The 230,686-nt window shown below is 38.8% G+C and carries 212 protein-coding genes, 1 tRNA gene, 1 other RNA gene, 3 pseudogenes and 1 riboswitch (1 of these 218 running past the window's edge); of the genes and pseudogenes, 44 read left to right on the top strand and 173 right to left on the bottom strand.

Going from position 1 to position 230,686, the window contains the following annotated elements:
• Nucleotides 1-172 precede the first annotated feature (172 nt).
• Nucleotides 173-1,873 (top strand): fibronectin-binding protein EfbA, encoded by a 1,701-nt coding sequence (gene efbA / locus CYK55_RS06670; protein WP_034688227.1) that lies wholly within the window; start codon nucleotides 173-175, stop codon nucleotides 1,871-1,873.
• 187 nt (nucleotides 1,874-2,060) lie between these two features.
• On the opposite strand, the gene CYK55_RS06665 is transcribed toward efbA, so the two are convergent.
• The 14 genes from CYK55_RS06665 to pyrR form a co-directional block, all read right to left on the bottom strand.
• On the bottom strand, nucleotides 2,061-2,771 hold the full coding sequence (locus CYK55_RS06665) for an ETX/MTX2 family pore-forming toxin (RefSeq protein ID WP_034688224.1): 711 nt from the start codon (nucleotides 2,769-2,771) through the stop codon (nucleotides 2,061-2,063).
• Between the two features lie 340 nt (nucleotides 2,772-3,111).
• Nucleotides 3,112-4,014, bottom strand: coding sequence for a LysR family transcriptional regulator (locus CYK55_RS06660; protein ID WP_034688222.1), 903 nt, complete (start codon nucleotides 4,012-4,014; stop codon nucleotides 3,112-3,114).
• Entirely contained in the window at nucleotides 4,011-4,712 is a 702-nt protein-coding gene (locus CYK55_RS06655) for a carbonic anhydrase family protein (protein WP_034688219.1), read from the bottom strand. The genes CYK55_RS06660 and CYK55_RS06655 overlap by 4 nt, the downstream gene beginning before the upstream one ends.
• Before the next feature lie 41 nt (nucleotides 4,713-4,753).
• Nucleotides 4,754-5,395 (bottom strand): YfbR-like 5'-deoxynucleotidase, encoded by a 642-nt coding sequence (locus CYK55_RS06650; protein WP_126134076.1) that lies wholly within the window; start codon nucleotides 5,393-5,395, stop codon nucleotides 4,754-4,756.
• Nucleotides 5,396-5,598: 203 nt separating this feature from the next.
• Nucleotides 5,599-6,231: an orotate phosphoribosyltransferase gene (pyrE, locus tag CYK55_RS06645; protein ID WP_034688213.1), complete on the bottom strand. Its 633-nt coding sequence runs from the start codon at nucleotides 6,229-6,231 to the stop codon at nucleotides 5,599-5,601.
• A 3-nt stretch (nucleotides 6,232-6,234) separates the two neighbouring features.
• Complete coding sequence (gene pyrF, locus CYK55_RS06640) at nucleotides 6,235-6,945, bottom strand: orotidine-5'-phosphate decarboxylase (RefSeq protein WP_034688211.1); 711 nt, start codon at nucleotides 6,943-6,945, stop codon at nucleotides 6,235-6,237.
• Nucleotides 6,942-7,871, bottom strand: coding sequence for a dihydroorotate dehydrogenase (locus tag CYK55_RS06635; RefSeq protein ID WP_034688209.1), 930 nt, complete (start codon nucleotides 7,869-7,871; stop codon nucleotides 6,942-6,944). Before CYK55_RS06635 ends, pyrF begins: the two co-directional genes overlap by 4 nt.
• Nucleotides 7,868-8,644 (bottom strand): dihydroorotate dehydrogenase electron transfer subunit, encoded by a 777-nt coding sequence (locus CYK55_RS06630; protein ID WP_034688208.1) that lies wholly within the window; start codon nucleotides 8,642-8,644, stop codon nucleotides 7,868-7,870. Before CYK55_RS06630 ends, CYK55_RS06635 begins: the two co-directional genes overlap by 4 nt.
• A gap of 85 nt (nucleotides 8,645-8,729) precedes the next feature.
• Nucleotides 8,730-11,915: a carbamoyl-phosphate synthase large subunit gene (gene carB / locus CYK55_RS06625; protein WP_126134075.1), complete on the bottom strand. Its 3,186-nt coding sequence runs from the start codon at nucleotides 11,913-11,915 to the stop codon at nucleotides 8,730-8,732.
• Complete coding sequence (locus CYK55_RS06620; RefSeq protein WP_066025534.1) at nucleotides 11,915-12,994, bottom strand: carbamoyl phosphate synthase small subunit; 1,080 nt, start codon at nucleotides 12,992-12,994, stop codon at nucleotides 11,915-11,917. The genes carB and CYK55_RS06620 overlap by 1 nt, the downstream gene beginning before the upstream one ends.
• A 4-nt stretch (nucleotides 12,995-12,998) precedes the next feature.
• Nucleotides 12,999-14,279: a dihydroorotase gene (locus CYK55_RS06615; protein ID WP_034688203.1), complete on the bottom strand. Its 1,281-nt coding sequence runs from the start codon at nucleotides 14,277-14,279 to the stop codon at nucleotides 12,999-13,001.
• Between the two features lie 20 nt (nucleotides 14,280-14,299).
• Nucleotides 14,300-15,226, bottom strand: coding sequence for an aspartate carbamoyltransferase catalytic subunit (locus tag CYK55_RS06610; protein WP_034688201.1), 927 nt, complete (start codon nucleotides 15,224-15,226; stop codon nucleotides 14,300-14,302).
• A gap of 12 nt (nucleotides 15,227-15,238) precedes the next feature.
• Nucleotides 15,239-16,522, bottom strand: coding sequence for a solute carrier family 23 protein (locus tag CYK55_RS06605; protein WP_010735517.1), 1,284 nt, complete (start codon nucleotides 16,520-16,522; stop codon nucleotides 15,239-15,241).
• Nucleotides 16,523-16,536: 14 nt separating this feature from the next.
• Nucleotides 16,537-17,076: a bifunctional pyr operon transcriptional regulator/uracil phosphoribosyltransferase PyrR gene (gene pyrR / locus CYK55_RS06600; protein ID WP_029594119.1), complete on the bottom strand. Its 540-nt coding sequence runs from the start codon at nucleotides 17,074-17,076 to the stop codon at nucleotides 16,537-16,539.
• 58 nt (nucleotides 17,077-17,134) lie between these two features.
• Here pyrR and CYK55_RS13945 point away from each other — a divergent pair, with 58 nt between their 5' ends.
• Nucleotides 17,135-17,257, top strand: coding sequence for a hypothetical protein (locus CYK55_RS13945; RefSeq protein WP_256209227.1), 123 nt, complete (start codon nucleotides 17,135-17,137; stop codon nucleotides 17,255-17,257).
• 59 nt (nucleotides 17,258-17,316) lie between these two features.
• On the opposite strand, the gene CYK55_RS06595 is transcribed toward CYK55_RS13945, so the two are convergent.
• The 7 genes from CYK55_RS06595 to CYK55_RS06565 form a co-directional block, all read right to left on the bottom strand.
• The gene (locus tag CYK55_RS06595; protein WP_065095773.1) at nucleotides 17,317-18,228 is read right to left on the bottom strand and encodes an RluA family pseudouridine synthase; all 912 of its coding nucleotides are present in this window, start codon (nucleotides 18,226-18,228) and stop codon (nucleotides 17,317-17,319) included.
• Nucleotides 18,225-18,689, bottom strand: coding sequence for a signal peptidase II (gene lspA, locus CYK55_RS06590; protein ID WP_126134074.1), 465 nt, complete (start codon nucleotides 18,687-18,689; stop codon nucleotides 18,225-18,227). The genes CYK55_RS06595 and lspA overlap by 4 nt, the downstream gene beginning before the upstream one ends.
• A gap of 4 nt (nucleotides 18,690-18,693) precedes the next feature.
• The gene (locus tag CYK55_RS06585) at nucleotides 18,694-19,392 is read right to left on the bottom strand and encodes a CBS domain-containing protein (protein ID WP_126134073.1); all 699 of its coding nucleotides are present in this window, start codon (nucleotides 19,390-19,392) and stop codon (nucleotides 18,694-18,696) included.
• A complete protein-coding gene (locus CYK55_RS06580) occupies nucleotides 19,379-19,762 on the bottom strand; it encodes a hypothetical protein (RefSeq protein ID WP_126134072.1) in 384 nt (127 codons plus the stop codon). The genes CYK55_RS06585 and CYK55_RS06580 overlap by 14 nt, the downstream gene beginning before the upstream one ends.
• 96 nt (nucleotides 19,763-19,858) lie before the next feature.
• Entirely contained in the window at nucleotides 19,859-20,350 is a 492-nt protein-coding gene (locus CYK55_RS06575; protein WP_126134071.1) for a DUF6773 family protein, read from the bottom strand.
• The gene (locus CYK55_RS06570) at nucleotides 20,337-20,531 is read right to left on the bottom strand and encodes a helix-turn-helix transcriptional regulator (protein WP_200868958.1); all 195 of its coding nucleotides are present in this window, start codon (nucleotides 20,529-20,531) and stop codon (nucleotides 20,337-20,339) included. Before CYK55_RS06570 ends, CYK55_RS06575 begins: the two co-directional genes overlap by 14 nt.
• A gap of 935 nt (nucleotides 20,532-21,466) precedes the next feature.
• On the bottom strand, nucleotides 21,467-23,137 hold the full coding sequence (locus CYK55_RS06565) for a formate--tetrahydrofolate ligase (RefSeq protein WP_034688188.1): 1,671 nt from the start codon (nucleotides 23,135-23,137) through the stop codon (nucleotides 21,467-21,469).
• Nucleotides 23,138-23,317: 180 nt separating this feature from the next.
• Here CYK55_RS06565 and CYK55_RS06560 point away from each other — a divergent pair, with 180 nt between their 5' ends.
• On the top strand, nucleotides 23,318-23,530 hold the full coding sequence (locus tag CYK55_RS06560) for a cold-shock protein (RefSeq protein WP_029594249.1): 213 nt from the start codon (nucleotides 23,318-23,320) through the stop codon (nucleotides 23,528-23,530).
• Between the two features lie 109 nt (nucleotides 23,531-23,639).
• On the opposite strand, the gene CYK55_RS06555 is transcribed toward CYK55_RS06560, so the two are convergent.
• Nucleotides 23,640-24,077 carry an EbsA family protein gene (locus tag CYK55_RS06555; RefSeq protein WP_034688185.1) on the bottom strand — a complete coding sequence of 146 codons (438 nt, stop codon included), beginning with the start codon at nucleotides 24,075-24,077 and terminating at the stop codon, nucleotides 23,640-23,642.
• Nucleotides 24,078-24,152: 75 nt separating this feature from the next.
• Between CYK55_RS06555 and CYK55_RS06550 the strand changes: the two genes are divergently transcribed.
• Nucleotides 24,153-24,548, top strand: a complete 396-nt coding sequence (locus CYK55_RS06550; RefSeq protein ID WP_034688182.1) for a ribonuclease HI family protein — start codon at nucleotides 24,153-24,155, stop codon at nucleotides 24,546-24,548.
• Between the two features lie 931 nt (nucleotides 24,549-25,479).
• Here CYK55_RS06550 and CYK55_RS06545 read toward each other — a convergent pair.
• The 3 genes from CYK55_RS06545 to alaS all read right to left on the bottom strand — a co-directional run bounded on the left by CYK55_RS06545 (nucleotide 25,480) and on the right by alaS (nucleotide 30,064).
• Nucleotides 25,480-26,565, bottom strand: coding sequence for a cation diffusion facilitator family transporter (locus CYK55_RS06545; RefSeq protein WP_241234804.1), 1,086 nt, complete (start codon nucleotides 26,563-26,565; stop codon nucleotides 25,480-25,482).
• Nucleotides 26,566-26,657: 92 nt separating this feature from the next.
• A complete protein-coding gene (locus tag CYK55_RS06540; protein ID WP_126134069.1) occupies nucleotides 26,658-27,254 on the bottom strand; it encodes an ECF transporter S component in 597 nt (198 codons plus the stop codon).
• A gap of 167 nt (nucleotides 27,255-27,421) precedes the next feature.
• On the bottom strand, nucleotides 27,422-30,064 hold the full coding sequence (gene alaS, locus CYK55_RS06535; RefSeq protein WP_034688175.1) for an alanine--tRNA ligase: 2,643 nt from the start codon (nucleotides 30,062-30,064) through the stop codon (nucleotides 27,422-27,424).
• A gap of 362 nt (nucleotides 30,065-30,426) precedes the next feature.
• On the opposite strand from alaS, the gene CYK55_RS06525 reads away from it, so the two are divergent.
• Nucleotides 30,427-30,855, top strand: coding sequence for a GNAT family N-acetyltransferase (locus CYK55_RS06525; RefSeq protein WP_034688174.1), 429 nt, complete (start codon nucleotides 30,427-30,429; stop codon nucleotides 30,853-30,855).
• Nucleotides 30,856-30,963: 108 nt separating this feature from the next.
• Here the strand turns inward: CYK55_RS06525 and CYK55_RS06520 are convergent, their stop codons facing one another.
• Together CYK55_RS06520 and CYK55_RS06515 are read right to left on the bottom strand one after the other, a co-directional pair.
• Complete coding sequence (locus tag CYK55_RS06520) at nucleotides 30,964-32,313, bottom strand: DEAD/DEAH box helicase (protein ID WP_126134068.1); 1,350 nt, start codon at nucleotides 32,311-32,313, stop codon at nucleotides 30,964-30,966.
• A gap of 75 nt (nucleotides 32,314-32,388) precedes the next feature.
• Nucleotides 32,389-33,534, bottom strand: a complete 1,146-nt coding sequence (locus CYK55_RS06515) for a VanZ family protein (RefSeq protein WP_034688168.1) — start codon at nucleotides 33,532-33,534, stop codon at nucleotides 32,389-32,391.
• A gap of 127 nt (nucleotides 33,535-33,661) precedes the next feature.
• On the opposite strand from CYK55_RS06515, the gene CYK55_RS06510 reads away from it, so the two are divergent.
• Nucleotides 33,662-33,985, top strand: a complete 324-nt coding sequence (locus tag CYK55_RS06510; RefSeq protein ID WP_034688165.1) for a hypothetical protein — start codon at nucleotides 33,662-33,664, stop codon at nucleotides 33,983-33,985.
• Nucleotides 33,986-34,161: 176 nt separating this feature from the next.
• Here the strand turns inward: CYK55_RS06510 and CYK55_RS06505 are convergent, their stop codons facing one another.
• The 7 genes from CYK55_RS06505 to CYK55_RS06475 form a co-directional block, all read right to left on the bottom strand.
• A complete protein-coding gene (locus CYK55_RS06505) occupies nucleotides 34,162-34,836 on the bottom strand; it encodes an HD domain-containing protein (protein WP_034688163.1) in 675 nt (224 codons plus the stop codon).
• Nucleotides 34,837-34,866: 30 nt separating this feature from the next.
• A complete protein-coding gene (locus CYK55_RS06500; RefSeq protein ID WP_034688161.1) occupies nucleotides 34,867-36,369 on the bottom strand; it encodes a carboxypeptidase M32 in 1,503 nt (500 codons plus the stop codon).
• Between the two features lie 60 nt (nucleotides 36,370-36,429).
• Nucleotides 36,430-36,897 carry an ASCH domain-containing protein gene (locus tag CYK55_RS06495; RefSeq protein WP_034688159.1) on the bottom strand — a complete coding sequence of 156 codons (468 nt, stop codon included), beginning with the start codon at nucleotides 36,895-36,897 and terminating at the stop codon, nucleotides 36,430-36,432.
• An 81-nt stretch (nucleotides 36,898-36,978) separates the two neighbouring features.
• Nucleotides 36,979-38,148 (bottom strand): THUMP domain-containing class I SAM-dependent RNA methyltransferase, encoded by a 1,170-nt coding sequence (locus CYK55_RS06490; RefSeq protein WP_010735544.1) that lies wholly within the window; start codon nucleotides 38,146-38,148, stop codon nucleotides 36,979-36,981.
• Nucleotides 38,149-38,444: 296 nt separating this feature from the next.
• Nucleotides 38,445-38,815: RNase P RNA component class B (gene rnpB, locus CYK55_RS06485), an RNA gene on the bottom strand.
• A gap of 18 nt (nucleotides 38,816-38,833) precedes the next feature.
• On the bottom strand, nucleotides 38,834-39,247 hold the full coding sequence (gpsB, locus tag CYK55_RS06480) for a cell division regulator GpsB (protein WP_010735545.1): 414 nt from the start codon (nucleotides 39,245-39,247) through the stop codon (nucleotides 38,834-38,836).
• Between the two features lie 89 nt (nucleotides 39,248-39,336).
• Nucleotides 39,337-39,876, bottom strand: coding sequence for a DUF1273 domain-containing protein (locus tag CYK55_RS06475; protein ID WP_034688158.1), 540 nt, complete (start codon nucleotides 39,874-39,876; stop codon nucleotides 39,337-39,339).
• Nucleotides 39,877-39,940: 64 nt separating this feature from the next.
• Between CYK55_RS06475 and recU the strand changes: the two genes are divergently transcribed.
• Both recU and CYK55_RS06465 read left to right on the top strand, forming a co-directional pair.
• Complete coding sequence (recU, locus tag CYK55_RS06470; protein WP_034688157.1) at nucleotides 39,941-40,582, top strand: Holliday junction resolvase RecU; 642 nt, start codon at nucleotides 39,941-39,943, stop codon at nucleotides 40,580-40,582.
• The gene (locus CYK55_RS06465; protein ID WP_034688155.1) at nucleotides 40,572-42,962 is read left to right on the top strand and encodes a PBP1A family penicillin-binding protein; all 2,391 of its coding nucleotides are present in this window, start codon (nucleotides 40,572-40,574) and stop codon (nucleotides 42,960-42,962) included. The genes recU and CYK55_RS06465 overlap by 11 nt, the downstream gene beginning before the upstream one ends.
• 54 nt (nucleotides 42,963-43,016) lie before the next feature.
• Here CYK55_RS06465 and CYK55_RS06460 read toward each other — a convergent pair whose 3' ends face one another.
• The 32 genes from CYK55_RS06460 to CYK55_RS06305 form a co-directional block, all read right to left on the bottom strand.
• Nucleotides 43,017-43,421, bottom strand: coding sequence for a hypothetical protein (locus CYK55_RS06460; protein WP_126134067.1), 405 nt, complete (start codon nucleotides 43,419-43,421; stop codon nucleotides 43,017-43,019).
• A gap of 5 nt (nucleotides 43,422-43,426) precedes the next feature.
• Nucleotides 43,427-43,990, bottom strand: a complete 564-nt coding sequence (locus CYK55_RS06455; protein ID WP_034688153.1) for a hypothetical protein — start codon at nucleotides 43,988-43,990, stop codon at nucleotides 43,427-43,429.
• 24 nt (nucleotides 43,991-44,014) lie between these two features.
• A complete protein-coding gene (locus CYK55_RS06450) occupies nucleotides 44,015-44,539 on the bottom strand; it encodes a hypothetical protein (protein WP_034688151.1) in 525 nt (174 codons plus the stop codon).
• 54 nt (nucleotides 44,540-44,593) lie between these two features.
• Nucleotides 44,594-47,554 (bottom strand): BspA family leucine-rich repeat surface protein, encoded by a 2,961-nt coding sequence (locus CYK55_RS06445; RefSeq protein ID WP_051536160.1) that lies wholly within the window; start codon nucleotides 47,552-47,554, stop codon nucleotides 44,594-44,596.
• A gap of 147 nt (nucleotides 47,555-47,701) precedes the next feature.
• Nucleotides 47,702-48,892, bottom strand: a complete 1,191-nt coding sequence (locus CYK55_RS06440) for a hypothetical protein (RefSeq protein WP_034688149.1) — start codon at nucleotides 48,890-48,892, stop codon at nucleotides 47,702-47,704.
• A 75-nt stretch (nucleotides 48,893-48,967) separates the two neighbouring features.
• Nucleotides 48,968-49,138 carry a hypothetical protein gene (locus CYK55_RS13450; protein ID WP_161633738.1) on the bottom strand — a complete coding sequence of 57 codons (171 nt, stop codon included), beginning with the start codon at nucleotides 49,136-49,138 and terminating at the stop codon, nucleotides 48,968-48,970.
• A gap of 46 nt (nucleotides 49,139-49,184) precedes the next feature.
• Nucleotides 49,185-49,745: a hypothetical protein gene (locus CYK55_RS06435; protein ID WP_034688147.1), complete on the bottom strand. Its 561-nt coding sequence runs from the start codon at nucleotides 49,743-49,745 to the stop codon at nucleotides 49,185-49,187.
• A 30-nt stretch (nucleotides 49,746-49,775) separates the two neighbouring features.
• Nucleotides 49,776-51,821 carry a MucBP domain-containing protein gene (locus CYK55_RS06430; protein WP_126134066.1) on the bottom strand — a complete coding sequence of 682 codons (2,046 nt, stop codon included), beginning with the start codon at nucleotides 51,819-51,821 and terminating at the stop codon, nucleotides 49,776-49,778.
• 50 nt (nucleotides 51,822-51,871) lie between these two features.
• Entirely contained in the window at nucleotides 51,872-52,573 is a 702-nt protein-coding gene (locus tag CYK55_RS06425) for a hypothetical protein (RefSeq protein ID WP_126134065.1), read from the bottom strand.
• Nucleotides 52,570-57,006: a hypothetical protein gene (locus CYK55_RS06420; protein ID WP_126134064.1), complete on the bottom strand. Its 4,437-nt coding sequence runs from the start codon at nucleotides 57,004-57,006 to the stop codon at nucleotides 52,570-52,572. Before CYK55_RS06420 ends, CYK55_RS06425 begins: the two co-directional genes overlap by 4 nt.
• A 39-nt stretch (nucleotides 57,007-57,045) precedes the next feature.
• The gene (locus tag CYK55_RS06415; protein WP_034690561.1) at nucleotides 57,046-57,975 is read right to left on the bottom strand and encodes a hypothetical protein; all 930 of its coding nucleotides are present in this window, start codon (nucleotides 57,973-57,975) and stop codon (nucleotides 57,046-57,048) included.
• Nucleotides 57,976-57,994: 19 nt separating this feature from the next.
• A complete protein-coding gene (locus CYK55_RS06410; protein ID WP_126134063.1) occupies nucleotides 57,995-61,333 on the bottom strand; it encodes a lysozyme family protein in 3,339 nt (1,112 codons plus the stop codon).
• Nucleotides 61,326-63,635: a VirB4-like conjugal transfer ATPase, CD1110 family gene (locus tag CYK55_RS06405; protein WP_034690557.1), complete on the bottom strand. Its 2,310-nt coding sequence runs from the start codon at nucleotides 63,633-63,635 to the stop codon at nucleotides 61,326-61,328. The genes CYK55_RS06410 and CYK55_RS06405 overlap by 8 nt, the downstream gene beginning before the upstream one ends.
• Nucleotides 63,577-63,927 carry a PrgI family protein gene (locus tag CYK55_RS06400; RefSeq protein WP_034690555.1) on the bottom strand — a complete coding sequence of 117 codons (351 nt, stop codon included), beginning with the start codon at nucleotides 63,925-63,927 and terminating at the stop codon, nucleotides 63,577-63,579. Before CYK55_RS06400 ends, CYK55_RS06405 begins: the two co-directional genes overlap by 59 nt.
• Nucleotides 63,928-63,942: 15 nt before the next feature.
• On the bottom strand, nucleotides 63,943-64,767 hold the full coding sequence (locus tag CYK55_RS06395; protein ID WP_034690553.1) for a hypothetical protein: 825 nt from the start codon (nucleotides 64,765-64,767) through the stop codon (nucleotides 63,943-63,945).
• Nucleotides 64,768-64,795: 28 nt separating this feature from the next.
• Entirely contained in the window at nucleotides 64,796-65,032 is a 237-nt protein-coding gene (locus tag CYK55_RS06390) for a hypothetical protein (RefSeq protein WP_010735554.1), read from the bottom strand.
• 2 nt (nucleotides 65,033-65,034) lie between these two features.
• Nucleotides 65,035-66,441: a VirD4-like conjugal transfer protein, CD1115 family gene (locus CYK55_RS06385; RefSeq protein ID WP_126134062.1), complete on the bottom strand. Its 1,407-nt coding sequence runs from the start codon at nucleotides 66,439-66,441 to the stop codon at nucleotides 65,035-65,037.
• A gap of 5 nt (nucleotides 66,442-66,446) precedes the next feature.
• Nucleotides 66,447-66,773 carry a hypothetical protein gene (locus CYK55_RS06380; RefSeq protein ID WP_126134061.1) on the bottom strand — a complete coding sequence of 109 codons (327 nt, stop codon included), beginning with the start codon at nucleotides 66,771-66,773 and terminating at the stop codon, nucleotides 66,447-66,449.
• Nucleotides 66,774-66,808: 35 nt separating this feature from the next.
• On the bottom strand, nucleotides 66,809-68,269 hold the full coding sequence (locus CYK55_RS06375) for an HTH domain-containing protein (protein ID WP_080693192.1): 1,461 nt from the start codon (nucleotides 68,267-68,269) through the stop codon (nucleotides 66,809-66,811).
• Between the two features lie 324 nt (nucleotides 68,270-68,593).
• A complete protein-coding gene (locus CYK55_RS06370; protein WP_126134060.1) occupies nucleotides 68,594-69,946 on the bottom strand; it encodes a lytic polysaccharide monooxygenase in 1,353 nt (450 codons plus the stop codon).
• A gap of 930 nt (nucleotides 69,947-70,876) precedes the next feature.
• The gene (locus CYK55_RS06360; RefSeq protein WP_002288571.1) at nucleotides 70,877-72,322 is read right to left on the bottom strand and encodes an IS1182-like element ISEfa7 family transposase; all 1,446 of its coding nucleotides are present in this window, start codon (nucleotides 72,320-72,322) and stop codon (nucleotides 70,877-70,879) included.
• An 81-nt stretch (nucleotides 72,323-72,403) separates the two neighbouring features.
• Nucleotides 72,404-73,261 carry a helix-turn-helix domain-containing protein gene (locus CYK55_RS06355; protein WP_241234802.1) on the bottom strand — a complete coding sequence of 286 codons (858 nt, stop codon included), beginning with the start codon at nucleotides 73,259-73,261 and terminating at the stop codon, nucleotides 72,404-72,406.
• Between the two features lie 540 nt (nucleotides 73,262-73,801).
• Entirely contained in the window at nucleotides 73,802-74,377 is a 576-nt protein-coding gene (locus CYK55_RS06350; RefSeq protein ID WP_034690543.1) for a lipoprotein, read from the bottom strand.
• Nucleotides 74,378-74,834: 457 nt separating this feature from the next.
• On the bottom strand, nucleotides 74,835-75,500 hold the full coding sequence (nth, locus tag CYK55_RS06345) for an endonuclease III (RefSeq protein WP_034690540.1): 666 nt from the start codon (nucleotides 75,498-75,500) through the stop codon (nucleotides 74,835-74,837).
• Between the two features lies 1 nt (nucleotide 75,501).
• Nucleotides 75,502-76,206 carry a DnaD domain-containing protein gene (locus tag CYK55_RS06340; protein ID WP_034690537.1) on the bottom strand — a complete coding sequence of 235 codons (705 nt, stop codon included), beginning with the start codon at nucleotides 76,204-76,206 and terminating at the stop codon, nucleotides 75,502-75,504.
• Between the two features lie 235 nt (nucleotides 76,207-76,441).
• Nucleotides 76,442-76,732 carry a DUF5960 family protein gene (locus tag CYK55_RS06335; protein ID WP_034690533.1) on the bottom strand — a complete coding sequence of 97 codons (291 nt, stop codon included), beginning with the start codon at nucleotides 76,730-76,732 and terminating at the stop codon, nucleotides 76,442-76,444.
• 261 nt (nucleotides 76,733-76,993) lie between these two features.
• A complete protein-coding gene (locus tag CYK55_RS06330; protein ID WP_010735565.1) occupies nucleotides 76,994-78,346 on the bottom strand; it encodes an NADH oxidase in 1,353 nt (450 codons plus the stop codon).
• 386 nt (nucleotides 78,347-78,732) lie between these two features.
• Nucleotides 78,733-79,158 (bottom strand): Fur family transcriptional regulator, encoded by a 426-nt coding sequence (locus tag CYK55_RS06325; protein ID WP_034690531.1) that lies wholly within the window; start codon nucleotides 79,156-79,158, stop codon nucleotides 78,733-78,735.
• A 182-nt stretch (nucleotides 79,159-79,340) separates the two neighbouring features.
• Complete coding sequence (gene cysK / locus CYK55_RS06320) at nucleotides 79,341-80,270, bottom strand: cysteine synthase A (protein ID WP_034690529.1); 930 nt, start codon at nucleotides 80,268-80,270, stop codon at nucleotides 79,341-79,343.
• A 133-nt stretch (nucleotides 80,271-80,403) separates the two neighbouring features.
• A complete protein-coding gene (locus tag CYK55_RS06315) occupies nucleotides 80,404-81,273 on the bottom strand; it encodes a glucosaminidase domain-containing protein (protein ID WP_019724201.1) in 870 nt (289 codons plus the stop codon).
• A 257-nt stretch (nucleotides 81,274-81,530) separates the two neighbouring features.
• Nucleotides 81,531-83,525, bottom strand: coding sequence for a transketolase (gene tkt / locus CYK55_RS06310; protein ID WP_126134059.1), 1,995 nt, complete (start codon nucleotides 83,523-83,525; stop codon nucleotides 81,531-81,533).
• A gap of 98 nt (nucleotides 83,526-83,623) precedes the next feature.
• Nucleotides 83,624-83,875, bottom strand: coding sequence for a DUF896 family protein (locus CYK55_RS06305; protein WP_010735570.1), 252 nt, complete (start codon nucleotides 83,873-83,875; stop codon nucleotides 83,624-83,626).
• A 151-nt stretch (nucleotides 83,876-84,026) separates the two neighbouring features.
• On the opposite strand from CYK55_RS06305, the gene lexA reads away from it, so the two are divergent.
• Nucleotides 84,027-84,650, top strand: coding sequence for a transcriptional repressor LexA (gene lexA, locus CYK55_RS06300; protein ID WP_010735571.1), 624 nt, complete (start codon nucleotides 84,027-84,029; stop codon nucleotides 84,648-84,650).
• A gap of 178 nt (nucleotides 84,651-84,828) precedes the next feature.
• Nucleotides 84,829-85,047, top strand: a complete 219-nt coding sequence (locus CYK55_RS06295; RefSeq protein ID WP_023519576.1) for a hypothetical protein — start codon at nucleotides 84,829-84,831, stop codon at nucleotides 85,045-85,047.
• A gap of 204 nt (nucleotides 85,048-85,251) precedes the next feature.
• On the opposite strand, the gene CYK55_RS06290 is transcribed toward CYK55_RS06295, so the two are convergent.
• The 9 genes from CYK55_RS06290 to CYK55_RS06250 form a co-directional block, all read right to left on the bottom strand.
• Nucleotides 85,252-85,764 (bottom strand): adenine phosphoribosyltransferase, encoded by a 513-nt coding sequence (locus CYK55_RS06290; RefSeq protein WP_010735573.1) that lies wholly within the window; start codon nucleotides 85,762-85,764, stop codon nucleotides 85,252-85,254.
• 13 nt (nucleotides 85,765-85,777) lie between these two features.
• Nucleotides 85,778-88,075 carry a single-stranded-DNA-specific exonuclease RecJ gene (gene recJ, locus CYK55_RS06285; RefSeq protein ID WP_126134058.1) on the bottom strand — a complete coding sequence of 766 codons (2,298 nt, stop codon included), beginning with the start codon at nucleotides 88,073-88,075 and terminating at the stop codon, nucleotides 85,778-85,780.
• A 234-nt stretch (nucleotides 88,076-88,309) separates the two neighbouring features.
• Nucleotides 88,310-88,744: a LapA family protein gene (locus CYK55_RS06280; protein WP_023519574.1), complete on the bottom strand. Its 435-nt coding sequence runs from the start codon at nucleotides 88,742-88,744 to the stop codon at nucleotides 88,310-88,312.
• 9 nt (nucleotides 88,745-88,753) lie between these two features.
• Nucleotides 88,754-89,542 (bottom strand): SDR family NAD(P)-dependent oxidoreductase, encoded by a 789-nt coding sequence (locus tag CYK55_RS06275; protein WP_029594283.1) that lies wholly within the window; start codon nucleotides 89,540-89,542, stop codon nucleotides 88,754-88,756.
• On the bottom strand, nucleotides 89,539-90,480 hold the full coding sequence (gene rnz, locus CYK55_RS06270; RefSeq protein ID WP_034689253.1) for a ribonuclease Z: 942 nt from the start codon (nucleotides 90,478-90,480) through the stop codon (nucleotides 89,539-89,541). The genes CYK55_RS06275 and rnz overlap by 4 nt, the downstream gene beginning before the upstream one ends.
• A gap of 151 nt (nucleotides 90,481-90,631) precedes the next feature.
• Nucleotides 90,632-91,219, bottom strand: coding sequence for a hypothetical protein (locus CYK55_RS06265; RefSeq protein WP_023519572.1), 588 nt, complete (start codon nucleotides 91,217-91,219; stop codon nucleotides 90,632-90,634).
• A 264-nt stretch (nucleotides 91,220-91,483) separates the two neighbouring features.
• Nucleotides 91,484-92,797, bottom strand: a complete 1,314-nt coding sequence (gene obgE, locus CYK55_RS06260; protein ID WP_034689254.1) for a GTPase ObgE — start codon at nucleotides 92,795-92,797, stop codon at nucleotides 91,484-91,486.
• A gap of 251 nt (nucleotides 92,798-93,048) precedes the next feature.
• Nucleotides 93,049-93,981: an alpha/beta hydrolase gene (locus CYK55_RS06255; protein WP_034689256.1), complete on the bottom strand. Its 933-nt coding sequence runs from the start codon at nucleotides 93,979-93,981 to the stop codon at nucleotides 93,049-93,051.
• A gap of 155 nt (nucleotides 93,982-94,136) precedes the next feature.
• The gene (locus tag CYK55_RS06250; protein ID WP_126134057.1) at nucleotides 94,137-95,228 is read right to left on the bottom strand and encodes a DUF871 domain-containing protein; all 1,092 of its coding nucleotides are present in this window, start codon (nucleotides 95,226-95,228) and stop codon (nucleotides 94,137-94,139) included.
• 186 nt (nucleotides 95,229-95,414) lie between these two features.
• On the opposite strand from CYK55_RS06250, the gene CYK55_RS06245 reads away from it, so the two are divergent.
• A complete protein-coding gene (locus CYK55_RS06245) occupies nucleotides 95,415-96,167 on the top strand; it encodes a peptidylprolyl isomerase (RefSeq protein ID WP_126134056.1) in 753 nt (250 codons plus the stop codon).
• A gap of 461 nt (nucleotides 96,168-96,628) precedes the next feature.
• Here CYK55_RS06245 and fabZ read toward each other — a convergent pair whose 3' ends face one another.
• Nucleotides 96,629-97,069 (bottom strand): 3-hydroxyacyl-ACP dehydratase FabZ, encoded by a 441-nt coding sequence (gene fabZ, locus CYK55_RS06240; RefSeq protein ID WP_010735583.1) that lies wholly within the window; start codon nucleotides 97,067-97,069, stop codon nucleotides 96,629-96,631.
• Nucleotides 97,070-97,280: 211 nt separating this feature from the next.
• On the opposite strand from fabZ, the gene fabI reads away from it, so the two are divergent.
• A complete protein-coding gene (gene fabI, locus CYK55_RS06235) occupies nucleotides 97,281-98,036 on the top strand; it encodes an enoyl-ACP reductase FabI (protein ID WP_023519569.1) in 756 nt (251 codons plus the stop codon).
• A 66-nt stretch (nucleotides 98,037-98,102) separates the two neighbouring features.
• Here the strand turns inward: fabI and CYK55_RS06230 are convergent, their stop codons facing one another.
• Nucleotides 98,103-99,116 (bottom strand): branched-chain amino acid aminotransferase, encoded by a 1,014-nt coding sequence (locus tag CYK55_RS06230; RefSeq protein ID WP_034689259.1) that lies wholly within the window; start codon nucleotides 99,114-99,116, stop codon nucleotides 98,103-98,105.
• A 176-nt stretch (nucleotides 99,117-99,292) separates the two neighbouring features.
• On the opposite strand from CYK55_RS06230, the gene CYK55_RS06225 reads away from it, so the two are divergent.
• The gene (locus CYK55_RS06225; protein WP_010735586.1) at nucleotides 99,293-100,210 is read left to right on the top strand and encodes a mechanosensitive ion channel family protein; all 918 of its coding nucleotides are present in this window, start codon (nucleotides 99,293-99,295) and stop codon (nucleotides 100,208-100,210) included.
• A 279-nt stretch (nucleotides 100,211-100,489) separates the two neighbouring features.
• Here the strand turns inward: CYK55_RS06225 and cbpB are convergent, their stop codons facing one another.
• The 8 genes and pseudogenes from cbpB to CYK55_RS06185 form a co-directional block, all read right to left on the bottom strand.
• Nucleotides 100,490-100,996 (bottom strand): cyclic-di-AMP-binding protein CbpB, encoded by a 507-nt coding sequence (gene cbpB / locus CYK55_RS06220; RefSeq protein ID WP_010735587.1) that lies wholly within the window; start codon nucleotides 100,994-100,996, stop codon nucleotides 100,490-100,492.
• 106 nt (nucleotides 100,997-101,102) lie between these two features.
• The gene (locus CYK55_RS06215; RefSeq protein ID WP_034689261.1) at nucleotides 101,103-101,615 is read right to left on the bottom strand and encodes a metallophosphoesterase; all 513 of its coding nucleotides are present in this window, start codon (nucleotides 101,613-101,615) and stop codon (nucleotides 101,103-101,105) included.
• Nucleotides 101,616-102,968 carry a ribonuclease PH gene (gene rph / locus CYK55_RS06210; RefSeq protein ID WP_034689339.1) on the bottom strand — a complete coding sequence of 451 codons (1,353 nt, stop codon included), beginning with the start codon at nucleotides 102,966-102,968 and terminating at the stop codon, nucleotides 101,616-101,618.
• Nucleotides 102,968-103,794, bottom strand: a pseudogene (racE, locus tag CYK55_RS06205) (glutamate racemase). The gene rph and the pseudogene racE overlap by 1 nt, the downstream one beginning before the upstream one ends.
• 211 nt (nucleotides 103,795-104,005) lie before the next feature.
• Nucleotides 104,006-104,662 carry an amino acid ABC transporter permease gene (locus tag CYK55_RS06200; protein WP_010735591.1) on the bottom strand — a complete coding sequence of 219 codons (657 nt, stop codon included), beginning with the start codon at nucleotides 104,660-104,662 and terminating at the stop codon, nucleotides 104,006-104,008.
• 14 nt (nucleotides 104,663-104,676) lie between these two features.
• Nucleotides 104,677-105,324 carry an amino acid ABC transporter permease gene (locus CYK55_RS06195; RefSeq protein WP_034689265.1) on the bottom strand — a complete coding sequence of 216 codons (648 nt, stop codon included), beginning with the start codon at nucleotides 105,322-105,324 and terminating at the stop codon, nucleotides 104,677-104,679.
• 12 nt (nucleotides 105,325-105,336) lie between these two features.
• Nucleotides 105,337-106,152 carry a transporter substrate-binding domain-containing protein gene (locus CYK55_RS06190; protein WP_034689267.1) on the bottom strand — a complete coding sequence of 272 codons (816 nt, stop codon included), beginning with the start codon at nucleotides 106,150-106,152 and terminating at the stop codon, nucleotides 105,337-105,339.
• 13 nt (nucleotides 106,153-106,165) lie between these two features.
• Nucleotides 106,166-106,903 (bottom strand): amino acid ABC transporter ATP-binding protein, encoded by a 738-nt coding sequence (locus tag CYK55_RS06185; protein WP_010735594.1) that lies wholly within the window; start codon nucleotides 106,901-106,903, stop codon nucleotides 106,166-106,168.
• A gap of 253 nt (nucleotides 106,904-107,156) precedes the next feature.
• On the opposite strand from CYK55_RS06185, the gene trpS reads away from it, so the two are divergent.
• On the top strand, nucleotides 107,157-108,170 hold the full coding sequence (gene trpS / locus CYK55_RS06180; RefSeq protein ID WP_034689269.1) for a tryptophan--tRNA ligase: 1,014 nt from the start codon (nucleotides 107,157-107,159) through the stop codon (nucleotides 108,168-108,170).
• A 70-nt stretch (nucleotides 108,171-108,240) separates the two neighbouring features.
• Here the strand turns inward: trpS and pheT are convergent, their stop codons facing one another.
• The 6 genes from pheT to CYK55_RS06150 form a co-directional block, all read right to left on the bottom strand.
• Nucleotides 108,241-110,661 carry a phenylalanine--tRNA ligase subunit beta gene (gene pheT / locus CYK55_RS06175; RefSeq protein WP_126134055.1) on the bottom strand — a complete coding sequence of 807 codons (2,421 nt, stop codon included), beginning with the start codon at nucleotides 110,659-110,661 and terminating at the stop codon, nucleotides 108,241-108,243.
• 4 nt (nucleotides 110,662-110,665) lie between these two features.
• Complete coding sequence (pheS, locus tag CYK55_RS06170) at nucleotides 110,666-111,709, bottom strand: phenylalanine--tRNA ligase subunit alpha (protein ID WP_019724055.1); 1,044 nt, start codon at nucleotides 111,707-111,709, stop codon at nucleotides 110,666-110,668.
• Between the two features lie 308 nt (nucleotides 111,710-112,017).
• A complete protein-coding gene (locus CYK55_RS06165) occupies nucleotides 112,018-112,359 on the bottom strand; it encodes a winged helix-turn-helix transcriptional regulator (RefSeq protein WP_019724054.1) in 342 nt (113 codons plus the stop codon).
• Between the two features lie 66 nt (nucleotides 112,360-112,425).
• Nucleotides 112,426-116,145 carry a helicase-exonuclease AddAB subunit AddA gene (gene addA, locus CYK55_RS06160; RefSeq protein WP_126134054.1) on the bottom strand — a complete coding sequence of 1,240 codons (3,720 nt, stop codon included), beginning with the start codon at nucleotides 116,143-116,145 and terminating at the stop codon, nucleotides 112,426-112,428.
• Nucleotides 116,142-119,672 (bottom strand): PD-(D/E)XK nuclease family protein, encoded by a 3,531-nt coding sequence (locus tag CYK55_RS06155; protein WP_126134053.1) that lies wholly within the window; start codon nucleotides 119,670-119,672, stop codon nucleotides 116,142-116,144. Before CYK55_RS06155 ends, addA begins: the two co-directional genes overlap by 4 nt.
• Nucleotides 119,673-119,815: 143 nt before the next feature.
• Entirely contained in the window at nucleotides 119,816-121,279 is a 1,464-nt protein-coding gene (locus CYK55_RS06150) for a peptide MFS transporter (protein ID WP_010735601.1), read from the bottom strand.
• 372 nt (nucleotides 121,280-121,651) lie between these two features.
• Here CYK55_RS06150 and CYK55_RS06145 point away from each other — a divergent pair, with 372 nt between their 5' ends.
• Nucleotides 121,652-122,248 carry a nitroreductase family protein gene (locus CYK55_RS06145; RefSeq protein ID WP_010735602.1) on the top strand — a complete coding sequence of 199 codons (597 nt, stop codon included), beginning with the start codon at nucleotides 121,652-121,654 and terminating at the stop codon, nucleotides 122,246-122,248.
• 68 nt (nucleotides 122,249-122,316) lie between these two features.
• Here the strand turns inward: CYK55_RS06145 and CYK55_RS06140 are convergent, their stop codons facing one another.
• Entirely contained in the window at nucleotides 122,317-122,805 is a 489-nt protein-coding gene (locus CYK55_RS06140) for a hypothetical protein (RefSeq protein ID WP_034689276.1), read from the bottom strand.
• 240 nt (nucleotides 122,806-123,045) lie between these two features.
• Nucleotides 123,046-123,243, bottom strand: coding sequence for a hypothetical protein (locus CYK55_RS06135; RefSeq protein WP_010735604.1), 198 nt, complete (start codon nucleotides 123,241-123,243; stop codon nucleotides 123,046-123,048).
• 271 nt (nucleotides 123,244-123,514) lie between these two features.
• Here CYK55_RS06135 and CYK55_RS06130 point away from each other — a divergent pair, with 271 nt between their 5' ends.
• Together CYK55_RS06130 and CYK55_RS06125 are read left to right on the top strand one after the other, a co-directional pair.
• Nucleotides 123,515-124,264 carry a C39 family peptidase gene (locus CYK55_RS06130; RefSeq protein WP_034689278.1) on the top strand — a complete coding sequence of 250 codons (750 nt, stop codon included), beginning with the start codon at nucleotides 123,515-123,517 and terminating at the stop codon, nucleotides 124,262-124,264.
• A 59-nt stretch (nucleotides 124,265-124,323) separates the two neighbouring features.
• Nucleotides 124,324-124,746 carry a hypothetical protein gene (locus CYK55_RS06125; RefSeq protein WP_034689279.1) on the top strand — a complete coding sequence of 141 codons (423 nt, stop codon included), beginning with the start codon at nucleotides 124,324-124,326 and terminating at the stop codon, nucleotides 124,744-124,746.
• Between the two features lie 92 nt (nucleotides 124,747-124,838).
• On the opposite strand, the gene CYK55_RS06120 is transcribed toward CYK55_RS06125, so the two are convergent.
• Nucleotides 124,839-125,210: a YxeA family protein gene (locus tag CYK55_RS06120; protein WP_034689281.1), complete on the bottom strand. Its 372-nt coding sequence runs from the start codon at nucleotides 125,208-125,210 to the stop codon at nucleotides 124,839-124,841.
• Between the two features lie 159 nt (nucleotides 125,211-125,369).
• Here CYK55_RS06120 and CYK55_RS06115 point away from each other — a divergent pair, with 159 nt between their 5' ends.
• A complete protein-coding gene (locus tag CYK55_RS06115) occupies nucleotides 125,370-125,555 on the top strand; it encodes a hypothetical protein (protein ID WP_034689341.1) in 186 nt (61 codons plus the stop codon).
• Nucleotides 125,556-125,717: 162 nt separating this feature from the next.
• Here CYK55_RS06115 and CYK55_RS06110 read toward each other — a convergent pair whose 3' ends face one another.
• A complete protein-coding gene (locus tag CYK55_RS06110) occupies nucleotides 125,718-125,906 on the bottom strand; it encodes a hypothetical protein (protein WP_034689283.1) in 189 nt (62 codons plus the stop codon).
• Nucleotides 125,907-125,928: 22 nt separating this feature from the next.
• Nucleotides 125,929-126,192, bottom strand: a complete 264-nt coding sequence (locus CYK55_RS06105; protein WP_034689285.1) for a hypothetical protein — start codon at nucleotides 126,190-126,192, stop codon at nucleotides 125,929-125,931.
• 170 nt (nucleotides 126,193-126,362) lie between these two features.
• Between CYK55_RS06105 and CYK55_RS14015 the strand changes: the two genes are divergently transcribed.
• Nucleotides 126,363-126,617: a hypothetical protein gene (locus CYK55_RS14015; RefSeq protein ID WP_034689287.1), complete on the top strand. Its 255-nt coding sequence runs from the start codon at nucleotides 126,363-126,365 to the stop codon at nucleotides 126,615-126,617.
• 73 nt (nucleotides 126,618-126,690) lie between these two features.
• Here CYK55_RS14015 and CYK55_RS06095 read toward each other — a convergent pair whose 3' ends face one another.
• On the bottom strand, nucleotides 126,691-127,125 hold the full coding sequence (locus tag CYK55_RS06095) for a universal stress protein (RefSeq protein WP_034689288.1): 435 nt from the start codon (nucleotides 127,123-127,125) through the stop codon (nucleotides 126,691-126,693).
• Between the two features lie 340 nt (nucleotides 127,126-127,465).
• On the opposite strand from CYK55_RS06095, the gene CYK55_RS06090 reads away from it, so the two are divergent.
• Nucleotides 127,466-128,095, top strand: a complete 630-nt coding sequence (locus CYK55_RS06090) for a LysM peptidoglycan-binding domain-containing protein (protein WP_126134052.1) — start codon at nucleotides 127,466-127,468, stop codon at nucleotides 128,093-128,095.
• A gap of 62 nt (nucleotides 128,096-128,157) precedes the next feature.
• Here the strand turns inward: CYK55_RS06090 and CYK55_RS06085 are convergent, their stop codons facing one another.
• On the bottom strand, nucleotides 128,158-128,712 hold the full coding sequence (locus tag CYK55_RS06085) for a ClbS/DfsB family four-helix bundle protein (RefSeq protein ID WP_034689292.1): 555 nt from the start codon (nucleotides 128,710-128,712) through the stop codon (nucleotides 128,158-128,160).
• Nucleotides 128,713-129,052: 340 nt separating this feature from the next.
• Nucleotides 129,053-129,487, bottom strand: a complete 435-nt coding sequence (gene arsC / locus CYK55_RS06080) for an arsenate reductase (thioredoxin) (protein WP_034689294.1) — start codon at nucleotides 129,485-129,487, stop codon at nucleotides 129,053-129,055.
• Between the two features lie 334 nt (nucleotides 129,488-129,821).
• Here arsC and CYK55_RS14075 point away from each other — a divergent pair.
• Nucleotides 129,822-130,031: pseudogene (locus CYK55_RS14075) on the top strand (helix-turn-helix domain-containing protein); the annotation flags it as partial.
• 54 nt (nucleotides 130,032-130,085) lie between these two features.
• Nucleotides 130,086-130,310 (top strand): hypothetical protein, encoded by a 225-nt coding sequence (locus CYK55_RS14070; protein WP_404830962.1) that lies wholly within the window; start codon nucleotides 130,086-130,088, stop codon nucleotides 130,308-130,310.
• Between the two features lie 90 nt (nucleotides 130,311-130,400).
• On the opposite strand, the gene CYK55_RS06070 is transcribed toward CYK55_RS14070, so the two are convergent.
• The 3 genes from CYK55_RS06070 to CYK55_RS06060 form a co-directional block, all read right to left on the bottom strand.
• Complete coding sequence (locus CYK55_RS06070) at nucleotides 130,401-130,847, bottom strand: GNAT family N-acetyltransferase (protein ID WP_034689295.1); 447 nt, start codon at nucleotides 130,845-130,847, stop codon at nucleotides 130,401-130,403.
• Nucleotides 130,848-131,078: 231 nt separating this feature from the next.
• On the bottom strand, nucleotides 131,079-131,537 hold the full coding sequence (locus CYK55_RS06065) for a GNAT family N-acetyltransferase (protein WP_034689297.1): 459 nt from the start codon (nucleotides 131,535-131,537) through the stop codon (nucleotides 131,079-131,081).
• Nucleotides 131,527-132,015 carry an ASCH domain-containing protein gene (locus CYK55_RS06060; RefSeq protein ID WP_034689298.1) on the bottom strand — a complete coding sequence of 163 codons (489 nt, stop codon included), beginning with the start codon at nucleotides 132,013-132,015 and terminating at the stop codon, nucleotides 131,527-131,529. The genes CYK55_RS06065 and CYK55_RS06060 overlap by 11 nt, the downstream gene beginning before the upstream one ends.
• Before the next feature lie 306 nt (nucleotides 132,016-132,321).
• On the opposite strand from CYK55_RS06060, the gene CYK55_RS06055 reads away from it, so the two are divergent.
• Entirely contained in the window at nucleotides 132,322-132,768 is a 447-nt protein-coding gene (locus tag CYK55_RS06055) for a phosphoribosylanthranilate isomerase (RefSeq protein WP_235186347.1), read from the top strand.
• Between the two features lie 279 nt (nucleotides 132,769-133,047).
• On the opposite strand, the gene CYK55_RS06050 is transcribed toward CYK55_RS06055, so the two are convergent.
• Both CYK55_RS06050 and CYK55_RS06045 read right to left on the bottom strand, forming a co-directional pair.
• Nucleotides 133,048-133,386: a metal-sulfur cluster assembly factor gene (locus tag CYK55_RS06050; RefSeq protein ID WP_019723739.1), complete on the bottom strand. Its 339-nt coding sequence runs from the start codon at nucleotides 133,384-133,386 to the stop codon at nucleotides 133,048-133,050.
• A 248-nt stretch (nucleotides 133,387-133,634) separates the two neighbouring features.
• A complete protein-coding gene (locus CYK55_RS06045; RefSeq protein ID WP_080693166.1) occupies nucleotides 133,635-134,564 on the bottom strand; it encodes a YitT family protein in 930 nt (309 codons plus the stop codon).
• Between the two features lie 173 nt (nucleotides 134,565-134,737).
• On the opposite strand from CYK55_RS06045, the gene CYK55_RS06040 reads away from it, so the two are divergent.
• Complete coding sequence (locus tag CYK55_RS06040; protein ID WP_034689308.1) at nucleotides 134,738-135,232, top strand: YajQ family cyclic di-GMP-binding protein; 495 nt, start codon at nucleotides 134,738-134,740, stop codon at nucleotides 135,230-135,232.
• A 58-nt stretch (nucleotides 135,233-135,290) separates the two neighbouring features.
• Here CYK55_RS06040 and CYK55_RS06035 read toward each other — a convergent pair whose 3' ends face one another.
• A complete protein-coding gene (locus CYK55_RS06035) occupies nucleotides 135,291-137,639 on the bottom strand; it encodes an ATP-dependent DNA helicase (protein ID WP_126134051.1) in 2,349 nt (782 codons plus the stop codon).
• A 315-nt stretch (nucleotides 137,640-137,954) separates the two neighbouring features.
• Here CYK55_RS06035 and CYK55_RS06030 point away from each other — a divergent pair, with 315 nt between their 5' ends.
• The 3 genes from CYK55_RS06030 (at nucleotide 137,955) to CYK55_RS06020 (ending at nucleotide 140,296) form a co-directional block, all read left to right on the top strand.
• Nucleotides 137,955-138,581: an MBL fold metallo-hydrolase gene (locus CYK55_RS06030; protein ID WP_034689310.1), complete on the top strand. Its 627-nt coding sequence runs from the start codon at nucleotides 137,955-137,957 to the stop codon at nucleotides 138,579-138,581.
• A 23-nt stretch (nucleotides 138,582-138,604) separates the two neighbouring features.
• Complete coding sequence (locus tag CYK55_RS06025; RefSeq protein WP_010735634.1) at nucleotides 138,605-139,309, top strand: histidine phosphatase family protein; 705 nt, start codon at nucleotides 138,605-138,607, stop codon at nucleotides 139,307-139,309.
• Between the two features lie 153 nt (nucleotides 139,310-139,462).
• On the top strand, nucleotides 139,463-140,296 hold the full coding sequence (locus CYK55_RS06020) for an undecaprenyl-diphosphate phosphatase (protein WP_034689311.1): 834 nt from the start codon (nucleotides 139,463-139,465) through the stop codon (nucleotides 140,294-140,296).
• A gap of 115 nt (nucleotides 140,297-140,411) precedes the next feature.
• On the opposite strand, the gene abc-f is transcribed toward CYK55_RS06020, so the two are convergent.
• Nucleotides 140,412-141,995: a ribosomal protection-like ABC-F family protein gene (gene abc-f / locus CYK55_RS06015; RefSeq protein ID WP_034689312.1), complete on the bottom strand. Its 1,584-nt coding sequence runs from the start codon at nucleotides 141,993-141,995 to the stop codon at nucleotides 140,412-140,414.
• Between the two features lie 507 nt (nucleotides 141,996-142,502).
• Here abc-f and CYK55_RS06010 point away from each other — a divergent pair.
• Nucleotides 142,503-142,835 carry a PadR family transcriptional regulator gene (locus tag CYK55_RS06010; RefSeq protein WP_019723123.1) on the top strand — a complete coding sequence of 111 codons (333 nt, stop codon included), beginning with the start codon at nucleotides 142,503-142,505 and terminating at the stop codon, nucleotides 142,833-142,835.
• Nucleotides 142,832-143,788, top strand: a complete 957-nt coding sequence (locus CYK55_RS06005; RefSeq protein ID WP_034689313.1) for a permease prefix domain 1-containing protein — start codon at nucleotides 142,832-142,834, stop codon at nucleotides 143,786-143,788. The genes CYK55_RS06010 and CYK55_RS06005 overlap by 4 nt, the downstream gene beginning before the upstream one ends.
• A gap of 183 nt (nucleotides 143,789-143,971) precedes the next feature.
• Here the strand turns inward: CYK55_RS06005 and CYK55_RS06000 are convergent, their stop codons facing one another.
• From CYK55_RS06000 to CYK55_RS05980, 5 genes are read right to left on the bottom strand one after another with little or no spacing between them, the layout of a single operon-like run.
• Nucleotides 143,972-144,211, bottom strand: a complete 240-nt coding sequence (locus tag CYK55_RS06000) for a hypothetical protein (protein ID WP_034689314.1) — start codon at nucleotides 144,209-144,211, stop codon at nucleotides 143,972-143,974.
• Between the two features lie 19 nt (nucleotides 144,212-144,230).
• Complete coding sequence (locus CYK55_RS05995) at nucleotides 144,231-144,560, bottom strand: hypothetical protein (RefSeq protein ID WP_034689315.1); 330 nt, start codon at nucleotides 144,558-144,560, stop codon at nucleotides 144,231-144,233.
• Between the two features lie 2 nt (nucleotides 144,561-144,562).
• Nucleotides 144,563-144,901, bottom strand: a complete 339-nt coding sequence (locus tag CYK55_RS05990; protein WP_126134050.1) for a hypothetical protein — start codon at nucleotides 144,899-144,901, stop codon at nucleotides 144,563-144,565.
• Nucleotides 144,898-145,806 (bottom strand): hypothetical protein, encoded by a 909-nt coding sequence (locus tag CYK55_RS05985; RefSeq protein ID WP_126134049.1) that lies wholly within the window; start codon nucleotides 145,804-145,806, stop codon nucleotides 144,898-144,900. The genes CYK55_RS05990 and CYK55_RS05985 overlap by 4 nt, the downstream gene beginning before the upstream one ends.
• Nucleotides 145,787-146,215 (bottom strand): DUF1310 family protein, encoded by a 429-nt coding sequence (locus CYK55_RS05980; protein WP_200868969.1) that lies wholly within the window; start codon nucleotides 146,213-146,215, stop codon nucleotides 145,787-145,789. The genes CYK55_RS05985 and CYK55_RS05980 overlap by 20 nt, the downstream gene beginning before the upstream one ends.
• A gap of 434 nt (nucleotides 146,216-146,649) precedes the next feature.
• On the opposite strand from CYK55_RS05980, the gene CYK55_RS05975 reads away from it, so the two are divergent.
• The 4 genes from CYK55_RS05975 (at nucleotide 146,650) to rpsT (ending at nucleotide 148,421) form a co-directional block, all read left to right on the top strand.
• Entirely contained in the window at nucleotides 146,650-147,105 is a 456-nt protein-coding gene (locus tag CYK55_RS05975) for a DUF441 domain-containing protein (protein ID WP_010735644.1), read from the top strand.
• A 70-nt stretch (nucleotides 147,106-147,175) separates the two neighbouring features.
• Nucleotides 147,176-147,301 (top strand): hypothetical protein, encoded by a 126-nt coding sequence (locus tag CYK55_RS13940; RefSeq protein WP_010735645.1) that lies wholly within the window; start codon nucleotides 147,176-147,178, stop codon nucleotides 147,299-147,301.
• A gap of 194 nt (nucleotides 147,302-147,495) precedes the next feature.
• On the top strand, nucleotides 147,496-147,765 hold the full coding sequence (locus CYK55_RS05970; protein ID WP_010735646.1) for a hypothetical protein: 270 nt from the start codon (nucleotides 147,496-147,498) through the stop codon (nucleotides 147,763-147,765).
• 401 nt (nucleotides 147,766-148,166) lie between these two features.
• Nucleotides 148,167-148,421 (top strand): 30S ribosomal protein S20, encoded by a 255-nt coding sequence (gene rpsT / locus CYK55_RS05965; protein WP_010735647.1) that lies wholly within the window; start codon nucleotides 148,167-148,169, stop codon nucleotides 148,419-148,421.
• A gap of 113 nt (nucleotides 148,422-148,534) precedes the next feature.
• Here the strand turns inward: rpsT and holA are convergent, their stop codons facing one another.
• From holA to purC, 37 genes and pseudogenes are all read right to left on the bottom strand, one after another.
• On the bottom strand, nucleotides 148,535-149,581 hold the full coding sequence (gene holA / locus CYK55_RS05960) for a DNA polymerase III subunit delta (RefSeq protein ID WP_034689317.1): 1,047 nt from the start codon (nucleotides 149,579-149,581) through the stop codon (nucleotides 148,535-148,537).
• A gap of 36 nt (nucleotides 149,582-149,617) precedes the next feature.
• On the bottom strand, nucleotides 149,618-151,894 hold the full coding sequence (locus CYK55_RS05955) for a DNA internalization-related competence protein ComEC/Rec2 (RefSeq protein WP_034689318.1): 2,277 nt from the start codon (nucleotides 151,892-151,894) through the stop codon (nucleotides 149,618-149,620).
• Nucleotides 151,887-152,368, bottom strand: a pseudogene (locus tag CYK55_RS05950) (ComE operon protein 2). The gene CYK55_RS05955 and the pseudogene CYK55_RS05950 overlap by 8 nt, the downstream one beginning before the upstream one ends.
• Before the next feature lie 19 nt (nucleotides 152,369-152,387).
• Nucleotides 152,388-153,041 (bottom strand): helix-hairpin-helix domain-containing protein, encoded by a 654-nt coding sequence (locus CYK55_RS05945; RefSeq protein WP_126134048.1) that lies wholly within the window; start codon nucleotides 153,039-153,041, stop codon nucleotides 152,388-152,390.
• A 123-nt stretch (nucleotides 153,042-153,164) separates the two neighbouring features.
• The gene (locus CYK55_RS05940; protein WP_241234801.1) at nucleotides 153,165-154,307 is read right to left on the bottom strand and encodes a hypothetical protein; all 1,143 of its coding nucleotides are present in this window, start codon (nucleotides 154,305-154,307) and stop codon (nucleotides 153,165-153,167) included.
• A 304-nt stretch (nucleotides 154,308-154,611) separates the two neighbouring features.
• Nucleotides 154,612-155,655 (bottom strand): SepM family pheromone-processing serine protease, encoded by a 1,044-nt coding sequence (locus tag CYK55_RS05935; protein ID WP_034689321.1) that lies wholly within the window; start codon nucleotides 155,653-155,655, stop codon nucleotides 154,612-154,614.
• Nucleotides 155,645-156,136: a pantetheine-phosphate adenylyltransferase gene (coaD, locus tag CYK55_RS05930; protein ID WP_071867116.1), complete on the bottom strand. Its 492-nt coding sequence runs from the start codon at nucleotides 156,134-156,136 to the stop codon at nucleotides 155,645-155,647. The genes CYK55_RS05935 and coaD overlap by 11 nt, the downstream gene beginning before the upstream one ends.
• Complete coding sequence (gene rsmD, locus CYK55_RS05925; RefSeq protein WP_034689323.1) at nucleotides 156,137-156,694, bottom strand: 16S rRNA (guanine(966)-N(2))-methyltransferase RsmD; 558 nt, start codon at nucleotides 156,692-156,694, stop codon at nucleotides 156,137-156,139.
• Nucleotides 156,695-156,877: 183 nt separating this feature from the next.
• Nucleotides 156,878-157,219, bottom strand: coding sequence for a YlbG family protein (locus CYK55_RS05920; protein ID WP_034689324.1), 342 nt, complete (start codon nucleotides 157,217-157,219; stop codon nucleotides 156,878-156,880).
• Entirely contained in the window at nucleotides 157,203-157,634 is a 432-nt protein-coding gene (locus CYK55_RS05915; protein ID WP_126134426.1) for a YlbF family regulator, read from the bottom strand. Before CYK55_RS05915 ends, CYK55_RS05920 begins: the two co-directional genes overlap by 17 nt.
• Complete coding sequence (locus tag CYK55_RS05910; RefSeq protein WP_126134047.1) at nucleotides 157,621-158,751, bottom strand: CAP-associated domain-containing protein; 1,131 nt, start codon at nucleotides 158,749-158,751, stop codon at nucleotides 157,621-157,623. Before CYK55_RS05910 ends, CYK55_RS05915 begins: the two co-directional genes overlap by 14 nt.
• A 17-nt stretch (nucleotides 158,752-158,768) precedes the next feature.
• Nucleotides 158,769-162,197 carry a pyruvate carboxylase gene (locus CYK55_RS05905; protein WP_034689326.1) on the bottom strand — a complete coding sequence of 1,143 codons (3,429 nt, stop codon included), beginning with the start codon at nucleotides 162,195-162,197 and terminating at the stop codon, nucleotides 158,769-158,771.
• Between the two features lie 21 nt (nucleotides 162,198-162,218).
• Nucleotides 162,219-163,385 carry an FtsW/RodA/SpoVE family cell cycle protein gene (locus CYK55_RS05900; RefSeq protein WP_034689327.1) on the bottom strand — a complete coding sequence of 389 codons (1,167 nt, stop codon included), beginning with the start codon at nucleotides 163,383-163,385 and terminating at the stop codon, nucleotides 162,219-162,221.
• A 2-nt stretch (nucleotides 163,386-163,387) separates the two neighbouring features.
• Complete coding sequence (locus CYK55_RS05895) at nucleotides 163,388-163,690, bottom strand: YlaN family protein (protein ID WP_010735661.1); 303 nt, start codon at nucleotides 163,688-163,690, stop codon at nucleotides 163,388-163,390.
• Nucleotides 163,691-163,787: 97 nt separating this feature from the next.
• Entirely contained in the window at nucleotides 163,788-165,566 is a 1,779-nt protein-coding gene (recQ, locus tag CYK55_RS05890) for a DNA helicase RecQ (protein ID WP_034689328.1), read from the bottom strand.
• 434 nt (nucleotides 165,567-166,000) lie between these two features.
• Complete coding sequence (locus CYK55_RS05885; RefSeq protein ID WP_126134046.1) at nucleotides 166,001-167,965, bottom strand: LPXTG cell wall anchor domain-containing protein; 1,965 nt, start codon at nucleotides 167,963-167,965, stop codon at nucleotides 166,001-166,003.
• Nucleotides 167,965-171,126 carry a wall-associated protein gene (locus CYK55_RS05880; RefSeq protein WP_164546238.1) on the bottom strand — a complete coding sequence of 1,054 codons (3,162 nt, stop codon included), beginning with the start codon at nucleotides 171,124-171,126 and terminating at the stop codon, nucleotides 167,965-167,967. Before CYK55_RS05880 ends, CYK55_RS05885 begins: the two co-directional genes overlap by 1 nt.
• 504 nt (nucleotides 171,127-171,630) lie before the next feature.
• Nucleotides 171,631-173,460 carry a translational GTPase TypA gene (gene typA, locus CYK55_RS05875; RefSeq protein ID WP_010735665.1) on the bottom strand — a complete coding sequence of 610 codons (1,830 nt, stop codon included), beginning with the start codon at nucleotides 173,458-173,460 and terminating at the stop codon, nucleotides 171,631-171,633.
• A 348-nt stretch (nucleotides 173,461-173,808) separates the two neighbouring features.
• Nucleotides 173,809-174,576: an inositol monophosphatase family protein gene (locus CYK55_RS05870; protein WP_034689346.1), complete on the bottom strand. Its 768-nt coding sequence runs from the start codon at nucleotides 174,574-174,576 to the stop codon at nucleotides 173,809-173,811.
• Nucleotides 174,577-174,580: 4 nt separating this feature from the next.
• A complete protein-coding gene (locus CYK55_RS05865) occupies nucleotides 174,581-174,856 on the bottom strand; it encodes a UPF0223 family protein (protein WP_034689331.1) in 276 nt (91 codons plus the stop codon).
• Nucleotides 174,857-175,024: 168 nt separating this feature from the next.
• Complete coding sequence (gene lpdA / locus CYK55_RS05860) at nucleotides 175,025-176,431, bottom strand: dihydrolipoyl dehydrogenase (RefSeq protein WP_034689332.1); 1,407 nt, start codon at nucleotides 176,429-176,431, stop codon at nucleotides 175,025-175,027.
• A gap of 7 nt (nucleotides 176,432-176,438) precedes the next feature.
• Nucleotides 176,439-178,091 (bottom strand): dihydrolipoyllysine-residue acetyltransferase, encoded by a 1,653-nt coding sequence (locus tag CYK55_RS05855; RefSeq protein ID WP_034689334.1) that lies wholly within the window; start codon nucleotides 178,089-178,091, stop codon nucleotides 176,439-176,441.
• Between the two features lie 24 nt (nucleotides 178,092-178,115).
• Nucleotides 178,116-179,093, bottom strand: coding sequence for an alpha-ketoacid dehydrogenase subunit beta (locus CYK55_RS05850; protein ID WP_010735670.1), 978 nt, complete (start codon nucleotides 179,091-179,093; stop codon nucleotides 178,116-178,118).
• A 2-nt stretch (nucleotides 179,094-179,095) separates the two neighbouring features.
• The gene (gene pdhA, locus CYK55_RS05845) at nucleotides 179,096-180,205 is read right to left on the bottom strand and encodes a pyruvate dehydrogenase (acetyl-transferring) E1 component subunit alpha (RefSeq protein WP_034689336.1); all 1,110 of its coding nucleotides are present in this window, start codon (nucleotides 180,203-180,205) and stop codon (nucleotides 179,096-179,098) included.
• A 518-nt stretch (nucleotides 180,206-180,723) separates the two neighbouring features.
• Complete coding sequence (locus CYK55_RS05840) at nucleotides 180,724-182,154, bottom strand: PLP-dependent aminotransferase family protein (RefSeq protein ID WP_126134044.1); 1,431 nt, start codon at nucleotides 182,152-182,154, stop codon at nucleotides 180,724-180,726.
• A 108-nt stretch (nucleotides 182,155-182,262) separates the two neighbouring features.
• Nucleotides 182,263-183,240, bottom strand: a complete 978-nt coding sequence (gene guaC / locus CYK55_RS05835; RefSeq protein ID WP_034689338.1) for a GMP reductase — start codon at nucleotides 183,238-183,240, stop codon at nucleotides 182,263-182,265.
• A 237-nt stretch (nucleotides 183,241-183,477) separates the two neighbouring features.
• The gene (locus CYK55_RS05830) at nucleotides 183,478-184,599 is read right to left on the bottom strand and encodes a hypothetical protein (protein ID WP_034690164.1); all 1,122 of its coding nucleotides are present in this window, start codon (nucleotides 184,597-184,599) and stop codon (nucleotides 183,478-183,480) included.
• Between the two features lie 105 nt (nucleotides 184,600-184,704).
• A complete protein-coding gene (locus CYK55_RS05825; RefSeq protein WP_034690166.1) occupies nucleotides 184,705-185,619 on the bottom strand; it encodes an aldo/keto reductase in 915 nt (304 codons plus the stop codon).
• 118 nt (nucleotides 185,620-185,737) lie between these two features.
• The gene (purD, locus tag CYK55_RS05820) at nucleotides 185,738-187,003 is read right to left on the bottom strand and encodes a phosphoribosylamine--glycine ligase (protein ID WP_126134043.1); all 1,266 of its coding nucleotides are present in this window, start codon (nucleotides 187,001-187,003) and stop codon (nucleotides 185,738-185,740) included.
• A gap of 15 nt (nucleotides 187,004-187,018) precedes the next feature.
• Complete coding sequence (purH, locus tag CYK55_RS05815) at nucleotides 187,019-188,551, bottom strand: bifunctional phosphoribosylaminoimidazolecarboxamide formyltransferase/IMP cyclohydrolase (RefSeq protein ID WP_034690169.1); 1,533 nt, start codon at nucleotides 188,549-188,551, stop codon at nucleotides 187,019-187,021.
• Entirely contained in the window at nucleotides 188,548-189,126 is a 579-nt protein-coding gene (purN, locus tag CYK55_RS05810; protein ID WP_034690170.1) for a phosphoribosylglycinamide formyltransferase, read from the bottom strand. The genes purH and purN overlap by 4 nt, the downstream gene beginning before the upstream one ends.
• Entirely contained in the window at nucleotides 189,123-190,166 is a 1,044-nt protein-coding gene (gene purM / locus CYK55_RS05805; protein ID WP_034690171.1) for a phosphoribosylformylglycinamidine cyclo-ligase, read from the bottom strand. The genes purN and purM overlap by 4 nt, the downstream gene beginning before the upstream one ends.
• Before the next feature lie 30 nt (nucleotides 190,167-190,196).
• Entirely contained in the window at nucleotides 190,197-191,636 is a 1,440-nt protein-coding gene (purF, locus tag CYK55_RS05800) for an amidophosphoribosyltransferase (protein ID WP_034690173.1), read from the bottom strand.
• Nucleotides 191,621-193,843 carry a phosphoribosylformylglycinamidine synthase subunit PurL gene (purL, locus tag CYK55_RS05795; protein ID WP_034690174.1) on the bottom strand — a complete coding sequence of 741 codons (2,223 nt, stop codon included), beginning with the start codon at nucleotides 193,841-193,843 and terminating at the stop codon, nucleotides 191,621-191,623. Before purL ends, purF begins: the two co-directional genes overlap by 16 nt.
• The gene (gene purQ / locus CYK55_RS05790; RefSeq protein WP_126134042.1) at nucleotides 193,844-194,518 is read right to left on the bottom strand and encodes a phosphoribosylformylglycinamidine synthase subunit PurQ; all 675 of its coding nucleotides are present in this window, start codon (nucleotides 194,516-194,518) and stop codon (nucleotides 193,844-193,846) included.
• 1 nt (nucleotide 194,519) lies between these two features.
• On the bottom strand, nucleotides 194,520-194,774 hold the full coding sequence (gene purS / locus CYK55_RS05785) for a phosphoribosylformylglycinamidine synthase subunit PurS (RefSeq protein ID WP_034690178.1): 255 nt from the start codon (nucleotides 194,772-194,774) through the stop codon (nucleotides 194,520-194,522).
• 3 nt (nucleotides 194,775-194,777) lie between these two features.
• Nucleotides 194,778-195,509: a phosphoribosylaminoimidazolesuccinocarboxamide synthase gene (gene purC / locus CYK55_RS05780; RefSeq protein ID WP_034690179.1), complete on the bottom strand. Its 732-nt coding sequence runs from the start codon at nucleotides 195,507-195,509 to the stop codon at nucleotides 194,778-194,780.
• A 255-nt stretch (nucleotides 195,510-195,764) separates the two neighbouring features.
• On the opposite strand from purC, the gene CYK55_RS05775 reads away from it, so the two are divergent.
• A complete protein-coding gene (locus CYK55_RS05775) occupies nucleotides 195,765-196,142 on the top strand; it encodes a hypothetical protein (protein WP_126134041.1) in 378 nt (125 codons plus the stop codon).
• Between the two features lie 142 nt (nucleotides 196,143-196,284).
• Here CYK55_RS05775 and purB read toward each other — a convergent pair whose 3' ends face one another.
• The 9 genes from purB to CYK55_RS05730 all read right to left on the bottom strand — a co-directional run bounded on the left by purB (nucleotide 196,285) and on the right by CYK55_RS05730 (nucleotide 204,667).
• Nucleotides 196,285-197,580: an adenylosuccinate lyase gene (purB, locus tag CYK55_RS05770; RefSeq protein WP_034690182.1), complete on the bottom strand. Its 1,296-nt coding sequence runs from the start codon at nucleotides 197,578-197,580 to the stop codon at nucleotides 196,285-196,287.
• A gap of 13 nt (nucleotides 197,581-197,593) precedes the next feature.
• Nucleotides 197,594-198,718, bottom strand: coding sequence for a 5-(carboxyamino)imidazole ribonucleotide synthase (gene purK, locus CYK55_RS05765; RefSeq protein WP_200868976.1), 1,125 nt, complete (start codon nucleotides 198,716-198,718; stop codon nucleotides 197,594-197,596).
• Nucleotides 198,711-199,199, bottom strand: coding sequence for a 5-(carboxyamino)imidazole ribonucleotide mutase (gene purE / locus CYK55_RS05760; protein ID WP_034690184.1), 489 nt, complete (start codon nucleotides 199,197-199,199; stop codon nucleotides 198,711-198,713). The genes purK and purE overlap by 8 nt, the downstream gene beginning before the upstream one ends.
• Nucleotides 199,200-199,642: 443 nt before the next feature.
• On the bottom strand, nucleotides 199,643-200,947 hold the full coding sequence (locus tag CYK55_RS05755; RefSeq protein ID WP_019723457.1) for a nucleobase:cation symporter-2 family protein: 1,305 nt from the start codon (nucleotides 200,945-200,947) through the stop codon (nucleotides 199,643-199,645).
• A gap of 2 nt (nucleotides 200,948-200,949) precedes the next feature.
• Nucleotides 200,950-201,531 (bottom strand): xanthine phosphoribosyltransferase, encoded by a 582-nt coding sequence (locus CYK55_RS05750; protein ID WP_034690212.1) that lies wholly within the window; start codon nucleotides 201,529-201,531, stop codon nucleotides 200,950-200,952.
• An 85-nt stretch (nucleotides 201,532-201,616) separates the two neighbouring features.
• Nucleotides 201,617-201,714: riboswitch (purine riboswitch) on the bottom strand.
• 276 nt (nucleotides 201,715-201,990) lie between these two features.
• Nucleotides 201,991-202,668: a hydrolase gene (locus CYK55_RS05745; RefSeq protein ID WP_034690185.1), complete on the bottom strand. Its 678-nt coding sequence runs from the start codon at nucleotides 202,666-202,668 to the stop codon at nucleotides 201,991-201,993.
• 24 nt (nucleotides 202,669-202,692) lie between these two features.
• Complete coding sequence (locus CYK55_RS05740; RefSeq protein ID WP_126134040.1) at nucleotides 202,693-203,307, bottom strand: glycoside hydrolase family 73 protein; 615 nt, start codon at nucleotides 203,305-203,307, stop codon at nucleotides 202,693-202,695.
• Between the two features lie 9 nt (nucleotides 203,308-203,316).
• On the bottom strand, nucleotides 203,317-204,117 hold the full coding sequence (locus CYK55_RS05735; RefSeq protein ID WP_126134039.1) for a M15 family metallopeptidase: 801 nt from the start codon (nucleotides 204,115-204,117) through the stop codon (nucleotides 203,317-203,319).
• 13 nt (nucleotides 204,118-204,130) lie between these two features.
• Entirely contained in the window at nucleotides 204,131-204,667 is a 537-nt protein-coding gene (locus tag CYK55_RS05730) for a hypothetical protein (protein ID WP_034690189.1), read from the bottom strand.
• Nucleotides 204,668-204,863: 196 nt separating this feature from the next.
• Here CYK55_RS05730 and CYK55_RS05725 point away from each other — a divergent pair, with 196 nt between their 5' ends.
• Complete coding sequence (locus tag CYK55_RS05725; RefSeq protein ID WP_034690191.1) at nucleotides 204,864-205,823, top strand: Gfo/Idh/MocA family protein; 960 nt, start codon at nucleotides 204,864-204,866, stop codon at nucleotides 205,821-205,823.
• Between the two features lie 57 nt (nucleotides 205,824-205,880).
• Here the strand turns inward: CYK55_RS05725 and CYK55_RS05720 are convergent, their stop codons facing one another.
• Nucleotides 205,881-206,846, bottom strand: coding sequence for an aromatic acid exporter family protein (locus CYK55_RS05720; RefSeq protein ID WP_034690193.1), 966 nt, complete (start codon nucleotides 206,844-206,846; stop codon nucleotides 205,881-205,883).
• Nucleotides 206,847-206,955: 109 nt separating this feature from the next.
• Between CYK55_RS05720 and CYK55_RS05715 the strand changes: the two genes are divergently transcribed.
• On the top strand, nucleotides 206,956-207,552 hold the full coding sequence (locus CYK55_RS05715; protein WP_034690195.1) for an FUSC family protein: 597 nt from the start codon (nucleotides 206,956-206,958) through the stop codon (nucleotides 207,550-207,552).
• A 48-nt stretch (nucleotides 207,553-207,600) separates the two neighbouring features.
• On the opposite strand, the gene CYK55_RS05710 is transcribed toward CYK55_RS05715, so the two are convergent.
• Both CYK55_RS05710 and CYK55_RS05705 read right to left on the bottom strand, forming a co-directional pair.
• The gene (locus CYK55_RS05710; protein WP_034690198.1) at nucleotides 207,601-209,082 is read right to left on the bottom strand and encodes a flotillin family protein; all 1,482 of its coding nucleotides are present in this window, start codon (nucleotides 209,080-209,082) and stop codon (nucleotides 207,601-207,603) included.
• A gap of 13 nt (nucleotides 209,083-209,095) precedes the next feature.
• Entirely contained in the window at nucleotides 209,096-209,620 is a 525-nt protein-coding gene (locus CYK55_RS05705; protein WP_034690200.1) for an NfeD family protein, read from the bottom strand.
• Nucleotides 209,621-209,746: 126 nt separating this feature from the next.
• On the opposite strand from CYK55_RS05705, the gene CYK55_RS05700 reads away from it, so the two are divergent.
• Both CYK55_RS05700 and CYK55_RS05695 read left to right on the top strand, forming a co-directional pair.
• A complete protein-coding gene (locus tag CYK55_RS05700; protein ID WP_034690202.1) occupies nucleotides 209,747-210,559 on the top strand; it encodes a DNA/RNA non-specific endonuclease in 813 nt (270 codons plus the stop codon).
• A gap of 9 nt (nucleotides 210,560-210,568) precedes the next feature.
• On the top strand, nucleotides 210,569-210,943 hold the full coding sequence (locus CYK55_RS05695; protein ID WP_034690204.1) for a hypothetical protein: 375 nt from the start codon (nucleotides 210,569-210,571) through the stop codon (nucleotides 210,941-210,943).
• Between the two features lie 255 nt (nucleotides 210,944-211,198).
• On the opposite strand, the gene CYK55_RS05690 is transcribed toward CYK55_RS05695, so the two are convergent.
• A complete protein-coding gene (locus CYK55_RS05690; RefSeq protein ID WP_126134038.1) occupies nucleotides 211,199-213,790 on the bottom strand; it encodes an HAD-IC family P-type ATPase in 2,592 nt (863 codons plus the stop codon).
• A 162-nt stretch (nucleotides 213,791-213,952) separates the two neighbouring features.
• Between CYK55_RS05690 and CYK55_RS05685 the strand changes: the two genes are divergently transcribed.
• Nucleotides 213,953-214,738 carry a MerR family transcriptional regulator gene (locus CYK55_RS05685; RefSeq protein ID WP_241234800.1) on the top strand — a complete coding sequence of 262 codons (786 nt, stop codon included), beginning with the start codon at nucleotides 213,953-213,955 and terminating at the stop codon, nucleotides 214,736-214,738.
• Between the two features lie 97 nt (nucleotides 214,739-214,835).
• On the opposite strand, the gene nagA is transcribed toward CYK55_RS05685, so the two are convergent.
• The 4 genes from nagA to CYK55_RS13445 form a co-directional block, all read right to left on the bottom strand.
• Nucleotides 214,836-215,984 (bottom strand): N-acetylglucosamine-6-phosphate deacetylase, encoded by a 1,149-nt coding sequence (nagA, locus tag CYK55_RS05680; protein ID WP_034690210.1) that lies wholly within the window; start codon nucleotides 215,982-215,984, stop codon nucleotides 214,836-214,838.
• A 74-nt stretch (nucleotides 215,985-216,058) separates the two neighbouring features.
• Complete coding sequence (locus tag CYK55_RS05675) at nucleotides 216,059-216,895, bottom strand: helix-turn-helix domain-containing protein (protein ID WP_010735706.1); 837 nt, start codon at nucleotides 216,893-216,895, stop codon at nucleotides 216,059-216,061.
• A gap of 432 nt (nucleotides 216,896-217,327) precedes the next feature.
• Complete coding sequence (locus CYK55_RS05670) at nucleotides 217,328-218,545, bottom strand: pyridoxal phosphate-dependent aminotransferase (RefSeq protein WP_126134036.1); 1,218 nt, start codon at nucleotides 218,543-218,545, stop codon at nucleotides 217,328-217,330.
• A gap of 133 nt (nucleotides 218,546-218,678) precedes the next feature.
• A complete protein-coding gene (locus CYK55_RS13445; protein WP_164546237.1) occupies nucleotides 218,679-218,840 on the bottom strand; it encodes a hypothetical protein in 162 nt (53 codons plus the stop codon).
• Between the two features lie 64 nt (nucleotides 218,841-218,904).
• Here CYK55_RS13445 and CYK55_RS13440 point away from each other — a divergent pair.
• From CYK55_RS13440 to CYK55_RS05660, 3 genes are all read left to right on the top strand, one after another.
• A tRNA-Leu gene (locus CYK55_RS13440) sits at nucleotides 218,905-218,987 on the top strand.
• An 858-nt stretch (nucleotides 218,988-219,845) separates the two neighbouring features.
• Nucleotides 219,846-220,220 (top strand): hypothetical protein, encoded by a 375-nt coding sequence (locus tag CYK55_RS05665; RefSeq protein ID WP_126134035.1) that lies wholly within the window; start codon nucleotides 219,846-219,848, stop codon nucleotides 220,218-220,220.
• Between the two features lie 47 nt (nucleotides 220,221-220,267).
• A complete protein-coding gene (locus CYK55_RS05660; protein WP_126134034.1) occupies nucleotides 220,268-221,557 on the top strand; it encodes a D-serine ammonia-lyase in 1,290 nt (429 codons plus the stop codon).
• A 148-nt stretch (nucleotides 221,558-221,705) separates the two neighbouring features.
• Here CYK55_RS05660 and CYK55_RS05655 read toward each other — a convergent pair whose 3' ends face one another.
• The 3 genes from CYK55_RS05655 to CYK55_RS05645 form a co-directional block, all read right to left on the bottom strand.
• Nucleotides 221,706-222,011 carry a hypothetical protein gene (locus CYK55_RS05655; protein ID WP_034690942.1) on the bottom strand — a complete coding sequence of 102 codons (306 nt, stop codon included), beginning with the start codon at nucleotides 222,009-222,011 and terminating at the stop codon, nucleotides 221,706-221,708.
• A 1,155-nt stretch (nucleotides 222,012-223,166) separates the two neighbouring features.
• The gene (locus tag CYK55_RS05650) at nucleotides 223,167-223,442 is read right to left on the bottom strand and encodes a hypothetical protein (protein ID WP_034690918.1); all 276 of its coding nucleotides are present in this window, start codon (nucleotides 223,440-223,442) and stop codon (nucleotides 223,167-223,169) included.
• An 83-nt stretch (nucleotides 223,443-223,525) separates the two neighbouring features.
• Complete coding sequence (locus tag CYK55_RS05645) at nucleotides 223,526-224,218, bottom strand: DNA-directed RNA polymerase subunit omega (protein ID WP_126134033.1); 693 nt, start codon at nucleotides 224,216-224,218, stop codon at nucleotides 223,526-223,528.
• Nucleotides 224,219-224,428: 210 nt separating this feature from the next.
• Here CYK55_RS05645 and CYK55_RS05640 point away from each other — a divergent pair, with 210 nt between their 5' ends.
• Nucleotides 224,429-224,641, top strand: coding sequence for a DUF378 domain-containing protein (locus CYK55_RS05640; RefSeq protein ID WP_010735711.1), 213 nt, complete (start codon nucleotides 224,429-224,431; stop codon nucleotides 224,639-224,641).
• Between the two features lie 402 nt (nucleotides 224,642-225,043).
• Nucleotides 225,044-225,658, top strand: coding sequence for a LysM peptidoglycan-binding domain-containing protein (locus tag CYK55_RS05635; RefSeq protein ID WP_126134032.1), 615 nt, complete (start codon nucleotides 225,044-225,046; stop codon nucleotides 225,656-225,658).
• Between the two features lie 113 nt (nucleotides 225,659-225,771).
• On the opposite strand, the gene CYK55_RS05630 is transcribed toward CYK55_RS05635, so the two are convergent.
• From CYK55_RS05630 to CYK55_RS05610, 5 genes are all read right to left on the bottom strand, one after another.
• Nucleotides 225,772-226,296: a hypothetical protein gene (locus CYK55_RS05630; protein ID WP_034687842.1), complete on the bottom strand. Its 525-nt coding sequence runs from the start codon at nucleotides 226,294-226,296 to the stop codon at nucleotides 225,772-225,774.
• A 98-nt stretch (nucleotides 226,297-226,394) separates the two neighbouring features.
• Nucleotides 226,395-226,997: a hypothetical protein gene (locus tag CYK55_RS05625; protein ID WP_034687844.1), complete on the bottom strand. Its 603-nt coding sequence runs from the start codon at nucleotides 226,995-226,997 to the stop codon at nucleotides 226,395-226,397.
• Between the two features lie 41 nt (nucleotides 226,998-227,038).
• Nucleotides 227,039-227,377 carry an LPXTG cell wall anchor domain-containing protein gene (locus CYK55_RS05620; RefSeq protein ID WP_034687846.1) on the bottom strand — a complete coding sequence of 113 codons (339 nt, stop codon included), beginning with the start codon at nucleotides 227,375-227,377 and terminating at the stop codon, nucleotides 227,039-227,041.
• Nucleotides 227,378-227,746: 369 nt separating this feature from the next.
• The gene (locus CYK55_RS05615) at nucleotides 227,747-229,219 is read right to left on the bottom strand and encodes a helix-turn-helix domain-containing protein (protein ID WP_034687847.1); all 1,473 of its coding nucleotides are present in this window, start codon (nucleotides 229,217-229,219) and stop codon (nucleotides 227,747-227,749) included.
• 331 nt (nucleotides 229,220-229,550) lie between these two features.
• Nucleotides 229,551-230,686, bottom strand: partial view of a helix-turn-helix domain-containing protein gene (locus CYK55_RS05610; protein ID WP_034687849.1) — the 3' portion only. The gene runs 349 nt beyond the window's last position; 1,136 of the gene's 1,485 nt are visible here — the last part of the coding sequence; its start codon lies beyond the right edge, outside the window — the gene reads right to left on this strand; it ends in the stop codon at nucleotides 229,551-229,553.

Below are 230,686 nucleotides of genomic sequence, written 5' to 3'. Positions count from 1 at the left end.
CTTTCTCTAATTATACCTAAAATCAAGCGAAAGAACGAAATAAAACACTAGTTTTTCATGTAAATTCTTTTTTTATTCTCTCTTTTACAGAAGAAATCATCCGGTCCATTGGTCTTTCCTTTCTTTTTTCGTTATAATAAGTGTACTTATGAATAGAAATGAGGAATGAATCATGTCCTTTGATGGTGTATTTACCCATGCAATGATCCATGAATTGCGCGAAACACTATTATCTGGTCGGATCTCAAAGATCCACCAACCGTATGAAAATGAAATCATTTTGGTGATTCGTTCTCGTGGAAAGAACCACCGATTGTTGTTATCTGCTCATCCAAGCTATGCCCGTGTCCAGATCACAGAGATCGATTATCAAAATCCAGAAAATCCGCCGAACTTCGTGATGATGTTGCGTAAACATTTAGATGGTGCGATTTTAGATAATATCAAGCAAATCAAAAATGATCGAGTCATCCACTTCCATTTTTCAAAACGGGATGAACTAGGCGACTTACAAAATATTGTTTTGATCGTAGAATTGATGGGACGACACAGTACCATCGTTTTAGTGAACCAGCAAACACGAAAGATCCTAGACGCCATCAAACATATCGGCAGCTCACAAAACACGTATCGTTCGTTACTCCCTGGTGTCGAATATGTCGCACCACCTGAACAAGCAGTACTTGATCCTTTTAAAGCAACAAAAGAACAAGTATTTGAACGCCTATCAAAAATCGAGCCAAATACAAAAGCACTACAACAAGCATTTCAAGGATTAGGCCACGACACTGCATTAGAATTAGTCGAACGGATCAATCAGCGACCGAATGAAAAAATGGCTGTCTGGGAAGAATTCTTTACTGGGATCGAGCAACCTACACCCACACACTATGAAGTGGGCACAAAAGAATACTTTACACCGATTGCTTATCACGAATTGGCGAAACAAGCCGATTCAACACAAGAATACGCCACATTAAGCGCTTTGTTAGATGCGTTTTACCAAGAAAAAGCGGAGAAAGATCGAGCAAAACAACAAGGCGGCGAACTGATCCGTAAAATCGAAAATGAACTAAAACGTAATCGCAACAAATTGAAAAAGCGCGAGCAGACCTTGCTTGATTCAAAAAATGCGGAAGAGTTTCGTCGTGACGGCGAACTATTGACGACTTTTATGAATCAAGTTCCTCGTGGCGCGACTGAAGTGACCTTAGCGAATTATTATGAAGAGAATCAACCCATCCGGATTACTCTTGATCCCGCCTTAACACCTAATCAGAATGCGCAAAAATACTTTCATCGCTACCAAAAACTTAAAAATGCGGTCAAATTGATTGGAAAACAAATCGAAGAAGCGAAAAGCGAGATCCAGTACCTTGAATCTGTCCTTTCGCAATTAGAGATTGCTGGACCGATGGATATTGAAGTGATCAAAGAAGAGCTATTAGCAGAGGGCTACTTGAAAAAGAAAACGAACAAAAAACAAAAGAAAGCAAAACCTTCTCAACCTGATCGCTACTTCTCTTCTGACGGTACTGAGATTTTAGTTGGTAAAAATAATCTGCAAAATGATCAATTAACCATGAAAACTGCAAGAAAAACGGATCACTGGTTGCACGCGCAAAATATTCCTGGTTCTCATGTGATCATCAAAAGTGATCAGCCTTCTGATGAAACCATTACGGAAGCTGCTGAACTAGCTGCGTATTACTCCAAATATCGCCACTCTGCACAAGTGCCTGTGGATCTAGTGCAAGTCAAATATATTCGCAAACCGAATGGCGCTAAACCAGGATATGTGATTTACGAAAACCAAAAAACGATCATTGTGACACCAGAAGAAGAAAAAATCCAAGCAATGACAAAAGATTGATTTTACTGAAAAAAACCGACGTCAAGAAGTCATGACTTCTGACGATCGGTTTTTTTGTAGTTCAAATACCAATGACAAATTAAATTCGATAGCCTGCCGCAATGATTTCTTTTGTACCAGTCGTTCGATCGAAGGCTTCTAAGATAAGTCCTGAACCATAATTGACACGATAGGTACCAGCACCAATTTAATGTCCTGCCACATTTGCATCGAGTTTCTTCCAGTTATTACGAGTTTCTGTGATATGGCGATCCCAATAACTGTCTGACAGCACTTGGCGGTCGCCAACTACCGTTCCAAGTCCGTATGTATGGATACGTCCAGCAGAATCTTTTTTATACGGGATATCTGCTCGGATGCGTTCTTGTAAATCAACCGATCCTGTTGCTTCACCTGTATAAAATACCCAGTTGACTTCGACTGTATGTCTCGGTCGAACATTGATGGCTTGACCAGGAACAGTCCAACCTTTTTGTGTCTCCCGAGTATGTGAAGTGGTTGTACTAAAATTGTAACTTAATTCAAGACTCATACTTGCCGAACCAAACATTGATACGCTGATATCAGCACTCACTGATGTAGAAACACCTGCAGAATGTGTGGTTGATGTCGTAATCGAATCTATGTAAGTTTCAGTATAAGAAGGTGTGGTAAGCGTTTGATCTTGATTAGTTTGATTATGAAAAGCACTTGTATTCACATTTTTTGACGTTTGTTTCGTTCCCATATCACTATTGACTCCTACTGAATAGGATTGACTGGACACATTTTTGGGATTGTATCCATTGTCAGTGAGTCTTTCATTCAAACCAATATCTCCCCATTGATACATTTGGTAGGATAATACATAGGCCATCGTACTCATGCGATCGATCGTGCTTTGATTGACTGATTTCAAATACCCTTCTCCGATTTGTGGAAGCGAATCAGCAGCACAAGCAACAGCCCCCCTTATTAAATAGTCCTACACTCGTCGCGCCAACTCCCCCTAACATTATTTTTATTCCTTTTTTCATTTTGCTGAACCCCTTTATCATTATTGATAAATCAACGGTGAAATCACTCCCGGTTGATTTATTGATGACAGTATGAATCATTTTTTAACTATGTAACATTATGTGCTTTACTGCAACAATACAGTTAGAATTGAAAGAACAAAAAATAAGCCTGAAATCAGCATTCACTGATTTCACGGCTTATCTTTTGCTTCATCTTCTTTTTCAATTGATCCTAAACATTCACTTCATTTGTTTCATCACCTGTTGGATACTTGTGATAAACTTCTTGGCGATATCACTTAATGGCTGCTTTCCAGAATAAATGACATATAACTCATTCATTGGACTATCAGCTAATGGAATCAATCGTAAATATTCTTTGATCTCCCCAATCACGATGCCAGAGCCTGAAGCATAGGCATCTGTTTCTAACACAATGTTCATCAATGTGCCACGATCACTCGTATAGATCACCGATTCTTGTTCAGGAATCTCAATTAGATCTTCATAAAAATAAGGGAAATTATTGCCATCTTGTGTAAACCGAACTTGTGGAAATGCTGTTAGCTCTTCCACCTTTATTTCTTCTTGTTGGGCAAGTGGATGGCGTTGTCTCAGAAAGATATGTGTCTTGAATCTTCCTAAAGACTGAGCGACTAATTCCCCTTGTTCTAAGTAACGCTTGATCCCTGTGCGATTATGGTCATTCATATAAAGGATACCTAACTCGCTTTGTTGCTGTTGGACCTCTTCGATCACGTTCGCTGTGGTCGTTTCCATGATCCGAAACTGTTTCACTTCTGCTTTGAATGTCTCAATCAGCTGCGCAGTCAATGGACCTAAAAAATCATAGTGTTGTGAAGCAATCGAAAAGCTTTCACGTTTTTCACTCTTCTGGTAATAGTTTTCCAAAGAATCTAATTGTACTAAAATTCGTTCCGCCCGTTTTAAAAAGTCTTGTCCTTCTTCTGTTAGATAAGCCCCTCGATTCGTGCGGGTAAATAAATGGATACTCAACTCATTCTCCAATTCTTTGATTGCTGCAGAAAGGCTCGGCTGAGAAACAAATAACTTTTTCGCCGCTTCTCGAAAACTTCCGTTATTTGCTACTGCAGTAACGTATTTCAATTGTTGGATGTTCATTTTGTCCCCTTATAATAATAGATTTTTCGATTCTTCACTGGTTGTAGCGGACGATTGTTAGGTTGTGCGTATTGCCCCTTGAATGGGATCAAAAAATCACGATTCAATCGACCAATTTGATCCATGACGAACCATTGGATCGGCCCACTCGTTGGGGGAGTAGTCAATGAACCAACGTAATGATAATGACTTTTCTGCTCAGGAAAAAAGACAGAGGCATCGGTCCAATGCTCATGTGCATCGAGATCCCATTTGTCGCCATTTTGACGATCGTACAACCAACCCTCATCATTTGATAGACGGTACATCGCACCAATGACTAAGTTTTCTTGTCGGTCATTGGTGTGTACAAAATGAAATTCAATATCTTCTTGTTTACCATTAATGATATGTTCTGATGGCATATGAAAATGGATGTCGGTCAAATAGTATGTTTCTTCATTGAAAAGAACATAACTGATTTGATCATATGGTACAAGATGGATCGTATTCTTGAACTCCTTATCCGTGAATCGTTGTTTCTGATAGTGAAAAGAGAGTGTTTCTTTCGTGTTACTGCTCGCTTCACACGTTGTCAAAGGAATGGGCGATTGTAATTCAAACTCGGCTCCTTTTGCAAACCAATCACATAATTCTGCCCAATGTTCCGGTCCTCTTTCACCAAAATAATTCCATTCAACATCCATATTCTTCTTCAACTAAAATTCCTCCTGAACCAGTTACCTACACGGTACTTTGACTATTCTTTTTCTTTTTTGACAATGCTTGAAACAGCTGCTAAGAAATCTTCTTTTCCATAGAATTCTTGATTAAGTAATTCTGGAAAAATCTCTTTGAAAAAATATTGGACGGATGGTAGATGATCAAAGCCTTTGATTGTTGTGACCGCCTCAATAAACATCTCTTTATAGACTTTCTCCGGATTATTTTTACTGATCTCATCAAACGATTCATACAAAAGATCAATTTTATCTGAAACAGCAAGTAATTCACCTTCGACCGTATCGTCTTTGCCTTCGAATAATCGCCGGCGATAAATGTCTTGTAAAGCTTCAGGGATTTCTTGATTGATGAACTCATCCGTCATCTTTTCTTCGACGGTCTGTAGCATCCCTCTCAACTCTTTACTCGCATATTTCACCGGGGTTTTGATATCACCGATAAAACGTTCGGTATAATCATGGTTCAAGGCTTTTTCATATAAGAGCTTCCAGTCAATCGATTGTCCATGGAGTTCTTCAATGTCACCTAACACTTGCGCGATCGAAGCCACACGATAAGAGTGGGCTGCGACGGTGTGTTCCGTGTGTTTGAAAAATCCCGGAGCTCTGGTGATTCTTTCCAAGTTATTTAAACCCAAAATAAATTCATTCAATCCCATAAAGAACCCTCCTCGTTGAGATGACTTTTCCGATAATCTTATCATTAAATAACTGGAATTCGCAAATTTTCAGCTTATTATCTTAACACTTTTTCATGTATAAAAGAATAATTCTCGCTATGTATCATCAGGACTTTACTATATCTCAAACAGAAAAAGGGCTGAAACAACATCCGTTTTTCCGCCCTTTTTTCATCTGATTACTAAGCTGTTGCCCAGTTTTCAGGATCTTTTTTCCATTCTTTCAATAAAGCAAGCTCTTCTTCGTTAATCGTTTTATTTTCTAATGCAAATTCGATCAATACAGAATAATTCGTCAAGGTGATCAATGGTAGAGCAGCCTGTTCAAAGTTCGCTTTTCCTTTTGGCAACTCATACGTAAAGATTGCCGCAACACCTAAAACATCTGCACCTTCTCTTTTAGCTGCTTCAGCCGCTTCTAACACACTTCCGCCTGTGGAGATCAAATCTTCGATGACAACCATTTTTTGACCTTCAAAGATACGACCTTCGATTTGATTACCTTTACCGTGTGCTTTCGCTTTACTACGAATATACACCATAGGTAAGTCTAGGATTTCTGCCACCCAAGCTGCGTGAGGGATACCGGCAGTTGCTGTACCAGCGATCACTTCAACTTCTGGAAATTCTTGTTTGATTTTTTCTGCTAATCCTTGGGCGATTTCTTTTCTGACTTTAGGATAGCTCATCGTGATACGATTATCGCAATAGATTGGGCTTTTGATTCCACTTGCCCATGTGAAAGGTTGGCTTGGACTTAAGAAAACAGCTTCGATTTCTAAAAGGTCTTTGGCAATAGATTGTTCAATGTTCATAGATTAACGACTCCATTCTGCTTTGATTGTTTTGTACGCTTGGTAAGGATCTTCTGCTTGTGTGATTGGTCGCCCGACAACAATGAAGGTTGAACCGATTTCTTTTGCTTGTGTCGGTGTTACGATCCTTGTTTGGTCGCCTGCGACTGTTCCTTCTGGACGAATACCAGGGGTTAAACAAACAAATTGCTCACCCGCTTTTTCTTTGATCGATGAGACTTCTAATGCTGAAGAAACGACCCCATCTAATCCTGCTGCTTTGGCACAAGCGGCATAGTGGATCACACTTTGCTCCAATGGTACTTCGATCAGTTGGTCATGGTGCATTTCTTCTTCACTAGTAGAAGTTAGCTGCGTAATTGCTAAAAGTAATGGGCGTTTCTTTCCTTCTGATGTGCCATCGGTCAATCCACGCATGGCTGCTTCCATCATACGGATTCCGCCTGCAGCATGCACACAGGTGATATCTACACCTAATTTTGCCAAACCGCGCATCGCTTTTTCGACAGTATTCGGAATATCATGCAATTTCAAATCTAAGAAAACCTCATGACCTGCATCTTTTAACCAGCGGACAATGATTGGTCCTTCTTGATAAAAGAGTTCCATGCCAATCTTAACAAATAACTTTTCGTCTTCTGGGAAACGTTGCATAAATGTTTCCACTTCTTCCCATGATGAAAAATCTAAAGCAATAATTGGTCGTTGATTCATTGATTTCTACCTTCTCTCACTTCTTTGATCAGTTGCTCTAAAGACTGGATACCTAATTCATTCATTCGTCCTGGCAAATCTGCAATCAATTTTGGACAAATATATGGATCAGTAAAGTTCGCCGTTCCGACAGCGACTGCACTAGCGCCTGCCATATACATTTCTAGTACATCGTCCACGGTTTGCACTCCGCCCATCCCGATAATCGGTAGCTTGGAGACACACGCTACTTGGTGGATTAAGCGGATCGCTACAGGTTTGATCGCCGGTCCGGACAGCCCTCCTGTTTGATTGGCAAGGATCGGTTTTCTTGTTTTCAGATCAATACGCATTCCTAATAAAGTATTGATCATCGTAAAACCATCGGCGCCGCCAGCTTCAATAGCCTGTGCCACTGGAACGATATCCGTAACATTAGGAGATAATTTGACATAGACAGGGACATTCGCCACTTTTTTCACCGCTTGTGTCAGTTGGAATGCCACCTCTGGATCGGTTCCAAAAGCAATTCCGCCATGTTTGACATTTGGACACGAGATATTAAGTTCGATGGCATGGACATTCGGTGCATCGCCGATCTTGCCACAGACTTCAACATAGTCTTCTTCACATGCGCCAGCGACATTCGCTATGATCGGCAAATCTTTATAGGTGGCTAATTCAGGTAGCGATTTTTCCATGACCACTTCCATTCCAGGATTTTGCAACCCGATCGCATTGAGCATACCAGAAGGTGTTTCAGCTACTCGCGGCGTGGGATTACCAAAGCGCGCTTTAGGTGTCGTCGCCTTGACCATAATCGCACCAAGTTGGTTCAAATCGTAGTATTTGCCATATTCTTTGCCAAACCCAAAGCAACCACTTGCTGGCATGATCGGATTCTTCAAATTTAGTCCTGGAAGTTTAACTGCTAAAGGGTTACTCATAAAATCACCTCTCCTGCTTGGAAAATCGGTCCTTCATCACAGACTTTCAAGCTTTTCGTTCCTGTTTCATCGCCTGGAACATGACAGACACATGCGTAACAGGAACCGACACCACAGGCCATGCGAGACTCTAATGACAGTTGGACGTTAGGATGACCGGCAAAGAGCTGTTCCACTGTCTTTAGTAATCCATTTGAACCGCATGCAAAAACAGCAGCAGGCTTATCTTTTGCCGCAAGTAATAGATTACCGACATTCCCATGCAGTCCATAGGTGCCGTCATCCGTTGCGATCCTTGTATCACCTAGCTTTAGAAATTCTTCTTCATAATACATTACTTCTTGTGAAGCAAAGCCTAGAAAGTGAATCGCTTTGACACCTCGTTCCTTCAGCTGTTTCGATAGTTCGTATAAAGGAGGAACTCCGATTCCTCCACCGACAATGAAGACCTCATCTTCTTTCGTTAATCCCGAAAGATCGAAGCCATTTCCTAAAGGTCCTAAGACGTCTAAAGAATCACCAGCAGTCAATTCTGCGAAATGCTTTGTTCCGTCTCCTTCTACACGGTAGATGATACGACAAGTTTTTTGTGATTGATCGATCTGGTTGATACTGATTGGTCGGCGCAACAACAAATCTGCTCGTGGTACGCGAATATGAAGGAATTGTCCAGGGCGTGTCATTTCTTGGACTAATTCCCCGGTCAGTGTCATTTCATAGATTCGTGGTGCTAGTTGCCGTTGGTGAACGATTTTCATTACTTCTTGTTTCATCTTAACACTCCTATGTTTTGGGACTTTTTCGCAGACTGCTTTGCTTTTTTCATTTTTTAAATAGGAGGGCAATTGCCCTCCACGATTAGATTGCTTGTGTTGAAAATGCTCGGGATTCCATCACGCGGACGATTGCATCCGCAGTATCAAGGGAAGTAAACAATGGCGTGCCATGTTCTACTGCTTCACGTCGAATGATAAAACCATCTTTTGAAGCATTCCCACGATCTTTATCAATGGTATTGACGACCACTTGTGCTTTGCCAGCACGTATCAGATCAACGACATTTTTCTCTTTTGTTTCCTCAGAGATTTTAGCTACTGGGGTCACCACAAGTCCGTGTTGTTCAAAGAACGCTGCGGTGTTTTTCGTTGCCAATAAGCTATAGCCGATTTCTGCAAAGCGTTTTGCTAGACCTAAGGCTTCTTCTTTCGTTTCATCGGCGATCGTAAACAAGACAGCACCATAATCAGGCAAGCGTAAACCTGAAGCTTCAAACGCTTTATACAGCGCTTTGTCTAAGTTTTGATCTGAACCCATGACTTCACCTGTCGATTTCATCTCTGGTCCTAAATAAGTGTCCACTTTATGCAACTTCGTAAATGAGAAAACTGGCGCTTTGACATGGACGTTTGCAGTTTCAGGGTACAAACCATCTTCATAGCCTAAGTCTTTCAATTTTTCTCCTAAGATGGCTTTTGTCGCGATCTGTGCCATCGGGATATTCGTCACTTTGCTCAAGAAAGGAACTGTTCGACTCGCACGTGGATTCACCTCGATGACATATACTTGGTTATCGTGGATAACGAATTGGATGTTCATCATCCCGATACAATTCAACCCTCGTGCTAAACGGATCGTGTAATCTTCGATTGTTTGTTTGATTTCCTCTGACAACGCTTGTGGTGGATAAACCGCCATCGAATCGCCTGAATGGACACCTGCACGTTCAATGTGTTCCATGATTCCTGGGATCAAGACGGTTTCACCATCACAGATCGCATCGACTTCGCACTCACTACCGATCAAGTAACGGTCGACTAAGACTGGATGTTCTGGTGAAGCTTTCACCGCATGTTCCATATAATCTTCTAAGTCACGTTGATTCTCGACGATCTCCATTGCCCGACCTCCCAAGACATAGCTTGGACGAACAAGTACTGGATAACCAATTTTGTTTGCGACTGCCACAGCTTCTTCTTTACTTGTCGCAGTATCTCCTAGTGGCTGAGGTACCCCTAATTCTTGTAACGCTTGTTCGAATAGATTACGGTTCTCCGCACGATCAAGGTCTTCGATCGTTGTTCCTAGGATTTTTACACCTGCTTTTGCTAATGGTTCAGCTAGATTGATCGCTGTTTGTCCTCCAAATTGGACGATGACACCGATTGGTTGTTCTAACTCGATGACATTCATCACATCTTCAAAAGTCAAAGGCTCAAAGTAAAGTTTATCAGAAATCGAGAAATCAGTCGAAACGGTTTCAGGATTACTATTCATGATGATTGCTTCATAGCCTGCTTGTTGAATGGCTTTGACTGAATGAACTGTCGCATAATCAAATTCTACCCCTTGTCCGATACGGATCGGTCCAGAACCGAGTACTAGAACAGACGGTTTTTTTGAACGATGGCTTTCATTTTCGATTTCATACGTACTATAGAAGTAAGGTGTGTGGGATTCAAATTCGGCAGCACACGTATCGACCATTTTGTAAACAGGCTGAATGTTCTTTTCTGTACGTAATTGGCGAATCGTTTCCGTCGTCGTTTTCCACAATTCTGCAATTTTTCGATCTGTGAAGCCATTTTGTTTCACAGTAAGAAGTAGATCCAACTGATTCGGTTGTTCCGAAAGCTCCTCTTCTAATTCAACGATGTGCAACAATTTATCCAAGAAGAATAAATCGATTTTCGTCAAGTCTGCCAACTCTTGGATTGGATAGCCACGTCGGATCGCTTCGGCTAAGTAGAATAAACGATCATCTTGTGCACGGACGATTTTCTCCATCAAACGTTCTTCACTGACTGTCTTCAATTCAGGCAATTCAAGGTGGTGTGCCCCGATTTCTAATGAACGAACGGCTTTTAATAAAGATTCTTCGATGTTACGACCAATCGCCATCACTTCGCCGGTTGCTTTCATTTGCGTGCCTAAGACACGTTCACCGGTTTCGAATTTGTCGAAAGGCCAACGTGGAATCTTGGCTACTACATAGTCCAATGCGGGTTCAAACTCAGCGTAAGTCGTTCCTGTTACTGGATTTTTCATTTCATCCAAGGTCAAACCTAACGCGATTTTAGCTGCTAATTTCGCAATCGGATAGCCGGTCGCTTTACTTGCTAAAGCAGAGGAGCGTGAAACACGAGGATTCACTTCGATGACATAGTACTTGAAACTATGAGGGTCTAATGCTAACTGAACGTTACAGCCACCTTCGATTTTCAATGCACGGATGATCGATAGTGATGCATCTCTTAACATTTGATATTCATGATCTGCTAATGTTTGGCTTGGAGCAAAGACGATCGAATCCCCTGTATGGATACCAACTGGATCGAAATTTTCCATGTTGCAGACAACGATGGCATTATCGGCAGAGTCGCGCATCACTTCATATTCGATTTCCTTGAAGCCTGCAATACTACGTTCAATCAAACATTGGGTGACAGGCGACAAACTCAAGCCATTTTCCGCGATTTGGCGTAGTTCGGCTTCATTCTCACACATACCGCCACCAGTTCCCCCTAATGTGAAGGCTGGTCGAACGATGATCGGATAACCGATTTTATTGGCAAAGGCGACTGCTTCTTCTACCGTTGTCACGATTTCTGATTCTGGGATCGGTTGATTTAATTCTTCCATCAACTTTTTGAACAAGTCACGATCTTCTGCTTGGTCGATCGCACTTAATTTCGTCCCTAATAATTCGATACCTAATTCGTCCAAGATTCCTGATTCAGCTAATTCCATCGCCATATTCAAACCTGTTTGCCCACCTAATGTCGGTAAAATCGCATCAGGACGTTCTTTTCGTAAAATTCGTGAGACAAATTCTAATGTGATTGGTTCTAGGTAGACTTGATCGGCAATTTCTTTATCGGTCATGATCGTTGCTGGATTGGAGTTGACTAAGACGACTTCGTAGCCTTCTTCTTTTAAAGCTAGACAAGCCTGTGTGCCTGCATAGTCAAACTCAGCTGCTTGACCAATGATGATCGGACCAGAACCGATCACCATGATTTTATTGATATCTGTCCGTTTTGGCATTAGAATTGCTCCTTTCCAGCGTCCATCATTTCCATAAATTCATCAAATAAATGTAGTGCATCATGTGGCCCAGGTGCTGCATCCGGATGGAATTGCACACTGAAGGCAGGATAGCGACGGTGACGGACACCTTCGACTGTGCCATCATTGACTTCCACATGAGTGACAAGTAATTTTTCCGGGTCGATCGTTTGTTCATCTACCGCATAGCCATGGTTTTGTGACGTAAAATCGATTCTTCCTGTTGCAACTTCACGAACAGGATGATTGAGTCCACGGTGACCAAATTTCATCTTGTAAGTATCTGCACCATTTGCTAGAGCAAAGAGTTGATGCCCCAAGCAGATACCAAAAATCGGGATCTTGCCTTGGATTTGTTTGATCATCTCGATCGCTTCTGGTACATCTTTCGGATCTCCTGGTCCATTCGTCAACATCACGCCGTCTGGCGATAATGAAAGGATCGTTTCCGCATCCGTATTGTACGGTAAGACTGTTAAATTACAGTCACGCTTACTCAATTCACGTAAGATGCTATGTTTCAATCCAAAATCAATGACTGCCACATTTCTTCCTGTTCCTGGGCTAGGATAAGGTTTATTGGTTGAAACTTGTTGGACTTGGTTCGTTGCCAAGACGGTTGCTTTTAGTTGGTCAAACGCATGTTCAAATGTGTCGCCTGCATCCACGATACTGGCTTTCATCGTCCCAACTTCACGGATTTTTCGTGTCAACGCCCGTGTATCGATGCCAGAGATACCAGGGATTCCCTTTTGTTTCAAGAACTCGTCTAATGTCATTTGGTTACGCCAATTTGACGCAACACGTGCATGCTCTTTGACCACTACACCTTTACACGTTGGTGCAATCGATTCATAATCATCACGGTTCACGCCATAATTCCCTACCATTGGGTACGTAAATGTAATGATCTGTCCATTAAAACTTTGGTCTGTGATCGTTTCTTGATATCCTGTCATACTTGTCGTAAAGACGATTTCTCCAAACACATTGGCTGTCGCGCCAAATGATTTCCCTTTAAATACTGTGCCATCTTCTAAAATTAGCAACCGTTCCATCCAATTATTCCCCCTTATGCCAAACAAGTTTTCCGTTGACAAATGTCATCAATGTTTCCCCTTTGATTTCCCAACCGACAAAAGGTGTGTTCTCGCCTTTTGATAAGAAATCTTTTTTATCGATTACTGTAGCATGCGCAATATCGTAAACTGCCAAGTCTGCTGGTGCGCCGATCATCAATGTGCCAGCTTTCAAGCCAAAAATGGCTGCTGGTTTCACTGCCATCCAGTCAATCACTTGCTCTAGTGTGAATTTTCCTGTTTCAACAAAATGTGTATACACGAGTTGGAAGGCTGTTTCACTTCCAACGATCCCGAAAGGTGATTGCAAGAAACTTTGACTTTTTTCTTCTAATCCGTGAGGGGCATGGTCGGTGGCAATACAATCGATCGTGCCATCAAGCAAGCCTTCGATCAATGCCTCGCGATCTGCTATACCTCTCAACGGCGGATTCATTTTCCAAAAACCAAAATCTTCTGGGATATCTTCATCGATCAAGATCAGATGGTGTGGTGAAACCTCTGCGGTCACGTGAATCCCGGCTTTTTTCGCATCGCGGATCACTCGCACGCTTTCTTTTGTTGAAACATGGCAGACATGATAGTGAACGCCTGTTGCTTCCGCTAATAGGAGATCACGAGCAATTTGAGAAGACTCAGTCACACTCAAAATACCTGGCAACCCTAGCTCTTCTGCTTTTTCTCCTGCGTGCATCACACCGCCAAATAATAATGATTCATCTTCTGTGTGAGCAACGAGTGCTTTATTGTTTTTTGCGGCTTCTTTCATCGCTAAGTACATCGTACCTGCTGTTTGCACGCCGACACCATCATTGGTAAAAGCAAATGCGCCTTCATTGATCAATGCTTTTTGATCGACTAGTTCTTCACTTCGAAGATTCTCAGTGATCGGTGCATACTGTAATACTTTGACGACAGCATCACGTTTAATGATGTCATAGACTTGTTTTAATTTTTCTGCTGTATCAGGTACTGGGTCAAGATTTGGCATCGCACAAACAGTGGTGAACCCGCCTCGAGCAGCTGCTTTCGTGCCAGCTTCGATCGTTTCCTTGTAAGTAAATCCTGGCTCTCTCAAATGGACATGGACATCCACTAATCCAGGTGTGATCAACTGTCCTTGTGCATCAAACACTTCATCAAATTCAGCCTCAGGAAAGCCTGTACCGATTGCTTTGATCTTTCCTTCTTCGATCCAAATTTCTGCTGGTGTTGTTTCATTTCTTTTTGTATTGATTTGACCGTTTTTAATGAGTGTTTTCATGTTCCTTCCTCCTCTTATGTTTATGCTTTTCCACTTAATACAGCTTCTAAGATCGCCATTCTGACAAATACACCATTGCTCATTTGTTGAATGATCCGTGACTGGAGCCCTTCAACCAGTGAATCCGCCAATTCGACATCTCGATTGACTGGTGCCGGGTGCATGATGATTGCGTGTTTTTGCATTTTTTTAGCGCGTTCGACTGTCAAGCCGTACTCTTGATGATAGCCTTCTTTTGAAAAACTTTCTTTTCCATCGTGGCGTTCATGTTGCACCCGTAACATCATCATGACATCGACTTGATCTAGCAAGTCATCTAGTGGTAAGTAATGACCGTAAACTTCAAATTCATCGTCATACCATTCTCTTGGACCTGAGAAGTAAACCTGCGCGCCAAGACGTTTCAACATCTGCATATTCGATTTTGCGACACGAGAATGTGTGATATCTCCGACGATCGCCACTTTCAAGCCTTCGAAATAGCCAAATTCTTCATAGATCGTCATCAAATCAAGTAAACACTGCGTTGGATGTTGCCCACTACCGTCACCACCATTGATGATCGAGCATTGGATCGTTTTACTTTGGATCAATTCGTCATAGTAGTTTTCATCTCCATGACGGATAACAGCTACATCCACCCCAAGTGCAGACATCGTTAGAACGGTATCGTATAATGTTTCACCTTTTGTAACTGAACTTGTACTTGCTTCGAATTCGATCACTTCAAGACCAAGTTTCTTTTCTGCTACATCAAAACTTTTATGGGTTCGTGTACTGTTTTCAAAGAACAAGTTCGTTGCAAAATATTGGGATTTTTGTGGTGACCAAGTTGCGCCCTGTTTGAACTCTTGTCCTCGTCGGATCAATCCCATTACTTCTTGGTCTGTTAATGCTTCTACCGTTAATAAGTGTTTTAAACTGATGCGTTCTGATTTGATGATCATGCGATGTCCTCCTTAATTTTCTTCGCTGCGTGAAGTTTCTGGTAAGATAAGATTCAAAATGATTCCTAAAACTGTTGCTAGTGCCATGGCAGATAAAGTGAATGTCCCTACTTCTAGGACTAATCCCCCGATACCTACGACTAAGATGACTGAAGCAATCAATAGATTTTTCTTTTTATCAAAATCGATTTTGTTTTCGACTAAGATTTTCATCCCACTTGCCGCAATCACTCCGAATAGGATGAAACTGATACCTGAAATAACTGGGCCAGGAATACTTAATATCAAAGCACTTAGTTTGCCAATGAAGCCAAGGATCACTGCGAAGACTGCTGCGCCTCCGATCACGAATACGCTGTGTACACGAGTGATTGCCAAGACTCCGATATTTTCACCATAACTTGTCACTGGAGGCCCACCAACAAAAGCTGCCACTAATTGAGCCAATCCATCTCCTGTCAATGTACGGTGTAGGCCTGGATCTTCAAAGAAATTTCGTTTGGTCAATTTGTTCAAGACCATCAAATGGCCGATGTGTTCGGTCATTGTGACAAAGGCGATCGGTGCCATCGTAGTGATTGCCCCTATATATAACTTCGGTTGATATTGCACAAATGGAATCTCAAAGTTAGGCAGCGCGAACCACGGTGCGTCGATGATTGGTTGGGTGTCAACGATCCCGAAAAGTAAAGCCACGATGTAACCCGAGATGATGCCAAGCAAGATCGGTAATAATCCTAGAAACCCGCGTAAGAACATATTGAAGAAAATCGTCAATCCTAAAGTGATCAATGCAACTGATAGATATTTGAAATCGTAATGGTCTTGATTGAACATCGCATTATTTGCTGCGTTGGCAGCTAAACCTAAACCGATGACCATGATGACTGGGCCAACCACGATCGGTGGCAAGATTTTGTCTAACCAAGCGGAACCGATTTTCTTGATGATCAACGCAACGATCAGATAAACAAGTGCCGTTGTCATCGCGCCTTGTGCGATCGCCGGGAAGCCGTCGGTTTTCATCAACATCTGCATAGCGGCGATAAACGCAAAGCTACTGCCTAGATATGCTGGGATCTTCCCTTTTGTTGTAATCAAGTAAACGATCGTTCCTAATCCTGAACTGACCAAGGCAATCCCAGGATCGATTCCGACTAAGATCGGTACTAAGACAGTTGCACCGAACATCGTGAATAAATGCTGTAAACTTAAACCCACCCAGTGTCCAATGGTTGGTCGATCATGGATGTCTAATACCACACTATCGTTGTGGAACTTTTTTTCTTCTGCCATCTTGCCTTACTCCTCTACTTTTCCTCGTTTAAGATCATGATGCGATCTTGTCCATCTAATTCTTGCATCTCTACTAAGATTTCTTCTTTTTTTGCTGTAGGGATATTTTTTCCTACGTAATCTGCGCGGATCGGTAATTCTCGGTGTCCCCGATCAACTAGAACCGCTAGTGAGATTTTTCTAGGACGACCAAAGTCCATGACTGCATCCATTGCAGCGCGGATCGTCCGTCCTGTGTATAACACATCATCGATCAGGATAACTTCTTTTCCTTCTAAACTGACTGGAATATCTGAAGAATGCAATTCTGGTTCTTGAGCGATCTCTTTTTTATCGTCACGGTACAATGTGATATCAAGTTCTCCTACAGGTACTTCTATATTTTCGAGTTGTTTTAGACGTTCGGCAATTCGAGCAGCGATATAGATCCCTCTCGTTTTGATTCCGACTAAGACGATCTCTTCGATACTTTGATTTCTTTCGATGATTTCGTAAGTGATACGTGTTAGCGCTCGTTTCATCGTTACTTGGTCCACTACTTCTTTTGCTTGCATCATTTTTCCCCCTCCATTTTTTACACAAAAAAACTCCTGCCCTAAGAGGACAGGAGGAATGTTTAGACTGAGTGTATACTACTACACTGGTCGCTTTGTGTATGCGACGTCATTGAGCAAGTCTCGCTATGGCGCACCACAGGAATTCTTACTCACACCCTTCTTAGCCTCACGGGACTAAACTTAAAGGATTTCTATTAAGTTTTTCTTTTATTGTTTATTACTATACCGTTAAGTACTTTAAAAAGCAATATCTTTTCTCAACTTCTCTAAAGTTTTTTCAAAAACTTCTGGCAATGGTGCCTCAAAGGTCATTCGTTCATTCGTTTGAGGATGAGTGAAACCTAATAATTTTGCATGTAAAAATTGGCCATTACCTTTGAGAGTTTTCTTTGGTCCATATACGGGATCACCTGCTAAAGGATAACCGATATACTTCATATGCACACGGATTTGATGCGTACGCCCTGTTTCTAATTGTAACTCTACTAAAGTAAAATTCTCAAAACGTTCTAGTACAGTAAAATGCGTCACAGCTGGTTTTCCATCTTCACGGATCGCTTGCATTTTTCGATCGACTTTTGAGCGCCCGATAGGTGCATTGATCGTCCCTTTTTCATGAGGAATAACGCCATGGACTAAAGCAATATATTTTCTTAGGGAAGTTTTATCTTTCAATTGCTGTGCCAAAGCTTCATGGGCTTGATCATTTTTTGCGATCATCAATAATCCAGAAGTGTCTTTATCGATTCGATGAACGATCCCAGGACGGATCACGCCATTGATCGATGACAGATTTTTCATATGGTACATCAACGCATTGACTAGTGTTCCTTGGGCATGGCCAGCAGAAGGATGAACGACCATGCCTTGTGGTTTATTGACCACCGCTACGTCGTCATCTTCATAGACGATTTCTATTGGTAAGTCTTCTGCTACGATTTCAAGTTCTTCAGGCTCTGGTACTTCCACGATGATCGCATCAGCAGATTTTACTTTGTAATTCGCTTTTACTGGTTCACCATTTACGGAAACGGCACCATCTTTCAACCATTGTTGAACTTGTGAACGACTATGATCCGCAAATAATGCTGTCAAAACTTTATCGATTCGTCCTTTTTCTTCTTTGATAGTTGCTTTTAATTGTGTCATTTTTTTCGTTGTTCCTTTTCATCTAAAATAATATAAATCAATACGCAGATCACACCGATCACTAAAGAAATGTCTGCCACATTAAAAATCGGGAAATTCATAAAATCAGTTTGGAACATATCGATCACATAACCTAAACGGACACGATCGATAAAGTTACCGAGTGCTCCAGCTAGAATCAATGTCAGACCGATCATGAACCAACGATTTCCGTTGCTACGATTTTTGATCATCAACGTCAAGATCACTACAACTGCGATGATCGTCACGACAGTAAAAAACCACATTTTTCCTTCTAGTAAACTCCAAGCTGCTCCAAAATTACGGATATGATTCAAGGACAAGATCCCTGGAATCACTGATTTCGTTTCTCCTAAAGCAAAGTTATTGACGATCAACCATTTTACCCATTGATCTAACCCGATGATCAACGCACTTATAATCCAATATATCGCTAACAAACAATCATTCCTTTTCTACTTCATGATAAATATCTCTTGGTCGGATGATCCCTAATAAATTTCCGTTAGGGTCACCATTTTTGGTGATCAACACAGCTTCAAGCGTACCCTGCTCACCAAACATTTTTTCTACTTCAGCAATCGTTGTCTGAGCTGATACAAAATGATAATTGGTATACTTACCATCTTGAGTGATCAGATCGGCAGCTATTTTTCCTTGAAGATCGATCACACCATGATGACTTTCTTTAGCCAACCAAAAACCTAACATCCGCAACGTCACTAATCCTTTAAATGTCCCTTTGTGATATAGCGGGAACTGAGAATAACGCTTTTGAGCAACAGTCTCTAACAAACTAGGTAGTGGGATGTCCCATTCAAACCCAGTTACATGCTTTGCGAAACGCGGTAACACTGTTTCTGGACGAATCAGTTCTTGCTCGATTCTTTGGATACGCTTCGTCGCCCATTCATTAGGTTCAGCGATAATAAAATCGACGGCGATCCGATCATGCACGATCGCATTACGTAATTGAGCCAACTGTAGTAAGTCATCCTCATATTTTTTGATACTTTGGTGTTGTTTTTGCGCTAAACGACGAACGAGTTCAGTAAACCCCATATTTCGTGGGTTCCCCATCTCTTCTTGCAGCCATTTTTCGATCCGATTAAAGCTACTCAAAAAAAGATCAGAATTCTTCATCACTAGCCTCCTTGATGACATATGCTTTATTTTTTATAAATAGAAAGAAACCAATCATTACGACGACGATCAGTAAACTATAAAGGATACTTTGAATAGCAATAGCACTGATCCCTGTAAACAAGAAAAGCACGGGATATAACTGCAATAGCAATAAATTTATCGTGATCCGATAGTTTTTAGTTGGTTCTGCTATCGTATATACTGGACTTTTTAGCCAAAAAAAGGTAACTTGCATCTGAAACGGGGCGTCTACATCTAGAGTAACAGATTGGTTTTGCCCCAAACTGATTTTCCAATCATCCACCCGTAATGTGATTGGACTACCCATTCCGTAAAATCCGGTATCTCTAGTAACATTCACTTCCATTTTCGCTCCTCCTATTATGCGTTAGTCTCTATCAAAACACAAGCGGAATCTCTATTATCCCTAATGGATCGATCCTTGTACCATCTTTTTCAGCAGTCATTTTCCCTCATTTTCATCCTCTAATTTACTTTCCAGTCTTTTCTGTCCAAATCGATTGACAGAAGAAACCAAGAACACTAAGGCTGACATAAATAAAGCCGAAGATATAAACGTAATCCCTAAAATCGCTAAAAAATGAGGATCGAAATAACCAGTGTATAAATCATGATATAAGGTATAATTTCTCACCCCAGTAACTGCAGAAACGAATACACTTCCAATAATGACTGCTAGCACTCGCAATTTCTTTGCATGTTTGGATTGATCGATAAGCTCGTGACCAATCAGTGAGCCACGGATCAATAAATAGATAAATGCTACCCCTAGCAACAATAACTCAGTAAACACTTCAGAAGCTGGTTGCTCCAACAAATAACTTTTTACAAAGATCGAAGTCCCTAATAATACCAATAATAACAAAAAGGCTTCACTTTGTATTTGATTATTGACCTGTACGATACGTTCATCTTTAAGTTTATTCTTTTTCATCTTTATCCTCCCAAAATAGATCATCTAATGTTTGATTTAATTCATGGCAGATGGCCTGACACAACTTGAGTGTGGGATTATACTTTCCTGCTTCAATCAATCCTATCGTTTGCCTTGTCACGCCTACACGTTGAGCCAATTCTTCTTGGCTTAAATCATTTTCTAAACGCGCGAGTTTCATTCGGATATTTTTCAACTTGGTGGCTAACCTCCATTCTATACTGTCACTTGTATTGTAAACTATATATTGCTAAATGTAAAATATATATTGCTTCAAAAGAAAGAAAATGAAGAATAGTAATAATAAAAAAACAGGAAAAGCATTATTTCTTTTAAAATTTTTGAACTGAATAAGTAGAATTAATTCTTCAGTCCCATTTTCATTTTAGAGATAAAAAAACATAACAAGCTCTAATAGAAGGAAATCATTACAAAATATACTGAGATTATCGAAAGAAATATCCTTCTTAGTCGCCGACATTCACCCCGACTACTTACAGCCCGCAAAATGTGTTCTGCCAAATACAAGTGAAGTGATTGATTGATGTCATATTGTCAAATATAGATTCAAGCTTTCAGTGAGTTGCCTATACGTGCTATGCAGAAAAACTGAACAAGAACTGGCGCTTTCTACTAAAAAAACGTGCAATCATTTCCGCGTGAATATGAAACATACAACAGTTTCCGAGCATCTAAATAAATACCCATTTCTTACTGAAGTAATGATGCTTGATTGATTGGGGTTTCAACATTCCAAAAAAGAGGTGTGCTCTTTTTTATGAATCAGTAGAAGGCATCACCAATGAGATGATCTATCCTTACTCTAATTAAAATATAGAAGCGAAGAATGCCCACGTAAAGACAATAAAGCGATTATCTTAAGGATTTAAACTGTTTGTCCATATGAAAAAATAGAATCTATTAAATCAATTAATTAAAGTGAGATAACAAAAAATCTGAACCAGAATGAGGTTCATTCTGATCCAGATTTGATTTTTTTCAACGCATTAATCCTGATTGTCAAAGAGCAAGAAAATAGTTGCTCTATTTTTTAGATTATGCACTTTCATATTGAAAAGGTCAAGTTAAGACTACTTCAAATTTTTTATTTTACGATTAGAATAAACCAATTACTTCTCCTTGATTCGTCACATTCATATTCAAGGCGGCTGGTTTTTTTGGTAATCCAGGCATCGTCATCACTTCGCCTGTCAAAGCGACTAAAAATCCGGCACCTAACTTAGGCACAAATTCACGGATCGTGATTGTGAAATCCTCTGGTGCACCTAGTAATGTTGGATCATCAGAAAAAGAGTACTGGGTTTTCGCCATACAAACCGGTAAGTCAGACCAACCATTTTTCTCAAACTCAATGATTTGATTTTCTGCTTTTTTACTAAAAGAGACTTCTTTACCACCATAGATTTTTTGAACGACTGCCTTGACTTTTGTTTTGATTGGATCACTGGATCGATACAATGGAACGTAATCCGCTCGCTCTGTATCGATCAATTCTACGACTGCCTTTGCTAAGTCCACGCCACCTTCCGCACCATTTTCCCAAACACTTGCGCGTTTTGCTACGACTCCTTCTTTTTCACACAATTCTTTCAGTAATTCTAATTCAGCGTCTGTATCAGTCACAAACTCATTGATTGCGACGATCACTGGAATCTGATAACTTTTCATATTACGAATATGCCGTTTTAAGTTCGTATACCCAGCCTGCAACGCCTCAAGGTTTTCGTTTTGTAATTCTGCCTTATCCAATCCCCCATGCATTTTTAACGCACGTACAGTTGCTACGATCACAATCGCATCTGGCGCTTTCTGCAAATTAGGAACTTTGATATCTAGGAATTTTTCTCCTCCTAAATCAGCACCAAAACCAGCTTCAGTCACTACATAATCCGCAATTTTCAAAGCAGTTTTAGTTGCTAATACACTATTACAGCCATGGGCAATATTGGCAAATGGTCCACCATGGATAAATGCTGGTGTACCATAGATCGTTTGTACGAGGTTCGGTTTAATCGCATCTTTTAATAACAAAGCAAGAGAACCCTCTGCTTTTAAATCCCCCGCTGTTACAGGACGGCGATCGTAGGTGTAGCCAATCACAATTCGTGCTAATCGAGCTTTTAAATCATCTAAATCGGCAGCTAAACACAAAATTGCCATGATTTCACTAGCCACAGTAATGTCGAATCCATCTTCTCTTGGTACTCCTTGCATCGGTCCGCCCAGCCCAACGATCACATTTCGCAATGCTCGGTCGTTTAAATCCACCACACGTTTCCAAATGACACGTCGAGGATCGATCCCCAGCTCATTTCCTTGATGGATATGATTATCTAATAGAGCTGACAATGCATTGTTTGCAGAAGTGATCGCATGCATGTCGCCAGTAAAATGCAAATTGATATCTTCCATTGGTAATACTTGCGCATAGCCACCTCCTGTGGCTCCGCCTTTGATTCCCATAACCGGACCTAATGAGGGCTCACGCAATGCAATCACTGCTTTTTTGTCTATTTGGTTCAAAGCGTCACCTAATCCGACTGTAACTGTTGATTTTCCTTCACCCGCTGGTGTTGGATTGATAGAAGTTACCAATATGAGGCGACCATCCTCTTTTTCCGAAAAATCATTTATTCCGGTAAAGTTTATCTTTGCTTTGTATTTTCCATATAATTCCAAATCATCCTCATTGATCCCAATGCTATCCGCAACTCTAACTATCGGTTTTAGCTGTGTTTCTTGTGAAATTTCTAAATCATTCTTCATCAAAACACCTCTTTTCACGAACTATATATATAAATAATTATATTTTGTTAAGTTAAATCCATTATACCTGTTTTCCTTAAAAAAAAAAACAAAAAAAACTGACTTTTAATTTATTTGACGTACCTATTAATTCTCTTTATAATATAGGCTATGATCAGACATAGAAAGGTCGTGAGTGTTTTGACCACAGGAATGGTGAAATGGTTCGATAACAAAAAAGGATATGGCTTTATTAGTTATGATGAAACAGAAGAGATCTTCGTACATTTTACTGCGATCGAAGAAGAAGGATTCAAAACACTTGAAGAAAACCAAGTGGTAGAATTTACCGTCATTGAAGGTAATCGAGGCGTTCAGGCGGCCCATGTCAAAAAGATCAATGATCAAGCTTAGTCCAATCAAACAAAACAAGCTATTCCGATATTTTTCGGAATAGCTTGTTTATTATTATAGAGGACTCTCTGTGCAGTTAAAAAATTACCAATGTCTCTATCGTTATTTTTTACTCAACTAAATCGTTCGTATTCTCTATTAGCGAAGAAGTGATGATCGTTTTTTTATATGGATGTTTCAAGTGATCAAGCAATTTTCCTTGTGCCTTCTGATTGACGAAAATCACGAATGGCTCTTTGCCTTTTACAAAAGATAAAGATACTTTACGTTTTTGTACGTGAACTTCCTTGATTTCATTGATAGGTATGTCGCGATCTCTCCAAAAAGCAGCATATTTTATTTTTATTGCCTCTTTCTTTAAAACAAGGGAGCGTCGAAATCCTAGCAAAAGAAAAATAAAGAATATCCCCATTAAGATATTACTTTTCCAATAAGGCCTTGTATTTTCTAACGATAAAACCAAACTCAAAAATAATAAAATAAATGTTGATGACCAATAAATGATCGACTGTGCCGTTTCGGGCTGCCAGCGAATATTTTTTTTCATTCTTCAACCTCGTGTCTTTATCTGTAGTGGTATAATAAGTCAAACCGACAATTTTTGAAGGGCGTGTTTTTCCTTATGTTAAAAGTATACATTGACGCATCAACAAAAGGCAACCCTGGACCTAGTGGTGGAGGAATATTAATAGTCGCTGATCAACAACAAGAACAGTTGTCTATCCCGTTGTCCTTTGGTTCAAACCATCAAGCCGAGTTTGAAGTCTTTTTAAAAACTTTAGAAATTCTAAAGAATAGACAGAAGGCAGAAGAAATCATTCTCTGCTATTCCGATAGTAAAGTACTTGTATCAACCATCGATAAAAATCATACGAGCAACAAAGATTTTTTACCCTATTTAGAAAAAATACAAAGTCTATTAAAAGATTTTTCAATGTTGATCCTTCAGTGGGTACCTGAAAGTAAAAATAAAGGCGCTGATAATCTAGCTAGACAAGCTTTACAAAAATTTTTATAAAATATTGGAACAAAGCAATTAGCAATCGTATCTTGATTTGCAAGCACTTTATACGGTCAACTTCACCTTTTGTCTCGGTCTATAAAAGAACATAATCATAATAATAGATCAACAAATGTTGAGACACGATTCTTTCAAACATCTGCTAAATATTCAGAATTTTATGTCGCTGTTATTTGGACTAACTCAAAGATTGTAAGGGCAAAATAAATGTTTATTGTTTCCAGTTATCGATTAGAATAAATAAGTCCTGATAGCTAGATTCCGACAAAATTTTTGACTGCTTTATTTTGGTCAACTATTAACATACGCCGAATTCAGCTAACATGACCTCATAATCTCCAAGGTATTTTCTGAAAAAGTCTGACTATCCACATATGTATCGATCATTCTGTTTATTTTATCAACGCTGTCTTTATGGGTCATGATAAGATATAAAAGCTATCATTGAAGTCTGTTCCAAAAGAGGATTCGTTTTTAGTTTTCTGCCAAATTTTTCACTTCCTTTTATTATCCCTCGGATGTACTATTTGTCCGTGTCTAAATCCGACGAGAAGTTGCCTCTTCTGATTCTTTCACCATCAAAATTCGATTTAGCGTGACGAACAAATCCGCGAAAACTTTCATCTAGGTTCAGTCAAACATTTGTAGGTACAACGAAGAAGCAGCCATTGTCTGTTTTAGTTATCCTATTTTGTCCTAGAAAACACATACGTCTTTCAGAACAATATAACGTAAAAGTCTACTGTCATCCATTATAGTATTTCTAATAACCAAAATGAAAGGCTAAAAGATTTGTTTTAAAATAAGCAAAAAACCCGATTATCTAAGATTTCAGGTTTTTTGCTTATTTTAAGTTTAGTCAAAATCTCATCGCGACAGATAGGTCGTATAGATATTTAAACATCGCGTATTATTTTTTGTCAACAATTTAGAAAAGTAAATAATTATGATCAAAGGTGATATCTAATTGATACTGCCCGACTCTCTTTTCTATTTGGATACGCATCATTCGTTCTAACTCCTCGTCAGACAAACGCGTACCTTCAGGGACAACGACATCAAATTGTAGGATCTGTCCTTTATGGATCATGCGGAAATCATGGATTTTCAAGCCTTCTGCTGTCTCATTGATGATTTTTTTCAACTCATTGAGAATTACTTGATAATTCTCATTATTGACTGGTACAGGATCTAGATGACAGACTAATTCTACACCTAATGATCGTTTAAAATCCTTTTCGATAATGTCCATGATTTTGTGCGCTTCATTCAAATCTAGCCGATCATCGACTTCCACGTGAACTGAAGCAAATCGTTGATTTGGTCCGTAATTATGCACTAATAAGTCATGATAGCCGAGGATTTTTGTATAGCCATTTAGCTGCTCCTCCATCGCCTGGATCTGTTCGACAGTGGGACGGCTTCCTAATAATTCGTATACGAATTCTCTTAACATCATTACACCGCTGTACAAGATATAAAGTGCTAATAAAAAGCCAATATAGCCATCTACGCGCCAGCCTGTCAGCCACTCGACAGAAGCTGAGAGTAAAACAGCAAAGGTCGTATATACATCATTATAACTGTCTTTGGCAGTGGCATGTAAGGTTTCCGAATCGATCATTTTTGCAGTTCTCTTGTACATACGCCCCTGAATAATTTTTAAGGCAATCGAAAAGACTAAAACTAAAAAGATAATCGGTGATAGAGCGATATTTTTCGGATCGATGATTTTTTCAATTGAGGAATGTAAGAACTGGAATCCGACATATGTGATGATGAGAGATACGAATAGTCCACTGATATATTCAAAACGTTCGTGTCCATATGGATGCTCCGGATCTGCTGGTTTTGCTGCGATTTTAAAGCCAATCAAAGTCAAAACAGAAGAAGCGGTATCCGACAAACTGTTGATGGCATCCGCCATGATCGACACACTTCCAGAGAGTAGTCCGATCATTAATTTCGCAACGAATAGGATCACATTAGTTAACATTCCCCATACTCCTGCCATCAATGCTTTTTTTGTTCGTTCTTTTGCTGTTAGTATTTCTTGTTTCTTTGTCAAATTTGTGACTCCTTTTATCTATGATTGCTAGTCTTATATCATTCAGGTTTTAAAGGTGTTGCTGCAAATAATGCTTTGGCGAGTAACGGTGTGATGATCCCAGCGCCGATAGCTTCTGGAATCCCATTAATTGCTGCAATTCCAGCAAGTGTCTTGAACAAGACCGAAGCATCGACACCATAAGCTTGAGCTGTGGCATTTGTATAAAATAAGCCCATAAATCCTAATACAAGGATCGTATTGACTAAAGAGCCTAGAATTCCAGCTACAACAGTCGGTACGACGATCGTAGTAGAACGCTTATACAACCAGTGAAATACTAGGCCAGCTACTAGTCCCACTAAAACTCTGGGTACAACTGAGATGATTGGATTGGTGAAAACCAATGTATCAAAAGGTGTAGTTGGCATCGCGTAGGCTCGGATGATCGTCGCAATTCCCCAGAACAGGCCGATCAACATGCCATCTTTCGGTCCTAATACCACGGCCGCTACGATCACTGTGATATGGATGATCGTCAAGCTAATAAAACCTAATGGGATAAAGCCTAACCACGGAATCATTGATTGAACGATAATGATGGCTAACAAAATGGCACGAAGTACTAACCGAAATGTTTTATTTTTGCTATTCATTGAATCTCCCCCTGTTTACTTTACTCTAATCCTATAGCGTTTTGATGATTTGTCAATAAATGTGTATATAGCAACAACCGTTGAGTCAATGAAAATAAAGCAACGAGCTTGGGAAATCATCCCAAACTCGCTTGCCATTTCTTTGTAGTAAAAACTTACATTTGCTTTTATTTATTTTCTAACCATGTTTTTGCTTCTGTCAATGCGTCTGAGATACCAGCTGGGTTTTTTCCACCTGCTTGCGCCATATCTGGACGACCACCGCCACCGCCGCCGACTTTAGGTGCGATTACTTTGATCAACTCGCCGGCTTTCAAGCCTGCTTCATTTGCTTCAGGCGTCATTGCTGCTAACAAGCTGACTTTACCTTCTTGTTCGTTTGCCAAGACAAGAATATCTGAAACTGCTTTTTGTTTCCATTGATCGGCTAATTGACGTAATTGATTCATGTCTTTTACTTTAACTTGTGCAGTGATGATCGTTTTACCATTGATCGTCTCTGGATTTTTGAAAATATCCCCTGCTTGTTGATTGGCTAACTTACTTGCCAATTGTTCATTTTCTTTTTGTAATTCTCTTAATTGTTGTTGCAACAGTTCTGCTTTAGCTACGACTTCTTTCAATTGTGGTGATTTCACGATTGCCGCAACTTCTTTTAGTTGTTGTTCTTCGCTTTCCAACAATTCATAAGCTTCTTTACTTGTCACTGCTTCGATCCGACGAACCCCTGCACCAATCCCTGATTCAGAAACAATTTTAAAGATTCCGATGTTTTCGGTATTACCAACATGCGTACCACCACATAATTCGATCGACCAACCGCCGATATTGACCACGCGGACTTCGTTGCCATATTTTTCACCAAACAATGCCATTGCGCCCATATTTTTCGCTGTATCGATGTCTGTTTCGATCGTTTCAACAGGAATGGCTTCCCAGATTTTTTCGTTTACGATTTGTTCCATTTTCGCCAATTCTTCACTTGTGATTTGACCGAAATGTGTAAAATCAAAACGCAAATGACCTGGTGCAACCAATGAACCTGCTTGGTTGGCATGATCACCTAATACTTCTTTTAATGCTTTGTGCAATAAGTGAGTAGCCGTATGGTTTTTGATGATTCGGTTACGTCTTGGTTCATCAATCAATAAATGGTAAGTGTTTCCTTCTTTGATCTCAGAAAGGACTTCTACTTTATGCAAGAATTGTCCATTTGGTGCTTTACGAACATCAGCCACATTTGCTACTGTTTCACCAGAGGCATCAATGATCCAACCTTGGTCGGCTACTTGTCCACCCATTTCAGCATAAAATGGTGTTTGATCAAAGATCAATTGAGCTTCCCCATCCGATAGTTCACTGACGATTGTTTCGTCTTGGACGATCACCAGTAATTCACTATCAGATTCCATATGGTCATAACCGATGAATGTGCTATTTACTTTGATGTCTGTCAACAAAGCAGATTGAACACCCATAGATGTTTCAGTATTACGAGCCGCACGCGCGCGATCCCGTTGCGCCTGCATTTCTGTTTCAAAACCTGCGTGATCGACATTCAATCCTTCATCTTCCGCCACTTCTTCTGTCAATTCGACTGGGAATCCATACGTATCGTAAAGTTTAAAGATATCTTTCCCGGCAAGCGTTGTTCCGTTTGCTTGTTTTACCTCTTTGATTACTTGGTTCAAGATCTCAAGACCTTCGTTGATCGTTTCATTGAAACGTTCTTCTTCCGTACGAACGACTTTTTCAATGAATTCTTTTTGATCCAACACTTCAGGATAATAGCTCTCCATGATTTCACCAACAACAGGTACTAAACGATATAAGAAAGCTTGCTCGATCCCTAGTTTTTTCCCATGCATGACTGCTCGACGCAACAAACGACGTAACACATAGCCACGTCCTTCATTTGAAGGCAAAGCCCCGTCACCGATCGCAAAAGATAATGCACGGATATGGTCAGCGATTACTTTATATGAAATATCTGTCAAGGCGTTCTCGCCGTATTTCACTTGGTTACTTAATTTCTCAACCGCATGGATAATTGGTAAAAACAAATCTGTTTCAAAGTTAGTTGGTGCGTCTTGAACGATGGAGACCATTCGTTCTAAACCCATGCCCGTATCAATGTTTTTATGTGGAAGAGGTTCAAATGTATTATCTGGTTTGTGGTTGAACTCTGAGAATACTAAGTTCCAGATTTCAAGATAACGTTCATTTTCGCCACCAGGATAGTTTTCAGGATCATCTTCTTCCAAGTCATTATAGGCTTCGCCACGATCATAAAAAATCTCTGTATCTGGCCCACATGGTCCAGCACCGATATCCCAAAAGTTATCTTCTACATCCACGATATGATCAAGAGATAAGCCAACTTCTTCGTGCCAGATACGTTTTGCTTCTGTATCTTTTGGATAAACAGTAACATATAATTTTTCAGGATCAAACGCCATCCATTTTGGACTTGTTAAAAATTCCCATGCCCAGTGGATTGCCTCTTCTTTGAAATAATCGCCGATCGAGAAGTTCCCTAACATTTCAAACATCGTATGATGACGAGCTGTTTTCCCAACATTTTCGATGTCATTCGTCCGAATGGATTTTTGCGCATTCGTGATTCTTGGATTATCTGGTACAACAGATCCATCAAAATATTTTTTTAGTGTCGCCACTCCTGAGTTGATCCATAATAAGGTTGGATCATTGACAGGTACTAGTGAAGCACTCGGTTCGATCGTATGTCCTTTTTCTTGGAAAAAGTCTAAAAACATTTGACGTACTTCTGCACTGCTTAATTTTTTCATTTATTTTACCTTCTTTCTAAATAATAAACGACAAAAAACACCATTACAGCCAAGGACGAAAACTCGCGGTACCACCTTGATTGCAATGATGTTTACTCATTACCTCTTAAACTCGTTAACGCTGAGTCGCGTTGATATTTCTATCAAATTGAAAAAAGGGAGCAGGTTGAACAGTGACTATTCTTTTTTCAGCCGAGAAAGAATTTTCTGTGAGTCAGTCTAAAACAAACTATGTCCTTTTTGTACTTTATCAGTATACGTATTCTTAGCGAGGCTGTCAATCCTACTTTTTGATTTTTTATTGTTTGCGGTCTACGTTTTCCTTGCTATAATCAGGAAAGAACTCAATAGGAGGCAAAACAATGGAAACGTATTTTGGAACCGAAGAATGGATAAAAGCCAGCAGTTACGTTTTACGTTATGACGTATTCGTGTTAGAGCAAGAAATACCTGCTCATTTAGAATTCGACGGTAAAGATGCCTATTACCCGAACTTTGTCATGATCCATGACGAACAGCCAATTGCTACCTTGCGTTATCAAAAACAAAGCGAAGAACAAATCCAATTTGATCGTTTTTGTGTCGCAAATAATTGGCGCAACCGTGGGATTGGCAGAGAAATGCTTCAATTAGCAGAAAAGCGAGCAATAAATGAGGCATTCAAAGAAATCTATTTGATTGCAGAAATTCCCGCCGTTCCTTTCTACGAAAAGCAGGGCTATCAGAGTTTTTCAGACCCACTAATCGAAGACGGCATTCTTTGTCAACAAATGCGAAAAAAGCTCTCCTAATATCAAATGTGTAATCAAAAAAAATCAGCCCCAAAACCAAAAATAGATTTACTATTTAGGTTTTTGGGGCTGAAAGTCAAGTGCAGCGTGATTCGCTCATGACTGCTCTTATTGGTTGGAATTCTTTTTATTTTTTCTGGCTGTACGCGTTTGTTGACGTCTTTCGATCTTGCGGTCTTTTTTATTTTTCTCCGCAATTGCCCAGTCGATTTTTTTCTTGTAACCAGGTTTGATTTTTTTCTTTTTCTTTTTGACTAAACCAATCAGTGTTGGGTCAAGGCTGTCTTTTGATTTTTCACGTTTTGTCCGACGGTTACGATCATAGGTTTTAACGATTTCACCATTTTTGATTTCCATTGGCTCAAAGACAACACCGATTTTTTCGATGCCTTCGATCAATGGCTCATCACTTGGTGCATATAAAGTGATCGCGGTTCCTTTTAAGCCGTTTCTACCAGTACGACCGACACGGTGGATAAAGAAATCTAGATCTTCTGGAACCTCCGCATTGATGACATGAGAAACGCCTTCGATATCGATACCACGAGCAGCTAAGTCTGTCGCAACTACATATTGATACTCTAAGTTTTGCACTTGACGCATCACACGCTTACGTTCACGAGGAGTGATATCTCCATGGATCTTCGCTACTTTCAAGCCTTGGTTTTTCAAGTAATCAGCGATTTCGTCTACATGTTGTTTCGTATTTGCAAAGACGATTGCTAAATAAGGATGCCCGATCGTCAATAACTGATAGATCGTTTGATTCTTATCCTTTCCTTTTGTTGAAACTAACCAATTCTCGATATCTTCTGAGATCACTGCTTTTGGTTTGATTTCTTCGATGATTGGATTTTCCATATATTTACGCAAGAATGGGCGTAGTTTTTCTGGAATCGTTGCTGAGAAAACTAAAAATTGTAATTTTTCTGGCAAGCGGCTAGCGATTTGATCAACTTCATTCAAGAATCCCATATCTAAGGTCATATCTGCTTCATCCACGATGAAAGCAAAGGCTGTATGGATCTTTAAAGCTTGCTCATTCATCATGTCAAGGATACGTCCTGGTGTACCGACAACGATCTGTGGTTGTTGGTGATTCAAGCGATTTAATTGACGTTGTTTGTCTGTTCCGCCGACAAAATTCGATACGCGAATCTCCGGATCGGAAAACTTAGCAATTTGAACAGCCGCATCATAGATCTGTGTCGCCAGTTCACGACTTGGTGCTGTAATCACCACTTGGACTTCTTCTTTACTGGCATTGATTTTTTGAAATAGAGGCAAAAGAAACGTATGCGTTTTTCCTGAACCAGTTTGTGATTGTCCGATGATATTTTTCCCTTTTAAAATCAAAGGAATCAATCGTTCTTGCACTTCTGTTGGTTGTTGGAACCCTTTTTCTGCTAACGCTTCGTTGATAAACGGATGAAAATTGAATTGTTTAAAATGACTCATTTCGACACCTCTTCTCTTTGTATTTTTCACGACTTTGGAATTATACCATAAATTTGCTTACTTTGCTTGAAAAGGTCAGGCTTTTCTATCTTTGATCGTACTGATCGTGTAAGTATGACTCGCTTTTTCATAGAATAAAACTCTCTTTTTGCGGATAAAAGATAAGAATAGATTCAGACCGAAGATGAACTGTGCAACCAAGGTACATAAGAAAATGAATACTGCACTCATCTGTGTGACACCTGTCGCTTGATTGATGACTGGACCAACTAATTGGCTCAACCAGCCTAGCCCATAAAATAAGAAATAGAAATACGCATATCGAATGAACAATGCACGAAATCTGATTCGTTCTCTCCCATCTTCCACAAGCCTGATACGGACAATTTTTTTTCCAAGTGTTCTACCATTTGTGAAGAAAGGAAGAAGCATGAAATATAGAAAGACTTGCACGAACAACCACCAACTATAGGAGGTGAACTCGTTACTTCCAATCGACAATCCGGCAACCACTCCGATGATCGACGTACAAATAGATAAGAAAAACCAATCGATCAAATAGGCAACCAGACGGCGTGTCAAAGAGACCGTCTTGCCTTTTTCATAAGATACTTCATCCATTCTCGCTCTTGTTGGCAACATAAACGTAAAGATTGGCGTCACAAGATAGCCAAGCATTCCGCCAAATGTATTGGTCAGTAAATCATTGACATCGAATAATCGATACGGACGTGGATAGATAAAGTAAAGACCGGTTAATTGTGTCAACTCAAAAAATAGGGAGAGACAGAAACTTGCAATGACCGTTTTGACGAAGGATAGTCGGAAATAATACCTTAAATAGATGCCAAAAGGTAAGAGTAAAAAGAGATTGAATAATGGCTCTAAAAAAACACTTTGTCGCATCGCAGATAAATAGGTACTCGGATCGGACAACACGAGGACTGTATTCGCTCTGAAGTTCTCCCAAGACGCAAATAAGTGTAATTCCATTTTTGGACCTGTCATTTGCGCGACAGCTTCCTTAGTAGGTAAAGGTAAAATCACTAAAAAGTAAGCACATAATAGATAAAAGACAAATGAATATAAAATGACCGCTCTAGTTAGGAGAAACGTTCCATACTTTCGGTATTCATAAATAAAAAAGATAGCAGAAATCGCCAATGCGAGAAAAGGAAAGACAATCAACGCAAAACGAATCGGCTCGATATAACTTGCCATAAAACAAACAGACCTCCTTTGAATACAGTTATCTTAGCAATATTGGTGAAGAGAATGCAAGTAATGACTAAATTATTTTTAAATTCCTATCAATTGAAGTATGATTATTATGAGGAGGCGATTCATTTTGCTTAATATTTATTTTGTATTTGGTGTTCCAGCATTTTTACTTATTCTCTATTTAGTCTTTGCATTGATTCGCAAACGGACATCGATCCATTACTTAGGATTTATTCTATTGATCATCGCAGGCTTTATGCTTGTTTTCAACTTACAGACATGGCAACAAGCAGTCTCTGAGCTTTCACATACTTCAAGTGCAGAACTTTCTGCAGAACTTGGCTATTCTGTCTATTTGATCTGGGTACCGATTGGAATTGCTACTTTATTATTTTTGCTGAATATCTTCCGAGCATTGTTAAGGATCAAGCAAATTCGAAAAAACAAATAGAAAGACGAGATTGAGACAGAAGTGTTTAACCTCAAAAAAAAGGCGTCATCCACGAAAATTGTTTTTCAACTTTTTGTGGATGACGCTTTTTTTTACGAAGAACTTCCTTATGTTCTCGCCGTTTATTTGGTTTTAGATGACGCGAGAGGACGAATGGCTCAGACGTATCTATTTAATTATCGGTTACGCCAGATTTGTGAATCAAGTGAATCATCGCCGACAAACCATTCTTTGTAGAACTCCTCTAGAAATTCACGCATGAACGCTTCACGTCGTTTTGCTTCTTGTTTCGCATAACCCGTATTCATTTGATCTGGCAATAACAACAATTTTTCATAAAAATGATTGATGACTGTCGAGCCTTTACGATAATCTTGTTTGTTCGTATAATTGATTGGTTGGATGGCTGGGTCAAAAATCGGATGCCCCTTATGTCCTCCATAATATGCCGTACGTAAGATACCCATCGCACCTAACGCCTCTAAGCGATCTGCATCCTGTACGATCTTGCCTTCTAAGGACAATTCGACGTTATCAGACCAACTTTTTGAAAAAGACATATTTTCGATGATATGAAAGATTTGATGAATCTCTGATTCTGCAACTCCGATGTTTGCCAAAAAGACTCTGAGTCTTTCTTTCGCTTGCTCTTCATCTTCGACCACTTTATCATCGATCGTATCGTGTAGATATGCCGCTGCCAGCGTGATAAAAGGATTGGCTTGCGGTAGTGTCTCAAGGACTTGTCGGGAAAGTTCGACTACTCGATTCGTATGGTCCACACCATGTCCTGAACGATCCAAAGCCAATTGTGCCATGCTGTAGTTAGCAATTTCATTTAATTTATACACTGCCGCTTTCACCTTCTATTTGAGAATTTTTTAGACTTCTTCAACACCATAAACGCTAAAGTAAAGTTTTCGCATAAAATCGATCAAGTACTGCGGATTCAATGCTTCTCCTGTCGCCTCTTGAATCAATTGATTTGGTTTTCTTGATGCGCCGTACTGATGGATTTTTTCTGTCATCCACTCTTTGATCGGTGAGTAATCATCAGAAGCCAAAATCTCATCAACAGCGATATCTTTTTTCATTGCATGTAATAATTGTGCAGCATACATGAATCCTAACGCATAAGATGGGAAGTAACCAAAACTTGCACCTGACCAATGGACATCTTGCAAGATCCCTTCTAAATCGTTTGTTGGACGGATACCTAAGTACTCTTCATATTTTTGGTTCCATACTTCTGGTAATTTCTCAACTTCTAACCCTTCATTGAAAATCATTTTTTCGATCTCATAACGTATAATGATGTGTAATGGATACGTCAAACTGTCTGCTTCGATCCGAATCAAGCTTGCTTTTGTATACTGTAACGAACGATAGAAATCATCAAAAGAAATATCATCAAAGGTTCCTTCAGCACACTCTTGGAAGAATGGGTACTGCTTTTCCCAGAAACTGCGGTTGCTGCCGACAATGATTTCATTGAAAAGTGATTGCGACTCATGAATACCCATTGATGTGCCTTCGCCTACTGGTGTATACGTATATTTTTCATCAATATTTTGTTCATACATTCCGTGTCCGGCTTCATGGATCACTCCAAACGTTGCCATTTTGAAGTCCTCTTCATTCCAACGTGTCGTGATGCGGACATCATTACGATTGATCCCGATCATAAATGGATGGATCGTGTCATCTAAGCGCCCTCTAGAAAAATCATACCCTAACTGTTTGATCACACCGACTACAAAACGTTTTTGTTGTTCCTTCGTCATTTTACGTGAAAGAAAATCCGTCTCAGGTGCTGTTCCTTTTTCGACTAAGTCTTGACGGATGGACATAATCCCTTCTTTGACTTGGTCAAATACTTGGTCTAAGATCTCTACGGTCATTCCTGGTTCGTATTGGTTCAACAGCACATCATAGTCTGTTTTCTCCTCTTTACGCCAATATGGAATCAACTGTTTTGTGATCTTGATGTTTTCAGATAACGCGGATTCAAAATCAGCAAATTGTTTTGATTCACGCGATTCTTGCCATTTCGTGTGGGCTTTAGAAGTCGCAGAAGTTAAAGCAATCATCAATTCTTCCGGTACTTTATGCTCTAATTCATAGTCTTCTTTGACTTTCTCAAAAACGGTTTTTCCAAGATCAGACAACTCGTCAGGGTGCGCAGAGAAGTATTCGATTGCTTCTGCGATTTTCGATCCGACTTTTTTTGAGAAATATAGCCCATATAAATAACTGTTGACTTCACTGCGTTCTTCACTTGATTTTTCTGGCATGCCTGTTTGGATATCCCAGTCCAATACTGTTAACGCTTGACCCATTAAATCGATTTCTTTGACTTCTTTCAAAAATTCCTTTTCATTCATCCAAAAATCCTCCAACTTATCCTAGTTATCATTTATCCAATAGTTATAGCTCACTTACTTTTACGACATTTCCTTTGCGTTGATTAATTCAAACCGTTCAACAGCAAGGGGGATCTCTTCATAAAATTCTTTTCCAATTTGGGGCAGTAACTCCCTAAAAAATTTTTTATGAACTTTATACCAGTAATCATGGCTCAAATCACCCTCACCCTCAGCACAGGCAATTTCTTCTGTTACTTCATTCATTGGCATTATCGTCATATCTGTATATTTTATGATGCCTACAGGTTCGTCTTTACTATTTAAAACAATGGTATAACTTCCGATTTTAGATAAAGGGTCTGCATCGTAATACAGGCATTCATCGTATGATGAACATGACGCCGTTTTGATCCCCTTTAAAATCAAATCCGCCAATTCATCTGCCATCGGTGTCCCTTCCCACCCCCACTGCTCTGCAGTAACATTTGTTGGAGGGACTTCGCCTTGCCAAAATTCTTTCCAATATTTTTTTGCTTGTTCATTCATTTTCAATTCCTCCAAAAATCATAGGGCCAAAGGTCTTAAAGTCCCAACCATGGTTTTTAGGTGTCTATACTTATATCCTAGTTATTCATTTTCAGTCCGTTCTTTTCTTGGTGGCCGAGTTCCCCAATATTGGAACAGATCTGTGCGCAATGCACCATTGTATAATTTACGTTTTTTTGTTGCTTTTTGTCCGTAAAATTCTTCAAATGCCAAATCACTTGTCAAGATGTACTTACTCCACGTTTTCAATGGTCGGAAGACCTCACCCATTTCTTTGTAGAGACGACGAACAGACTCTTCTTCACCTAAGCGTTCACCGTAAGGGGGATTAGCAACGATGACGCCGTATTCTTTTTCCGTTTTGAAGTCCTTCACTGCCCGTTGTTGGAAAGTGATGGAATCTCCTAAACCGATCTCTTCCGCATTAGCTCTGGCGATACCGATCAATTGACCATTGATATCAGACCCAGTGATATCTAATTCGATATCATAATCTGCCTGTTCTTCCGCCGCTGCACGAACTTTTTCCATGATTGCCGGATCGAACCAGTCCCACGTCTCACACACAAATTCACGATTGAAACCAGGGGCGATATTATGACCGATCAATGCAGCTTCGATACAGAGTGTTCCTGAACCACAAACCGGATCATAAAACGGACGATCTTTTCGCCAGTTCGTCAACATCACTAAAGCTGCTGCCATATTTTCTTTTAATGGGGCACCACCTTTTTCCAAACGATAACCGCGTTTGAACAGACTTGGACCAGTCGTATCAAGGGTCACTAACACATGATCTTTCAATAAAGCAACTTCTAGTTGGAAATGTGCACCGGTTTCTGTCAACGGCACAGTAGACGGACGATGGTAGTACGTACGTAGTCTTTCAACAATTGCTTTCTTAGTGATGGCTTGACAGTCTGGTGTACTATAAAGCGTCGATTTGATCGATTTTCCAGCTACAGGGAATGACGCATCTAAAGGAAGATAATCTTCCCATGGCAACGCTTTGACTTGCTCGAATAATTCATCAAACGTACGAGCATCAAATTCACCCACGACGATCTTGATACGATCTGCTGTACGCAACCATAGATTGGTTGTAGCAATCGTTTCCATCGTTCCTTTGAAACGCGCACGACCATTTTCGACTTGACACTCGATGCCAAGATCTCTCAGTTCTTTTCCTACTAATGCTTCTAGCCCGCTGGCCGCTGTGGCTATTAAATTGAATTCTCTATTTTTATCCATTGTATTCTCCTTATCAATCAAAAAGAGGTATGATGACCTTCGTCCTCTATAATCAAACAAATGGTGTGGCAGAAGCAGCCCTTAGAAAATAAGCAACAACACCCAAAAATACGACAAGCTATTTTCGTATGTTGCTGCTTCATTCTTGGAGCTGTGCGCTTCCGTCACACCCTCTTCTAAATCTCCTACATCCGATCTTTTCTATGTGAAAAGATCGGATGTAGGAAAAAGCTATTGTTAGTACTGATTTTGTAGGCTGTTATTCGCCTATCGATTTATTCCCTGAAGATGTGGTTTTCTATAAGCCATGTTCTGTACTTTGTTTTTCCAGGGAGAAAAAACAAAGCGGTAACCATCTATCTGCAGATCAACTGCCCTTTTGTCTCGTTCTGATTCCCCGACAAAAAGCGCCCCTACCGTTGTTTGGGTTGCTCGCTCGAGGGGTTTACCGCGTTCCACCGAACAAGTTTCCTCGTTCGCTTCGTCACTGTGGCACTTTCAAGGATACTGAAGCATAGCCGAAACCTTAGCTTGTTTTCCTGCCGTTACTCTAAAAGAGTACCTTAGCTTATTTTTTCGCTAAGCACGAACACTACAGGCATCACAGCCTGTGCGAGCATGGACTTTCCTCAGTCTGGTCAAAGCCAGACCGCGATTACCCGAAAACCACAAATCGATTCATTGCTTAAAACTGACGTGTTGCTTCGTTGTCATGTTCATTTGTTGTTGTATAGTTGTTTGGATTAGGCGTTACTGGTGGTACATTTCCTGCTTGTGCATCTAATTTTTTACCAAATACTTCACGTTCAAGATTTGATAGACGTTTTAAAATATCAAAATTCGTTACTGCCGCACTTTTCGGAGTTTCTGTTTGTTGTGCACGACTTGGAGCTGCTCCTTGGTTTTTCGATAATTGAGCGACTTTTGCACTTAATTTATCGTTTTCTTCTTGTAAAGCAAGGAGTTGTTTGCTGTAATTCTCATAATCTTTGATAATATTGTCTAAGAATTCGTCAACTTCGATCGGATCATATCCGCGCATTTTTGTTTTGAATTCTTGTTGTAAAATGTCTTTAGGACTATAAATCAAATTCGCCATATTTACACCTCTAGTTCTCATTTACGTATTAACGTTTCTACTTTTTTATTGTATCGGAAAAGACTTGATAAATCAAACACTATATTATTTTATTCACTAAAATTTTGCAAATCATCCATGCTGACGGTTCGAATCTCATAAGGATGACTCCCTTGGTATTTTTGTGCATCCTTAAAAAAATAGTCTATTTTTGCAGGATATTCTGGATCATAAATCAATAGTGTCCCGTCTGTATGTTGTAGAATAAATTGGGTATGATTCCTTAGTTGACTTGGTGATTGATAGGGTTGGTGACTCACCGACTCACGATAGTCAGAAAGCTGTTCTACCAGCCTTTTCTTTTCCTGATTGTTCTCATTCCAACCATTGCCAAACTCTGCAAACGGATAAATGATCCCAAGCTTCAATTCTGGATAATCCGCCTTCATTTCAGCGACGACTCCACCTGCCCATAATTCGACGCCTAAGTTACCGCTGATGATCACCCATTCCAATCCTTCTTCCACCAATTGGGTCAATTCATTTTTTAAAACTTTTTTAATAACTGTCATTTTAGGGTCATTATCTTTGAATATGCCTAATTCAAAACTGCGATAACCAGAGATATACATTACTTTTATTGTATCCATTCCAGTTTCCTTTTCTTTCTCTGTGCTTTTTTGCTATAATGTGGCCTAGGAGAGTGATTCGATCATGGTTTTACGCTATCCAAATGGCCGTCCTTATATCAAGGATGCCTCGTCCAAAGAAAAAAAACAAGTAAAAAGGAACCCAAATACGGAGTTTGGCAATCGCGGGATGCGATTTGAAGAAGCCATCAATGAAAGCAACGAGTATTATCTGGCCCATCAAATGGCTGTTATCCATAAAAAGCCAACACCGGTTCAAATCGTAAAAGTTGACTACCCTCGACGTAGTGCCGCTGTCATTAAAGAAGCTTATTTTACACAAGCTTCTACAACTGATTATAACGGTGTCTATCGAGGTTTCTATTTGGATTTTGAAGCAAAAGAGACAAAAAACAAAACTTCATTTCCATTTAAAAATTTTCATCCCCATCAAATCTCACATATGGAAGCTTGTCAAAAACAAGGAGGAATCTGTTTTGTACTTTTATGGTTTTCTGCCTTACAGCGTTGTTTTTATTTAGATAGTACACATTTAATCCACTATTGGAACGAACAACAGACACAAGGAAGAAAATCCTTGCCGCTTTCATTGATCGAAGAATTAGGAATCGAGATTCCAAGTGGTTTTGCCCCTCGTGTTCCATACTTGCAAGCAATCGACCAGTACTTAGAATCTAATGAAGGAGAACCAAAGAATGCCAACTAACCAAACAAGATCTTCTAAAAGAAGCACCTCCTCTTCTTCTCCAAAGAAAAGAGGAAAACAATCAACGAAAAAAGGCACTGGAAAAGATCGAAAAGGATTGATCACACGTATTCTTTTAATTGGTCTTTCCTTGATCTGTATCGCTTTTCTCGCAGGGGTCGGACTTTTTTGGTTTTATGCCAAAGATGCTCCTGCTTTGACAGACGAAAAACTGGATGCAACAGTTTCGTCAAAACTTTATACGAAAGATGGCGAGTTATTTGAGGATCTAGGAGCAGAAAAAAGAGAAAAAATTTCTGCCAACGAACTGCCAAAGACACTTGAAGATGCCATCGTGTCAGTCGAAGACCGAAGATTTTACAAACATATCGGTGTCGACCCTGTTCGGATCATCGGTGCCGCATTATCCAACTTCACATCTGGCGGCTTACAAGGTGGTAGTACGTTGACTCAGCAGCTGATCAAGCTCTCTTTCTTCTCCACTAGTACCGAAGACCAAACAATCAGACGTAAGGCCCAAGAAGCCTGGATGGCTGTCAGACTGGAACAAACGAAATCAAAACAAGAGATATTGACCTACTATGTCAACAAAGTCTATATGTCTAACGGTCTTTATGGCATGGAAACAGCGGCTCAATCTTACTTTGGAAAAACATTAAGCGAATTGAATTTACCGCAAACCGCGCTTTTAGCAGGAATGCCTCAAGCACCGTCAGCTTATGATCCTTACCAGTTTCCAGAGCAAGCAAAAAAACGTCGTGACACTGTCTTGTACACGATGCTCCAAAATGAAAAAATTTCTCAAACAGAGTACGATACAGCGATCAATACACCGATCACGGATGGCTTGCAAGAATTAACTCAAGAAGACACTAATACACGGATCGTCGACAATTATGTCAAAGAGGTCATCAATGAAGTCCATGCTAAAACAGACAAGAATGTCTATACCGATGGCTTAGATATTTATACGAACTTAGATTTGAATGCCCAAAAACACTTATATGATGTAGTGAATACAGATCAATACGTTGCATATCCAGATGATCAAATGCAAGTAGCCACTACATTGATCGATGTCAATACTGGACAAGTCACAGCGCAGATTGGTGGAAGAAACATTCCGGATGATGTCGCTTTAGGTAATAACTTAGCTGTTAATACCTCTCGTGACTTTGGTTCAACTATGAAACCGATCACTGACTACGCGCCAGCATTTGAAGAATTGAACTATTCTACTGGCAAATTGATCGCCGATGCACCCTACAATTATGAAGGAACTTCTATTCCTGTTACGAACTGGGACAACCGTTACATGGGAATGATCACCTTGCGCCAAGCGTTATACCTTTCAAGAAACGTCCCGGCAGTCAAGCTATTCAATGAAGTTGGCGCAGATAAAGTTGCTGAATTCTTGAGTAGCTTAGGAATCGAATATAGCACGATCCATCAGTCAAATGCGATTTCAAGTAATACTGAACAACAAGATGGTACAAAATACGGTGCTTCTTCTGAAAAAATGGCCGCAGCATACGCTGCCTTAGCAAACGGTGGCACTTACTATAAACCACAATACGTTAATCGGATCGTTTTCCAAGATGGCACTGAAGAAACGTTTGAACCAGAAGGAACAAGAGCGATGTCTGAAGAAACAGCGTATATGGTTACTGACATCTTGAAAGATACGATTACTCGCGGAACTGGTACGAATGCCGCAATCCCAGGGTTGATTCAAGCAGGTAAAACAGGAACATCTAATTATACGGACGAGGAATATGCTAAGTTAGGTACCTCAACGGGCGTTTATCCAGATATTTTATTTGCTGGTTACACACCGAATTATGCAATTTCTGTGTGGACGGGATACAATGATAAAATGACTCCGATCACTTCCACTGGAACAGACGTAGCTTCAGATGTTTATCGCGAATTGATGAAATTTGTCTCCGCAAATGTGACAAATACGGATTGGACGATGCCTAGCGGGCTGTACCGTTCTGGTGGTGAATTATTCTTTAGAAATGCATCATCATCTGGCAATTCAAACGCTACGGTGCCGTCAACGACGATTCCTTCTTCATCTGCGGTCGTTCCTGTAACTCCTGTTCCAGACTCTTCAACTAGCGAAACTGTTCCTGAGACTTCTACAAGCTCAACGACTGAACCTAGTAGCTCTGAACAGTCGATACCACCAAGTAGTGAACCAACTGAACCAAGTAGCGTGCCTTCTACAGAACCACCAGCCTCTTCTAGCGAGGAAGCACCACCTGAATCCTCTGCTACGCCACCAAGTTCTGAAGATACAAATGCTGCTGGCGGTGACAGTGGAACACGAACTGCACCTTCTACTCGAGCTTCGTCAAGAAACAGTAGTGACTGACCAATAGAAAAAAGCCATCCTCTGCGGATGGCTTTTTTGTTTACTCGTTTTCTGTTATTTTTCAATGATCATTGCTCTACTAGATCGATCATTTAAAGTATTCAATAGGATATTTTTTTTCCTACAAAACAAAACTACTCCCCCAGAAATACCAATCAACAAATAGCCTAAGAAAACGATTCGTTGATTTACTACTGTTCCAGTTTCCTGTAGATTTTTTTGAGTGATTGCAGAAAGATCAGCGACTAGTGTCTGATGCTTATTTGTTTCTTTTGTTTCTTCAACAGTCGATCCAATCGTACCAGATACTCTGATATTGTGAGTGGATTGCACCTCTTCTGCCTTAACTAAGGTTGAAAAGGATAAGCTGATAATAAGAAGTATGTGTAGTACCGATAAAACTTGCCATTTTTTACTTCTAGACTTTCTCATCTTACTATCTGATAGTAGATTTTCCATTTGCTTTATTCCTCTACTGCAAAATTTAATACTAGTTTAAAACTCGGATTACTTTCTACGGAAGCATTTCTCGGTGTCGCATCCCCACTAAATCGGAAGTTACCAACTGTATGATTCCCCTCATTACCAGATAAGGTGAATAAAGGCGTAGTTGCAACTGTCGAAACTCCGTCTTTAAATAATTCGATCGTATTGATCATTAGTCGATCCACTTCGCTCATTTCTTTGACTTCTATCACATTTGAGACGGAAGCTCGCACACTTAGCGCAGAATGGTTCGTCACATGATAAGCCGGAGAAGTAATCTTTTTATGCTCAGATTCTTCTGTTGTCCGGAAAATAGCTGTCGTCGGTAGGGTCACATTGATCCATTGATCGAGATTTTCTGGATTTGGACCAGGCTTTGTATTATCAAATTCACCGATGATCCCCTTTATAGTGATATCTCCAGAAGTTGCGCCTTCTCGCCCATCGATGGTTTGGACTGGACTAGCAAAAGCGGTAATTCCACTAATACATACTCCTGTAATTGTTAGAATACTTAATACTAATTTTGTTGCTTTTTTCATTTAGGTAGCCTCACTTAAATTGGATTAATCTTTTATCAATATGCTAATTTCTGCTTCGGTTACGCCTTGTTTTTCTTTGGTTTCTGGATCATAGATATTGACTGTCGCTGTTGCAGGATATTCTCCTTTTTCTAAAGGTCGCTTCAAATACACCGCTTCAATCAATTGATTGGGATAAATCGCGCCAGAAGAATAAATCACTTCTTTCGTATCATTGATCGTGATATCGACCGCAATCGGATAAATATTCGTGCCAGGATTGACGATTTCGATCGATCCACGACTTCTGCCATTTTCGAAAACTGCTTCTGGGTTGATCTGCAAGGTGAAATAATTTGCATCTGCTAGTTCTTGCGCACGCTCAGAAAACCGTTGATCACTTGCATCACTGATTTCAGGTAACAAATCCGCGCTGATAACTGGAGTGGGTTCTTTTTGACTAAACCAATACCAACTAGCAACAGTCATCACCATTAAAAAAACAAACAATAATAAGACGCCGTTCTTCCGTCGTTTCTTTTGTTGATTCCTTCGTTTTGTTTCACTCATTGGTTGAACGTCTCCTAGTCATTATCATTCTTTTATCTCGTACATCTATGCCCGCTATCTGGGAACAAATCGTAAAATCATACGATAGGTAGGAACGAATGAATCTTGATAATAGCCCCCTTGTTCATTGTCACTTTCCGCGATCCACTTAGGATAGGGCCCATAAAATCGACCGGTCAAATGGAAAGGGACACTTGAGTATGGTGCAACTTGTGCCAAGCGTTGTTCACTTCTTCGTCCATATAAAGAAATTTTGGTTTCATTAGACATCAACTGTAATTCCAATAGTGGTTGTTTGATATCAGAGAAGTTTTTCGGTTGTCCTTCTTGCAATGGCGCGTGATCTAAAGGATTCTCATCCTCTCTTAACAAGATGACCCCTGCATCATCTTCAATAATGAACTGATTTACATACGTATCAACAGAAAGATCTGAATGATTACGGATCTCGTAATCTGGACTAACAAATTCACGATTAGTTTCCTCGCCTTGGTAGAGGGATTCGAACACCATTTTCGTCGGTATGGAAACTTTTAGATGATGGATCTTCGAATTAACATCAATGCCTATTGTAAATTGATAGGCTTTGTTCCCTACTTGAAATGTGGCGAAATACGTGCCATCGTCCACATCATCCTTAGTTAAATCTGTAGCCACGATTTTAATTTCCTGACTGCGGTCGTCCTGTGTCAAAACATCGTGTGCTGTTGCCTGACTTTCCTTCAGAATCAATTCATGGAGTTCTGCTTCACTGGTTAATGCCTCTAACTTCTTACGCTCTAATGTGAAGTGATTTGCAGTGTAGTCGAGACCTTTGATTACCTTTTTTTCAATCGTCAAATCACCAGTTGTTTCGACGGATGGTTTAGCAACAGTGAGCGTTACCTCTGTATCTGTTGCTAAACGCTCATTTTCTGTTAAGGGTATCTCAAACTGTCGAATCCGTTGATCTGCATCTTGGTAATCTCCCCACTTGATCCTCGGTGATTCTTTGGTTACAGTGACTGTTTGTCCCGCTGTATTTTGGTAAGTGATCGTTCGATTATCCGTTACTTCTGTCATCCAGCCAGTGATTGCTATCGATTGGTCACTTAATGGCTCTAATGCAGCCACTAATTCTTCCGGACGAGAACGCTCCCATACATAAGTTCCTGGATGACTTCCGTCATAATTTGCCATAAATTCGTTTGAATTCTCAAACGCGATGGTTCGAACTGAACTATCCAAACTTTCTTCAAGCACCCATCGTCCTGTATACTCCGCTGTAGGTACGATAGTTCGTAAGCTGGTATTTCCGATAACTGATTCTTCTCCTAATTTAAGGGATGAAAGTCTTGATGCAAGATGGAACATGCCCCTAATATCTTTATCTCTTGTGTCCCAATTGCTCAAATCTAATTCAGCTAGCGAAGAGGAAGACATAAATAAATTCCCCATATCGATCACTTTCCCAACATTCCATTGACTAACATCTATATCAATAAGATTGGATGTCCACGCAAATGCATGGCTCAACGTTGTCACATTGGAGACATCCCATTGACTGACATCTAACTTTCTTAAATTGCTCATCCAAGCAAATGTGTGACTCATGCTAGTTACATTAGACACATCCCATTGACTAATATCTAGCTCTTTTAGCGCCGAAGTACGTGCAAACATCTCATCCATATTCGTTACCTTAGATGTATTAAAATTCCCTACACCTTCAATACTTTCTAACTGTCTTGCCCCGTTAAAAAGAGAGGCGCTATTTTCCGGTAAAAATACCTCGTTGGTGACAATGATCGTTTCAACTTCGAAAGTGCTTTTCCATGGCGCTTCTGGGACCGATCCAGCGATTCCACCATACAAATGGATCGTTTTCGTTGCCTCGTCGTATTCCCAAGGGACAGTTCCCCATAACTGCTGGTTCTTCCGATAAGTATAGGTGACTATTTGCTCAACATTCGTGAAAAAACCTGTTGCATTTACTGGGATTGCAAGCAATTCCCAGCCTTCAATTGCTTTTGCTTCTGTGCGATAGGATTCTCCGCTAAAGCCCGTTAAAATATCACTTTGAGCCAACTCGTTTCCCACTTCATCCACATATCGTACGATGACACTGCCTTGTTGCAAGCGTTCAAAATTGGCTTGAACAATCACAGATCCCGTTCCCATTCGCAAATTAGTATTCGCAAGATTACTGTTTGTAATCGTCGCTCCGTTTTGGGTTAGAAACTGCCAATTGACAAACCGATATCCGACAGCTGGATTCGCATTCAAATTGATGGTTGCTCCTTGGGCGGCGGATGAAGCTGAAGCCGTAGGATTGCCACCAATCGTTGGATTGGCCTGAACACTCACACTATGAGTGATTTGTTCATAGACTGCTCGAATTGACGAATCTCCTGCCCCCATCGTAATGGATGTACTTTGACTCGTTCGGTTTGCGATAGTCGTGTTTCCAGAAACAAGTTCCCATTGAACAAAGCGATATCCATTCGAAACGTTGGCATGGATCGTGGTCGTTTCACCTTGTGCCAGTATTGTTTGATCCGCTCTTGGATTTCCTCCAGCAATTGGAGAAGATTGGAAAGTTAAATTATAAACCCTCTCATAGATTGCTCGTATCGTTATCGTCTCATGCACTGGTGGTCCTATAGGGCCACCAGTAGAGATACTAAGAATTGTTGTTTCTTCATTTAGATTGCTTATCGAAGCATTCAATCCGTTGATTAGCTCCCATCGAACAAAACGAAACCCTTGGTTCGGATTTGCACTGATAGTGTATAATAAACTTCCCCATGGCGGATTTATATGAGGGGCAAAACTAGGTCTACCACCTTCTGAAGGACTTGTTTCAAATGTGATTGTTGCATTTCTCTCTAGTCCTAAACTTGGATCATTTTGGCTTTCGGGTGCAGATTCACTAGTTTCTGATCCATAGGCAAAATGAAAAGGTAGATGGGTCAAAAGAATCACTAATACGGTCATTAAGATGATTATTTTTTTACTATTTTTTTTGCTTTTCATTGGTACTCCTTAACTTTTAGCTGTTTCAACAAGCGAATATTCTTTCTTTGTTAGAGTTCTTATAAATTAACAACGTGACTATTCATCAGACAATTAATCATTGATATCTCTAATCGATAAAAATTTTATCGATTAGAGGTACTTTTTTTATGCGCGTTGCTCTTTAGGGGAAGAACTACGCAATTTCTCTGAACTCTTGCGTTGCATGATTTCTGCTGATTTGCTTACGCTTGCTTCCATTTTGTCGTGTAGCTTACTGGGACCGGCAATATTTGTCGCTAAGGAAGGTGTTAATGTTTTTTGTGTCAGTCTTCGTTGCTTCACTTCATGAGAAGTTCCCGTACGCTCACTCACATTGAATAAAGTCTCTGCTTTTGAATAATCGCCTTTCATAGCTAGTAATCGAGCTTTTTGTACGATGTCTAAATCATTTTTCAATTCATTAATTTGACTTTTTAACTGACGATATTTTTGTCGGTTAAAAATATACTTACTAAAAAAATTGATTCGTTGTTTTTTACTTTGTAATTCGGCTAATTCATTTTGTTTCGTGTTGACTTTCATATTGTATTTTTCTAAGTTATGATTTTTTAGGATTGTTTCTTTTAATTCATGGATTTTTTCAAAAACGGAATGAGTATCTCGGTAGTAACCTTGATCTTCTTTCCAGTTTTCAATGAAATTACCAAGTGCTAATTCACTTTGTGTTTGATGTTGTTTAAACCTGCCATAGAAACCCGCATCCTTGAAACTAGCATCCATCTTCAAGTCATATCTTTTTTTATGCATTATGATTTTATCACCTAATTCATTAATATTTTTCTCATCATTTGATGAATCATACTGAAATTTATATTGATCAAAAAAAACGGATAATTTTTCAAAATGATCATCAAGTTCATGATGAATCATTTTTTTGGCTTGTTTTAAATCTGCTTGAACAATTGGTGCCGACCCTTTCATTTGGCTTGATATGTCTATTCTTTTTGTCGATTTACTACCCTGACCTGATTTAAGTCTTTCTGATTCTCTTTCTTGAATCAACTGTGCTTTCTCCGCTTTATATTGTTCATAGCGAGGATCACTCATATCTTTGATGCGGTCTATTTTCACTTGTATTGTTGAGATTTTTTCCGTTAACTGCTGAATTTTTTCAGGATCTGATTTTACTTCAATAGCTCTCGAGTTACTAGATTGAACGGTGGACTTCTTTTCATTCCGTGCAGCAATTTGTTGTCGCAACTTATTTCTCTCTGCTACTAAGTGATCATATTCAGGATCATTGATATCTTTTATACGTTCAATTCTTTGATTTAATTTTACGAGTTGTTCATCCATTTATCATTCCCACTTTCTTAAAGAAATCCTTGATCTGTCTTCACGCTATTATCCATGAACCAAATGACTTATTTGTTATTTTTTATTTTTTTGTAACGCACGTTTGAATGCTTCTGACGATCGAACATTCTCTAAATAAACGCGTTCTTGCTCTCTCTTGTTTTCTTCTATCCTTTTCATTGCTTGGATTCGCTTAGTTTCACGGCCTATTCTTCGTTGCTCATTACTCATACGCTCATGTTCCATTGTTTCTCCTCCAATCAGGATGGCTCAAATTGATCATGAAAATTCCTTATGATCTTTGCAATGATGGTCTTCTTGTTAACTGATTATTTTTTGATAATTGATTGATTTTATTACTTTTACTGATCGCCTCTTTTTTTACTGTAGCAAAACTTAATTTTTTGACTTTAGCAACGGATTGTTGTTTTACCACTTTTTCTGACTTGACTTCGGCTGATTTAATCCTTCGTTGTGAAGATGTCGCTCCGATTCCGAGTGTTTTTATACTCTTTAATAGATCAAACTTCATGAAGTTCGCTCCTAATTTATATAAAAACTGAAAAAGATTCCGATTGGTTTTTGTTGCGATATTTTTTACAACAGGCGCTTTTTCTTTCGCAGCTTCCGCTTTGACAGGTTGTTTTTTAGCTGCCTTCGTCGTATTAGCAGATGCTTCTAAAGGTGATTGTTCTTTTTCTTTCTTTTTTGTGATTCTATTTTTGATCATCTTCGTCACCTTGACGACAAATCTTCCTAAATATTTTAGTCCCATAAAACCATATTTAGGTGTTCTCAACGATGTTTTTTGCAACGTTTTTACCTCTGGATCAGGCTGTTCATTGGTGATCATTAAACTCCTCCTTTAAGTCAATGATTGGTATCATTTGTTTTTACATTTAGTTCGCTTTTTTAGTTGTTTCCAAAAGACAAATGCAACGATTGACGTCCCTCCTACAGTTAAGGAAATTCCTGCTTGACTATTCAATTTTGGTAGCGAACGCTTCTCTTCTTTTCTTCTGATTGTAACTCCATTATTCTTTTTAGTTGGTGGTGTTTTATTCGATCCTTGGTCTACCGGTTTTGTTTCAGGGTGCTTATCCTTATTATCATTAGGTTTGTCTTCCTCTGGTATCGGCTGCTCCTCACTTCTAACATAGATGAAATTTATCTCTTGCTCCTCGTCTGTAAATACACCTGTAGGTTGACCGATGGTTTCTTTCACTTCCCAACCAGCTATTTGCATTGGCTCTGCCTTAAAAGCTTCTCCCCAACGTCCAAGTAGAATGTCCATTCGATTTTTTTCAGACGTTTCCTCAAAAATGTGGTTAACGACTACTTGACCGCCAATTTTACGCTCGTATTGGATCGTGACCGTTTGTGCTTGTTCCGTTACTGTCACTTGTGGCAATTCACCTTTTATTTGCCAGCCTGCAAGTAGTTTTGGTATTAACTCGAATTGCTCGCCCACATTTCCTACATCTGTAAAAATTTCACTCATATTCAATGACGGCTCATCAATATATTCGTGATTCACGGTGATCGCTCCGCTAGTTTGTCGTTCATATTGGATCGTGACCGTTTGGGCTTGTTCTGTCACGGTCACTTGTGGCAATTCACCTTTTACTTGCCAGCCGTCCTCTGTTCTAGGGGTCAATTCAAAGCGATCGCCCACATTTCCTACGTTTGTGAATCGCTCACTGCTGTTCATGGTCGGAGCACCGATAAATTCATGGTTCACGGTGATCGCTCCGCTAGTTTGTCGTTCATATTGGATCGTGACTGTTTGTTCTTGTTCTGTCACGGTCACTTGCGGCAATTCACCTTTTATTTGCCAGCCAGCCTCTGTTCTAGGGGTCAACTCAAAGCGATCGCCCACATTTCCTACGTTTGTGAATCGCTCACTACTATTCATAGTCGAAGCACCGATAAATTCATGGTTCACGGTGATTGCTCCGCCAGTTTGTCGTTCATATTGGATCGTGACCGTTTGTGCTTCTTCCGTCACGGTCACTTGTGGCAATTCACCTTTTACTTGCCAGCCGTCCTCTGTTCTAGGGGTCAACTCAAAGCGATCGCCCACATTTCCTACGTTTGTGAATCGCTCACTGCTGTTCATGGTCGGAGCACCGATAAATTCGTGGTTCACTGTGATCGCTCCGCCAGTTTGTCGCTCATATTGGATCGTGACCGTTTGGGCTTGTTCTGTCACGGTCACTTGTGGCAATTCACCTTTTACTTGCCAGCCGTCCTCTGTTCTAGGGGTCAATTCAAAGCGATCGCCCACATTTCCTACGTTTGTGAATCGCTCACTGCTGTTCATGGTCGGAGCACCGATAAATTCGTGGTTCACTGTGATCGCTCCGCCAGTTTGTCGCTCATATTGGATCGTGACCGTTTGGGCTTGTTCTGTCACGGTCACTTGTGGCAATTCACCTTTTACTTGCCAGCCGTCCTCTGTTCTAGGGGTCAACTCAAAGCGATCGCCCACATTTCCTACGTTTGTGAATCGCTCACTGCTGTTCATGGTCGGAGCACCGATAAATTCATGGTTCACTGTGATTGCTCCGCCAGTTTGTCGCTCATATTGGATCGTGACCGTTTGGGCTTGTTCTGTCACGGTCACTTGTGGCAATTCACCTTTTACTCGCCAGCCGTCCTCTGTTCTAGGGGTCAACTCAAAGCGATCACCCACATTTCCTACGTTTGTGAATCGCTCACTGCTGTTCATGGTCGGAGCACCGATAAATTCATGGTTCACTGTGATTGCTCCGCCTATTGTAGGATTCTTTGTATAGACAAATTCAATAAGTCTTTCCGGACCAGCTGCCATCTGACCGGAAGCACTTGCGCTTCCAGATGATAATCTGCTGAAGGTATATCCCGGAATGACTGGAGGTGTATACGCATAGTTTTGACCAACTTCCATTTGTTCTACCAGTGAATCTCGGAGTTCATTCCCTGCCTCATCGATATATCTCACTCTGATTGAATTTTTTGTTCGCAGCGACAATGTTCCAAGATTAAGATTAGTAAGCGTAATCCCCCTGCATTGATTGGCTCATGACCAAAAAGAGCAGCAGTTGTTGGGTCAATCGCCCATGTATCTAAATAAAGCGTACTCAAGTTAAGATTGATCGAGCTATCATGACCATTTATAGTACTCACCTGATTCCTTGTGATTGTCACATCAACTCTTGTAAAATTTCCCGTAGTTGGGCCAACTACCCTGCTAATACTCATTCCAGAAGGAAGATTTGCGGCAGTTACATCACCTATTCTGTAACTACCGGACAGATTAGGTGCATTTCCATAATGCATTTGAGTATAAAAGATATTGGGCACAGGAGTATTCCCGTGCTTGCCTCCTGTAATAGCTGGAATCCAGCCATTATGGTCTGTCACCATGGCATAGGTTGGGATATTAACTGAAAAAGTGACGCTCTCTCCTGGCTCCACACCTAAAGAATTATTTGCTTGTGGAGTAGTAGTGATTTGTTGAGAAATTGCTTTTTCTCCTTCGTCATGCAACCACTCACGTAAGCTCTTTCCTTCATGGATCTCATCGAGACTAATATTAAGTGCATAAACATTAACTGGAAAATGCAGGAGCAACATGATGACACTAAATATGCTCATTAATTTGATTTTATTCATTGAATCTCTCTCCGTATTCTTCATTTTTCAAAAGATATCTGACCTTTCAGCAGGGGTTTGCCACTGACATTATTACTCTTCGAAATTGCTTTTTGTTTGATTGAATCAAATGCCTCTTTGACGGCTGGCTGACGATTGTTTCCTTTATTCTGTTCAGCAATCTGTGGATTACTTTCAGATTTCATATTATCCACTCGATGTCTTGTAGCTTCACTTAATTGATTGGTCGCGCGGTTTTCACGAGCTGACTGTGATGGTGGCTCATGAATATCCGCTTTCACATGAACTGTTTCATGGGTATTGAAAGAATTCGACCGACTTGAACGATTCGATTCATTTTGGGTTTTATTTTCTGTCTCTTGACCATAGACCCATGCATACGGACTTTTATCCGTTGACTTCATTTCGGCGTTAGCCACTTTCATTCCATCTTCTTTTGATCCAGCATTTTTTATTGAAGAACTATCATGAGCAGATATCCGATCATCCTTATCCACTTTTTCATTAGATTTATCAAAATTCCTGTCTACTTCTAAAGAGTTTTTTTCGATTGTCTCTTTTTGCGTCGGCGTTTCTAATGTTGGGTCTTCTTTTTTATAATACTTTCTTTGTAGCGCATGAAGTCCTTTACTCAAAGCAGTTACACCAAAGGAGACAGCAAGTCCCATTGCAATAACTGAAGTTACTTTAAATAAAGCAGGAGCTGTGGCTGCTGTGAAAATGAATGGCGCAACAACTGGTGTCAGTGCGATACCAATTCCTGCTATAGCTATACCCACACCAATGATGATCGCAAAAGATTTCCAATTTCTTTTAAAATAGCCCTTTACAGATTTATCTTTTTCCGGATCTTCAGGACTGAATTTTTCTGATGAATGATTTTGTTGTTTTGTTTTTGTTGTATCTTTCTCATGAACGGTAGTTTCCCTTTGAATCGATTTTTCTTTTGGATCAATTACTCGATCTTCTAAGTTTCTCTGTCGATTTCGTTCTGTCTGACGATAGGTTTGTATTCTAGAACGAAGTTTTCGTATATAATTGATCAATTTTGGTCCATAAGCAGCAGCCAAAATCGTACCGTAAACCAACAGAGTTAGTGGAAGTCCATACATCGCAAGGTAAGCTGGGACGATACCTAAAATGGCAGTCACCCACATACTGATCAATGGCCAAGATGCTAGTGGTAGTAAGTTCAAGAAAAACCTTCCGATTTGGATAGCTCGGCTTTTTTTTGTGTGGATTTTCTTTTTTTGTGTATGCGGTCCTGACTCTGGCAATTCTATATCGTCATCCATAAAATCAGTTTCTGTAGCTTTATCCGTTTTCTCTGAAGCATTCTCATTTAAACCAAAAGTACTACTACTAGCGTCTATTCCAAGTTTATCTAAAGGATCAGTTGTGTTTTCCGACTGTTTTTTATCCATTCCTCGAGTGGCTATACTCGCTTCATCCAGTTTCGTTGATTTCGGTTCCCCACCTTCACTCATCTGATTTCTCATTTGGCTATTTTGAGTGTCTGAGGAAGATTCCTCTACTGGTGCGTGGGAACTATCTGTTTGAGTATTTGTTTCAGGTGGTTCTTTCTCTATTGGATTAAATTTGAGTTTATCAGCTAACAATTCACGGATTTTTTTCGTGTTACCAGCAACAATACCTGTTTGATCAGCAGAGAGAGCAGTAGATTGGTTGCTTGGTTCTTTTCTAAGATCTAGTTGATCGGATGTAACACTTTCTTCTGATTTTTGTCCATCACTACTTTTTACAGCAGGATTTTCAAATTGGCCCCGGCGTTGGCGAAATGTCTCGTTAGCCAAGCCGGTTTGTTGCTGTAATGTTTCATTAGAGACACTATCTTCAGTTTCTCTCCCAGTTCTGGACTCGTACTGTCTTCGCATCGCTTCAACTCGACCCGTTGATTCTGGAACTGGGCGGGCGTTAGAAAACTCATTCGCTTTTTCAAACTGATCTCTCATTGCTTTCACTCGACCCGTGGATTCTGGAGCTGGGCGGTCGTTAGAAAACTCATTCGCTTTTTCAAACTGATCTCTCACTGCTTTCACTCGACCCGTGGGTTCTGGAACTGGGCGCTCATTAGGATGATCATTCGGATTTTCAAACTGATCTCTCGCTGCTCTCACTTGTCCCGTGGATTCTGGAGCTGGGCGGGCGTTAGAAAACTCATTCGCTTTTTCAAACTGATCTCTCACTGCTTTCACTCGACCCGTGGGTTCTGGAATTGATCGTTCATTGCTAAAGGCGTTCGGATTTTCAAACTGATCTCTCACTGCTCTCACTCGACCCGTGGATTCTGGAGCTGGGCGGGCGTTAGAAAACTCATTCGCTTTTTCAAACTGATCTCTCACTGCTCTCACTTGTCCCGTGGGTTCTGGAACTGGGCGCTCATTGCTAAAGGCGTTCGGATTTTCAAACTGATCTCTCGCTGCTCTCACTTGTCCCGTGGATTCTGGAGCTGGGCGGGCGTTAGAAAACTCATTCGCTTTTTCAAACTGATCTCTCACTGCTTTCACTCGACCCGTGGGTTCTGGAATTGATCGTTCATTGCTAAAGGCGTTCGGATTTTCAAACTGATCTCTCACTGCTCTCACTCGACCCGTGGATTCTGGAGCTGGGCGGGCGTTAGAAAGCTCATTCGCTTTTTCGAACCGCTCTGTCGCTGCTCTCACTCGACCCGTGGATTCTGGAGCAAGGCGGTTATCACTTTTGACACTAGGATTTTCAAATTGAGCGCGACGATTTTGGAATTCTTCGTTCGTTAAGCCGGTTTGATTCGATTTTGTTTTATTTGCAGATGATGATTCATTCGTATAAACTGCGCGTTCGTTTCCTTTACGTACGATTTCACTACTGCCATGCATGGGGGTAGCTCTTTGATAAGAAGTTCCTTGATGTTCACTCTCTCCATGACTTTTTTTCTTGGAAAACGATGGTTCATTACTTGTACTAGTAAGGTTGTCGAATCGAGCAATAAGGTTTTGAGATTCTTCGTCTCCCCTACCAGTTTGATTCAGTTCTGCATTGTTTGTCCTTAATGAGTCATTGTTATCTATCCTACTAGTTTGACCTTCATGTACTAGCTCACTACTTCGTTGCTTCCTAGGTGGATTTTGATAAGTAGCTGTCTGATAATTATCTGTTCCTCTTTGGTTCGTTCTCTCGATAACTGGTTGTTGGTTACTGGGTCCAGCCACATTGCCAAACTGGTCTCGATATCTTTGAATTTCTTCGTTCGCCTTACTTGTTTGACTCAGTTCTGCATTGTTTGTCCTTAATGAGTCATTGTTATCTATCCTACTAGTTTGACCTTCATGTACTAGCTCACTACTTCGTTGCTGCCTAAGTGGATTTTGATAAGTAGCTGTCTGATAATTATCTGTTTCTCTTTGGTTCGTTCTCTCGATAACTGGTTGTTGGTTACTGGGTCCAGCCATATTGCCAAACCGGCCTCGTCGTCTTTGAAATTCTTCGTTTGTCATGCCGGTTTGATCCGGCTCTGCTTTGTTTGTGGGTGATGATTCATTCGTATAGACTGTGCGTTCGTTTCCTCTACGCACCAATTCGCTAGTACCTTTTAATGGAGGAGCTTTTTGATAGGATGATGTTCCTTCATTTCTTTGGTTCTGTCGATCTGTCGGTTGATTTTGCCTATTTTGAACATTCGGTGAATCATTCGTTTGCGAGGTTCTCCATCTAGACGACTCTCGACTTTCTAATGATGAATGATCATTTATTGAATGATTCAGACCTTCATAGTATTGGCGCAATCGGTTGACTGTCCCTGATGGTACTTCAGCTGAATGGGGTTCTATATTATAAGAAGTTTCTTTTTCAAACCGTTGTTTTAAATCACTCACTTTAGGTCTTTGATGGTGTTCTTTTTTTGTATATTGATTCGTCGTGTGAACAGAATTTACGTACGTCGCGACATTCTCTTTTATCTGCTCATTGGATAAAGCTTCTTGCTTTCCGTTGCCTCTCTTATTGAGTGTTGCTTGTTCTGCAAATCTTTTTTCCTGTTCCGCCACTAATTTAGGACTTACTAATTCATCAGATGCTTGTAATGATGTGTTCGACGTAAAAGTAGGTGGCACTTCTTTTGAACTTGTTTCTCGCTCACGTATATTTTCTTTTAAGACCATCATCCGCGATTTATATATGGAGAATCTCAGCGCATTATAGTCTGATGGATCAATGCCTCGGATCATTCTGTCAAATGATTGTTTTAAATCATTTGTCTTTTCTTCATTCACTTCTTTTCGTGAAGAAATCAAATCTAAAACGAAGTGGAATTCTTCTCTCAAAGTTTCAGGATTGCTATCCAATATTGCTTTTGCTTGAAACTCATTGAATACTTTTTCTTCATAAGGTTTTACTGATTTTATTGAAATATCTTTGTTTAGATATTCTTTAAGGTAGTCTTCAAATTTTTTATAAAACATCGGTCTCCTCCATTCAATGAAGAATTTTTTCAGAGTCGATTAACCATTCAAGCGATGTTCAAGCAACTGTTCTAAAGATGTATTTTCTTCTCTAAATACACCTGTTTGAGTTAATCTCACAGCTTGATGTGGTTTTTCGTAATCATTTACCCATAAAAACATTCCTGGGAGAGAATTCATGCGATAACCAAATTGTGTTTCTTCTAATGTGATCTCGAATTTTTTAACTGCTGAATTTTCATCGGTGACTGACAGTTCTAACACGCATAATGTCTCAGAAACATCTTCAGAAATAATGCGATAGTGAAAAGTTCGACTTGTTTCTTTTCCATCCTCCACTTTTCGTTGGACAAATGTATTTTCTGTAAAATCAATCAATACATGACTATTCATCGTCGTATTCGTCCAACTACCTTGAAGTAAAACGTCATTCCATTTTTGATTGATCCTCTCATTCGCTTCATCTTCGCCAGAATCAATCATTTCTTTCGCCTTCTCCAACAATTCAACACTTGGATAAAAATAGGTAGTGTCACCTTCATTGTCTTCGTAAAAGAAGATCGTTTCTCCTAACCTAGTCATCAGCTCAAAAGAAACTTCCTCTTTCTCTTTGTCCGTTAGAACAAGTTTTGTATCTACTAAGCGATACTGCCCCGTTGTGAGCCAACTGGTACTTTGATAAGTTCCGTCATTTTTTAATTCCAGAACCATGCCATCTGCTCGATCAGAATACCAAATTCCTCGATAAACTAAAGCCTCGTTTCTTTCTACTAGATTTAGTTCTTCGTCTCTTTGTTCACTAAAAGATAAACGCTCACTACTCGCTGTAGTTTTTGAATTTCCATTTGTTCCATGGTGAAAAAAGATCGAGTAGAAAATAAAACTGAACATTGTGATGAAAATGACACTAGCTATTATCACGATTCTTTTTCCTTCTTTTGACTCAACTATATTTTTTAATCGTTTCATTGTTCGCCCTTTTCTTTTTTTATTGAAGAATACCGTACCCCGAAATGCTCGGATCATTGAGGAAATAGGTTCTTCTGGCTACTTTATTGGAAGTATTGCCCTCGACGGTTTGGATGATATTTCCATCTGTAAATTCCACGATTCCCACATGATCTTTCCCTGTACCACCTCCATTCCAGTCAAAGAAAATCAAATCACCTGGTTGTGGGTGGTAACTCTCTGAAGTTTTCCTATAGTTTCCTTTTTCCGTTAACCAGTTGATCATCTCTAAACAATTTGCTGATTTTATTATTTTTTCTTGATTAAGGTACCCGACTTGATCTGCTACCCAACTTACGAAGATCGCACACCATTCAACTCTCCCTTCAAAACCATACCATCTCCAATACTTATCACCATGAAAAGTACCAATCTCATTGATCGCAGTCTCAAGAAATCTTGAGTTTTCGAGCCAGAGATAATTGGTAACAATAGGTACATAGAACATATTTCCGTAAGCATATCGCCAAGAAAATCCATGGGCTACAGCTACGGGATGAGTATAACGAACGATCTGTCTGTTGCTTTTTTTTCTTGCATATAGCTCTGCATGTAGAAAGCTATATTGTTTATTGGTAGTTGCTAACCAATTTAAAAAGTCTTCTCCGTAGTTATAGGCTTGAAGAGCCGCACGATCATCAAGATGTAAGGTTTTCGCTTTACCTAATAATTGGGAAAAATAGTGCGTTCCTCGATCAATTGATAGTTCTGGATCCTCAATTGTATTAGGAGCTAAACCTTGTGATTCACTAGCTTGCATAATATCAGGAAATCTTTCTGCATCCCCACCAGACTCTACTTGAATGATTGCTAAGATCATATTGACATATTCTGGAATCCCATACTTTTCACAGGCTTCTCGGACAAGATGTTCCCATTGTAAAATCATTTGTCCGGGATTTTTTAGACTTCCCGAGATCGATCTTGAAGAATCATGTATAAATCCTTCTATCTCAGAGGGATATTGATATATCAAATCAAAAATATAAGCAGACGGGTAAATGTGTCTATTTGGCCTGAGTGTTCGCCGTTCAATGACTTCAACTTTCAAATTCCCCGTTGTTTCTCCTATCAGTGTCTCAGCATTGACCCAATCTCTGTTTCTCACTTTGATATTTTTTAACGGAGATAAAACAACTCTTTTATTTAAAGAAGTATTAATAGTGACAGAACTATTCCCAACGGCATGAACTCTTCCTGAACCAGAATTGTCGATGCCGTAAACAGGTTTACCAGCTTCAGCTAGTAATTCAATGTAATTCTGTTTATTTCTGTCATTTAATCCACGATAGCCATATTTTTCAACAACGATGGCCTCTTGATTCATACCAAAAGGACTTTGTAAAAATACTTTATTTTCAAACCGATCTAATTCCTGGATCGGACCAAACTTATCTTTTTCTTCTTCTGAAAGCGTATCTGAATTTTCATCAATAAATTGGCTGATTGTTTTGATCTCAATATTGATCAATGCCACTTTGATCGTTCGATGAGTTGGCCGATCTTCTTCGATAGGTGGATCTGGTTGTTCGTCACTTGGGTTTCTATTTGTTTGCGCCTCATGTGATGAGCTTTCCTCTTCATTCTCTGATTCTTCAATCTCTTCTTCTAAATCGTTTGTTTCTTGCGAGGTATCATCGTCTTCTTCTAATGTTTCCTCGGTCCCACTATCTTCTAATTCTTCTGGTGCTTCATCAGTTCCATCATCTTCTTCTGACTCTTCTGGCGCTTCCTCAGTTCCACTATCTTCTTCTGATTCTTCTGGTGCTTCATCAGTTCCACTATCTTCTTCTGATTCTTCTGGTGCTTCATCAGTTCCACTATCTTCTTCTGATCCTTCTGGTGCTTCATCAGTTCCACTATCTTCTTCTGATTCTTCTGGTGCTTCATCAGTTCCACTATCTTCTTCTGATTCTTCTGGCGCTTCCTCAGTTCCATCATCTTCTTCTGATTCTTCTGGTGCTTCCTCAGTTCCATCATCTTCTTCTGGATAAATGATCGGAACTTCTCTTGTTTCGATTTCTGTCGTGTAACTAAAGGTATATCTATGGATTCCTTCTACTTCTCCACGGACTCTCGTTGCACCAAAAAGATTACTGTCTGCTGAAATTCGTTGTTGGATATCATAGTTTTCGTATTTTGCATTTAAATAATAAAGATAAGTATCTGCATCAGAACTATACAAAAAATTATTATCTGGTCGTGCCACACCATTTACAACGAAATAAACTTCTTCAATTTCAGAATTTTCTGAAAAATCTTCAAAAACCTTTTGTACTTCTTTATTCATCTTGGCATCCAAAAATGTGACATGTTCATATGCCTCTGCTAATGCCATATCTTCTGTTTTTATCGTAAATATACTAGCGATAAAATTAAAGATAGCGATAATTACGACGATTACGACGATCACGACCGCCAAAATCATCATCACTTTGACGGACAATAACATAAGGATCAGTTTGAGAATAATCAATAAGACTAAAAGAACCCCAAGAATATTTAATTCGCCTTCTTTGTTCCTGCCCACTGTATCTATTGCTGCTTGTGCCAGATTTTTTTTCAGTTTGGGTTTGAATTTCTTTTTCGATGGAATTTTGGTTTGCTTTTTTAATCGTTTGATTTTATTGGAGTTACTCAACACTTGATGTTTACGTTCAAGTTTGTCTTTGATACCGAATAGTTTATCTTCAAGCTTCTTTGCGCTAGACTGCTTATTTGCAGTAAGTGTGTTCTTGATTCCAGCTAGATCGAGAGCATTTTTATCTAGACTTTCTGATTTCTTATGGTAGAACTTTTTTGAGCCTAGCTTTTGCTTGTTGATTTTTTCAGAGGAGAGCTGAATTCGCTGATTCGTCCTACTATTATGAGTTGAACTTTTTCTTTTTTTTATTCCTAAAAGCGCATGATCGATTTCTTTAGGTGAGCGATGTTTATTCTTTATGAAATAGGCCTTTTCTCTAGTGGTACTATGTTTTTTATTTCTATTTATTTTGTTTAACTTTTTTTTATTTGTCATAAGATGGCGCTTTTTAAAACCACTGTCGTTCGTTTTTTTGCTTGTTACGCCTTTACTTAATGGATCTTTTCTTGACTGGCTATTCACCATATGTTGTTTGAAATCAACGATATTTCTGTTTTTCAGCTGTAAGTTGTCTCTTTTTTTTCTTGCTAATTGTTGTTGACGTTTTTTTAATCGGAGTCGCTTCTTCAATGCTTTCTTTTTTTGCTCTTTCGTACTGACACGGTTCAATTTGATCGATAACAAATCTTGCTGCTTGTTGTTTTCTTGTTTATTCCCCTCGTATGTTTCATTCATAATCTTGCTTTGTCTTTACCTCTTCACCAGGTTTAGTTGTCATAATTTGATAGAGATTTGTTTCTTTAGGAAGTCGGTCTTCAAATGGGATGATCGTGTCCCCAAACACCATCAATCCAGTACCTTCACTTCCATTCAACACATACTTTTCCTGCTCTTCCGATATATCGAATAAACGAGTCAACTCTGAGCGGTCAGATTTTGCTTGATTGAACATGACAACGAAATCACTATTTGAAAGCATTCTTCTAGCTAGATCCGAAAGCAATAACGTCTCTACATTTTGGGTGATCCCCGTCGGTATAGCGCCCCACTTTCTTGCCCTACTCCACAATTCAAAGAAATAATTTTCTGAGTATTCATTTGTAAAGAGTAACTGTAATTCATCAATATATAACCATGTACGAATTCCTGATTCTCGATTCAACGTGATTCGGTTCCAAATTTGATCTAACACAACTAACATTCCAAACGGCTTGAGTTGTTTTCCTAAATCTTTGATGTCAAAAATAATCAAACGTTTATTCAGATCCACATTTGTTTTTTTAGAAAATAGTGCTAAACTACCTTCTGTGTAAAGTTCTAATTCAATCGCCAATTGCTTTGCTTCTTCTTCTGGCTGTGCATTTAGCGCCATATAAAACTCTTTTAATGTCGGTAACTGCGTCTGTTCTTGGTAAATTTTTCGGCATACTCGGTCGATGATTGTTTTTTGTTGGGAAGATAATCCTAAAATACCTCCAGTGATCAGCTCACAAAGTGAAATCAAAAATTGGGTTTTTAAAGCGATTGGGTCTGCATCATCGCCATAGTTACTATTAATATCCATTGGATTGATGCAGGTGTTTGAATTACCAGCCAATCGAACCATTTGGCCATCAAATTCTGAACAAATATGCTGATATTCCGATTCAGGATCAATGACGATCACTTCGTCTTTGTCGTTCCTAAGTAAAACATTAACGATTTCTCGTTTGACAGAGAAACTCTTACCTGATCCTGGTGTCCCCAAGACAAATCCATTCGGTGCCATTAGTTTCTTTCGATCAAGAATCGTTAGATTTTTTGTCACTGAATTGATTCCATAATAATTTCCGTTCTCATGGAGCATTTCAGAAATTGAGAATGGCATCAATGCAGCAACCGCCGATGTGGCTAATAATCGATTCAATGGAACATGATTTTTTCCAATTGGTAAACTCGTATTTAAAGCAAGCTTCTGTAAATAAGCAAGTTCAATGATCGTGCAGCCAAATCTTCGTCCTACCGATTTGATTTTACTGGCGATTTTATTTAATTTATCCTGATTCTCTGCGTAGAAATTGATCAACACAGTTACTTCAAATAGTTTCTGGCTTTTACTTTGTAATGAATCTAAAAGCTCTTTTGCTTCATCCAGAGAATAAGTTAGATCATATGGTAGCATGTCATAATCGTACCCACTGTTTAAGGCTTTACGCTGCTCATCCACTTTCTGCTGATCCATATAAGCCATTTTAGTCTTTACTAAATCGAAACTACTTGCCATCGGTATCGGTTTACAACTCACTGTAAGAGTGATTTCCTCATCGATCTCCATAAGTCCTGTCAAGCATTCATCTGATAGTTCGGCAGGATAACCATTCAGATAGAGGGTCTGATTTAGTTTGTTATCGATTCTGATCAGGTGTTTATCTAATTTGAGATCGACTTGTTTCGGTAGTAATGTATGATTCTCATTATTTAGGATTTGACCGATCAATTCTTTGCGTTCTTCCCCTTTTAAAATATGGATGCTAGAACCAATTTTTCGAGCGAATAAATCCATTTGATCGGCAATTAAGAGCAACTCTCTTTCAGCAAATTCCTGATTCTCATGTTTTTGAGTAAAGGTAATAAAAATTTTCTTTTCAAACGCATTCTTCTTTTCGTTGATTTTCGCTTTTAGATAGTCATTCATTTCTTGACGGTATCTATCATCATATTGTTCATTTTTTTCTTTAAAAAGCACATGATTCAATTCTTCGACTGTTTTTTTCTTTTTTACCAGTGTGACTTTGTAATCGATAGAAGCTTCTAAAGAATTTAAAAACTCACAATATTTAATGAAATTCTGCATACGTTGTTCCTCGGAACAAAGCTGATAACTTATATCGTCAATATTAATCGTTATTGAGTATTCATTCTCAGAAATTAGACAAATGCCGTTATCATAGATTTCTTCAAAAAGTAAAAAAGATTTTTTTTCTTCTTGCATATTTTTCTTATTCTTGTTTTGTCTGAAGTTCACTTTCATGAAATTGGGACGTATCAGATTCTTCATAAACAACTACTCCTTGATCAAAATGGTAAATAAAAAAGTATTTCAAATAGCGTTCAAAAGGCAGTCCCTCTTTTTTTAGCCACCCAAAAGCGACGATTGGCATTGAAACGAGAATCATCAACCAACTGATTACGTCCATGGAATAGCCAAAAAAACGAACAAACACAAAACTGATCACGATATTAGTCAAACCTGCGACAGACAGAAAGCCTAATTGACGTACGCTCATGCCGGCTACGATCCGCTCTTTATATTCGCGTACATCTTTATGGACTTTTACTTCAATTGCCATCACTTTTACTCCTTTCTATGAGGCAGATACAATCATCTTCGCCCATCCTTTCGTTTTGTTGATTGCAAAAATCAAAGCAATCATGTAAATCGTCAAACCAAAAATCAACGACCACATACCTCTTCTATGACTATCCAAAAAATTCACGAAAATCAAAGGATAAATGGTCAACACTAATGCAATCATTACAGCATGCAGTGAGGAAGCGGCAAAATTCTTGAAAAATCCTTTTGCCATAGTTGAAAATTCTTGATTAGGTAATGCCGCCATTGAAATAGGAGCAATCGCACTAAAGATATATAACTCAAAAAACCTCAGGTATACGATAACATGGATAAAAACCCCTACAACTAAAGAAACAAGGAATAGAACCACAAAGATCATTAATACAACCATTACTTCCCACCACGAAAGGCTTTGTACGACTGAATCCACAACATTGTAATAAGAGTCTAAAAGATCGGTTCTATTGTATGCCAGTATTTGTCCAGCTAACATCGATCCTAATGCGACAATAGCATCAAGGATCACTTGAATTCTTAAGATGACAATATAGCAAATAATAAATTTCACAAAGGATTTCATGATCATTTCAAATCCCAAAGTAGGAGCACCACCAGCATTCTCCACTTTTAAAGAAATTTTTTGAAACTCAAATAAGATAAATACCGCTAGTATGGAAAAAGCTACTGGAGCTATTATCGTTTGTTGGATCTCTCCTGCTACTCTATAGGCAGAAGCCATATATTCTTGTAATCCCAAACTTAAGGTATTTGCAATATTTTCACCATTCAAGTACCCCATCATCTGGGTGAATAGCATCATTATCGCTGCGCGCACTGATTCACCTTCTTTCTATTAAAATTTTTTATCTACTTAAAAGTGAACCAACATCAAATGCAGTTACAAACCAAACTGCGGCTACTAAAATCAAGGCACCGCCGACCACTTGCCAAATCCCTTGTTGTAACTGTGGACCATTTTTATCTTTTAATGCACCAGCTAGGATGACAGTTCCCCAAATAATCCATAATCCTCCGCCAACCATCGTAAATCTTGAAATCAAGTTAAATACATCCTGTAATAATTGTTGGTTATTGTTCATTTCTATTTATTCTCCTCTTCATTTTTTGGTGATTGATTTCTTTCGTACCAATTCTCTGGAGTCACATCTCCGAGTTTTTTATAATTTTTATGTTTCGTAATATCATATTTTTCTGAGATAAACGGAACTATTCCACGGATCTTCAAAATCGCTTTTGTTCCACTAAGATTCGCCACTTCATCTACATCCAATAAATTCCGACCCATTTTTTGATAATTTTCACTGTAGTTCCCATTACTACCTTTGGTGATACTAATGTTCTTGTGCTGGATCGTTTTCTTTCCTAGTAATTTGGAGATATACTCATGCGTGCTTAACTCCATCCCACCTAAATAAAGAAAAACGTCACTGGTCCCGATGATTGTTTCCCAAGTATCTTTGTACAAATTTTTAAGCTGACTAATGTTTTGTAAGATCACATTGACCGATATCTCACGACTTCGAATCACTGAAATCACTTTTTCAAAGTCTGGAATCTGTCCTATATTGGCAAATTCATCTAAGACACATCGCACATGATGTGGTAGACGACCTTTGTAGACATTGTCTGCTTTGTAAACTAAGCTATCGAATAATTGTTGGTACAACATACTTGCTAAGAAATTGAAACTTGTATCTGTATCTGACAATAAAATATAGATAATGGTTTTCTTGTCCCCAACGGTGTCTAATGCTAAAGTATCTTTACTCACGATTTTTTTGATATTCGGAATATCAAAAGGTGATAATCGCACACCTAAGCTGACTAAAATACTTTTTGCGGTGCGATCCCCCGCTAATTTGAAAATTTTGTATTGCGCCACTGCAAAGTTGGCAGGATCTTTTTCTTCAAGTTCATTGAAAATCACATCTAGTGGGGAAACATAATCTGGCACATCCTCTGGACAGTTTGCTAAGCGGACCATTTCAACGACGTTCGTCAATGTTTGATCTTCTTCATCAACTTCTTGCAAAAGATAACTGAATGTAGCCATCAATAAGGCAGTTTCAGCTTTTTCCCAAAAATCATCGCCACCCTTTTTTTCAGGATCTGAAGTATTTTTGATCAAGTTGTTGACGACTTTTAAAATATCGTCTTCGGTACGGATGTAAGTAAAAGGATTATAGTAGTCTGTATTTTCCCGCGTGATCAAGTCAAAAACCTTGATTTCATAACCTGCTTCTTTAAACATTGTTGCTGTCTCGCTTAACAATAGTCCTTTAGAATCACTGACGACATAAGAGGAATGCAGTTGCATCAAATTTGGTTTCACATAAAATCTTGTTTTCCCTGATCCAGCTCCTCCTACTACGATGACATTCTTATTCCGATTAAAGTTATTAGATTTAGTGATCTTCATACGACCAGACATAGATAGCGATTCACTTTTTGTGAGAATGATATTGTTGTCTTTTTTTTTATCCATCATTGGCTTTATGTCTTTTTTGTTGCCCCATCTGGCACTTCCATATTCAAACTCGGTATGTTTCGGCATACCTGAATGATACAAGATACCAAGAGCAAGCCCCCCACGATTGTCAATGTACCAATGATACTTGCTATACTATAGCTAAAATCAAACTCAAAGCGACTAACTTCTAGTCCAAACTGGTCGATTGTGCGAACCAAGACTTGTGCGATATCTTCTGTCTGTTGTCGGAAATTCTCGTAAATTAGGATGGTCCGATTTGCCGTATACGCGAATACAAGAAATAAAAATAGTAAAAGTAATTTATAATACCAAGTCTTTGAGTTTTTCAACTTGTCCTCCTAAACGACATAAGTTATCTTTGTTATTATCTAAAATCCGTAACGAGCAAGTCTGAAACGATATCCATCGTTCGGTCAATATCTGCTTTTTCTGGTAGATAAAACATTTTGGTTTTATCACCAACTTGATACGGAAATGGTAGTATATTTGTCACTAATATATCTACATCAAGTGGATTTTCAATGGTTTCCAATTGTTCCTGGTACATGATGCTTGCTCTAGTGTGTAGATATCTTTCAATAATTTCATTTAAAGCAAAATCCGTTAAAAATCCTCGTTTCAATGCAACAACAACTGTACTTAAAACTTCACATGCCTTGTTCGTATATAAGAAAAGTAATAAGTCAGAAGTAAATGACGAAGCACATCTTTTTTGAAGGAAATTCTTTTGGATCGCTTTATTTTTTTTGATGACTGTATTCATTTCTTTATATAGTCGCCGGTTGATTGAATCAATCAACATCGCCGATTCTTCATCGTTATATGAAAAATCAATTTCAAGTTCCTGTTTGATTTTCTCTTGAAATAAAAAGCAATTGACAATTGAATACAGTTGCTCATTATCAACTTGGATCCGGTTCCCGAGAACACTCTTGAGATCTAAAACCAAATGTTTGACTGTCTCGGAAAAACCAAAGTATTCTGCAAATCCTTTATTGTGTTTTTCTATCTCTGTGTAATAACATTCATGTAAATGGATCATACAAGCTATAAAACAACACTCTTCAAAAATGACTTCTTTAGAGTAGGTCTTGAAACAATCTAATTGAATAAATTCAACGAATAATTGATTCGTTAAGGGATTGTTTCTAAACCAATCTAACAATCGCGACTGGATATATAATTTGTCTTTTCCAAACCGGATAAAAGTTAAAGCAAGTATTTTCTTTGTGATTGATTGGGAAACATCCGAACATAATGCCAAAACAATTTTGGTTATTTCTTCCATTTCATTTTTATAGGGGCAATAATCTTCGATCTCTAGATAAGCTGATTTAATGTAAAGATCAATAAACAGTTTTCTGATTCTGATCTCTTTCCCTATAAATTCAACCGGTGAAAGTTTTAAATTCAAACCATATTGATGGCAGATTTTCTTTAGCTTTCGCATTTTTTGGATCACTGTTTTCTCACAGTAGTGTAATTCCCAGCTCCAATCGATCACCTGCTTCAGTTCACCTGTAAGGATACTTGTTGTCACTTTTACTAAGTCTTCATTCATGTAATAAGATTTTTTTTTCTCGAATAATTTAAAATGGTTCAATACAAACATGCTGACCCCTTTATAGGAAGTCAATATTTCAATTGTGTCGGAAAATTCATCTTGAATCGTTTTTAAATCATTGGTAATCGTTCTTCTAGTTACTTTGAGACTTTTTGCAAGATATTGAACGGTCACATTTTTTCTTCTTTCTAAAGTATTCAAGATAAATACGACACGTTTTTTGTAATCATTCGATATTAATCGTTCAAGAATCTCTTCCACTTACCTTCCCCCTTTCACATAACAACTTCACTATAAACAATCTGTTTTTTTATTTCGAGGTATTGAATTTCCCGACTTAGAGAAAAAAATTTCTTTAGAAGACGAAGTTTTTTTAAAGTTTTTTTATAGGTTTTAGATTTGAGAGATAACAATAAAAAAGAGACTATACAAATTGTATAGCCTCTTTAAGGCGTCATTAATAACAATATCCCACTATTTTTATTTATTTACAATAAATGGCCCTCTGAGATTTTAAGCTTTCTATAAAAAAGTTATTCTATTGGAATCCTAAATTAATTCAAAAGACTAAAAGACTTTTAAAAGTTATTTAATTCTAAATAAACTAGCGGCACTATCTGGCGCCCAAGATGGGTCCCCATGATTATCATGAGTAACTAGTGTCGTATAAAGTTTTCCCTCATGAAAAATAATTTCATCCTTAGTATATCTCACAGGATTAAACAAACTTCCTAACTCAAATTGACGATGTTCATTTGGTGGTGCAATTTCATTTGTTTTTGTTGAAATCACTAAGCGATTGCTTGCCTCTGATCGAATAGAATCATTGCTCACTGCTTTGATCGTATACGTATACTGAGTCCCAGCATTCAACCCAGAATCTAAATAAGTTGTATTCCCAGTTTGACCAACTAATTGGCCATCTCTATAGATTTCATATGTTTTGATTCCTGCAGAGTGGCTCGAAGGATTCCACATCAATGAGATTGAGTTCACTGTTTCCCCCATTGAATGTAAGTTGCCTGGTCTTGTTGGCACTTCTACTTCGTTATCTGCTAACGTTGTTACCTGAAGCGCATCACTTTTTTCAGATACTTGTCCGGCAAACGATACTGCTTCGATTTCATACTTATACGTGGTATTCGCTGTTAATTGACTATCTTGATAGTTGTTCGCAGAAGTTGTAGTAATCAGTTGACCATCACGATACACATTGTATTTTTCAACAGTTGCTTGTGCATCCCAAGAAAGTGAGACTGACTGTTTTGTCGTATTCACTGCTCTAACATTCGTTGGTTTATTTGGTACGACTGGTATTGCACCACTACTCTTGATATTCGCATCAATCACATTGTAAAAAGCATTCGCAGTATCACTAATATCCCAAATTGCTAAAATAACGTGATACCCCATTCGGTCTTCTGGAATATTGACTGTGTGCGTTGCGCTAATATTCGCAGAAGATTGTCCGCCACCATCGATTTCCGATAATAACTCTAGATCTTCTCTCGCAAGTGGTTTGTTTTGATCCCAACCATTTTTCGTGATGTAGTAATGATATTTCGCGGTTCGGTGATTTGCCGTAAAATGCCAAGTGAAATTATTAGGACCAGTACTGATATCTTGCTTTGTCCATAAAGTTGCTGTTTGTTGATCTAACTGAAAACCTAATGCACCATTTGCAGAAGCAATTCGTCCATCCGCTGGCCCCGCTGCTGGGAAGCCTTTCAATGCTTCTAAAGATTGTGGCTCATTGATCACTGCCCCATATTTCTGAAATGCTGCAGTCCAGTTGGTGCGAGCATCTAATGACCCTTGGTATCCTCGACTAATTGGTTCCCTTACATACCCATGTGCAGAAACATCTTTTGTCGCACCAAAAATTATTCCTCCTAGACTTAAAACCAAAACAACACTACCCAATAATCTTTTTTTCATATCATACCTTCCTTCCAATATTTTTTGTTACATTATTTTTATAACATAATAACTTATTTAAAAACAGCATACTAACATTGATCAAACATTCACAAAAACACATATAAAAAAACGAAAATATTTATATATAAGTATTTATATATTGTGAAAAACATAACTATTATTCAGTTATTGTTCATTTAAACCAAGAGATGATAAACAGATTTGGCGAATAACTGCGATTTATCGTATCTGATTATGTTATTTAGTCAATCGGTATCAAAATTTGTACGTATTTACGATAATTTTATTAAAATACGATCCTAGCCTTGTCCATGAATCCTTATCTGAAATATGCTTAAAATAAAATAGATCTTTATCCTCGTATCCATGAGTGTCCGAAATAACGATATCAGCATGATCATACGATTCTACGATTTTTATTCGTTTATTATTGTAGTAATGAGTAATAACATTTTCGACTATATTTTTAGATTCTGGAAGGTTAAAAAATTCCACATAAACTTTATGTTCAGATTTAAGACTGTTGGAGGCTAAGCTTCCTAAAATGACTTGCACAAAACTATTTTTGATGTGATTGTAAGAAGGTTCATTTTGGTAAGATTTTAAGTTTTTATCAATGCAACGCTCTATATAGGAACCATAACGATTTGTTGGTAGTGCATCATGGTATATAGGCATAAATTTATATAATTCCAAATGGTGGATAGTGACTAATTTGTTTGTCAAATAATAGAGTAGTTGGTAAAAAATTGTTTCTGGTATATGAAAGTAATCAATCATGCACGTGAGTAATTTTTTACATTTGGTAACGATTGAATTCTTCTTTAGCCCCCCTAGCTTTCTTCCTAGTTCTTCTTTTTCTTCTTTCTTATTTAAATCTTGTGCAAAATAGTTGGATAAAAAGGCGAAATGAATACATTCATTTCGTCAGACTGTAGACAAAAGCTGTTCCAAACTCGTAACTCGAGCTTGGAACAGCTTTTTATCTACTTCGTTTCGAATTTTTGAACAAAAAAATAAAGGCTCCTTGCCTTTCCATAGCCAGGTGGCTAATTTCTTTAAATTCATTGCAGCAAACACTAGCATCGTATGCGTCGCGACTTTTTCCAAGCCTCGATACTTGGTCCAACGCATCCCATGCTTTTCTTTTGCATCCGCAAATATTCGTTCAATCGTTTGTTTCCGTTTTTTGTAAATTGATTTATTCAGATCTGTTAGGCGAAGATGTTCCACTTCATCCATCAGATCTCCCCAAACATGTCTCGTGATGACTCGTTGATGATTTTTACTTTTGGTACATTGGTTTAGCAGAGGACAGTTCACACATTCTTTTGGATTGGATTTGTATTCTCGGTACCCTTCTCGAGTAACCGTTGAAAAAGCGAGCATTTGATCTTGCGGACAAATATAACAATCAAAATACTCGTCATAGAGAAACTCATTTTTTGATAATAGCCCCTTTTTCCCTTTGGGCCTTGAATAAGGCAAACAAGGTCGAAGGTTTAAATGAGTCAAAAAGTGAACAAACTTAGGTGTCTTATACCCAGCATCAGCGACAACACAATTGATTTCAGGAAAAAGTCTCTTCGATTGTTTGACGAGCTGAAAGGCGACTTGACTGTCATGAATATTTCCAGGAGTGATGATTGTGCTAAGAATAAATCCATTGTCGTCGCATGAAGTATGGGCAGAATAAGCAAATTGTTTTTCTCGTTCGCCTTTGACGTAGTAGCCGCTTTCCGGATCAGCTTTACTTATTTTTCTTTCTTTCAGCTTCACTTCCTTTTCTAAGTCCAAAGTAAAAGGGCGTTTTCCAGCCTCTATTCGTTGACGATTGATCTCATCTTCTAATTCATCCTGATAGGCTTTCGCTTCATCATGGGTCATTTCTTTCGTAAACTTATGTTTATTGGCGTTAGCTTTGATGTGGGTAGAATCCAGATACAAATTATCCTCTGTTACAAAACCTGCTTTAACTGCTTGTTCTAAAATGTAGGCAAAAATATCCTCAAACACCGTCGTTTCTCTAAATCGGCGAACATAATTCTTTCCAAAAGTTGAGAAATGGGGGATTTTCTCCTCGAAGGAGTAGCCTAAAAACCAGCGGTAAGCGACATTGGTATCGACTTCCTTAATGGTTTGTCGCATGGAACGGATACCGAATAAATACTGAATAAACACCAATTTGATCAGAATCACTGGATCGATACTTGGGCGACCTAAATCGGAGTAAGTGGCTTCGACGATTGGATAAATAAATTCAAAATCAAGCGCGGCATCAATCTTTCGAACGAGATGATCTTGAGGAACTAGATCATCAATCGTAAGCATCGCAAATTGATTTCTACCATTCGTATTGTTTTTAGACATCATAGCTATCACTCCTTGCATTCGTTTTCATAAATCTATTATAAAAGAAAAGACTGTAGACATCATCCATAAAATGGACTTTGTCTACAGTCTGGCGAAATGAATACATTCATTTCGTGCATTTGTTCCATCTATCATCTTTTTGACAGTCAGCTTTTCTAAACACGCATCCATCTCCTCCTTATAGACTGTTTCTCCCAGCTCCACGAGTTCTGAGGATAGATCCTGGATTTGGTACCCGTTTTTCAATGATATCAAACTGACCGCTAATAAATAGTTGATACGCTTTTTCCCTAGCGGAGATAAATTTTGGTAATGATCAAAGTTGATGGATAAACGTAAGTTGATCACTTCTTCTTGCGTAATCGTTTTGAACAACCAATAGTTTCCTTTTGAAATGACAGCAATTCCCAGATAATGCAACATACGTATAGTAGATTCACTACCTGTTAACTCAATCAATGTTTCATTGATCTTCATCAAACGAAGATCAATTTTTAGTATTTGAAACAATTCTTTCAACTTTCCTAAAAGTTTGTATACATGTGACTCACTATAGATTAGATATTTTGCGATATCTGAAACACTGAATTTCCTTTTTTCCAACACATATAACAATGTCTGATACAAATTTGACTCTGCAAAATATCTTTCTTGAAAAATATTGATCAATTCGAGATATTCCGTATCGGTTAGTTGTGGCATACAGCGCAATTCATCTTTATCTAGAATCAAAGAGGTGTGTGTGTGTTTTGAGAATCCACTTTCATCATATTCTCTCATCAAATTTTGAAGTATCTTCCTTGCTTGTCTTTTTGTTAGATCCATTTCATCTTCCAGCTTTTTTATTGAGACTGCTCCATATTTCATTTCTTTTAATACCTTCATTTGTTGAAATTGTGTTTTTGTAATGAATAATAATATTAATTTATCTGGCAGCATATTTATTTTCTCCTCAATCTATAGTTGAAATGTAAAAATTCAAATAGTATAACATCACCTCAATCTTCCCCTGTCATTTTTAAATAGCAAAAATATTCTTACTATTCAGAAAACTAAAGATACTTGTTGATTTATAGTAATTATTTGACATGAGAACGGCGTAAACCTTCGTTCACTTTTAAGCGATAATCTAAAATAACTATTATAAAAAAACAAGTACAATTTAATATTAAAATATTTCTGCTTAAAATTCCAATAATTATAGTCTTGAATTTATTTTATTCCAATAAATTTAAGAGAAATTTATTGATTTATTTGCATGCGATACCTAGCAAAAAAACTGAAGAACCAACGAGTTGTCTCGTTTGATCCTCCAATTGCTTTACAAATATTGCTTAAAATCATTTCATTTAGTGCCTATAATTTATTTCGATGATTCGTTTGACTATCCTACATTATGTATCAATCTTACATGATGGAAGTTTTAAAAGATCAAGCAGGATAGTCAGTCATTTTGTTGATTTAGCCATACATCTTTTCTTATCCGAATGGCACACTTGAGTGATGTAACTGAATTTTTAAGTCGCCATCCTCATCTATAATATACCCAAAGGTGTATTCTACCTTGACTTCTTCGTTGGTTTCCCCAGAAGTAAAATAATATACACCTGAAGAAATCGCTGTATCACCGTTCAAGATTGTATCGTGATTATCAAAGCGGATATCTGTCCAAGGCTCTAAAGCAAATCCACTATCTTCTGCGATGTCCCCACCAACAAAATAAGATAGTGCTTCATCTTTTGTTCCACGAAATGGTACTTCCGCAGCTTTTGTTGGTTTGAAGAGCACTTGACCGTCATCGTAAGCATATAGATTTTCCAGTGTCTCAAGCGCTTTTTCTTCGGCTTTTTCGTCACTTTCCAAACTAGCTTCACCAATTGCAATTATATTCTCTGCCCATTTTTGTTGTGCTTCTTCTACATCCGAAAGGGTAATAACCGGCGTTTCCTTCTTTGTCTCATTTGTTGTACTAGTTGTATCTTCTCCTTGGGCAGATGTAGCGCATCCAGCCATTGTTAAAACTAAAGTTGATAAAAGTAATGTTTTTTTAATCATATAGTCCCTCCTCTATAATTAAATTTTAACAGAAAATTTTTTTAAAAATCAAAAATATAACATACTTTAAATAAAATAAATAAATTAAACATGTTATAATTTCTTGATTTTAATATGTATATCCCCAATAAAGATTATAATAAAATAACTAATTTGTTTAATTTTTATAATAATGTATCATTGTTTATTCTTGTTTGTATTATTTGGCAAATTTGCTTGTAATGTTATAAATAATTATTTATCCTCTTTCTTTCAAGTAACCTTTCTCCATCCCTTTTTCTTTAAAAAAAAGGAGCGAGATTTTCGTCCGCTGGCATATTCTAAAACCGAATGAATGGTAGGAATAAAAGTAACTACTTTAAAAATAAGGCACTTTCCACAAAAATTTGAAAAACAATTTTCGTGAAGAGTGCCTTATTAATCGATGCTAAACACTTCTGTTCTGATCTTTTCTTTCTTATTTTAAACGTTTGTTCGTAGGATTTTTCATGCGCATTTTTCCATCCTGGCACATATCCAGTAAAGGACATACCTCACAACGGGGACTTCTAGCAGTACAATGATACCGTCCAAAGAAAATCAATGTATGATGCGTTTTTACCCATAAACTTTCTGGCACCTTTTTCATCAATGTTTGTTCAACTTCTTGTACTGACGCATCCAATTTACAGATCCTTAGTCGTTTCGTCACACGTTCTACGTGAGTATCAACTGCTATGGCTGGCACCCCAAATGCATCCCCAAGCACCACATTTGCTGTTTTTCTACCCACACCAGGTAACGAGACCAACTCTTCTCTTGTCTGAGGGACCTGTCCTCCAAAATGATCAATCAGCTGTTGCGCGCATGCTTTAATGTTTTTCGCTTTATTCCGATACAATCCAATTGTTTTTATTTTAGGAATGATCTCTTCTAGTGGGGCTTTAGCTAACGCCTCAGGAGTTGGAAAAGCTTCAAATAGAGCAGGTGTTGCCTTATTGACCGAAACATCTGTCGCTTGTGCACTTAAAATGACTGCAATCAATAATTCATAAGGATTCTTATGTTGTAATTCTCCATGCGCTTCTGGAAACATCTCATACATTTTCTCAAAAGCTTCCATTGTACGTTGTTTACCTAACATATTACTCCCATTCTTCCAGCCAATTCTTTAATGATACTTTTGGCAACTCTTCTTGTTGGACTGGCTGGTCGATTTCTTTTTGAAGCAGTTGCTGCTTTCTGCGTTTTTGATCTTCTTCTACTTGCTGTTTGGTTTTTAAATTTTTCCGTTCCCAAGATAATAAGATACGGTCGATATAATTGAAACTATACGCTTGGTTCAATACAGCCTCCCGTAAAGCTAGTTTCAAAATCTCAGGATGATAATGGTCCTCTTCCAACCACTGTCCGATCCGTTGAAATTCAATAGAGGATAACGGACGTCCAAACTCTTGTTCAAATAATTGATAGACTGAACGTGTCGTTTTTTCTTGGACTTCTTCTTCTTGCTTTAGAGAGTCTTTTTCTAATAATCTTTCTAAATGCACATAAGTTGGTGTCAAATCATAGCGATCCGCTTTACGTCCATCAATAAGTGTAGTTTCGATTGCTATGAAATGACCACTGACCAATCGATTCAAAATTTGAAAAACTTTTTCTTGCTTGACACCCATATTCTGGGAAATATTCATCAGATCCGGGAATGAATCTCCTTCTGATTGTGCCATATGCAACTGTAATATAAATAAAAATTCATCTGCTTGTAGGCCGATACGATGATAATTTTTCAGCAAAAGATTGGAAACGATCGTTTGACCAGCTTTTAAATAGTTTTCTAAATTCAACATTATTATCCCTCTCTTTAAAATTAGTATACGTAAAAACAAGAATTGAAGCAAGAAAGGATTATTTGAATTTTTTTAAAATGTTTTAGTGGTTTTTATATTTATTTTTCACTTTTCGGAATATATGTATACTAAAAAAAGCCTGCTTGTATTAGCATATGCTCTCCTCTTTAAAAAGGTCTCATATCTAATCTACAAGCAGCTTAGAGAATGACGCTCACGCTCGATAGAACGTTTATTATTGTCCTTCGTCATCCGTTCGTAGCTCGTATGGTTGTCCTTCATACGTATACTCTGTATTCAATGTTCCATCATTTTCATCGGTATAGATCCGTCGACTAAACGGGAATTGATGGTCCTCACCATCTTTTGTCTCATCTCCAGATAAAACGAATTCTTCTGCTTGAGTTTCATTTAATTGATTGATCACTTCTTCTGCTAAAGAATCGATATCGATCGTTTCATTCCCTGTCACTTTTTTGTAATCTTCAATAAAATTATCCTGTTGTACAAAATATTCTTTTTCCATAATGATCCTCCTCTAGTCCAACTTACTACATCTGCTTTGTTGGAAATTAATTACATCTATTATTTTGACAAAAAAAACAAAGGAAAACAACTAATTGCAACTGGTGAAGTCTGCAACAAACCATTCCTGTCTCGTGAGAAATAAAACAAAAAGTGTCAATAAACAATTTTGACCTTTAAATAGCCAGTTGAGTTCCAAAAAAATAGAACCATCAGGAAACAATATTGCTTCCTGATGGTTCTTCTATGACGCTTTGACAAATTATTGAGCGGTCTCGATTTCTCCTAGAGCTGCTTGTGCAAGAAGATTCAAGTAGTTCCAAGGACGGTCAAAATGAGGTTGGAAGAAGAAGTCAGAAAGAGCTAAGTCTTCAACAGTCATTTTATTTTGAACCGCTAATGACATCGTATTAGCAGATTGAGTGATGTCGTATTTAGACATGAATTGTGCGCCTACGATACGATTTGTTCCTTTTTCATATACTAATTCCATCATGACTTTTTCAGTCGTTGGCATGAATTCTGGACGATAGTTATCTTCAAATAGTGTTGCTTGGACATCCAAGTTATTCATTGGGGCACTTTCTGTTGTTACACCTGTTGAACCGATCGTCCAACCGAATAAGTACAAACCAGAAGTTCCTTGTGTTCCACGATAAGCCATTTTTTGCTCTGTTAAATTGTTTCCTACTAACAATCCTTGACGGACTGCATTTGTTGCTAAAGGAATATAGTTTTGCGTACCACTTGGGTTATAATTGACAACTGCTGAATCGCCCGCTGCAAAAATATCTGGATTGCTTGTTTGCATGTACTCATTTACTTTGATTGCGCCGTTTGGCAATGTTTCCACTTTACCTTCCACTAATTTTGTATTTGGTCTGAAACCAACGCACAAAATAACCATATCCGCATCAAATGTTTGGCTAGCTGTAGTTACTTGTTTTACTTTACCATTCTCATCTGGAATGAACTCAGAAACGTTTTCACCTAAAGCTAAAGTAACTCCACGATCGACCAATTCTTTTTCTAATACATCCGTAAATGGTTTATCAAGATATTTATTCAAGATACGATCTAAACCATCGATCAATGTCACTTCTTTGCCAGATTCGACAAACGCTTCAACTAATTCGATCCCAATATAACCACCACCAACGATCACTACTTTCTTCGCCTCTTCTGCTTTAGCAATGATTTCGTTTGCTTGGTTATAGTTTTTACATAAAAGAATATTTTCAGATTCGATCCCTTTGATTGGCGGAATGATTGGCCATGAACCAGTAGTCATTACTAATTTGTCATAAGAAACTGTTTCAGTTTCTCCAGTTTTTAAATCTTTTGCTGTGACTTGTTTGTTTTCAGTGTCAACATCAGTGACATCATGTTCCATTTTCACTTTCGCACCTAACGAAGCTAACTCTTCAGGGTTTGAATAGAACAAGCCTGCTGGGTCTTTCACGACGCCTCCAACATACAATGCGATCCCACAAGATAAAAATGAAACATTGTCGTTACGTTCATAAACTGTAACATCTGCTTCTGGGTTGTTTTTTAAGATACTTTTTACTGCTGCTGTTCCTGCATGGGTACAGCCAATTACTACTACTTTCATGTGTGTCCCTCCGATAAACGATTTGTCCTTTGACAATTTTTACTATAGCAAAATTAAAACGTATCCAACAGTTTTATGCTTGTGAATTCACAAATGCTTACTTATCATATTTTGCGCATTTCCAATTTAAAACACTGATAAATAAACATTCTTTTTGTGAACTTTTAAACTAAAGCCTCTGCGCTTGTGAATGAATACGAAATCACATAAAAAATTGCATAAATATTTGCGCCTTTCTTAAAACTATCAGTGTACTCCCTTCTTAGTTTCACTGGGGTAGTTATGTTATGTTTTTCTAAACGACACAAATGAAACACAAAATGAAACACAAAAAAAACATCAGCAAAGTCATTTGACCTTATCGATGTTTCAGATGTTCGCACGATTTATTTTTTGCAATTCGGACATAGCCCATATAATTCTAAACGATGATCATGGATTTCAAAATCAGTTAAGCGCCCCGCCGCCATTTCAATATCTTCTAGCCCAGGATAATGAAAATCAACGATCGTCTCGCAATTTTGGCAAATCACATGATAATGTCTTTGTGAACTAAAATCAAATCGGCTTGATGCATCACCATATTTCATTTCTTGAACAAACCCGATCGATGTGAACAATCGTAAATTATTGTAAACTGTAGCAACACTCATATTAGGAAAGCGATGCTCAAGTGCCTTGTAGATTTCATCTGCAGTTGGATGCGAACGATGCTCGATCAGATACTCTAAAACTGCGTATCTTTGCGGCGTAATCCGAATATTTTCTTTTTTCAGTTGCTCGATCGCCGCTGCTACTTTTTTATTTTCCATATAAACAAAACCCCACCTTATTGTTCTTTAATTATCATACTATTTTTATTTTTTTAAATCTACATATTACGGAAAGAAAAAGAAAAGAATTTTATAATTTAGCCTATTTTATGCAAAAAAAGTGTAAAATAACAGATGTTTCACCATTATTTCACACTTTTTATTCAGAGTTTCACGTAGACTTACATATCCTGATACAAAGGAGTAGACAAATAACGTTCTCCATTATCAGGAATAATCGCAAGAACTTTTTTTCCAGCTCCTAGTTCTTTAGCTACATTAAGCGCAGCTTCAACTGCGGCTCCACCTGAAACACCCACTAAGATTCCTTCTTCTTGCCCCATACGGCGAGCTGTGATCATTGCTTGCTCACTAGATACTGATAAGACTTGATCATATACATTCGTATCTAACGTATCAGGGACAAACCCTGTCCCGATGCCTTGGATTTTGTGTGGACCAGGTTCTTTTCCTTCTAAAACGGCAGATTCGGCTGGTTCAACTCCAACGATCTTAAGTGTTGGATTGATCCGTTTTAATTCGTGTCCCGCACCGGTGATCGTTCCACCAGTACCGATTCCTGCGACAAACGCATCCAGCCCATTCACACCAAATGCCGCTTGGATTTCTGGACCAGTCGTTTTTTCATGAACTAATGGATTAGCTGGGTTTTCAAATTGCAGAGGCAAGAAATAACCATTTTCTTCAGCCAGCCGTTTTGCTTCTTTGATTGAACCACTGATACCTTCTGTTCCTGGAGTTAAAATTAGTTCTGCTCCGTAGCCCTTCATCAATAAGCGACGCTCGATACTCATCGTTTCAGGCATGACAAGTTTCACATGATATCCTCTTGCTACACCGACCATCGCTAAACCAATACCAGTGTTCCCTGAAGTTGGTTCAATGATCGTATCACCCGGTTTCAATATCCCATCATGCTCTGCTTTTTCAATCATATTCAAGGCAATACGGTCTTTCACGCTTCCACCTGGATTGAAGAATTCCAATTTAACAAAAACATCCGCAGCTCCTTCTGGAACTATCTTATTTAATCGAACGATAGGTGTTTTACCGATCAATTCTGTAATCGACTGATAAATCTTCTGTGTCATATTTTTTCCCCCTTCATTTGCTTCTCTATTAATCATAATACAAAAGAGGTACTTCTGCGAGTGATTCTTACTGGAGAAGCAAAAAATAGAGACACATCTTATGATATGCCTCTATTTTTAAGTTGATATAAAGTTAGACATTGATTTCTTGTCCAACCAATAATGAATAATTTGACATCGTCATGCCATTTTTTGCCATCAGATCATCAACGGACATACCGAATTTTTGAGCAATATCCCAAAGTGTATCTCCAGAGACGACAGTATAAGTTTGGTTACTACTTGTCGTAGTCGTTGTAGAGGTTGTCGTACTAGTCGTTGTGGTACTTGTCGTACTAGTTGTCGTTGAACCAGTTGATGGTGTATCAAAGCGAGTCAGATTATATGTGCTGATCAATTCATTTAATTTGTATGCGTAATTAGGATCTGTTGCATAACGTCCAGTTAAATAAGCTGTTGCATCATAATAGCTGGTTGTATTACTTTTCCATACACCTGAATAATGATAATCGCCTGTCGAAAAACTAGTAGAACGTAAAACATTCGCATGATCTTGGAATGACTCCCAATAAGATGAATAGCGACGGAAAGGTTCGTTCATCGTAACCCATTGACCATTCAAATATTCTTGCGTATTCATATATACCACAGATTGACCTGCGCTACCTTTGACTCCAAATAAGTTGTAATATGGTGCACTTGATAATCCAGATGTACCATACGCACTTTCAAGTAATGCTTGTGCAATCATGACAGATGCATATAAGTCATTGCTTGCTGCAACTTCAGAAGCAGCCCATCCGATTTGATTGATAAATGCTTGCGGATCGGCAGAAGATGCGACATCTAATTCATCCGCACGTACAGTTTGTGGTGTTGCTGTGACCAACATTGGCCCAACTAATAGGCTTGTCCCCACTAAAGGTGCAATGGCTTTTTTATTGATGGTCATTTTCCTTTTGGGCCTATGGTGTCGAGCGCTACGGGTTCTCAGCTCTTGCATTCAAATTCCTCCTCAAATGAAACAGTAAATAAAACTTCCTCTTAAACGAAACTTAATCATTTAAATTATACGTTTTATTTTATTGAAACTCAAACGAATCTTCAATTATTTACTTTTTGTAATCTCAACGTAATCAAAAAGTAACACAAAAGTAACGACAATTATCCCTTTTTACTAATTTATACCTAAAAAAATAGAAAATTGGAGGCTTGGAAAAAATCTCCAAGCACTCCAATCGAACTGCTTTCAGTATTTGTCTATAATTGATTGAAGACGTTGACTACATTATCTACTGTAAAACCAAATTCTTCAAGTATTTTGTTTCCAGGAGCAGAAGCACCAAAGTGATCGATCGTAATCGTTTGACCTTCGATTCCTACATAACGTTCCCATCCAAATGAAGCAGCTGCTTCAATCGCAACACGCTTCGTCACTGCTTTTGGCAAAACACTTTCTTGATATTCCGCGGATTGTTCTTCAAACAAATCAAAACTTGGCATAGAAACCACTGAAACATCTTTTCCTTGTTCCGCCAATACTTTTTGCGCTTTGACAGCTAGATCCACTTCTGAACCTGTCGCGATCAAGATTCCTTCTGGTTGTTCCCCTTTAGCTGGTGACAAGACATAGGCACCTTTTTTAACCATATCATCTGCCACTTCTTTCGTTGATGGAAGAACTGGTAGATTTTGACGACTCAAGACTAAGATCGTTGGTGTATCTGTGGATTCCATCGCAACTTTCCACGCTGCACGAGTTTCGTTCCCGTCCGCCGGACGTAAGACATGGACACCTGGCATACTTCTAACCGAAGCCAATTGTTCCACTGGCTCATGTGTCGGGCCATCTTCACCTACTGCCACAGAGTCATGGGTCAAGACATAAATGACTGGCGTGTTTTGGATCGCTGCTAAACGCACAGCTGGTCGCAAATAATCGACAAAGACAAAGAATGTTCCTCCATAGATCCGGGTACCGCCATGCAATTGGATCCCGTTCATCGCTGATGCCATCGCAAACTCACGAACACCAAACCAAATGTTGCGGCCTTCATAGTGTTCAGGCGTGAAGTCTTTGTCTGCTGTGACCATCGTATTGTTTGATCCAGATAGATCGGCAGAACCACCCCAGAAGCTTGGGATCGCTTTTGATAATTCTTGGATGACTTCTTTACTTGAGACACGACTTGCTTGACTTTCACCTTCGTCATACGTTGGAAGTTCTGCATCCCAATTCTCTGGTAATTTCCCAGCAAAGGCATCTTCAAATTGTTGGGCTAATTCTGGATACGCTGCTTTGTATGCTGCGAACAGCTCACGCCAAGCATTTTCAGCTTTTTCGCCTTCTTCAACCATCGTTTGACGGAAGCGTCCCGCCACTTCTTCTGGTACGGTAAAGTCAGGGTATTCCCAACCATAGATCTCTTTGGCTTTTTGAATGCCTTCTAAGCCAAGTGGTGCGCCATGGACTGCAGAAGTTCCTTGGTTTGGTGCACCAAATCCGATGACCGTTTTCACTTCGATCAATGTCGGTTTGTCTGTTTCGGCTTTCGCTTCTTCGATAGCTTTTGAGATGGCTTCTAAATCATTGCCGTCTTTGACCAAGATATGTTGCCAACCATAAGCTTCATAGCGTGCGCCAACATTTTCAGTGAAGGCTTTTGAGGTTGGTCCGTCTAAAGAAATATCGTTTGAATCGTATAAAACGATTAATTTCCCTAATTTCATATGACCAGCCATCGAACTTGCTTCTTGAGACACACCTTCCATCAGGTCGCCATCACCACATAACGCATACGTATAATGATCAACGACGTTGAACTGATCTTTGTTATAGGTCGCTGCTAGATGCGCTTCTGCCATCGCCATCCCCACAGCCATCGCGATCCCCTGACCTAAAGGACCAGTCGTTGCTTCGACGCCGTCCGTATGGTTGACCTCAGGGTGTCCTGGTGTTTTTGAATCCCATTGACGGAATTGTTTCAAGTCATCAATCGTTACTTGGTACCCTGCTAAGTGCAACAAGCTGTACAACATCGCTGAACCATGTCCTGCCGATAAGACAAAACGGTCACGGTCTGCCCAGTTTTTAGAAGTTTTCGGATTCACTTTCAAGTGTTTCGTCCAAAGGGCATAAGCCATTGGCGCGGCACCCATTGGTAACCCCGGATGTCCTGAATTTGCTTTTTGTACTGCATCGACACTCAATGTACGGATCGTATTCACACCAAGCTGATCAATTTTATCAAACAATGTAACCCCTCCTGTAATTTAGGTTTTTTTTACCTATATTTCTACTTCTAATTTTATAGTATCTCCTCTAAAAAAGCAACGACTTTTAGTTTTTTTTACTAAAACTTGCTATTTCGGTCGTGGAGGCCTTTTTTCTTCTGGATTTCTTTCAATTTATCTGGTGTGACATCATTTCCATCGGGATCAACCACTTTCATCCCTTCAATATGATGTCTCATGCCAGAACGAAAGGCTGTCAGATATGCTTCTCGTAATTCCTTTTGCTCTTTGACTTCAGCTGGTGTCAATCCTTCTGCTTTTTTCTTTTTAGCTAACTGATTGATACGTTCGATTTTTTCAGGCGATAACACAACTATTCCTCCTCGCTTTTGCTTCTCCTACATCTTATATAAAAAATGAAAAAAAAACAACTACATCAATAGTCTTTAATGCGAACATTTGTTTGAAATCAAGTGTTTTCTATGGTACTATTTAGTTATCAAGTGAAAGAAGGTGTACCTTGTGGCCCGACAAACTGAAACAAGACAAATCGAAGTCTTAAGATATATTCACGAACAAGTGACCCAAAAAGGCTATCCACCGACTGTCCGTGAGATCGGAGAAGCTGTTCAGCTTTCTTCAACATCGACAGTCCATGGTCATCTTGCCCGATTAGAGAAAAAAGGCTTTATTCAAAGAGACCCTACGAAACCACGTGCAATCGAATTGACGCAACAAGGATTATCAAAAATTGGGATTCGCCCAACGACGATCCCTGTTCTCGGCGTTGTTACTGCCGGAGAGCCGATACTAGCTGTCGAAGAAGCTTCTGACTTCTTTCCAGTCCCACCAAACCTTTCCTCAGAAGAAGGCAGTCTGTTCATGTTGACGATCCGAGGAGAAAGTATGATCAATGCTGGGATATTGGATGGCGATAATGTCATTGTCCGCAAACAAGAAACTGCACAAAATGGTGATATCGTGATTGCGATGACTGCAGAAGACGAAGCAACTTGCAAACGGTTCTATAAAGAAAGAGATCATTTCCGTTTGCAACCCGAGAATGATTTACTGGAACCGATCATTTTAGATGAGGTGTCGATCTTAGGTCGTGTCGTTGGTCTGTACCGTAGTCATATTTATTGATAAGAAAAGAAAATTCAGTTATTTATCTACGAGCTTGAGATCACGATCTCAAGCTCGTCTTTTCCTCTTTTTAGTAGATATCTTTGTTCTTTTTGAACTTCCCTCTTTACAAACCGAACAAAAGTTCGTATACTAACGGTACGAACTTTTGTTCGCATTCTATAAAGAGGTGAAAATCATGAAATCAATGAGACGTTTTGGTTTAGTATTGATCGTTTTGTTTTTAGGTATTATTATTGGTAATTTTGGTCTACGTACAGCATTGTTGGTTTTTGTTCCTTTGTTTACATTGTGGTTTATGTTGTGGGATGAAAAAAAATACCGTCAATCACAACGTCGTCAATCCCATGAAGACTCCTTCTATCACGAAACCTATTACAGCTCCAGGCACTCGTAAAAGTAAATAAGATCGCTTCTATGAAAATTCCGTCCAAGCAAACGATGATCGCTCGTTTGCTTTTTTTAACGACAAACTGACTACCTACTCCTTGCACTCAATTGTTCCATCAATAAATTGAGGCTACTCATCCAACGAAAATCCCCTTCCGCAAACGATTCATCCGTTTGTGGAAGGGGGGTTTCTGTTCAATATTTTATTTGATTAATACTCCATCAAGGTAATCATGTCGTAGCCTTCGATTTTGTCACGACCATGCAAGTCCATCAACTCGATCAAAAAGGCACAACCCACAACAACTCCGCCAAGTTCTTCGATCAATTCGATCGTTGCTTTGATTGTTCCACCTGTTGCTAATAAATCATCACAGATCAAGACTCTTTGTCCTGGTTGAATTGCATCTTTGTGCAGCGTCAAGGTATCTGTACCGTATTCAAGTCCGTAAGTGACTTCGATCGTTTCACGAGGTAATTTTCCTTTTTTACGAACAGGAGCAAAGCCCACGCCTAATTCGTAAGCCACTGGACAACCTACGATAAATCCACGTGCTTCTGGTCCAACGACCATATCGATACGTTTTTCTTTCGCATAATCAACGATTTGCTTCGTTGCTTCACGATAAGCGTCTCCATCAGCCATCAATGGCGAGATATCTCTAAATATAATTCCTTTTGACGGATAGTCAGGAATACTGGCAATATAATTTTTTAAATCCACTTATTGTTTCCTCCTAGGTTGTTAACCATTCTTTTATTGTGGGAATGTCACTTAATAGTAAGAATTCCTCTGACTTGATTTTTTTTAATCGCTCCTGATAGCGGTCACTTGCAGTCAATGGATGACTCGCCGGATCTGCGACTTTCTCCAAAACACCATTGTTTATTGTAACAAACTTCAACTCAAAAAACACCTGTATCATAAAAATTAATAATTTTTGTGGAATTTTTAAATAATTGGCCATTGCACCTAATTTATGTCGGATATCGATCCGTTCTTGCGCATGGATCAGTTTGAAGAGTCGAGCATATTGTTCTCTTGTTCCTACACCGTTCAAGTATGCTTCATCAACAGAAATACCTAAAAAGTAAACTCGGCTAAAGGAGCCAAATGATAAGATCTCTTTCAAGTCGGTCAAATCCGTTGGACAATCGATCACGACTAATGCGTTTGGTTCATTTTCCTGAATCCATGATTGAATCATTTCTTTATCTGTCCAACGAATGATGTGTTTTTGTATCGACTCATTTAGTTCTTTGATCGATGCTTCATCAAACGCTAAATAGAACGGACTTTCGATGTCATTTGCTAGTGTTCGGTAACGTTTCGCTCGCCAATCAAATACTTGCAATCCTTCTACTTCAAAGTCAGAAATCATCAGCTGCGGTTTTTTGCGCCCATTCCATTCATTGATCGATAATTGTCCTACAATATCAAGTGAATCGTCTACAAATTCGTTTTCTTGAGGGCCAAAACCAAACGCGACAGCATCTAATTGACTATCTTCATCTATTAAAGAGAGCTTCAAGTGCTGTTGGTTCGAGCCGATTCGTTTCACATTTTGGACAGCAACCTGTTTGAATAAAAAGTTAGGTACAGGATTATCTGTTCCGAATGGTGCCAGTAATTTCAATGTGGCGATTTGTTCGACCGTTACATCTTTTGGGGAGACGATTTCATCGATCGCCAACACAGGACCTTTGGACAAGTCGATTTGCTTTTCTTCTATATAAGCATTCATCCGGTCTTGTAACTGAGGGATATTTTCCGTTGGCATTGTTAATCCGACTGCTGCATGATGGCCGCCAAAAAATGTAAACAATTCACGCATCTCATTCAGCATATCGAAAAGATTCAACGCTTCGATACTTCGACCTGATCCTTTTGCAACAGACTGGTCTTTGATATCTAGAACGATTGTTGGTTTTCCTGTTTTGTTCATGATTTTTCCTGCGACGATCCCTAGTACACCTTCATGCCAACCAGGATGTGCTAATAAATGGATCTGGTTCTCTTCATTGATCATCGCCAATGCTTCTGAGGTGATTTGCTCAACGATCGCTTTACGTTCTTCATTGACCGTTTGTAGCTGCTCGGCTAACGTCTGAGCTTGACTTTCATCGAATGTGGCTAGTAATTCAACCGCTGGATTAGGGTCTCCCATCCGGCCGATGGCATTCAAGCGCGGCGCAATCGAAAAACCGATCATCGTTTCATCCGCTTCATTCGCACGTACACTACTTTTCGCAAACAGCGCCTGTAAGCCTACTCGCTCGGTATGACGAATTGCCTCTAAGCCTAACGCCACTAGCGTCCGATTCTCATCGGTCATAGAGACAAGGTCAGCGATTGTGCCAATTGCGACTAAATCTAAAAATTCTGCTGGTGGTTCTTCCAACAAAGCGGTCGCTACTTTAAATGCGACACCGACACCTGCTAATTCTCCAAAAGGATAATTGCCTCGTGGATGGCGGGGATGGATGATTGCATAAGCCGCCGGTAATTCACTAGGCAACTCATGATGATCTGTCACGATCACATCTACTCCCTGCTGTTGTGCATAAACAATTGCTTCATGCCCAGCTACACCATTATCGACAGTCACGATCAATTGGGTACCTGCGGCTATTTTTTCTTGATAAACGGTTAGATTAGGTCCATACCCATGTTCAAATCGATTAGGTAAAAAGACTTCCACTTGGGCACCTAGCAACTCTAACGTTTCTTTCATGACGGTCGCACTGGTGATACCATCTGCATCATAATCTCCATAAACTAAGATCTGCTCGCCGCTGATCACCGCTTCTTGGATTCGGCTGATTGCCTTGTCCATGTCAAACATCAAATAAGGATCATAGAGTTTTTGTTCTTTTGGATGTAAAAACTGATGGATACTTTCTTCCTCTCGGTATCCTCTTTGCCACAGTAATTGACCGATCAAAGGAGACAATTGCTGCTGTTTGATTATTTGGATAAAAGATTCAGAAGGTGTTGTTTCATTGACCTTCCAATCAAAATTCGCTCGTCTCACATGCTCACCCCTAACTTAGTCATTATAGCAAACGTCTTCTCTAAAAAAAAGAATTTCAGAAGAATAGATTTTGACATATCCAACTAAAAGAAACCAAAGTAGACATAACAGATTCGTTTGCCCACTTTGGTTGCCTGCTAGAAATTGGATAAAAAATCCTCTAATAATTCCTAAGATAGTGATTTCTATCACTTTCTTTTATTTGCTTTTTAGAAAATCAACAGTGATCTTTGATTAATCAAAGTAATTAACACTTTGCTTTGGTGTTTGAGAAGGTGATTCAGAAGGTGTTTGCATTTGTTCGATCTGTATTTGCTTTGCTTGTAATTCTGCTTGATAGGCCGCTTCAAGTTCCGCACGTTCATTTCGAAATTGTCTTTGTTGTTCTTCTGTCGCCTCTTCGATTTTCTTTTGGATATCTGCTTGGTTCTCTGCTAATTCTTTTGTTAATTGTTTTAATTGTTTTTTCTGTTGCCATAATGTTGTAAAGGCTGTTAAAAATACAATCAATGCACCAATCAATGCTGAACCAATGATCACTAGAATCAATGGCGCATTAAAAGAAGCAAATCCAAAGCTTACAGGAACATTTTGATTGTTCAATACAGCGAACACGACAATAACAAGTACAAGTAAAAAACCAACGATCACACTACCTTGCTTTTTCATTTACTTCACCTACTTTTTATTAAAAATTCCACCTGCAAAATAATCCCCAATGGTTGGGAAAAGTGCATAAAATTTAGACGCGATTTCTAACAACACCGGCTGATTGATCTCACGTTTAGGATGTTTCATCGCTCGCACGATCGTTTGTGCTAATTTAGTTGAATCCAAAACTAAGTGACCGACTTTTTCCAAATAACTACCACTTGGATCAGCCTTATCAAAAAATTCCGTTTCGATTGGTCCGGGATTTACCGTTGTGACCGCGACTCCTAGAGGCTTCAACTCTAAACGTAACGCATTTGAAAAGCCCAAAACAGCAAATTTAGTAGCGGAATAGATCGTAGATTTAGCTGTCGCCATTTTTCCTGCCATAGATGCCACATTGATGATATGTCCCTGACGTCTTTCTGCCATATCGATCGCAAATTTTTGTGTCAATACCATCATCCCTAAGACATTGACTTCGAACATATCGTAGGCTTTTCCTAAGTCAAAGGATAAGAAATCCTCAAAGATGCCAAATCCAGCATTATTGACTAAAATATCGACACGACCGACCTCAGTCATCACCTTGTCGTACAATTCATCTACGCTGTCAGGATTACTAACATCTAGTTGAAACGCGTATGCTGGTTTTCCACTTAATTCTTGACAAACCGCCTTCACTTCGCCGATTTGTTGGATTCTTCTAGCACACGTGACAACGATTGCCCCTTGTTTTGCTGCTTCATAACAGATTTGTGCACCTAAACCACCAGAGCCACCAGTGACTAAAACGACTTTATTTTCTAAATTCAACTTTTTTCCTCCTCTTGAAACGGAACATCCACAACCTCAAAATCTTTCATGACTTTTGTATTTGGAAAGATTTCTTGTGCTTCTTGCTCAAGTTCTTGTGTTGCTTTCCCTAGATATCTCGCACTGATATGGGTCAGTAATAATCTTTGGACATTTGCTTCTTTTGCCACTTCTGCGGCTTGATGAGTCGTCGAATGGAAATAATTATGGGCCATTCTTGCCTCGTTTTTATTAAAGGTACTTTCATGCACCAAAACATCTGCGTTTTTTGCTAATATAACAGAATTGGTTGTTTTTCGGGTATCCCCTAAAATGGTCACGATTCGACCTTTTTTATCTGGGCCGACAAAATCACGTCCATTGATGAGCTGGCCATTGTCTAATTGGACCGTCTCCCCTTTTTTTAGTTTTCCATAGATGGGACCAGCTGGAATATTCAGTTCTTTAAGCTTATCCACTTGTAATTCGCCTTTATGATCATGCTCAACGATCCGATATCCGTAGCTATCGATGCCATGGCTTAATTTTTTTGCATACACAGAAAAGTGTGCATCCTCAAAAATGGCTTGATCTTCTGATAAATCATTAAAAACAAGGGGATAACCTAGTTTTGTTTGAGAAATCGTTAGCGCATTGCGTACAAATGCTTCCGTTCCTTTAGGGCCATAGATTTCTAATGGTGTTTCGCCACCCTGAAAAGAGCGACTACTGATTAAACCTGGCAAGCCAAAAATATGATCCCCATGAAGATGAGTAATAAATATTTTTGCTATTTTTCTTGGACGGATATTTGTTCGTAGAATCTGCATTTGCGTGCCTTCCCCACAATCAAACAACCAAATCTCATTTCGCTCGTCCAAAAGTTTCAATGCGATACTTGAGACATTTCGATGTTTAGCAGGAACCCCTGCGCCTGTACCTAAAAATTCTAGTTCCATAATTTACCTAACTTTCTATTCATTCTTATTAATTCTAGGGTAAAATCAGCCGACAATCAACTGAAATTCGCAGGATAATTTTTAGAAGACTGTCCCTATAAATGAAAAGAGTGAATAAGTACCACTATTCTTACATCCATTCTTTTTATCGTTATTCAGAAGGCGTAGTATCCTCTGAGCTATCGGTTGGCTTTTTGTGCTTTTCATCCCAATTTTTCTGTGCTGTTTCTTTTGCATGTTTTTCTACCTCAGTTGCATCATGAACATCTTGTTCTACTTCTTCATAATCCAATCGAGTGATTTCTCCACCTAATTCCATCATCACAAGTTGGTTCAATGGTCGGTTGTCCTCTTCTTCTGCGATCAAGATCAGACCTGTTGCGCCTTCGCCGATCTTATTTCCGACAAAATCAAACACTGTCTGTGCATCTTTGATTTCCTTGGCATCTTGGCTCGCACCAATCATTCCGCCCGCAAACCATCCTAGCAAGATCCCTAATGGGCCACCTAAAACGCCAACTAGCATTCCGATCAGACCACCTTTAGAGGATTTATTGTTCCCGGTAAAATCTAAGAAGTCTTCGATTTTGAATTGATGGGCGCCATTAGACTGATGGCTGATGACCGCCATTTGTTCGCCTTTGATCGCTCTCGTCATGTGAAGCTTCTTGATTTCGGAAAATGCTTGGTAAGCTTGACTTTCTAACTCAAAATTCAATATGATCACTCGTTTGCTCATGGAGATCGCCTCTTTCTCATTTTCTTTTAGTGTACCTTGGAATAAACAAAAATAAAAGAGAAAACCTTTAAAAAATAACGCAGTGTACAAAAAAAGGAGTTTGACATTCGTCAACTCCTTAAATCCAATAAAGGTTCTACGAAAGCCAGCTCCTAAGAGAGTAAGTCAAACCCCAAAAAAATGAATGATTATTTTCTCAAATTTTGCCTTATTACTTGGAACTGAACGGCTATCTAGTCACTTAAATATGTGGTGTATCTAATATTATTCGACAAATTCAAACTCAAACTCACCAATACGCACCAAGTCACCATCTTTTGCACCTCTGGCACGCAAGGCTTCATCGACACCCATCCCACGTAATTGGCGAGCAAAACGCATCACCGTTTCATCGTGGTCAAAGTTAGTCATTTGGAACAACTTCTCGATTTTCTCACCTGACAATACCCATGTCGCATCTGGTTCACGATCGATCGTAAATTCAGGACCTTCTGGATTGAAGCCATAATGAACGGTTTCTTCTTCGATTTCTTCCTCGTATAATGGGAATTCTGGTGTTACTTCCAACAGATCGGCTGTCGCATTCAGTAAGGCATCCAGTCCTTTACGAGTCACGCCAGAAATCGGGAATACTGGGATGTCATCGGCAAATTCATCTTCTTTGTTTTTATTTAGTTGTTCTTTGAATTTCACTAGATTTTCTTCTGCATCCGGCATATCCATCTTATTTGCTACAATGATCTGTGGACGCTCTAACAAGCGCAAGTTATGAGAAGACAACTCATGGTTGATCGCCAAGTAATCTTCGTAAGGATCGCGCCCTTCCATTCCACTCATATCGATCACATGCAAAATGACACGAGTACGCTCGATATGACGTAAAAACTGTGTGCCTAATCCGACGCCTTGTGAAGCTCCTTCGATCAGTCCGGGAAGATCCGCCGCCGCAAAACTACGTCCGTCACTTGTAGTGACCATTCCTAGATTTGGCACAAGGGTAGTAAAGTGATACGCCCCGATTTTTGGTCTTGCCGAAGAGATCACAGAAAGCAAGGTCGATTTCCCAACAGAAGGAAAGCCTACGAGACCTACGTCTGCTAGTACTTTTAATTCTAATTCGATTTTACGTTCTTGCCCGGGTTCGCCGTTTTCAGCAATTTCCGGCGCAGGGTTTCTTGGAGAAGCAAAACGAATATTTCCGCGACCGCCGCGGCCACCTTTTGCTACTACTAAAGTCTGGCCATCTTCAATCAAATCTCCTAAGAGTGCCCCTGTTTCTGCATCACGTACAGTTGTTCCTTGAGGAACTTTGACATACGTATCATCAGAACCACGTCCATGCATTCCTTTACTCATGCCATTTTCACCGGGCTGAGCCTTAAAGTGCCGGTTGAAACGGAAGTCCATCAACGTGCGTAAGCCTTCATCAACGACTAAGATCACATCGCCTCCTTGACCGCCGTCACCACCAGCCGGTCCTCCATCAGGTACATATTTTTCTCTACGAAACGCAACCATCCCGTCTCCGCCTTTACCAGCCTTCACGTCGATTGTTACTTGATCTAAAAACATGGACATATTATCGTCCTCCTATTTCCTTTTATCTATTCTAACTATACTGACTACCTGAATTTCCACAATAAACACAAGTCCTGTCTATTTTATCGGTGAATGGCCCGTTTGTCCATCATTAAACTGAAAGTTTCACGGAAATTCCTGACTCTTTCTTTATTTTACTGCAAGAACGAATGGAGACAAAATAAAACGTTGTGACCAAAAGTTTCAAGAAAGTTCTTAAAGTTCTTTAAGAAACACTTTGGTCACAACAGTTATTTTACATATTTTTCTAGGAAACTACTTACAGTCTTTTGATAATTCTCAGGATCGATCGAATATGCTTTGGCATGCTCTGCTCCTGGGACGATATATTTTTCTTTTGGTCCGTTCGTCGCTTGGTAGACTTTGTCCAACATTTCGTAAGGAACAAATGTATCCGCATCCCCATGGATAAACAGCATAGGTAATTGGTTTTTTTCTAATTGTTTGATCGCATCAGCTTCCCCAAAGAAATAGCCGGCTCTGATTTTTGTCATCAAGCTGGTTACTTGGATCAGTGGAAACGGTGGTAAGCTAAATAATTCATTGAGCTGATAAGCCAATTCTTCGTTAACAGAGGAATAACCGCAATCTTCGATGATCGCTTTAACATTTGTAGGCAGTGATTCTCCGCTAGTCATCATCACAGTCGCTGCCCCCATACTAATACCGTATAGAACGATTTCTTCCGATTGACCGTTTGTTTCAAGCACTTGATCGATCCATTTCACATAATCTTTCCGTTCGTGCCAGCCAAAACCGATATAATCCCCTTCACTTTTTCCGTGTCCACGCGCATCAGGTACTAATACGTTATAGCCAAGATCATGGAACATCTTTGCGTAATTTGCCATCGTTTCTGCATTGCCCATATATCCATGAGCCACAATCGCCGTCTTATGACTGTCTGTTGCTGGTAGATAAATGGCTGATAGCTTCAACCCATCCGTAGATGTCTGTTGCCACTCTTTACGATTGTCAGGATTCGCAAACCAAGATTGTGCACTCGATTCTTCATTTGTTTTTGTTGTGCCAGGAGTATCGCCTTCTAAAAAGTCTTTTTCTGAAGGAACAACGGCATAGTTATAAAAATAATTGCCCGCAAAGACTAATACGACTGTCACGAGTAATGTCACACCGATTAAAATTTTGATCCAAAGTTTCATCTTATACCTTCCTTGCTTTTACATTGATGTACTGTCTAAAATCAGTATAAACAAAGAGGACGTGTGATGCAATCTAGAATAAATAATAATCGTCATTAAAAAGACCCGCAAAGCGATCAGAGCTTTACAGGTCTTTTCAATATTTAATTGTACAATTATTTACTTTCGATCAACTTGAAGTTTGACCATGGTTTCAAGAAATCAAGTAAGAATAACTCATCGTCTGAGATACGTCCGACGACATTCACTCGTCCATCATTTTTCATTTCTTTTAAAGCAATTTGTGTTTCGCCTTTATATTGACCATAACCAACGTTATCGATCAACACATCCCCACGGGTCATATCTTTCGTATTATGCGCTGGGAATGGTTTGTCTTTGTAATAGATGCGTGTCATCGTTGAACGCAAAATATACTCTGAGCGATCCCCACGATAACTATGAAGATTATCGAATAGACAAATACGTTCATCTTCTGTGATATCTTCTGCTACATCCACTTTTAATGTAGGATAACTTGCAAAGAAGGATTCAGACATTGCGCGCAATTCCTCTTCACTCGCATAAGCATTTCCTACTGAGATATCATCAATCAAACCTGTCAACATCAAGTGTTTGACTTGCGTCGCGATTTCAAGATCACGATGGTCTTCTAGTGAACAAAGTCCGTCTTGCGTCGGCCATGGGCCAAAGTCGGCTGTTTGTGAATTTACGAATGCCATCGTATTCAAATTATATTTGCGGAATTTCTCTGAACAAGCGACAAAGTGATCATATCCTAGACCAGAATAACGATGAGGGTAAAAGTTATGTGAACCTAGTAAGTTATCTGTGTTCGGCGAATAGCTCATGATATTGTCAACATAATTCGTGCCTGAACTCATATTGATCTCGATTTTGATATTGTATGGATTTCGAGTCATTTTTGCTTCTTCAGCTCCAGTAAATCCAATATCAAGACGAATGCCGTCAGCCCCCATCTCATCAAAGAACGATAGATCATCATAAGTGATCTCTAATTGTTCAAATAATGCTGGGTTGATATCCACCATGACTTCCATCTCTAATTGATTGGCATAATCGACTACCTTTTTAAAGTCTGCTAAGACTTTTTCTTTATCGTCTGCAATTTGTAATAAACTTGTGAATACACGTTTAAATCCGTATTTATGTGCTAAATCTAAATATTCTTTGTCCTTTTCAAACGTTGAACGTTCTGGATAAATTGAAATTCCTAATTTTCCCATGTGTTGATACCCTCCTGGATGTGCGTTTTTGTATCCACTTACATTATAACAAATCGCTTTCAAATGGTCTACACCTTTTGCTATTTATTAAATAATTTCGCTTATTGTTCGAAAAAGTGTAGGTATTTATCTGATAATTTGCTATCATTAAAGATAACAACGAACAAAAAAAGAAAGGAATTACTTATGAAACACAAAAAATTATTTTTAACTATGAGTATGACTGCAACGCTATTATTTGCAGCTGGTTGTACGTCGAACGGTTCAGATACCGCCTCTTCAAGTACGAAAGAATCTACAGAAAAAATAACAGAGACTAGCACTGTAGAGAGCATTGATTTAAATTCTTTAGAGTTACCTCAATTGAATACAGAAGTCGCTGATAATGAAGATCTAGTTGAAATGGTCACAACCAAAGGAACGATCAAGATCAAATTATTCCCAGAGCTTGCACCAAAAGCTGTAGAGAATTTTATGACTCATGCCAAAGATGGCTACTACGATGGCGTCACTTTCCATCGTGTCATCCAAGACTTTATGATCCAAGGTGGCGATCCTGAAGGAAACGGAACTGGTGGAGAAAGTATTTGGGGAGAAGGTTTTGAAACGGAGATCTCAAACCAACTTTATAACATCCGCGGCGCCCTTTCAATGGCTCGTACACAAGACCCTAATAGTAATGGTAGCCAATTCTTCATCGTACAAAACTCTGATGATATGCATGATGGTTTATTGAAAGATGATTACCCACAAGCCATTATTGACGCCTATAAAAACGGCGGCTACCCTAGTTTAGATGGTGAATATACGGTCTTTGGTCAAGTCGTTGAAGGAATGGACGTTGTTGACGCGATCGCTGCTGTCGAAACAGATAGCTCAGATAAGCCAAAAGAAGATGTGAAGATCGAAAAAATCAATATCTTACAGGAAGCAAAATAAACACATATTTGATCACTTTCTACTGAAACATCAAAAAAGGTCGGGACAGAAGTGTTCAGCCTCGAGAAATAAGGTGCCATCCACGAAAATTATTTTTCAAATTTTGTGGATGGCGCCTTATTTTTCGAAGAGGTTACTTTTGTTCCCGCCGTTTATTCGGTTATAGGTGGGTGAGGGTGAACGAATGTCCTACTTCCATTTTTACTAAAAAAACTTTTGATGGCTGGGGCTTTCAACTATTTTTTATATTTTCGCTAAAAAATAGTTGTTTTCATTTTCACCTTTAGTAAAACTTAACATTTTGAAAATAGTCTTAAATAGACAAAAAAAGATCATCCAAGAATAGAAAACTATTCAGAAGATGATTCTTTTTTGCGGAAAGCTACTTTCCGCTCCCCAATTGCCATATCTATTGCTATTTTTAGAACCTATCTATGGGTTCCTAAAATTTATTTTTATCTTTATGCTTGCTCATTGACGATAAATGTAAATTCACATTCACACACTTTTTTATCGTCAACAAAAGCTTCAGAAATCGCAGTCCCTACAGGTCCTTTCATTTTGATGATCTCAAAATGACACTTCATCACATCCCCAGGAACGACTTTTTGGCGGAATTTTGCTTTGTTGATCCCACCGATATACGCACGTTTCCCTAGGAACTCTTCTGATTTTAAAATCAAGATCGAACCTGCTTGTGCAAGGGTTTCTAGGATCAACGCTCCGGGCATGACAGGATTGTCAGGGAAATGCCCTTGGAAAAAATCTTCATTGATCGTTACATTTTTTGTTGCAATGATTTTCTTTCCTGAATCGATCGAATCCACGTAATCGATGTAACAAATTGGGTAACGGTTTGGAATAAGATCCATTACTTCCGTTGCTGATAATGCGTATGACATAGTTTACTCCTTCTTTCGGGCAATTGCCGTAATCAATACTTTGATTATCAAAGTATCATATTCTTGATTATTTGGCAATCATTTTTTATTCCTCAAAAAAATAGTTTGACAATCAAAGCATTTTACTGAATAATAAGAAATCAAGAAGTTATTTTTTTTGCACTTATATTATCGTCAAACAAAACTTTTATTGAATCAAAGGAGTGTCTATATGTCTTTTTTAGAAGGAAAAAAAATCGTGATCATGGGTGTTGCGAATAAACGCAGTATTGCTTGGGGTTGTGCGGAAGCAATGATGCAACAAGGCGCTGAGATCATCTATACGTACCAAAATGAACGTATGAAAAAATCGCTAGTCAAATTAGTCGGTGAAGATGCCTTCACTGTAGAGTGTGATGTTGCTAGCGATGAGAGCATCGAAAAAGCGATGGATACGATTGGTGAATATGCCGGTGAAATCCATGGTTTGGTCCATGCTGTTGCTTATGCCAACAAAGAAGAGCTTTCAGGTAACGTTTCTGATATTTCAAGAGAGGGTTATCAATTAGCACAAGACATCAGCAGCTATTCATTGATCGCTGTATCGAAGTATGCCCAAAAATACTTAGCTCCCAACAGCGGCATCGTAAGTATGTCTTATCTTGGTTCACAACGAGCGATCCCTAATTATAATATGATGGGAATCGCAAAAGCTTCACTAGAAGCTGCCATTCGCTACTTAGCCGCTGAATTCTCACCTAAAGGAATCCGTGTCAATGGGATCTCTGCTGGTGCGATCAAAACGTTAGCAGTTACTGGTGTGAAGGATTACCAAAAATTGATCGAGTTATCCGAATCACGCACCCCCGATCAACAAGGTGTGACGATCGAAGAAGTCGGAAATACTTGTGCTTTCTTGATCAGCCCCCTATCTAGCGGGATCATCGGTGATATCATTTACGTAGATAAAGGTGTTCACTTATCTTGATCCAATAAAAAATCAGCCCTCCAACGTGAGAGCTGATTTTTTTGTAGTTATTTTTAAAGCCAGTCATTATTCGACGACTTCGATCCAACCTTCTGGTGCTTCGATATCCCCAAACTGGATACCCGTCAATTCTTCATATAAACGCTTAGTTACTGGTCCTACTTCTGTCTCACTGTAAAAGACATGTAAATCATTTTTATAGTAGATTCCACCAATCGGTGAAATCACCGCTGCGGTTCCACACGCACCTGCTTCTGCAAATTGATCAAGTTGATCGATGTAGATGTCTCCCTCAACTGCTTTAAGCCCTAAACGTTCTTCCGCAATCTGCAACAAGGAATACTTCGTAATACTTGGTAAAATCGAAGGCGATTGCGGTGTGATGAACTGGTTGTCTTTAGTGATACCAAAGAAATTCGCCGCGCCGACTTCTTCAATTTTTGTGTGCGTCGCTGGATCTAGGTAAACGCAATCTGAATAATTTAATTCTTTCGCTTCAGTCCCTGGTAATAGACTTGCTGCGTAGTTACCTCCTACTTTGGCAGCTCCTGTTCCATTAGGTGCCGCTCGGTCATAGTCAGAAACGATAAAGTTCGTTGGTTTCAATCCACCTTTGAAATAGGCTCCTACAGGCGTACAGAAAACAACAAACAAATACTCAGGCGCTGGATGAACACCAATGTTTTCTCCAACCCCGATCAGGAAAGGACGTAAATACAACGTTGCGCCTGAACCATAAGGTGGCACAAAGGCTTCATTTGCCTTTACGACTTCTTTTACTGCATCAACAAACATTTTTTCTGGAACCATGGGCATCAATAAACGTCTGGCACTCTGGTTCAAGCGACGACTGTTTTGCTCTGGACGGAATAAATTGACCTTTCCATCTTTTCTACGATAAGCTTTTAATCCTTCAAAGCACTGTTGGCCATAGTGAAGTGCGGGCGATCCTTCATGGAGTGACAGATAATTATCCTCGGTCAATTCGCCTTTTCCCCACTCGCCATCTCTCCATTTGGTAACGAAGCGCCAAGGTGTTTTGATGTAAGAAAATCCTAAGTTATCCCAATCTATTTGCATGTTCATACCACCAATCGTCAGTTTTGAAATATTTTAGCACTATCTCTCCCATTTGTCATCGTTTATTTTAACCACTTGTTATTGCAATTCTCACCTCGGACTTATTTTATGATTTATTTTGATTTTTATGCTGTTCTTGTTACAATACAAAAGAGACTAATTAGAAAGGGGATTTTATGTTTTCATTCATTGCAACAGCAGAAACAACAAGCTCAACTGGAGAAAATTTGACTGATCAAGCGGTTAGTCAACTCAATGCATTCCAACGTTTTTGGAATAATATTGATTGGGATGGGATTTTTTCTACAATGATCCAAAAAGGATTATTCCTTATTTTTTTGATTATTCTTTTTGGACTCATCAATCGAATCGGTAAATACTTGATCGACAAATCTTTTAAACAATATTCAAAAAAAACCGTTCTTAACGGTAGCCGCTTAAAAACATTACAAAGTCTTTTAAATACCATTTTCAATTATACGATTGGCTTTTTCTTTATTTATGCCATCCTATCCGTGATCGGTGTGCCGATTGGTTCACTATTAGCCGGAGCAGGGATTGCCGGAGTAGCCATAGGTTTAGGGGCACAAGGCTTTATGAGTGATGTGATCACTGGCTTCTTTATCATCATGGAACAACAAATGGACGTTGGCGACTATGTCAAATTAACGAATCTTACCATCGAAGGAACCGTGGTATCCGTTGGTATCCGGACACTGCAACTCAAAGGTGTTGACGGTACCGTTCATTTCATTCCAAACCGTAGTATCACAACGATCAGTAACCTGTCTCGTTCCAATATGCAAGTCGTTCTTGATATTCGTATCGTTCCGGAAGAAGGCTATGATAAGATCTATGAGATCATTCAAAAAGTTAATGAAACGTTAGCTGTAAAATACGAAGAGGAATTACAAACTGAGCCATCGATCTTTGGATTGGTCGATATCGGCAACAGCAACTTTGCGATTCGGACGATCTGTTACGTTTTAAATGGTAAACAGTTCGAATTGAAAGAAGAATTTTTGAGTTCATATGTCAAAGAACTGACAGCTGCCGGTTACAGCATCCCAAATACACCAATCGTATTGAAATAGTTTATGTAGTGTATACGCCGGGAGTGGGACATTAGCCCTCTCCTACCACCTAAAACCGAATGGACAGAAGTGTTTAGGTTTGACCTCTTTTTTTAGTCATTAGAAAAATGTCTAAAATGACTAAAGTATTTGATTCCCAGGACAAACTTGATTACCACTCGTGCCATTCCTTAATACTTCAAATGAAGCGACATCCAAAAGTTAGAAATATAATCTAACTTTTGGACGTCGCTTCGTTTGTTTTATGTCTTTATATTTTGTGAGTAGGATCAATTACCTTTAACTAACGATATCGATTCTTTCTCTTAAATCATCTACATCTATTTTAGGTGATACAATATTTTGACGTTCTAATTCGTGTACCATGTAATTAACTGCTTTCAATAACTCTTTTCGTGTGATGATTCCTTTGAACACTTTATCCTCTGTGACAACTGGCAAGAACGAAGCATCCACTAGTAGATGAAGAACTTCTTCTAGTTCCCAATTTTCATCAATGGTTGGTACATCGGTTTCCATTACATCAGCAACTGTTAGGCCTTCTAATGGTTCCATACTGATTGTTTGTAGGTCCATCATCTTATTGACAACATTCGACAGACTGACTAGACCAACAAAGCGATCATCTTTCCCTAAGACAGGGATTTTAGTGTAGCCAACTTTCGATAAAACTAATAGTCCATGCGATAACGGATGTTGATACATAACATTTGCCACGTTTTCTGCTGGAACCAAAAATGTCTCTTGATTTTGTAGTAATAACTCTCTTACAATTGGTCCAATCATGTATTGGCCCTCCATTTCAAATTCTTTCAATATCTCTATTTTACCGAAAACGGATGCAAAATCTATACAAACATTTCTTTTTTTAGCAAAAATTAGAGTTTGTTTGTCAGCGTTTATATTCAAATGCCATGTTATCGATTTTTTTGTGCGATCGATTATAGTATTGGACAGCAAGTGTCTCTTTCGTACTCTCAATGATTGCGTAAGCTGGGATTTGGATCATTCCTCGAGGTTGGGAAATGCTTCCTGGATTCAAGAACAAGATACCTTCTTCAAATTCACACCCTAGTTGATGGGTGTGACCAAAAAGAGCAATCGTTGCTTGTTGCTCTTTTGCTTCAAGGGCTAACTGAGTCAAACCAAAGCGGACATTCGATAAATGGCCGTGGGTCATATATACCCGATCAAGCCCAGTATCTACAACTCGTTTGGTCTCAAAGTCTGTACCGAAATCACAATTGCCTTGTACACCGTGATAGGTTTCCCAAACTTCATCTGTTGCGTCAAGTTCTGAATCACCGCAATGAAAAAAATAATCAACTTGATTTTGGTATTGGGTCAGTAATTCTTTGATGATTGCTCGATCCCCATGATTGTCACTAACGACTAAATAACGCATCTACTCCACTCCTTCCAACCAAGCCTGCCAAACTTGGCTTAGTTTTGCCATGGCCAAGCCTCGGTGACTGTGGTTATTTTTTTCTTCACTTGAGATTTCTGCCGCTGTTTGAGTGTACCCATCAGGAATGAACAACGGGTCATAGCCAAAGCCATTTTCGCCTTTAGGTATCCGACCAATTCGTCCAGGCCACTCTGCTTCCACTACTAAACTTTCTTTATTTGGTTCAGCAAAAACCAACGTACAATGAAATTGTGCGGTGCGTTCTTCATCAGCTACATCGGTTAATTCAAAAAGCAGTTTTGCGTTATTTGCCGCATCACTCTTATGTTCGCCAGCAAAACGGGCAGAATAAACTCCTGGTCTGCCACCTAACGCATCGACTTTCAGGCCAGAGTCATCCGCCAATACTGGCTGATTCAATACTTGAGCAATCGTTTCTGCTTTTAATCGGGCGTTTTCTTCGAATGTGGTACCTGTTTCTTCGACATCAGGTATCTCAGGATAATCAAACAATGTTTTGACTGTATAGCCTTCCTTCGCAAATAAGGTACGGAATTCTTCTGCTTTGCCTGCGTTTCGAGTAGCAATCACAATCGTTTTTTCTGTCGGTTCAGGCGCAGGGTCTGACCATTCACTCAACAAAACATTTTTTTGTTCAAAGATCAGTGATTCGATCGCTGTTTTGCCATAAACAAGCATTTCGTTCAATTGTTCACCATCAAAGGCAGCTTCTTCGCCTGTCCCTTGGATTTCCACAAATTTGCCCGATTCCGTCATCACTAAGTTCATATCGACTTCCGCTGCAACGTCTTCGTGATAATCCAAATCAGTCACACATGTCCCATCAGCTAAAATCCCTACACTGATAGCGGCTAAATGTTCTTTGATTGGATCATTCGTTAACACTTTTGTCTGTAATAATTTTTCGATTGCTAATTTTAAAGCCACAAATGCACCGGTAATACTTGCTGTTCGAGTGCCACCGTCTGCTTGGATCACGTCACAATCAACGATGATACTGCGTTCACCAAGTTTCTCGAGATCGATGACCGTACGCAACGAACGACCGATCAAACGTTGAATCTCCATCGTCCGTCCACTTAACTTACCTTTGCTACTTTCACGACGATTTCTCGTATTCGTGGCGCGAGGCAACATACTGTATTCTGCTGTCACCCATCCTTTACCAGTCCCTTTTAAAAACGGGGGGACTGTCTCTTCAACCGTTGCCGCACAAATCACTTTCGTATCGCCAAAGCTGATCAAAACTGATCCTTCTGGATGTTTCAGCACATTTGTTTCAATCGTGATTTTACGTAAATCTTGGACATTTCTTCCGTCATGACGCATCATTGCTCTTTTCCTCCTAAATCAATCGATTCAACGATCAGTTCTTTTAATCCTAACCAATCTTGGGCAATCTCATGGAACATTTTAGCTGATCCTGTCGTATAAAACTGACAAAGCGTTCGGCCATTTTGTGGTGAATTACTGATTTCAAAATAGTCAAGTAACATTGAAACTTCGCCAATCGTTTCTGCTCCTGAATCGATCAGCATGACTTTATCCCCATAACATTCTGAATGATCGGGCGAAGGAGCGGATAATGGGTGCAACCTAGAATCAAGGTGTCGATCCCTTTTACTTCTAATGGAGCTAAAGTTTGGGCCACGATTTTTTTCGCGACTGATGATCGGTATTCTTTACTTTCTACGACTGACACAAACTTTGGACACGCCAAGCTAGTGACTTTCAGTTCGGGTGCTTTATCTAGCAAGGCTGTTTCGTAAGCGGCACTTTTGACGGTTCCAATTGTTCCAATCACCCCTACTCGGTGATTTTTCGTTTGTTTGACTGCCGCTCTCGTTCCTGGCAAAATCACACCGATCACTGGAATCGAGAGTGTTGCTTTGATTTCTTCTAATGCGACCGCAGTTGCCGTATTACAGGCAATCACAAGCATCTTTATGCCTTTTTCAACTAAATAATTCGTCATTTCCCATGTATAAGCGATCACTTGCTCTGCTGGTCTTGGTCCATATGGACAGCGCGCGGTATCGCCAACGTATAATATGTTTTCATTCGGCAATTGCTTCAATGCTTCTTTGACGACTGTAAGACCGCCAACCCCTGAATCAATAAAACCGATCGGACGTTTATCTGTCAATCGAATCATCCTTTTTCAAAAAATTCTACCTTCTATATTGTGGACTTTTTGACGTGATTTATCAAGTCCTACAATCTGCTTTCCTGCTCTTTTCCCATATGACGACCCAACACGTGTCCCGATGAAATTTTTGGATAATGTAAGAAGGAATCCACAAAAAATTTTTTAAAAAAATTCGTGGATTCCTTCTTAATTCCCATTTAAAATACGATTTTTTCTACTAATAACTATACTTTCTTCTTTCTAAGTAAGAAGAAAGTAAAGAAAGTGCGTAACATACGACAAAATACATGAATGTCATCATAACGAACATTGGTAAGACATAATTGGTATTTTGACCATAGACGATTCGCGCTTGGTGTGTCAATTCTGGCAACGAGATGATCACCGCTAAAGAAGTGTCTTTGATCAACGAGATCAACTGACTAACGATAGCAGGGATCATTGACTTGAATGCTTGCGGCATGATGATCGTACGCATCGTTTCCACATAGCTTAACCCCGTGGAAAGCCCTGCTTCCATCTGACCTTTCGGCACAGCATTCAAACCTGCACGGAAAATCTCTGATAACATGGCAGATTCAAAAATCGTCAATGCTGCAACTGCTGACCAAAAGATGTTCATTTGTATACCGATTTGCGGCAAAGCAAAATAAGTGAAAAAGATGATCAGCAATAATGGCAGATTACGAATGATGTCGATAATCAAACCTACTATTTTTGATAAATAAGGAATACTCGCAAAACGAAGAACACCTGTCAACCCACCGATTAGAAAACTAAAAATGATGGAGAAGAGCGAAACTTCGATCGTTACTTTTAGTCCTTCCAGTAAAAAGCGAATATTCATCCATGAAAATGCACCACTAAAATCCATTGATATTCTCCTTTCTATGAACGAACTGCCCATTTTTTCTCAAGATAAACCATCAAATAAGACAATGGTAAGGTAATAATCAAGTAAAATAAACCCACGATGATATAGGTATCAAACGTGTTGAAGGTTTCACTGGCAATCAAATCCCCTTGATACATGATATCCAAACCAGCGACAATTGCTAAAATCGATGAGTTTTTGACCAAATTGATAAATTGATTGCCTAATGGTGGGATAACGATTTTAAATGCCTGTGGCAATACAATGTAACGCATTGTTTCTGAATAAGTAAACCCCGATGAAAGACCAGCCTCCATTTGACCTTTTGGCACAGTTTGGATGCCAGAACGAACGGTTTCTGCAATAAAAGCGGAAGTATAGATCGTCAGCCCGATCGTTCCTGCTTGAAAACCGTCAAAGCTGATCCAATAAAGTGGTAATACGACATAGAAGAACATCACGATGATCAATAACGGGATATTCCTAAAAAATTCAACATAGGCTTTCGCAATACCACGTATCCATTTATTGTGTGACAATTGAAAAATCGCCATCAACGTTCCGATGATCAAACTGAAGAAAAGTGCCAAGACACTTGATAGGATCGTTACTTTAAATCCATCAAGGAAGGCTGACCCATAAGTTTGTATCAATTCACTCATTGTATTCCCTCCTTAATCAATTTTTCCCTGAGTCGTATCTGGGAACCATTTTTCATAAATCTTATCATAGGTGCCGTCTTCAACCATTTCTGCTAAAGCTTGGTTGACTGCATCTAAGAAATTTTCTTGTCCTTTGTTGATTGCAATACCATAAGGCTCTTCGGTAAATGTTCCTCCTGCTAATTCATAGCTAGGGTTCTCCGCTGCCATTCCGAGTAAGATCGCATTGTCTGTCGTCATGGCATCACCTTGCCCCGATTGTAAGGCAGTAAATGCTTCTGCATAGTTCTCTAACTCCAAGATCCGCGCATCAGGTGCATGTTCTCTGATGTTGGCAGCTGAAGTCGAACCTTTTACCGCTAGAACAGTCGTTTCAGCGTTTAAATCCTCCACACTTTTGATGGGACTACCCTTTTTAACGAGCAATGATTGTCCAGCGTCAAAATAAACTGAAGAGAAATCGACTTGCTTTTTACGTTCTTCGGTAATCGTCATCGTCGCAATGATTGCATCGATATTCCCATTTTTTAATAATGGGATTCTTGTTTTAGAAGTGACTTCGACAAACTCTGCTTTTCCGTCCTCTCCTAAAATCTTCTTCGTGATTGCTTTGGCGATATCGATATCAAACCCTTGAACGGTACGGCTTTCGATATCCATCATCCCAAACAATCGTGTATCGTATTTGACACCCCAAATGATCTCGTTCGTTTCTTTACTACGAGTCAAAATATCTTTTTCTGCCAAACTGCTACCTTTACAGCCGCTCAATACTAGAAATACTAGCCCAAAAAGAAATAATAAACGAGTGAATGTTGTCTTACGCATATCGTTCCTCCTATCAATGATTGATTACTTTACTGATAAATTGTTTTGCACGTTCTTCTTTTGGATCATCGAAGAAATTGCGTACATCGCGACTATCTTCTAATACTTGTCCATCCGCCATAAAAATGACACGATCTGCCACTTCTTTCGCAAAGCCCATTTCGTGTGTGACCACGATCATTGACATGCCATCTCTTGCCAATTTTTTCATTACGTCCAATACATCACCGATCATCTCTGGGTCCAAGGCAGATGTTGGCTCGTCAAATAACAGCATTTCGGGATTCATCGCTAAGCCGCGAGCAATCGCTACACGCTGTTGTTGTCCACCAGATAACATGGAAGGATAGGAATCTTTTTTATCTAGCATATTGACTGTCTTTAAAAACTTTTCCGCATTTTTTACAGCAGTTGCCTCATCTTGTTTTAATACTTTGATTGGTGCCAGTGTGATGTTTTCTAAAACTGTTTTATTGGGGTAAAGATTAAAATGTTGAAAGACCATTCCGACATTTTTTCTAATCTCCGTCAATTTTGTGTTTTTATCGCGAATATCGACATCATTGATCAAAAGCTTTCCTGAAGTGATTGTTTCCAAGCCGTTGATACAGCGAAGCATCGTACTTTTTCCTGATCCTGATGGACCAATGACAACGACAACTTCCCCTTTTTCAAACTCAAGATTGATGTTTTTCAACGCATGGAATTTACCGTAATACTTTTCCACGCTATCAAATTTAATCATTGTCATAACATTACACTCCCATTATTATTTAGTAAGATTTCATTTAAAGATATATAATAGAACACATTATATCCGAAAGCGAAGCAACTTGTAAAGTTTCCAAGAAAATTCCTTTGTGCGTTTTCTTTTACCATTTGTATAAATAACGATTTCCTAACTGATTTTTTCAATGATTTTCGGTTTATCCTGTTGTTAATTCTGCAAAAAAACGGTAAGATATTAAGTATTAGTCTTAGAAATTACAAAGAGGTGTTCTTTTTTGAAAAATATTATTTTAACAGGAGACCGTCCTACTGGCAAACTACACTTAGGCCATTATGTCGGGTCTTTGAAAAAACGTGTAGAAATGCAAGCGGATGAGAACAATCAGTTGTTCGTAATGATCGCAGATATGCAAGCCTTGACTGACAATGCGAAAGACCCTGAAAAAGTGTCTTCCAATGTATTAGAAGTTGCTTTAGATTACTTATCGGTTGGTTTAGATCCTGCCAAATCAACATTGTTTATCCAGTCGCAAATTCCTGAATTAGCTGAGTTGACAATGTATTACTTAAACTTAGTAAGTGTTGGTCGTGTGCGTCGTAACCCGACTGTTAAAACGGAGATCGAGCAAAAGAAATTTGGCGAAAGTGTCCCCACAGGATTTTTTATCTACCCTGTTTCACAGGCTGCTGACATCACTGCGTTCAAAGCGAATCTAGTGCCAGTTGGTGAAGACCAAAAACCAATGTTGGAACAAACGCAAGAGATCGTCCAAAGTTTCAATCACACTTATGGAGAAGTACTAGTTGAACCAAAAGGCGTCTTCCCACCTAAAGGAATGGGTCGTTTACCTGGGATCGATGGTAACGGAAAAATGAGTAAATCATTAGGAAATGGCATCTACATTTCTGACCCTGCGGATGTTTTACAGAAAAAAGTGATGCGTATGTATACTGATCCAAATCACATCCATGTCCAAGATCCAGGACAAGTCGAAGGCAATATGGTCTTTACTTACTTAGATGTTTTTGGTACAGACAAAGAAGCAATCGAAGAGATGAAAGCCCACTATCGTCGTGGTGGACTCGGTGACGTGAAAATCAAGCGTTACTTGATCGATGTATTAGAAGCAGAGTTCGCACCGATCCGCGCTCGTCGTGAAGAATTGGCGAAAGACCCACAAGCCGTGATGGATATCTTACATCATGGTAGCGAAGAAGCCGCTAAAGTTGCGGCAGCCACACTTTCTGAAGTGAAAGCGGCAATGGGCATCAATTATTTCAATCAGTAATCACACAAAAAAACTGGAACAAAAATCATTGAATGATTTTTGTTCCAGTTTTTTCTTCTATTATTAAGGTTTAACGAATACTTGCATCGACTGTTTCTGTCAACGCCTTTTCAACCTTGCTCATTGCTTGGTTGATTTCTTCATCTGTCAACGTTGCTTCGGGATTTTCAAAGCTTAACGTATAGGCGACTGATTTATGCCCTGCTTCAATATTTGCTCCTTGATAGACATCGAATAGTTCAACATTTGTCAAGAATCGGCCAGCAGCTGCTTGGATCGTGCGAACGATCTCATGGTTCGTCACTTGTTCAGCTACTAACATGGCAATGTCACGCGTCACACTTGGGAATTTTGTGACTGATCGGAAAGTGATGCCTTTTTGTGATGCTTCCACGACTGTGGCTAAATCAAACTCTGCCACATACGTTTCTGGAATATCGTAAGCTTTAGCAGTCATAGGATGCACTTGACCAACAAACCCGATCATTGTTTCCCCTAAATAAATGGCCGCCGTTCGACCGGGATGAAGTTCATCAATCGTTGTCAACGCTTGATAACTGATTTCCTCTTTGATGGAAAGGTGTTCGAATACATTTTCTAATATTCCTTTTACTGTAAAGAAATCAACCGCTTGTGGCTTACTTTGCCAACTTTTCTCTTCCCATGCGCCAGACACCGCAAGAGCTACGTGAGTGACTTCTTGTGGTAGATGAGTCAATGGATTGTTTTCTTGATAGAAGACGCGACCTACTTCATAAAATGCGACATCTGCATTTTTACGTGCCGTGTTATATTGGACGTTATCCAATAGTCCACTGATCAGGTTCATACGTAAGACAGAACGGTCTTCACTCATCGGCCAATCCAAGCGAGTGATGGCTGTTTCTTTCAAAGCGAATTGACGTGATTTATCTTCCGTTGTCAATGCATAACTGATGGCTTCAGTTAGACCACTGCCTTCAAGTAATGTACGGATCTTTCGGGTTGTCGCTTGTTCTTGTGTCAAACTACCTGCAACTGTTTCGCCGCTTGGTAACGTTGAAGGTAAACGATCATACCCATAAATACGTGCCACTTCTTCAATGATGTCTGCTTCGATCTGGATATCCCAACGTCTTGGAGGTACAACAACAGTATAAGTTTCTCCATCGACTTGATAGCCGAATCCTAACGCTTCAAAGATCTCACTTACTTCAGTGACATTTAAGGTTGTGCCAAGGTACTGGTTGATGCGGTTCAATGTGATCTGTACTTTGACTTCTTTTGCTTGATACTCAGAACCTTTGACCGCTCCTTGTAACACTTCTCCTCCTGCTAAAGCAACGATCATCGCCGCTGCAACATCGCTTGCTTTACCGACGGTTCCTTTATTGATGCCTTTTTCAAAGCGCGCAGATGATTCACTACGTAAATTGAAACGTTTTGCTGTGCGGCGAATCGAGATGGGATCGAATAAAGCGGATTCTAACGCAACGGTTGTCGTTGTTTCCGTAATCTCTGAGTCTTGTCCGCCCATTACTCCAGCTAAGGCGACTGGCACTTGCCCATTGGTGATAACTAAGTCTTCTGAGGTCAATGTGCGCGTTTCACCATCCAACGTCACGATGTTCTCTTCTTCTGCTGCATGACGCACCACAATTTCTTCTGAACCTAACTTATCATAGTCAAATGCATGTAACGGTTGACCGAACAATAATAAGATATAGTTTTTGATATCAACAACGTTATTGATTGGTCGGATTCCTTCATTCATCAAGATATTTTGTAGCCATTGTGGACTCGGTTGGATCTTGACGTTTTCAATGATGCGGATTTGGTATGCTGGTACCAATTCTTCATCTTCTACTTTTACCGCAATTTTTTCTGAAGCTTTACGTTCAACTTCTACTAACTTTTCATCATTGAATGTTGGTTTTTGGCGGTAGATCGCGCCAACTTCATATGCCACACCTCTCATTGATAACGCATCGGCACGGTTAGGTGTGATCGATAGTTCGATGATGGCATCGTCCATATCTAGATAAGAAAAGACTGGTTCTCCATTGACCGCTTCTTGTGGCAAATAGTAGATACCTTCTGAATATTCTTTCGGTACGACGCTGTCAGAATAACCGATTTCTTGTAAGGCACAGATCATCCCATTCGAGACTTGTCCACGCATCTTGCCTTTTTTGATTTTGACATTGCCCGCAATCCGTGAATTTGGTAAAGCCACGATGACTTTGATTCCTGCTTTGACATTTGGTGCGCCACAAACGATTTGTGATAATTCTTCTTCGCCGATGTCGACTTGACAGATCGATAGATGATCCGAATCAGGATGTGGAATACATTCCTTCACTTCTCCGACAACGATTTTCTTCAAGCCTTCTTCAGGTACTGTTACACCTTCGACTTCGATTCCTGTAACTGACATTTTGTCTGCAAGTTCTTGCGGTGTCACATGTGATAAATCAACGTATTGATTCAGCCATTTATATGATACTAACATTCTTTTACTCCCCCTTGAACTGACTTAAGAAGCGCAAGTCATTTTGATAGAAATTACGAATATCGTTGACCCCATAACGTAACATTGCGACACGATCTGGGCCAAGTCCAAAAGCAAATCCGGAGTATTCTTCAGGATCGATCCCTGACATTTCCAAGACATTTGGATGAACCATACCAGCACCTAAGATCTCGATCCAACCTGTGTGTTTGCAGACGTTACAGCCTGAACCACCGCATTTGAAACAGCTGACATCGACTTCAACAGATGGTTCTGTAAATGGGAAGTAGCTTGGGCGTAAACGGATTTGGCGATCTTCACCAAACATTTTCTTCATCACGACTTCAAGTGTTCCTTTTAGATCACCCATCGTCACGTTCTTGTCGATCACCAATCCTTCGATTTGATGGAATTGATGGCTGTGTGTTGCATCATCAGTATCACGTCGGAAAACTTTTCCTGGTGAGATCATGCGTAGCGCACCTTTTGAAAAATCATGTTTTTCCATGGTACGTGCTTGGACAGGCGACGTATGCGTACGGATCAAGATTTCTTCTGAGATATAGAAAGTATCTTGCATATCACGTGCCGGATGGTCTTTTGGTAAATTCATTCGTTCAAAGTTATAGTGGTCTGACTCGACTTCATATCCTTCAACGATTTGATACCCCATGCCGACAAAAATATCTTCGATTTCTTCCATGATCTGCGTCAAGATATGGCGTGTACCTTGTTTGACTGAGCTACCTGGCAGCGTGACATCGATTGTTTCTTTCTCTAATGCTTCATTCATTGCAGCGGTTTCCAAGACTGCTTTTCTTTCTTCGATTTCTTGTGTCAATAGATCACGGATCTCATTGGCAAAGCTTCCCACTTTCGGACGCTCTTCGGCACTTAGATCTTTCATTCCACGTAAGACCTCAGTGATCGGTCCTTTTTTCCCTAATGTTTCGACACGGATTTGATTTAGTTCTTTCAAATCCTGCGCCTGCTTGATCTTGATGATCGTTGCTTCTTTCAAGCTTTCGAGTTGTGCTTGTAAAGACATGCGATTTCCTCCTTTAAATTCAACTAAAAAAAAGACCTCATTCCTATCAAGGAACGAGGTCTTCGCGTTACCATCCTAATTTACGATCCCAACGAGATCGTACACTCATTTTAATAACGACAGACATACTGCCGGTCTGAAAAATCTCTCAGACGAACTCGGAAAGTGAACTTCATTTTTCAAACACAGGATCTGCTTTCAGTCCATGACAGATCTCCCTATACTGGTTTAGCCAAACTACTCTTTTTCGTCAACATTCTTTTTGTCTATTCAACTAAAAACTAGTGTACAAGATTTTTGATGCAAAATCAACTGCATTCTTCGGGTGTGACCCATTTCTCACTCCAAAGCTGCAACTGGACCATCGCTTTTTGTAGATCTGCCCCTTTTTCTGTCAGCATATATTCCGAACGACTGGATTCATTACACGAAAAATTACGGGTAACGATCTTTTCTTTTTCAAGCTCTTTTAATCGTTCGACCAAGACACGGTCACTGACCATCGGGATTTTTGCAGAGAGATCAACAAAGCGCTGCGGACCATTTTCGAGTAATACATCGATAATCAATCCATTCCATTTTTTCCCTAAAATCGAGAATGTTTTTTCAAATTTGGGACATAGAATGAATTCTGTCTGTGTTAGCTCCATCTTACTCACCTCTTTTTAAGAGTATAGCATATTACTTACAAAGTGTAAGTCCAGTTTGCTCACTTCTTATTGTTTATTAAGATTTATTATTTTCTTCGCCTGCAACAAAACCAAAAAGACATCCTGAATGGGTTTATTCAACGCTTCACTCAATGCACGTTGGTATAAGTTCAATTGCCCGCGGTATTTGCTGATGACCTTCGTGATTTCCTCTGGGTTTTCAGGATGTAAAATAAAATCAGTCTTGAAATCATAAAGCTGCACGTACTCCCCCAAATCAAGATATCCATCGACGATCCCATGGATCAATAATTCATCGTCTTCATTCGGGTAGTGATCAAATACCTTTTCTGCTTGTAGAAGCATTGAAAATGGTTGTTCGCGTTTCACTTTTTCTGGATGTTTGATCAGTGATTGGCCAAGGGTAGATTCATAAAACCATACGATGGAATCAATTGGTACACGTTTCGCTACTTGTTCATCGACTAAACGTTTTTTTACAAGGGTCGTTAGTTCTTTTTCGATGCTTTCTTTCGTCAACTGTTCCAATGGGAGGACTTGTAACAGAAAATGTGTCGCTGTCCCAACAGCTGTGGCAGAAACTTTGCGCTCTTTTTGTACAAAGCGTGGTTCAGCTAATTGGTCTTGCGTATACCTGAAAGGCTTGGCAAAGGCTTTTTTATCACTGCTTTCCCAAGTCAAACGTGCCTCTGGAGAGTCGTCTGGATCTTCAAATAACCGTTTGATCTCAGAAACTGATTGATAACTCGTTGTTTGTGCAGAAGCCTCATAAGGATAACTGAAGGCTAAACGTGCTTGTAGTTCGGTCGTTAATGGGGTTAGATCTCCTTTTTGTTCTTCAGCTTGCTCTCCTTTGACTGTCAATGCTTGGCGTTGTGTTAAAATCTCTTGTTGATCCATCCAGGTGATCGTAAAATCTCCCGATGAATTTTTCAGTTGTGGTAAAGGCGTGACTTCTGGAAAATATTCGGTCATTTTAGGATGACGGATCAAGCTGTACCCGATCCAATTCATCAAGCTACTCGAACTTTTCAGGCGAATCACCGGATCTAACACTACATCCGTTTGCTCATTTGCTTCTGACCAGGCTTTGAACGTGTCTTCTTTGCTTTTGTACGAACCAACAATAAACAATTTTTGCTCTGCTCTAGTCAGTCCTACGTATAATTTACGCATTTCTTCGGAAAGCAATTTCTTCTGTTTGGCTAATTTGATGGCTTGATAAGGCAATGTGTCAAACAAGACCCGCGTGTCTGGCTCCATGTAGCGCACGCCCGCACCTAGTTTTTCTTCGAAGGCATAACGATTTTTCAAGTCTTGCAGATTGAATTGCTTCGTCATATCTAATAAGAAAACGATGGGGAACTCTAATCCTTTACTTGCATGGATGGTCATGACACGAACGGCATTGTCACTAGAAGCAATCACTGGTTCCGCCAAGTCTTTGTCTTTCTCCTGCATTTTCTCAATAAATCGTACAAACTGATAGAGACCACGAAACGAACTTTGTTCATATGCTTTGGCACGATCCACTAACGCATACAAATTCGCTTGACGTTGTGCACCAGCTGGCAACCCAACGACATATTCTAAATACCCTGTTTGGTAATAGATTTCCCATAATAAGTCTGTGATCGAAGAACGACGCGCTAACTCTCGCCATTGTTCCAGTTGCTCATTGAAATGAAGCAATTTAGCCGCTAATTCATCTTGGTTATTATTTTGATAAGCTAAGACTGCATCATAGTAAGTATGCGCCTTATCGGCTAATCGGATACGTGCTAACTCTGGTTCGATCAAGCCCACGACTGGTGAACGTAACACTGAAGCTAATGGGATATCCTGATAAGGGTTGTCGATCAATTGGAGCAATGAAATCATGATCCTGATTTCTGTCGCTTGGAAATAATTTTGGGCATCATTGAGTTCCAACGGAATATCAAACGTTTTGAATACTTCTAAAATCGTCAAATTATTTTTCTTCGTTGGTGTCAATAACACGATATCTTTGAATTCGATCGGGCGCTCTTCTTGACTTTTTTTGTCGTAGATCATGAATTTTGAATCGATCAATTCACGGATTTTCAAACCAGTCATCAAGAGTTCCCCTTCTGTTTTGTCTTCCAACATCTCGTCCATCGGCAACTCGATTTCTGTCGTTTCTTGTTCCTTTTCATAGATCAAGACTTCTGGTGCAAATCGTTCATTTTCTGGAAACCCAGAAAAACCTAGAACTAGCCGAGCCGCTTCATCATAAGCGATTTGTCCAACTGCTGGGTCCATCAGCTGTTCAAAAATCAAATTAGTAAACGCTAAGACTTCTTGCCGTGAACGGAAATTCTCAGCTAAGACGATTCGTCGTCCCCCTTTTTCTTCCGAGAATTTCTCATATTTATTGATAAATAGAGTTGGATCTGCTAAACGGAAGGAGTAGATCGACTGTTTGACATCTCCCACCATAAAGAGATTGCCTCTCTCCTCATCTGGCTCTCTGACCCAATAGAGCAATTCTTCTTGCAATTGATTGACATCTTGGTACTCGTCGACCATGACTTCTTTAAACTTTTTGCGATAATAATCCGATGCTTCACTTGGTAGCCACTCTTCCTCTGTTTGTTTCGTCAATATTTGTAACGCCAAGTGTTCCAGATCATTGAAATCTAGCACGCCTTTTTCACGTTTGCGCGCACTGAAGCCTTCCATGAAAAGCTTAGTGACTTCGGTCATTTGTTCCACGAGGGGGAACGCTTTTTGGCTCAACTCTTCAATTTGTGTAGGTGAAACCGAGAAGTAGCTTTTGCCAATTTGTTGTAAGATGTTTTTAGCACGGTCTCTCAAGGTTTTTACTTCAGCAGAACGCTCTTTCAACTCTGCTTTCCGACTGCTTTTGAAGGTCGAAAACGTCAGGTTTTCTAAGGCTTGGTAAGCTTCGTCCAACTCATCACCCAGGAAACGTTCATAGATTTGTTGGATACTCGCTTGTTCTTGTGAGACTTGATCAAACATCTTTTCAAGTCCTTCTTCTTGTGCCAAAACGACCATTTCTTCGTATAGCTGCGTACAATGAAGTAAATCAGCCAAGACGAGCGGTCGGATTTGTTCTTGGTACAATGCAGAAGCTGCTAATCCCTCTTCTAGCCGATATGCTTCTGGTAAACGATTCAACCAAGCCAACGGATCAGGGTTCGCTCTGGCAAAATCATAGAGAGAAAACACGAGGCTAGTCAAACCATCATCTGAGCGATCATTTGAAAAATTCATCGTCAGCTGGAAAAAAGTTTCGCGATTTTCTGCATAAAGTTGTTCTCTGATCTCATCCCAGACATCTTCTTTCATCAAGATTGTTTCCGTTTCATCCGTCAGCATCCGAAAGACTGGATCGATATCGATCAAATAGTAATATTTTCGGATCACCGTTAAACAAAACGCATGGAGTGTCGAGATATTGGCGGTAGGTAGTAATACGAGCTGTTTCGTAAAGTGTTTTTGCCAAACTGGATCACTTTCACTATTCACTGCTTCTTGCAAGGCTACTTGGATCCGTTCCTTCATTTCTCTTGCTGCCGCTTCTGTAAAGGTCACGATCAATAACTCATCAATGTTGACACCCATTTTTAACTTTTCGATTACTCGGCGGACTAAAACAGTCGTCTTACCTGAGCCGGCAGAAGCCGAAACAAGCAGATTGTCGCCCTTGTCAAAAATCGCTTGCCATTGTTCATCGGTGAAACGTTCATTTTCCGGTTTTAAAGGAATTGATGTCACTCGTCTTCACTCCTTTTTAGTATTCTTCGCAATGCTTCATCTTTATCCAGCTTTTCTAAACGATGATAATTATTTTCTTTGAGCATGACATCAAACGTACAAATACTTCTGAACGGACAATGCTCACAAGCAATTCGTTGTTTATCTTTGTAAGCCGGATTCAGTTTGATCTCCCCTGAGGTGATTGCTTCCCCAGCTAAACGCATATTCTCACGATTATGGTTCATGAATAATTGAAGTTCTTCTTCTGTATAGAATTTTTCTTTGCTATAACTGCCTTTTTGTAACTCGTCTTTGGCATTTTTCTTCACTGGATAGATCAGTGAGCTTTCTTTCGCTTCCAATGAATGATCGAGTACTTCTAATAAGCCTGGATCATCGACAAAAACGCCATCATAGCTGAATTTCTTCAACGTGTTTTTCTCCACATTATTCGTATCCGTCAGTACTGGATTATGCACATGTAAATAATAAGAGCCTGCCGGTTTGACTGCTGCCTTACCTGTTAAACGTACAGCATCCATCAACGCAACATCGAGGTAGGTCAAAAGTTGCATCGCCATCCCATAATATGCCTCTGTCACGTCAAAGGAACGGCCACTTGATTTATAATCGACTACACTTAACCACGTATCACTTTGTTCAGTTGCCACATCGATGCGATCGATTTTTCCACGAACGTGGAGTTTCCCGCCTTTGTCTAAAGGTATTTCCAAACCTGGGATTCCTTGTGCGCCAGCAATCTGTCCGAATAAAATCTCTGTCTGTAATGGTTTCATGCCTGTATTCTTACTTTGTTTTTGTAACGCCCAAGCCACTTTTTGGATCGTTTGCCCTAATTGGTAACGAATATAGTTCATGCGGGCAGAGCTATCTAAAATCTCAAAGCGTAATTCACCAAATACTTCTTGTAAGACTTTTTCAGTAAATTCTTGTCGCTCCTTCTCCGACATTGCCACAAGTGACAGTTGATTCGAGAACAGCAATTTGAAGAAGCGATCCAATGATTCATGATAAAAGTCTCCAGTGGCAGCTGGTGTCAGTCCATATATATTACGTTCTTTCAGCTTCAAGCCAAACTGGACAAAGTATTTATATTCACAGTTATAAAAGTTTTCCATTCGTGAGATCGACGTGTAGATTTCTTTGCCATAAAGGGCTTCTGCCATCTCATCTGATAAGGAAACTGGTACATTCAGATGATCTTGACTTTCAAAAATCGTCAATGCAAAATTTCGTTGATCCGAACGCAGAACTAACTCTTTCAGTTGTTGCCAATAAAGTGGTACTGCCTGTTTGGCTTCTTTTGCTAAACGATAGACCCGATTGATCGTATTGATCCCGCTACGATAAGTGCCAACATAACAATCTGGCTTACTCGTCAATTGCAATTGGCATTTTGGCTCGACTGGAACACCTAAGTAGTCAACGACTCGTTTCAAATACGGAGACATTTTCAAACGATTGGTATCATAGCTTTGCGCGTAGCTCAAGTACAAACGTTCCGTTCCCGAAACAAACACTAAATATGCTTGGAAAGGTTCGAAAGACATACTTTCTTTTGCTGGATCGAATAAAAACTGATCCTCGCCTAACCCTTGATTCAACGCTTCACGTTCTTCACTCGATAATAAACCTTTAGTTTCATGGCGATCTGGAAACACTTGGTCATTCAAGCCGACCGCAAATGCTACTTTTGCTTGATTGGCACGTACAAGTTCCAATCGGTTGATCCTCACTTGATCGATTGCCGTAGGAATCTTCCCATAGCTGAGATTTTCTAGACCACTCGTGATGATCTCTTGAAATAATGACCAGTCGAATGCTGTTTCTCCGTAAATTAATGAATACTCGTCCAAAAGATCCATCAAAGCACCCCAAGTTTGCTCATGGTTTCTAGCCGCAGCTAACCCCCCACGCGCCACTTCTTGGTCTCGCCAAAAAAGCAATTGTTGTTGTACGCCGCTTTCGATCAAGAAGCGATAAAACAAAGTGACTGCTTCTTGCCCTGTTTGGCATTTTTTGATGTTCTTCAGAAACACCGGCACTATGTCGCGAAAAAGTCTCCGGATCGTATTTGATTGCTCTTCTAGTTGTTTGACGTCTTCTAGCTGTTCTGCTTCAAAATCATAGGCAACAAATTGCCAATCTTTTTCGCGAAGCCAATAATTCCCTTGATAGTTGTACGCTAGTGCTACGTTTTCAGTGATATCTAAATTCGTGCGGAATTGATTTCTAAGTACTTGCCAAGTAGCCAGATCGAGCTCTTCCGCTGGGATACCGATCGTCAACTCCGTCTTGAAGAAACGCATGATATCGTTTAGGCGGTATTGGTAACGATCTAAGGCAAACAAGCTGTTGATCCATTCAATCAATGGATGGTTTTCCATCAGTTGCTCTTCATCTAAATAAAAAGGGATCGCCATCTCTTGGAAAATTGGTCGCAATAAATTGCCATAAAGCGTCATATCCTTCGTCAATACTTGGATATCTCGATAGCGAAACCCTTCTTGACTGACCAAACGACGGATCTCCACCGCTAATTGGCGAACTTCTTCCGTTGGATTCTCCGCCTCCCACAAATGTAATGTCTCTTGCGCGCCAAGTTTCACAGGTTGGCTTTTTTGCTGGCTGGAAGTCTCTTCCCACATTTGTTGTAATGTTTGAAGTTCATTTTGATTTTTCCGATTCGGTGCATAATGATCGACAGATACAGGGACGTTCAGTTCTCTTGCTGCGTTGAGTAGTTGGAAATAGACTTTCCCTGTATTGAAAAACAACGTCAATGGATCTGGTAGATCGGATTTGTAAGGACGATCCAATAGCAAATCGACCACAAGATGCCCTTTTTCCATCATTTTTTGCAGCAATTGGTACTCTTGGGCATTGATCCGAGCGAAACCACTCACTAAGAACTTGATCTTATGATAATCTTGCGTCGCCATATAATTCGCTAACACTGTCAGGACATCTTCAGATTGTAGGGCGCGTTGGACTAATTCCTCTTCGAATGCAGAGAAAATCAGCTGTAGATCCTTCATTTTCAATTGTCGATCTTCTTCTTTTGGTGATTCTCCTGGCACAGAAGTTAACAGATCAACAGGGGAAATTTTTCCGACTTGTAGTTCGCTATATATCTCTTGTAACTGACGGATAAACCCTTTTTTGCGGATTTCTCCACGAAATATCGTTAACTCTTCTTGTTTTTTTTCTAAGATTTGGCGGAGGATCATCGCTGAACCAGATTCGGTCAATTCACTACCTGTCAGTAACGTAGTTTGTTGCAACAAGTACCAAGCCAAACGATAGAAACTGAATACTTGCATGTTGGTTGTGCTAAATGAGTTTTTTCCGCTTTTTTTGCGCATCTCAGCGAGTAATTCTTGCTCTTGTTCAAATTTATTATAGTTAGGTACAAGGAAAAATACTTGATTGTCTTCATCTTTGTCAAGCCAAGCGGCGGCTTCATCGATTAGTGCTTTGCGGTGGTCTTTTTGACCATTACCTAAAATAAATTGTAACGACACCTTATTGCCTCCTTTTCCTGGTTGATATACCTCTTCATTATAACAAAGATAGCTGAACATTTGTTCTATTATCGTTTAAATTTTGGAAATAAAAAAAGCCGGAGCAGGACGACTGTCCTCTCCGACAAATGATGTAGATCCAATCAGTGGATCGAACCCATTAATTTTTTGATTGGTTCTTTGATTGCAAATAAAATCACTGCACCGACGATCGCAACGACACCAATAATCCCAAAGTAGGCAGATTCAGTGCCTGGTGTATAGAAACGAGCAATTTGTGCATTGATGGCTTGGGAAGAAGCATCTGCTAAGAACCAGATCGCAATCGTTTGCGATTCAAAGGCCCTAGGCGCCAATTTCGTCGTCACTGATAGGCCGACAGGTGATAAGCAAAGTTCAGCAATCACGATGATGAAAAAGCTACCGATCAGCCAAAGTGGACTGACTTTTCCAGCTGTTCCATATAACATCCCCGGCAACATCAATAACAGATAGGACAATCCGGCAAATAATAAACCTAGAGAGAATTTCACTACGGTTGATGGTTGACGTTTACCTAAACGTGTCCATAAAGTAACGAACACAGGTGTCAAAATAAAGATGAAAATCGGGTTTAATGATTGATACCAACTTGCTTGGATCGGAACCCCCATCAAGGTCGATTGTGTTCGTTCACTTGCAAATAGGGCAAGGATCGATGACCCTTGTTCTTGCAATGACCAAAAGATGATTGCTGCTAAGAATAACGGGATATATGCCCATACGCGTGGTTTTTCTTCCACTGAAACATCTTTTGACGTCAACATTTTGATAAAGTAATAGAGTGGTAAAACGATTCCTAAGACACTGATCGTATTAACAAAAAAATCGATCGTCAAATGTCCCGTCAGTTGCGCTCCACCAAAAATAATAGCAAATACGATCAAGGCGATCACAACATTACGGATAAATCCTTTACGTTCGCCTTGTGTCAAAGGATTTGGAGGTGTCATACCCACTCCATCCAATGTCTTACGTCCTTGGATCACATATTGCAATAACCCGAAGAACATACCGATAGCAGCTAATGAGAAACCTAAATGGTAGTTATACTCTTGACCAATCGTACCGACGATCAACGGCGCGAGCAATGCGCCTAAATTGACACCCATATAAAAGATCGAAAATCCTGCATCTCTTCGTAAATCGGTTTTCGTATATAAATGCCCGACCATTCCCGAAACGTTTGGTTTTAAGAAAGCTGTACCGATGATGATCAACGCCATCGAGATAAATAAAGTGGAGACACCAAACGGCAATGCCAAAACAACATGACCGATCATGATGAAGACCCCACCAATAAAGACGGTTTTTTTGGCTCCTAACACACGATCTGAAAACCAGCCGCCTACGATACTCGACATATAAATCAACGAACCGTAGATTGACATGATTGACAACGCTGTGGCACGAGGTAAACCAAGGCCTCCATTTGCTACCGTGTCGTACATATAATAGATCAGTAAGGCACGCATACCATAATAACTGAATCGTTCCCACATCTCTGTGAAGAACAATGTAGACAATCCCTTCGGCTGACCGAAGAACCCTTTGTCTTGTTTTTCCATATTCCCATACCCCAATTCTTTTAATTTTCAGAAAATAATACACATATTTACCGAAAATCCGTGTAAAAATATTTATTTAAGAAATATATACTTATTTTCTATAAATACAACAAAAATTTAATGGGAAAACGATAAGAAAAAACATAAGTTATTTTTAATAATTATATGGTCTACTTCATATCATAAAGCTTAAATGTCGGTATATTCAGTATGTAAACGGTCTCGCAACGAATTTTTTATGTAAAAGAACATCTTTTTTCTATTCGTACATTTTGTTGAGCATTTTGTTTTACTTACTTTTTGTAAGATGATATACTTCGTTTTGTCATCAAGAAAAAAACGCAGAAAAGCGAATTAAAGGAGAACTAATCTATGACTGAATTTACAAATATCTTAAAAAACCGCCGTTCGATCTATGATCTAGGCCGTAACGTATCACAATCAAATGAAGAATTAACAACATTGATCCAAGAAGCAATCAAAGAAAGCCCTACTGCTTTCAATGCGCAATCAACACGTGCAGTAATCTTATTTGGCGATGCACATGAAAAATTATGGGAAATGACAGAAGAAGCTTTACGTCCACTGACACCTGCTGATGCTTTCCCAAATACTCAAAACAAATTAGCTAGTTTCAAAAAAGGTTATGGTACTGTCTTGTTCTTCAAAGACACAGATGTGATCAAAAACTTGCAAGAGCAATTTGCATTATATGCAGATAACTTCCCTGATTGGTCAGAACAATCAAATGGTATTGCTACAGCCAATACTTGGGTGGCATTAAGCGAAGAAGGTTTAGGTGCAAACCTACAACATTACAATCCAGTGATCGATGAAGCTGTCGCAAAAGAATGGTCGATTCCTGCAAACTGGAAATTACGTGCACAATTAGTCTTTGGTTCACCTGAATCTCCAGCTGGCGAAAAAGAATATATGAACGATGCCGATCGTTTCCGCGTGTTTGGCTAATTCTGCTAATACAAAAAGACAGCTCCTTCTACTAAAAGAAGGAGCTGTCTTTTTGTCATTTCAATGGATCATTCATCCTCATGCTCAATCATGATATCAAGTTCTGCATCATCATTTAAGTGTTTTGCTAAAAAAGGAATCAATTCTTCTAATGAGACAGAAAATTTCAATAGCGGGCCACGCCAACCGTTCCGGAAAAAATTCATTTTGACTTCTTTCGAATCTTTTGGTTGGTAAAGAACGACTTTGTTGATTTCAGAATATGGCACTCCACGACGGTCAAAGCTGTTCAAAACTAGCCCTTCTGTAGTAAGTCCTCGACTATCTAACAAGAAACTCAATAACACAAGAGAAGCCAAGATGCCTTTCACTAACTCATCAGTGGTTGGTTGACTGACCACTGTATACCATAGAACCAGTACAGCAAGGAACGGAACAACTAAATAGACCCAGCGATTCCGAACCGTTTTATAAACGATCTCTCGTCGTACAAGCCATAGAAATAAGCACATGACGATGACAAATAAAAAAAGAACTATTGTAAAAAAGGAAACCATCTTATCGATCCACACCTTTATTTTCAACTCTTGAAACTAGAAAATCAAAGGGGTAAATCATGTCCCCTCTAACTGAACAAACGGTATTCAAGGAGCAGCACTTCGGTCATAAGCCAAAAAACCCAAAAATGAAATAGGTGTTTTCGTTTTTTCTGTCTTATGCCTTAGTGTTCAATGCTCCTTTCATAACCTTAAAAGGACCTGCAACATGATCATTCGATGTTGCATGTCCATATCTTCTTATTCAAATGTATCATATTTAGCTACTACCATGCTAGCTTTTTCTTCTAATAATTCTTGATCTTCTATAGCGCATTGGGCAACTTTGACTACGGCGCAATTCGTCATTTTTGAAACAACTTCTCCAACAACTGATTTGGTAAAACCAATGGGCCTACATGAATATTGTTCTCCTAAATTAATCATTTCTTCCGTCATCAAAATCCTCCTAAACTACTCAAACAGTTTGCCACAGAAAATCATTTCGTTTTATCTGTGTGTTTCGTTAGTGGTGATTTGATCAAACTCTTATTTGATCTATCCGCATTATAGCGTACTGTTTTCGTTTTCACAAATTTTAACAGCTAAACATAATAAAAAAATCGTTTTTGGGACTGTTTTTCTTTGTTTTTTACATTTGACTAGGCAGATTCATGTAGTTTTTTTTAAAAAAACAATTATAATAGAAAGAAGTCTGGGGGAGTCTTTCATGTCAAAACAAAAAAGTAAAAAACGATTACTACTAGGCGGGGCAACGCTAGTATTGCTTTCAGGCGTCTTTTACTTTACAAATAAACAATTAGAAGATAAAAAATCAATAACGGAGGAAAACATAGAGCAAACAATCAAAACCGAAGAAAAACAAGTACTACTCGACGTACCTCTTGAAAATCAATTCGATGAACCTGCACTAGAGAATGGCTGTGAAGTAACTGCCTTATCGATGTTGCTGCGCTTCTATGGCTACGAAACTACCAAGAATCAATTAGCCGAAGAATTAAATTATGTCCCCGTTTTCAATGCTGATGGCACTCATGGCGATCCAAATGAAGGGTTCGTTGGTGAGATTTGGGGTGGTGACTGGGCAATGGGTGTCTATGTTCCACCAATCGCTACGTTAGCTCAAGAAATCCTGCAAACCGATTATCATACCGAACCGCAAACGGATGCAAGCTTGACTGACATCAAAAATGCACTAAAAGAAGATAAACCTGTGTGGACTTCTGTCACAATCGATTTTCAAGTGCCGACAGAAAATGATTTCATGACTTGGACGACTGCAAACGGTGAAGTACAAGTCACGCCATTAGTCCATGCCTGTGTTGTAACTGGCTACGATGATCAATCAATCTATGTCAATGATCCTTATGGCATAAAAAATCGTGCAGTACCAATCGACGATTTTGAGCAAGTATTTACTGCCATGGGCGGACAAATGCTTACTTTAGAAAAGAACTAGTATTTCCTAGAAAAATAGCTTATACTCAAGCTAACAATCAAAGGAAGGAGCAAGAATCTGTGGAACGGTTTATTCATAAAAAGGCGGATCCAAATGAAATCCCAATCATCTTCGTCCGTGATACTGCTGGTAATATCCAAAAAAAAGTGTCAGTCAATGAATGGACGAACCGATACAGCCCTGCTTCTCTCGATTTACTTGAAATCAAACTTTATCGACAAGCATTGGCTTATTATTCTGAGCAAGACTACGAGAAAGCCGTTGATTTGTTGAAATTTTTGATCATTCAAACTGGCTATACTCATTTTGAGTACATCGAACGTCTAGCCACCATCTATCGTAAAATTGATGCTGAAACACTTGAATATCAGTTGCTCTCTTCTGTCTTGGCATCTGCTGAGATCATCGGCTTGCCTGCTGGATTGATCAAAAAATTGGAACGGCGGATCGATCAATTGAAATTGAGCATGGCGAGAAAATAAAATAGACCTAAGAACAAATGATTAAGTTATTAATCAATAATTCTTAGGCTTATTTTTTAATTCAACATTTAATTTACATAATAAAAATAAAATCAACCAATTATAGCTAATGCTTCTTTAGGTACCTCTTCTTTGGGAACTTCTTCGTATGTTTCTACATGAGCGCCTTTATTCGTTAATCTCAAGTAACGATCTTTTTTTAAAACAGATAATCCGTTAAATTCAATCTCGCGTTCGTTGCCATTTGCATCAACTGCCTTTTGGATATATTTTGCCGTCCCAAACGAATTGACTTCATCAGGCTGTTTTGTTTTGACATACACTTCTCCCTTAGTGACTAACGGATTCAATTGGTCTATAACTGCTGGTAATTCTCCGGTAGCGCCTTGGGTATAATACTTCAAGCCAAATAACGCCAACCCACTGAATACAATGGCACCTACTAATACTTTGATTACTTTCATTTTCCTACCTCCTCTTTACTCTTTGAGTATAGCCTGAAAAAAAATCACATTCATCCGTCTCTAGATCGAGTTTTTTATCGGACTTTAGCACAGAAGTTATTTTTACAAAATTTTATAGATTTTTGCTATTATAATAGGAAAGAAAGGATGGGTTTCATTATGAATAAAGAAGAAATATTTCAGAAAATCAAAGATCTAGTCCAAAGTGGCAATTTCACTGAAGCCAAAACATTTTTCGAAGAACATAAAGAACAACTAGGTCCTTACAAAGAAAAAGCCCAAGAATTTCTCCAAAATGTCGATTTTCAAGGAATAACGGATAAATTCAAAAATCTATTCAAATAAAATTTATATTTTATAGGGATGATCAGAGCGAGTCTGTCATGATCTAGAAACAAAAAAATCCTCAACAATTAAGGATTGTCGGGGATTTTTTGTTGAGATTTCTTGTGTTTCAAAAATAAGCGATGGATCTCCAAATCACCACACTTCTATCAAAACCTACTTTTAATACAATCTAGTTGGGTCATAGTGGTAAGTCACATTACCATTTAGTTCGGCCTTTCCAACAACAAATTTGCGATTCTCAATTTTTAACCACGCTTCACGAAAAGTCATGACTTCCTCACGTTTGACCTCTATTTTTTGGATTTTTCCATCCATCAACTCTTGGATCATTTGTTCATAGGGATTCATCTTTGATTGCCTCCAGCTTATTTCAATATTCAGTGAATATCGGCGCATGTATTTCTTTCGTATCTAAGTCTTTTCGCACGTTCACTTTCGTATAAATCACTTTTTCAACTGGAATACTGTAGTAACTCTCTTCTCCATCGTTAAATTGATGGACATCCGTTTTTGATAAAATACCATCGATTTTGTTCATTAATACTCGCGGTTCCACACTATTACTAACAATATAATAGCAAATACGGATATTGTTTACTAAATGTAGATCAACTTCTAATATCACTTGGTCCATGAAATACTACACCCTTTCTTTAAAAGAATTATAACAATAAGTACATCAAGAATCAAAAAAACAACTTTATTTAAAAAACAAGAAATTTTGCAACATATCCTCTTGTGCACAAACATACAAAGTGTTATTTTTAATTATAGATTTCTTTTTTCCTCGGAGGCGTATATTATATGGACACTTTGGGACAATTTGTTTTTTATGTTCCTTTTTTTCTAATGACAACTTTAGCAATCTACTACACGAAATGGACGAAGCGAAAATTTTCCGTATTGCTGACACTTTTACCAGTCGCTTATTTTTCCCACAAAATATTTTCCCTTCGGCATTGGGAACCCACCCCAAAATTACTTTCACATGAATTAGGGTTGATTATTTCATTAACGATATTGATCTTATGGATTTATTACCTTTACAAACATCCTTAGTTACCAGTACTACTCTTCACGAACAAAAAAGCCACGTTGGAAATCAGCAACGTAGCTTCTCAGGAATCGGAATCTATTTAACAACCAACACATTACAAGGCGCATGAGTCACCACATAAGAAGCTGTCGACCCTACTAACGCTTGTTGGATCGAGCCTTTACCTGTTGCCCCCATCACGATAAGATCAATTGACTCTTGTTTTGGTAAGACAGTCGCAATCAATGTTCTTGGATCACCGGTCTCCACAATTGCATGAATCGTTTCAATCCCAAATTCTTTGGCATCATTGATTCTCTTCAACAGTTCCACTTCTATTTTTTGTTTTTCTTCTGCATAGATTTTTGAGAACGCATAGGCACTATGTGTCAAATCGATTTTATTGATAATTGAAACGATCAATAATTCTGCTTGGTTATCTCTCGCTAATTCTAAAGCCTCGCTAAATGCTTTCTCTGCTTTTTCTGAACCGTCAATCGCCACCATTATTTTTTTATACATATTCGTCATCCATCCCATCTCCTTGTTTCTTTTATTCTATCACTTCGTATAAATTTTATAAAAAATTCACTTTTTCTCGGCTTCTCAATCTAAAATTGAGCATTTTCTATTTTTTTATTTTGAATCTTTCTAATAAAAAACAAATGTCAGAAGCGCACAATTCTTCATTTATGATGTTTTTCTAATTAAAACGCACATTATTTAAACACATTTTTGTTACAAAAAAGGTAGCTTTGTCACAAACTGTTACGTATCTTTCACCTATGAAATATAATCCCGTGGTAAAGTATTACTCGTTAGCGAAAACAGCTAATCAAAATAACTTTCTAAAATACGAAGGAGATCTTTCATGAAATCACTTAAAACTATTCTTTTTGGAACAACTTTGGCCGCCGGCGCTGCATTATTTATGGGTACTTCTGCACACGCAGACGAAGCCTACACTGTTCAATCAGGTGATACTTTATCAACGATTTCTCAAAAATACGTTGGTGACAACTCATTGATCCAAACAATTGCCGAAGCTAACTCAATCTCAAACATTCACCTGATTTTTTCAGGTCAAGAATTAACTATTCCTACTGGTGAGCAAGCAGCTGCTCCTGTCGCTACTCAAACACCTGTGGAACCTGTTCAAGAAACAGCTCCAGTTGTGGAAACACCTGTAGTAGAACAAGCACCAGTTGTGGAAACACCTGTAGTAGAACAAGCACCAGTTGTAGAACAAGCACCAGCTACTGAAGTCGCTGTTTCAACTGGTACGAACGATGCCAAAGAATGGATCGCACAAAAAGAATCTAGCGGTTCTTATACAGCAACAAACGGACGTTATATCGGCCGGTACCAATTAGACTCTTCTTACTTGAACGGTGACTACTCTGCTGCCAATCAAGAAAGAGTGGCAGAACAATATGTTGCTTCTCGTTATGGCTCTTGGGATGCAGCCAAAGCTTTCTGGTTAGCTAACGGTTGGTACTAAAAAGAACGATTTTAAAAAAATGGGAATCTTATTGATTCCTATTTTTTTTGTTCTTGTTTCACCTAATTTCCCTTTTGTTTTTGCTTCTGCTTTTGACTTTGTTTGATTTTTTTGATCGCCCAATCATAATGACTCGAAGTAGCAGAAACGAAATAACTGCCAAGCGTTGTATTCCCAACCCAAGAATACTGATTTTTTTGGAACAGTTGATCGTCATCGAAGGTTTTCGCCAGTAACATCACTTCTGCATGGCTTTCCTTCAACCAGTCAGACGCTTGCCGTAACGTAGTAGACTGATGTTTTTTTGTAAAGGCACGATTCATCTCGGCTGTCGTTCGCCAATTATAGGGTTCCGGCAAAAAAGATACGGCTTCTCCCAATTGATTACTTTTTACCCATTTTAATAATAAAGAATGCCACTCGTACAAATGGATCAACACGTCTTTGATCGTTTGATCTCTTCGCCAATGTGCTTCTTTTCTTTTTTCAAGAAATACTTCCTCAAAATCAAATATTGCTTCCCTTTGTTCCACAGGTATGGAATCGATCAACTGCTGCAATTTTTCAAAATTTTTAGTTGCGAGTATCAATAACTCCTCTTTTGACTTTGGTCTCATCTTCTTCTCCTTATTAAAAATACATTCGTTTTAAAACGTTTCCAATCCAACTATAATTCTAGTATGCCTGATTTTCAAAAAAAAGACGAGTAATATCCTAGAATGAATATACATTCTAGATGATTACTCGTCTTTATCCACTTGATTCAACGGTTTTCATTCCATGTCTTGACTGAGAACCTCATATCACTATACGCTTTTTTGAGCAAGTCATTTCGCGGTACTCACTTTGGTACGCTGACAATTGCAAAAGCATCTTTTTCTTCCATTCAATCATCCATTGAATTTTCGTTGCTAAAAAAATAATGCATATTCTTAATTATCGACAGGCGTTTTTTCCTTAGTTAGCCATATCCTTTATTTTTTTCTTGATGATTTCGCGGGTCTTTCTAAATTCAGCAAAAATCTCTTCTTCTGTACCAGTAGCTTTTGCTGGATCTTCTAGATCCCAATGTTCATGACGGATATGAGCAGGAATCACTGGACATTTATCTAACGCATCTCCGCAAAGCGTAATGATCAAGTCCGCATGGCTAAAATAATCTGGATCAATCAAGTCTGAAGTTTGACTTGTAATATCGATGCCATCTTCTGCCATCACTTTCACTGCACGTGGATTTAATCCATGTGTCTCTACTCCCGCGCTACGAACTTCAAATTGATCTTCCAGATATTCGTGGCCATACCCTTCAGCGATCTGACTTCTGCAAGAATTTCCTGTACATAAAAAATAAACTTTCTTCTTTTCTACACTTGTTGACTTCTCCAAAACCATTCCTCCAATCCATTAATCCTTTCAGCATTAAGTGTATGATATCATAAATTCAAGGGATCGTTAGTTCATTCAAAAAAAACGTGCGGTTTTTAATAAAGCGATGATCCGCCATTTACATAACAAATGACCAAGAATACTGATAAAACAGTATTTTAAAGCATGTCAAAGACTTTTTACATGCTAAATCTGGCAATGACAAAAACCTTTGATCGTCGATTTTGACCTCTTCGATCACACTGAGATAAGAAGGAGCGGATACTATGGACTTAAATATCGCAAACAACTAGCTTTCTCCCAAGAAGAATTAGCCGAAAAATGATATGTTTCAAGACAAACGATTTCAAACTGGGAGAATGAATGTAGCTATCCTGATATTCATAATTTATTATTGCTGAGTGTCCTATTTGACGTTTCTTTGGATGAATTAGTCAAAGGAGATGTAGAAAAGATGAAAGAAAATGTTACCCTTACTGAACTGAACAAATATACCAAGATCATGCTAGGTTTCATGCTTCTCACCTTGATTTCAGTAGGACCATCCTGATTTTTACCCGGTAATTGGTGATTAGCTCTTCCCTTGATCTTTTGGATCGCCAGCATGTACGGCGCAATAAAAGTTGAGGGACTAAAAAAACAAGAGAATATCAAAACCTGCAAAGATATCGTCGCATTCATGGAAAACAAAGAAGTAGCACCTCTAGGTAAACAAAGAAACAAGGTCAGAAATCGGATCGAAAAAGTAGGCATCGTCATTTTGTTTGGACTCATTTGTGGAGTGATCGCTTTCCTCACAAGTCTGCCCTTTATACTTCTTGATCGCTAGTAATCCAATAGAAAAAACAAAATCCACCTTCAAAGATTGATCTTGTTTTTTACAGCTAGGCGTAAGTAGACTGCTCATAGTTTGTAGTGATTAAATCTGTCTATTTCTTTCCCACAACATGAGGTATTCTTTCTCACCCGTCGATTCATCCATTTGTTCATCCACTTTTCTAAAGTCATTTCTAAAGTAGAATCTTATTGCTCCTTTATTCTTACCATAAACATGCAAGCTTATTCGTTCTTTTTCTTTTTTAGCAGCTTTAATCAATTTTTGTCCGATTTTTCTATTTTGATATGTTGACTCTACAAAAATGCCAGCTAAATAAGATGCATCTACGATTCCCATAAAACCAACAATCTGACTGTTCATCTCACAATAATAAATTTCTGCTTTTGGCAATTCTTTTTTCATCAACGCTTTTTTCTCATACCAATATTTCTCATCAATAAAATCATGTGTCCTGATATTGGTCGTTAACCATATAGTTAGTAGCTGGTCCATTATCTCTTGGTCTAGTTTCTTCATTTTTTTTATCATCCCATTACTCCTGAAAGCTTATAGTTATTCTTCATACCTCTTCAAACGAACATTTAGATTCCCCGCATGGATGTCTACTGCTACCCGCGAACGTCCTTCTTCAATTTTGAGGTCTAGAAGACGAAGTTGGTCCGGAGTGATTTCAAAAGATCTCCGTAAAGACTTCTGTCGAACACTTACGACCACGAACGACAACTGTCATGTGCGAGAGTACCATCTTCGCTTTCTTTTTTAGTTAAGACTTTTTAGCATTACCAAACATGGATTCCATTCATCCCATAAGGTTGGGAACACTTCTAGCTCAACAAAACCCATCCTTCGATAGAATCCAATCGTCTGATCATAGATAGCATAATGCCCTTCGGCGACCGTTTTCACTTGTAAAAATAGGTAATGTTCTCTTGCATAGGATTCTAGTTCACCTAGTAATCGCTTACCTAATCCTCGATGATGATAGGCTTTTTTTATCCCCATACAATAGATCTCACCGGTGGCTTTACTTGTTTCTTTTAAACTGATAAACCCTATTGATTCATTTGTTTCTTGCAAGACCCACAACGGATATTTTTGGCAGTTCTCGATGTATTCTTGTGCCGAATCTGGCAAGCCAAACCATTCTGGCAAATCATTCAAGACTTCTTGGACGATTTTTTTCTTTTCTATTGCTTCTTCTACTAAATCAATATGCATTAGTCTCCTCTTTTTTCGGCAAATATCGATCAACAAGTTGGAATCGTTCAAAGACGATTTTTGTTTCTTCATTGAGCAATAGTCCATGTTCTTCATAGTAAGGTTTGAAATAATTGTAATGTCCTTTTTGCCAATACATAAGAGATAAGTCGCCTTCACCTTCTGTAGCTGCCAGTTCTTCGGTGATTTCTTTCCAAGGTAAGATTGCCACTTCGACAGTCTGGATAATGCCTATCGGTACTTTAGAGCTATTCACAACGACGGAGTAGTCACCAACTTTAGGTAATGGTTCGTTATCCATTTGGTAAAGCTCATACCCTGAGCTTGTCCCTGTTTTCTTCCCTTCCAATACCAAATCTGCTAATTCATCTGCGTGTTCTTTCGTATTTCCAAAAGCAAAAATTTCATATAATGACGCTTGTGATACACCATTTTTTAAGCAAAAGTTTTCCCAATATTTTTGTGCTTCTAGGTTCAATCTGTCACCAACTTTCTGATTGATAGTAAATCAAGTGTACCAAAAATAGGAAAACTAAGCCATTCACACTCAATTTTTACAACTCCTATAGTCAAATTTATAGTTGCTCACCAACTTCACTTCTTAAATACAAGAAATAAAAAAACTAGATTCACTTTTGTGAGAATCTAGTTTTGTTTTCAGGATGAAATGGAAAATTAGACATCCACTTTGTTACAATAAATGCAACCAAAGAAAAGGAGAAAATCCATGGAACTTTATTTCAAAGAGTTTTTATTGATCACGTAAAAATTAAACAGGCAACAGATCACTCCGCTACTACTAGGTTCATTAGGCTTGTCTTACTTAACAGATATCGACTGGCAACCAAGAGACATTGACATCCATCTTCCTGGCGATCCACGGGGTTGGGAGGCACCCGATAAAGATCTCTTGCACAATTGGCAAAGCATCATGAAAATTATGGAAACGTTGAATTACCAGCTAGTTGATTTACACGAACATGAATTTGCAAAAGATTCTTATACCATCCAGTTTGGCAGTATGGACAGTCTTCTCGGCTTTGCAGGTATTCCACTTAATGAACTCTCTCTAATCAGGATCGACGACTGTTCCTTTTACTTACCTACAGCGGAACAATATTTGAAAGTCTATCAACGTTCTGCTAAAGATAGTTACCGTGCAGAGAAAAATAATCATAAGGATCTAGCAAAGATCGAGTATTTGGAAAAGTACTTGAATAAGAATAAGTAATGAGAAATTCTGAAGCCTTCAACCAATTATCTTTTCAAAGATAATTGGTTATTTCATGTTTAAGTCTCTTTATTCACTGAGACCCTTCCATAGTAAATCCCCTACCAGACGTGCTAAATAGCAGTGGGATATTTTAAGTTGAAATAAGTGAAAGCTACTCTCTTTTTCACAAAATAACCTATCTTCTAGCCAATCATCGACATAAAATTTTGCATAATAAGAAACTCTCCTATTAACTTTTCCTAAAAGTTAATAAAAGAGTTCAGTATTTATCTATTTTTAACGAATCCCAAGCGCAATTCGTGCATAACGACTCATTTTATCGGTCGTCCAAGCGGGATACCAGACTAATTTGACTTCTGCTTTCGACACTTCTGGCACTTCTTTTAGTGCATCATGGATCGATTCAGTCAAGATATCAGCTAACGGACAGCCCATCGTTGTCAAAGTCATTTTAACAACGGTATCTCCATTTTCAGGGTCAAATTCGATTTCATAGATCAAACCTAGGTTCACGATATCGATTCCTAGTTCTGGGTCAATCACCATTTCTAACGCGGTGAGAATTCGCTCTTTGATTTCATCTACTTCTTCAGCAGACCATTTTTGTTCACTCATTCTTCGGATTCTCCTTCTCACAATTTTTGTTTATCATACCTTTTTTTAAGGGGTTTGTAAATATTCATTTGGCAAGCGAAGTCTTGACAGTAATGTTTCACCTCAAGAACTAAGGTAACAGCTACGCAAATTGTTTTTCAAATTTTTTTATAGATCCTCTTAGTTCCTAAGAAGTTACTTCTTTTTCCACCAGTTATTCGGTTCAACGGTGACAAACAAGGGGGTAGATTTGTTTGTCTATCCCTTTTTTATTTGCTTTTTGCCTTTTTAGATGCATGTTTGATTTCAGGAAGAACCCCTGTTGAACGATACATTTTTTGTTCGTTCTCATTGGCAAAGCGACCAAAAACAGAATGCGTTGGTAAAATATTGATGAACGCATCTTCGTCGATCTCATGGACGATTTGATCAAGATCATACATTTCGTAACGTGTGATGACCATCATGATCATTTTTCCTTCACGTTTTGAATAGCCACCAACTGAAGGTAAGAGAGTCATCCCCCGAACCATACGTTGCGCAATTTCAGCAGTCACTTCTTCAGGTTTCACAGTGACAATCATGGCGGTCACTTTTTGGTGACTCGTATGGATCGCATCGATGACTTGAGTCATTGCATAGATCGAGATGATTGTATACAAAGCACTTTCCCAATTAAAGAGGAAGCCAGCTGCTACGACGATAATGCCATTTAAAATCAGCATATAGTTTCCTACGGTTTTCCCTGTCGTTTGAGAAAGAACCAATGAAATGATGTCCATTCCCCCAGTCGTAAATCCCATTTTAAGAGAAATACCGACACCGACGCCAAGTAAAACACCACCGACTAATGCATTCATCAGTATATTATCTGTTACCTGTCCTGTCGGTAAAACTGTCGTCATGACTGACACACAAACAACGTTGATGAAACTAAGTACAGTTGCGCGTTTTCCGACTTTTAAAAAGCCTAGTATAAATACAGGAATATTCAATAGAAAAATAAACGTTCCAGTATCGACATCTATATGGACCCATTCAGATAATAGTGAAGCAATGATTTGGGCGATCCCGTTCATTCCGGCAGAAAAGACGTTGGCTGGAATCAAAAAATAATTCAATGCCACCGCTGCAGTCAAACCGGTCATCAAGATAACCACTATTTTCTTAAGATTTTCGTTTCTTTGATAGACAGTCATGAATCTGCTCACAAGCACCTCTCCTTTTCAAGTTTATTCCAAATGTAAGAATAACAGTTTCTTCCAGAAAATAAAATAGTGACTACTTAAATGAGAAGAATTTTAGTAAAGATGTCACAAAAAAATAAGCCTATGCTACAATAAAAGAAAACCGAATGAACGAGGAGGACATTATGGCAAAAGATGCAAGTTTTGATATCATTTCAGAAGTATCTATTGAAGAAGTAAAAAATGCAATCCAACAAACTACGAAAGAATTAACTAACCGTTTCGATTTCAAGGATTCAACGGTTGAGATCAAGTTAGAGAATACAAATAAATTAGTTGTGCTAAGTGACGATGAATTTAAAATCGAACAAATCAAAGATGTTTTGTTTGGAAAATTGAATAAACGCAATGTGCCAATCAAAAATATCCACTTTTCTGAGACGGAACACGCTTTAGGTGGGAAAGCACGCCAATCTGCTGATCTTGTCAATGGAATCGACCGCGATAATGGCAAGAAGATCACGACCGCGATCAAAAATGAAAAACTAAAAGTGAAAACACAGATCCAAGAAGACCAGATCCGAGTAACTGGTAAAAATCGCGATGATCTACAAGCTGTGATCGCACTTTTAAGAAAACTAGACTTACCGATCGAATTGCAATTTACGAACTACCGTTAGTTCATGGGTACTATTGAGATATCACTAAAAAAGGACAAGCATTTTGCTTCGTCCTTTTTTAGTGGTCTTGCCAAAACTGATGGATAGTTTGTGATAGTGCCTCAACTGTTCGAACTTCTTTTGCTTGGTGCCAATGTGGCGGGAAGAGTTTACGATAATTTGATGAAGCAAAGCGTTGATCGGCTAAAAGCACAATGCCTTGATCTTCCATATCTCTGATTACTCGCCCAGCAGCTTGCAATACTTTATTCATTCCTGGTAACTGGTAAGCATAAGCAAAACCTAGCTGTTCTTTTTCATCATAGTAAGATTTGATCAACTCTTGCTCATGATTCATTTGTGGTAAGCCCACACCAACGATCATACTACCAATCAATCGTGATCCGCGGAGATCGATTCCTTCTGAAAAAATGCCGCCAAGTACACAAAAGCCTACTAATGTTTCTTGCGGTTCGACTATAAATTCTGCTAAGAAATCTTCTCGTTCTTGTTCATTCAACTTGGTTCCTTGGATAAGTGTGCGAGTCGAAGGGTAGGTTTCTTTGAACACTTCGGCGACTTGGTCCAAATATTGATAGGAAGGAAAGAAAATCATATAATTGCCCGTCTTCCCTTGAATGAAACGTTGAATCGTTTCTACTAAACGTGGCATACTCTGCTCTCTTTTGCGATACGTCGTTTCAAGATAACTTGCTATAAGTACTTGTTGATTCTCAATTGGGAATGGACTAGGTAAGCGATACGCTAAACTCTCTTTGCCCCCTACTGTTTCTTGATAATAAGAAAGTGGTGAAAAACTCGCAGAAAACAAAAGGCTACTCCGTCCTTTGTTCAACGATTGTTCTAAAAATAAACTAGGATCGATGCAAAATTGCTTCACGATCAAATCATGGAAACTTTTCTCTACAGTTGTTTCATAGTGATCGTCATAGAATTCACTGATTTTTAAAAAATGATTCAAGTCAAAATAAAATCCTAAAATTTGCTCTTGCATCGGATGTTCAGGATATTCAGCCAACCATTCTTGAATAAATTCGCCGAGTTGAAACCCTGCGTTGATCAATGAATCTGCTGGGGCTTTTTGATGATGATAGTTCCACCCTTCTTCAAGAGCAATTTCTTGGATCTGATCAAAAGCTTTTAAAAGACGATTCCATCGACGACGTAGTTTTTTAAATTCCTTCGGGATCTCTCCATAGACTTTACGTGCTTTTCCATAAGATAACTCAGCAGAATACATTTCTCTTGAACGATTGACTAAATTGTGTGCTTCATCGATCAAGAAAAGATGATCTTCATTTTTCTCTTCATCAAAAAAACGTCTCAAGTAAACCGTTGGGTCGAAAAGATAGTTGTAATCTCCGATGATCACGTCACACCATAAGCTGACATCTAAAGAGAGTTCAAATGGACATAAAGTATGTTTCTTCGCATATTTCTCAATCACCTCACGAGTGATCTGGTTTTCGTGGTTCAATAAATCCCATAACCCCTCGTTGATTCGATTATAATAGCCATTTGCATAAGGGCATTGGTCCGGATTACACGTTGTCTCATCTAAGAAGCAAATCTTATCTTTCGCAGTCAAGGTCACACTTTTTGTCTCAGCTCCAACATCTTTTAACGCTGCTAATGCATCTTCAGCCACCTGTCTCGTAATAGTTTTCGCGGTTAGGTAAAAAATACGTTCTCCTTCATCTTCTCCAATCGCCTTTAAGGCTGGGAATAATGTAGAGATCGTTTTTCCAGTACCAGTGGGGGCTTCCGCGAACAGTTTTTGTTTTGTCCGGATCGTTTTATAGGCAGCAACTGCCAGTTCCCTTTGTCCTTTACGATACTCTTCGTATGGAAACTTTAGTGCCATCAATGAGGCATTACGTACCGTGCGCCAATTTTCCTGAAAAATCAACCACTCTTGGTAATCCTCGGTCAGTTTTTTAAAAAACACTTCCAGTTGTTCTCTCGTCTGATGTTCCACTTTCCGTGTGATCACTTCTTCTGTGGTTTGATAATAGGTTAGCTGGAGGTTGATCTCCTCTAAGTTGTTTACTTGACTATAAATATAGGCGTACACTCTTGCTTGATGAAAAAACAATTCGACTTGTTCAGGTTCTAAATCTTCAAAGCGTGGTTCCGACGTTTTAATTTCGTCGATGTGGTACACACCCTCTTTTTTGAAGATACCATCTGCTCGTCCTTCAACGATCAGTTCATAAGGATCAAGCTGTACGCTGGTTTGTAAGAACACTTCTTTTTGATACTCTTCGCCTGCTTCTTTTTGGAGCTTGCGATGGATTTTTGCACCTTCCAAGGCGGTATGATTACTTTTCTTTCGATTATCGATACTTCCGCGACGCAAGATGAACTCGACTAAGTGACGGACAGATATTTTAGATTTTTTCACCATGGTCGCCTCCTTCTTGTATTAGAGTACCGCAAAATAGACCGTTTCGCAAAAAACAAAAACACCCTGCTCGGATAAGCAGGGATATAGGATATAGAATTTGGATTTTTGGATACACTCAATGTAACAAGAGTAAATGAAAAATCAATGAAAATTTTCTATTCTTCCGTTTAAAATTTTTAAACACTTTTCATATAATCTGACAATTCAGATAACTGATGTTATAAAAGTAGACACTTTTGTTTCTGATCCATATTTGCGTTATACTTATATCGAACGATAGAAGAAAGAATTTTTAAAAGTTGGAGGTTTTCTTTTATGCATGTTTTACAATTAAAAACTGGAACAATCGAGGAAAACTGTTACCTTGTCTACAACGACGAAGCGCTTCTGATCATTGATCCAGGAGCTGACGCTGAAATGATCCAAGAACAAATCAAGAAGATCCAGCAACAACCTGTCGCTATCTTACTAACGCATACGCATTACGACCACATTGGCGCTGTCGAAGCGTTGAGAAATACCTATGAGATCCCTGTCTATGTCAGTCCAATAGAACAAGAATGGCTTGGAGATCCAATCTTGAATCTCTCAGGACTTGGTCGCCATGATGATATGGATAATATCATTGTTTCTCCTGCGGAATATGAATTTGAAATGAAACAATACCGTCTTGGGAATATGTCATTTGAAGTCGTTCCAACACCTGGTCATTCAGCCGGTAGTGTTAGCTTTATTTTCGATGACTTCGTGATATCGGGAGACGCACTCTTTAAAGGGAGTATTGGTCGCACCGATCTCTACACCGGTAATTTAGAGCAGTTACTCTATAGCATCACGACACAACTTTTTGTTCTACCAAATGAATTTGTGGTCTATCCTGGCCATGGAGAACCAACAACGATTGAACACGAGAAAAAAACAAACCCATTTTTTAACGCTTAATCAAACTTAGGAGGTCGTTCAACATGAGTGAAACAACCCTGTATATCGTCCGTCATGGTAAAACAATGTTCAATACGATTGAACGTGTGCAAGGCTGGTGTGACACACCATTGACGAAACAAGGACAAGAAGGTATCCATTTTTTAGGTAAAGGTCTAAAAGATATCGATTTTTCTTACGCCTATTCAAGCGACAGTGGTCGTGCAATCGAAACGGCACGGATCGTTTTAAGCGAACATACAAAAGGGAAAGAAATTCCTTACTTTATTGATAAACGGATTCGTGAATGGTGTTTTGGTTCGCTAGAAGGTGGCTACGACATGGAGATGTGGGGTGTCATTCCTCGTGTACTAAATTTTCAAACATACGATGAGATGTTCACCACAGATGTGACCTTTGAACAAATCGCTAATGCCATCTATGAGACGGATACTGCTGGCTGGGCGCAACCTTATGCCGAATTAAAAGAACGTGTCTGGTCAGGTTTTGAAGATATTGCCCATCAGTGTGAGAAGAACAATGGCGGCAATGTTTTAGTCGTCTCCCACGGCCTAACGATTGCTTTTCTTCTTAGCTTGATCGATCCTTCTCAACCAGTTCGTGCTGGATTGTTAAATGGTAGTGTCACAAAAGTAACCTATAAAAATGGTCGTTTTTCAATTGAAAGTGTCAACGATACCAGTTATATCGAACAAGGAAAACAACAGACAAGAGAATCATTTATGTGATGAGTCATTGAATAAGTACATTGAAGTCTTTTGATTTCAGTGTACTTTTTTTGAAGTCCTTTATTTTTGTATTAATCTCAAAGAAACAATTTGGCTTTGGAAACAAAGAACGGTATACTAAATGTTGTATTTTAATTGGGAAGGAAGGAATTTATGTTTTTTGCAAATATCATAAAAGCAGCGATTCTAGGAATCATTGAAGGAATCACAGAGTGGCTGCCAATCAGTAGTACAGGACATTTGATCTTAGCAGATGAATTCATCAAGCTTGATGCAAGTTCACAATTCATGTCGATGTTCAATGTCGTGATCCAATTAGGAGCGATTTTAGCCGTCGTTGTTTTGTATTTCCACAAGTTGAATCCTTTTGCACCAAGCAAATCCTCGATCGAGAAAAAAGATACGTGGGTTTTATGGTCAAAAGTACTTGTTGCTTGTGTGCCAGCAGCTATTATTGGTTTATTATTGGACGATTGGTTAGATGCCCATTTTTATAAATTTTTACCAGTAGCGATCGCCTTGATCGTTTACGGTATCGGTTTTATCATTGTTGAAAAGCGAAACAAAAATAAAACACCTCGTTGGTCAAACCTGAATGATTTGACTTTCCAAGCAGCGATTCTGATTGGGGCTTTCCAAGTCTTGGCTTTGATACCAGGGACTTCACGCTCCGGCGCTACGATCCTTGGAGCAATCCTGATTGGTGCTTCCCGCTTCGTTGCCACTGAGTTCTCATTTTTCCTTGGCATTCCCGTGATGTTTGGTGCCAGTGGATTAAAGATCGTGAAATACCTTGCTGATGGTAACACCTTCCAAATGGAAGAAACAGTTATTCTTTTAGTGGGTACTGTGGTTTCATTCATCGTTTCGATTTTTGCGATCAAGTTCTTGATCAACTACTTGAAACGTAATGACTTTACTGTTTTTGGCTGGTATCGTATCATTCTAGGGATCATCTTGATCGGTTACTGGTTCATCGCCATGTAATTTGATATGCTCATCGCAAACTAGCTAAATGATTGGTAAGCGCAACAACAAAATAAAATAGTAGTAAGCTCAGACATCGTTGAGCTTACTACTATTTTTTATATACTTTTTTGAGCTAAAATGAATGATCCTCATACAATAGCTTTTCGATTTTTTTATCCTTCACTAATAATATCTGATCGAAATTCTTTCGCAAGAAATAGCGATCATGAGTAACTGCTAAAATGGTACCGGTAAATGTAAACAATAATTCTTCGATTTCTTCTCTTACATAGATATCCAAGTGATTGGTTGGTTCATCTAAGATCAATACATTGAATTTCTTTTGGAATAGTTTCAAGAGGCACAGCCTTACTTGTTCTCCGCCAGAAAGATCTTTGATCCTTTTAGCGACATCCCCACTAAAGAATCCAAATTTCGCTAATACTTGTCGTGCTTTCTGTTCATCAGGTATCAGGTATTTAGCATAATTCAATATCCGTTGTTCTGGTTGATCAAACGTTAAGCGTTGAGGTAAATAGCCAATTGACAAACTTGCGCCAGTTTTAATGGCCCCTTCATCTACTCCTATTTCCCCCATCACTACTTTTAATAGCGTTGATTTCCCAGAACCATTCTTACCTAATATGGCGATCCGCTCACCACGATAGACCTTAAACGAACTATCTGAAAACAAACATTTTTTACCTACTGTTTTCTTTATATTTTTGGCAACTAACACTTCTTTCCCCGACAGATCTTCTTGACTGATTGTAGTTAGTTTTTCGCGGGGGACCTTAGGCGCATTGATCAGTGTCATTTTTTCTAATCGGCGCTCGATTTCTTTTGCTTTTTTGAAGAATGCTTCATTGTCCCCTTCATTTCCCCATTGACGATAGCGTCGTATCATTCCTTTCAATCGTTTGATTTCTTTTTGCTGAAGTTCATGATTTTTTTGAAGTTCCTGTATCCGTTGTTTTTTCAACGTCATGTAACGACTATAATTTCCCGAATATTCGATTATCTGACCGTCCTCGATCTCCATGATTTTTCTGACTACATTGTCAAGAAACGCACGATCATGGGAAATCACGAGGAACGCACAATTTGTCAATTTCAGATATTCTTCTAACCATTGTACAGAGTCGAGATCAAGATGATTGGTTGGCTCATCTAATAGAAGGACATCATTTTCTTGTAATAGTACTTTGGCTAATTCTACTCGAATACGTTCGCCTCCGCTTAATTGATCAAGCGGTATTTCAATTTGTTCTGCAAGATCTAATCCTTTCAAAACACTCGTGATCCGATCTTCTAATCCATATCCGCCCATCGTCTCAAATCGTTGCTGCAAGTCGCCATATACTTTCATGATATGGTCCAGATCTTCTGTTGCGATACACATTTTTTCTTCATAGTAAGTGAGTTGTGTTTGCAATTCTTGGATGTCTTTGAAGCTTTGATACACATAGTCAAAAGTAACGATTGAGCCATTTTCCATTTTCTGTGGAATATAACCAATCGACAGCCCTTTTTTTCTACTAACTGTCCCTTCATCAACACCTTCAGACCCGATCAACATTTGAAGAAGAGTTGTTTTCCCAGTTCCATTTTGTCCGATCAATCCGATTTTGTCTTGTTTATTGAGTGTGCAATTCAAATTTGCAAAAAGAGGTACGCCACTATAATTTTTACTGATCTTATTCGCTTGAATATACATTTTCTCGCTCCTTAAGACCAATCAAAAAAGCCATGAAAAAATTCATGACCTGTTGTTATTTCATTTATCTGGTACTTAGCTAAAAATGGAATAAACATATTGAATGGTCATTTATTTTTGATTGAATTTTCTACTTTTAAGCACACTGATGCCTTGGATAGAAAATACAAAAATAATTGCATGACTAAAGCTAATATGATATCTAGAATAATTATCTGCTTCTGTTATTTTAGTCAAGCTGCCCATTAAATATGTCCCTCCTTTTCACTATATTTATATCAATTGTACCAAATCACTCATAAAAGCTCAAATGAGAATAAAAGAAATAAACATCTAGACTGAACATTGCTACATTTCTACATGTATTGTCTCTACTGATCGATTTCGACCAAAAAGACTCAGACCTAAGACTGAATTCTAAGTAATTCATTTTATTTACTTTACCTGTCGTAGTAATTGTTTTATAATTATTACGACAGATGTAGTAATTATGAAGGAGGCGATCGAGTGATATCAAGTGATGCAATTCGTGGGTATAATGATGCCATCATCTTATCGATTCTTTCCAAAGAAGATTCCTACGGGTACGAAATCTCTAAACAGATTCGCGAGGGAACTGATTCAATGTATATCATCAAGGAAACAACCTTATATTCCGCGTTTACACGCCTTGAAAAACAAGGGCTAATCCTTTCTTATCCTGGCGAAGTCACCCATGGCAAGAAACGAACGTATTATCGAATCAGTAGTGCTGGGAAGAAATTATTAGAAGAAAAAAAAGACGAGTGGCAGCAAACAAAAATCGTTGTTGACCGTTTTCTACAAGGAGGAGAAACATGAAAACCATTAAGGATTATCTAGATAGTTTATTTTTAAATGTACCGAATACACCTGAAACAAAAAAAGCCAAAGAAGACCTATTGGCAATCATGGAAGATCAGTATCATGGCTTATTAGAAGAAGGAAAATCAGAGCATGAAGCCATTGGTGCAGTCATCAGTGAATTTGGCTCTATTGATGAGATCCTCCAAGAATTGGAACTTTCTCGGTCCTCTTTTGACGAAGAAGTCTGGGAAAACGAGATTGAACTCGATGAAGTGATTTCATTTTGGAACCAAGTTCGTCGTTTCTCCCTTTTTCTTTCAACAGGAATTGCTAGTTGTATCTTAGCTGTAGGAATGCTCGTATTTTTTGCTAATGGTATTAGCGAGATCATCGGTTTTCTAGCATTGTTTCTTCTGGTCGCTTTAGGCGTTGGTTTGATTATTACTACAAGTTTGAGCTATTCAGCTAGTAAGAAGAAACTAAATGATCGTCCCTATTCACAGCAAGTAAAAATCGAAGCAAGACAACAAACAGAAGCCTATGCGAAAAGTTTTCGAGTAGGACTAGTTTTCGGTATCATTTTATGTATCCTTTCGGTCACACCTATCTTGACGAATAGAGCTTTTGGCTTACCGATTGGATTCGCTTTATTACTTTTCTTTGCTTTCGTGGCACTCGGCGTCTTCTTTATCGTCTATGTCAGCATCATCTACACTTGGTTTTCAAAAGTGGCAGAAGGAACGTTCTTTATCTCAGATGAAGATGAGCCTGGACCGCGAGCGTCTCAACATATGTATGGCGACTCAGCGGAAATGATTCGTTTATTTGAACGTTTATACTGGCCGGGCATCTTCATCGTTTACATGGTTTGGTCCTTTATGACCCGAAGCTGGGCTTACTCTTGGCTCATCTTTGTATTAGGCGGTGTATTGGAAGACTATTTCCTTGAAAGATTGAAACGTAAATAACTTCTCAAGCGCGGTCGGGGCCGAAGTGTTTAGCATCAAGAACTAAGGCGCAATCCACGAAAATTGTTTTTCAGATTTTTATGGATTGCGCCTTAGTTTTCGAAGAGGTTACTTTTGCTCCCGCCGTTTATGCGTTTTTTATGTGGTGCAAGAGATCGAATGTCCCAGAGACTTTTAAATTTTCTAACTAAAAGCTTTTGTTATGTCTTTGACCACGTTCGCTGCCTTATCGACCCATTCTCCTTTTGCCGCATCAGTTAATCGATCGGTATACTGTTTTGTCCTATCTTTTAATTCTTGGTTTGTGAGATCTCGCGTGACTTGGATCGTCTTCTTTTTTGTATCTGAACTGGCACGGCTATGACTAGCAATAAACCAAGTAATCAATGCTTTTTCTAGTCCCCTTATTTGCTCATCAAACATTGCTACCTTTCCCTTCCATTTATTGATTTTTATGATTTAATTTAGCTAACTGATAGTTTTGCTGATTTTCTGCTAATTCGTCTTCAATCCTATGTAATGCTTTACGTACAAGATATTGCCCTTCTTCGCTTGCCTCATTGATCAAGCGATACGCGATACGAGGATCGATAGTTCCTCCGTCTAAAAATATTCGTTGAGTCAGCGGGATTTTTTCTCCTAATTGATCTAAGTAGCGTGTAAATGAACGTTTTTCTACTTCAAGATCCGCTATTTTATTCTCTAATTCATCTTTCTTGTGCCAATAATCTTCTTCGATTTTTTTCATTTCTTTCGACTCATTATTAGCCATCACTAAAATGTTCCTTTCTTGAATTGGCTCGCTAATTCACTATCCCATTGTATTTGCTGATCAATCGTCTGATTGATTTGATAGATCAGATCTTCGTAACTTGATTTGATCGAGCGAAGTTGATTCAACGCCGCTTCATAGTCAGTGACTGGTTCGATTAGTACGTGTTGTCGAGTCACCCCTCCTCGCTCTAACGCTTCTATTTGTTCCATCTCTGTAAGATTGCTTCCATATGAACGCGCATTAGCGATTGTATCTTGCCACAATTGATTCGCCTGATCGATGCCTGTTTGATAGACCGTCATCAGTTCAGTGATTTTTTCATCAATCGCTGTCTTCATTCCTGAAACAATGCTTTTCGCTTGAATTGCATCCAGATAAACTTCTTTAGCTGCCGACATTCCCCTGTTTGTCCGCTCCATTCACTTTTAATACTAGCAATTGATCTTTTTTTCAATCGTCTTTGATACTCTGCTAATACAGTGCCACTGCCATTCGTTGTCAATAAAGCACCATCTTCCTCAAATTGGTAACCTCCCCACATATGTTGATCGATCGTGCGCCTCAAGCCTAGCCGTTCAGATAGTGGATAAACGATCTGCCCAACTGCCTTTTTGCCTCCCCCATATCCAATCGCAACTAAGTCTTTTGAGTCAATGTAATTCAAAAGACGATACTCTTCGGTCAAATAATCCGCTTGCCGTTTTTGCTCAGGCGTTAATACCTCATAGATATTCGGTCCCTGATACACATAGCCATAAACACGATCCGCATCACTTGAAGAAATACTCGCTAACGCATATTGCGCATTCATTGACCCTAAAGAATGACCATAGACATTAAATTCAGCATTTGGATAAGCTTCCAATGTTTGTTGTAGTGTTGTCGCAGAAGATTGAAGCTGAGGCATCGCTGCTGCCCCACCACCATTGATCACCTGAAAAGCTGTAAAAATATTATTGTACTGCCAATCTAATTTGGTATCTAATGAAGAATCAAACGACGAACCACGATATAAAACTATGACTTCTTTTACGCTTTCCCTTTCGCTAAGAGGTGCTGATAAGGGAACATATTTGTCGGTAATGATAAAGGATTGTTCGCCGGTGATTTTGCTGTTGATGTGGGAGACGTAACCGATATTTAATTTATTACTATTAATTGAAAAAGGACTGTCCAAATCTAATTTTTCGTATTGCTTTTTTGCTATTTCAACTTTATCCTTTTCAGTATTCTTCACTGTCATCCATCCTTTCCTTTAATAATTTATCAAGTGCACTAGACCAACCTCCACTACCATTTTCCAGTTCGCCTAATTTCCCGTCTATCATATAGCGGTTTAAGATATTGAAAGTAAGTAGCTCATCATTATCATTGATAATCAGTTGTACACTAATTCCACCCATTGGATTTCTTTTTATACTTTCATAATCGATTTTATAACTTTGTATGACACCTTCCGCTGTTAGCGCCTTTGGTTCTATGTTTTTTAACCCTGTTTCAAAAATGATTTTTGCTTCTTCACTATTCACAACTCGAATCATTTCTTCTTCTAACTTCAAATGGTCCATATACATCGTTCCTCCAATCCATAATAGGCATATGCCAGTGATGATCAGTACGATTTGGCGCTTCTTGATCGGTTTTCGCTTCATAAATGACCTCCTTTTTTATTATGTCTATCATAATTTTGTTGTAAGCAGTACGTCACAGCTTTTATGTATGTTTCATTGATCAATCAGTGTATGGAATGACATGCCACATGATCTTCTTCTCTTTTTCCCATCTCCTCTTATTTAATTACGCCATTTCAACTGACTCTCACAAACATTCACCCTTTCTTTTTTATATATTTTTGATCTGTTACTTTTTCACATCAAGTATACATGATAAATCAGATAGTCTATTCTTCACCTCATAAAAACATGTTTTGACATCATCAACGTAGGTATTTTTCTCATTTTGCCTTTTCGTCTAATTCTTCGCACTCTTTTGTTCGTTCTATGTTCGATCAAATATTTTGCTAATGACTCTTTTGCATCGTATTAAAAAAATGGTATGATGAATAATTAGAAAGTGAGGTTTTTTGATGGAAAGTTGGTTATTTCTTGGGTTGATCATGCTGGTTGCCGTCCTTGCTAAAAATCAAAGTCTGATGTTAGCGACTGGTTTTATTTTACTTGTTAAGTTTATTCCTGCATCAAAAGATTTTTTGACATGGCTCCAAGGGAAAGGAATCAATATTGGCGTGACGATCATTACTGCGGCGATTTTAGTGCCTATTGCTACAGGTGATATTGGTTTAAAAGATCTGCTTGATGCGTTCAAATCACCTATGGGTTGGGTAGCGATCTTCTGTGGTGGCTTAGTTGCTGTATTGTCGTCTAAAGGCGTTGGCTTGATTGCGACAGATCCACAAATCACTGTGGCTTTAGTTTTTGGAACGATCTTAGGCGTTGTCTTTTTAAAAGGGATCGCAGCGGGCCCTGTGATTGCTTCTGGAATCGCCTATTGCATTCTCCAATTGTTTTCTTTTAATAAATAATGATGCATCTAGTGGTTGAGAAAAGGATAATTTTTTTGTTCGTGGTATACTAGTTTTGAGGTGATCGCATATGCAAAAACTAAAATATTTCTTTGGGACTGTTGGATGGTTTTTATTGGCTGTTCTATTGATTATTGGATTGACTTACTTACTATTTCCTGATTTGATCCAAAACGTTTTTGATGCCAATTTTTAATATACGTAACTATTTTTTCAAAACTCTATAAAAAAGTCGGAAAACTTGAAAGATCTTGGGATTATTCAAGTTCTTTCGGCTTTTTTTTGGCTTGGTGCTTCTTTTTTGTTATACTAGGTGTGAGTGCAACTCTTTTATGCAGGAAATTTTAAAAGAAGTGCGAAATGTTTGATTTAGAAGAAAGGAAGACGCTCGTGGAAACTTTTGAAGGTCTTTTGATTGATACGTATGTTTTACAAGAACAACCAATGATGTTGACTGGTTTGAATCTCCAACTTGAAGATCGGGTAATCAATTGTCTAATTAAAGATCGCTACTTGGCAAAATATGTTTTACGTTTACCTTTAAACAAATATGTATTGGAAGTTAGCGGGAAATGGAATCGCCGAAATCAATTAGTCATCAAACGAATGATGATCAAAAACATCGATGAATACATCAAAATCATTGGAACACCCGAATAGCTTATTTCCATGCATTCCAATTAGTTATAAAATAACTAATCTATGTTAACGTTATGATTCATTGATTTGAAGCAATCGTATCCCTTTTCAAAAAAAACTTTGCAAACGGTTGACTTTGTTATATACTATTTCAGTACCAAACATCCCATTCAATTATTTATTTACCAAGATAAATTAAACCACGTTTGGTTAAGCGCTCGTTGTCTCCCACAACAGCGCTTTTTCTTTTGTTTTCTTGTTTTTCTGCCACTCAGAAATCCACGCTCTCTGATATTTCTTACGTGTTAAGGAAAAAAACTTGTCATGTTGATATTGCAATGCGCGCTCGCATTAGGTATAATAATGAATGTTGAATTATGCGGTAACACGCGTAAGAACTTTACTTATCGGAGGTGAAACAAATGCCAAACATTGAATCTGCAATCAAACGTGTTCGCACAAGCGAAAACGCGAATGTAAAAAATTCATCTCAAACTAGTGCTATGCGTACTGCAATCAAAAAATTTGAGGATGCTGTAGCTTCAGGTGCTGACAACGTAGATGCGTTATATAAAGACGCTGTTAAAGCGATCGATATGGCTGAAACTAAAGGTCTTATCCACAAAAACAAAGCAAACCGCGACAAATCTCGTTTAAGCAAAAAAATCGCTAAATAAGGAAATCGGCCACGGCCGGTTTTTTTATTTGCTTTTTCTATACACAAATACGCACAGTTTGGCTGACCCTTCTGATGATCAACCGAACTGTGTGTATTTGTGTGGCTATTGTTTTACTTATTTTTTAATCTTTCAGCTGCTTGAAACACAAATAATTGAAAACTCAATTTCTTTTCGATCTGTCCACTTTTTACTTGATAGTCCATCTCGACTAATTGGTCGAACAATTGGACTAATGTTCGTTCATCAAACTTCCTAACTTCTTGCATCGCCAATTTTACCCGATAGGGATGGATTTTCAAAGTTTCCGCAATGTTGGCTTGTTGATACCCGATTTTGACTAAAAATTTCGTTTGGAGATACAATCGTAGTTGGGAGAGTAGGATCGCATTGATCTTGATAATCTCTTCCCCTTGTGTGACTAAATCTTCAAATAATCGCAGGGTATGTTCCGTATCTCCAGAAAGCATATATTGTGTCATGTCAAAGATATTATGTTCCAATGTCTTAGGCACTAATTCTTCGATTTCTTTCGCAGAGATTGCTGATTGATTCTGTCCATATAACATCAATTTATCTAATTCTGCCATCATTTTTGATAAGTCTAAATCAGTCAATCGTAAAAAAAGGTCAATTGCTTTACGATCTAGAGTAAGCGGTGTATTTTCTAATGTATTCAATAAATACTGTCGCACTTCTTTTTCATTCAATTGCTGAACATTGATCGATATCGCTGTTTTCTTCAATTGTTTCGTGACTTTTTTTCGTTCATCTAATTTTTCATAAGGCGCAAAAAAGACAAGTACGGTTGATTCAAGCGGTTCTTTTAAATAGTCTACTAAAAGATCTGTGTTTTGTTCGATACTGTTGCTGTTTTTTTCACCCGTCAAAAAATAAGGGTTTTCGACAAAAACCACCCGCTGATCACCGAAAAACGGTAAGGTTTCTGCTTCAGCGATTACGTCATCGATCGTTGCTTGAGTCATATCAAATCGCAGAAAATTAAGGTCATCTTCTCCTGATATTTGTATTTTCTTGAGGATTTCTGTACGCACTTGGTCTTGTAAAAACTTCTCCGTTCCTAAAACGAGATAACAAGGTGCGAGCTTTTCTTTACGAATTTTTTGTAGTTCAACTTGGATACTCACATCTCTCACCACTTTCCAATTTATCCTATCACGAGAAAACAAAAATTGCTAGTCTATCATTTTCTGAAGTCGGCCATTTTTTGTCCAAATAGGATGCCAATAAAAAGTGATCGCCCCATTTTTGTCTGTCCGATAAACTGTACTCTCTAAGCTTTCCAACGTTTCAAGAACTTCAGGATGTGGATGGCCATAGCGATTGTCAAGCCCGTTAGATAAAATCCCCACCTTCGGTTGTAAAGCAGCCAAAAACATAGGATGACTCGAACTACGACTCCCATGATGTCCTAATTTCACGATCTCCGCCCTTAATGTTGGGTAAGCATCCAACAGGTCGAGTTCCCCTTCTTGATCCAAATCCCCCAGTAATAAAAAGCGCTGCTTCTTATATGCGAACCAGAGAACCACTGAATCTTCATTTTTTCCTTGCCCTTCTTTACTTGGCATCAAAACGTACAAGTCAAAGCAAGCAGATATTCGATCTCCTTGCCTGACTTCTATGATCTTGGTTCCTAACTGACTCATTTTTATCAATCGTTTGCGAAACTTTGGATCTGTGGCAGCTCCCCAACCAATGTATATTTCTTCGATGATGAAATGTGACGAGAGTGTTTCCAATTCCCCGATATGATCAGCGTCATTATGTGTGAGAAATAGTTTTGTGATCGTGGCGATCCCTTGTCCTTTTAAATATGGAACGATATTACTTTCTGCATAAGGACGAGTAATACGTTGCTGCCACGCTTCTGTTTCAACATTTAATCTGCCCCCAGTATCGATTAAAATCACTTCTTGTTTCATCGGACTTTTTAGTAGGATACTGTCACCTTGTCCGACATCGATAAAGGTGAACGTAGTCGAGGCATCAAGGAATGGTATCAAGAAATAACTGAGGAGGAGTGATAATGAATAAATGATTTTTTTCCATGGCGGAATCGTGACGCTCTCAAACAAAAGTAAGAGGACGACAATACTCAATAAAACGAAATAAAAAGCGGGTTGCCCGATCGTCAGTGTGGAGAAATCAAAACAAGAGAGGAAGTCTTCAAAGAGAATCAAACACGATTCGAGGATTTCTAATAAGGACTGCGGAAGGATGTTGCCTGCTACAAAGAGAATGATCCCCCCTGGAAGAAGGACGTATTGGAATAATGGAATACCAAGTGTCGTGAATAAGCCACTTAAAAACGACCACTCATAGAAATACCAAGCACTTAAAGGTAATTGGATTGCACTTGTTTGGAATAAATAGAATAAACGATTGTTCCAACCTTTTGATGAGTAAGAAAATGTCATAAACAATAAACTCATCCATATACTTAATTGCGCGTCCATTTGAAGCAGGATCAATGGATCGAACAATAAAAGCAACCATAGATTCAAAGAAAAGCAATCAAGCGTAGATAGTTTGATTGCTGCCAATTTAAGTATAAGCTTCAAAATAAATAAGCTCCCTGCTCTAACCACAGAAAATGAGCCTCCAGCTAATAGGATATACCCCCCTGTAAGCAATGTCAGTGGAAGAATCGTAATCGACAAAAGACAACCACTTCGTCGAAAAAGATAATACAAAAATCCTAAATAATAGTAGACATGCATCCCTGAAACTGCGAATAGATGCAGTAATCCAGTGGCTTTAAAAATTGATTCGGATTCGCGAAAAGAAGCATCACGATAACCGTAAAGTAACGCGTTGATATACATTCCTATTTTTTTAGGATAGCGTTTTTTCACATAATTGATTGCTTTTCCACGGAGGTCACGAAATAAAGTCACCCCTCCCCTTGTTGAAGGCAGGACTTGAAAATCATTTCCATGGAACTGACCACTAGTTCGTGATCCCTTCAGATAATTGACCGCATCAAATGCATAACGATTACGCAACGATTCAGGTGTCTGATAACTGCCAGTTACTCGAAGTTCGATCGGATACCCGCGAAAGTCTTCCCATTGGTGTGCTTCTGCTTTGGTTTTGGCTTGATAACTTAGCTGGACTTTTTGTTTCGTGGGGATTCTTTGCGCCTCGACAGTCAACCAGTCGCCATTCCGTTGAATTGTATCGGTCATCAATAGAAACTCTTCAGTTGTTCTTGTGTGATCAATCGAGGGAACCTCTGAATGAAGACAAGCAAACCAGACTGACAAACTGCAAAAACAACAAAGATAGATCACCGCTTGCTTGTGTTTGAATAGAACCAGAAGAAAAAGACCAGCAACGATCAAGCGAGACAGATCATGCTCCTTATAGTAAACGAAACATAAAATAACTGAAGACATTGCTGGTAAAATCAAGTAATTACGAACTTGTTCGCCAAATTGTTTAATCAAGTTCTCCCGTTGACTCTTGTTGAAGTTTAGCAAAATATTTCATATCTAAATTGACTTGATGGACGGATGCACCTAATTGAGTAATCAATGACTGTGCATAAGGGTCATTACGATAATCATGCAAGTAGTGGATTTTCCTGATTCCAGCTTGAAGCAATGCTTTCGTACATGCCAAACATGGAAAATGAGTGACATAGATCTCTGCTCCTTCTGTAGGAACTCCGAGTTTTGCACATTGGAGTAACGCATTCATTTCTGCATGGATCGTTCGTAAACAGTGACCATTCACGACATAGCAACCTTCGTCGATACAATGAACATCCCCACTCACTGCGCCGTTATACCCCCCGCAATGATTCGTTTTTCTCTAACTAATGTGGCACCTACTTCTAATCGTGTACATGTACTTCTTAATGATAATAATACGGCTTGTGCCATAAAATACTGATCCCAAGGAATTCGTTCATTGCTCATAATTTGTCACCTCATTGGTTTATTCTATTGTAATTGTAACGAAGTTTTTCAGTTTTTCAACTGTCTTTTCGCCAAATCCCGATATTTCTTTCAAACTTTCAATTGTTTGGAAGGAACCGTTGGCTTCGCGATAATTGATGATCTCTTGTGCTTTCATTGCTCCGATTCCTGGAAGCTCCTGCAATTCAGCAAGACTGGCAGTATTAAGATTGACTTTCTTCTCCTCTGGTTGTTCTTTTGCCTTTACTTCCTCTATGAACTGAGGCATCTCTTCGCCAACTTGGGGAATATAAAGCACTTGTTGGTCCGAAACTTTTGCAGCGAAATTGATTTGTTTTTCATCAGCGTGTGCAGTCAATCCTCCTGCTTTTTCAATGATATCAAACACACGTTCCTCGTCGGTAAATGCGTATATTCCTGGTCGATGGACATTGCCTTTCACGTCTACATACATGATTGGGTCGTTTGTCGTTGTTCCAGTTGTCGCAGTCTTTTGGTAACTATCCGAGCTTGTCGCGGTTACCAACGGTACGTTACTAGATTCATTGATCTTAGTTGGACTGATCTGACGGTATACGCCCACTCCTACTATCATACTAACTGATACACTGCATATAAAAAATAGAATGAAGCGTTTTGGCGAATCAAAGATTTCTTGAACTATTTTCTTCATTAGTATTCTTTGCTATTTCATTTTCCTTTCTAAAAAATAGTGAAAAAACATCTGCACTGCGATGTTCCTTCACTATTAGATACGCCTCAAATGATGATTTCTTTTATTTTTTATATCCAAGGTTTATCTAGTTGGTTCTATCCTTGGTTTTGGCTTCAAACTTGGAGAAGGCGGAGCTGGTGGTCGATTTTCCCCTGACTTACTCATTGCTGCTTGTTTGGTCATGACAAATGAACGTTTGTCCGAAGCATTATGACTATTAAAAACCATACGGTCGGACTTCCCAGATCCGTTCTCTATTTCCCAGATCCGTTTTTTCACCGATTGCACAGCGCCTTCTCCAGATAAATTTTTTGACGAAATAAGTCCTTGATTGATCGCAGATTTTACTTCTCGAAGTTTCGAATCACGTCGTTCAAACTCATCTTTCAATAAATTTTTTTTCCCATTATTTTCTTGCAACTCTGAAATTGGTGATAACCGTCTTGGTTGTTTGATTTCTTGCTCATGGTGACCAGTAAAGGCTACCTCGCCATGAACGGAAGGATTTCTATGGTGTCCAGTTATAGGTTTTTCGATTCGTTTCTCTTTATTATGAGAAACTTCAATATTTAATGAAACCTTCTCCCCATTGTCCTCTCGTCGGATTACTGCGTAAATGACGGAGTCATCTTTTCTATTGATAGTTATCTTGCGCGACTTCTTGCTTTCTCTACCTTCCTCTAGGAAAGAAAGGGTACTGTAGTGTAATTCTTCTTCTGTTTCAGGTTGACGCCATTTTTTTTGCTCCGAAGGTTGTGCTCGAAACTGTTCCCTTAGTTCCAACCCGCGAGTCGTAGGGATAGATTTCGCTCTTGAAGCTAAGTACTTGATTTCATCAACGATTTCTTTTGGATCCATCCATACATCTTTATCAACAATCGATTGTATATATTCTGATTTAAAATATTTACTGTTCAAATCCTTTAGTGTATTCTCATATTTTTCAGGCTCTTTATTCTTACGCCTAAGAATAAAATTGAAAACTCTATTCGCTTTGCTCAACTTTTTCTGTCGAAATTCTGCAAGTAAGCGTCTGGTCCACAACACACCGTTTCGATGTTTTGGCAGTTGATCTTTCGTTTCTTCCAGTTGTTTGTCAAAATCAATTAATACACGTTTAAAATCTGCTGTTTTTCGCAAGTGTCCAAAATTTTTTTTATACCTTTTATCTGAGTAATGTTCTCCAATATCGAATGATGATTGGCGATTGCTTGGTTGTTCCATGTTTTCCTTGCCCCTTTCTAACTCTTTTTTTATTATGGTAGCAAACTTACTTAAAATTACCTACAAAATAACAAAACGTTTTTTTGTAATTATTGAAAAAAAAGAAAAAGAGGGGACATTAGCCCTTTCGTACCACCTAAACCGAATAAACGGCGGGAACAGATAGAACCTCTTCGAAAAATAATGCGCCACTCACAAAAATTTAAAAAACAATTTTCGTGGATGGCGCATTATTTGTTGAGGCTAAACATGTCTTGACCTCGCTTTAAAATATGAGTACAAAACATACAAATCGATAAATCGTTTATTTCATGTTCTCAAGATACTCTAAGGCATCTTGCACTGTTTTGACCGGAACGATCTTCATCGATGTATTGAGTTTTTTAGCCGCAGCTTTGGCTTCTTCATAGTTCGTTTTGATATCTGGATTTTCTTTTTTCACTTCCTCAGAAATCGTATCATCTGGCGCAAAAAAGATATCCATTCCTGCTTCGTCTGCACTTGCCACTTTTTTATCGATTCCACCGATTCGTCCCACTTCACCTGCACTATTGATTGTCCCTGTACCGGCTATTTTTTTCCCTTTACGGATGTTTTGATGGGTCAACTGTTCATAGATCTCCAAAGTAAACATCAAGCCTGCTGAAGGGCCACCGATTGAACCAGAATTGATTGCCACTTCTGTGTCTGTGGCGATTTCTGTATGGTCGGTCAACGTGATCCCGATTCCTGGTTTTTTATCTGTCGATAACTCGATCAGTTTACCTGAAACTTCTTCTTCTTTGCCATTGTGGATGAAGGTGATTGTGACAACCTGTCCTACTTCCTGTCCTTTCACGTACTCCATAAATTCTTCCGCACTCTTGAAACTCATCCCATCTACTTTCGTGACTGTATCGCCAACAGATAGTTTCTTGTAAAAACTCGAATTTTTTTCGACGCCCATGACATAGACACCTTTGAATTCCATCGTATACGGAATATTCGCTAGTTTCAAGGCTTGCTCAATGGCGGCATTTTGTGAGGATTCCATATAATATTTTTGCATCTGATTATATTCTTCATTTGTCGCTCCACCAGTCAACTCTTCTTCACTGATAACATCTTTGAAATCTGACAGCAGTGCGGAGACGACACCAAATCCTGTTGCTCTTCTGATTCCTACCGAAGTGAGAGAGAAAGAGCCCGATTCTTTATCTTCTTGATCATTGACTGTGATCATATCTTTAAGATCAATCGTGGCACCTGGAGCCTCCACGTAATAGGGTAAAGGAACAATGACAAAGCCTGCTAATAACGTACCTAAAAGGATTACAGATAATGTTTTCCACCATTTCTTATTCTGCATCACTTTCACGCTTTCTAGCTAATGCTTCGTTGATCACAGTAGGTAAATAGGTGCTCACGTCCCCACCAAAATAAAGAACCTCTTTAAGCATACTTGAGCTGATATGGCTATACTCTGGTTTTGCCATAAAAAGCACCGTCTCCAATTCATGACTCAAATGATGATTCATTTGCGCAATGTCACGTTCATATTCAAAATCTTTGAAGCTGCGAACACCTCGAACCAGCGCTTGAACACCTAATTCTTTTGCCGTCGTCACTGTCAACTGTGTCTCTTGGTGGATCACTCGGACATTTTCTAAGTGTGCGACTGCTTGTGTGATCAATTCCAAGCGTTCCTCAGCCGTGAACAATGTTTTTTTTGATGTATTGATAAAGATACCGATGATCACTTCATCAAACAACTTCGCAGCTCGTTCGATCGTGTCTAAATGTCCCATAGTCAATGGGTCGAAACTCCCTGGAAATAAAGCTCTTCTCATTTATATTTCCTCTTTTCTATAAATGGTCACCGCAGAGATGCCATAGGTCTGCTCTTTGATTTGTTGAAAATTTCCTATTGTCTCAGGAAGCTTCACTGACTTATCTGTTTCGCATACGATCAAGGCAGCATCCTGAAAAAGAGCCAATTCTTCCATACGTTCAATTTGATCGACGATTTTTTGTTTAGCATAAGGTGGATCTAAAAATAGAATATCAATCTTTTGATCTTCTTTCGCCAGTGACTCAATCGCTTTATCAGCATCTAATTTCATTGTATTGAATTTGTTCGGTTCTTTTGTGATTTCAATATTTTCTTTGATTATTTTTAGTGCTTGATAGTTTTTCTCCACGCAGATTGCGTAGCTACAGCCTCTGGAAACTGCTTCGATCGCTAGACCCCCGCTTCCTGAGTAAAGATCCAAAACGACCTCTCCATTAAAATAAGGACCGATCATGTTGAATATCGACTCTTTGACTTTATCAGACGTCGGTCGAGTATTTGGCCCTGCTAAACTTTTTAAACGGCGACCGCCGTAATCTCCTGAAATTACTCGCATCTACTCACTCCTTGAAACATACTGTTATTAGTATACCAAAAAAATAGACTTGATTCCGACTAAAATCGTCAATTATCAAGTCTATTTTTTCTTAATTTAACTTTTTATAACTATTCAAAATCTTTTTATCACATTTTCTTTATTTTCGTCGATTTTATTAACTATAACGCTTGACTCTCTTTACTAGAAAACGTGATCAGCTAAGCGGATCTTGGTGTTTAATTCTTCGATCTCGAAGCCTTCTTCTTTTGTATCCGCCTTTTTACCGATTTTTTCAGCAAAATTCATTTCGATATCTGGTCGATAAGAACGTTCGACATTTCGTACGAAATGTAATTTCTTGATCCTTTCTTCCGTTTGTTCATAGTTGTCTTCATTTAAATACATGATCACATACTTCATTTTACGAGAGACATAATGCACTAATCCAAATTTGCGAAGATTTTTCAATTGTTTTAAACTATATACCCACACGACTAACCCTCGCCGATGTGTTTGTTCAAATTCTTTATTTTCTATGTCCATGGCAGTTTCCTCCGCACCCTTCACTTTTTTCAAAAAATGGACTACCTGCACTGATTTTGATCTCTGTCGAAATCGTATGTGCAAGTTGTTTTCCAATGGAATCTAGTATCTTTTGTAATTCTGTTTCACTTATTCGAAAAGCAGCTACTTCCTCATTTAGATCCAACTGCCTTTTGGCTTGGCGTACAGTTCGTTGTTTTTCACGAAACTCTGGAATGTACTTTCCATAAGGTGAAATTTCTTCAAATGCTTGTCTGCTTGCAATAAAATCATTTTTTAACTGGTTGACGTTGATAGAAGTTTCCATCTCTTTTTTAGTTTTGAGATATTGTTCCATCATTTCACTTGTTACAATCGTTTGAACAAGCTGATGACACTGGTCCTCCAGTTCAAACAACTCCTCATTGATTATCACTACTTTCACTAGTCTCCTCTTTTTCCTTCATTAAGACTAACATGTTTTCTTTCGAAAACGCAACGCCTAACTGTGTTGTTTCTTTTTCCAAGAATCGATCATGATAATAAGGATCAGTATATAACAATAAAACTGAAAAAGTCGGATCAATGATTGGATGCATGAAAATTCCTGTTGTTTGATCTAATTGTCGTTTTTCCACTAAGCGATTGATTTCATCATTTGACAACGTAAATTTAACTGTAGTTTGCGAAGTCTGTGTTGCCATTTGCCACTCTGCCAAACGATTTTCTGCCAACCATTCTTCTGGTTGTTCGATAAAGTCTGTTAACAGTACATTCGTTTGGATCATAAAATCTGGAGAGTAATGATAATCAGGCAGTTCAGCTTCTTGGCGTAATCTCGTCAATACTCGAGTAATGACACGCTCTCTTGATTGATTGATACTTTCCCAGTCTGCTGAACTATCCATTTCGTAGTGGGGCAATCCCTCTCCAAAGACCTGGTAAGGCATTAATTTCAATAAGCTTTTCTTATTTAAATAAACTGTTGAAAATAATCCACCTGTGTCTTGATCAAAGAAAAGCATCGCAAATGTACCGTTATCAAAAGCAATCAAGGGACGATAATTCATGTCTTCTTCAGTTAACTCGATTCCGACTTCTGTCTCTTCATACTCGAATGTGAAGTTCGGAAAAATCGTTGTAATCTCTGTCAGATCCTGCATAGTCATGCCAACGGCAAATGGTGTTAAACTAGTTGCGTTCGCATTTAAAACTTTGATAGCCTCCACTCGGTCATTTTGTATATTTGCTTCAAGTACGATTTGTTGAATTGGATCTTGATAATATCTGATCTCGAAGCCGAATCCGCTCGTCAAACGATCTTTAGGAGAACCAATCTCTGCTTCTAATTCGGTGACTGATCGACCAATATATGTAGAAAAGCCAGTCGCATTTAGCTCCTGGTATTTCCAAGACGTTACCTGATTTTGATTTCCTATCAGTTGTTGGTCTTGCGTGGATGTTTCAAGTTTGGGAGGGAACACTACTGGCTCCAAATATAAAGCCGACATGACGAATAGTAGTGTTGCTATAAATAGACCTAGTCGTTTCAAATGTTCCCTCTCCTTTCTTATTTTTCTGTAACTTCGATCAATAGATCTCCTGAAGAAATGGGGTCGCCAGCAACAACATAGAGATGTGCGATTTCTCCATCGAATGGTGCTTCAATGGCCGTTTCCATCTTCATTGCTTCAGTAACCATCAATGTATCGCCTCTTTTGACCGTATCGCCTTTTTTCACCAAGACGTCTAAAACTGAACCGGACATCGTCGCACCGATTTGTTCGCGATTGGTTGGTTCTGCTTTTCGTCTAGTTTTTACCGCACTGACGATCGACGTATCTTTGACGGTGATTTCTCTTCGTTGACCGTTCAAATTAAAGAATAACACACGATTCCCTTCAATATCAGGTTCACCGATCTCATCTAAACGAATGATCAGGATCTTGCCTTTTTCGATTTGAACGTTGACCGTTTCCCCTAAACGAATCCCTTGGAAGAAAGTCGGTGTATCCAGTAATGTGACATCGCCAAATTGATTATAAGCGGTTTGATAATCCAAGAAGACTTGTGGATACATCAAGTAACTCAAGACTTCTTCTTGTTTTGGTTCATAGCCGATCTTTTTAGCTAATTCTGCTTTGACTTTTTCGAAGTCTACTGTTTCAGCGAACAAGCCTGGACGTTCGGTGATGGCTGGACGACCTTTCAAAATGATCTTTTGGAGTTTTTCTGGGAACCCACCTACTGGTTGGCCTAATTCACCTTGGAAGAAGGTAACGACTGATTCCGGGAAACTCAATGTCTCGCCTTTTTCGTAAATGTCTTCTTCGCTCAACTCATTTTGGACCATGAACAAGGCCATATCGCCTACAACTTTAGAAGAAGGCGTAACTTTGACGATATCACCAAACATCAAGTTTACTGTGTGGTACATTTTTTTGATATCATCCCAACGATGACCTAAGCCAACTGCTTTGGCTTGTTGTTGTAAGTTCGAGTATTGTCCACCTGGCATTTCGTGCATATAAACTTCAGTTTCAGGTGCATTCAAGCCATTCTCAAATGGTTTGTAATACATGCGAACATCTTCCCAATAGTGATTCAACTGTTGCGCATTTTCAATATTGATTTCTGGTACACGTGGACCATTGACCAAAGCGTAATACAAACTGCTCATACTTGGTTGGCTAGTATTTCCACTCATCGCACTCATCGCTACATCAACGATATCGACACCCGCTTTAGTTGCTGCTGAGTAAGTGATGATGCCATTGCCACTCGTATCATGTGTGTGTAAATGGATTGGTAGATCCGTTGTCGCCTTCAATTCACTGATCAAGCGATAAGCAGCTTGCGGTTTCAACAGTCCTGCCATATCTTTGATTGCGATCAGATGAGCGCCTAACTGTTCCAGCTCTTTTGCCATGTCCTTATAATATTGCACATTGTATTTCGCACGACTTGGATCATTGATATCACCTGTGTAGCAAATCGTCGCTTCTGCAATTTTCCCTGTATCACGAACGGCTTGGATACTCTTTTCCATTTGCGGTACCCAGTTCAGACTGTCAAAGATCCTGAAGACATCGATGCCTTGTGTCGCTGCTTCTTTGATAAATTCAGCGATCACGTTGTCTGGGTAGTTGGAGTAGCCGACAGCATTCGATCCTCTAAAGAGCATTTGCAATAAAGTATTTGGCATCAAGGAGCGAATCTTTCTCAGGCGTTTCCATGGATCCTCATTCAAGAAACGATAGGCGACGTCAAATGTCGCACCGCCCCACATTTCGCTTGAAAACAGCTCAGGAAGCCCTTCACCAGTCAATCGCGCGATTTCTTTAAAATCTTTTGTGCGCACACGAGTAGCCAATAAGCTTTGATGGGCATCTCTAAACGTGGTATCTGTCAATAACACATTTTCTTGTTGTTTGACCCAATCCACTAATGCAGAAGCGCCGTCTTTGTCTAAGACATTTTTTGCTGTGATGTAATCCGGACGAGTGATCAGCTCTTTTGGCATACGTGGTGCATCGTAATATGGTTTTTCACCACGTTCGATGCCAGGGAAACCATTTACTGTGATTTCTCCGATGTATTTCATCGTTTTATTTCCACGGTCACGTAAGCGTGGGAAGTCAAATAATTCATTGGTACTATCGATGAACGTCGTTTTAGCTTGTCCTGATTGAAATTCTGGGTGCAAGATGACATTCAACATAAATGGAATATTTGTTTTCACTCCACGGATACGGAATTCTCTCAAGCAACGTTCCATTTTTTGGATCGCTGTTGCAAAATCAGCCGCATGTGTACAAACTTTTACTAAAAGCGAATCAAAATATGGGGTAACGATGTAACCTGCATAGGCATTCCCTACATCTAAGCGGACGCCCATCCCACCTGGTGAGCGATACGTATCGATCTTACCAGTATCTGGTAGAAAGTTACTCAATGGGTCTTCCGTTGTGATCCGACATTGGATGGCTGAACCTTTGATTTTTATTTCACTTTGCTGTGGCAATCCGATTTCTTTATGCAGATCTTTTCCTTGTGCAATCAATAATTGCGTCGTCACGATATCGACATCCGTAATCATCTCAGTAATCGTATGTTCAACTTGGACACGTGGATTGACTTCAATAAAATAAAATTCGTCATTTTCCACTAAAAATTCGACTGTCCCTGCATTGACATACCCCACATGCTTCATCAACTGGACAGCAGCCTGACAAATACGTTGACGCTGTTGCTCATTCATCGAAACGCAAGGAGCGACTTCTACGACTTTTTGATGACGCCGCTGGACTGAACAATCCCGTTCAAATAGATGGATGATGTTTCCATGGGTATCCCCTAAGATCTGGACCTCGATGTGTTTCGGATCAGCGATATACTTTTCAACATAGACTTCATCACTACCAAAAGCAGCTTTCGCTTCACTTTTTGCACGTTCATATCCTTCACGAGCGCCTTTTTCGTCATATGCTACACGCATCCCACGACCGCCACCGCCTAATGCTGCTTTGATCATCACGGGATAGCCATGACGTTCAGCAAATGATAAAACTTCTTCAATTGACTCTACTGGACCATCTGTCCCAGGGATCGAAGCGATACCAGCTTCGATTGCTGCTGTTTTTGCTTTGATCTTATCGCCAAAAATATCAAGATGATGAAGTTCTGGCCCAACAAAAGTGATGCCTTCTTCTTTGCACCGTGTGGCAAAGTGTAAGTTTTCAGATAATAATCCGTAACCGGGATGGATCGCGTCCGCTCCACTAGCCTTAGCAATCTCAAGAATCCCTTCAATATCAAGATACGCATCTATCGGTCTTTTTCCTTTACCAACTAGATATGCCTCATCCGCTTTAAAGCGATGCACGGAATATTCATCTTCTTCTGCATAGACACCTACAGTTTGGATCCCTAATTCTGTACAGGCACGAAATACCCGTACAGCAATTTCTCCTCTGTTAGCTACCAAAACTTTTCTCATCGAATCACTCCTACGTCAATTTTAGTAAATACCTAAACTCTTACGTTTCTCATCTGCGCTGATATTCAGGACGAAACCTACGCAGATCGAAAGCATCAGCAAACTCGAACCACCTTGACTCAAGAATGGGAATGTGATCCCTGTCAATGGGATGATCCCAGTGATCCCGCCAAGGTTGACAAATACTTGGATCAGAAACATCGAACCGATTCCGATACATAGCAAAGAATTAAATGGATCTTTTGAGCGGATACCCACTAAGATGATACGCGCAATCATGAACATCAATAAAGCTAAGATCAAAATACCCATGATCACTCCTAATTCTTCTACTACGATGGCATAGATAAAGTCGGTTTGCGCTTCTTGTAGAAATCCTTTTTTCTGGATACTATTCCCTAATCCGCGACCGAATAGACCACCGTTGAACATCGCATAATAACCATTCACCATTTGGTGTCCGTTATTCAATTCATCAGTAAAAGGGTTTTGAAAAATCTCAAAACGATGATAAATATATTGTAGGCGACCAGGGAAAAGTTTCCCTTGGGTCACGTTGATCAACCAAATTGTTACTATACTAAAAATGATTCCTCCGACACCGACGATCAAGGTGTAAAAATAATTGACGCCGCTAGCTAATAGTAACACGATGATGATCAAAAAAATAACCGTTGCATTCCCAAAATCGGGTAGACTTGCCACTAACACTGTCAAGGCAAGTACTAACAATAAAGGTCGTTTGACCGTTGCAATGAAGTTTTTTTGCACACTCATTTGTCTCTGTGACAAAGTAAAGGAAAGATACCAGATGGCAATGATCTTTAGGTATTCGGCGGGCTGGATAGAAAATCCGGCAATTTCAAGCCAACCTTTTGCACCATTACGTTCTTCCCCAAAAAATAAGACGATCAATAATAAAATCGTCAAGACTGCGATAGCCGCCATGATCAATCGCTGATTTTTCAATACACCGATTTTCATTTTGTATAGGAGTGCAATAACGATCAAGCTAAGCACCCAAAAAATACTTTGATTGATGACTGATGACGCTGGATTGCTCCCATTTGCTAATAGCAAGTAGGAGGTGGAGCTATAAACCATGATCAACCCGATGATACATAAAATCAAATATGGAATCAAAATACTGTAATCCAACAGATGCCTTTTTTTCACTTTATTCGGCAAGCTTATTCCCCCTTGCCACTTTCTTTTTTATCATAATTTTCTCGGTAAACTTCATTGTATAAGTGATTCAATTGACGTTCTAACTCACTGAGCATCAGTTGCCCTTCTTTTTTTTCAATGATCCCTACACGTATCGCAAAACTCACTTGTTGAGAAAATCCATACATTTGTGTATCGACTACCTCTTCAAAGGCTTTACACTGCGAGATACAAAGACTGTTTGTTTGATTTTGGATCAAACGCTTGATGCGATCTGCCTCATCAATCAACACATTGAGTGCCGTCTCTTTTGAAAGAGAATCCATTTGCCTTTCCCTCCATTTCTAAGTTCATTCATTATAGCATATTTTACGCGATAACTGAGCAAGAACCTAGATTTATCTAGGCTTTTTTTTAGGTTTTTTAACTGTCACTTGGCGGAGCGCTTTCTTGGAAATTTTTGATTGCCAGCAAGAACATTTCACCGTACTTATCAAGCTTGCTTTGCCCTACCCCTTTGATTTGGAGAAGTGCCAATCGGTCATTTGGTCGATGCTGACTCATTTCTTTGAGTGTCGCATCTGAAAAAACAACATACGGTGGAACACCTGCATCAACAGCTAAATCAGTCCGTAACTGGCGTAATACTTCAAATAGGCCATCTGTTTCGTCATGCGACAATTGTTGCACTTTTTGGGGTTCCTTTTTGTGGACAGTTACTTTTCCCATAAGCACTTGCACCCCAAGATCGCTGACTTTCAAAATTGGGTATTCACCACTAGCCGCAAGTAAGTAGCCACTTGAAATCAGATAGTCGATCAACTGTAATATATTTTTTTGTGACAGATTCCTTAGTAGACCATACGTAGACAATCGATCAAACTGTAACTGTTTGATTTTCTGATCTTTTGATCCGGCAAGGACTTTCATCAGTAATTGTTTTCCGTAGTTCTCACCCATTCGTTTCAAACACGACAAAACCATTTGCGTTTCTGTGGTCACATCGATCAGTTCACGATCATCAAGACAGTTGCCACAACGCTGACAAGGCTCACTTGCTTCCCCAAAGTAAGAAAGAATATATTGTTGCAGACAGGATTCGATATGGACGTATTCAGTCATTGCTCGGATCTTGTCGTATTCCTTATGTTTTTGTGCCTCCTCACGTTGCGATTGTTGAACAAAAAACTTTTGGACTTGCACATCTTGTGGCGCAAATAGCAAAATGGCTTCACTAGGTAAGCCATCTCTTCCGGCACGACCAGCTTCCTGATAATATGCTTCTAATGAACCTGGTATTTGGTAGTGAATGACAAAACGAATATTACTTTTATTGATCCCCATTCCAAAAGCGTTTGTTGCTACTAATAGCTGGATACGATCATAGAGGAAAGCTTCTTGCATTTCCGTCCTTTCACTTTCTGAAATACCGCCATGATATCTGCCAACGGAAAAACCAAATTTTGCCAACAACTGATATAGTCGATCTACTTCTTTTCTAGTCGCGGCATAAATGATGCCTGATTGATTTTGATTCACTTTTAAATACTCGACCAAATATTGCTCTTTTTTTTGATCTTTGATAACCTGCAACCTCAGATTTTCTCGTGCAAATCCAGTTTGAATATGGTTCTTTTCAGGGATTTTTAAAAGTCTTTTGATATCTGTTGCTACAGGGACAGTAGCAGTTGCTGTCAAGGCTACGATGGGCGGACGCTGAGGAATACCTTCTAAACATTTCGCCATCTGCAAATAACTGGGTCTGAAATCATGCCCCCATTGCGAGATACAGTGGGCTTCATCAATGGCAATCAAGCGAACGGACCAACGATTCATCGCTTGGATAAAATCAGGCATGATAAAACGTTCTGGTGCAACATATAACAATTGATACTTTTCTTCATCTAATGAACGAAAACGTTGTGCCACTTCATATCCTTCTAATGAACTATTAATAAACGTAGCAGCGATCCCCAGTTGATTCGCAGCATCCACTTGATCTTTCATCAAAGAGATCAAGGGAGAAACGACGATCGTCACCCCTTCCAATGCTAGCGCAGGTAGCTGATAACATATTGATTTTCCGCTTCCAGTCGGCATGATACCCAAGACATCTTCTTGAGCCATGATTTTTTCAATGATTTCTTTTTGGCCTGGGCGGAAAAGCTCATATCCAAAATATTTTTTTAATAACTGCTCCACATGCGCCCTCCTCGATTTCTGTTTGTTTTTACAATTTCAAGTTTCACTTCTTTCATCTAACTATTAATTACGCATTTTCTCAAATGATTCATCAGACATGTACTATCTATTCTACTTCTGTCTGCTCATAAGAGCAAGCCTAACTCTGTGAAACAAAACACCATTTGTGAAACCAAAAACAGAGTGCTTTGAGTTTTTTAAAAGTTCTTTAAAAAATTCATCTTGCCGTTCTTGCTTTCATTTTTTGTTTCTTTAAGTTCTCCACAGCTAATGATTGACTTCCTATTACGAGAATTTTGTTTTTTGCTCATAGGATTTATTTTTATATTTCTTGTCCGTGACTCCTTTAGTGATCATAAAAAAACAGTTGAAAGAATGCCAAAGTAATTATCACTTCGCTCTTTCAACTGCTTCGTTGTCATTTTAACTATCCGTTACTGTTTATCAAACGATTTCTTAGACATTTTTCGTTTCCAAAAAACAAATCCTACTATTAGTAAGAAACATGCACCAATATATGGCAGTACTCGATTGATGGTTTGATTGGTTTGTGGCAATTTACTCTCATCACCTTCGGCTGCGGAACCCTCACCTAATCCAGTCTCTGCTGAAATTCCATCTGCATCTGGATCGTTGGATGTACCAGTACCATCTTCTGCACTAGCGTCCTCTTCTCCTGGCGCTGTTTCTTGTCCAGGTTCAACGATTTCATATGAAGATTCTGTACGAGTAGATAAACTCCCATAACTCCGATCCACTTTGACATCGAGAGAAACAAAACGACTGCCCATAGTTTCTGTATCGATTTCAGATGTTCCATCTAAAGAAACAGTATAGACGTTTTTAGGTATTACACGCCCATTGACTTTCACTTCTTTTACTAACGATTTCAGGTCAACTCTTTCAGTGCCTTGTGCAAAAGAAGGCTGAGCAGGTTCAACTGTTAACTCACCTGTAGGCTCAAAACCATAATCTGTTACCTTATAATACGCGTAATTACTGCCATAGGTGTAGTTTCGTTCGCTCTCTTCTGCCATCAATAAATTGTTACTAGTATCTACGTGATAAACCTTCACGATATCACCTGGGGTCACCGCTAGTGATTTACCAGTATTAAAACGTGAAATGGCTTGCTCGATTGTTTGTGTGCCACGAACCTCGTATTGATATTTGCTTTGCTTACGTTCGTTGAGAATTTCGATTCCATAATATACTTCGGTGTCATCGTATTCATTCACTCTATTCTTCAACACTGTTTGATCGGTTCCTTGGACAGATTGGATTTCGATTTGTTTGCTGTTTTTAAGTAGTCCAAACGATCCAACCGTTTCACCTTTACGATTTTTTAAATGGATCGTGCTGCCCCATTTCACTTCATATGGCACTTCAATGTCAGTCGAAGAAACTCCATCTGCAGTTGATACTTTTACCGTTACTGTTTTTTCTCCTGTCGTATGGGTATCAAACGCTCCCGTTTGTTCTACTTTATATAGTTCTGAGTTCAAACTCTGTCCGTTGAATGCAACATTGTCAATCAACGTTGTCACGTCTACCTCACTGGTATCCTCACCTAATACGAGTTCCTGACTAGCAACATCTGCGTAAATCAACGTAATCGGCTCAAACTCGCCATTATTGACTTCATAATAAGCGTAATTTAACCCAGCTGTATAGTTTTTGACGATGTCATCCCACATCAGTAAGTTCTGGTTATCTGTTTCTGCATGGTAGACACGGAAAATGTCTCCTTCTTCCACAGGTAATGATTGCCCATTATTGAACCCTTCGATTGCTTGACGAACCGTTTGATTACCTGCCACTTCATAAGTATATTTGATGTTATCGGGAAATAAACTATTGGCTTTATTTTTAGGATCTGCTAGGATATCGATTCGATAATAGGCATTACGACCATAAGCAGGATTGACTGGCGCATTAAGTTCTGTTTCATCTTCGCCTTTTGTGGCATAGATAGCCAACTGGTCATTTTGATCAAGCAGACTAAAAGAACCGACGATCCCTCTTTTCCCTTCTTTTTCTTCACCTTTTAGAATAAATGTACTTCCCCATTTGACTTGATAAGGCAGTTCAAGTTGTACACTAGATAAACCATCGTTCATTTTCACACGCATAGCGACGTTTTTATTCCCAATCGTTTTCGTATCGATTTCTGAACGTCTCTCAATTGTGTATTCCTCTGGATCAACTGTTTTGCCGTTGATCGTCACACGATCAATTAATTCAGCATCAGCTACAGTAGTTACATCTTGTGCGAGATAAAAGGCTTTATTAGCTGTATGGACTTCCATGACTGGCATTGCTTCAAAACCATATGTCGTTACTTTGTAATACGCATAATCTGAACCATACGTGAAGTCCTCTTCTAGTTCATCGACCATCAGTACCGAGCTACCAGGAGATTTTTGGGGTGATAAATTTTGATCACATCATCTAACTGGACAGTGACAGCTGGAGTGCCATTAGTTCCAAAACTATTGATGACTTCTTGTAGCGTGACACGACCTGGGACTTCTTGACTATATTGGACTTTTTCACCACGTAAGACTTCAATTGAATAATAGAGGTCTTGATCGTTTCCTAAGCGCTCGTCTAATGGCGAGTCAAACCCTTGATGGATTTTCAACTGTCTGGTCGTATTAGTAGTTTGCAGTGAGAAAACACCTGCTGAACCACCAGTGCTAGATTTCATCACGATCGTTCTACCCCATTTCACTTTATAAGGCACTGTGATAACCTTTGATACTACCCCATCTTTTGTGTCAAATTGGATAGCAAGTTCTTTTTGACCGACTGTAGTTGTATCGAAGTTTCCTAATTGTTTGACTGTATATAGATCCGGTGTTAACTCGGTCCCATTGATCGTTACCTGATTGATCAGTTGCGTTCCATCAATCCCCGAGGCATCATCACCTAAACTAAATTCTTGTGGTTTAGTATCCGTAGAAATCGCGAGGATCGGTTCTAGCCCATGCTCTGTGACTTCGTAATAGGCATCATTTGAGCCCATTGTAAAGTCTTTGGCTATTTCATCTTGCATCAATAGACTATTACCTGTTGGTTCTGCATGATACACTTTGATGACGTCGCCTTGTTTGACGGTTAATGGTTTTCCTTGATTGAACCCTTCGATTCCTTCTTTAATCGATTGATTGCCTAGTACGTTATATTGGTATTTGGTAGTAATATTTTCGATCACTTCAATACCATAGTAGATGTCTCGGCCAAAATGATTATTGACCGGTTGACTCAAGTCTGTCCCATTTACTCCTTGACTAGCATGCAATGCCCATTGATCGTTTTCTTTTAGTAGACTAAATGCGCCAACCGTCGCATCATTCAAGCCTTTTAGCACAAATGTGCTGCCCCATTTGACTTGGTAATCGACTTCGAATTCCTCTGCTGAAAGTCCATCATTCATCGTGACTTTCAATTTCATTTTTCTTGTTCCAATACTACTTGTATCAAAATCGATCAATGATTCCACTTCGTATGAACTACTATCAACTAATCGACCATTAATCGTTACATTCTTTATTAATGAAGCTGGATCAATCGTTTTAGTGTTCTCGCCTAAAACAAAACTCTTTTGTGAAGCTTCTGCTTCTAGCAAGGGGAATGGATCAAATCCATAAGGAGTAATCTTGTAGTAGGCGTACGTCGTATCATATGTATAATCCTGTTCCTGTTCGTCGATCATCAAGACTGAACTATTCGGCGTTCGTTCTGGATGATATATCTTAATGACATCACCATAATGGACATCGATCGTTCCAGTAGAATCTCCAAATTTATCCATGATTTGCTGCCAAGTTGCGCGATTTGTCACTTCTTGGCTATAAATGACTGTTTCGCCTCGTAAAACTTCAAACGAATAATATAGCGAAAATGGAGTACTCTGCGGACCAACTGCCGTATTTATTGAGGTTGGTATCCCCATCCCAAATACAACTTTTGCCGTCTCATTTCCTGAATTATCTGTTCTTAAAGTAAATGATCCAGCTGATTCACCATTGATTGATTTCATCAAAATCGAGTGGTCCCAAAGAACATTGAGTGTTACCTCACCAGTTCCCTTAATCATCACACCGCTATTTGGGTGCTTGGTTTGAACTGTCAATTTGAGTGTTTGAAGACCCCCTATCCGATAATCTGCCTCCGCACTTTCTTGTGGAATAAATTCAAGATCTCTTAATTCGACTGGTTCACCATGCATAGTGACCGAATCAATATAATCTCTAAAGTTTGTTGCAAATGTTGGATAATTATAACCGAGTTTTCGATCTTCAATTGATTTGAGGTTAACCTTTAAGCCCTCATGTGGCGTCACATCCATCTGAATCGAAGAAGTTGCCTCACGTCCATCAGAAGTTGTTACTTTTGCTCGCCATGTTTGTTCGCCTGGTGAATCAGTATTCACATCATCGAACCATTTTAGCGTATAGGTACCATACAGATTTGTTACTTCAAAGTATTCAGTCACATCTGGCAATTTATCATATTGATAAATGTCAAATGGTCCTGGTTTTCCCTTGATTTCTACAGCTAGAGGTTCTACAGTGATTGGAACTACTACTTCTATTTCTCTACCCGACTCGTCTTTTACTAAAATCTTCGTATCTTGCTTTCCTACTTTCGTTGTATCAGGGGCTATTTTCCAACTATACTCAACTTTTCCACGTGTATTTTTCACATCTAGATAAGTTTCTGGATTAGGGATCGGTTGAGCATTTTGCATGAGTTTATGTGTACCTTCTTTGGCAGTTGCTACAATTTTACCGATTTCCTCTTCAGCAGTCGGTAACCGTACTTCAAATGTAGCTTTCGTGAGAAATGGTTTCATATCGTTTATATGACCTGTAGGATTCGATAAATAAGCCACTCTTGGAAAGGCGAATACTTCATTCCCACTGACAGAACCGTATTTTAGCCGAGTAAATTTCGCATTTAAATAGGGTTCGTTTTTTGAATCCATTGCAGCGTACAGGCGCATCCGCCAAATTCCACTGTTGGAATCAACTTGCGTCCAATAGACACTATTACGCCCTCCATTTATTGGCCACATAACCAATCCTTTATCATTCGGAAAAATACACGTAGAAAAGTTTAAAACTTCAAAGCTGTCCTCTTTCTCATGTTGCAAGTTAGAAATATTTATAGATTTTTTTGACAAATCTGATTGCACTCGAGCTGCCTGCTCTTCACCAATTTTCAGTAAAGTTGCATCAGTAGTCGGTTTAAAGTAATTACCGTTGTTTCCTTGAACACTATCAAAATTATCGCTTGGATTATTATTCCTGGCACTAGTCCTTTTATTTTTCTCAATTGGTTGTTCATTACTTTCATCTTTGATAGCTATTTTTTTGTTGTTTATTTTGTCTTCTTCTTTGTTTGGTTCTATTGAAAATTGTTTTTTTTCAACCAATGATGTCTTCTCAGTCTTTGACTCTATGCTCGAAATTGCTTGTACAACAGCATCATTCATACTTCCTAACACCAAGCCGATAATCATCAGGCTATTCAGAATTTTTGTCTTTTTCATTTTTCTAAGATTTACCTCCATTTATTCTACAAGTATATTCGGAGAAGTCTTAGAAAATATTCAATTGAGTAAGCAATCATTCTCATCTTGAGTCTTCTATACTCCTCCTTTTTTCTAATGATCATTCAAAAGCAAAGCTTCATTTTATTATAACGTCATTTATTTTTTCTTTTTTACATTTTATTCATCCTCCATCATTAGTATTATTCTATTAGAACTTTCCCACTTTAACTCTAAACCTAAATACACTTTTTGATAACGCCATTTTTTTCATGTTAATTGGTATAAATTGAAAGAATAGTGTTATTTAATCTTATCCATCAGGAAATCGTATAATTTTATGATTTATTTTGACTATACTAAAAAAACATCGGATAGAGAAAAGCGGTTCACCAACAGCTTTTAACTAGTATTTAATTGAATAACTATGTTTGATTTAATGATCGATCCTATATAACAAAAAAACCGAATCCCAGAGCTTTCTCTAGGATTCGGTCAAAATTATTATTTTTTCTTTTTAGATGCTTTTTCACGTGCATTTTTTTCTAAAATTTGTTTTCTTAGACGGATGTTTTCTGGTGTTACTTCACAGTACTCATCGTCATTCAAGAATTCTAGTGATTCTTCAAGTGTTAATTGTTTTGGTTTTTTGATGACTGATGTTTGGTCTTTGTTCGCAGAACGAACGTTGGTCATTTGTTTTGCTTTTGTGATATTGACTGTCAAGTCATTCTCACGGCTGTTTTCACCGATGATCATACCTTCGTAGACTTCTGTCCCTGGTTCAACAAATACAGTACCACGTTCTTCGATACTCATGATTGAATACGTTGTTGCTTTACCTGTATCGATGGATACTAACGCACCTTGGTGACGTCCGCCGATTTGGCCAGGAAGCATTGGCAAGTATTGATCAAATGTATGGTTCATGATTCCGTAACCACGAGTCATTGACAAGAACTCTGTTGAGTAACCGATCAATCCACGAGCAGGTGTCAAGAATGTCAAACGAATTTGACCATTTCCTGTATGGACCATATCTTGCATTTCACCTTTACGTTGGCTCAATGATTCGATGACACTACCCATGTATTCTTCTGGTGTATCGATTTGAACACGTTCAAATGGTTCACATTTTACGCCATCGATCTCTCTTTCGATAACTTCTGGACGTGATACTTGTAATTCATAACCTTCACGACGCATGTTCTCGATCAAGATCGATAAGTGAAGTTCACCACGACCTGAAACTGTCCAAGCATCTGGTGAATTTGTTGGTTCAACACGAAGTGAAACGTCTGTTTGTAATTCTGCCATCAAACGTTCTTCGATTTTACGTGATGTCACGTATTTTCCTTCGCGTCCAGCAAATGGAGAGTTGTTGACTAAGAAAGTCATTTGTAATGTTGGTTCATCGATATGCAAGATCGGTAATGCTTCTTGATGATCGACTGGTGTAACTGTTTCCCCAACGAAGATATCTTCCATTCCTGAGACAGCGATCAAGTCACCAGCTTTAGCTTCTTGGATCTCTAAACGTTGTAAGCCAAAGAAACCAAATAATTTTGTCACACGGAATTTCTTCACTGTGCCATCAAGTTTGATCAGTGATACTTGGTCACCAACTTTGATTTTTCCTCTGAAGACACGGCCGATACCGATACGTCCAACATAATCATTGTAATCAAGTAATGATACTTGGAACTGTAAAGGTTCATCGCTGTTGTCAACTGGTGCAGGAATAGCTTCGACAATTGTATCAAAGATCGGTGCCATTGTTGGTTCTTGGTCCGCTGGATCATCGGATAAGCTTGATGTTCCGTTCAAAGCAGAGGCGTAAATCACTGGGAAATCCAGTTGATCATCGTCTGCGCCTAATTCGATAAATAATTCTAAGACTTCATCTACCACATACTCAGGACGAGCGGATGGTTTGTCGATCTTGTTTACAACTACGATCGGTGTAATATGTTGCTCTAAAGCCTTTTTCAATACGAAACGTGTTTGCGGCATGGTGCCTTCATAAGCATCTACAACTAAGACAACGCCGTCTACCATTTTCATGATACGTTCTACTTCACCACCGAAGTCCGCGTGTCCAGGTGTATCCATGATATTGACGCGAATCCCTTTATAATCAACAGCTGTATTTTTCGCTAAGATTGTGATTCCACGTTCTTGTTCAAGTGCGTTTGAGTCCATCGCACGTTCTTGTAATTGAGTGTGGGCGTCTAATGTGTCAGATTGTTTTAATAGTTCATCAACTAATGTTGTTTTTCCGTGGTCGACGTGGGCGATGATCGCTACGTTACGGATGTCATTTCTTTTATTCAATTTAAGTAACTCCTTTTTTATCGATTCTTTATCACAGGGCAATTTTACTCGACTGTTTATTATACCAAACTTTTTTCATGAAATATAGTGAAATGTTTTCATTTTTTCGAGAAAATTAATAATTCGCCCTTTTTCTAATCAAAATAGCACAAAAAATCCGAAGTTATGTAAAAAAACAGTCATTACAAAAACTTTTTCATTAGCATCTTCTATAAATGACTGTTCCGATACTATAATCATTCAAAAAAAATAAGTGAAGGACTACATTGCTCAAAAAAGCAATTTTATCGTCCCTCACTTATTTTATATGAACTTTTTGTTGGATGTATCTCAAAGCTAGAAAAATAATCAATCCAATTGAAGCATGTCAAGTATAGTCGCATAGGCTGTTGGAGTTGCAGCTAAATAATATTCTCTGCCACTGAAACTCAATGGTGCACCGGAAAACCCACTATATCGCATACCGAACTCTTTCAACAAGACATTGCCAGCCGCGTAATCCCAGGGACTTAGATTAGATATATAGCCAATGTGGTTTCCTTTTAACATCGCAATCAATTCTAAGCCAGCACAGCCACACATTCGAACGCCAATACTTTGTTCACCAATCGCATGGATATTGAATCGATCATGACCGAAGAGATAGCTATTGATTGCTACTAATCCTTTATCTAATGGAAGGTCTTGCGGTTGGGGTAATTTCACATCATTTTTGTAAACACCGATCGTTTTACCGCCCCAGTATAATTCATCTCGCATGACATCATAGATAAACCCTAGCTGTCCCACTCCATCTTCGTAATAAGCAAGCATGATACAAAAATTTTCTCCTTGTACCACGAAGTTTAACGTACCATCAATTGGGTCAATGATAAAAACTTGACCACTCAAATCCGATAAGTTGTTGTATCCTTCTTCTTCTGCCAAAATTTTTGCTTGAGGATAGGCAGAATGGATTTTATTGATCAGAAATGCTTGAATTTCTCGATCCATGTTTGTCACTAGATCTTTACGATTCGTTTTTTCTGCGACTGTTAGTTGCTCATTTTGTGCATGGAGAATCTTTTCTTTTGCTGCTACCAACCAGGCAATTATTTCCTCAATCATTTTCTCCATCGTCTCACCCATTCATTTTTAGCATTTTGTTGGTGTTCTTCTTTGCCTCTTGAACAGCACGGTATAGCGAATAGCCAGAAACTTTTTCAAATTCTCGTCCTAATCGTTTTTCTTCTCCAATTGATTTAATCACTGTTTTGAATTGTTGATAGGTTGTTAGAAATTCCTGGTTATTGATTCCTTGTTCATTCGCTTTTTCGAGGGCTTCCCACATGTTCATCACGATGACCATTTCTTCAGTGGTCCAGTCCAAGTCTAATGGGTATTGATACTCATTCATAGATATTATCTCCTATTCTATTCATCCCTTTCAGTTTATCATAGAAAGAAGACTTCTTCCAAGTGGTTTTGCTCTATTTTAGTTTACATAATAATTTTATAATCACTATTTAGAGTATAAAAAAACACAACTCTCTCTTCTCAGAGAGAATTGCATTTAGTTGAATGATTAAATATGGATCGGTAAGCCTAAAGCTAATTCAGCTGCGTCCATTGTGATCTCACCTAGAGATGGATGTGGATGGATCGTCAACGCGATATCTTCAGCGTTCATACCTGATTCGATTGCCAAAGCAAGTTCAGAAACCATATCACTTGCTCCAACTCCACCGATTTGCGCACCGATGATGACATTGTCTTCATTCGTTGTCACTAAGCGGATAAAACCTTCTGTTTTACCTAATGATAAAGCACGACCGTTCCCAGAGAATGGGAATTTATAAGCTGTCGCTTCTAGTCCAGCTTCTTTTGCTTCTTTGATCGTCATCCCTACTGATGCTAATTCAGGATCAGTAAAGGCAACAGCTGGCATTGCTTTGTAGTCAACTGCTACTTTTTTGCCAGAGATTGCTTCTGCGGCGATTTTTGCTTCATAACTTGCTTTATGTGCTAAAGCAGCGCCTGGAACGATGTCGCCGATTGCAAAGATGTTAGGTACGTTTGTACGCCCTTGATTATCAACTGAGATCAAGCCACGTTCACCGATTTCAACACCAGCTTGTTCTAAGCCCATGTCTTCAGTATTCGGACGACGTCCAACAGTGACCATCACGTAGTCAGCTGTTACTGATTCTTCTTTTCCGTCTACTGCATATTTTACAGTTACGCTATCACCATTGTCGATTGATTCTTTAGCCATTGCATTTGTAATAACTGTTACGCCTTTTTTCTTGAAGTCATCTTCCACTAATTTCACCAAGTCTTTTTCATACGTAGGTAAAATTTGTGGTGAACCTTCAAGGATCGTTACTTCAGAACCTAAGTTTGCGTAAGCTGCTCCAAGTTCAGCACCGATTACTCCGCCGCCGATGATGACGAATTTCTTAGGAACTTCTGTTAGGCTTAGTCCACCTGTAGAATCTAAGACACGACCACCAAATTTGAATCCAGGGATTTCGATTGGACGAGAACCTGTCGCAACGATAGCATGGTTGAATGAATACGTTTGAGCAGAATCCGGATGGATCACACGTAATGTATGATCATCTACGAAGAATGCTTCGCCTTCGATCGTTTCAACTTTGTGTTTTTTTAACAAGTAGCCGACTCCTGAAGTCAATGTTTTCACTACTTTGTTGTCTTTCCACTCTTGTGTTTTTGTAAAATCTAGTGAGACATTTTCACTTGTTACACCAAACATCGATGAATCAAGTGATTCTTGATAATGATGACCTGCTGCGATCAACGCTTTAGAAGGAATACAACCAACGTTCAAACAAACGCCGCCGATATATTCTCTTTCAATGATCGCTACTTTTTGGCCCATTTCAGCAGCGCGGATGGCAGCGACATAGCCGCCAGGTCCCGCACCGATTACAACTGTATCTAATTCAACAGCAAAATCTCCAACTACCATTTGTTTCTCATCCTTCCATCATTAATAGCTCTGGATCAGCTAATAAACGTTTGATGTTATTCATTGCTTGTTGTGCTGTCGCACCATCGACGATTCGGTGATCGAAACTCAATGATAATTTCATCACTCGGCCAACAACGATTTCACCTTCAGCATTGACGATTGGTTGTTGTGCAATTGTTCCTACACCCAGGATTGCTACTTCAGGGTAGTTGATTACTGGTGTGAACCAGCCGCCACCAACTGAACCAATGTTACTGATCGTGATCGTTCCATTACGCATATCATCTGCCGCTAGTTTGCCATCATGTGCAAGTTTTGCTTTCTCGTTGATTTCGTCTGCGATTGCAAACATTCCTTTACGGTCAGCATCTTTCACGTTTGGCACATACAAACCATGGTCTGTATCTGTTGCGATACCGATATTGTAATAGTTTTTATAAACGATTTCTTGTTTTGCATCATCGATTGACGCATTCAAGATCGGGAATTTTTTCACTGTGGCAGTCAACGCTTTGACAACGTAAGGCAAGAACGTTAATTTCGTACCGTTAGCAGCTGCCACTTCTTTGAATTTTTTACGGTTATCCCAAAGATTTGTTACTTCAACTTCATCATGTAAAGTGACATGAGGTGCTGTTTGTTTGCTGTTGACCATTGCTTTGGCAATTGCTTTACGTGTTGGTGTCAATGCCACACGTTCTTCTAGATCGCCTAAGTTTGATTTGAATGCTTTTGCTGGAGCAGCTTTTGTTTCAGCAGGTTTTTCAGAAGATGCTTCTGTTGGTGCAGCTGATTCAGCAGGTTTGCTTGCAGCTGCCGGAGCACCTCCACCAGATAAGAAGTTTTCGATATCTTCTTTTGTCACACGTCCGCCTTTTCCAGTTGCAGAAACTTGGCTGATATCCACGTCTTTTTCGCGAGCGAATTGACGAACAGATGGCATTGCTAATACGCGTTTATCTGGGTTTGCAGCTTCAGGGATACTTGAAGAACCTGAAGTTTCCACTTTTGCAGCAGAAGTTGCTGCCGCTGGTTTACTTGCAGGTCCACTATTGTGTCCTGGCGCGTCGATCTCAACCAATACGTCACCAACATTTGCGACTGTACCTTCAGAAACAACGATTGTTTTAACAGTCCCTGTTACTGGAGATGGAATTTCTTCCACTGATTTGTCATTTTGCACTTCTAATAATGTATCGTCTTCATTGATCGTGTCACCGGCTTTAACAAACCATTTAACGATTTCACCTTCTGCGATACCTTCACCGATATCAGGTAATTTGAATTGGAATACGCCACCCTCAGAAGCTTCTGCTGATGCAGATGAACTTTCAGATGTTGGTTCAGCAGCAGGTGCTTCAGGTGTTTGCTCAGTAGCTGCCACGCCTTCGCTTCCGCTGTCTTCATTTCCTTCATGTCCTGGTGCATCGATCTCAACCAATACGTCACCAACATTTGCAACTGTACCTTCTGGAACAACGATGCTTTTCACTGTTCCTGTCACTGGAGATGGAATTTCTTCCACTGATTTGTCATTTTGTACTTCTAGTAATGTATCGTCTTCATTGATCGTATCGCCTGGTTGAACGAACCATTTAACGATTTCACCTTCTGCGATACCTTCACCGATATCAGGTAATTTAAATTGGTAAGCCATGGGTTTTTAACGTCCTTTCTTTCCTTAAAATTCTGCGATTTCTTTTACTTTTGCTTCGATATCAGAAGCATTTGGCAACCAGATATTTTCTGCTTGACCGAATGGGAAAACAGTATCTGGTGCAGAAACGCGTCCGATTGGTGCTTCTAATGAAAGAATTGCACGTTCAGAGATTTCAGAGATTACTTGAGTGCTTACGCCCGCTTGACGTTGTGCTTCTTGAACAACAACGACACGTCCGGTTTTTTCAACAGATTTGATGATTGTTTCAACATCTAATGGAGCAACGGTTCGTAAGTCAACGATCTCAACAGAGATACCTTCTTTTTCAAGATTATCTGCTGCCTTGATGGCTTCACGTACCATTGCACCGTAAGTGATGATCGATACATCTGTTCCTTCACGAGTCACTGCGGCTTTGTCTAAAGGCACTTCGTACGCTTCATCTGGAACTTCCTCACGGAATGAACGATAAAGTTTCATATGCTCCAAGAAAACAACAGGATCATTACTTCTAATAGAAGCAATCAATAGTCCTTTTGCATCATATGGGTTTGACGGAATTACTACACGGATACCAGGAGATTGAGCAATCAGTCCTTCTAAGTTATCTGAGTGTAATTCAGGTGTATGAACACCACCACCAAATGGTGAACGGATCGTTACTGGAATATTTCTTGTTCCACCCATACGGTATCTCGTACGAGCCATCTGTGCTACAACTTCATCCATTGCTTCAAAAATAAAGCCAAAGAATTGGATTTCAGGGACAGGACGGAATCCTTCAAGTGCTAAACCGAAACCTAATCCGGCAATACCTGATTCTGCTAAAGGAGTGTCAAATACGCGGTCTTCACCGAACTTTTCTTGCAATCCTTCAGTTGCACGGAATACGCCTCCGTTTTTGCCGACATCTTCACCAAAAACGAGTACGTTTTCGTCGTTTTCAAGTTCAAGTGCTAAGGCATCTGTGATTGCTTGAATCATTGTTTTTTGTGCCATGGTTATTTCGACTCCTTCGCTTCATAGATTGCAATTTGTTCTTTGATTGTTTGTGGTGTTTCTTCAAACATATTTTTCAAGAAATCTGAAACTTTTTGTTTTGGAACTTTATCTGCTTCAGCAATTGCTGCTTTGATTTCTTCTTTTGTTTGTTCGATGATTGCTTCTTCTTTTTCTTCGCTCCATAAACCTTTTTCAGTTAGGTATTTACGGAAACGGATCAATGGATCTTTTAATTGCCATTCATCGTCAACATCTTTTTCACGGTAACGTGTTGGGTCATCACCAGATAATGTATGTGGACCGTAACGGTAAGTCAATGTTTCGATCAATACAGGTCCATTACCAGAAACTGCCCAGTCACGTGCCATTTTTGAAACAGTATAAACGGCTAATGGGTCCATACCATCCACTTGGATACCAGGGATACCAGCTGCTACTGCTTTTTGCGCTAATGTTTTTGCTGCTGTTTGTTTTTCACGAGGTGTTGAAATCGCAAATCCATTGTTTTGGATGTAGAATACAGCATTCGCATGGTAAGCTCCAGCAAAGTTGATTGCTTCATAGAAGTCACCTTGAGAAGAACCGCCATCACCTGTATAAGTGAAAACAACATTTTTCTTGTTACGCTTTTTAAGTCCTAATGCAACACCTGCAGCTTGGACGTATTGTGCACCAATAATGATTTGTGGTGGTAGAGCTTTCAATTCTTCTGGGTAGAAGTTTCCAGCTGCATGTCCACGAGACCATAGAAATGCTTGAGATAAAGGTAAGCCGTGTTTGATCAATTGTGGAACATCACGGTAACCTGGTAATAGTACATCTTCTTTGTCAAAAGCGAATGCACTAGCTAATTGACTTGCTTCTTGTCCAGCAGTTGGAGCAAAAAATCCTAAACGTCCTTGACGGTTCAATGCTGTTGAGCGTTGATCCAATACACGAGACCAAACCATGCTAGTCATCAATTCTACTAACTCTTCATCTGTCAAATCTGGAACAAGATCAGGGTTTACTACTTTCCCATCTTGATCAAGTGCTTGGTATACCGGAAAATCTGAATTGACTTCTTCAAGCAACGCTTGGAAGTCGATAGGTGTTTTCTTGTTTGCCATTTATCACACATTCCTCTCTCATCTATAAGAAACTCTCTTCATTCCGCGGTTGAAACAGCGACGATATCTGTATCACTATTTCTCCGGCTTCACTAATAAATTATCACGTATTCCTCCGAAATACAAGCTTTAAGCACAAATTTTCACTATTAAAAAAAATTATAACAATCCCTATCTCTGTTAAAATAGTGAAGGTAATCACAAGGTAGTAAGCGGTTTACATTTTTCCTAAAAAAACATAGAGGTGTTTCTCCGCTTTTATAACAATCGTTTCTTTTCTGTATTCAAGTTGTTACAACCTTTTACCAGTCACTGTATTAATTTTTTTCTCAATAGTGAGTGATTACACAAATCACTTACCTTAATTTTATCCTTAACCTAGGCTTTTTTACAAACAATAAGCCTGTACAACTACATATTTCTTTGGATTAACAGGCAATACGTCAACTTTTCTAGAAATTTATTCACAAAATAAAAAAGAAAAGAAAAAATAACAAAAGTTACTCTTTCTTTCCTTACTATTGCTTCTCTTCCAACCATGTACGTAATTTGTCCATGTGTGAAACGAACAGTGGCAGGTCATCAGGGCTCATACGGCTATAGTTGATTCTTAAACCGATAGCTTCACCAAACAGATAGCCTGGAGCCACACCTAAGCCCTCACGCAATAATCTTTCTGCTAATACCTTCGTGAACCTTTCACCCTCCCAAGTCAACCATCCGTAGTATCCGCCTGCAAGAGGAGCTAAATGAAAGAAGTCTTGCGAATCGACCCAACCTTGTAGGAGCTGACTATTCTTTTCTAGTCGTTGACAAAGACTTGCCATGTTTCGGTCAAATGAAGAATCAAAAACAGCAGTTGCGGCCATTTGTGTAAAGATACTCAAAGAGACATCCATCATTTTTTGTGCCTCAGACAATCGTTGGATCAGAATAGTTGGGCCCACGATCCAACCAATTTTAGTCGTTTCCCCTAACAGACGCGATAATGAGCCGACATACAAGACATTTTCCGGATCAATCGCATGGATCGGAGCGATCGAAGCTTGTTTCTCCGGAGAAAAAGCTAAATCTGCAAACACATCATCTTCTATGATCGGCAATTGGTATTTGCGACACAGCGCGACTAAACGTTGGCGACGTTCAGTAGCCATTACAGTACCTGTCGGATTTTGAAAATTTGGATTGACTAAGACCGCTTTGATCTTGTGCTTATGAATGGCTTCTTCCAGTTCTACTAGATCAATCCCTTGATCATCCATTGGAATACCGAATAAGCGGGTACCGAGTGCTTTAAACAATGGTAAGCGGTAGAAAAAAGTCGGGGATTCCACCGCGATTGCATCTCCTACCGACAAAATGGTTTGTAAAATCAGAAAAATCGCTTGTTGTCCCCCACCAGTGATTAGCAATTGACTTTTTTTAAACGAAAATCCGTTATTTCTGATCAAGCGTTCTCTGATCTGCGTCATCAGTGGTTGATACCCAAACAAGGAAACGGCTTGTTCTTCTTTTAAGATACCTTCTAATGTATAATTAGGCATCTTCATATTAGGTAATACATCAAGCGGCATTTCACTTGAATATAAATCTAAAAAATCGGATTTCCGACTTGCTTCTTTGACTTTTTCTCCGTAACTATCAACGATTTTATCGTATCTTGCAGAGATCAATTGACGCCAATCAATACGTGGCTCTGAAAAATCACCCCAAGCCACCGAAGAAATAAACCGACCACTCCCCTGACGACTTTCCAATATCCCTAGTCCGCGCAATTCATCTAACGCATGCACAACAGTCGTACGATTCACACCAAAAAAATCAGCAAACATTCTTTCAGAAGGTAATTTATCTCCTGGTTGCAATTGCCCATTTTCGATTTTCTTCAAAATTTGGTCCATGATCTGTTGGTAAGCAGAACCTTTATGTTTAGTTATTCTCGTCCACATATGCATTCTCCAAATATTTACTTTCTACTATTATAGCTTAGTTTCAAAAAGAAAGAAAATGTATAAAAAAGATTGGTAAGATTTCTCTTACCAATCTATTACTTCGAATTAAATCGTATCTCCATTGAAAATCGAGTTTTTAACGATGACATAATCGACTTTACGAATTGATTCTAAATCGCGACCACCGGCATAAGAAATCGAAGATTGTAAATCTTGTTGCATTTCAACTAACGTATCTTTTAAAGATCCTTTGTGTTGGATCCAAATTTTCTTACCTTCAACATTTTTCTTTTCGCCTTTTTGGAATTCAGAAGCTGATCCAAAATATTCTTTGTAAACGACACCGTTCTCAACCTTTGTTTCTCCTGGTGATTCTTCGTGTCCTGCAAACAATGAACCGATCATCACCATCGTCGCACCAAAACGCACTGATTTCGCCACATCTCCAGGCGTGCGGATACCACCGTCAGCAATGATCGGTTTGCGGGCAGCTTTCGCACACCATCTTAGTGCTGCTAACTGCCAACCACCAGTACCAAAACCAGTTTTGATTTTTGTGATACATACTTTCCCTGGGCCAATGCCGACTTTTGTTGCATCTGCTCCAGCGTTTTCTAATTCTCGAACAGCTTCTGGTGTTCCGACGTTCCCTGCAATGACAAACGTATCTGGTAAATGCTTTTTGATATGCTGGATCATCGCAATGACAGCATTTGAATGTCCATGGGCAATATCAATTGTAATATAATCAGGCACAAGAGATTTTTCTGCCAATTCTTCTACAAAAGTATACTCGTCCTTTTTCACGCCTACACTAATAGAAGAAATTAAATTTCTTGCTTTCATTTTTTCGATAAAGGGGATTCGTGCTTCTTCTTCAAAACGATGCATGATATAGAAATAACCATTTTCAGCTAAAAATTCCGCAATCGTTTCATCAATGATCGTTTGCATATTTGCTGGCACAACCGGCATTTTAAATGTATGTGAACCTAAAGTCACAGTTGTATCACATTCCGAACGGCTGTTTACGATACATTTATTAGGAATCAGTTGAATATCTTCGTAATCAAATACTTTCATCATATCGTCCTCTCGATTTCATATCCGCAAAAAACACGAACATTATCTGCTTTTTATATGCTTATTTTTAGCACCTCAAGTAATTTAACGTAATTTAATAAAAAAATCAAGCTTTTTTTTATAAAAAAGTTGTATTTTACCTTTAATTAAGTTTTCGTGTAAAAAAAGCGAACATTTTTAAATGTTCGCTTTTTTTGATTCTACTTTGCTTTTTTGTTTGTAAAATCACAATGATCCTTAACGGCTTTTTTCATGGTTACTTGTTGTTGGGCGATTTCGTTGGAAATCTCTCGCCATGTTTTTCGCATGATTCGCACGGTCGACGAAAGAGCCTTTTGTTTTTAATTGAGCTATTTGTTGGAGCTTTCTATTCATCTGTACATGCTTATCTACATCGACTGTTCTCAGTACTCCTGCACCTAGATCACGTGCATAATCGATTGCTACCAGTACTTCAGGGGTATAGTATTTTTTACTTATTGTTTTCAAATCAGCTAGAGCCTGACCACGTTGGTAATTCAAGTTTTTCATCGTATGACTCCCATTGACGTACTGCTCTTTACCATTGATTTGTGCTCTAGTCTCAAAAAGTTCTCCCTCTTTTTTATTTAAAAGAATCAAACTTTCTGCGTATTTCAACATACTTGAATGTAGTGATTCGATTGATTGGATTACAGGTCCTGCAACAAAATTAATGGAATGGTGCAGCTCCAAATCTATTTTAAAATCTCTTCGAAAATCTGGATTTGCTAAATCTTTACGATACTGTAACACTTGTTCCTTTAAGTTTCTCAAATCATTTTTCCATTTATTTGATTCTTTGTGTAGTGCATTAAATTCTGCGGACAAACGGTCTTTACGTGTTTGTAACGTTTTTTTGCTTAGGTTTAAATCAATTGATCGCGGAATTTTTGCTTCACCACGAGAGAAAGTTACATTCTGACCAATGAAAGAAGTGATTTTTGAAATCAATTGTTGAAACACGTGGGGATAAAAGCGTTCATTACGTGTTTCAAGCATGATTCTTGCCGAATTTTCCTGATAGCCCATTCTTTCGAAAGCCTTGCTTGGTTGATGAAGGCCCGCATGTAATTTTAATCGGATAGATTGGATATGTTTCTCCATTTTTTCCATCCGCATAGCGTTGGCTACCCACATTTCGATCTTATTTTCATAAGAATTGATTGGGTCGATGAGTTTTTTTGCTTGTGTTTCATTTTCAGGAAATTTATTCAATAAGTTATTTTGTTCTTTGATGATCTCATTATATAGTTTTTGTTGTGTTTTATGTAATGTAGTAAAATCGGCGTATAAGTATTTTCTCTCATCTTGTAATAGTTTCCTTAACTGTTTATTCATTGATTCTCCTCTTTTCTTCGATGCTGTTCATCGTTTTTCTATTTTTGTAAAAACCGACTCTCATTCTCATAAAAAGCAGAGAGTCGGCTAACGATATCTTTTATTTTATGGCAAAATATTGCCAGCAGCACGATACAATGCATACCAATCTTCTTTGGTCATATCGATCATCGATGCTTTCGCGATCTCTCCAATCCTTGCCAGATTCATCGTTCCAGCGATCACCTGCATATTTGCAGGATGGCGTAAGATCCACGCCGACGCTAACCCAGTTGGTGTCGTCTGATATTTTTCTGCCAGTTCGTTTAACGACTGATTCAATTCTGGGAATTTTTCATTTCCAATGAATACACCTTCAAAGAAGCCATATTGATAAGGCGACCACGCTTGGATCGTCATCTCATGTAAACGAGAATAATCTAGGATACTGCCATCATGGTCAATACTTGCTTGATCTGTCATGTTCACATGGATTCCCTGATCGATCATTTCGGAATGTTTAAGACCAAATTGTAATTGGTTCGCCAGTAATGGCTGGTTCACATATTTTTTCAATAATTCGATCTGCATTGGTTTTTGATTGCTCACACCAAAGAAACGAACCTTGCCAGATCGCTCCAACTCATCAAACGCTTCCGCCACTTCTTCGGGTTCAACGAGTGTGTCTGGACGATGAAGTAACAAGGCATCAACGTATTCTATATCTAATCGACGCAAGCTATCTTCAACCGATTGAATGATGTGTTTTTTTGAGAAATCAAACATCTTTCCTGGTACGATCCCGCATTTCGTTTGGATAAATAATTCATCACGTTTTAGCGAAGTTTTTGCTAACGCTTGAGCAAAAATTGTTTCACAGTCCCCACCACCGTAAATATCCGCATGGTCAAAAAAGTTGATGCCATTTTCAAAAGCTGTTTCAATCACTTTTTCAGGTTGCTCAGAACCATTCAAACGCATACAACCTAAAATGACGGAGGATACGAGCTGGTCGGAAGTCCCTAAACGAATCTTTTTCATCAAATCTCATCCTTTCTTACCAACTCGATTTTACCATAACCACAATGAAAAGGCTTCAAAAAAAATAAAACTATTTTTCCGTTTCAGCAAAAAATAGTTTTATTTCTTTATGTGACTTTTACTTTTGTATCAAGGCTTTTGAGCCGATATCCGTCCGATAGAATGTATGCTCAGTATTCTTGACTTTTAAAACAGAGTATATTTTTTCTTGCGCTTCTTCGATTGTCTGTCCACTCGCTTCCACCAAATAGATCCGTCCCCCTGCACCTACTAATTCTTTCGCTTGTTTCTCTACTCCGGCATAATAGACGGCCACAGCTGGATCAGCTGAGAAATCTGGAAGCAAGGCACCTTTTTGGTATTTTCCTGGATAGCCTTCTGCCGCAACGACTACACCTAAGCAACATCCTTCTGTCTCCCATGTTAACTCGACTGCCTTTCCTGATAATAGGCGGTCAATGATTTCTGCTAGATCACTTTTAAGTCGTGGTAACACAACTTGCGTTTCAGGATCACCAAACCGAGCATTGAATTCGATTACTTTTGGCCCTTCTGCGGTGGCAATCAGCCCTGCATATAAAATACCAGTAAATGAACGACCTATCTCTTTCATTCCTCGCACTGCTGGTTTCAATACTTCTTCGACAGCCTGATCAACCATGGTCTGAGGGATTTGTGGTACAGGTGTATAAGCACCCATTCCGCCAGTATTGGGACCTTTATCCTCATTATACGCTCGCTTATGGTCTTGCGAGATCACCATGGGATAAACTTCTGTATCTCGGACAAAAGCAAGTAAAGAAAACTCTTCACCAGACAAGAACTCTTCCACAACGATTTGCTGCCCACTAGCACCAAAACGCTCATTTTCTAGCATATCTGAAGCGGCTTCGACAGCGACTTCGAGGGTTTCCGCCACAACGACCCCTTTGCCAGCAGCTAATCCGTCTGCTTTGATAACGATCGGTGCGCCTTTTGCTTCAATGTATTCTCTCGCTTCAGCAAAACGGGTAAACGTTTGTGACTCTGCAGTAGGAATACCTTGACGTGCCATCAACTCTTTGGCAAAGCTCTTTGAACCTTCAATTAAGGCTGCAGCTTTTGTAGGGCCAAAAATCGCTAATCCTTCCGCTTGAAAATCATCAACGATCCCATTGAGTAGAGGAATCTCTGGACCAACAAATGTCCAGGAGATCCCTTCAGATCGAGCAAATTCGATCAATCCTTCATGATCCGTTTCAACAAGATCCACCAAGCGAACCCCATCTTTTTGCATTCCTACATTTCCAGGTGCGCAATACACTACTTCGACTAATGGACTAGCTACAAGTTTTTTACTGATCGCATGTTCTCGCCCTCCCGAGCCAATCACTAAACACTTCATTTTATCCGCTCCTTCTTAATGTCTAAAATGACGTACGCCGGTAAATACCATTGCGATACCATACTTATTTGCCATATCAATCGAGGCTTGATCTTTGATACTTCCTCCCGGCTGGATGATTGCTTTGATGCCATACTTCGCAGCGTATTCGACAGAGTCATCCATTGGGAAGTAAGCATCACTTGCAAGCGCAGCTGTTTCGGCTTTAGCACCAGCTTGTTCGATCGCAAGCTTGACCGAACCCACACGATTCATTTGACCGGCCCCAATACCGAGGGTTTGCTGTTGATTTGCAACAACGATCGCATTTGATTTCACATGTTTGACCGCTTTCCAGGCAAAAGCCATCGCTGCTTGCTCTTCTTTGGTGGGTTGCCGATTGGTGACTACGGTCCAACTTTCTGGTTCTTCCATTGCACGATCATCTTGTTGGACTAGTAAACCTCCTAAGACAGAGACCATTTCGTTAGCATTTCCTACCACATTCGAGAAATCGACTTGTAACAGACGGAGATTTTTCTTTGTTTGCAGTACAGCTAGTGCTTCTTCACTGTAACTAGGAGCGATAATGATTTCTAAAAACAATTGAGTCATTGCTTGTGCACTAACCAAATCGACTTCCCGATTCAAGACGATAATGCCGCCAAAGATCGATACCGGATCAGCAGCATAAGCTGTTTCCCACGCAGAGAAAATCGTCTCGCCACTTCCGATACCACATGGGTTCATGTGTTTTAGCGCAACGACTGTTGGTTCTGTGAACTCTCTCATGATACGTAACGCCGCATCCGCATCACGAATATTATTGAAAGAAAGTTCCTTACCGTGCAATTGTTCCGCACACGCAATCGAGTAGTTCGATGGTAATGCCGCTTGATAAAACGCTGCTTCTTGATGGTTATTCTCACCATAACGAAGGTCTTGTTTACGCGTGTAGGTAAGTGTTAGATTCTCAGGTTCTTTCTCACCTACGGCCTCTGTGAGATATTGACCAATCAATGCATCATAAGCAGCCGTATGACGAAAAACTTTTGCTGCTAGCTTTCTACGTGTCTCAAGGCTCGTATGACCTTCTTGCTGGATTTCTGCTAAAACGATCGCATAATCAACTGGATCAACGATGGCTGTTACGAAAGCATGATTTTTTGCAGCACTTCGCAACATGCTCGGTCCACCGATATCAATATTTTCGATTGCATCTGCTTCAGTCGCTCCTGGTTTTAAGATCGTTTCCTTGAATGGATAAAGGTTGACACAGACAATATCGATTGGTTGGATGGCTTCTTTTTCCATTGCCTTCATGTGGCTTTCACTATCTCGACGCCCTAATAATCCTCCATGGATTTTTGGATGTAAAGTTTTCACTCGACCATCCATCATTTCAGGAAAACCGGTTACTTCATCTATAGAAATGGTTTCGATTCCCGCTTCTTCCAAAGCTGTTTTAGTTCCACCTGTGGAAATGATCTCTATACCGGCAGCACGTAGTCCTTTCGCAAAGTCAATGACCCCAGTCTTATCTGAAACACTTATTAACGCTCTTGTCATTTTTTTACATCTCCCATATTTACTATATTTGCAATCACTTCTGGAAAGATCTGATGTTCGATCTGATGGATTTTTTGTTCCAATGTAGCTAATGTATCTTCTTTTTCGATCATCACTTTTTCCTGACGAATGATTGGTCCAGTATCCACCCCACGATCGATATAATGGACAGTGACACCTGTTTCCTTCACGCCCGCTTCAAAAGCATCGCGAATCCCATGAAGACCTGGGAAATTTGGTAATAACGAAGGATGAACATTGATCATTTTATTTTCGTAAACAGACAGTAAACCTTCATCAATGATTCGCATATAGCCTGCCAATACGATCAAATCAATCTGTCGGCTTGCTAATTCTTCAAGGATCGCTTGTTCATACTCCGTTTTGGATGCAAACTCTTTCGGTGAAAAACATGTGCTCGGCACTTGCGATTTTTTTGCCCGTTGTAAAACATAGGCTTGCGGCTGATCACAAAACAACCACTCGATTGTCGCTGAAAGTCGGTTCTTTTTAAAATAATCGATCAGCGCTTGAAAGTTACTGCCATTTCCTGAAGCAAAGACGGCAATCTTCATTTTTTCCCCTCTGCGATCACGACTTTTTGTTCCTCAAACGGTACGACTTGTCCGATTTGATAGACTTCTTCACCAGATTTGTGGATCTGATCAATGATTTCACTCGCATATTCAGGAGAAACTGCAATGACCATTCCAATGCCCATGTTAAAGATCTCATACATTTCATATGCAGGGATCTCACCATATTTTTGTAAACAATTGAAGATCGGTAAAACTGGCCAAGTGCCTAGATCGATGCTGACAGCAACATTTTCTGGCAACATCCGTGGAATATTCTCAATGAACCCACCACCTGTAATATGTGCGGCACCTTTGATTTTCTCTTTTTTGATTAATGGCAATAAAGTCGAAACATAGATTTTTGTCGGTTCAAGCAACACATTTGCCAAAGAGGTATCCAACCCGTCGATCGTTTCTTCTAATGAAAAACCTTGCTGTTCAAAAAAGATTTTACGAACCAAAGAGTACCCATTGGAATGAATGCCACTAGAAGGCAAACCGAGCAAGATATCACCTGTTGCAATCGATTGACCAGTAATCAATTGCGCTTTTTCCGCAATCCCTACCGCAAAACCTGCCAGATCATAATCGTTCCCTTGATACATACCTGGCATTTCTGCTGTTTCGCCACCAATCAATGCCATGTTTGCTGAAACACAGCCAGTGGCAACGCCTGCTATGACTTTTTCGAGACGTTCTGGATCATTTTTACCTGTTGCCAAATAATCTAAAAAGTATAAAGGTTCTGCTCCTTGTGCCAAAATATCATTGACACACATCGCGACACAATCGATACCAATCGTTTCATGGCGATCTGCGGCGATAGCTACAGCTAACTTAGTACCCACACCGTCTGTCCCGGAAACTAAGACAGGTTCTTTTAATTGGAATCCACTAAGGTCAAAGCAGCCACCAAAGCCTCCTAATGCGCCCATCACACCGATTCTTTCTGTTTTCTTCACATGTTTTTTGATGCGATCCACGACTTCATAACCCGCTTCAACATCCACACCTGCTTTTGCATAAGCATTACCCATTTGATGACTTGCTCCTTTCATTTGCTTCGTTTAAAAAAAAGATACTTTTTCTTTTAAAGATTCTTGGTATTTCTCTTCGTAGTCATATAGCGGTGTCGGATAATCGCCGTTGAAATAAGCCATACATACCCCTGAATAAGGGGCATCTTTTTGTAGGCCGATTGCTCCAATCAAGCCTTCTTCACTCAAGAAATCCAACGAATCTGCGCCGATACATTCTCTGATCTCTTCGATTGAATGATTCGCTGCGATCAGTTCTTTTCTCGTTTGGATATCGATCCCATAAAAACATGGATATTTCAATGGTGGAGATGCGATCCGCACATGGACTTCCTTTGCTCCAGCTTCTTTTAATAGATTGACGATTCTTCGGCTGGTAGTGCCGCGAACGATCGAATCATCGACCATAATGATTTTTTTCCCTTCCACAACGCCCCGAACCGCAGAAAGTTTCATCCGCACACCTTGTTCTCTTAATTCTGGGGTTGGTTGGATGAACGTACGTGCCACATATTGATTTTTCACCAAACCGATTTCATAAGGGATACCACTGGCTTCAGCATAACCACTGGCTGCTGACAACGAAGAATTGGGCACTCCAACCACCATATCAGCTTCGATCGGCGCTTCAGCCGCTAAACGTCTCCCCATATTTTTACGTGCTGTATGCACATTGATCCCTGCAATATCAGAATCTGGACGTGCAAAGTAAATATATTCCATGGAACAAATCGCCAATTGAGTATCTGTCGTGTATTGCTCGATCGTATAGCCATCATCATTGATGATCACGATTTCTCCTGGCAAGACATCACGTACAAACCGCGCACCGATCCCTTCCAGCGCACAGGTTTCAGAAGTAATGACATATGCGCCATTTTTCATTTGACCGATGGCTAATGGGCGAAAACCATTTGGGTCTAGTGCCGCAACCATCGCGTCTTCTGTCAGTAATAAGTAAGCAAATCCACCTTTTACCTCAGCCAAGGCTTCCTTTAGTCTGTCTAAAAATGTTTTTTCGTTACTACGCCGGATCAAATGCATCAAAATCTCTGTATCTGAATTTGAATGAAAGATGGCACCATCTTTTTCTAAAGACGTCCGTAAAGAGCGAGCATTCGTTAAATTGCCGTTATGGGCTAACCCAATCGAGCGATCGTAAAATTTGAATAAAAAAGGTTGGATATTATCCACACTGCCATTGCCTGCGGTAGCATAGCGAACGTGACCGATCGCTGCTTGTCCAAATAAAGCTGCTAGTTTTCTTGGATCTTTGAATACCTCTGAAAGAAGTCCAAGATCACGGTGACCATATAATTTCCCGTCATCATTTGATACGATACCAGCGCCTTCTTGCCCACGATGCTGCAAACTATGCAAACCAAAGTAAGTAACATTGGCAGCTTGAGGGTGTCCCCAAACACCGAATACTCCACATTCTTCATTGATGCTTCTTACTTCATAAGACATTCGATTGCTTCCTCCCAAGACTGTTTCGCCGAAGCGACTGCCAAGTCAACACTTCCATCATTTGCTTGTATCACTAATTGTTTTTCTGCCGTTACGTGACCAAGGAGTGTCACATGCTCACCAGCTAATGTTTCAAAGGCTTGTTGATTTTCTTTTGTTACTGATACAATAAAACGCGATTGTGATTCAGAAAACAGATGAGTAGTCGGCAGATCAACTCTCGTTGAAACACCGAAATCATTTGTGAACGCTGATTCCGCAATAGCCACCGCTAACCCACCTTCTGCACAGTCATGCGCACTTTGGATCAATCCAGCTTTGATTGCCTCTAACATCAAAGTTTGGTTTTCTTTTTCTTTTGTTAGATCAAAATGTTCCATCATTCCTTCGATTCTACCTAGCTGTAGCTTTTGTAATTCACTACCGTTAAAGTCTGCAAACGTCTGGCCGATCACATAAATCAAATCTCCCGCTTGTTTGAATTCTTGAGTGGTGATATGTTCGTGTGCTTCGATCAATCCGACCATACCAATCATCGGTGTTGGATAAATCGCTTGGCCATCTGTCTCGTTATACAGAGAAACATTTCCCGAGATCACGGGTGTTTCCAACATTTCACATGCTTTGGCAATTCCATCAGCTGAATACGCTAACTCCCAGAACACTTCTGGTTTATCTGGAGAACCATAGTTCAAACAATCCGTAATCGCTAAAGGTTGACCACCACTCGCGACGATATTTCTTGCTGCTTCCGCAACAGCAATCTGACCACCAATTTCTGGATCTAGATAAATATAACGAGCATTACAATCCGTCGTCATCGCTAACGCTTTTTTGGTTCCACGAATACGCAAGACTGCGGCATCACTACCTGGAGCAACCACTGTATTGGTTTGGACACGCGAATCATATGTCTCATAAATCGAACGTTTTGATGCGATCGTCGGTTGCTTCAACAACGCAGTCAATACTTCATTCGGATCAGAGATCACTGGTTGATATTGACCTAATTCACGGAATTTTGTCATCCGTTCTGGTTCAACCATTTCTTTCTGGTAGACAGGCGCATCTTCTGCTAAGGCATCTACCGGAAGATTGGCTACTTCTTTTCCATGGTGATACAAACGGTACTGACCATCATCTGTTACTTTTCCAATCGTCACCGCATCTAGATCGTATTTTTGGAATAGTTCTTGAACACGCGCTTCCGATCCTGCCTTCACACAGATCAACATCCGTTCTTGTGATTCAGACAACATCATTTCATAAGGGGTCATCTGTGATTCACGCTGCGGTACATCGTCCAAAGTCAATACCAAACCAGAGCCTGCTTTTGAGGCCATTTCTGAACTTGATGAAACAAGTCCTGCCGCACCCATATCTTGGATGCCGACAAGAATGTCTGAGTGGTCCAAAATCAATTCCAAACAAGCTTCTAACAATAATTTCTCCATAAAAGGATCGCCCACTTGCACAGCTGAACGTTGTTGTTCTTCTTCTTGACTAAATTCTTCGGAGGCAAATGTCGCACCGTGGATACCATCCCGACCTGTCTTAGCCCCCACATACATGATCGAATTGCCAACACCTGATGCTTGTCCTTTTTGGATATCTTTATGATCGATCAACCCAACACACATGGCATTTACCAATGGATTCCCCTCATAACAAGGATCAAAGGCGATCTCACCACCCACTGTCGGTACGCCGATACAATTTCCATACCCTCCGATACCAGCAACAACTTCTTCTAAAAGGTATTTTGTACGAGGATTATCTAATTCACCAAAACGTAGTGAATCAAGTAGAGCAATCGGACGTGCACCCATACTGAAAATATCACGAATAATGCCCCCAACACCTGTTGCTGCGCCTTCATAAGGTTCGACTGCCGAAGGATGATTGTGGCTTTCTGCTTTAAAAACCACTGCTTGTCCGTCTCCAATGTCAACGATCCCTGCGCCTTCACCAGGCCCTTGTAAGACATTCGGCCCACTTGTTGGGAATTTTTTTAAGATCGGCTTGGAGTTTTTGTAAGAACAGTGTTCACTCCACATTACTGAGAACAAACCGGTCTCCGTATAATTAGGCATCCTACCTAAGATGTCTTCTTCGATCATCCGGTATTCTTCATCCGTCAATCCCCATTGCATATAAATCTTTTGTTCTTTGATTTCTAACGCAGTTGGCTCCATCATTGTTTTCATTTATGCAGTCACCTTTCCGAAATTCTTCAATAGCGAAGCGAAGAAACGTTTGCCATCTTCTGAGCCAAGTAATGCTTCCATTGCTCGTTCTGGGTGGGGCATCATCCCTAACACATTTCCTGCTTTGTTTGTGATCCCTGCAATGTTGGCCACACTGCCGTTGAGATTTTCTCCCTCGTAGGTAAACACGATTTGGTTGTTGTCAATCAGTTCTTGAAGCGTCTCCTCGTCACAAAAATAATTTCCTTCTCCATGGGCCACCGGCAACTGGATCACTTCATTTTTGTCGTACTCTGAAGTGAAGGATGTTTGATTGTTGACTTTTAATGACGCTGATTTACAGATAAAACGCAATGAATCATTTCTTCTTAATACGCCTGGTAGCAATCCAGCCTCCGTCAACACTTGGAATCCATTACATGTACCAAAAACAGGTTTTCCTTCTTCCGCAAAACGAATCACTTCATCCATGATTGTTGAAAAACGAGCAATCGCCCCACAACGTAAGTAATCGCCGTAAGAAAAGCCGCCAGGGATCAATACTCCGTCATACTCTTCAAGAGAAGATTCGTCATAACGAACATAGTTTACTTCTGCGCCCATCACATCACGAATCGCCCAAAGCAAGTCCGCATCACAATTCGATCCAGGAAAAACAATCACGGCAAATTTCATGCTAAACTTCCTCCATTTTATTGATTTCATAACGATACGTTTCCATATTGACATTTGCTAATAAACGATCACAAATCGTTTCGATCGTTGATTCTACTTCCTCTTCACTAGCTGAGACTTGGATTTCAAAATACTTCCCGATACGAATATCTTCGATGTTGTCGTAGCCTAAACGATGTACCGCATTTTTAACTGCCTCTCCTTGTGGGTCTAATACTGAATCTTTATATGTTACGTACACTTTTACAAAATACATGATTTATTCTCCTTTATTTTCGAGTGATAATTGATTTAAACGATCGAGTACTTCTTGATAGACCGGAATAATCTCGCCGAGCTTTCGTCGATAGACATCTTTATCCATATGTTTGTTTGTAGCAATATCCCATAAGCGACAAGTATCCGGGGATATCTCATCTGCTAATTCGATTTCTCCTGTATCCGTTCGGCCAAATTCCACTTTAAAATCGACTAATTGTAAATCGATTTTTTTGAATAGTTTGATTAGCTGTTCATTGATGAGTAACGCTTGTTTTTTTAGTTCGGCGACCTCTTCTGGAGTTGCTAGCTTTAAGAAAGCAATATGTGAATCATTGATGAATGGATCATCTAATTCATCTTTTTTGTAGAAAAATTCAACGATTGGTGTCGGTAGCACTTGCCCTTCTTCTACTCCTAGGCGTTTTGAAAAACTTCCAGCTGAAATATTTCTGACGACCACTTCCAAGGGAATGATCGACCGTTTTTTTATCAATTGTTCGGTTTTTGACAATTTCTCAAGAAAATGATTATTTATTCCTTGATTCGATAAGTATTCAAAAATAGCACTTGTGATTTGATTGTTCAATTCTGCTTTTCCTTGCATTTGGTCTTTCATTCCACCGTTGAGGGCAGTCACTTGGTCTAGATACTCTACCCATAGGACAGTTTCATCATCCGTGTTAAACATTCTTTTTGCTTTTCCTTCATAGAGTAAATTCTGTTTTTCCATGTCTACGACTCCTTGTTCATTAACATTATTTTACTATAACATATTATTTGTTCGTCTTTTCACTTTAAATTTTAACAAGGGTCAGGAATCAAATCAATACAAAAGTGTACATTTAAACATTAAAAACATTTAATGTTCGTCTTTATTGCTTTTATTAAGATTAGTTGTTCCTCGTTAAGAAGCGTTTACACATTTATCGATTGGTGATATAGTAGATTTAAAGAAAACAGTTAGAGGTTTCAAGGAGGTAACTAAATGGAAGAACCAAGTACGTCTGCCCAACGCTTTTTACTCGATTTATCTGTTGAAGAAAAATCACGCTTATACAATGATCTACTTGCTATCAAAGATGTTGATGCCTGCATGAAGGATCGAAGTTTTTATACATTTAGAAAACTTCGCCGTGCAGCAAAACGACAATCGGAGTGTCGAAAACGAACATTCCATTACTTAACTCAAAACAACCATGAACTAGTGATCAAACAAATCCATGAGCAAAAGTTATTCAAGCATCATTACCGATTGCTCGTGACCTTCGATCAACAAGAATTTGGCTATACATTTGTTGAAACATTATTGAATCTTCTACATTCCCAACATTTCAATTTGGGGCATCAAATGGCTTATGCTTAACCCAAAAAGAACATCCCTCAGAAGTTAATCTGAAGGATGTTCTTTTTTTCTTGCATTAAAAAAAAATAGTTCTAGCTAGTGATTGTTCGTTTTTTCTCGATCAGTCGAGAAACATTGTTAACATCTATTCTTACTGAATGGTTTATGCTAAACCAACACGTTCAAAAATGACATCCACATTTTTCATATGGTGGTTATAATCAAATGCTTCAGCGATTTCTTCTGGTGTCAAAACAGAAGTGATTGCTTCGTCTTCTTCAAGTAACGGACGGAAGGACACTTGGTTATCCCAAGCATACGCTGTCTTAGGTTGAACAAGATCATAGGCTTCTTCTCTTGTCATCCCTTTATCAATCAATTTCAACATCACACGTTGGCTATAGATCAAGCCAAATGTCGCATCCATGTTACGTTTCATGTTTTCTGGGAATACCGTTAGATTTTTAACGATATTGCCGAAGCGGTTCAACATGTAATCAAGTAGGATCGTTGTATCAGGTAGAATGATCCGTTCTGCAGAAGAATGAGAGATATCTCTTTCGTGCCACAACGAAACATTTTCATAAGCGGTAATCATATGTCCACGGATCACTCGCGCTAAGCCAGCCATATTTTCTGAACCGATCGGATTACGTTTATGTGGCATAGCAGATGAGCCTTTTTGTCCTTTGGCAAAAAATTCTTCGACTTCGCGTGTTTCCGATTTTTGAAGTCCACGAATCTCTGTCGCAAAGCGTTCGATACTGGTCGCAATCAATGACATCGTCGCAAAATATTCGGCATGTAGATCACGTGGTAAAACTTGCGTCGATACTTCTTGCGGACGGATGCCTAGTTTTTCACAGACATATTCTTCAATGAACGGAGGGATATTCGCAAACGTACCAACCGCACCGGAGATTTTCCCTGCTTCTACGCCTTTTGCTGCATGTTCAAAACGTTCGATATTTCGTTTCATCTCAGAATACCAAGTAGCTAATTTAAGGCCGAAAGTCGTTGGCTCAGCATGCACACCATGCGTGCGTCCCATCATGACTGTATACTTATGCTCTTTGGCTTTTTCACCAATGATCGCTGTGAAACGTTTCAAGTCTTCGCGCAAAATGTCATTTGCTTGTTTGATTTGGTAACCATAAGCTGTATCAACCACATCTGTACTTGTTAATCCATAATGGACCCATTTACTTTCGTCGCCAAGTGTTTCCGAAACTGCTCGAGTAAAAGCAACGACATCATGGCGTGTCGATTGCTCAATCTCTAAAATACGAGCGATATCAAAAGACGCGTGTTCACGGATTTTCGCTACATCTTCTTTAGGTATTTCTCCTAATTCAGCCCAAGCCTCATCAGCAAGTATTTCAACTTCTAACCATGCTTGATATTTATTTTGCTCTGTCCAAATATTGCCCATTTCAGGTCGTGTATAACGTTCTAACATCAACTATTCTCCTTTAATCCCAAATATTCGTTTTTTCGATTTCTTTCAATGTCGACTCGATATCTTCTGTCAAAATCGTGATGTGTCCCATCTTACGACCTTTTTTCGCTTGTTTCTTGCCATAGAAATGAAATTTCCAATCTTGTTTTTTCGCAATCAAATTGTAACTTTCTAATAGTTGTTCACCTAAAACGTTGACCATGACTGCATCACTTAACAATGGGACTTTTTTAGGTAAAGGCCAACCGCAAATCCCACGAATATGCGCATCAAATTGTGTCATTCCGCATGCTTCTAAGGTATAATGTCCTGAATTATGTGGACGCGGTGCCAATTCATTCACATACAATCCACCAGTCTTCGTCAAAAACATTTCGACGCCAAGCACACCGGACAAACTCACTGCTTCAGCAACCACTTTAGCAATTCTTTCTGCCTCTTCGATCACATCCGCTGAAACAGATGCTGGCGCAATCGTTTCATGGAGAATATTATTACGGTGGATATTTTCAACAACTGGAAATGTCGTATATTGTCCTTGCCCATTTCCTGCGACCATGATCGATAATTCTTTTTCAAATGGGATCCAAGCTTCTAATACGCAAGTTCCTTCTCTTAAAAGATCCATCGCAGGAGCTAAGTCCGCTCGACTCTTCAGTACATATTGCCCCTTACCGTCATATCCGCCTCGAGTTGTTTTCAAGACACAAGGATAACCGATACCATCGATTGCATCTTGAATATCTGTGGGACTGACGATCGTTGCATGTGGAGCGATCACGATGTTATTTGTTTCTAAAAATGATTTTTCTAGTAGACGATCTTGCGTGATCGCCAACAAATCTGTTCCTTGAGGAATAAATGACATCGGCAAAATCGCATTCAGTGCTTCCACACTCACATTCTCAAATTCGTAGGTGATAACCTCAGTTCGTCTTGCAAGTTCTTCTAGAGCAAACGTATCATCGTAGGAACTTTCAATGTGCCAGTCCGCTACTTGAGCAGCCGGACAATCATTCATCGGATCAAGTACACCGACTTTGAATCCCATCTCTTTTGCACTGATCGCCATCATGCGACCTAACTGTCCACCACCGACGATTCCGATCGTCGAGCCTGGTAATAATGGTTTAACCAAGTTGATCACTACTTTCTATTACAGATTCAACCGACATTGCGCGTCGTTTCGCTAATGCAGCCTCCAACTCTAAATCATACATTGAAAGCATCTGTATCGCAAGTAGACCGGCATTAATTGCGCCTGCTTTTCCAATCGCTGTCGTCGCCACAGGAACGCCGCCTGGCATTTGGACAATGGATAGCAAAGAATCTAATCCGTTCAATGTTCGGCTTTGAACAGGAACACCAATAACCGGTAATGTCGTCTTTGCAGCAACCATCCCAGGTAAATGAGCTGCCCCTCCCGCACCTGCAATAATCACTTTTATACCTTTTTCTCGAGCTTCTTCTGCATACGAAAACATCAAATCTGGTGTTCGATGTGCTGAAACTACTTTCTTTTCAAAAGAAACGCCAAATTCTTTAATAATCTCACACGCATGTTTCATTGTCTCCCAATCCGAGATGCTCCCCATTATTACAGAAATTTTTGCAGCCATTCGTTTCTCCTCTCGATTCGTATTCACTCATATTTTATCAATCGCCCCTATGTAAATCAAGATAAATTCGAATGAAAAAGATATAAATAGGTTTATTGTTCGTTTTTAACAAATTGACTCTTGCTTGTTGAAATCAAGTTTTTTTTTATCCAAATCATTTGTTTTTTTTTAGGATATAACACTTTTTCTTCATGTATCCAAAATGCAGAGAGAATCTGTTCATGAATTTGCTACAATCAAAAAAATTCGTCTGGAACATTCGTCTTCTCGCACCACCTAAAACCGAATAAACGGCAGGAACAAAAGTAATCTCTTCGAAAATAAGGCACCCTCCACAAAAATTCGAAAAACAAATTTCGTGGATGGCGCCTTATTTCTCTAAGCTAAACAGGTCTCTACCCTATTCAGTTACTAGCTATGATTTATAAAAGCAATCTATATTATCACTTCAATGCTTCTTTAATGATTCTCTCGTCTTGTTTTAGTCCGTTAAAAACTAAGTTCAAAACAATTGCTGTGATACTGCTCATAACGATCCCATTTCCTGTGAACATTTGAACTGTTTCAGGTAACTGGCTGAATAATTCGGGCATCAAATTGAAGCCTAAACCAAAACCAATCGACACTGCGGCAATCAATAAATTTTTGTCATTTGTAAAATCTACTTCTAATAGCATCCGGATTCCTTGGATTGCCACCATTCCAAACATGACCAACATCCCGCCACCAAGGACTGGTTCAGGTATGATTTGAGCCACTGCGCCGATTTTAGGGAATAAACCCAAGATGATCAAAAAGAAAGCGGAAAAGTAAATTGGTTTTCTTGTTTTGATTCCTGAAAGTTGTACCAACCCGACATTTTGCGAAAATCCTGTATAAGGAAATGTGTTAAAAATACCACCTAAGATGACGGCTAACCCCTCTGCTCGATAGCCTTTTTTCAACTGCTCTTCCCCGACTTTTTTTCCAGTGATATCTCCTAAGGCAAAATAGACGCCTGTTGATTCTACCATACTTACCATTGAAATGATGATCATCAATAAGATCGACCAGATTTCAAATGTCGGTTTTCCAAAGTAAAAAGGTTGCGGTACGTGAAAAACAGGAGCTTGTCCAATTGCTCCTAGATCGATTCTACCTAAAAAGGCAGCTAAGATACTTCCACCGATCAAACCGATCAAAACCGCAATGGATCGAATGAACCCTTTGCCTAATAATTGCACACCAACGATCAGTAGGATCGTGACAAACGCTAATAATAAATTCGTCAAATCACCAAAGCCTGGAGCAGTTGCACTGCCGCCACCCATTTTTTCGATGGCTACTGGAATCAATGTCAATCCAATCACTGTAATCACTGTTCCAGTAACAATCGGCGGAAATAGCTTTTTGATCTTTGAAAAGAAACCAGCAACTAGCACAACAAAAATCCCTGACGCGATAATCGAGCCATAGATCGCACCGACACCTTCTGTGCTACCGATCAAAATCAACGGTGCAACTGCTTGGATCGCACAACCTAAAACAACTGGTAAACCGATTCCGAAAAAGCGGTTGACAGTCAACTGCAAGAGCGTCGCTAATCCACACATGAAAATATCGATCGAGATAAGATAAGTCATTTGTTCCTGATTAAATCCTAGACCCGTACCGATCAATAACGGTACAGCGACTGCTCCCGCATACATCGCTAATAAATGCTGCAACCCTAAGACTGCTGCTTTTCCATTTTGTGTTTCTTTCTCCACGCTTACGCATCCTCCTCAAGAAAATCTACTTGACCTTCAGAAAGTGATGCCACGCGGGCAAGTGAGACCACTTTTAAGCCCATTTCTTCAAGAAGTTGACGACCGTCTTGGAAGGATTTTTCAATGACGATCCCGATTCCCTCAACACTCGCACCTGCTTGTTGGCACAATTCGATCAACCCTTTTGCCGCTTGACCATTCGCTAAAAAGTCATCAATAATCAAAACTTTATCTTCAGAAGACAAGAATTTACGAGAAATCGATATCGTGCTTGTTACTTGTTTCGTAAATGAATAAACGGATGCCGTCAATAATTCTTCATCCATCGTCAAACTTTTGGCTTTTCTTGCAAAGATCATCGGTACACCGAGCTCTTTGGCCGCAAATAAAGCGGGGGCGATGCCAGAAGCTTCAATCGTCACCACTTTAGTGATTCCTTGTTCTTTAAATACTTCCGCAAAACGTTGGCCCATTTGTTCCATCAAAACTGGATCTACCTGATGAGTAACAAAACTATCTACTTTCAACACGCCTTGACCCAAGACTTGTCCATCTTTATTGATACGTTCAACTAATTCTTTCACTTTATTTACTCCTTTTCTTGCTAATTTCATGCCACTCAAAATAGAAAAAAACATCTCTACTGCTCATGTATAAGCAAAAAAGATGTCTCACTACTTTTTCACTTATAGTCCAACATTTACGGTGCTGGCTAGAAACTGTCATCCTTATTATGACGATATATAAGTTATTCGATATTTGATTGATAAATGATATTTTTAGTAACAAAATAGTTTATTTTTTAAACGATGAAAACAGTCTAACACTTGTTTCTGAAACTTACAACTATATTTCTTGTTTTTCTCATGAAGGATTTATCTTTGGATTAGTCTTGAAAAACCTCATAGTTTTATCCTAACAAACAAAATAGTATTTATGAAATAAAGCAACCTATCCCATAAAGGAAAAGGTTGCTAAAGCCAAGCTTATAACGATCACTATTATCTATGGTTGATTGAATGATATTTATTATCGTTTGGTACTCAATTTGTTTTCTCGATTTTTCGATACTTGTCCATTTTACGACTGAATAACTCTCCGCTACTAGGTGGTGTATAGGTGATCGCATTGGCGCCAGCTTCAATCGTTTCTTTGATGCTTTCTTCCGTGGGACCTCCAGTCGCAATAATCGGTAATTCTGGGTATTTTGCTCGGAAAAAGCGAACAGTGTCTGCTGTATCTTTTCCCGCACTGATATTGATGATCGTAATGCCTGCTGCCAATTTTTCGTCGATTTCTGAGTATTTAGACGTGACTGTACTGATTACCGGTATATCAACCACTTGACAGACATCATGGACAGTCTCTACTGGTGTTGGACCATTCAAAACTACGCCTAATGATCCTTGTGCTTCTGCAAAAAGGCTCATATATGCCGAACGCATCCCTTGTGTCAAGCCACCGCCGACACCTGAAAACACAGGGATATCCGCTGCTTCAATAATGCTTTTCGTAATCGCCGGATGAGGTGTAAAAGGATAAACTGCGATCACCGCATTTGCATTGGTGTTTCTGATGATCGCAATATCCGTGGTGAAGATAATCGAACGTATCAACTTGCCAAAAATTTTAATACCACTTGCTTCCATAATGACCTCTGGGACTCTCACGATATCCTTACGTAATTCTGTCATTATTTCTGGAACAAATAAATCTGTCATCCGTACACTTCCGTTCTTTTCTGATTATTGATCGTATTGATTTAACTGGTAAGTTTCAATCACATGTATGATTTTATCAGCATATGTCGGATCTGTCGCATATCCTGCAGCCTGTAACGCATGAGCTGCTTCAATATAATTGGTCGCAGTGATCACATTTGCATACAAGGCAGAATTCCAATCGACACCATTGACAAATAAAGCCGTGTGGTCATCCATTGATTGTTCCCATGAAGAATAGACTCGAAAGTCTCCTTGAATGGTGATCCATTCTTCATTGATATATTCTTTTGTTTCCAGATTGACTTTTTGTTCGTTCCCAAAGGCTTTGACTCCAAATAAGTTCTTATATTTACTGGCAAGCGTACTATTACCCCAATCAGATTCAAGGATGGCTTGCCCAATAATGATACTTGGCAAAACGCCATAGCCTTGTTGTAGTTCTTTCGCATGCGGAACTAATGCGTTGATAAATTCTTGATGAGTCAGTGTTTCTTGTTGCTGCGCTTCCGTAGAGTAGGGTGATGACAAACTTCTCAAAGAAAAAACAAAAGCCATCATGATCAACATACTCCCTAAAACCACAGCAAACCAGCGATTATTTTTGCGCCTTTGTTTTTTCCATTTTTTTTTTGCCATCTCTTATTCCTACTTTTCTTTTAGTTGATCCAAGTACTCCTCCATCGTTAAATCGTTTGATGTAATATATTCTGCACTTTCTTTGCCTACATAACGTAGGTGCCAAGGTTCGTAAGTGATTTTTGTAATATCTTCTCGACCTTTTGGATAACGGATAATAAAGCCATATTTAGAGGCATTGTCCGCAAGCCATTTCGCACCTGGTTCATCACCATATTTTTCATCCAATACAGTATTGGGATAATTGTTGTACCATGTTTCATCGACCACATCCACAGCTAAACCTGTATGGTGTTCACTGTAACCCGGTTCTGTCATAGTTTTTTTCGTAATCGCGGTCGCCTCTTCTTCGGTGACTCCCTGACTACTCATTACCTGTTGGACATTTTGAGCGAACACTTCTCGTTGTGTCGCAACTGAGCGATAAGCCGATACCATAACTAAAGGAAAGCCCGCAGCTTTAGCTGCGTTAGCCAATTCTTCATAATCAGCTTTGATACGTTTGTCGATCAGATAGCCATTATCTAGCGCAGCCAATTGGTTGGCTTCATCGATTTCTCTCTCGATTTTATGATCAGGTCCTACCAATACTAGCGACCAATCATCCAACTTAACATCTGGCAAATCACTAGAGGTTGCTTTTTTTGTTGCTTTTTCTGTACTTTCTTCTGTCGCACTCGTCGTGTTTGTTTGTTCTGTCTTTGAATTATCAGCTTGAGCTTTCGTATCCGTCCGACTCTCACTAACAACCAGATAGCCCATCGCAACAATCATGATCACGACTGAGATAACGCCTAAAATTTTATTCACGCAAAAAATCCTTTCATTCCCTTTCTGGCTCCACTTTCTCACTAACGTAAGTTTCTTCTAGATTTTCATTTACCCAATCTAACAACTCGATTTTCTCCCCTTCGATTTGCTTTTGAACTTCTGCTGGTAACCGAAAGTTCAAAATGTCATCATAACCCCACTCATCATATTGAATACTGACTTTCAAGTCAAGATATCCATTGACAATTTGATCGTTTTTTAAAGGGAGCAACTCTACATTCGCACTGCCATTACTTACCCATTTCTGAGCAATACGTGTTTTGATTTGCTTATATTCGGCTACTGCAACGTTTCTTTTTTCAGGGAAAATAATGGTTTGACGTAGAATTTTTTGCGTCAACATCCATTCATAGTCTGTAAAAAGATTTTTCACTTTTTGCATGGCCTCGGATGGTAAGTTTTGTTCACCACGCTTCCAAGCTTGCCAAGTTGTTTCATCCACCAATAGATAAGTATCTAAGAAATTTTCTTCTGTTTCAAATTGTTCGAGTAAAACACTCATAATAAGATCAACGTATACTTGATGCATCGCAATCTCCTCCTCCATCTTATTCTACTTAAATTAAGTCAAAAAATCATCTATTAGAACATTTCTTTCACTTTTTTTTAGAAAGCAATTCTTTAAAACGAGTGGATCTCCTTTTTTTGATATAATAATAGCGAAACCAAGAGTATTCAACTAAATACTCTTATATTAAATATATCACGTCAAGGAGAGATGAAAAATGAAAAAATACCAATGGGGCATTGTTGGTCTAGGATCGATTGCTAACGAATTTGCAGAAAACTTCGATCAAACATCAAGTGAATTGGTTGCTGTTGCATCACGAACGTTGGAAAAAGCACAGGATTTTGCTACACGCCATTCTATCAAAAAAGCGTATGGCGATTATCATAAAATGTTACAAGATGCTGAAATTGATATCGTGTATATCGCTGTTCCGAATCGGCAACATATCGACTACATCCTTCCTGCCTTGGAAGCTGGGAAACATGTCTTATGCGAAAAAGCCATCACGATGAATAAGGCAGAACTTCAACAAGCCATCCAATTAGCCGAACAAAAACAGCTGATCTTGGCAGAAGCGATGACGATTTTCAACATGCCTTTGTATCATCAACTTCGTTCAATGATCGATTCAGGCAAGTTAGGTGCATTAAAGATGATCCAAGCACCTTTTGGCAGTTACAAAGAACCTGATCCGACCAACCGCTTCTTCAACCCTGATTTAGCAGGTGGAGCATTACTTGACATTGGAACCTATGCTGTTTCATTTGCTCGATTCTTTTTGAGCTCACAACCCGAAGTCATCGCCTCTCGTATGATTCCATTTAAAACAGGTGTCGATGAACAATCTGTAACGATCTTGCAAAATAAAGAAAATGAACTAGCTACGATCAACTTGACCTTCCAAGCAAAAATGCCAAAAGTCGGAATCGTTGCTTTTGAAAATGGGTATATCTCGATCAATGATTATCCTAGAGCTGACCAAGCCGAAATTATTTATACTGACGGTACAAAAGAATTGATCGAAAGTGGCCATCGTGCACAAGCAATGAATTATGAAATTGAAAATATGGTAAAAATGATCGAAGGAGAACTTCCAAACCGTTCCCTGTATTTAACCACCGAAGTGATTGCACTCTTAGATGATATGCAAGACCATTGGAAGAATAATAAATAAACAAAATAAAAATAAGACGAAGCGAGAATGGCCTTCTCATCGCTTCGTCTTATTTATTCACCTTTCCGTATCCACTATCATCTGCTGAGAAAATTCTACTTTTATTTCAATAAAACTTTTGAAAGACTGTAAAAATTGAAACAATTCTGCACGATCTTCAAATTCACTTCGAGTAGTCGGCAATGGCATTTGACGATACATCCCATAGACCTCTTCGATCCGTGTCAATATTTCTTTGCCATCATTTGATTCAGAAAATGTCTCCGCTGTATAGATTAATAAGCCGTAAATATGGTTGCTATAAGGCACTGGGTCCTGGATATAAGCTAAATTTTCTTGCATATCTTGGATCACATTGATCTGAGCCCGTCGCATAGAAAAATAGGTTTCATAGTATTGATTTTGTCTAAGCAAGTTATTCTCTTGATGATTCCGTGCATATGCCTGGCTTTCTCGAATATAAACTTGTAACTCTTTGCATAACCCTCGATTTTCGTAAGCTTCACCAGAAAGCAAAAAGTCTGCCATGTTCTTCAAAAGAAGACGAAATCGTTCTTCGATGATCACTTGATTTTGCTTTAAACGTTTTTTACTATCTGGCATATAGACATTAGATAACAAAGCAAAGCCTACACCAATGATCATCAAGGCTGCTTCGTTTGTGATCAATTGCCAACTCATACTTTGTTCACTAAGATAATGAGTGATCAAGACTGAGTTTACAACGATTCCTTCTGTCAATTTGAACCGCACGGCGATTGGAATAAAAAATAATAGAAAGACACTGAAACTGATGATTCGATAGCCCAAAAATGTAAAACACATATAGGCAATAAGTGTAGCGACAATAAATGCAGCGATTCGATAGATCCCAGTCGTCAAGGTGGAGCGACGAGTATTTCCTACGCTTAACAACGCAATAATACCGGCAGATGGCCAGAACAATAAGGAAAAGTAGTTTGCAGCCATCATGGAAGCAAATACACTGATGATCGTTTTTACCGTTCTCATTCCAATACGCATGATTGGCTCCTTTCTTTTTATTGAATTATACTAAATTCGTTCATGAAAAACTAGCAATCCAAGGTAAGTTTAGTTATGATATTGTAAAGAAGGTAAAGGAGAGTATACTATGCAATTTGGACGCTTTCGACTTGGTATGCGTACAATGAAGAGTGCTTTAGCCGTTTTCTTATGTATTTTGATCTTTCATCTCTTTGATCGTGGCATTCCAATGATTGCTGCCCTATCTGCTGTTTTTTCCTTGCGCCAAGATTTGACGACGACCTTTTCTTTTGGGCGCTCGCGTATTATTGGCAATCTACTCGGTGGCGGATTAGGAATTTTCTATTTTTTTGTAAAAAGTTACTTCCACAATGATTTTTTAGTTGAACTGATCGTTCTCCCACTTTTAGTGATCATTGTGATCGTCTTATCTGACGGTATCAATAATAATTCTGGGATCATTGCTGCTATTGCAACATTATTGCTGATCTCTTTAAGTATCCCTCAAGGAGAGTCAGCCTTCTATGCGATTGAGCGGGTTTTCGATACATTCATCGGGACATTTATTGCTATCGGTATCAATTTTTGCTTGCGTCCGCCAGAAGTTGAAAAAAAAGAAGAGATTGTCGAGGACTTAGAAGAATTAAGAAAAAAAGAGCAGGCTTTACTTGAAAGTCTTGAAGAAGTAAAAGCACAGATTCGTGAGCAAAACGAATATAAATAGTAAAAAATGAAAGACTCAGAGGAAATGATCCTTTGAGTCTTTCTTATTTCATTCAGTGGGTTCATTTGATCCTTCATAGACATTCAATTGTCTAGAATTTCCACGAGTGGAAAGATTCTCAATGATATCTTTGATGTCCAATCCAGTTGTTTCTTTCAACGTTTCTTGTGTCGTCGACAACAAGTTTGTCGCATAGCTTGTTACTCGATTGGCGCCACCTGCTTCACCTGAGGAGTTTCCTGTATCAACAACAGAGATTTTTTCGATATTGCCTAGCGGTTGTGCCGCTTCACGCATTAATTGAGGCAACATTTCGATCACCATGCTAAGCACAGCAGCTTCTCCATATTCTTTGAACGCATCTGCGATTTTTTGTTTTGCTTCTGCTTCCGCTTTCCCTTTTGCTAACGTGGCTTCTGCCTCGGCTTGTCCAGCTAAACGAGTTTGGTTGGCTTGGGCTTGGGCTAAGGCTTCGATTCTAAATTGTTCTGCTTCTGCCTCAGTCACTTCTTTGACTTTTTGCGCTTGGGCTTCTTGTTCTTTGGCGTAACGATCCGCATCGGCTTTTTTCTTCACTTCAGAATCGTATTGTTTTTCACGACGAATGATTTCTTTTTCTTCTAATTCGATTTGTTTTTGACGTTCGACGACTTTTACTTGCATCTCTTGTTCAATTACTTGTTGTTGTTCTCTGGCACTTTCTAAATTATACGCTTGATCAGCCTTTGCTCGTGCCACATCTTGTTCCTGTTTATAGGTAGCTAATTTCAATTCTTTTTCTTTTAAAGATTCGGCGATTTCTGTTTGGCGTTGTAATTCTGCGGCTTGAGATTCTTTCTCTGCTTCCGCCTTTTTGATACGCGTTTCTTTTAGTGCTTCTGCTTCTGCAATATCTGCATCACGTTTGACTTGAGCAATCCGTGGTTTTCCTAAAGAATCCAAATAACCATTTTTATCACGGACTTCTTTGATCGTGAACGAAACAATGATCAATCCCATTTTTGCTAGATCCACCGAGGCAACTTCTTGCACACTTTGGCTGAATTTGTCACGATTTTGGTAAATTTCTTCTACTGTCATCGAACCTAAGATCGACCGCAAATGACCTTCTAATACTTCACGCGCTTCATTTTCAAGTTCTTCTCGCGTTTTGCCTAGAAATTGTTCCGCTGCTGTCGCAATTTCTTCGACAGAAGAACCAATCTTGATGATCGAAGTACCATCACACATCACCGGCACACCCTGCTCTGTATAAACCTCTGGGGTAGATACGTCTAATTTACTTGATAATAAACTGATGCGATTCGAACGTTGGAAAACTGGTAGTACGAATGCACCTCCACCGCGGACGATTTTGATTTTATTGTTGCTCTCGTCGGCATGGACATTTTTACTTCCCAAGTAACTACCACTGATGATCAATGCTTCGTCAGGTTTTGCCGTTTGGTACTTAGCGACAAAGACGATCAATAACATTAAAACGATCAACACTGCTAAAACAATTGCAACAAACACTCCAGATATTTCCATTTCTTCCACTCCTTTACATTTTCAACATACTTTCGTACGGTGTAACATAACAAACACGGTCTCTTACTTCAATGATCAAAACCTTTTCGCCACGTCCAATCATTTTCTCTTGGGGCGTATAAAAACAAGCAGGGCGACTGATTGAACCAGTCACACTTTTTAATTGGATTTCTCCCATTCCCTGGATCGGTATCGGGGTCACCACTGTCGCGATTTGACCTTCTAATGTTTTTTCAGAAGTTGATAGCGTCGATTCTGCGTGCTTCATCGGCATCAAGATATAAAAATTCAACAAAAAAACTAAAACGGTTGCAATAATCGCGCTGATCACGAAAATCACTAACGAGGACTGGTCGGTCAAGGATTCACCTAAATAACCTAATAAACTGGTAAAAGTCAACCAGGGAACGATCAGCATCGGATCAATAGGTCCATCAAAATCAAAGACATCTCCAAAAATAACAAGTAATACTGCAACCCCAGCGCATATGAGTAAAACGTACCAGTAAATCGTGATGATTGCGATTCCTCCTATCATCTCATTCGCCTCCTTTGTGTACAAGATTATCATATCATACTAACCTATATAATTAACCTACTTTGGATAAAGTTTTCACTTTTAGTCCGCTTGGTTTTGGATTATACTAACATAGGAGGTGAAAGAATGAAAAATTTAAAAAAACTATGGGGTACATTGATCTCTATAGTTGTTTTTGGCGCAATTGGCTTTATCGGAATGGATCGAGTGAATGTAGAACAACCAATCTCAAGGGATTACAGTGAATCTAGTTATACTGATTCAATCGATAGTGAATCGGGTGTTTCCACTGACCAACGATCAAACATGAGTACATATAGTATGGAATCTTCTGATAAACCAGTCGAAAGTACAAGCAAAAGTGAAACTACTATCACAAGTAGTATACCTAACTCATCTGAACCAAGAAATAACGGCTTACCTCAAGAAGAAGACTTAGCACCGACTGGAAACAATCCTGGGCCACAAGAATTAGGAACAGCTTCCTTTGATATCGCTGAGCTCTCAACAAACAAAGGATGGATCGAGTATCATGAACTTGATCGATTAGGACGTCCCACTGGTGCGGATGCCTTATTGGAAAAATCAATGATCAATACAGGAACCAGCGCAAACCGTGAGATCCGTCCTCCTGGATTTATTTCTGGACCCAGATATGATCATTCTCGCGGACATCTGATTGCTAAACAGTTTGGTGGTAGTGGCGACGACGAAAGAAATCTAGTTACTCTGTTTCAATTTCCAGTCAACGATCCTTACATGAACTACTATGAACTAAAAATCCGTAAGGCGTTGAATCAAGGTGAAACTGTACGCTATCGTGTTACTCCACATTATGTTGGCGATGAACTCGTTCCTGAAAGTATCGAGTTAGAGGCAAAAGGAACAGGCAATAATCCAACGATTGATTTTACGGTTTTGATACCAAATAAAAAGTAGGTGAAACGATTGTTTGAACAATTGAAGCAAAATCGTACATTAGAAGAAACACTCACATGGCTGGAAGAAAACGAGCTGTTCGATTATGAGGAACTTGTGTTTTTCCCTTCTTACCAACATTTCAAAGCTAGTATTCTGCGAACAATCCATTATACTTCCCTGGATGAAGCGGATATCGCGAATCTCCTTTCATCCTTTCACTTGGTTGCTCGCACGATCGATGGTGATTATCTCTTAGCAAATGAAAAAGCGGTTTGTTTGTTTCCGCGCTCTCACCAAAAAGAAGAAATCAAGCGATTTAATGGGAGTTTTGCCGATCTACTAATAGGATACGCAAACTCTTCGAAATCGATTGTCGAATTTTTTAACTTTTCTACTAACTAAGGTTGCTCGTATTAACAATGACAGAATGGGCTTTATATTTGAACATTTAACAAAAAACGTATCGCGCATGTTTAGGTATATGAAACAAAATATTGTACAAAAAAACGTCCGAAATGATCATTCTCATTTCGGGCGTTTCTACTAACTTATTTTATAAACTAGTTTCTTCTTCCAACGTTACTTGGGTTTAGTGTGAATAAAGAGCACCTAGTTACTTTGGTATCTTTATATGTTTTATTTCAACAATATGAATGATCAAGCACCTACCCTGTAACTTCTAGCTGATAAAACATATTTTTCAATTTCTACTAAGAAGAATAAAAGCAATCCAGGTAAAAGACTGATGACGACTTCCGTACTGGATAGTAGGTTTGTTCCTAAAGCTATTCTTAATGGGGGGAACCAGATCATCGCGGCTTGAAGCAAGATCATGATCCCAATCGAATAAAACAATGCGGTATTTTTCCATAATCCTCTATCTAAACTAAATTCGCTAATCCTACGACAATTGATCATATAGAAGGCTTGACCAAACACCATCGCATTGATCAACACCGTCTGACGTGCATCGTTTGAGACATATTCCATCGCAGTTAAGCCCAAGATCGTCAAGATCAACCCTACATATAAAATGCGCATTAATGCATATCGTGACAAAATCCGTTCATTCAATGATCGTGGTCGTCGACTCATCACTTGTTTTTCTGCCCGTTCAAATCCTAAAGTATAGGACAAGGTGATCGAAGCAACTAGATTCAACCATAGGATTTGCACAGTCGTCAAAGGTAATGGGTAGTTTCCGATCAATGAGAAAAGTAACAATAACCCTTGCGCCAAACATGTTGGTAAATAAAAGAGAATCGTTTTCTTCAAGTTGTCGAATATCCGACGTCCTTCTTTGACTGCATAAGCGATCGTCTTAAAATTATCATCGACTAAAACCATATCTGCTGCTTGCTTACTAACATCGCTCCCTTTAATTCCCATAGCAATCCCGACGTCAGCTTTTTTCAATGCTGGTGCATCATTTACACCATCGCCGGTCATCCCAACAATTTCATCTTGCGCTTGTAAATAAGAAACGATTGCCAATTTGTGTTCTGGTGTCGTTCGCGCAAATACATCGTTTTCACTTACTGCTCGTTGCCATTGTTGCTCTGACAGTTGATTCAGCTCTTTTCCTGTGATTGCTGTTTGATGATTTTGCAATCCTAGTTGTTTTGCGATGGCTTTCGCTGTCAGTGGATGATCGCCTGTGATCATTTTGACACGTATTCCAGCTTGTTGCATCGATTTCACTGCTGCGATTGCTGACTCTTTTGGTGGGTCGATCACACCGCATAAGCCAATCATTGTCAATGCTTCATCCAGTGCATCATGAGATAAGTCTTCATCGCTGATTTCTTTCATCGCAAAAGCTAACACACGTTGCCCTTGACTCGCTAAATCCTCATTTTTCTTATGCCAACGTTTTTTATCGATCGATTGGCTCATACCTCTAGCATCCATTTGTTGTCCCGCTTTTCCGATCAATACATCCGGTGCACCTTTTACGAACAAGATATGCTTCCCATTGATCTCATGAACAGTCCCCATGTATTTATACGCTGAATCAAAAGGAATTTTGGCAATAGGTGAATGGATCATTGCCTGTTGCGTATTTGTATAACGTAATAACGCAAGTTCTGTTGCATTTCCTGTTTCAGGACACTCCCCATCTGCTAATTGTGTTTCTTGACAATTATGCATTGCTTGTAACAAATATTCTTCGACTTTTGTAGGTGCTGCTTGTGCAAATGATTCAGGCGTATGCCAATCATTTAATGTCGCTATTTGAACTAAAGACATTTCATTTTTTGTCAATGTCCCTGTCTTATCTGAACAAATGACCGTCATCGCACCTAAAGTTTCTACTGTAGGCAATGTTTTTACGATGGCATTCTTCTTTGCCATTCGATTCACGCCAATCGACAAAATGATCGTTAAAATCGACGGCAGGCCTTCTGGAATCGAAGAAACGATCAAAGCAATGATCGCCGTAACAATATAGCCCCATGTCATGCCATAATAAAAATACGAAACAAGAGCAAGCAATAAAATCAACGCACTGATTCCTTTGAATATACCTGTATTCATTTCCTTGATTTTCTTCAATAATGGGGTTTCTTGTTCTTCAACAGTTGATAAAGAATGACTGATTTTACCGATTTGAGTATTCGAACCTACTTCAACAACTACACCTAATCCATTGCCAGATTCAACTTTTGTGCCCGAAAAAGCCATATTTATTTGTTCAGCTAATTCTGTATTTTCAGGTAAGCTCTCAACCGTTTTACTGACAGAATGTGTTTCTCCTGTTAAAATCGCCTCATCCACTTGTAAATTGAAAGATTCGATGATCCGAACATCTGCTGGTACGATATCTCCAGCAGTCAAGACTACTTGATCCCCGACGACCAAGTCTGCTGGATCGATTTCTCTTTTTTTTCCATCCTCTAAAATCACTGCTTTATCACTCAATAATCCTTTGATACTATCTAAAGAAGAAGCTGCTTTTCGTTCTTGGAAGTACCCGATCATCGCATTTAGAAAAACAACTAAAAAGATCATGCCACCTTCCATCAATGCACCAGTTGCTACTTTCAATATCGCTGCACCTAATAAGATGTACATCAACGCATCATGGAAATAAGATAAGAATTTTTGCCATTCTGGTGTTTGATCTTTTTCTTCCATTTTATTTTTTCCATATTTTTGTTGACGTTCCAGCCGATCACTCTCTGTGATATATTCTGTGACTTGAACTTGTTTGATTGTTTCTTCCGTTGACTTATTATACCATTCCATACTTTTTATCCTCCAACACTGACTAATCTATAATCAGATTACAGGTTAGAGTAACTCTAAGGTCAAGGGTTTAGTGTAAATAATTTAAAAATACTCGCTTTTTTGAATCAACTAATAGTAAAATGAGGGACAGATATAAACTATAAATAAAATCAAACGGAAGTGAATCGATTGAAAATCAATGAATTAGCAAAATTATATGATATTACCCCACATACTTTACGTTACTATGAAAAAATCGGTTTGATCCAACCAGATTATGACGATAACGGTTATCGAAATTATTCGTACAAAGAATTAGAACAACTAAATACGATTCGCGATCTGCGATATTTTGATGTCTCTTTACCTGAGATCGTCGAATATCTGAATAATAAAAATATCGATCGAACAAAAGAACTTTTACGATTTGAAATTGATTCTTTGCATCGTTTGATTGTAGAATCAAAAGAAAAAATTTCCTTATTAGATGATCGCTTACAGTTAATCTATGAAGTAGAAGATACTCCATTCAATCAACCGATCATGATGGAACATCAGTTACGTCAAGTAATCAAACACGATGAAATGACGACTAGCGATGATGTTGATTACGCATTGAAGCAGCTGCATAAAAAATATGAGAAACACCTCAGTGCCAACAATCAAAATTTATTTGGAAGTATCTTACATGAAGAGTCAGATCCTTTTGCCTATCAAGTCTTTTATTTTTATCCAGAAACTGCCTCTTTGATCAATGAGGTGTCCACGTTACCATCCGGGAAATACTTGACCTACACTTACCAAGGAGCCTATGAGCAACAAGTCACAGGCATTCAAAAATTGAAAAAATATGCACAAACACATCAACTAGAATTAAAAAGTCCATTTTATGAACTCTATCTTGTAGATTTCCATGAAACCAATGACCAGAATGAATTTATTACACGCTTAGAAGTATTGATCTAGTAACCAACTATTTATCTAAAAAACACCACAAAAAAACAGCCAAAAGAGAGTAAAGCTAAGAGTTGCTTCTTCCTTTTGGCTGTTCATTTATTCTTTTTTACGCATGATAACGTTCAATACCATCTAAATAAGTGGCATCTAAGGTCATGTCAGGATTCAAGACGATGAAATCAGCATCTCTTCCTTTAGCAATCTTTCCACATGTATCGTCGATTTTACAGCTAACTGCAGGAACGTACGTAGCCATCATGATTGCTTGTTCTGGTGTAGCTAAGCCCCAATCTACGACATTTTTGATTGCTTCTTTTAATCTTAGGATACTTCCAGCTAGATTTCCAGATTCTAAGCGAGCCGTTCCATCTTTTACGACTACCGGGAACTCACCTAAATTGTAGTTACCATCAGGCATCCCACCCGCCATCATGCAATCCGTGATCAGAGCCACATGTTCATGTCCTGCTTTTTCCATCAGGATCTGTGCTGCATTTGGATGGACATGGTGACCGTCACAAATTAACTCAGAAAATACGTGATCCAATGATAATAATGCGCCGACCATACCTGGCTCACGATGGTTCAAGCCGCGCATCCCGTTAAACGCATGAACAAACACGCTTGCACCTGCTTCAACAGCTGCTTGTGCTTCATTGATCGTTGCATTACTATGACCTAAAGCAACTACAACGCCTTCATCTGTCACTTGTTTTACAAATTCTTCTACACCTGCGCGTTCTGGTGCTAATGCGATTTTTTTGATCAATCCGCCTGAAGCTTCTTGCCATTCATTAAAGACTGCCAAATCGGGGTCGCCAAAATAACTTGGGTTTTGCGCACCTTTATGCTCTTCTGTAAAGAATGGTCCTTCAAAATAGATCCCTTTGATTTTAGCCCCAGGAACTTCATGGTACATTTTTCCAATCGTCTCTGCCACATCTCTTAGACGTTCTTTACTAGAGGTTAATGTTGTAGGTAAAAAGGCAGTTACCCCACAAGATAACAAGCCTTCTGACATAGCTTTGATTCCTTCTGCGTCATTATCCATAACGTCGTGATTCATAAATCCATGAATATGTGTGTCTACAAGTCCAGGGGCAATCCATTTACCGCTTTGATCAATGATCGTTACTTCACCAGCTGGTTTTTCTGAAAGATATTCGCCAAAAAGCCCATCAGTGATTTCAAGATATCCAGTGTTTTTCACACCAGATGCTAAAAAGAATTTGTCAGCATAGATATAAGTTCTCATTCTATTCTCTCCTTTGATGATCTACCTTTAAATTACTCTTATTTACGAAAGAAGTCAAGAATGGTCTACACCATTTATATACTTTTAGCAATCTTTTTTACTGCTTGAGCTAATTCTTCATAAAACAATGCTTTTGATAGTTCATTTTGCTGTTTGTAAATCAAACTTTTTAGAATAAATAAATCATTTAAATAATAATAACTATTTTTTTCTTGTGCCCAACGAATCCCTTGATTCACTTGTTCAAGAGCTGCTTGGCGTTCTCCTTGATGAAATAGAAAACTACCATAATTATAAAAAATCTGCGTCAATTCGCTTTTGTTGTGCTCGTTGATCGTATCATGCAAGAGTTGGACACTACGACTTAAATAATATCTTGCTTCTGTACTTCTCCCTGCAACCCCATAGACTTTACCAATACAGCTGATCAATTGAATCTCGATATCACAGACATGTGTCCGATCTTTTTGGCTGGAGTAAGTCAATGCTTCTTTCAAGTAACTAAGTGCCTTTACTAGGTTTTTCCTTAATGTAAATTCACAAACACCTAAATAATAATAATACCGTTGAAAATCCTCAGCTGAATAGAGATTCTCTGTCACCTTCGCTGATTTTAGTTCTTGTTCTAATTTACGATAATCTCTTTTTAAAAAGTATAGATCCAGAAGATCAAACTGTCTAGTTGCTGCTCGAATCTTGTCCTTGGATAAGTTCATTACATAATCGATCGTTACACCAAGCCTGTGACAGATCTGAGCCATCACTAATACATTTGGTAACTCTTCGTTATTTTCGATTCTACTCAGCACACTTTGAGAACAAATGCCTTGTGAAAGCATTTGTTGAGTCATTTTTTGTTCTTTTCGGATTTCTTTGATGATCGTACCAAAGGAATCGACTAATGCTTCCATAAGTATCCCCCTCTCAAAAAAAATATGCGTATTCGCATGACTACATGTATTGTACTTGACTACTTTGTAAACTTCAAGAAAAGTCCAATAGCAATGAATCATTTTTCAAAAATTGACATTAAAAAAAACGCCTCGGTATCGAGACGGCTTTTAAATGAAGTCGTATTTACTTTATAAAAAAGTTGCCAATCACATCGTTTTTACTACTCGTTGGCTATTACTCGAAACTGGTTATTCGCAGGTGTTAAATGGGAATAAACCCCAGACAAAAACGGTTGATTTAGTGAAGTAAGCAAACGCCCATAAGAATCGTTGATTCCAATTTTTATAGTGATTCACTTACTTCATAAAATCTTGATTTGTCCCATCAGTTACTCGCTTACGCTTAAAGCTACCTACTTAATATGCACCACAGCCAAAATATGACAGTTCCTATCTTTGTTGATAGGTTGTCAGGAATTCATGCATTTTTTTCGCCGTTACTTTTAGATCGTCTAATTTTGGTAAGTAAACGATTCTGAAGTGGTCTGGATCAGGCCAGTTAAAACCACCTCCGTGAACAAGTAAAATCTTATGCTCGTGCAGAAAATCTAATACGAACTGCTCATCATTGGTAATATTGAAGCGTTTCGTATCGATTTTGGGAAAGATATAAAAAGCTGCTTTCGGCTTAACTGCTGATAATCCAGGAATATCATTGATTGCATTATAGATGTATTCTCTTTGTTCATAGATCCGTCCACCTGGCAATAGCAATTCATCCACACTTTGGTAGCCCCCTAAGGCAGTTTGGATGATTTGTTGTGACAGGACGTTTGAACAAAGACGCATAGAGGAAAGCATATTCAACCCTTCAATATAGCCTTTTACATTTGATTTGTCACCACTCAACACCATCCAGCCGACACGGAATCCCGCCACACGATGTGATTTAGATAGGCCATTCAATGTGACAACGAATAAATCAGGTGCTAAAGTCGCAATCGGGATATGCTCTAAGCCGTCCATCACTAAACGATCATAGATTTCGTCTGAATAAATGATCAATTGATGTTCTCGTGCGATTTTCACGATTTCTTCTAATAACTCTTTCGGATATAAAGCTCCTGTTGGATTATTAGGATTGATGATCACGATTGCCTTTGTCCGACTGGTAACTTTAGATTTGATATCCTCAATATCTGGATACCATTCGGCTTGTTCATCGCATACATAATGAACTGGTTTTCCCCCAGCCAAAGAAACAGAAGCTGTCCATAAAGGATAATCTGGCATTGGCACTAATACTTCATCGCCATTGTCCAACAGCCCTTGCATACACATCGTGATCAGCTCACTGACCCCATTACCAGTATAGATATCATTGATCGTCACATTTGGAAATTTTTTCAATTGACAATACTGTTCAATCGCTTTTCGTGCAGAAAAAATCCCTTTTGAATCCGAATAGCCTTCTGAATCTCTGGCATTCATGATCAAATCACGGATCACTTCATTTGGGGCCTCAAATCCAAATGGTGCTGGATTTCCCGTATTTAATTTTAATATACTGATGCCCTCTTCTTGCATTCGTTCGGCTTCTTCAAGAACCGGTCCGCGGACATCGTAACTTACGCCTTCTAATTTGTTGGATTTTTCAAATTCTCTCATAGTGATCCAATCCCTCGTTTCAAAAAAGTTAGAAATTTCTGATTATACTCATTTATTTCCATATCATACTCCATTCATCTGGATTTTGCCACCGTTTTAAAAAAATCCTAGATGAAAATCAACTTTTTTGCTTTTATTTCTCATGCCGATCATTCCAAAGATTTGCTGCCCAATCCATAGCGATCCCGATGATCACACCTAGGAATATCCCCATGGGCAATTGTCCGAATGCAGATCCAATGATAATGCCTGCTACCATTCCTAAAATTGAAAATTCCCCATCATATTTATTCATGATTTTCCTCTTTCTTATCTTGACATCTATTTCGTTACTCGCTATGATTAAAGTGTTGTTTCTTGCAGACGTGATGGAACGGCAGACATGCAAGATTGAGGGTCTTGTGAGCGCAAGCTCGTGTGGGTTCAAATCCCATCGTCTGCATATATTTTTTGTTCGTAAAGTGTTAAAACTTTGCGAACTTTTTTTATTTACTAAACATTTCTATTACTATTATCATATAATATGCATTATTTCTATCAATGATCCAACCTTATATAAGGTTATGAAATCTATAGGAAATTAGCTTTTTCTGTTTTATCTCCAGAAACGGTTCTTTCTTGATAAAAAGAAAAATTCGAAAAGGAACTATACAGATACTGGATTTCCGAAATGGATGAAATACAATCTATTTTATACTACCTGCTTCAAAGACAAAAAATAATATGAACGTACATTTTTTATACAATATTGTCACTGATGTACCAAATACAATAATGCAGCATAGAAAGTATGTGATTTTAAAAAACGTTTGTTTATCCATCCTGAGTAAGTCAATTTGGCCTGAGTAGCTCCCTATTCAATTAAAAACACCCGCTCGAAAAGAATGGGTTGTGAAAAGCAATGTTATTAGGTGATACAATAAGATTACTATCTTTTTATCTATTATTTCAACCGATATAATCCTTTTGCTGTCTAAAATACGCATATCATAATTAATAAAGAGAGTATCAACATGCACGCTATATACTTCCCCAAACGTTTTGATTTTTTAATAACTGCATATATTATTCCACACTAAAGAATAGTTAATCCATTAAAAACCCATACCTTCGAAATAATTAAACTGTCTTAAGCTATAACAACTCTAGTGATTCCTCAAATGAAAAATCCCAATCAAACCATGCAAACCTCTTTATTTTCTAATCTCTTACAAAAATGTAATGAATAAAGCAGACAAAAAAATGGTTAGAAAATTTTTATTATTGATAATTAAATGTATAAAACTTAGGAGGTATTTATATGCCAATAATCAAATCTGCTAATCCATTAAAAGCAATCTCTTTATTAGTAATCGGTACTCTTGGTGCAGCGATATCGGTATTACACATCACTTGTCTCTATATTTTCCATATGGGCGTTGCAGATCCGAACATCCCTCTATTTGGATTTTTTGAAAAATTTGCTTCTGCTACTTCATCTATCCTTCACGTTTCTTCCGATAAACTTTATTTATCTTCTCTCTCGTTTTTTATCATTTTTTCGATAATTGGATTATTTTTCAATATCTTCACTAATAATTATAAATTGCTTTCCATTTGGATTTTAGGAACAAATTTACTTTTTTCTCTCCCTACACTCTTTTATTTCTTCGTTGCATGGGGGATGAATCAATAATTCTTTCATCGTTAACATAAGTTAAAAAATAGAAAGAAGGCCTAAAAATGACTATTAGAACAGATCATTTATTAAGAGCATTACAAGCATATCAAGAAGTTTGTTGGATAAATCCAAATTTTGGGAAAAAAATTTCATGTTTTACCATAAATGATGTAATCGACGCTTCTAAACGCCTACAAAGATTTGCTCCATACATTGCTAAAGTTTTTCCTGATACTAAATCTACTAATGGGATCATCGAGTCAGAATTAGTTGAGATTCCTAGTATGTTGGATAAAATAAAAGAAAAAGAACATTTTGAAACAAACAGTAAACTATATTTTAAATGTGACAATAATCTTCCTGTATCTGGTTCGATTAAAGCCAGAGGTGGAATCTATGAGGTTTTGACGTTTGCTGAAAAAGTTGCACTGGATTCTGGAAAACTCACAATTGATAGTAATTATGCTATTCTAGCAAATGATGAATTCAAAAATATTTTTTCTAATTATTCAATCGCTGTGGGTTCTACAGGAAATTTAGGACTTAGTGTCGGAATCATGGGAGCAAAGTTAGGGTTTCAGACGACTGTCCACATGTCTAATGAAGCAAAAAGCTGGAAAAAGCGTTTGTTGAGAGAAATGGGTGTTGTTGTCAAAGAGTACGAAGGTGATTTTAGCAAAGCTGTAGCTTTAGGGCGAGCAGAAACAGTAAAGAAACCCAACAGTTATTTCATCGATGATGAAGCTTCAAAAGATTTATTTCTAGGATACTCTGTAGCTGCACTGAGACTACAAACTCAATTAAAAGAAAAAAATATTGAAGTCTCCGAAGATCATCCTCTATATGTCCATCTTCCTTGTGGTGTAGGTGGTAGTCCAGGTGGAATTGCCTTTGGATTGTCCTGCATTTTTGGTGATGCTGTAAAAATATTTTTTGTAGAGCCTACTCACGCTCCGTCCATGTTACTTGGCCTGTACACAGGATTACACGACAAAATTTCAGTGCAAGATATTGCAATCGATGGTAAGACAGCTGCTGATGGATTAGCCGTCGGCCGCCCATCGCGTTTAGTCGGCAAAATCATAGAACCGATTTTATATGCTACTTCGACTGTTCAAGATGAAAGATTATATCAATATTTAACATTGCTTGCGGATAGTGAAAACATCTATGTGGAACCTTCATCCACTGCTGGGATTGCATCATTTGTGAATATAAATCGAGCATTCGCATCGAAAAAACCTTGGATAAAGTCTGGCACACACATAATTTGGGGAACGGGTGGTAATATGGTTCCAGAAGAAGAAATGGCTCAATATTACAAAAAAGGATTGTCTTTACTTAATTTCTAATTATGTAACAATAACAGCAAGTTCAAGTTATTAAGCTCGCTAAAAGAACATCGATAACAAAAATACTCAGTTATCGATGTTCTTTTTTTACGGCAATGTTGGGTTACTAGATCATCCCAGGCTAATCTACCTTACATTAGCTAGATTATTATGATTTGATTATTTTTTCATATGGTGTTTTTCTATTTTGAGAATTTCTTTCTTTTTTTGGTTTTACTTTTTGGCTCTTCTTTTCTTTATTATCATTTGACTGTTTATTCTCCTGTTCTTTTCTCTTGTTATTAGATTTTTCTTTTTTCTTAGTACCATTTGTGTCACTACTTTGTTTTTTTCTGGGGATCTGTTGTGATTGCTTTGGCGAATGGCTCTTTGGCTTTTCTGAGACTTTAGGACCACACGCTGCAAAACTAACTGTTGCTAAAATTCCTAGACATGCTAATAAAAATTTCTTCATATTGACCACTCCTATTATTTTTTTTGTACACTTAGAGTGTATAAAAAAGAATAAATTAAACGGTGTCTATTTGCTTAAACCATTGATAAGAAACGCTTACATTGCTGTCACATTAATTTTTAAACATCCATAGATATGTTTAAATGATTAAAAATATTTCTATTTAGCACGTTACAGAAATAAACAAATTCATATCTTTACAATGCATGAACTTTTTATGAAAATTTTTTTGTTTTAAACAATTTTGCTAAATTTAGTTTTCTTGCTGTCCGAAATGATTCATTAGCTCCAAACTTTTACAAAGAAAAATTAGGAGGTTATTGTATTAAACGCTAGTCGATTAAATACTTCGTCCAAACCGATCATCTTATTTTTTATCGGTGGATTAGGTACATTGTTTTCTTTTTTCAATCTAGCTGATTTTCTAGTTTTTAATGTAGGAATATTGGAACCGTCGATGCCAATACATGTCTATAGCTTTTATCATATCTTATCAGTAAATGCTTCAAACCTTTTATTTTTTTCAGCCAATCAAATATATTTAGCTCTAATCGTTCTTACAATCACGGTTCCAGTTGCTATGCTCTTAATAAATATTAAACAAAATAATTTAAAATAAGATTCAATATTTTTACTCCTATTAAATCTAATTTTTTCACTTCTAATTATTTACCTACTATTTTTCTTTAAATAAGTGGTCCAATTGACATTATATTTTCTGTAAAACTAACTATATTATTATAGAAAAAATACCTACTCCAAAGAGTAGGTATTAAAAAAACCGTATGGTTAGGATTGTATAATTCTTTTGTTATCTAAAATACGTATAATATAATTAGTAAAGAGAGTATTGATATGCATGCTATCCCACTTCCCCCAGAAGTTTTTAGCTATTGATACTCTCTTTTGTAATGGCGCCTACTGGTAGCTTAACCCTGACTTAAAATCATTGCAAGAACTTGTCGTTTGGTTAAGAATATTTAAAATTTGATCAATTCTAATTAGCCAAAAAGAAAAAGCTCTCTTAAACGAAAAAGCTCATTTGAAAAGAAACATAGAAAATGAGCAGAAAAACATTGCTACTTGTGAAAAAAAGATTACTTCTATTAAGAAGTAATCCATTCGTCCTTGATATCTGGCATTGATTTTGTACTTTCATTTGATGATCTTTTGTTTAGGGAAGAGACTATTTTCAAAAGCGACAACAATATTTGTTTTTTCTAATACCGTGTAGTCTTTGACGACAAATTGCTTACGGTTATTATAGTAGCCTTTCACAAATATCTTCATTCCTTCATCTACATCGGCAATAAAATTAAGACTATAATTAGCAATCAAGCAATTCTCTGAGCCTAAAGTAAAACGAATCAGTGGTCGTTCCCCTAATTTGATTGTTCTGATTTTTGAGACCGATCCATATTTTCTTTCCATTGTCATCTCTCCCCTCATCCCTATTATACGAACGAACGTTCCGTTTTACAAGTGATTTTCCTTGAAAAAAGTATCGTTAAAGTCTACTTATTCACTTGACGATCAACGATTTGTTGAGACTTTGCCGCTGTTAGCTTTGCATCGTTTCTCGCTTTTTCTAATTGTGCGATATAACTTCTCAAATTACTATTTTCTGCTGAAATAGTTTCTAATTGTTTCTTCGTGGTTGCTAAATCAGTTTGTAAATTTGTTTTTTCTCGATTTAATTGGCTGATTTGTTCGTTTAACTGATTGACAGTACTTTGCATCTCTGTATATTTACCCTGGATTTCTTGGAGTCTAGTATTCCATTGACTATTTAGGGTATTGATTTCGTTTATTTTTTGAGTTATTTCATTGATCTTATTATTGATTTCGATTTGTTTGTCATTTAGTTGGTTTTCTTTACTGGTTAATTGGTTTTGTAAATTTGCATGTTCAGCAACCAATTGGCTTTTTTGCGTCTCCAAGTCAGTGATCTTTGTTTGGTATTCTTGCGCTTTTGTTTGTATATTTTGAAGATCTTGATTTTTTATTACTAATTGACTATTCAAGTCAGTGATTTGTTGGTTATGGCTTGTTAACTGTTGATCAAGTTTTTCTAAATTTTCGTTGATCTTACTGATATCAGATTCCCCACCCCAGAATAAAACTTCTCCTGCAAACCGTGTGCCCGTATAACCAATAGCCCCTAGCAACAATGCAATCAATCCAGTAATCATCCATTTTTTTTTCATGTTCTTCTCCTTAATAAATATTATTATTTTATAACCAGCTAAATCTAATCTTTTACTTGTCTATTGTCAAGACATATCTGTTTTAAATTTTCAAATTCTATAAAACGTTGAAATGAATGGACTATAAATTAAATTACAAGCAATATTTTAGTACAAATTCTTTAATTGTTTTATAATAATAGTATGTCATATAGGAAAGGGGTAATTTCAATGAAAACATTAGATATGATTGCTTTAACATTGTTGATTGTTGGAGGATTGAACTGGTTGTTAGTCGGTTTATTAGAATTTGATTTAGTTGCGACGATTGCAGGCGGCTCTACAACTATTTTAGCTAAAGCTATATATATTATTGTCGGGATTTGTGCTATTTATTGTTTGAAATTCTTTCCAATGATCTCCAATCGTGTAGAACATCAATAATTGGGATTTGATTTTTATAGAACATGGGGCAAACATTTGCTCCATGTTTTTTTATTTGATTAACTCCTTTGTATTGACATCAACAGCCTTAAGAATAGCTATTATGACTGATTGATATCCAGCCATTTTATCTTCTAAAATAGGAAAAAAACATATTTATTACGCACTTAATATTTTCTTAACTAATTTTTCTTATCAAAAAACGAGAACATACATTCTTTTAATTAAAGGAAAGAAAGCGTTTTTCGATTACATATGTTTCGTTGAATATTACAAAAAAGGTAGCTTTGTCATAAACTGTTACGTTTTTATCACCTATGAAATGTCTCAACATGGTAAAGTATTACTCGTTAGCGAAAACAGCTAATCAAATAACTTTTTAAAATACGAAGGAGATCTTTCATGAAATCACTTAAAACTATTCTTTTTGGAACAACTTTGGCCGCCGGCGCTGCATTATTTATGGGTACTTCTGCACACGCAGACGAAGCCTACACTGTTCAATCAGGTGATACTTTATCAACGATTTCTCAAAAATACGTTGGTGACAACTCCTTGATCCAAACAATTGCCGAAGCTAACTCAATCTCAAACATTCACATGATTTTTTCAGGTCAAGAATTAACTATTCCTACTGGTGAGCAAGCAGCTGCTCCTGTCGCTACTCAAACACCTGTGGAACCTGTTCAAGAAACAGCTCCAGTTGTGGAAACACCTGTTGTGGAACAAGCACCTGTAGTAGAACAAGCGCCTGTTGTGGAACAAGCACCAGCTACTGAAGTCGCTGTTTCAACTGGCACGAACGATGCCAAAGAATGGATCGCACAAAAAGAATCTAGCGGTTCTTATACAGCAACAAACGGACGTTATATCGGCCGTTACCAATTAGACTCTTCTTACTTGAACGGTGACTACTCTGCTGCCAATCAAGAAAGAGTGGCAGAACAATACGTTGCTTCTCGTTATGGTTCTTGGGATGCAGCCAAAGCTTTCTGGTTAGCTAACGGTTGGTACTAAGTACGGTTTAGCTTTGAGTTAAAAGCTAAATAAATAAAAAATGGAAGGCTCGAAAATAGATTATCTATTTTCAGAGCCTTCCATTTTTTATTTATGTTACCATCAATCAGCGATCAACTAATGTTGATTGTACCATCGATTGTTGTTGTATTGACCAATTTTTCTTCATTATAAATATTGTATAAAATTCTAACATCATGACTGCCAGCATCAGGTAGATTTTCAAAAGGGATAGAGTCTATTCGGTTGTTTGGAGGAATCAATCCTGATTTATACAATTGTTTATTATTTGATGCTAGATAGTATTCTACTTGGATATTGAATGCATTCTGACCATTATTACGTACATCGACACTTGCTTTTCCTTCTTTATCAACTTCTATATCATGTTTCAAAAGAATACGCATTTTGTCTTTATCCACTTGATCTTGCATTACTTTCAAAATATCTTCATTACTTAATCTTGACAGATTGTCATCTAAATCAGGCAATCCTGCCACTACTTGAGGAGGAGATTGATTAAAATAAAAGTATCCGCCGATCCCTGCTACAAGACATAGGAGTAGCAAAGAAAACAAGATATAAGTTCTCTTCTTTTTACTATGATTCTTTTTTTCAATATTATTACTATGTGCCATTTTTCTCAACCTCCTTTCTCAAATTATAACTGAAAAGTCTGTCATTCAGACTCTTTCTACTAAAATAGGTAATGGAATACTTATCAACTTTGCTAAGATTAGTTAGCTAATGCAGAAAAATGGAATGACATCGTGTATGCAGGTGTCACAATAACATCTTGTTGGAAAGGACTAGTGATTGCGCCTTCAAATTTCAAGGATTTGGTTTGTCCTGTATCGATAGTTGTCAAGTAAGTACGAGTATTCAAGAACTGTCCCGAAGCACTTTGTAAACGAACCGCTGCTTCATTTAGTGGTGTAAAGAACAAATCTTGAGTGATTCCAGTTGAGCTTGTCTCCGCAAAGCTATCTACTTCGATCATCACTCTATGTGAAGTTGAATTATTTGTCATTGCATATAATGGGGAAACGATCTCTGGTTGAGGCGTTCCGTCTTCTGCCATCGCATTTGCATATCTTACAGTCGTTGGGATCGTAATGTCGATATAGCGTTTATCTTCTGGATCAACTGGATCCCATTCTCCGATCCACCCTGAAACTTTAACATCAGCTTTATCATCATTTTTGATCGTTTGCCCCGGCGAATTGTCAGGTTGACCAGGAATCCATCCTAAATCATTGGCAGCAACATTCATTGATCCAAATCCCAAAGCGCTTAATAAAACTGTGGATACAATCGCTAAATTACTTAGCTTCTTCATATTGAATTTCTCTCCTTGCTGAAATAATCTATATTATTTCACTAAATTTTTTGTAGTCGTTCTTCTTTTTGATTGAATGTATAAAACAATCCTATCGAAAAAAGAGTAAGCAATAAACCGATCAAAGCAATTCCATTGGTCAAGCGTTCTCCGGTTTGTGGGAAATTAGAGGAAGAACCTTCACTTTTATTTGGTGTTGAACCTGTAGCTTGCTGTTCTTCATTTTGGGTACTCTGCCATGTGTCGTCTTGATTTTCGGAACTATTACTTAAATCACCGATCGTTGCTTCGACATGAACTGTTTGTATTTCTGATTGTTGAGCATGATAGACAGTTGGACTCATAAAGCATAACAGCAACACACCTATCATGTAATACATCGTCTTTTTTATCTTAACCTTCACCTCCTAATATAAACGACACGATTCCCACAAAACAATTATCCTTAAAAAACCAGCACTTTTAAAACCAAGTTTTACCGCCAGTTTGGTAAATAAAATAAGAATATATAGTTATTTATTTTAGTAACAAATATAATCCTGGCTTACAATAATTGACCAATACCCCATATATAAAAGTGATAAGATAGCATTATAGAGTCCTTATGAAACCAATAAATAACATATTATTTTAACCTATCAGTTTGTACTTTTCTTAATAATTCCCACCCAAAGAAATAATTGAGTAATATATCGCGGAACCGAATAAACTATCCTGAAACTATTGCCAACTGATTTTTATATAGTAGATCAAATCTCAGCAAGTTCATCCACTTTGATGTGATAGTACTCGACCAATTTATCAATGATCGCTTCATCTAAATAGTTAGAAATCCCAAGAGTAGGCACTTCAAAATAGTCATTGGAATATATATCTGTCAGAAGACAATCAAACTTCTTTAAATAATCATTTTGTATTTTTGTCGCAGGGTTGAGAATCTCTATATTGATATTATGTCGAAAATAAAATTTGATTTCCTCTTTGAGCATACGCATATGATCATAAGAACTATCTAATAATAGTGCGACATGGAGTTTTATCTTTTGCTTCCGTACTTGTACCCATAGATTTGACCAGGAAGTCAACAACTTGAAGACTGATTGATGGATCATTTCATCTAGATAGCTATGAAATACAGATCCTAATGTCTGATAAATCTCAAAAAATCGGTCTTCTAGATCTTTCACTAGTGTGGGACTGTCTCTTTTTACGTTTTGAAAAAATTCTCGTTTTTTATTATGTAAAATATAGGTGGGTCTTACCATATTCATGGTTGTCCAATAAATATCATGAATCAATTGATCACGATTCTCACAAACTATACCGAACTTATTTTCTAAGTATTCAATTACTTGATTTAGTTTATTTTTTTGATTTACAGCATCAACTTGGACATTTAAATATTGTAATCGTAAAGTTGGATGAATCGGTTGATAAAACTCATAGAAAAGTTGTTGGAGGTTTTCTTCTCTTAAATTGACGGCAAAATTTTCATTGATACGTCTTAAAAGTTCTGTTTCATTTGAGAAATGTTGGAAAATAAACGGTACATTCCTCGATAACAACTGATAATCTTGCTTCAAACGAATAAAAAAAATAAATAAATGAAATTTCATATTTCCTAAAAACAAGTGATTATCATTATTGACTAATGCCCAGATCGTATTCTCTTTTACAAATACTTCGATAATATCCGTGATCAAAGAGATATCATCGCTTTTCAGCAAATTCTCAGGTAAATTATATTTTTCTGCAAAGAAGGCAGAAAAAAAATCTCTAATATTCCCTTCATTACCTACAATATCGAGATGATTATTGATTTTAAATTCATATTTACTGATGACTTGATTGATTCGATTAATAATACGTGATACTTGTGTTTCAGATATGTATAAACTATCACTTAGGTCGTCTTTTGAACTTACTCTTCTAAAAAATAGTGTCTCAAGTAAGGTATATTCCAAACTTTTACTCAAAATTTTTGAATAGATGAATGCTTTGGGTGTTTTCAGATTTTTCTTTAGCAATACTCCTGATCTAAAGGAGGTTTCAATTGTCAACGGTGCAATCATCTCATTGATTTGTGAAAGATCATTTCGAGTTGTTTTTTCTGAGCTTTCGATCATTTCGGCTAATTCAGCTGTCGTCATCCACTGAGTATCCCATAATATTTCCAAAATCTTCAACTGACGTTTCAAACGTCCATCTAAGATTTCTCTCATTTCGTTTCCACCTCTCCCAACAAAAAATATTGAACGTCTACATTATTTTTAACATAATGATTTATCTAAAAATAATCTCAATCTACCGACTGCTTGGTAAAATAACGTTAGAACTTATAGGTAGATGTAATGAAAATGTCAACAATTCTATCATTCAAAAAATTGGTATATTTTAAAAATATTAAGGTATTCTCATTGATTCAGTGATCATTCTGTTTATAACCATTTTCAAAACAGATGTTTATCAATAATTTTTTGCTTTTTTATTAATTAAGAACAAGAAAAGATATGCCAGTATAGACATATCTAATAAATTGGATCATTAAACAGATTATATCACAAGTTCTTTTCTAAATAACTTCATACTTTCCTTTCTTTTTATGATAAAAGTATGTAATTTGTGAATGAACTCATTGTCGAAATAATGCGGGATGCCGATCACCCTCGGTTGTTCGATGGACCCTCGGATTGTACAAACATCTGTCAACACACAGTCATATTTTTCTAATTTTACTTGGCTGAACAGATCAAATGGTGACAAGATATCAACGGAGTACGTACTTCTAAAATGTATTTCGATTTCTTCCTTCAACATACGCAAATGACCAATAGGAACATCCAAGATCAATGCAGCTTTGATCTGATGGGTCTTTTTCATCTCGATCCTAAAATCAGACCACTGTGTAACCAAACTATATATCGATTGATACACCATATTTTTCTTATCAAACGGTTTAAGTTCAAGTTCTTCATATATTTCTGCAAAACACTCCCTTATTTCAAACATGATTGTTTGATTTTCATCCATTAATTCTAAAACAAATTCTTCAAGCACATTGTTCAATATGAAAGTCGGTCCAGTGATTCGAAAACTACTCCATAAAATGTCAGAAATCAATGTATCACTATGGGAGCACTCGATATTAAATCGTTGAGATAAATCTTTGATCAGTCGTTCAATTTTACTATGTAAGGAGGATTGGAAAATACCAAACTGTTGACAAGCTCCGATCACTTTAAAAGGTTCGCAATAGTTGGCAAATAAGTTGTATAATATGTCTTCATTTAGTTCAATTTCAAAATATTCTTTATATTTACGTTTTAATTCTTCATCATTCAAAATGATTTTGTAGCTAAAAACAGTTGCTTTTTTTTCTATAAAAGCCCCTTGCTTGCATCGATATAGAGCAGCTAGTACTTTCAAGTGTATTTTATTTAATAAAAAATGATGCTGGTCATTCGTTTCAATGATCGTTATGTTTTCCTCACAAAAACGTTGGATCAATTGATCGATCAAATCAAACTCTTCTTTTAAAAGAAGCGTTTGTGCTGAAAGATATTTTTCATACATCAAACTAGCAAATAATTTACGAATATTTATCTCTGAACCTACAATTGTCAATTCATGACTGATTTGTATTGAAAATTTTTCTAAAACTGAATTTAGTTTGGTCAGTAAGCGGTTCA

It is taken from the genome of Enterococcus mundtii (assembly GCF_003957375.1).
Taxonomy (GTDB): domain Bacteria; phylum Bacillota; class Bacilli; order Lactobacillales; family Enterococcaceae; genus Enterococcus_B; species Enterococcus_B spodopteracolus.
This window is presented reverse-complemented; position numbering and strand designations above follow the sequence as displayed.

Bases quoted from the DNA above. Each gene is read 5' to 3' on its own strand.
- CYK55_RS06315 (WP_019724201.1), bottom strand. From the start codon at position 81,273: ATGCAAGAGCTGAGAACCCGTAGCGCTCGACACCATAGGCCCAAAAGG.
- CYK55_RS05700 (WP_034690202.1), top strand. From the start codon at position 209,747: ATGAAAAATTTAAAAAAACTATGGGGTACATTGATCTCTATAGTTGTT.
- CYK55_RS06430 (WP_126134066.1), bottom strand. From the start codon at position 51,821: ATGGAAGTTGGTCAAAACTATGCGTATACACCTCCAGTCATTCCGGGA.
- CYK55_RS06460 (WP_126134067.1), bottom strand. From the start codon at position 43,421: ATGGAAAATCTACTATCAGATAGTAAGATGAGAAAGTCTAGAAGTAAA.
- guaC (WP_034689338.1), bottom strand. From the start codon at position 183,240: ATGAAAGTATTTGATTACGAAGATATTCAACTGATTCCTAATAAATGT.
- CYK55_RS05985 (WP_126134049.1), bottom strand. From the start codon at position 145,806: ATGACAGTGAAGAATACTGAAAAGGATAAAGTTGAAATAGCAAAAAAG.
- CYK55_RS06135 (WP_010735604.1), bottom strand. From the start codon at position 123,243: ATGACGGAAGAAATGATTAATTTAGGAGAACAATATTCATGTAGGCCC.
- CYK55_RS05630 (WP_034687842.1), bottom strand. From the start codon at position 226,296: ATGGCACATAGTAATAATATTGAAAAAAAGAATCATAGTAAAAAGAAG.
- CYK55_RS06085 (WP_034689292.1), bottom strand. From the start codon at position 128,712: ATGAGACCAAAGTCAAAAGAGGAGTTATTGATACTCGCAACTAAAAAT.
- efbA (WP_034688227.1), top strand. From the start codon at position 173: ATGTCCTTTGATGGTGTATTTACCCATGCAATGATCCATGAATTGCGC.
- purL (WP_034690174.1), bottom strand. From the start codon at position 193,843: ATGAAAACAATGATGGAGCCAACTGCGTTAGAAATCAAAGAACAAAAG.
- alaS (WP_034688175.1), bottom strand. From the start codon at position 30,064: ATGAAAAAATTAAGCAGTGCAGAAGTACGTCAAATGTTTTTAGACTTT.
- CYK55_RS05895 (WP_010735661.1), bottom strand. From the start codon at position 163,690: ATGGATTCTCTTTCAAAAGAGACGGCACTCAATGTGTTGATTGATGAG.
- CYK55_RS06145 (WP_010735602.1), top strand. From the start codon at position 121,652: ATGACTGAATTTACAAATATCTTAAAAAACCGCCGTTCGATCTATGAT.
- CYK55_RS06615 (WP_034688203.1), bottom strand. From the start codon at position 14,279: ATGAAAACACTCATTAAAAACGGTCAAATCAATACAAAAAGAAATGAA.
- fabZ (WP_010735583.1), bottom strand. From the start codon at position 97,069: ATGTCATACGCATTATCAGCAACGGAAGTAATGGATCTTATTCCAAAC.
- CYK55_RS06070 (WP_034689295.1), bottom strand. From the start codon at position 130,847: ATGATAAAAAAAATGAAGAAACTAGACCAAGAGATAATGGACCAGCTA.
- CYK55_RS05645 (WP_126134033.1), bottom strand. From the start codon at position 224,218: ATGAAAAAAAAATGGATGATTACTGGATTGATTGCATTGTTGCTAGGG.
- arsC (WP_034689294.1), bottom strand. From the start codon at position 129,487: ATGGTTTTGGAGAAGTCAACAAGTGTAGAAAAGAAGAAAGTTTATTTT.
- CYK55_RS06230 (WP_034689259.1), bottom strand. From the start codon at position 99,116: ATGCAAATAGATTGGGATAACTTAGGATTTTCTTACATCAAAACACCT.
- purD (WP_126134043.1), bottom strand. From the start codon at position 187,003: ATGAAGTGTTTAGTGATTGGCTCGGGAGGGCGAGAACATGCGATCAGT.
- CYK55_RS06000 (WP_034689314.1), bottom strand. From the start codon at position 144,211: ATGTTTGATGAGCAAATAAGGGGACTAGAAAAAGCATTGATTACTTGG.
- CYK55_RS06130 (WP_034689278.1), top strand. From the start codon at position 123,515: ATGTCAAAACAAAAAAGTAAAAAACGATTACTACTAGGCGGGGCAACG.
- CYK55_RS06030 (WP_034689310.1), top strand. From the start codon at position 137,955: ATGCATGTTTTACAATTAAAAACTGGAACAATCGAGGAAAACTGTTAC.
- CYK55_RS13450 (WP_161633738.1), bottom strand. From the start codon at position 49,138: ATGGAACATGAGCGTATGAGTAATGAGCAACGAAGAATAGGCCGTGAA.
- CYK55_RS06555 (WP_034688185.1), bottom strand. From the start codon at position 24,077: ATGAAAAAAAATATTCGCTGGCAGCCCGAAACGGCACAGTCGATCATT.
- CYK55_RS05710 (WP_034690198.1), bottom strand. From the start codon at position 209,082: ATGGAAATATCTGGAGTGTTTGTTGCAATTGTTTTAGCAGTGTTGATC.
- CYK55_RS05975 (WP_010735644.1), top strand. From the start codon at position 146,650: ATGGAAAGTTGGTTATTTCTTGGGTTGATCATGCTGGTTGCCGTCCTT.
- CYK55_RS06190 (WP_034689267.1), bottom strand. From the start codon at position 106,152: ATGCGTAAGACAACATTCACTCGTTTATTATTTCTTTTTGGGCTAGTA.
- CYK55_RS06120 (WP_034689281.1), bottom strand. From the start codon at position 125,210: ATGAAAGTAATCAAAGTATTAGTAGGTGCCATTGTATTCAGTGGGTTG.
- obgE (WP_034689254.1), bottom strand. From the start codon at position 92,797: ATGTCCATGTTTTTAGATCAAGTAACAATCGACGTGAAGGCTGGTAAA.
- CYK55_RS06490 (WP_010735544.1), bottom strand. From the start codon at position 38,148: ATGGATAAAAATAGAGAATTCAATTTAATAGCCACAGCGGCCAGCGGG.
- purH (WP_034690169.1), bottom strand. From the start codon at position 188,551: ATGACAAGAGCGTTAATAAGTGTTTCAGATAAGACTGGGGTCATTGAC.
- pdhA (WP_034689336.1), bottom strand. From the start codon at position 180,205: ATGGCAAACAAGAAAACACCTATCGACTTCCAAGCGTTGCTTGAAGAA.
- CYK55_RS05940 (WP_241234801.1), bottom strand. From the start codon at position 154,307: ATGGAACAACCAAGCAATCGCCAATCATCATTCGATATTGGAGAACAT.
- CYK55_RS06550 (WP_034688182.1), top strand. From the start codon at position 24,153: ATGTTAAAAGTATACATTGACGCATCAACAAAAGGCAACCCTGGACCT.
- CYK55_RS05640 (WP_010735711.1), top strand. From the start codon at position 224,429: ATGAAAACATTAGATATGATTGCTTTAACATTGTTGATTGTTGGAGGA.
- CYK55_RS14070 (WP_404830962.1), top strand. From the start codon at position 130,086: ATGTACGGCGCAATAAAAGTTGAGGGACTAAAAAAACAAGAGAATATC.
- CYK55_RS06095 (WP_034689288.1), bottom strand. From the start codon at position 127,125: ATGACGAATATGTATAAAAAAATAATGGTGGCGATTGACGGTTCAGAA.
- CYK55_RS06630 (WP_034688208.1), bottom strand. From the start codon at position 8,644: ATGAAACAAGAAGTAATGAAAATCGTTCACCAACGGCAACTAGCACCA.
- CYK55_RS06390 (WP_010735554.1), bottom strand. From the start codon at position 65,032: ATGAACAATAACCAACAATTATTACAGGATGTATTTAACTTGATTTCA.
- nagA (WP_034690210.1), bottom strand. From the start codon at position 215,984: ATGAGAACTTATATCTATGCTGACAAATTCTTTTTAGCATCTGGTGTG.
- CYK55_RS05825 (WP_034690166.1), bottom strand. From the start codon at position 185,619: ATGAAAAAGATTCGTTTAGGGACTTCCGACCAGCTCGTATCCTCCGTC.
- CYK55_RS05920 (WP_034689324.1), bottom strand. From the start codon at position 157,219: ATGGACATAGAAAATAAAGAATTTGAACAAACACATCGGCGAGGGTTA.
- pyrE (WP_034688213.1), bottom strand. From the start codon at position 6,231: ATGAACATTGAACAATCTATTGCCAAAGACCTTTTAGAAATCGAAGCT.
- CYK55_RS06570 (WP_200868958.1), bottom strand. From the start codon at position 20,531: ATGAAACTCGCGCGTTTAGAAAATGATTTAAGCCAAGAAGAATTGGCT.
- purF (WP_034690173.1), bottom strand. From the start codon at position 191,636: ATGTCTTATGAAGTAAGAAGCATCAATGAAGAATGTGGAGTATTCGGT.
- pyrF (WP_034688211.1), bottom strand. From the start codon at position 6,945: ATGAATCAACGACCAATTATTGCTTTAGATTTTTCATCATGGGAAGAA.
- CYK55_RS06065 (WP_034689297.1), bottom strand. From the start codon at position 131,537: ATGCATATTGATTTAGTAGAAGAAGCAATAGAAAAGAAAAAAATCGTC.
- CYK55_RS06215 (WP_034689261.1), bottom strand. From the start codon at position 101,615: ATGCGTTATTTAGTCGTTAGTGACAATCATGGGGATCGAGCAATCATC.
- rph (WP_034689339.1), bottom strand. From the start codon at position 102,968: ATGCGTCATGACGGAAGAAATGTCCAAGATTTACGTAAAATCACGATT.
- CYK55_RS06265 (WP_023519572.1), bottom strand. From the start codon at position 91,219: ATGAGCAAACGAGTGATCATATTGAATTTTGAGTTAGAAAGTCAAGCT.
- recU (WP_034688157.1), top strand. From the start codon at position 39,941: ATGGTTTTACGCTATCCAAATGGCCGTCCTTATATCAAGGATGCCTCG.
- CYK55_RS05705 (WP_034690200.1), bottom strand. From the start codon at position 209,620: ATGATAGGAGGAATCGCAATCATCACGATTTACTGGTACGTTTTACTC.
- CYK55_RS06520 (WP_126134068.1), bottom strand. From the start codon at position 32,313: ATGAGTCATTTTAAACAATTCAATTTTCATCCGTTTATCAACGAAGCG.
- CYK55_RS05725 (WP_034690191.1), top strand. From the start codon at position 204,864: ATGAAAAAATACCAATGGGGCATTGTTGGTCTAGGATCGATTGCTAAC.
- CYK55_RS06435 (WP_034688147.1), bottom strand. From the start codon at position 49,745: ATGATCACCAATGAACAGCCTGATCCAGAGGTAAAAACGTTGCAAAAA.
- CYK55_RS05620 (WP_034687846.1), bottom strand. From the start codon at position 227,377: ATGTATTACATGATAGGTGTGTTGCTGTTATGCTTTATGAGTCCAACT.
- CYK55_RS06500 (WP_034688161.1), bottom strand. From the start codon at position 36,369: ATGAATGAAAAGGAATTTTTGAAAGAAGTCAAAGAAATCGATTTAATG.
- CYK55_RS06440 (WP_034688149.1), bottom strand. From the start codon at position 48,892: ATGGATGAACAACTCGTAAAATTAAATCAAAGAATTGAACGTATAAAA.
- CYK55_RS05715 (WP_034690195.1), top strand. From the start codon at position 206,956: ATGCAATTTGGACGCTTTCGACTTGGTATGCGTACAATGAAGAGTGCT.
- CYK55_RS06595 (WP_065095773.1), bottom strand. From the start codon at position 18,228: ATGACACAATTAAAAGCAACTATCAAAGAAGAAAAAGGACGAATCGAT.
- coaD (WP_071867116.1), bottom strand. From the start codon at position 156,136: ATGAGAAGAGCTTTATTTCCAGGGAGTTTCGACCCATTGACTATGGGA.
- purQ (WP_126134042.1), bottom strand. From the start codon at position 194,518: ATGAAATTTGCCGTGATTGTTTTTCCTGGATCGAATTGTGATGCGGAC.
- CYK55_RS06200 (WP_010735591.1), bottom strand. From the start codon at position 104,662: ATGGATTTTAGTGGTGCATTTTCATGGATGAATATTCGCTTTTTACTG.
- CYK55_RS06565 (WP_034688188.1), bottom strand. From the start codon at position 23,137: ATGAAGAATGATTTAGAAATTTCACAAGAAACACAGCTAAAACCGATA.
- CYK55_RS06040 (WP_034689308.1), top strand. From the start codon at position 134,738: ATGGCAAAAGATGCAAGTTTTGATATCATTTCAGAAGTATCTATTGAA.
- CYK55_RS06585 (WP_126134073.1), bottom strand. From the start codon at position 19,392: ATGAAGAATTCTGATCTTTTTTTGAGTAGCTTTAATCGGATCGAAAAA.
- fabI (WP_023519569.1), top strand. From the start codon at position 97,281: ATGTCTTTTTTAGAAGGAAAAAAAATCGTGATCATGGGTGTTGCGAAT.
- CYK55_RS06245 (WP_126134056.1), top strand. From the start codon at position 95,415: ATGAAACACAAAAAATTATTTTTAACTATGAGTATGACTGCAACGCTA.
- rsmD (WP_034689323.1), bottom strand. From the start codon at position 156,694: ATGCGAGTAATTTCAGGAGATTACGGCGGTCGCCGTTTAAAAAGTTTA.
- CYK55_RS06575 (WP_126134071.1), bottom strand. From the start codon at position 20,350: ATGAAAAAGAATAAACTTAAAGATGAACGTATCGTACAGGTCAATAAT.
- CYK55_RS06545 (WP_241234804.1), bottom strand. From the start codon at position 26,565: ATGGCAGGAGTATGGGGAATGTTAACTAATGTGATCCTATTCGTTGCG.
- CYK55_RS05650 (WP_034690918.1), bottom strand. From the start codon at position 223,442: ATGGAAAGAAAATATGGATCGGTCTCAAAAATCAGAACAATCAAATTA.
- CYK55_RS06350 (WP_034690543.1), bottom strand. From the start codon at position 74,377: ATGATTAAAAAAACATTACTTTTATCAACTTTAGTTTTAACAATGGCT.
- CYK55_RS06105 (WP_034689285.1), bottom strand. From the start codon at position 126,192: ATGGACCAAGTGATATTAGAAGTTGATCTACATTTAGTAAACAATATC.
- CYK55_RS06540 (WP_126134069.1), bottom strand. From the start codon at position 27,254: ATGAATAGCAAAAATAAAACATTTCGGTTAGTACTTCGTGCCATTTTG.
- CYK55_RS06605 (WP_010735517.1), bottom strand. From the start codon at position 16,522: ATGGCAGAAGAAAAAAAGTTCCACAACGATAGTGTGGTATTAGACATC.
- CYK55_RS06035 (WP_126134051.1), bottom strand. From the start codon at position 137,639: ATGGTGAAAAAATCTAAAATATCTGTCCGTCACTTAGTCGAGTTCATC.
- CYK55_RS06250 (WP_126134057.1), bottom strand. From the start codon at position 95,228: ATGGGAAAATTAGGAATTTCAATTTATCCAGAACGTTCAACGTTTGAA.
- purN (WP_034690170.1), bottom strand. From the start codon at position 189,126: ATGAAGATTGCCGTCTTTGCTTCAGGAAATGGCAGTAACTTTCAAGCG.
- CYK55_RS06225 (WP_010735586.1), top strand. From the start codon at position 99,293: ATGTTTTCATTCATTGCAACAGCAGAAACAACAAGCTCAACTGGAGAA.
- CYK55_RS06465 (WP_034688155.1), top strand. From the start codon at position 40,572: ATGCCAACTAACCAAACAAGATCTTCTAAAAGAAGCACCTCCTCTTCT.
- CYK55_RS05670 (WP_126134036.1), bottom strand. From the start codon at position 218,545: ATGAGAGAATTTGAAAAATCCAACAAATTAGAAGGCGTAAGTTACGAT.
- purS (WP_034690178.1), bottom strand. From the start codon at position 194,774: ATGTATTTTGTAAAAGTGTACGTAACATATAAAGATTCAGTATTAGAC.
- CYK55_RS06420 (WP_126134064.1), bottom strand. From the start codon at position 57,006: ATGTTTTATAAAAAATTTGAAGACTACCTTAAAGAATATCTAAACAAA.
- CYK55_RS06295 (WP_023519576.1), top strand. From the start codon at position 84,829: ATGAAATCAATGAGACGTTTTGGTTTAGTATTGATCGTTTTGTTTTTA.
- CYK55_RS06280 (WP_023519574.1), bottom strand. From the start codon at position 88,744: ATGAAAAAGCAAGGTAGTGTGATCGTTGGTTTTTTACTTGTACTTGTT.
- purE (WP_034690184.1), bottom strand. From the start codon at position 199,199: ATGGCTGCAAAAATTTCTGTAATAATGGGGAGCATCTCGGATTGGGAG.
- CYK55_RS05675 (WP_010735706.1), bottom strand. From the start codon at position 216,895: ATGGAAGCATTAGTCGATTCCTTTGGTACGATCATCAAAGAAATCCGA.
- CYK55_RS06185 (WP_010735594.1), bottom strand. From the start codon at position 106,903: ATGACAATGATTAAATTTGATAGCGTGGAAAAGTATTACGGTAAATTC.
- CYK55_RS06405 (WP_034690557.1), bottom strand. From the start codon at position 63,635: ATGAAGAATCTGATACGTCCCAATTTCATGAAAGTGAACTTCAGACAA.
- CYK55_RS06410 (WP_126134063.1), bottom strand. From the start codon at position 61,333: ATGAATGAAACATACGAGGGGAATAAACAAGAAAACAACAAGCAGCAA.
- cysK (WP_034690529.1), bottom strand. From the start codon at position 80,270: ATGACACAGAAGATTTATCAGTCGATTACAGAATTGATCGGTAAAACA.
- CYK55_RS05905 (WP_034689326.1), bottom strand. From the start codon at position 162,197: ATGAGAAAAGTTTTGGTAGCTAACAGAGGAGAAATTGCTGTACGGGTA.
- CYK55_RS05720 (WP_034690193.1), bottom strand. From the start codon at position 206,846: ATGCGTATTGGAATGAGAACGGTAAAAACGATCATCAGTGTATTTGCT.
- CYK55_RS05660 (WP_126134034.1), top strand. From the start codon at position 220,268: ATGACTATTAGAACAGATCATTTATTAAGAGCATTACAAGCATATCAA.
- CYK55_RS05840 (WP_126134044.1), bottom strand. From the start codon at position 182,154: ATGTGGACGAGAATAACTAAACATAAAGGTTCTGCTTACCAACAGATC.
- CYK55_RS06475 (WP_034688158.1), bottom strand. From the start codon at position 39,876: ATGGATACAATAAAAGTAATGTATATCTCTGGTTATCGCAGTTTTGAA.
- CYK55_RS06650 (WP_126134076.1), bottom strand. From the start codon at position 5,395: ATGGGATTGAATGAATTTATTTTGGGTTTAAATAACTTGGAAAGAATC.
- CYK55_RS06195 (WP_034689265.1), bottom strand. From the start codon at position 105,324: ATGAGTGAATTGATACAAACTTATGGGTCAGCCTTCCTTGATGGATTT.
- CYK55_RS06330 (WP_010735565.1), bottom strand. From the start codon at position 78,346: ATGAAAGTAGTAGTAATTGGCTGTACCCATGCAGGAACAGCAGCAGTA.
- CYK55_RS06165 (WP_019724054.1), bottom strand. From the start codon at position 112,359: ATGGAGCTAACACAGACAGAATTCATTCTATGTCCCAAATTTGAAAAA.
- CYK55_RS06610 (WP_034688201.1), bottom strand. From the start codon at position 15,226: ATGATCATCAAATCAGAACGCATCAGTTTAAAACACTTATTAACGGTA.
- cbpB (WP_010735587.1), bottom strand. From the start codon at position 100,996: ATGATTGGACCAATTGTAAGAGAGTTATTACTACAAAATCAAGAGACA.
- CYK55_RS05945 (WP_126134048.1), bottom strand. From the start codon at position 153,041: ATGAAGAAAATAGTTCAAGAAATCTTTGATTCGCCAAAACGCTTCATT.
- pheT (WP_126134055.1), bottom strand. From the start codon at position 110,661: ATGTTAGTATCATATAAATGGCTGAATCAATACGTTGATTTATCACAT.
- CYK55_RS05830 (WP_034690164.1), bottom strand. From the start codon at position 184,599: ATGAATAAACAGTTAAGGAAACTATTACAAGATGAGAGAAAATACTTA.
- CYK55_RS05745 (WP_034690185.1), bottom strand. From the start codon at position 202,668: ATGACAGATTTATTTGTTCCAGAAATAATGACAGAATTACGTAAGGAT.
- CYK55_RS06020 (WP_034689311.1), top strand. From the start codon at position 139,463: ATGTTTTTTGCAAATATCATAAAAGCAGCGATTCTAGGAATCATTGAA.
- pheS (WP_019724055.1), bottom strand. From the start codon at position 111,709: ATGTCTTTACAAGCACAACTCGAAAGCTTGAAAGAAGCAACGATCATC.
- CYK55_RS06400 (WP_034690555.1), bottom strand. From the start codon at position 63,927: ATGGCAATTGAAGTAAAAGTCCATAAAGATGTACGCGAATATAAAGAG.
- CYK55_RS13940 (WP_010735645.1), top strand. From the start codon at position 147,176: ATGCAAAAACTAAAATATTTCTTTGGGACTGTTGGATGGTTTTTATTG.
- purC (WP_034690179.1), bottom strand. From the start codon at position 195,509: ATGGAAAAACAGAATTTACTCTATGAAGGAAAAGCAAAAAGAATGTTT.
- CYK55_RS06525 (WP_034688174.1), top strand. From the start codon at position 30,427: ATGGAAACGTATTTTGGAACCGAAGAATGGATAAAAGCCAGCAGTTAC.
- CYK55_RS06445 (WP_051536160.1), bottom strand. From the start codon at position 47,554: ATGAAAAGCAAAAAAAATAGTAAAAAAATAATCATCTTAATGACCGTA.
- CYK55_RS05855 (WP_034689334.1), bottom strand. From the start codon at position 178,091: ATGGCTTACCAATTTAAATTACCTGATATCGGTGAAGGTATCGCAGAA.
- CYK55_RS06620 (WP_066025534.1), bottom strand. From the start codon at position 12,994: ATGGAACGGTTGCTAATTTTAGAAGATGGCACAGTATTTAAAGGGAAA.
- CYK55_RS06580 (WP_126134072.1), bottom strand. From the start codon at position 19,762: ATGGAAGTGAATGTTACTAGAGATACCGGATTTTACGGAATGGGTAGT.
- CYK55_RS06005 (WP_034689313.1), top strand. From the start codon at position 142,832: ATGAAAACCATTAAGGATTATCTAGATAGTTTATTTTTAAATGTACCG.
- CYK55_RS06115 (WP_034689341.1), top strand. From the start codon at position 125,370: ATGAATAAAGAAGAAATATTTCAGAAAATCAAAGATCTAGTCCAAAGT.
- CYK55_RS05990 (WP_126134050.1), bottom strand. From the start codon at position 144,901: ATGAAGACAGCGATTGATGAAAAAATCACTGAACTGATGACGGTCTAT.
- CYK55_RS06455 (WP_034688153.1), bottom strand. From the start codon at position 43,990: ATGAAAAAAGCAACAAAATTAGTATTAAGTATTCTAACAATTACAGGA.
- CYK55_RS06415 (WP_034690561.1), bottom strand. From the start codon at position 57,975: ATGAAACGATTAAAAAATATAGTTGAGTCAAAAGAAGGAAAAAGAATC.
- CYK55_RS05885 (WP_126134046.1), bottom strand. From the start codon at position 167,965: ATGGTCGATGAACTAGAAGAGGACTTCACGTATGGTTCAGATTATGCG.
- rpsT (WP_010735647.1), top strand. From the start codon at position 148,167: ATGCCAAACATTGAATCTGCAATCAAACGTGTTCGCACAAGCGAAAAC.
- CYK55_RS14015 (WP_034689287.1), top strand. From the start codon at position 126,363: ATGGACACTTTGGGACAATTTGTTTTTTATGTTCCTTTTTTTCTAATG.
- CYK55_RS13445 (WP_164546237.1), bottom strand. From the start codon at position 218,840: ATGAATAAATATGATGGGGAATTTTCAATTTTAGGAATGGTAGCAGGC.
- CYK55_RS06385 (WP_126134062.1), bottom strand. From the start codon at position 66,441: ATGATGGATAAAAAAAAAGACAACAATATCATTCTCACAAAAAGTGAA.
- CYK55_RS05625 (WP_034687844.1), bottom strand. From the start codon at position 226,997: ATGAAGAAGCTAAGTAATTTAGCGATTGTATCCACAGTTTTATTAAGC.
- CYK55_RS05665 (WP_126134035.1), top strand. From the start codon at position 219,846: ATGCCAATAATCAAATCTGCTAATCCATTAAAAGCAATCTCTTTATTA.
- abc-f (WP_034689312.1), bottom strand. From the start codon at position 141,995: ATGTATATTCAAGCGAATAAGATCAGTAAAAATTATAGTGGCGTACCT.
- CYK55_RS05865 (WP_034689331.1), bottom strand. From the start codon at position 174,856: ATGAATGAGTATCAATACCCATTAGACTTGGACTGGACCACTGAAGAA.
- CYK55_RS06340 (WP_034690537.1), bottom strand. From the start codon at position 76,206: ATGTTGAATTTAGAAAACTATTTAAAAGCTGGTCAAACGATCGTTTCC.
- CYK55_RS05730 (WP_034690189.1), bottom strand. From the start codon at position 204,667: ATGCATCAAGTATACGTTGATCTTATTATGAGTGTTTTACTCGAACAA.
- CYK55_RS05880 (WP_164546238.1), bottom strand. From the start codon at position 171,126: ATGAAAAAGACAAAAATTCTGAATAGCCTGATGATTATCGGCTTGGTG.
- CYK55_RS06360 (WP_002288571.1), bottom strand. From the start codon at position 72,322: ATGATGTCTAAAAACAATACGAATGGTAGAAATCAATTTGCGATGCTT.
- CYK55_RS05690 (WP_126134038.1), bottom strand. From the start codon at position 213,790: ATGGAATGGTATAATAAGTCAACGGAAGAAACAATCAAACAAGTTCAA.
- CYK55_RS05995 (WP_034689315.1), bottom strand. From the start codon at position 144,560: ATGGCTAATAATGAGTCGAAAGAAATGAAAAAAATCGAAGAAGATTAT.
- carB (WP_126134075.1), bottom strand. From the start codon at position 11,915: ATGCCAAAACGGACAGATATCAATAAAATCATGGTGATCGGTTCTGGT.
- CYK55_RS06150 (WP_010735601.1), bottom strand. From the start codon at position 121,279: ATGGAAAAACAAGACAAAGGGTTCTTCGGTCAGCCGAAGGGATTGTCT.
- CYK55_RS13945 (WP_256209227.1), top strand. From the start codon at position 17,135: ATGTTTAGACTGAGTGTATACTACTACACTGGTCGCTTTGTGTATGCG.
- CYK55_RS05775 (WP_126134041.1), top strand. From the start codon at position 195,765: ATGGAAGAACCAAGTACGTCTGCCCAACGCTTTTTACTCGATTTATCT.
- CYK55_RS05635 (WP_126134032.1), top strand. From the start codon at position 225,044: ATGAAATCACTTAAAACTATTCTTTTTGGAACAACTTTGGCCGCCGGC.
- CYK55_RS05870 (WP_034689346.1), bottom strand. From the start codon at position 174,576: ATGGAGAAAATGATTGAGGAAATAATTGCCTGGTTGGTAGCAGCAAAA.
- CYK55_RS05615 (WP_034687847.1), bottom strand. From the start codon at position 229,219: ATGAGAGAAATCTTAGATGGACGTTTGAAACGTCAGTTGAAGATTTTG.
- gpsB (WP_010735545.1), bottom strand. From the start codon at position 39,247: ATGGCGAATTTGATTTATAGTCCTAAAGACATTTTACAACAAGAATTC.
- CYK55_RS06370 (WP_126134060.1), bottom strand. From the start codon at position 69,946: ATGAAAAAAAGATTATTGGGTAGTGTTGTTTTGGTTTTAAGTCTAGGA.
- CYK55_RS06335 (WP_034690533.1), bottom strand. From the start codon at position 76,732: ATGGAAAAAGAATATTTTGTACAACAGGATAATTTTATTGAAGATTAC.
- purM (WP_034690171.1), bottom strand. From the start codon at position 190,166: ATGGGTAATGCTTATGCAAAAGCAGGTGTGGATGTTGAAGCGGGTTAT.
- CYK55_RS06425 (WP_126134065.1), bottom strand. From the start codon at position 52,573: ATGAAGAATACGGAGAGAGATTCAATGAATAAAATCAAATTAATGAGC.
- CYK55_RS06495 (WP_034688159.1), bottom strand. From the start codon at position 36,897: ATGAATGAACAAGCAAAAAAATATTGGAAAGAATTTTGGCAAGGCGAA.
- rnz (WP_034689253.1), bottom strand. From the start codon at position 90,480: ATGGAACTAGAATTTTTAGGTACAGGCGCAGGGGTTCCTGCTAAACAT.
- CYK55_RS06045 (WP_080693166.1), bottom strand. From the start codon at position 134,564: ATGACTGTCTATCAAAGAAACGAAAATCTTAAGAAAATAGTGGTTATC.
- CYK55_RS06515 (WP_034688168.1), bottom strand. From the start codon at position 33,534: ATGGCAAGTTATATCGAGCCGATTCGTTTTGCGTTGATTGTCTTTCCT.
- CYK55_RS06050 (WP_019723739.1), bottom strand. From the start codon at position 133,386: ATGAGTGAACAAAAATGGTCTGCTGAAGAAGTAGATGAAATCAAAGAG.
- purB (WP_034690182.1), bottom strand. From the start codon at position 197,580: ATGTTAGAACGTTATACACGACCTGAAATGGGCAATATTTGGACAGAG.
- CYK55_RS05655 (WP_034690942.1), bottom strand. From the start codon at position 222,011: ATGAAGAAATTTTTATTAGCATGTCTAGGAATTTTAGCAACAGTTAGT.
- CYK55_RS05935 (WP_034689321.1), bottom strand. From the start codon at position 155,655: ATGCAGAATAAGAAATGGTGGAAAACATTATCTGTAATCCTTTTAGGT.
- CYK55_RS06090 (WP_126134052.1), top strand. From the start codon at position 127,466: ATGAAATCACTTAAAACTATTCTTTTTGGAACAACTTTGGCCGCCGGC.
- pyrR (WP_029594119.1), bottom strand. From the start codon at position 17,076: ATGCAAGCAAAAGAAGTAGTGGACCAAGTAACGATGAAACGAGCGCTA.
- CYK55_RS06255 (WP_034689256.1), bottom strand. From the start codon at position 93,981: ATGAAACTTTGGATCAAAATTTTAATCGGTGTGACATTACTCGTGACA.
- CYK55_RS05740 (WP_126134040.1), bottom strand. From the start codon at position 203,307: ATGGCAAAAAAAAAATGGAAAAAACAAAGGCGCAAAAATAATCGCTGG.
- lpdA (WP_034689332.1), bottom strand. From the start codon at position 176,431: ATGGTAGTTGGAGATTTTGCTGTTGAATTAGATACAGTTGTAATCGGT.
- CYK55_RS06635 (WP_034688209.1), bottom strand. From the start codon at position 7,871: ATGAGTAACCCTTTAGCAGTTAAACTTCCAGGACTAAATTTGAAGAAT.
- CYK55_RS06140 (WP_034689276.1), bottom strand. From the start codon at position 122,805: ATGGTTTCCTTTTTTACAATAGTTCTTTTTTTATTTGTCATCGTCATG.
- CYK55_RS06450 (WP_034688151.1), bottom strand. From the start codon at position 44,539: ATGAGTGAAACAAAACGAAGGAATCAACAAAAGAAACGACGGAAGAAC.
- CYK55_RS05850 (WP_010735670.1), bottom strand. From the start codon at position 179,093: ATGGCACAAAAAACAATGATTCAAGCAATCACAGATGCCTTAGCACTT.
- nth (WP_034690540.1), bottom strand. From the start codon at position 75,500: ATGTTAGGTAAACAACGTACAATGGAAGCTTTTGAGAAAATGTATGAG.
- CYK55_RS06660 (WP_034688222.1), bottom strand. From the start codon at position 4,014: ATGAACATCCAACAATTGAAATACGTTACTGCAGTAGCAAATAACGGA.
- CYK55_RS06025 (WP_010735634.1), top strand. From the start codon at position 138,605: ATGAGTGAAACAACCCTGTATATCGTCCGTCATGGTAAAACAATGTTC.
- CYK55_RS06325 (WP_034690531.1), bottom strand. From the start codon at position 79,158: ATGGAAAATAAAAAAGTAGCAGCGGCGATCGAGCAACTGAAAAAAGAA.
- CYK55_RS06355 (WP_241234802.1), bottom strand. From the start codon at position 73,261: ATGCTGCCAGATAAATTAATATTATTATTCATTACAAAAACACAATTT.
- CYK55_RS05980 (WP_200868969.1), bottom strand. From the start codon at position 146,215: ATGAAGCGAAAACCGATCAAGAAGCGCCAAATCGTACTGATCATCACT.
- CYK55_RS06110 (WP_034689283.1), bottom strand. From the start codon at position 125,906: ATGAATCCCTATGAACAAATGATCCAAGAGTTGATGGATGGAAAAATC.